General features: G+C 42.2%; 201 protein-coding genes and 4 tRNA genes (2 of these 205 running past the window's edge). 115 read left to right on the forward strand and 90 right to left on the reverse strand.

Translation table 11 applies throughout. From position 1 onward, the window contains the following. A protein-coding gene (locus tag ISG33_RS04865) for a sensor histidine kinase (protein ID WP_195732390.1) crosses the window boundary here: on the reverse strand, positions 1–309 show its start. The gene continues 423 nt to the left of window position 1, outside the view; the window shows 309 of its 732 coding nt (coding positions 1–309); the start codon lies at positions 307–309; the stop codon falls past the left edge of the window. A 279-nt stretch (positions 310–588) separates the two neighbouring features. On the opposite strand from ISG33_RS04865, the gene cysB reads away from it, so the two are divergent. Then, positions 589–1563, forward strand: a complete 975-nt coding sequence (gene cysB, locus ISG33_RS04870; RefSeq protein WP_195732391.1) for an HTH-type transcriptional regulator CysB — start codon at positions 589–591, stop codon at positions 1561–1563. A 58-nt stretch (positions 1564–1621) separates the two neighbouring features. Here cysB and ISG33_RS04875 read toward each other — a convergent pair whose 3' ends face one another. From ISG33_RS04875 to pabB, 3 genes are all read right to left on the reverse strand, one after another. Beyond that, entirely contained in the window at positions 1622–2995 is a 1374-nt protein-coding gene (locus ISG33_RS04875; RefSeq protein ID WP_195732392.1) for an L-serine ammonia-lyase, read from the reverse strand. Positions 2996–3148: 153 nt separating this feature from the next. Further along, positions 3149–3748: a CoA pyrophosphatase gene (locus ISG33_RS04880; RefSeq protein ID WP_195732393.1), complete on the reverse strand. Its 600-nt coding sequence runs from the start codon at positions 3746–3748 to the stop codon at positions 3149–3151. Further along, complete coding sequence (pabB, locus tag ISG33_RS04885; protein WP_229333453.1) at positions 3745–5190, reverse strand: aminodeoxychorismate synthase component I; 1446 nt, start codon at positions 5188–5190, stop codon at positions 3745–3747. Before pabB ends, ISG33_RS04880 begins: the two co-directional genes overlap by 4 nt. A 97-nt stretch (positions 5191–5287) precedes the next feature. Between pabB and ISG33_RS04890 the strand changes: the two genes are divergently transcribed. Then, positions 5288–6817, forward strand: coding sequence for a fumarate hydratase (locus ISG33_RS04890; protein ID WP_195732394.1), 1530 nt, complete (start codon positions 5288–5290; stop codon positions 6815–6817). A gap of 96 nt (positions 6818–6913) precedes the next feature. Further along, a complete protein-coding gene (locus ISG33_RS04895; protein WP_229333454.1) occupies positions 6914–8548 on the forward strand; it encodes a DNA recombination protein RmuC in 1635 nt (544 codons plus the stop codon). A gap of 2 nt (positions 8549–8550) precedes the next feature. Here ISG33_RS04895 and ISG33_RS04900 read toward each other — a convergent pair whose 3' ends face one another. Genes ISG33_RS04900 through ISG33_RS04910 form a run of 3 tightly spaced genes read right to left on the reverse strand, consistent with a single transcriptional unit; the run spans position 8551 to position 10924 of the window. Continuing rightward, positions 8551–9576, reverse strand: a complete 1026-nt coding sequence (locus ISG33_RS04900; protein WP_195732395.1) for a hypothetical protein — start codon at positions 9574–9576, stop codon at positions 8551–8553. 56 nt (positions 9577–9632) lie between these two features. Further along, a complete protein-coding gene (locus ISG33_RS04905) occupies positions 9633–10043 on the reverse strand; it encodes an OsmC family protein (RefSeq protein WP_195732396.1) in 411 nt (136 codons plus the stop codon). A gap of 11 nt (positions 10044–10054) precedes the next feature. Continuing rightward, positions 10055–10924, reverse strand: a complete 870-nt coding sequence (locus ISG33_RS04910; RefSeq protein WP_229333455.1) for a CvfB family protein — start codon at positions 10922–10924, stop codon at positions 10055–10057. 74 nt (positions 10925–10998) lie between these two features. Here ISG33_RS04910 and ISG33_RS04915 point away from each other — a divergent pair, with 74 nt between their 5' ends. The 3 genes from ISG33_RS04915 to ISG33_RS04925 are packed head-to-tail and all read left to right on the forward strand — an operon-like array spanning position 10999 to position 14414. Continuing rightward, a complete protein-coding gene (locus ISG33_RS04915) occupies positions 10999–11730 on the forward strand; it encodes a 5-oxoprolinase subunit PxpA (RefSeq protein ID WP_195732397.1) in 732 nt (243 codons plus the stop codon). A 1-nt stretch (position 11731) separates the two neighbouring features. Then, positions 11732–13552: a 5-oxoprolinase subunit B/C family protein gene (locus tag ISG33_RS04920; protein ID WP_195732398.1), complete on the forward strand. Its 1821-nt coding sequence runs from the start codon at positions 11732–11734 to the stop codon at positions 13550–13552. Positions 13553–13586: 34 nt separating this feature from the next. Then, a complete protein-coding gene (locus ISG33_RS04925; protein ID WP_195732399.1) occupies positions 13587–14414 on the forward strand; it encodes an aminotransferase class IV in 828 nt (275 codons plus the stop codon). 1 nt (position 14415) lies between these two features. Here the strand turns inward: ISG33_RS04925 and fur are convergent, their stop codons facing one another. Next, entirely contained in the window at positions 14416–14844 is a 429-nt protein-coding gene (fur, locus tag ISG33_RS04930) for a ferric iron uptake transcriptional regulator (protein ID WP_195732400.1), read from the reverse strand. 180 nt (positions 14845–15024) lie between these two features. On the opposite strand from fur, the gene ISG33_RS04935 reads away from it, so the two are divergent. Continuing rightward, positions 15025–17052, forward strand: coding sequence for a HAMP domain-containing methyl-accepting chemotaxis protein (locus ISG33_RS04935; RefSeq protein ID WP_195732401.1), 2028 nt, complete (start codon positions 15025–15027; stop codon positions 17050–17052). 64 nt (positions 17053–17116) lie between these two features. Here ISG33_RS04935 and ISG33_RS04940 read toward each other — a convergent pair whose 3' ends face one another. From ISG33_RS04940 to ISG33_RS04960, 5 genes are all read right to left on the reverse strand, one after another. Next, entirely contained in the window at positions 17117–20005 is a 2889-nt protein-coding gene (locus tag ISG33_RS04940) for a M14 family metallopeptidase (protein ID WP_195732402.1), read from the reverse strand. 237 nt (positions 20006–20242) lie between these two features. Continuing rightward, a complete protein-coding gene (gene fldA / locus ISG33_RS04945; RefSeq protein ID WP_195733043.1) occupies positions 20243–20767 on the reverse strand; it encodes a flavodoxin FldA in 525 nt (174 codons plus the stop codon). A 32-nt stretch (positions 20768–20799) separates the two neighbouring features. Beyond that, positions 20800–21021 (reverse strand): DUF2788 domain-containing protein, encoded by a 222-nt coding sequence (locus ISG33_RS04950; RefSeq protein WP_195732403.1) that lies wholly within the window; start codon positions 21019–21021, stop codon positions 20800–20802. A gap of 90 nt (positions 21022–21111) precedes the next feature. Then, complete coding sequence (locus tag ISG33_RS04955; RefSeq protein ID WP_195732404.1) at positions 21112–21924, reverse strand: alpha/beta fold hydrolase; 813 nt, start codon at positions 21922–21924, stop codon at positions 21112–21114. 20 nt (positions 21925–21944) lie between these two features. After that, complete coding sequence (locus ISG33_RS04960; RefSeq protein ID WP_195732405.1) at positions 21945–23594, reverse strand: electron transfer flavoprotein-ubiquinone oxidoreductase; 1650 nt, start codon at positions 23592–23594, stop codon at positions 21945–21947. A gap of 244 nt (positions 23595–23838) precedes the next feature. On the opposite strand from ISG33_RS04960, the gene ISG33_RS04965 reads away from it, so the two are divergent. Next, positions 23839–24597 (forward strand): electron transfer flavoprotein subunit beta/FixA family protein, encoded by a 759-nt coding sequence (locus ISG33_RS04965; protein WP_195732406.1) that lies wholly within the window; start codon positions 23839–23841, stop codon positions 24595–24597. After that, positions 24594–25520: an electron transfer flavoprotein subunit alpha/FixB family protein gene (locus ISG33_RS04970; protein ID WP_195732407.1), complete on the forward strand. Its 927-nt coding sequence runs from the start codon at positions 24594–24596 to the stop codon at positions 25518–25520. Before ISG33_RS04965 ends, ISG33_RS04970 begins: the two co-directional genes overlap by 4 nt. Before the next feature lie 62 nt (positions 25521–25582). Here ISG33_RS04970 and moaE read toward each other — a convergent pair whose 3' ends face one another. After that, positions 25583–26041 (reverse strand): molybdopterin synthase catalytic subunit MoaE, encoded by a 459-nt coding sequence (moaE, locus tag ISG33_RS04975; RefSeq protein ID WP_195732408.1) that lies wholly within the window; start codon positions 26039–26041, stop codon positions 25583–25585. Between the two features lie 120 nt (positions 26042–26161). On the opposite strand from moaE, the gene ISG33_RS04980 reads away from it, so the two are divergent. The 8 genes from ISG33_RS04980 (at position 26162) to ISG33_RS05015 (ending at position 36382) form a co-directional block, all read left to right on the forward strand. Continuing rightward, on the forward strand, positions 26162–26893 hold the full coding sequence (locus tag ISG33_RS04980) for a CPBP family glutamic-type intramembrane protease (RefSeq protein WP_195732409.1): 732 nt from the start codon (positions 26162–26164) through the stop codon (positions 26891–26893). 120 nt (positions 26894–27013) lie between these two features. Then, positions 27014–28228, forward strand: a complete 1215-nt coding sequence (locus ISG33_RS04985) for an efflux RND transporter periplasmic adaptor subunit (protein WP_195732410.1) — start codon at positions 27014–27016, stop codon at positions 28226–28228. Then, entirely contained in the window at positions 28225–31368 is a 3144-nt protein-coding gene (locus ISG33_RS04990) for an efflux RND transporter permease subunit (protein ID WP_195732411.1), read from the forward strand. Before ISG33_RS04985 ends, ISG33_RS04990 begins: the two co-directional genes overlap by 4 nt. A gap of 187 nt (positions 31369–31555) precedes the next feature. Then, positions 31556–33358, forward strand: a complete 1803-nt coding sequence (locus tag ISG33_RS04995; protein ID WP_195732412.1) for an acyl-CoA dehydrogenase — start codon at positions 31556–31558, stop codon at positions 33356–33358. 9 nt (positions 33359–33367) lie between these two features. Then, positions 33368–34372, forward strand: a complete 1005-nt coding sequence (locus tag ISG33_RS05000; RefSeq protein ID WP_195732413.1) for an NADP-dependent oxidoreductase — start codon at positions 33368–33370, stop codon at positions 34370–34372. Next, positions 34372–35133 (forward strand): SDR family NAD(P)-dependent oxidoreductase, encoded by a 762-nt coding sequence (locus ISG33_RS05005; protein WP_195732414.1) that lies wholly within the window; start codon positions 34372–34374, stop codon positions 35131–35133. The genes ISG33_RS05000 and ISG33_RS05005 overlap by 1 nt, the downstream gene beginning before the upstream one ends. A 41-nt stretch (positions 35134–35174) precedes the next feature. Further along, positions 35175–35936, forward strand: coding sequence for an SDR family oxidoreductase (locus ISG33_RS05010; RefSeq protein WP_195732415.1), 762 nt, complete (start codon positions 35175–35177; stop codon positions 35934–35936). Further along, positions 35936–36382, forward strand: a complete 447-nt coding sequence (locus ISG33_RS05015) for a YaiI/YqxD family protein (RefSeq protein ID WP_195732416.1) — start codon at positions 35936–35938, stop codon at positions 36380–36382. The genes ISG33_RS05010 and ISG33_RS05015 overlap by 1 nt, the downstream gene beginning before the upstream one ends. A gap of 151 nt (positions 36383–36533) precedes the next feature. Here the strand turns inward: ISG33_RS05015 and ISG33_RS05020 are convergent, their stop codons facing one another. Continuing rightward, positions 36534–37724 (reverse strand): amino acid aminotransferase, encoded by a 1191-nt coding sequence (locus ISG33_RS05020; RefSeq protein WP_195732417.1) that lies wholly within the window; start codon positions 37722–37724, stop codon positions 36534–36536. A 118-nt stretch (positions 37725–37842) separates the two neighbouring features. Beyond that, entirely contained in the window at positions 37843–38622 is a 780-nt protein-coding gene (locus ISG33_RS05025) for an NRDE family protein (RefSeq protein WP_195732418.1), read from the reverse strand. A 166-nt stretch (positions 38623–38788) separates the two neighbouring features. Between ISG33_RS05025 and ISG33_RS05030 the strand changes: the two genes are divergently transcribed. Further along, complete coding sequence (locus tag ISG33_RS05030; RefSeq protein WP_195732419.1) at positions 38789–40036, forward strand: cystathionine gamma-synthase family protein; 1248 nt, start codon at positions 38789–38791, stop codon at positions 40034–40036. 189 nt (positions 40037–40225) lie between these two features. Here ISG33_RS05030 and ISG33_RS05035 read toward each other — a convergent pair whose 3' ends face one another. Next, positions 40226–40768: a glutathione peroxidase gene (locus ISG33_RS05035; RefSeq protein WP_195732420.1), complete on the reverse strand. Its 543-nt coding sequence runs from the start codon at positions 40766–40768 to the stop codon at positions 40226–40228. A 180-nt stretch (positions 40769–40948) separates the two neighbouring features. Here ISG33_RS05035 and ISG33_RS05040 point away from each other — a divergent pair, with 180 nt between their 5' ends. Next, positions 40949–43450, forward strand: a complete 2502-nt coding sequence (locus tag ISG33_RS05040) for a S9 family peptidase (RefSeq protein WP_195732421.1) — start codon at positions 40949–40951, stop codon at positions 43448–43450. Between the two features lie 99 nt (positions 43451–43549). Here the strand turns inward: ISG33_RS05040 and rrtA are convergent, their stop codons facing one another. Next, positions 43550–44164, reverse strand: coding sequence for a rhombosortase (gene rrtA, locus ISG33_RS05045; protein ID WP_195732422.1), 615 nt, complete (start codon positions 44162–44164; stop codon positions 43550–43552). A 126-nt stretch (positions 44165–44290) separates the two neighbouring features. Between rrtA and ISG33_RS05050 the strand changes: the two genes are divergently transcribed. Further along, positions 44291–45046 (forward strand): enoyl-CoA hydratase-related protein, encoded by a 756-nt coding sequence (locus ISG33_RS05050; protein ID WP_195732423.1) that lies wholly within the window; start codon positions 44291–44293, stop codon positions 45044–45046. An 8-nt stretch (positions 45047–45054) separates the two neighbouring features. Beyond that, the gene (ggt, locus tag ISG33_RS05055; RefSeq protein ID WP_195732424.1) at positions 45055–46791 is read left to right on the forward strand and encodes a gamma-glutamyltransferase; all 1737 of its coding nucleotides are present in this window, start codon (positions 45055–45057) and stop codon (positions 46789–46791) included. A 64-nt stretch (positions 46792–46855) separates the two neighbouring features. Here ggt and ISG33_RS05060 read toward each other — a convergent pair whose 3' ends face one another. Together ISG33_RS05060 and cysK are read right to left on the reverse strand one after the other, a co-directional pair. Continuing rightward, positions 46856–47314, reverse strand: coding sequence for a hypothetical protein (locus tag ISG33_RS05060; protein ID WP_195732425.1), 459 nt, complete (start codon positions 47312–47314; stop codon positions 46856–46858). Positions 47315–47425: 111 nt separating this feature from the next. After that, complete coding sequence (gene cysK / locus ISG33_RS05065; protein ID WP_195732426.1) at positions 47426–48391, reverse strand: cysteine synthase A; 966 nt, start codon at positions 48389–48391, stop codon at positions 47426–47428. 242 nt (positions 48392–48633) lie between these two features. Here cysK and ISG33_RS05070 point away from each other — a divergent pair, with 242 nt between their 5' ends. The 3 genes from ISG33_RS05070 (at position 48634) to ISG33_RS05080 (ending at position 51487) form a co-directional block, all read left to right on the forward strand. Continuing rightward, positions 48634–49470, forward strand: coding sequence for an AAA family ATPase (locus ISG33_RS05070; RefSeq protein ID WP_195732427.1), 837 nt, complete (start codon positions 48634–48636; stop codon positions 49468–49470). Next, on the forward strand, positions 49470–50651 hold the full coding sequence (locus ISG33_RS05075) for a vWA domain-containing protein (RefSeq protein WP_195732428.1): 1182 nt from the start codon (positions 49470–49472) through the stop codon (positions 50649–50651). Before ISG33_RS05070 ends, ISG33_RS05075 begins: the two co-directional genes overlap by 1 nt. 104 nt (positions 50652–50755) lie before the next feature. After that, positions 50756–51487 (forward strand): pseudouridine synthase, encoded by a 732-nt coding sequence (locus ISG33_RS05080; protein WP_195732429.1) that lies wholly within the window; start codon positions 50756–50758, stop codon positions 51485–51487. Between the two features lie 41 nt (positions 51488–51528). Here the strand turns inward: ISG33_RS05080 and ISG33_RS05085 are convergent, their stop codons facing one another. Further along, entirely contained in the window at positions 51529–52872 is a 1344-nt protein-coding gene (locus ISG33_RS05085; protein WP_195732430.1) for an MATE family efflux transporter, read from the reverse strand. Between the two features lie 213 nt (positions 52873–53085). Then, a complete protein-coding gene (locus ISG33_RS05090) occupies positions 53086–57276 on the reverse strand; it encodes a S8 family serine peptidase (RefSeq protein WP_195732431.1) in 4191 nt (1396 codons plus the stop codon). A gap of 385 nt (positions 57277–57661) precedes the next feature. On the opposite strand from ISG33_RS05090, the gene ISG33_RS05095 reads away from it, so the two are divergent. The 27 genes from ISG33_RS05095 (at position 57662) to rmf (ending at position 96963) form a co-directional block, all read left to right on the forward strand. Beyond that, on the forward strand, positions 57662–58849 hold the full coding sequence (locus tag ISG33_RS05095; protein WP_195732432.1) for a thiamine pyrophosphate-dependent dehydrogenase E1 component subunit alpha: 1188 nt from the start codon (positions 57662–57664) through the stop codon (positions 58847–58849). Then, a complete protein-coding gene (locus ISG33_RS05100; RefSeq protein ID WP_195732433.1) occupies positions 58849–59826 on the forward strand; it encodes an alpha-ketoacid dehydrogenase subunit beta in 978 nt (325 codons plus the stop codon). Before ISG33_RS05095 ends, ISG33_RS05100 begins: the two co-directional genes overlap by 1 nt. 7 nt (positions 59827–59833) lie before the next feature. After that, entirely contained in the window at positions 59834–61462 is a 1629-nt protein-coding gene (locus ISG33_RS05105; protein WP_195732434.1) for a dihydrolipoyllysine-residue acetyltransferase, read from the forward strand. A 96-nt stretch (positions 61463–61558) separates the two neighbouring features. Then, positions 61559–62464, forward strand: a complete 906-nt coding sequence (locus ISG33_RS05110) for a 23S rRNA (adenine(2030)-N(6))-methyltransferase RlmJ (protein ID WP_195732435.1) — start codon at positions 61559–61561, stop codon at positions 62462–62464. Between the two features lie 27 nt (positions 62465–62491). Then, complete coding sequence (locus tag ISG33_RS05115; protein WP_195732436.1) at positions 62492–64342, forward strand: serine/threonine protein kinase; 1851 nt, start codon at positions 62492–62494, stop codon at positions 64340–64342. Positions 64343–64409: 67 nt separating this feature from the next. Beyond that, positions 64410–65276, forward strand: a complete 867-nt coding sequence (gene tesB / locus ISG33_RS05120) for an acyl-CoA thioesterase II (RefSeq protein WP_195732437.1) — start codon at positions 64410–64412, stop codon at positions 65274–65276. A 37-nt stretch (positions 65277–65313) separates the two neighbouring features. Continuing rightward, complete coding sequence (locus tag ISG33_RS05125) at positions 65314–65838, forward strand: gamma carbonic anhydrase family protein (RefSeq protein ID WP_195732438.1); 525 nt, start codon at positions 65314–65316, stop codon at positions 65836–65838. A 543-nt stretch (positions 65839–66381) separates the two neighbouring features. Then, positions 66382–67611: a nucleoside recognition domain-containing protein gene (locus ISG33_RS05130; RefSeq protein WP_195732439.1), complete on the forward strand. Its 1230-nt coding sequence runs from the start codon at positions 66382–66384 to the stop codon at positions 67609–67611. 184 nt (positions 67612–67795) lie between these two features. Continuing rightward, entirely contained in the window at positions 67796–68266 is a 471-nt protein-coding gene (locus tag ISG33_RS05135) for a free L-methionine (R)-S-oxide reductase MsrC (protein ID WP_195732440.1), read from the forward strand. Positions 68267–68314: 48 nt separating this feature from the next. Next, complete coding sequence (locus tag ISG33_RS05140; protein ID WP_195732441.1) at positions 68315–68596, forward strand: hypothetical protein; 282 nt, start codon at positions 68315–68317, stop codon at positions 68594–68596. 25 nt (positions 68597–68621) lie between these two features. Then, positions 68622–69278, forward strand: coding sequence for an RNA chaperone ProQ (gene proQ, locus ISG33_RS05145; protein ID WP_195732442.1), 657 nt, complete (start codon positions 68622–68624; stop codon positions 69276–69278). A 71-nt stretch (positions 69279–69349) separates the two neighbouring features. Next, the gene (gene prc / locus ISG33_RS05150) at positions 69350–71497 is read left to right on the forward strand and encodes a carboxy terminal-processing peptidase (RefSeq protein WP_195732443.1); all 2148 of its coding nucleotides are present in this window, start codon (positions 69350–69352) and stop codon (positions 71495–71497) included. Positions 71498–71621: 124 nt separating this feature from the next. Beyond that, positions 71622–72962 (forward strand): sodium-dependent transporter, encoded by a 1341-nt coding sequence (locus ISG33_RS05155; protein WP_195732444.1) that lies wholly within the window; start codon positions 71622–71624, stop codon positions 72960–72962. 9 nt (positions 72963–72971) lie between these two features. Continuing rightward, positions 72972–74465 (forward strand): Na+/H+ antiporter NhaC, encoded by a 1494-nt coding sequence (nhaC, locus tag ISG33_RS05160; protein ID WP_195732445.1) that lies wholly within the window; start codon positions 72972–72974, stop codon positions 74463–74465. A gap of 2 nt (positions 74466–74467) precedes the next feature. Continuing rightward, on the forward strand, positions 74468–77050 hold the full coding sequence (pepN, locus tag ISG33_RS05165) for an aminopeptidase N (protein WP_195732446.1): 2583 nt from the start codon (positions 74468–74470) through the stop codon (positions 77048–77050). 12 nt (positions 77051–77062) lie between these two features. Beyond that, complete coding sequence (locus ISG33_RS17260) at positions 77063–77287, forward strand: DUF2835 family protein (protein WP_195732447.1); 225 nt, start codon at positions 77063–77065, stop codon at positions 77285–77287. Positions 77288–77451: 164 nt separating this feature from the next. Then, on the forward strand, positions 77452–79530 hold the full coding sequence (locus tag ISG33_RS05175; RefSeq protein ID WP_195732448.1) for a DUF1302 domain-containing protein: 2079 nt from the start codon (positions 77452–77454) through the stop codon (positions 79528–79530). A 10-nt stretch (positions 79531–79540) separates the two neighbouring features. Continuing rightward, a complete protein-coding gene (locus tag ISG33_RS05180) occupies positions 79541–80905 on the forward strand; it encodes a DUF1329 domain-containing protein (protein ID WP_195732449.1) in 1365 nt (454 codons plus the stop codon). Positions 80906–80959: 54 nt separating this feature from the next. Continuing rightward, positions 80960–82003 (forward strand): WD40/YVTN/BNR-like repeat-containing protein, encoded by a 1044-nt coding sequence (locus tag ISG33_RS05185; protein ID WP_195732450.1) that lies wholly within the window; start codon positions 80960–80962, stop codon positions 82001–82003. A gap of 3 nt (positions 82004–82006) precedes the next feature. Then, positions 82007–84328, forward strand: a complete 2322-nt coding sequence (locus ISG33_RS05190; protein WP_195732451.1) for an efflux RND transporter permease subunit — start codon at positions 82007–82009, stop codon at positions 84326–84328. A gap of 187 nt (positions 84329–84515) precedes the next feature. Next, positions 84516–89366 carry an NAD-glutamate dehydrogenase gene (locus tag ISG33_RS05195; protein WP_195732452.1) on the forward strand — a complete coding sequence of 1617 codons (4851 nt, stop codon included), beginning with the start codon at positions 84516–84518 and terminating at the stop codon, positions 89364–89366. A 57-nt stretch (positions 89367–89423) separates the two neighbouring features. Next, the gene (gene pyrD, locus ISG33_RS05200) at positions 89424–90428 is read left to right on the forward strand and encodes a quinone-dependent dihydroorotate dehydrogenase (RefSeq protein WP_195732453.1); all 1005 of its coding nucleotides are present in this window, start codon (positions 89424–89426) and stop codon (positions 90426–90428) included. Continuing rightward, positions 90421–92586, forward strand: coding sequence for a bifunctional 23S rRNA (guanine(2069)-N(7))-methyltransferase RlmK/23S rRNA (guanine(2445)-N(2))-methyltransferase RlmL (rlmKL, locus tag ISG33_RS05205; protein ID WP_195732454.1), 2166 nt, complete (start codon positions 90421–90423; stop codon positions 92584–92586). The genes pyrD and rlmKL overlap by 8 nt, the downstream gene beginning before the upstream one ends. After that, complete coding sequence (locus ISG33_RS05210; RefSeq protein WP_195732455.1) at positions 92583–92819, forward strand: glutaredoxin family protein; 237 nt, start codon at positions 92583–92585, stop codon at positions 92817–92819. The genes rlmKL and ISG33_RS05210 overlap by 4 nt, the downstream gene beginning before the upstream one ends. Positions 92820–92828: 9 nt before the next feature. Beyond that, positions 92829–94775, forward strand: a complete 1947-nt coding sequence (uup, locus tag ISG33_RS05215) for an ATP-binding cassette ATPase Uup (protein WP_195732456.1) — start codon at positions 92829–92831, stop codon at positions 94773–94775. Positions 94776–94786: 11 nt separating this feature from the next. Next, positions 94787–96472: a DUF3466 family protein gene (locus tag ISG33_RS05220; RefSeq protein WP_195732457.1), complete on the forward strand. Its 1686-nt coding sequence runs from the start codon at positions 94787–94789 to the stop codon at positions 96470–96472. A gap of 314 nt (positions 96473–96786) precedes the next feature. Further along, on the forward strand, positions 96787–96963 hold the full coding sequence (gene rmf, locus ISG33_RS05225) for a ribosome modulation factor (RefSeq protein ID WP_195732458.1): 177 nt from the start codon (positions 96787–96789) through the stop codon (positions 96961–96963). Positions 96964–97052: 89 nt separating this feature from the next. Here the strand turns inward: rmf and fabA are convergent, their stop codons facing one another. Further along, positions 97053–97571, reverse strand: coding sequence for a bifunctional 3-hydroxydecanoyl-ACP dehydratase/trans-2-decenoyl-ACP isomerase (gene fabA, locus ISG33_RS05230; protein ID WP_195732459.1), 519 nt, complete (start codon positions 97569–97571; stop codon positions 97053–97055). A 142-nt stretch (positions 97572–97713) separates the two neighbouring features. On the opposite strand from fabA, the gene ISG33_RS05235 reads away from it, so the two are divergent. Beyond that, on the forward strand, positions 97714–98013 hold the full coding sequence (locus ISG33_RS05235) for a hypothetical protein (RefSeq protein ID WP_195732460.1): 300 nt from the start codon (positions 97714–97716) through the stop codon (positions 98011–98013). A gap of 20 nt (positions 98014–98033) precedes the next feature. Here ISG33_RS05235 and ISG33_RS05240 read toward each other — a convergent pair whose 3' ends face one another. Both ISG33_RS05240 and ISG33_RS05245 read right to left on the reverse strand, forming a co-directional pair. Beyond that, complete coding sequence (locus ISG33_RS05240) at positions 98034–99500, reverse strand: cryptochrome/deoxyribodipyrimidine photo-lyase family protein (protein ID WP_195732461.1); 1467 nt, start codon at positions 99498–99500, stop codon at positions 98034–98036. A gap of 3 nt (positions 99501–99503) precedes the next feature. After that, entirely contained in the window at positions 99504–100871 is a 1368-nt protein-coding gene (locus ISG33_RS05245; protein ID WP_195732462.1) for a DASH family cryptochrome, read from the reverse strand. Between the two features lie 139 nt (positions 100872–101010). On the opposite strand from ISG33_RS05245, the gene ISG33_RS05250 reads away from it, so the two are divergent. From ISG33_RS05250 to ISG33_RS05265, 4 genes are all read left to right on the forward strand, one after another. Next, complete coding sequence (locus tag ISG33_RS05250; RefSeq protein ID WP_195732463.1) at positions 101011–102477, forward strand: cryptochrome/photolyase family protein; 1467 nt, start codon at positions 101011–101013, stop codon at positions 102475–102477. Between the two features lie 4 nt (positions 102478–102481). After that, complete coding sequence (locus ISG33_RS05255) at positions 102482–104020, forward strand: cryptochrome/photolyase family protein (protein WP_195732464.1); 1539 nt, start codon at positions 102482–102484, stop codon at positions 104018–104020. After that, the gene (locus tag ISG33_RS05260) at positions 104007–104147 is read left to right on the forward strand and encodes a DUF2256 domain-containing protein (RefSeq protein ID WP_195732465.1); all 141 of its coding nucleotides are present in this window, start codon (positions 104007–104009) and stop codon (positions 104145–104147) included. The genes ISG33_RS05255 and ISG33_RS05260 overlap by 14 nt, the downstream gene beginning before the upstream one ends. A 188-nt stretch (positions 104148–104335) precedes the next feature. Next, positions 104336–106465, forward strand: a complete 2130-nt coding sequence (locus ISG33_RS05265; protein ID WP_195732466.1) for a GGDEF domain-containing phosphodiesterase — start codon at positions 104336–104338, stop codon at positions 106463–106465. 10 nt (positions 106466–106475) lie between these two features. Here ISG33_RS05265 and ISG33_RS05270 read toward each other — a convergent pair whose 3' ends face one another. After that, the gene (locus ISG33_RS05270) at positions 106476–107219 is read right to left on the reverse strand and encodes a DUF3307 domain-containing protein (RefSeq protein ID WP_195732467.1); all 744 of its coding nucleotides are present in this window, start codon (positions 107217–107219) and stop codon (positions 106476–106478) included. After that, a complete protein-coding gene (locus tag ISG33_RS05275) occupies positions 107216–107881 on the reverse strand; it encodes a sigma-70 RNA polymerase sigma factor region 4 domain-containing protein (protein WP_195732468.1) in 666 nt (221 codons plus the stop codon). The genes ISG33_RS05270 and ISG33_RS05275 overlap by 4 nt, the downstream gene beginning before the upstream one ends. Positions 107882–108072: 191 nt before the next feature. Between ISG33_RS05275 and ISG33_RS05280 the strand changes: the two genes are divergently transcribed. Continuing rightward, entirely contained in the window at positions 108073–109443 is a 1371-nt protein-coding gene (locus tag ISG33_RS05280; RefSeq protein WP_195732469.1) for an SLC13 family permease, read from the forward strand. Here ISG33_RS05280 and ISG33_RS05285 read toward each other — a convergent pair whose 3' ends face one another. Beyond that, positions 109444–110316: an NAD(P)-dependent oxidoreductase gene (locus ISG33_RS05285; RefSeq protein WP_195732470.1), complete on the reverse strand. Its 873-nt coding sequence runs from the start codon at positions 110314–110316 to the stop codon at positions 109444–109446. A 316-nt stretch (positions 110317–110632) separates the two neighbouring features. On the opposite strand from ISG33_RS05285, the gene ISG33_RS05290 reads away from it, so the two are divergent. Next, complete coding sequence (locus ISG33_RS05290; protein ID WP_195732471.1) at positions 110633–112726, forward strand: putative bifunctional diguanylate cyclase/phosphodiesterase; 2094 nt, start codon at positions 110633–110635, stop codon at positions 112724–112726. 139 nt (positions 112727–112865) lie between these two features. Here the strand turns inward: ISG33_RS05290 and ISG33_RS05295 are convergent, their stop codons facing one another. Next, entirely contained in the window at positions 112866–113159 is a 294-nt protein-coding gene (locus ISG33_RS05295) for a hypothetical protein (protein WP_195732472.1), read from the reverse strand. 130 nt (positions 113160–113289) lie between these two features. Here ISG33_RS05295 and ISG33_RS17265 point away from each other — a divergent pair, with 130 nt between their 5' ends. Together ISG33_RS17265 and ISG33_RS05305 are read left to right on the forward strand one after the other, a co-directional pair. Further along, on the forward strand, positions 113290–113442 hold the full coding sequence (locus tag ISG33_RS17265) for a phage/plasmid replication domain-containing protein (RefSeq protein WP_195732473.1): 153 nt from the start codon (positions 113290–113292) through the stop codon (positions 113440–113442). Between the two features lie 112 nt (positions 113443–113554). Then, the gene (locus tag ISG33_RS05305; RefSeq protein ID WP_195732474.1) at positions 113555–113728 is read left to right on the forward strand and encodes a hypothetical protein; all 174 of its coding nucleotides are present in this window, start codon (positions 113555–113557) and stop codon (positions 113726–113728) included. Between the two features lie 368 nt (positions 113729–114096). Here ISG33_RS05305 and ISG33_RS05310 read toward each other — a convergent pair whose 3' ends face one another. Then, on the reverse strand, positions 114097–115194 hold the full coding sequence (locus ISG33_RS05310) for a GGDEF domain-containing protein (protein ID WP_195732475.1): 1098 nt from the start codon (positions 115192–115194) through the stop codon (positions 114097–114099). Positions 115195–115422: 228 nt separating this feature from the next. Between ISG33_RS05310 and ISG33_RS05315 the strand changes: the two genes are divergently transcribed. The 4 genes from ISG33_RS05315 (at position 115423) to bfr (ISG33_RS05330) (ending at position 119063) form a co-directional block, all read left to right on the forward strand. Beyond that, positions 115423–116370 (forward strand): alpha/beta fold hydrolase, encoded by a 948-nt coding sequence (locus tag ISG33_RS05315; RefSeq protein WP_195732476.1) that lies wholly within the window; start codon positions 115423–115425, stop codon positions 116368–116370. A gap of 13 nt (positions 116371–116383) precedes the next feature. Beyond that, positions 116384–117955, forward strand: coding sequence for a cation:proton antiporter domain-containing protein (locus ISG33_RS05320; protein WP_195732477.1), 1572 nt, complete (start codon positions 116384–116386; stop codon positions 117953–117955). Positions 117956–118120: 165 nt separating this feature from the next. After that, positions 118121–118594: a bacterioferritin gene (bfr, locus tag ISG33_RS05325; protein ID WP_195732478.1), complete on the forward strand. Its 474-nt coding sequence runs from the start codon at positions 118121–118123 to the stop codon at positions 118592–118594. A 1-nt stretch (position 118595) separates the two neighbouring features. Beyond that, positions 118596–119063, forward strand: coding sequence for a bacterioferritin (gene bfr / locus ISG33_RS05330; protein ID WP_195732479.1), 468 nt, complete (start codon positions 118596–118598; stop codon positions 119061–119063). 16 nt (positions 119064–119079) lie between these two features. On the opposite strand, the gene ISG33_RS05335 is transcribed toward bfr (ISG33_RS05330), so the two are convergent. Continuing rightward, on the reverse strand, positions 119080–119505 hold the full coding sequence (locus tag ISG33_RS05335) for a hypothetical protein (protein WP_195732480.1): 426 nt from the start codon (positions 119503–119505) through the stop codon (positions 119080–119082). A gap of 219 nt (positions 119506–119724) precedes the next feature. On the opposite strand from ISG33_RS05335, the gene ccoN reads away from it, so the two are divergent. The 12 genes from ccoN (at position 119725) to rssA (ending at position 130604) form a co-directional block, all read left to right on the forward strand. Further along, on the forward strand, positions 119725–121161 hold the full coding sequence (ccoN, locus tag ISG33_RS05340) for a cytochrome-c oxidase, cbb3-type subunit I (RefSeq protein WP_195732481.1): 1437 nt from the start codon (positions 119725–119727) through the stop codon (positions 121159–121161). A 13-nt stretch (positions 121162–121174) separates the two neighbouring features. Next, positions 121175–121780, forward strand: a complete 606-nt coding sequence (ccoO, locus tag ISG33_RS05345) for a cytochrome-c oxidase, cbb3-type subunit II (RefSeq protein ID WP_195732482.1) — start codon at positions 121175–121177, stop codon at positions 121778–121780. Next, entirely contained in the window at positions 121780–121953 is a 174-nt protein-coding gene (locus ISG33_RS05350) for a cbb3-type cytochrome oxidase subunit 3 (RefSeq protein WP_195732483.1), read from the forward strand. The genes ccoO and ISG33_RS05350 overlap by 1 nt, the downstream gene beginning before the upstream one ends. 4 nt (positions 121954–121957) lie before the next feature. Further along, the gene (ccoP, locus tag ISG33_RS05355) at positions 121958–122914 is read left to right on the forward strand and encodes a cytochrome-c oxidase, cbb3-type subunit III (protein ID WP_195732484.1); all 957 of its coding nucleotides are present in this window, start codon (positions 121958–121960) and stop codon (positions 122912–122914) included. Positions 122915–123022: 108 nt separating this feature from the next. Further along, complete coding sequence (locus ISG33_RS05360) at positions 123023–123514, forward strand: FixH family protein (protein WP_195732485.1); 492 nt, start codon at positions 123023–123025, stop codon at positions 123512–123514. Then, positions 123514–125991 carry a heavy metal translocating P-type ATPase gene (locus ISG33_RS05365; RefSeq protein WP_195732486.1) on the forward strand — a complete coding sequence of 826 codons (2478 nt, stop codon included), beginning with the start codon at positions 123514–123516 and terminating at the stop codon, positions 125989–125991. The genes ISG33_RS05360 and ISG33_RS05365 overlap by 1 nt, the downstream gene beginning before the upstream one ends. After that, positions 125991–126242, forward strand: coding sequence for a cbb3-type cytochrome oxidase assembly protein CcoS (ccoS, locus tag ISG33_RS05370; RefSeq protein WP_195732487.1), 252 nt, complete (start codon positions 125991–125993; stop codon positions 126240–126242). The genes ISG33_RS05365 and ccoS overlap by 1 nt, the downstream gene beginning before the upstream one ends. Before the next feature lie 9 nt (positions 126243–126251). Next, positions 126252–126923: a sulfite exporter TauE/SafE family protein gene (locus ISG33_RS05375; protein WP_229333456.1), complete on the forward strand. Its 672-nt coding sequence runs from the start codon at positions 126252–126254 to the stop codon at positions 126921–126923. Between the two features lie 27 nt (positions 126924–126950). Next, positions 126951–127688, forward strand: coding sequence for a fumarate/nitrate reduction transcriptional regulator Fnr (fnr, locus tag ISG33_RS05380; RefSeq protein ID WP_195732488.1), 738 nt, complete (start codon positions 126951–126953; stop codon positions 127686–127688). Between the two features lie 98 nt (positions 127689–127786). After that, complete coding sequence (gene uspE, locus ISG33_RS05385; RefSeq protein ID WP_195732489.1) at positions 127787–128686, forward strand: universal stress protein UspE; 900 nt, start codon at positions 127787–127789, stop codon at positions 128684–128686. A gap of 91 nt (positions 128687–128777) precedes the next feature. After that, on the forward strand, positions 128778–129665 hold the full coding sequence (ttcA, locus tag ISG33_RS05390; RefSeq protein ID WP_195732490.1) for a tRNA 2-thiocytidine(32) synthetase TtcA: 888 nt from the start codon (positions 128778–128780) through the stop codon (positions 129663–129665). A gap of 9 nt (positions 129666–129674) precedes the next feature. After that, complete coding sequence (gene rssA, locus ISG33_RS05395) at positions 129675–130604, forward strand: patatin-like phospholipase RssA (RefSeq protein ID WP_195732491.1); 930 nt, start codon at positions 129675–129677, stop codon at positions 130602–130604. 74 nt (positions 130605–130678) lie between these two features. Here the strand turns inward: rssA and ISG33_RS05400 are convergent, their stop codons facing one another. The 11 genes from ISG33_RS05400 to ISG33_RS05450 all read right to left on the reverse strand — a co-directional run bounded on the left by ISG33_RS05400 (position 130679) and on the right by ISG33_RS05450 (position 137543). Continuing rightward, complete coding sequence (locus ISG33_RS05400; RefSeq protein ID WP_195732492.1) at positions 130679–131332, reverse strand: DUF2987 domain-containing protein; 654 nt, start codon at positions 131330–131332, stop codon at positions 130679–130681. Next, on the reverse strand, positions 131333–132109 hold the full coding sequence (locus tag ISG33_RS05405) for a glucosaminidase domain-containing protein (RefSeq protein WP_195733045.1): 777 nt from the start codon (positions 132107–132109) through the stop codon (positions 131333–131335). Next, the gene (locus ISG33_RS05410) at positions 132102–132830 is read right to left on the reverse strand and encodes a hypothetical protein (protein ID WP_195732493.1); all 729 of its coding nucleotides are present in this window, start codon (positions 132828–132830) and stop codon (positions 132102–132104) included. Before ISG33_RS05410 ends, ISG33_RS05405 begins: the two co-directional genes overlap by 8 nt. Positions 132831–132927: 97 nt before the next feature. After that, complete coding sequence (locus tag ISG33_RS05415; RefSeq protein ID WP_195732494.1) at positions 132928–133560, reverse strand: LysE family translocator; 633 nt, start codon at positions 133558–133560, stop codon at positions 132928–132930. Positions 133561–133744: 184 nt separating this feature from the next. Then, positions 133745–133831 (reverse strand) — tRNA-Leu (locus ISG33_RS05420). 29 nt (positions 133832–133860) lie between these two features. Beyond that, positions 133861–133934, reverse strand: a tRNA-Cys gene (locus ISG33_RS05425). A gap of 32 nt (positions 133935–133966) precedes the next feature. Continuing rightward, positions 133967–134042: transfer RNA gene (locus ISG33_RS05430), tRNA-Gly, on the reverse strand. Between the two features lie 175 nt (positions 134043–134217). Next, entirely contained in the window at positions 134218–134781 is a 564-nt protein-coding gene (pgsA, locus tag ISG33_RS05435) for a CDP-diacylglycerol--glycerol-3-phosphate 3-phosphatidyltransferase (RefSeq protein WP_195732495.1), read from the reverse strand. A 60-nt stretch (positions 134782–134841) separates the two neighbouring features. Then, positions 134842–136668, reverse strand: coding sequence for an excinuclease ABC subunit UvrC (gene uvrC / locus ISG33_RS05440; protein ID WP_195732496.1), 1827 nt, complete (start codon positions 136666–136668; stop codon positions 134842–134844). Positions 136669–136673: 5 nt separating this feature from the next. Next, on the reverse strand, positions 136674–137315 hold the full coding sequence (gene uvrY, locus ISG33_RS05445; protein WP_195732497.1) for a UvrY/SirA/GacA family response regulator transcription factor: 642 nt from the start codon (positions 137313–137315) through the stop codon (positions 136674–136676). 136 nt (positions 137316–137451) lie between these two features. After that, positions 137452–137543 (reverse strand) — tRNA-Ser (locus ISG33_RS05450). Between the two features lie 278 nt (positions 137544–137821). On the opposite strand from ISG33_RS05450, the gene ISG33_RS05455 reads away from it, so the two are divergent. The 5 genes from ISG33_RS05455 (at position 137822) to ISG33_RS05475 (ending at position 140016) form a co-directional block, all read left to right on the forward strand. Then, positions 137822–138478: a Bax inhibitor-1/YccA family protein gene (locus ISG33_RS05455; RefSeq protein WP_195732498.1), complete on the forward strand. Its 657-nt coding sequence runs from the start codon at positions 137822–137824 to the stop codon at positions 138476–138478. 49 nt (positions 138479–138527) lie between these two features. Next, the gene (tusD, locus tag ISG33_RS05460; protein ID WP_195732499.1) at positions 138528–138908 is read left to right on the forward strand and encodes a sulfurtransferase complex subunit TusD; all 381 of its coding nucleotides are present in this window, start codon (positions 138528–138530) and stop codon (positions 138906–138908) included. Positions 138909–138971: 63 nt separating this feature from the next. Then, the gene (locus tag ISG33_RS05465) at positions 138972–139337 is read left to right on the forward strand and encodes a DsrE family protein (protein ID WP_195732500.1); all 366 of its coding nucleotides are present in this window, start codon (positions 138972–138974) and stop codon (positions 139335–139337) included. Positions 139338–139341: 4 nt separating this feature from the next. After that, positions 139342–139632 carry a hypothetical protein gene (locus ISG33_RS05470; RefSeq protein WP_195732501.1) on the forward strand — a complete coding sequence of 97 codons (291 nt, stop codon included), beginning with the start codon at positions 139342–139344 and terminating at the stop codon, positions 139630–139632. A 45-nt stretch (positions 139633–139677) separates the two neighbouring features. Further along, on the forward strand, positions 139678–140016 hold the full coding sequence (locus ISG33_RS05475; protein WP_195732502.1) for a TusE/DsrC/DsvC family sulfur relay protein: 339 nt from the start codon (positions 139678–139680) through the stop codon (positions 140014–140016). A gap of 4 nt (positions 140017–140020) precedes the next feature. On the opposite strand, the gene serS is transcribed toward ISG33_RS05475, so the two are convergent. The 6 genes from serS to lrp all read right to left on the reverse strand — a co-directional run bounded on the left by serS (position 140021) and on the right by lrp (position 146955). Continuing rightward, a complete protein-coding gene (serS, locus tag ISG33_RS05480; RefSeq protein ID WP_195732503.1) occupies positions 140021–141319 on the reverse strand; it encodes a serine--tRNA ligase in 1299 nt (432 codons plus the stop codon). 6 nt (positions 141320–141325) lie between these two features. Continuing rightward, positions 141326–141706: a fluoride efflux transporter CrcB gene (gene crcB, locus ISG33_RS05485; protein WP_195732504.1), complete on the reverse strand. Its 381-nt coding sequence runs from the start codon at positions 141704–141706 to the stop codon at positions 141326–141328. Between the two features lie 38 nt (positions 141707–141744). After that, positions 141745–143037 carry a replication-associated recombination protein A gene (locus ISG33_RS05490; RefSeq protein WP_195732505.1) on the reverse strand — a complete coding sequence of 431 codons (1293 nt, stop codon included), beginning with the start codon at positions 143035–143037 and terminating at the stop codon, positions 141745–141747. 9 nt (positions 143038–143046) lie between these two features. Continuing rightward, positions 143047–143781, reverse strand: coding sequence for an outer membrane lipoprotein periplasmic chaperone LolA (gene lolA / locus ISG33_RS05495; protein WP_195732506.1), 735 nt, complete (start codon positions 143779–143781; stop codon positions 143047–143049). Between the two features lie 4 nt (positions 143782–143785). Further along, complete coding sequence (locus ISG33_RS17345) at positions 143786–146296, reverse strand: DNA translocase FtsK (protein WP_195732507.1); 2511 nt, start codon at positions 146294–146296, stop codon at positions 143786–143788. 173 nt (positions 146297–146469) lie between these two features. Then, complete coding sequence (lrp, locus tag ISG33_RS05505; protein WP_195732508.1) at positions 146470–146955, reverse strand: leucine-responsive transcriptional regulator Lrp; 486 nt, start codon at positions 146953–146955, stop codon at positions 146470–146472. Positions 146956–147074: 119 nt separating this feature from the next. On the opposite strand from lrp, the gene ald reads away from it, so the two are divergent. Continuing rightward, positions 147075–148205, forward strand: a complete 1131-nt coding sequence (gene ald / locus ISG33_RS05510) for an alanine dehydrogenase (RefSeq protein ID WP_195732509.1) — start codon at positions 147075–147077, stop codon at positions 148203–148205. Between the two features lie 85 nt (positions 148206–148290). Here the strand turns inward: ald and pyrF are convergent, their stop codons facing one another. The 9 genes from pyrF to gyrA form a co-directional block, all read right to left on the reverse strand. After that, positions 148291–149004 carry an orotidine-5'-phosphate decarboxylase gene (pyrF, locus tag ISG33_RS05515; protein WP_195732510.1) on the reverse strand — a complete coding sequence of 238 codons (714 nt, stop codon included), beginning with the start codon at positions 149002–149004 and terminating at the stop codon, positions 148291–148293. Between the two features lie 6 nt (positions 149005–149010). Next, positions 149011–150183, reverse strand: coding sequence for a lipopolysaccharide assembly protein LapB (lapB, locus tag ISG33_RS05520; protein ID WP_195732511.1), 1173 nt, complete (start codon positions 150181–150183; stop codon positions 149011–149013). Further along, entirely contained in the window at positions 150183–150443 is a 261-nt protein-coding gene (locus tag ISG33_RS05525) for a LapA family protein (RefSeq protein ID WP_195732512.1), read from the reverse strand. The genes lapB and ISG33_RS05525 overlap by 1 nt, the downstream gene beginning before the upstream one ends. A gap of 30 nt (positions 150444–150473) precedes the next feature. Further along, the gene (ihfB, locus tag ISG33_RS05530; protein ID WP_195732513.1) at positions 150474–150752 is read right to left on the reverse strand and encodes an integration host factor subunit beta; all 279 of its coding nucleotides are present in this window, start codon (positions 150750–150752) and stop codon (positions 150474–150476) included. Between the two features lie 78 nt (positions 150753–150830). Continuing rightward, a complete protein-coding gene (gene rpsA / locus ISG33_RS05535; RefSeq protein WP_195732514.1) occupies positions 150831–152504 on the reverse strand; it encodes a 30S ribosomal protein S1 in 1674 nt (557 codons plus the stop codon). A gap of 85 nt (positions 152505–152589) precedes the next feature. Continuing rightward, positions 152590–153276, reverse strand: coding sequence for a (d)CMP kinase (gene cmk, locus ISG33_RS05540; protein ID WP_195732515.1), 687 nt, complete (start codon positions 153274–153276; stop codon positions 152590–152592). A gap of 91 nt (positions 153277–153367) precedes the next feature. Beyond that, positions 153368–154648 carry a 3-phosphoshikimate 1-carboxyvinyltransferase gene (gene aroA, locus ISG33_RS05545; protein ID WP_195732516.1) on the reverse strand — a complete coding sequence of 427 codons (1281 nt, stop codon included), beginning with the start codon at positions 154646–154648 and terminating at the stop codon, positions 153368–153370. Continuing rightward, the gene (gene serC, locus ISG33_RS05550) at positions 154649–155740 is read right to left on the reverse strand and encodes a 3-phosphoserine/phosphohydroxythreonine transaminase (protein WP_195733046.1); all 1092 of its coding nucleotides are present in this window, start codon (positions 155738–155740) and stop codon (positions 154649–154651) included. Between the two features lie 86 nt (positions 155741–155826). Further along, entirely contained in the window at positions 155827–158487 is a 2661-nt protein-coding gene (gene gyrA / locus ISG33_RS05555; RefSeq protein WP_229333457.1) for a DNA topoisomerase (ATP-hydrolyzing) subunit A, read from the reverse strand. A 239-nt stretch (positions 158488–158726) separates the two neighbouring features. On the opposite strand from gyrA, the gene ubiG reads away from it, so the two are divergent. The 4 genes from ubiG (at position 158727) to yfaE (ending at position 163600) form a co-directional block, all read left to right on the forward strand. Continuing rightward, entirely contained in the window at positions 158727–159437 is a 711-nt protein-coding gene (ubiG, locus tag ISG33_RS05560) for a bifunctional 2-polyprenyl-6-hydroxyphenol methylase/3-demethylubiquinol 3-O-methyltransferase UbiG (RefSeq protein ID WP_195732517.1), read from the forward strand. A gap of 406 nt (positions 159438–159843) precedes the next feature. Then, complete coding sequence (gene nrdA / locus ISG33_RS05565) at positions 159844–162165, forward strand: class 1a ribonucleoside-diphosphate reductase subunit alpha (RefSeq protein ID WP_195732518.1); 2322 nt, start codon at positions 159844–159846, stop codon at positions 162163–162165. Between the two features lie 31 nt (positions 162166–162196). Beyond that, positions 162197–163327 carry a class Ia ribonucleoside-diphosphate reductase subunit beta gene (gene nrdB / locus ISG33_RS05570; protein ID WP_195732519.1) on the forward strand — a complete coding sequence of 377 codons (1131 nt, stop codon included), beginning with the start codon at positions 162197–162199 and terminating at the stop codon, positions 163325–163327. A gap of 27 nt (positions 163328–163354) precedes the next feature. Beyond that, positions 163355–163600, forward strand: a complete 246-nt coding sequence (gene yfaE, locus ISG33_RS05575; protein WP_229333498.1) for a class I ribonucleotide reductase maintenance protein YfaE — start codon at positions 163355–163357, stop codon at positions 163598–163600. Between the two features lie 113 nt (positions 163601–163713). Here the strand turns inward: yfaE and ISG33_RS05580 are convergent, their stop codons facing one another. The 4 genes from ISG33_RS05580 to dapA all read right to left on the reverse strand — a co-directional run bounded on the left by ISG33_RS05580 (position 163714) and on the right by dapA (position 167284). Then, on the reverse strand, positions 163714–164499 hold the full coding sequence (locus ISG33_RS05580) for a DsbC family protein (protein ID WP_195732521.1): 786 nt from the start codon (positions 164497–164499) through the stop codon (positions 163714–163716). Between the two features lie 66 nt (positions 164500–164565). Further along, the gene (gene purC, locus ISG33_RS05585; protein WP_195732522.1) at positions 164566–165276 is read right to left on the reverse strand and encodes a phosphoribosylaminoimidazolesuccinocarboxamide synthase; all 711 of its coding nucleotides are present in this window, start codon (positions 165274–165276) and stop codon (positions 164566–164568) included. A gap of 18 nt (positions 165277–165294) precedes the next feature. Then, positions 165295–166395, reverse strand: coding sequence for an NlpB/DapX family lipoprotein (gene bamC / locus ISG33_RS05590; protein ID WP_195732523.1), 1101 nt, complete (start codon positions 166393–166395; stop codon positions 165295–165297). After that, on the reverse strand, positions 166385–167284 hold the full coding sequence (dapA, locus tag ISG33_RS05595) for a 4-hydroxy-tetrahydrodipicolinate synthase (protein WP_195733047.1): 900 nt from the start codon (positions 167282–167284) through the stop codon (positions 166385–166387). Before dapA ends, bamC begins: the two co-directional genes overlap by 11 nt. A gap of 250 nt (positions 167285–167534) precedes the next feature. Between dapA and ISG33_RS05600 the strand changes: the two genes are divergently transcribed. Then, positions 167535–168095 (forward strand): glycine cleavage system transcriptional repressor, encoded by a 561-nt coding sequence (locus ISG33_RS05600; protein ID WP_195733048.1) that lies wholly within the window; start codon positions 167535–167537, stop codon positions 168093–168095. Beyond that, positions 168073–168537 carry a thioredoxin-dependent thiol peroxidase gene (bcp, locus tag ISG33_RS05605; RefSeq protein WP_195732524.1) on the forward strand — a complete coding sequence of 155 codons (465 nt, stop codon included), beginning with the start codon at positions 168073–168075 and terminating at the stop codon, positions 168535–168537. Before ISG33_RS05600 ends, bcp begins: the two co-directional genes overlap by 23 nt. A 65-nt stretch (positions 168538–168602) precedes the next feature. Here the strand turns inward: bcp and ISG33_RS05610 are convergent, their stop codons facing one another. Next, positions 168603–169679: an AI-2E family transporter gene (locus tag ISG33_RS05610; protein ID WP_195732525.1), complete on the reverse strand. Its 1077-nt coding sequence runs from the start codon at positions 169677–169679 to the stop codon at positions 168603–168605. Positions 169680–169920: 241 nt separating this feature from the next. Between ISG33_RS05610 and bepA the strand changes: the two genes are divergently transcribed. Next, entirely contained in the window at positions 169921–171381 is a 1461-nt protein-coding gene (bepA, locus tag ISG33_RS05615; RefSeq protein ID WP_195732526.1) for a beta-barrel assembly-enhancing protease, read from the forward strand. Here bepA and ISG33_RS05620 read toward each other — a convergent pair whose 3' ends face one another. Continuing rightward, positions 171382–171861: a TlpA family protein disulfide reductase gene (locus ISG33_RS05620; RefSeq protein ID WP_195732527.1), complete on the reverse strand. Its 480-nt coding sequence runs from the start codon at positions 171859–171861 to the stop codon at positions 171382–171384. It lies immediately after the preceding gene. Positions 171862–171953: 92 nt separating this feature from the next. Here ISG33_RS05620 and ISG33_RS05625 point away from each other — a divergent pair, with 92 nt between their 5' ends. From ISG33_RS05625 to ISG33_RS05640, 4 genes are read left to right on the forward strand one after another with little or no spacing between them, the layout of a single operon-like run. Further along, entirely contained in the window at positions 171954–172319 is a 366-nt protein-coding gene (locus tag ISG33_RS05625; protein ID WP_195732528.1) for an ArsC/Spx/MgsR family protein, read from the forward strand. 32 nt (positions 172320–172351) lie between these two features. Next, positions 172352–172960, forward strand: a complete 609-nt coding sequence (gene wrbA / locus ISG33_RS05630) for an NAD(P)H:quinone oxidoreductase (protein WP_195732529.1) — start codon at positions 172352–172354, stop codon at positions 172958–172960. Beyond that, the gene (locus tag ISG33_RS05635) at positions 172960–173406 is read left to right on the forward strand and encodes a DUF2069 domain-containing protein (protein ID WP_229333458.1); all 447 of its coding nucleotides are present in this window, start codon (positions 172960–172962) and stop codon (positions 173404–173406) included. The genes wrbA and ISG33_RS05635 overlap by 1 nt, the downstream gene beginning before the upstream one ends. Then, a complete protein-coding gene (locus tag ISG33_RS05640; RefSeq protein WP_195732530.1) occupies positions 173399–175369 on the forward strand; it encodes a hypothetical protein in 1971 nt (656 codons plus the stop codon). Before ISG33_RS05635 ends, ISG33_RS05640 begins: the two co-directional genes overlap by 8 nt. Before the next feature lie 20 nt (positions 175370–175389). Here the strand turns inward: ISG33_RS05640 and hda are convergent, their stop codons facing one another. Together hda and ISG33_RS05650 are read right to left on the reverse strand one after the other, a co-directional pair. Beyond that, positions 175390–176091 (reverse strand): DnaA regulatory inactivator Hda, encoded by a 702-nt coding sequence (hda, locus tag ISG33_RS05645; protein WP_195732531.1) that lies wholly within the window; start codon positions 176089–176091, stop codon positions 175390–175392. A 1-nt stretch (position 176092) separates the two neighbouring features. Next, positions 176093–177160, reverse strand: a complete 1068-nt coding sequence (locus ISG33_RS05650) for a DUF2066 domain-containing protein (protein ID WP_195732532.1) — start codon at positions 177158–177160, stop codon at positions 176093–176095. Between the two features lie 146 nt (positions 177161–177306). On the opposite strand from ISG33_RS05650, the gene purM reads away from it, so the two are divergent. The 4 genes from purM (at position 177307) to fadE (ending at position 182542) form a co-directional block, all read left to right on the forward strand. Next, positions 177307–178350 (forward strand): phosphoribosylformylglycinamidine cyclo-ligase, encoded by a 1044-nt coding sequence (purM, locus tag ISG33_RS05655; protein WP_195732533.1) that lies wholly within the window; start codon positions 177307–177309, stop codon positions 178348–178350. Next, on the forward strand, positions 178350–179039 hold the full coding sequence (gene purN / locus ISG33_RS05660) for a phosphoribosylglycinamide formyltransferase (RefSeq protein ID WP_195732534.1): 690 nt from the start codon (positions 178350–178352) through the stop codon (positions 179037–179039). Before purM ends, purN begins: the two co-directional genes overlap by 1 nt. After that, positions 179026–179847, forward strand: coding sequence for a DUF3108 domain-containing protein (locus ISG33_RS05665; protein WP_195732535.1), 822 nt, complete (start codon positions 179026–179028; stop codon positions 179845–179847). Before purN ends, ISG33_RS05665 begins: the two co-directional genes overlap by 14 nt. Positions 179848–180049: 202 nt before the next feature. Then, entirely contained in the window at positions 180050–182542 is a 2493-nt protein-coding gene (gene fadE, locus ISG33_RS05670) for an acyl-CoA dehydrogenase FadE (protein WP_195732536.1), read from the forward strand. Between the two features lie 49 nt (positions 182543–182591). Here fadE and add read toward each other — a convergent pair whose 3' ends face one another. Together add and ISG33_RS05680 are read right to left on the reverse strand one after the other, a co-directional pair. Further along, positions 182592–183581, reverse strand: a complete 990-nt coding sequence (gene add / locus ISG33_RS05675; protein WP_195733050.1) for an adenosine deaminase — start codon at positions 183579–183581, stop codon at positions 182592–182594. A gap of 22 nt (positions 183582–183603) precedes the next feature. Next, positions 183604–184239 (reverse strand): response regulator, encoded by a 636-nt coding sequence (locus ISG33_RS05680; RefSeq protein ID WP_195732537.1) that lies wholly within the window; start codon positions 184237–184239, stop codon positions 183604–183606. A 112-nt stretch (positions 184240–184351) separates the two neighbouring features. Here ISG33_RS05680 and cmoA point away from each other — a divergent pair, with 112 nt between their 5' ends. The 6 genes from cmoA to ISG33_RS05710 all read left to right on the forward strand — a co-directional run bounded on the left by cmoA (position 184352) and on the right by ISG33_RS05710 (position 191056). Then, on the forward strand, positions 184352–185101 hold the full coding sequence (cmoA, locus tag ISG33_RS05685; RefSeq protein WP_195732538.1) for a carboxy-S-adenosyl-L-methionine synthase CmoA: 750 nt from the start codon (positions 184352–184354) through the stop codon (positions 185099–185101). A gap of 4 nt (positions 185102–185105) precedes the next feature. After that, on the forward strand, positions 185106–186077 hold the full coding sequence (gene cmoB / locus ISG33_RS05690) for a tRNA 5-methoxyuridine(34)/uridine 5-oxyacetic acid(34) synthase CmoB (protein WP_195732539.1): 972 nt from the start codon (positions 185106–185108) through the stop codon (positions 186075–186077). 182 nt (positions 186078–186259) lie between these two features. Next, positions 186260–187144 carry a P-loop NTPase fold protein gene (locus ISG33_RS05695; RefSeq protein WP_195732540.1) on the forward strand — a complete coding sequence of 295 codons (885 nt, stop codon included), beginning with the start codon at positions 186260–186262 and terminating at the stop codon, positions 187142–187144. Next, positions 187107–188009, forward strand: coding sequence for an HAD-IIB family hydrolase (locus tag ISG33_RS05700; protein WP_370545294.1), 903 nt, complete (start codon positions 187107–187109; stop codon positions 188007–188009). Before ISG33_RS05695 ends, ISG33_RS05700 begins: the two co-directional genes overlap by 38 nt. A 20-nt stretch (positions 188010–188029) precedes the next feature. Next, on the forward strand, positions 188030–189259 hold the full coding sequence (locus ISG33_RS05705) for a glycosyltransferase family protein (RefSeq protein ID WP_195732541.1): 1230 nt from the start codon (positions 188030–188032) through the stop codon (positions 189257–189259). Between the two features lie 12 nt (positions 189260–189271). Then, positions 189272–191056, forward strand: a complete 1785-nt coding sequence (locus ISG33_RS05710) for a sugar phosphorylase (protein WP_195732542.1) — start codon at positions 189272–189274, stop codon at positions 191054–191056. Between the two features lie 69 nt (positions 191057–191125). Here the strand turns inward: ISG33_RS05710 and ISG33_RS05715 are convergent, their stop codons facing one another. Further along, entirely contained in the window at positions 191126–191914 is a 789-nt protein-coding gene (locus ISG33_RS05715) for a DUF2189 domain-containing protein (RefSeq protein ID WP_195732543.1), read from the reverse strand. Positions 191915–192069: 155 nt separating this feature from the next. Beyond that, a complete protein-coding gene (locus tag ISG33_RS05720) occupies positions 192070–192591 on the reverse strand; it encodes a C40 family peptidase (protein ID WP_195732544.1) in 522 nt (173 codons plus the stop codon). Positions 192592–192736: 145 nt separating this feature from the next. On the opposite strand from ISG33_RS05720, the gene ISG33_RS05725 reads away from it, so the two are divergent. From ISG33_RS05725 to ISG33_RS05760, 8 genes are all read left to right on the forward strand, one after another. Further along, positions 192737–193954 carry a pyridoxal phosphate-dependent aminotransferase gene (locus ISG33_RS05725; RefSeq protein ID WP_195732545.1) on the forward strand — a complete coding sequence of 406 codons (1218 nt, stop codon included), beginning with the start codon at positions 192737–192739 and terminating at the stop codon, positions 193952–193954. Positions 193955–193966: 12 nt separating this feature from the next. Next, entirely contained in the window at positions 193967–194557 is a 591-nt protein-coding gene (gene yfbR, locus ISG33_RS05730; protein ID WP_195732546.1) for a 5'-deoxynucleotidase, read from the forward strand. Positions 194558–194633: 76 nt separating this feature from the next. Then, positions 194634–196613 (forward strand): PAS domain-containing hybrid sensor histidine kinase/response regulator, encoded by a 1980-nt coding sequence (locus ISG33_RS05735; protein WP_195732547.1) that lies wholly within the window; start codon positions 194634–194636, stop codon positions 196611–196613. A 21-nt stretch (positions 196614–196634) separates the two neighbouring features. After that, positions 196635–199157: a CheR family methyltransferase gene (locus tag ISG33_RS05740; protein ID WP_195732548.1), complete on the forward strand. Its 2523-nt coding sequence runs from the start codon at positions 196635–196637 to the stop codon at positions 199155–199157. 48 nt (positions 199158–199205) lie between these two features. Beyond that, positions 199206–200555: an anti-phage deoxyguanosine triphosphatase gene (locus ISG33_RS05745; RefSeq protein ID WP_195732549.1), complete on the forward strand. Its 1350-nt coding sequence runs from the start codon at positions 199206–199208 to the stop codon at positions 200553–200555. Between the two features lie 55 nt (positions 200556–200610). Beyond that, a complete protein-coding gene (gene msrP, locus ISG33_RS05750; protein ID WP_195732550.1) occupies positions 200611–201615 on the forward strand; it encodes a protein-methionine-sulfoxide reductase catalytic subunit MsrP in 1005 nt (334 codons plus the stop codon). Positions 201616–201631: 16 nt separating this feature from the next. After that, positions 201632–202240: a protein-methionine-sulfoxide reductase heme-binding subunit MsrQ gene (gene msrQ / locus ISG33_RS05755; RefSeq protein WP_195732551.1), complete on the forward strand. Its 609-nt coding sequence runs from the start codon at positions 201632–201634 to the stop codon at positions 202238–202240. Between the two features lie 78 nt (positions 202241–202318). After that, positions 202319–202702: a hypothetical protein gene (locus tag ISG33_RS05760; protein ID WP_195732552.1), complete on the forward strand. Its 384-nt coding sequence runs from the start codon at positions 202319–202321 to the stop codon at positions 202700–202702. Between the two features lie 20 nt (positions 202703–202722). Here the strand turns inward: ISG33_RS05760 and ISG33_RS05765 are convergent, their stop codons facing one another. From ISG33_RS05765 to yceD, 14 genes are all read right to left on the reverse strand, one after another. Continuing rightward, positions 202723–203376: a pyridoxamine 5'-phosphate oxidase gene (locus ISG33_RS05765; RefSeq protein ID WP_195732553.1), complete on the reverse strand. Its 654-nt coding sequence runs from the start codon at positions 203374–203376 to the stop codon at positions 202723–202725. Positions 203377–203419: 43 nt separating this feature from the next. Then, complete coding sequence (locus tag ISG33_RS05770; protein ID WP_195732554.1) at positions 203420–204193, reverse strand: TatD family hydrolase; 774 nt, start codon at positions 204191–204193, stop codon at positions 203420–203422. Between the two features lie 21 nt (positions 204194–204214). Next, positions 204215–205120: a DNA polymerase III subunit gene (locus ISG33_RS05775; protein WP_195732555.1), complete on the reverse strand. Its 906-nt coding sequence runs from the start codon at positions 205118–205120 to the stop codon at positions 204215–204217. Next, on the reverse strand, positions 205120–205770 hold the full coding sequence (gene tmk / locus ISG33_RS05780; protein ID WP_195732556.1) for a dTMP kinase: 651 nt from the start codon (positions 205768–205770) through the stop codon (positions 205120–205122). The genes ISG33_RS05775 and tmk overlap by 1 nt, the downstream gene beginning before the upstream one ends. Then, entirely contained in the window at positions 205770–206801 is a 1032-nt protein-coding gene (gene mltG, locus ISG33_RS05785) for an endolytic transglycosylase MltG (RefSeq protein WP_195732557.1), read from the reverse strand. The genes tmk and mltG overlap by 1 nt, the downstream gene beginning before the upstream one ends. Continuing rightward, positions 206798–207688: an aminodeoxychorismate lyase gene (gene pabC, locus ISG33_RS05790; protein ID WP_195732558.1), complete on the reverse strand. Its 891-nt coding sequence runs from the start codon at positions 207686–207688 to the stop codon at positions 206798–206800. The genes mltG and pabC overlap by 4 nt, the downstream gene beginning before the upstream one ends. A gap of 149 nt (positions 207689–207837) precedes the next feature. Next, positions 207838–209085, reverse strand: coding sequence for a beta-ketoacyl-ACP synthase II (gene fabF / locus ISG33_RS05795; RefSeq protein WP_195733052.1), 1248 nt, complete (start codon positions 209083–209085; stop codon positions 207838–207840). Positions 209086–209160: 75 nt separating this feature from the next. Next, on the reverse strand, positions 209161–209400 hold the full coding sequence (acpP, locus tag ISG33_RS05800; protein ID WP_075609221.1) for an acyl carrier protein: 240 nt from the start codon (positions 209398–209400) through the stop codon (positions 209161–209163). 190 nt (positions 209401–209590) lie between these two features. Continuing rightward, complete coding sequence (gene fabG, locus ISG33_RS05805; protein ID WP_195732559.1) at positions 209591–210328, reverse strand: 3-oxoacyl-ACP reductase FabG; 738 nt, start codon at positions 210326–210328, stop codon at positions 209591–209593. Between the two features lie 9 nt (positions 210329–210337). Continuing rightward, on the reverse strand, positions 210338–211273 hold the full coding sequence (fabD, locus tag ISG33_RS05810) for an ACP S-malonyltransferase (protein WP_195732560.1): 936 nt from the start codon (positions 211271–211273) through the stop codon (positions 210338–210340). A gap of 40 nt (positions 211274–211313) precedes the next feature. Continuing rightward, complete coding sequence (locus ISG33_RS05815) at positions 211314–212273, reverse strand: beta-ketoacyl-ACP synthase III (protein WP_195732561.1); 960 nt, start codon at positions 212271–212273, stop codon at positions 211314–211316. 2 nt (positions 212274–212275) lie between these two features. Next, on the reverse strand, positions 212276–213298 hold the full coding sequence (gene plsX / locus ISG33_RS05820) for a phosphate acyltransferase PlsX (protein ID WP_195732562.1): 1023 nt from the start codon (positions 213296–213298) through the stop codon (positions 212276–212278). A gap of 14 nt (positions 213299–213312) precedes the next feature. Further along, positions 213313–213483 carry a 50S ribosomal protein L32 gene (gene rpmF / locus ISG33_RS05825; RefSeq protein WP_195732563.1) on the reverse strand — a complete coding sequence of 57 codons (171 nt, stop codon included), beginning with the start codon at positions 213481–213483 and terminating at the stop codon, positions 213313–213315. A gap of 11 nt (positions 213484–213494) precedes the next feature. Further along, positions 213495–214016 (reverse strand): 23S rRNA accumulation protein YceD, encoded by a 522-nt coding sequence (gene yceD, locus ISG33_RS05830; RefSeq protein ID WP_195732564.1) that lies wholly within the window; start codon positions 214014–214016, stop codon positions 213495–213497. Between the two features lie 139 nt (positions 214017–214155). Here yceD and ISG33_RS05835 point away from each other — a divergent pair, with 139 nt between their 5' ends. Continuing rightward, the gene (locus tag ISG33_RS05835; RefSeq protein ID WP_195732565.1) at positions 214156–214779 is read left to right on the forward strand and encodes a Maf family protein; all 624 of its coding nucleotides are present in this window, start codon (positions 214156–214158) and stop codon (positions 214777–214779) included. Here ISG33_RS05835 and ISG33_RS05840 read toward each other — a convergent pair. Together ISG33_RS05840 and rluC are read right to left on the reverse strand one after the other, a co-directional pair. Continuing rightward, a complete protein-coding gene (locus ISG33_RS05840; protein WP_195732566.1) occupies positions 214762–215403 on the reverse strand; it encodes an HAD-IA family hydrolase in 642 nt (213 codons plus the stop codon). The genes ISG33_RS05835 and ISG33_RS05840 overlap by 18 nt on opposite strands. 17 nt (positions 215404–215420) lie before the next feature. Beyond that, positions 215421–216368, reverse strand: coding sequence for a 23S rRNA pseudouridine(955/2504/2580) synthase RluC (rluC, locus tag ISG33_RS05845; protein WP_195732567.1), 948 nt, complete (start codon positions 216366–216368; stop codon positions 215421–215423). 674 nt (positions 216369–217042) lie between these two features. Here rluC and rne point away from each other — a divergent pair. Continuing rightward, complete coding sequence (rne, locus tag ISG33_RS05850; protein WP_195733053.1) at positions 217043–219922, forward strand: ribonuclease E; 2880 nt, start codon at positions 217043–217045, stop codon at positions 219920–219922. Positions 219923–220133: 211 nt separating this feature from the next. Here rne and ISG33_RS05855 read toward each other — a convergent pair whose 3' ends face one another. Together ISG33_RS05855 and topA are read right to left on the reverse strand one after the other, a co-directional pair. Beyond that, positions 220134–220688 carry a DUF2058 domain-containing protein gene (locus ISG33_RS05855; RefSeq protein WP_195732568.1) on the reverse strand — a complete coding sequence of 185 codons (555 nt, stop codon included), beginning with the start codon at positions 220686–220688 and terminating at the stop codon, positions 220134–220136. Positions 220689–220694: 6 nt separating this feature from the next. Further along, on the reverse strand, positions 220695–223343 hold the full coding sequence (topA, locus tag ISG33_RS05860) for a type I DNA topoisomerase (RefSeq protein WP_195732569.1): 2649 nt from the start codon (positions 223341–223343) through the stop codon (positions 220695–220697). Positions 223344–223635: 292 nt separating this feature from the next. Here topA and astB point away from each other — a divergent pair, with 292 nt between their 5' ends. Continuing rightward, positions 223636–224973, forward strand: coding sequence for an N-succinylarginine dihydrolase (gene astB / locus ISG33_RS05865; RefSeq protein ID WP_195732570.1), 1338 nt, complete (start codon positions 223636–223638; stop codon positions 224971–224973). A gap of 48 nt (positions 224974–225021) precedes the next feature. Here astB and ISG33_RS05870 read toward each other — a convergent pair whose 3' ends face one another. Next, positions 225022–227241: an Ig-like domain-containing protein gene (locus ISG33_RS05870; RefSeq protein ID WP_229333459.1), complete on the reverse strand. Its 2220-nt coding sequence runs from the start codon at positions 227239–227241 to the stop codon at positions 225022–225024. A 141-nt stretch (positions 227242–227382) separates the two neighbouring features. Here ISG33_RS05870 and ISG33_RS05875 point away from each other — a divergent pair, with 141 nt between their 5' ends. Beyond that, positions 227383–228708, forward strand: coding sequence for a dicarboxylate/amino acid:cation symporter (locus ISG33_RS05875; protein ID WP_195732571.1), 1326 nt, complete (start codon positions 227383–227385; stop codon positions 228706–228708). 104 nt (positions 228709–228812) lie between these two features. On the opposite strand, the gene ISG33_RS05880 is transcribed toward ISG33_RS05875, so the two are convergent. Continuing rightward, positions 228813–230030 carry an FtsX-like permease family protein gene (locus tag ISG33_RS05880; RefSeq protein WP_370545295.1) on the reverse strand — a complete coding sequence of 406 codons (1218 nt, stop codon included), beginning with the start codon at positions 230028–230030 and terminating at the stop codon, positions 228813–228815. 3 nt (positions 230031–230033) lie between these two features. Then, positions 230034–230686 carry the 3' portion of an ABC transporter ATP-binding protein gene (locus tag ISG33_RS05885; protein WP_195732573.1) on the reverse strand. 40 nt of this gene lie beyond the right edge of the window, so only the last 653 of its 693 coding nucleotides appear in the window; its start codon lies beyond the right edge, outside the window; it ends in the stop codon at positions 230034–230036.

The following is a 230686-nucleotide window of genomic DNA, read 5'->3' on the forward strand; positions in this document are numbered from 1 at the left end:
CAAATCGACCAAAAAGCATTCATCAACATGCAATGGGAGTGAGTTTCGATCGCAACGGTACAATGATAGAACTTGAACCAGGGTAGTGTTCATGCGACTGGCTTCGTAGTGCAAGTCAACTATCCCTTGGCGAGAGTCGAGTTGGTCTTTAGGGATGGCTTCTGATAATTGTTCGATGTTGTGAAGGAGTAAAGATAAGGAATTTTTCATGTCGTGCACAGCAACAGCCATTACCGATGCAAAGTCTATTTGGTCATGTGGCGTAAAATCGGCCTCATTACTTTCGTACTGCGCTACTTTTTCTAACATATAAACCCTTTGGCGTTAGCGTTATACAGCTATTATCGGCAGAACTTCTCCTTACTATACTAGTTTAGCTCACTTAATTGCCAAGTACTCATCGCTACTAATACCTTAGTATGGATGCTCCTAGTAATCTTTATTGGTCGGATGTGTTAATCGTCAAATTCTTATGCAAAATAGTTTTAAATTAGCTACTATTTAAGTATTAAGTTTATAAGCACAACCTTTGCAAAGCAGTACTTTTTTCAAAGTCTGCTATTACTGGCTACTCTTTAAGGCTACTCAATGAAATTACAGCAACTCAGATATATCGTCGAAGTACTCAATAACAATCTAAACGTATCGGCGACAGCTGAAACCCTATTTACATCTCAGCCTGGAATTAGCAAGCAAGTAAGAATGTTGGAAGACGAATTAGGTATCCAGATTTTTGGTAGAAGTGGGAAGCATCTGACGCATGTTACTGAGGCCGGAAAGGATGTGATTAATATATCACGTGAAATTTTAGCAAAAGTTGAGAGTATCAAAGCAGTGGCAAGGGAACACACTTTGCCTGATCAGGGAAAACTAAATATAGCAACAACGCATACTCAAGCTCGTTACGCTCTGCCAGATGTCATTAAAGGCTTTATGTCAAAGTATCCCAAGGTGTCGTTGCACATGCATCAAGGCACACCGTCTCAAATTAGTGATTTAGCCGCGAAAGGCGAGGCTGATTTTGCTATCGCGACTGAGTCTTTGCACTTATACAACGACCTTGTAATGCTTCCTTGTTATCACTGGAATCGTTCCGTTATCGTCAATAAAGAGCATCCTTTGGCTAAAAAGGGCACCATTACCATACAAGACATAGCAAAGTATCCGCTAGTCACCTACGTCTTTGGCTTTACTGGGCGCTCAGAACTGGACCACGCATTCTCAGCAGCCAACCTTAGTCCTAAGATCGTCTTTACTGCGACGGATGCAGACGTAATAAAAACTTATGTTCGACTGGGCGTGGGTATCGGGGTGATTGCGTCAATGGCAGTCAGTGATGAGCTTGATGACGATTTGGTGAAAATTGATGCTAGCCACTTATTCGATTACAGCACAACCAAGATTGGCTTTAGAAAAGGCTCTTTCTTACGCAGTTACATGTACGACTTCATTGAGCGTTTTGCCCCACACCTCACTAAGGATGTTGTTGAAAGAGCAATGATGCAAAAAAACAATGATGAAGTTGAGAAAATGTTTAAAGGACTGACCTTACCAGTAAAGTAGCAGGCCTAAGCGAGTTAATCGAAAACAGCTTTGAAAAGCGTATTCAAAGCTGTTTTCACTAGCACTCTATAATATTCACCGCTAGACCGCCACGAGCCGTTTCTTTGTACTTGGTTTTCATATCATTGCCGGTATCCCACATGGTTTTAATGACTTTGTCTAAAGATACCTTGTGGTGGCCCGTTCCTCTAAACGCAAGACGTGAGGCGTTAATGGCTTTGATTGCGCCCATGGCGTTTCGTTCAATACAGGGCACTTGAACAAGGCCGCCTACAGGGTCGCATGTTAGGCCCAAATTGTGTTCCATGCCAATTTCGGCAGCATTTTCAACCGCATCTACCGAACCACCTAAAATTTCGGTGAGAGCACCAGCCGCCATAGAGCAAGCCACGCCAACTTCGCCTTGGCAACCAACTTCAGCACCAGATATAGAGGCGTTCTTCTTGTAAAGAATGCCGATGGCTGCGGCTGTGAGTAAATAGCGGCAAGCAGTGTCGTCATCTACAGGCCGAATAAACTTGTCGAAATAACACAATACCGCTGGAATGATTCCCGCCGCTCCGTTTGTTGGCGCGGTCACAACTCTGCCGCCTGCTGCATTTTCTTCATTCACTGCAAGTGCAAACAAGTTCACCCAATCCATTGCTTGCATAGGATCGTTGCTGTTTTCGTTTTTTAAACGACGATAAAGACCTGAAGCCCGCCGATGAACTCTCAGACCTCCTGGTAAAATGCCTTCCGTATTTATGCCGTTTTCGACACACTCCTGCATAACTCGCCAAATGTTCACGAGGTCTTTGCGTAAAGTATCTTCCGACATGATCGATAGTTCATTTTGAATCATTAATGTGCTAATGGAGAAGCCGTTTTCTTTACAAATATCGAGCAACTGATTCGCCGTCGAAAAGGGGTAGGGAGCATCATTTTGTTGTTCAGCTAATTTTTCTGATTTTTGTGCCTCAAATTCGGATTCTTCAACAATAAAGCCACCACCAATAGAGTAGTAGGTTTTTTGTTCGATAACTTCAGTACCGCTGTAAGCAAAGAAAGTCATACCGTTCGCGTGCAAGGGAAGTGTTTTGCGACGGTGAAAAACAATCGCACCATCTTTTGGAAAGTCTATTTCTATGCTTTGATTTAGCAGTAGGCGTTGTTGCAACTCGACTTGCTCCAACATTGCGTCTACGGCCTTAACCGGAACATTTTCTGGCAAATAACCAAGCAAGCCTAAAATTACCGCTTTTCCGGTACCATGTCCTTTTCCAGTTTGACCTAAAGAGCCATATAATTCAGTTTTTATTGAACTAACATGCGTAAGTAACTCTTTGTGTTGTAAATTCTCGCAAAAAGCAACAGCGGCTCTCATTGGGCCAACCGTATGAGAGCTCGAAGGGCCAACTCCTACTTTGAACATATCAAAAACGCTAATCATGTTATTTATATCGTATGATGAAATCCTCCTTCAGTTTTACATAATTGCGCAATTTAACAAGTTAGAAATGCTAATGAGATGGATTAATTTTGTTAATGTAGTGTTGATGCATAGGCAGAGCCTCTGACTAAGGCGCTCACGCTATTAATGGTATTATCGAATATGTTTGTAGGCATCAAAATGCTTACATAGGGCGGCTGTCATGCCAGCCGTTGCGCCCCATATGACGTCATTTTCATATTGAATAAAATACACTGGAAATGAATAGTTCTTGCGTTTTACTTCATGGGTGAAATACTGCGACTTATTCATTAGGTGCGCTAATGGTACCTGAAATACTCGGCTGACTTCATTTCTATCAATGTTCAGGTCTTTATCTAAGCACAAGCATTGATCAAGGATGCCAACAACGGGCAACACAGTAAAACCACTTATGGTTTTGTATTCAGGCAAAGTGCCTAATATTCTAACATCATTAGCATTTAGGCCAATTTCCTCTTCGGCTTCGCGCAAAGCGGTTGCTATTAAACCGTCATCGGATTGTTCATATTTACCACCTGGAAAGCTAATTTGACCAGCGTGATGAGTTAAATGCGATGCACGTTCAGTGAATAATACTTGAAGATCATCGAATGGGGGCTGCAAACATATCAGCACAGCTGCCGGACGACTTTCTATTGGGTAAGGAAAGTCATGCGCAGGACCTGCGGCCCAAGGTAAATGAAATGTTGAAAGAAAGGTTTTCTCATTCATGATCTATCGCTTTTCAAGCTTTCTTCTAGTACTGGCAATATACGAGCTACCTTGTCCAAGCTTTCCTGATATTCCGAACTTATATCTGAATCGAGCACAATGCCCCCTCCAGCCCAGCAATAGAGAGTATCGTTTTCAGCTAAAATAGTGCGTATACAAATATTCGTATCCATGTCGTTGCGTACACCAATGTAACCAATGCTACCGCAATAAATGCTGCGTTTGTCGGGCTCCAACTCTTGAATAATTTGCATCGCTCTAACTTTGGGGGCACCGGTTATTGAGCCTCCCGGAAAAGCCCCTTTTAACAGCGCAATTGGGCTTACGTTTTCTTTAAGTTCACCAAGCACGGTACTTACCATATGATGCACAGCTGGGTAGCTTTCTAGAGAAAAGAGTTTTGGCACAGTCACTGAATGTGGTTTGCAGTGCTTACTTAAGTCATTGCGTAGCAGATCGACTATCATTAAATTCTCTGCTTTGTCTTTTTCTGAAGCCAGAAGCTCGTCGCTAAGGGCTTTGTCTGCTTGGGTTTCTGCGGCTCTTTTTCTAGTGCCTTTAATCGGTTTGGTCTCAACTATTCCATTCTTAACCTGTAAAAAACGCTCCGGAGAGACACTTAAAATACAACTTTTATCTAGTCTGATAAATGAAGAGAAAGGCGCTTTGTTTACCGACCTTAGCATTTCGTAGGCGAGCCACTCAGAGCCTGAGTATTTTGCGCTAAAACGTTGAGCAAAATTTATTTGATAGCAATCACCGGCACGGATATATTCATCTACCTTTGTTAATTGCTCGGTATACTCATTTTCACTTAAATTAGCCGTCCATTTCTGGGTTAATTGAAATGCTCTTTTTGCTTTACTAGAAGATTTTTGACAGTGATCGACAACAAGCAATTTTCTTCGCTTCTCATTAAGATAACAACAAAAGACTTTCCCAGTTCTATTGTCGAATATGAGCGACTGATCGTAAATACCAATGCTAGCATCAGCGCTTGCATATTGCTCTGGATGTATATCGTCGATATGACTGGTGTTAAGCCTTGTATTTAAATCGTAGGAGAAATACCCAAGTGCCCCGCAAAGAAAAGGTAGCTTATTAAACTCGGGATGTGTGTCGAGCACATGAGTATTTATTTGCGCTCGAAAACTGTCGTGAACTTCAGTCAATAAGTCAAATACGCAGTCTTTTGTGCTGGCAACTAATCGTTTGTCCCACTCCATGTCGGCAGCCGTGATGTCTACACTCACGCCTGATGACTGCTGTGCAATTTTTGCGATAGGGGAATGGACAATGATGTCGTAGCGCCCGTCGCTAAGCTTATTATTGCAGGTATCTAAAAGCATTGCCCACGGCAAGTGTTCAAAATTGGCAAACACATCAGTTGCGCTACAGCCCTGATAACAGCTCAGTTCTTCTACACGGAGGTTAAAAGACAAATTCTTCCTCGTAAATCATCGTTATTTAAGCGAAAATAAACATTATACGTGGCATAGTTTAAAAACAATATCACTCTTTGAAAAAACAGGGGACATTATGACCGTTATTCGTCAACAAGACTTTATAGACAGTATTGAAGATGCACTTCAATTCATTTCCTATTATCACCCATTAGATTATGTAAAAGCGGTAGAGCAAGCTTATAACAGAGAAGAAAGCCAAGCCGCGAAAGATGCGATGGCGCAAATTTTAATTAACTCTCGGATGTCAGCCGAAGGTAAGCGTCCGCTTTGTCAAGATACAGGCATTGTTACTTGCTTTGTGAAAATAGGCATGGGAGTGAGTTGGGATAAAACTGATCTAACCGTTCAAGAAATGGTTGATGAAGGTACACGAAGAGCTTATTTAAACCCTGATAATCCTCTAAGAGCGTCGATCGTCGCCGATCCTGCTGGCGCCAGAACTAATACAAAAGACAATACTCCAGCAGTTGTGCATATCGACACGGTACCTGGTGATAAAATTGAAGTGATGATTGCAGCAAAGGGCGGAGGCTCAGAAAATAAGTCGAAGATGGTGATGCTGAATCCAAGCGATGATATTGCCGAGTGGGTGGTTAAAACGCTCCCTACAATGGGCGCTGGTTGGTGTCCACCAGGTATGTTAGGCATCGGTATTGGCGGCACAGCGGAAAAGGCTGCGGTGCTTGCAAAAGAGAGTCTTATGGACCCTGTTGACATACAAGAACTGATGGAACGTGGCGCTAAGACAACGGAAGAAAAACTGCGTTTAGACATCTTTAAGAAGGTGAACGACCTTGGTATCGGCGCACAAGGCTTAGGTGGGTTGACCACCGTGGTTGATATCAAAATTAAGTCACTGCCAACCCACGCAGCTTCAAAACCGGTCGCTATGATCCCTAACTGCGCTGCCACTCGTCATGCACACTTTTACCTTGATGGAAGCGGACCATCTGAATTACAAGCTCCGAAGCTGGAAGATTGGCCGGAAATTACTTGGGAAGTAGGTAAAGACACTCGCAGAGTGAATCTTAACGATATTACTAAAGCTGATATCCAAGAATGGAAAGTAGGCGAAACTGTTTTACTCAGCGGTAAAATGCTGACTGGCAGAGATGCCGCGCATAAGCGAATTCAAACGATGTTAGCAAATGGTGAAGGTTTACCTGATGGTGTCGACCTAACTAATCGCTTTATCTATTACGTTGGCCCAGTCGACGCAGTAGGCGACGAAGCAGTTGGTCCAGCAGGACCGACGACCGCGACGCGAATGGATAAATTCACCGATATGATGCTCGAGGAAACCGGTTTAATAGGCATGATTGGTAAGGCTGAGCGAGGCCCTGCGACCGTAGAGAGTATTGCTAAGCACAAGGCAGTTTATTTAATGGCTGTAGGTGGTGCCGCTTATTTGGTATCAAAAGCGATCAAAAAATCCAAAGTGCTTGCTTTTGAAGATTTAGGTATGGAGGCAATTTATGAGTTTGATGTCGTTGATATGCCTGTAACCGTTGCTGTAGATAGCACTGGCGCAAATGCTCATGAAACTGGCCCGGCGATTTGGAAGGCAAAAATTGCCGATTTGGATGCTGCGCTGAAAGCATAAATATGGCGGGGTCGCAATCTTGTGGCCCCGTTGACTAAAATTGTTATAAAACATCGTTATATTCAGCTGAACACACACTTATTTATCTCAAGGGACATGATGACTTTCGATTCGTTTATGAACGCACAGGTTGCCATAGCGGCCTCTTCAGCCGCGTTGTTAATGCTTATTATTTGTTATTTTTTGTATAGATCTAAAGTATTAGCGGTTCTCAACACGCAACAGATGCAACATGAGCAGTTGCTATTAGACTTACATCAGTCATCCGAGAAGGAACGAGAAGTCATCCTTCGAGACTTTGAAAACAAGCTACAACAACAACTACAAGATCAGGCCTTACTGGAACAGCGCTATTTGCAAAAAAACACCGAATTTGAACAAGCTGAGCAGAAGTGGATTGCCATTGAAAGAAAACTTTCGCAGACGATAGAAGAAAATACCCGTGTTATTGCCGATAATCAGCGTGAAATTGGCGTACTTTCTCAAAAAGCCGACGAACTTACTCGTAAACAAGATGAACTGAGCGAATTACGCGATACCTACAAGCTCCTGAATGACGAATACGCTGCATTGAAAAGCACGACTAAGTCTCAAGAAGCTAGCTTCGCGCAAGAAAGGCGAAACTTCTCTGAGAAGCTTTCGTTGTTGGAGAATGCTGAAAAGCAACTTTCAACGCAATTTGAAAATGTGGCCAATAAAATATTTGAGCAAAAGTCTGAAAAGTTCACCAAAAGTAGCGAATCTGGCTTAAATCAATTAATTAACCCCTTGAAGGAACAAATTGAAAACTTTAAGCGACAAATCAGTGATCAATATATAAAAGAAGGTCAAGAAAGGGCGTCACTTAAAACTGAAATTCTTGGCCTAAAAGAGCTCAATAAGCAAATTACAGAAGAAGCAGCTGCGCTTACCAATGCGCTTAAAGGTGATAATAAACAACAAGGCAATTGGGGAGAGCTAGTTTTAGAACGAATATTAAGTGAAAGTGGCTTGCGCAAAGGGCATGAATATGAAACCCAAAAATCACTAAAAGATGATGACGGTAAACGCTTTCAACCCGATGTGTTAGTTCATTTGCCAAACGATAAAGATATCGTTATTGATTCAAAGGTGTCTTTGGTTGCTCATGAACGCTTCGTTAATAGTGACAACGAAGAGGATAGGCAGCGAGCGATCAAAGAGCATGTCGCGTCTTTGCGAGGCCATATTAAAGGCTTAAGCAAAAAAGATTATCAAGACCTTAATGGCATGCGAACCTTAGACTACGTGCTGATGTTCATTCCCATCGAGTCTGCTTTCATGTCGGCGGTCGAACACGAACCAGAGTTGATAAAGTTAGCAATGGATAATCAGATAATGCTAGTAAGTCCAACAAATTTGCTGGTTGCATTAAGAACCATTAATAACATTTGGCAATACGAGTATCAGAATCAAAATGCAAATAAAATTGCTGATCAAGCTCGAAAAATGTACGACAAATTTCACGGCTTTATTGTCGATATGGAAAAGATTGGTCGTAACTTAGAAATGACCTCTAAAACCTACGAACAAGCTATGGGTAAGTTAAGTACTGGTAGAGGTAACTTGGTTAGACAAGCCGAGCAATTCAAAAAGCTCGGCGTCACCCCGACGAAATCTATCGATAGCAAATTAGTTGACGCTAGCCAAGACGATGATGAGGGTGAAAATGATGATACGGACACAATGTCAGACAAAAGCACAAGTCCTTAATGCTAGTGCCTGTTCAACTCTAGCTCTTGTCCTTGTATTATCTCTTGGTATTCACTTTGGCTAAGGTGAAAACGATAAATCAAGGTGTAAGTAGCTTGCTCGCGCAAGGGGTGGTCGTTTTGCCTAGCAATCGAACTTAAGTGTTGTTTCAAGTCATCACTTCGATCAATTACCCCCGAGTGAACTGCATCCATTAAACTGGATTGAAGTGCATAGTTCGCTTCACTTTTAGTGAACTCAGCATTGATTAACTCCTGCCTTTCAGTTCTGTTGCTAAATCGTAAAAGTTGGCTAAATTGGTAAGCTTGTTGCTCTTTAGTTTGATTTGGAATGCTCGATACAAGCTTAGCTTTTATTTGCGCTTGCTCACTGTCGCTTAAGTCATGCGGCATTAATATGTCGAGGGCTCGCAACGTTGCCTTGTCATTCTCAGTATAAAGTGCAATATCGATAACTGATTCAGTTAATGTGGGCGCGTAAATACCTGTTCTGGCAATCAACTCGATAAAATTAGTCTCATTTTGAGGTGAATTACTTAGTAGAGTATCCTCGGCAAGTTGTAGTAGAGTGTTTTGGCTTTTTTCTTTGGGTAAACCCATGATAATTGACACCAACAAGTAACTTTCTTGTGAATCCATTGCAAGCTGCTGGAAGTGAAGCATTAAGCCAGCCAATGCAGCATCATCATTGATCAATAACTGACGAATGCTATCAATTTTTTGTCCGTAAAGGCTGTAGTCGTCGTTATTTCTCGAATATTCAACTAGGTTGTTAAATAGACTAACGACGTCTGTATGTGCGCTAAAAAATTGGCTATCTGCTTCATGCTTTGATTCAGGATTGTTTGACCTTGAGAAAACTACATCAGCACTTTTCGTTTCTTTAGTGTTAAGTGCAGCAAAACGAGTATTCTCGTCATCTGTTACCTTCGTGCTAGTGTTAGCCGTGTCGCTAGAAGTTTCTTCATTCAGTTCTGGTGGAGTGCCGTTTGCTGAGTTGTTTCCAACAATGTAGCCCCCTATAAACACACATATACCGAAAAAAGTGACCAGGATAAGTTTATTTATTAAAGGCATAGTGTTTTTTATTCGGCGGTTTTGATTTCGTAGCTAGTGTTTATATCGACATTTCCTGCCAACATGAGCATGACAGAACAATACTTCTCTGTGCTAAGTTGCACCGCACGTGCGAGATGCTTTTCGTTTATGTCCATGCCTTCAACAACAAAATGAGCTGTGATGTGGGTGAATTTACGAGGTGGACTTTCGGCTCTAATTGCTTCTAGTTCACAGTAACAAGCGGTCATATTTTGACGGCTTTTTCGCATGATTTCTACTACGTCAACAGATGAACAAGCGCCAACCGACATCAACACTGCTTCCATCGGCGATAAGCCTTCACCATTGCCATCCAAATCAAGGGTATGGCCATTATCCATAACACCTTGAAAGCCAAGACCCTGTTTACTCGCTATCCAGTCAACTCTAGTTTTCATTCTTCACCCTTCTAATCAATGAGTTTTATATGTGTTTTGCTTAGGCTTATTTTCTTTTGTTTAAATAGGTTGCCCAATGCTCTTTTGTACGCCGCCTTACTCACATTGTAGTGCGCTTGAATTTCTTCAGGAGGGCTTTTGTCGGTTAATGTCGAAATACCGCCATGGGCAGCAAGGTCTTCTAAGATTTCCTCCGCGAGATCCTTCCTAGCTGTTTTGCCAAGCTTTTGAAGCGACAAGTCAATTTTGCCATCCTCGCGAATATGTTTGATGAAAGCAGGTAAACGGTCGCCGATACTTATACGTTTGTAGAGGTCGCTTTTGAACAACAAGCCTTGAAAACGATTGTTAATGACTGCTTTGAATCCCAAGGAGCTTTCGTCGTAAATCAAAAGCTCAACGGCTTCACCTATCTTGAGCTCGCTGTTAGTTTCTTCAAGAAAACGGTATAACTTTGAACACCCTAGCAACTTTTCATTGTCCTTGTCGTGAATAAGGGTTACGACATAACTTAAGCCAACGTCCATTGATTTATGCTGCATAGCTCTCGGAACAAGTAAATCTCGCTCGAGCCCCCAATCGAAAAATGCCCCAAAATCAGTGACACCGGTGCAGGTTAAAAGGGCAAACTCACCCACTTGAATAGGCATTTTTTTCAAGCTTGCTTGAAGGCTTCCATCTTGAGCGTAATAAACGAAGGCGTGTATCTCACTTCCCGCACTCAAGCTTTGATCGCAGTCGCTAGATGGTAAGAATACACGATGCTCTTGTTCGCCATACGCGTTTTGGGAAATGCCACTTAGTGTGTACCCGAAGGGGAGTACATCGATAACGCTTAGTTTACTTACCTTGCCTACATTTAGCATTTGCTTGTCTCTCATACATGACGTTTTGCACAGATAGCGGTAGTATATCAGTATTCCGGCTTACTAATGTATATTCTAATAATACCACTATGAAATTAAACGCTGATTTGGGTGAAAGCTTCGGTGCGTGGAAGCTACAAAATGATGAGGCTCTGATGCCATATATTCATATGGCTAATATTGCCTGTGGTGGCCATGCAGGTGATGCTAACAGTATGGTAAAAGCCATTAAATCAACTTTGCATCATAAGGTGGAAATCGGTGCTCACCCTTCGTACCCTGATATACAGGGCTTTGGTCGAAGAAGTATGAATATTGATAGCGCCGAGCTTATTCATCTCGTGTGCGCTCAAATTGCGACTCTTGATGGGCTTGCCAAGTGTTACGGTCAAAATTTAAGTCACGTTAAACCCCATGGTGCGCTTTATAACGACGCAATGAGCAAACCTAGCGTACGAACAGCATTATTCAAAGCAATGAAGCTTTATCACCGACAATTACCTATCATGTTGCAGGCAACGTCACAGCAAAGCCATATTTTGCTCGAGGCTAAAGAATATGATGTCAGCGTCATTTTTGAAGCATTTGCCGACAGAGCATATCAAGATGATGGTCTGCTTACACCAAGAACTAGAAGTGGTGCGGTTTTGGAGCTTGAATCTGCTTTCTTGCAAGCTAAGCAAATTATTGAAACTAACACGGTAACTACCCTCAGCGGTAAGACAATTTCCTTGGCAGCAGATTCAATCTGTATTCATGGAGACACACCAAGCGCGCTTGAACTTGCTGAAAGGCTAAGTCAGTTATTGGCGTGTCGGTAACATGTTGCAGCAAAATTTGCGTGCTAAGGTAAGCGTCGAACTTGCCTCTGATAATGCGCTTATCGTGTATTTCAGAAGTGATGATTTACTCCTTGCTAATTCTCATATACGAGAGTTGAGCTCGGGTTTGTTAAAAAACAAACCTACTTGGCTACTGGAGCTCATTCCATCCTATGCGAGTATAGTGTTCGTATACTCAAACACACTTGTTGATTATTTCTTTGTGAAAGGATGGCTTGAAAAACACTTAGATCAACACTTCACGCAGTTCGAAGATGTTGATACCGGTATGGATGACCAAGTCGCTACCTTACATCGCATACCGGTGTGCTACGAAGGCCTCTGTGAATCAGATATGCAGGCTACGAGCCCCTTTGTGAACGATATTGAAAGTCTAAGTAAACGCTTGAAATTGAGCCCTAGTCAGATCATTGAATTGCATTGCCAAAAAGAACTGAGGGTCTTCGCCATAGGCTTCTTACCAAATTTCGCCTACCTCGGAAATATTGATTCTCACCTAACTTCTCCTCGTTTATCACAACCACGAGTCTCCATTCCGAGAGGGGCTGTTGCAATAGCCGACCAACAAAGCGCTATCTATCCAATCAGTTCCCCAGGTGGATGGCATGTTTTAGGTTACACACCGCTTGATTTATCTATTCAAGCTAAACGTGTTTTTAGTGTTGGCGATAGCGTGCAGTTTTACCCAATTTCAGCTCATGAGTATCGAAAGTTACGTCAACAGGACGCTAAACGAATCAAGCGTATAATGGAAAGCGACACGCCACTTGTAGCCGCCACAAATATGGCCTCGTCAAGAAACAATGGCGATGCCATAAAAATTATAGAGAGCGGTTTACGCTCTCAAATTGTTGATGAGGGGCGCAAAGGGCATCAGCATGAAGGTTTTTGTCAAGCAGGGCCGGCAGATGCACTTAGTTATCTTTTAGCTAATTTGCTTATCGGTAAGTCAAAAAACGACGCGAATATTGAAGTATTAATGGCTGGGTTCAAGCTAAAGACTCATTGCGATATTGATTTCGTTGTTACTGGTGCACGCAATGCGGTTTTCTTAAATAACGATGAGCTCAAACTTAACACAGTGTATTCATGCAAGGCAGGAGATCACGTTGAGATAAGGCTAGTGCCATCAACAGCAGGCTTGTATAATTATATTGCTTTCGATAAGGACATCGTGTGTGCACAAGTCGTGGGATCTTGCTGTGCAGTAAAGCGTGAAAAATTAGGTGGTTTACAGGGGGATGGAAGCAGTTTACAAAGCGGGCAAAGCCTTTCCTTAGCTGATAAGGCTAAGAACGGCAAAGTGAGCATAAGTAACGAGTATAGCCATGCGCTAGGACAACATATTGAGCTGTTATCACGAGCGGGCAGTGCAGATAAGCCAGTAGAGCTCCGTTATGTCTCAGGTTATCAGTCATCTTTACTTTCACATATTGACAAAGCCTTATTTCATGCTTCTCACTATTGCATCTCGAATAGTATGAACACGATGGGTATCAAGTTTGAGGGCTTAGCTATGAAACTCGGTAGTGTGAACATGCATTCAGAAGGTATTGCTTACGGTGCAATTCAAATTACACCCGACGGCACCCCTATTGTAATGATGAATGAGAGACAAACTATTGGTGGTTATCCAAAATTGGGAAGTGTAATATCCAATGACATTGCCTTACTTTCACAGTGTAAGCCTGGCACGATAGTGCGCTTTGTTGAGTGTGATATTCTTGAAGCACAAAGCCTAGCTAGTCTGCACTGTGCGCGCATTGAAGCGCTTTTTAACAATTATTGTATGAGAGATTAGTTTGCAACAGCACGTTTTTTTGAACGGTAAATTTATGCCATCGCATGAGGCTAAAATTTCACCAATGGATCGCGGTTTTTTATTTGGCGACGGTATATATGAAGTTATTCCTACCTACGAGGGTAATATCGTAGGCTTGCACCTGCATCTAGAGAGAATGCGCAATGGTTTAGCCGAAATTGGTATTCAGTACCACATTGACACTGAGCAGTGGATAAAGCGCATTCGTAGGCTAATATCTGAGAGTGCAACACCAGCACAATCAGTGTACATCCATATCAGTCGAGGAACAGACGCAAAACGTTTCCATGCTTATCCGGATAACCTTGAACCTACCGTATATGCTTTCGCATTTCCTATTCCAGATAGTCAAAACATGCACAGTGAAGAAATACGCTCTTATCATGTCGTGACCAGCGAAGATAAGCGTTGGCAACGTTGTCACATCAAGTCTACATCGCTGTTGGGGAATGTTATGCATTACCAGCACGGTAAAGACAATGGGAAAGATGAGGTTATTTTATACAATGGTAAGGGCCAGTTGACAGAAGCGTCATCATGCAACGTGTTTGTTGTGAAAGATGGGCTTATTTCTACCCCTCCTCTTGACCATCAAATATTGCCGGGCGTGACTCGTCAAATTGTTATTAATGCAATACGAGAGCAAAGAAAATATGACGTTCAGGAAAGGATAATTCACAAAAGTGAATTAGACACTGCAGACGAAGTCTGGATCACAAGCTCAAGTAAGGAAGTCGGGCCGGTGTTAAGTATTGATGATAAGACAGTCGGGACTGGTGTGCCGGGCCAAGTATGGCGCGACACTCAACAAGCCTATAACGAATTGAAGTTTAGAAGTTAAGTTAGTCTACGTCGTTCTCGCAGTCGGCCTTAGTACACTCACCATAAAGATAGAGGCTATGGTTGGTAAGCTTCATGTTGTTGGCTGCGGCAATTTCATCTTGCCTTTTTTCAATTACGTCGTCTTCAAACTCAAATACCTTGCCACAAGTCAGGCAAACAAGATGGTCGTGATGCTCTTTATGACTGATTTCGAAAACTGATTTACCGCCTTCAAAATGATGCCGATTAAGTATACCTGCGTCGTCAAATTGGTTTAAGACCCTGTAGACCGTTGCTAAGCCTATTTCTTCGCCCTGATCAATGAGGATTTTATATACATCCTCAGCGCTGATGTGTTGATTTTTGGGCGCTTGGAGTATTTCTAATATCTTTAAGCGTGGCAGAGTTACTTTTAGTCCTGCTTTTTTTAATTCTTTATTTTGGTCCATGAGAAACTTCGGCAAAAAAACATGCTGTGTATTATAGGTTAGTTGTAAAGATTTAACAGCATCAGCCGTAAATAATGTATATGTTTATTTTTTCTGTGCACAAAATCGCGAACTAGGACAGTAACTCGAGTATTAGTGGATAAATAACGCGCTACACAAAATAAAGGGTAGATTTAAATTGTGAATGAAATTCTTGAAAAACTCACCGTTGTTAGAAAAATGATAATGGGCTTCAGCGGCCTGGCAATATTATTATTGATCACAAGTTTTTTATCCTACTCCGGATTGCAGGATATTAAGCAGTCTGCGACAACGGTTATCGAAACTAAGATGCCGATGCAAAAAGCAATGAACGAGGTCAAAACTAATATTTTATCCTTAGCTAACATCAGCCTAACCGCATTTTATGAGACTAGCGAAGAAGATTTAACACAACTACAAGAGCAATTTAAAAGCTTAGTGCTTGATTTGGAAAATGGAAGCAAGTCACTCAAGGACTATGTGGCGGATGCCAATAAACCATTACTGGAAGACACGGTCAATGGTTCTGCTTCTTTCATAAAACACAGTAAAGCGATGTTCGAAGAGAAGTTTAAGTTGCTGGCACTACAAAAACGACTTAGTGAACAGAGCGACACGACCTTAGCCTTAGCTGACGAGGCAAGTGCACTTATGCTAGATCTAACGTACCTTGATGGCTCTGGGCGTGACTTCGATGCTATGGTAGGTATGGGCAACAACATTGATAACAAACTTACTTTGGTATTAAGCTTAATTGACGAATTGTCGTCGACTAAGGATACCGCTGTGATATTACAAACCATCGACGATTTAAGCTACAACGTTACCAATATAGAGGCTGACTCTGCCTATTTGAACCGTTTAGCTGAAAATGTTGAAAATGATGGCTTAGTTGCCATGTTTAATGAGCAATATGTTGCGATGGCAAATGCGTTGAATAGCGATGACGGTATATTTGCAATGCACAAGCAAGCTATCGCGCTGAGAGAGTCTATTACTGGATACAACCAAGCTTCTAATCTCGCACTAGAGAATGCGAATATGTCTTTATCTGTGCTGTATGAAAAAGTCAGTGCTACGGCAATGCAAGGGCAGCAGGACATCCTCGATACAGTATTGAACAACGAAATAAAAAATATGGTGGTATCGGTGGTGGGAATCAGCGCTACCTTTATTTTAGCCCTAATTGCCACTCGCAGTATTGCAAAGCCTTTAAAGGCAGTGAACGACAGACTCAAAGTATTAAGCAGTGGGGATTTAACCAAGCGCATGAACGAAGAAGGTTTTGATGAGTTCGCACAGTTATCAAGAAACGTGAATCGCCTTATTGATTCTTTGCAAAGTCTTATCGGTAGCATCCACACCCAAGAACAAATGCTTACGCAGTCAACAGCAGTAAGTATTGAGATGGGGGATCAGAGTCTTCGACAGGTGGCTTTGCAACAACAAAAAATCAGCGAAACATCTTCTAATACCATGTTAGTGAAAGATACTAGCCTTAATAATTTGCAACAAATAGAGGCCGCTAATAATCAAATGCATCAGGCAATTGCACAAACTGACTCGGTAATGAGCTTAGTAAAAGAAAGCCGCAGACACGTTGATGTTCAAGCTCGACAAGCAGAGGAGTCTGCAAACATTATTCACCGCTTGGGCGACAACAGTCACAAGATAGGGAGCATTCTTGATGTGATTAAGACTATTGCTGAACAAACCAATTTGCTTGCGCTCAATGCAGCCATCGAAGCCGCTAGAGCAGGGGAGCAAGGTAGAGGTTTTGCCGTGGTTGCAGATGAAGTAAGAACTTTGGCAACTCGAACCCATAATTCAACGGAAGAGATTGAAAAGATGATTGGCGCGCTACAACTCGACGCTTCCCAAGCTGTTGAAGCGATCACTCGCGGTAGTGAACAAGTTAGCCAGGGTGTGGAGCTATCAGAGAAAGTGACAGTGCAAGTTGCTGAAATCAGAGGCATTATTGAAACGCTGGCCCAAGTCAATACACAAATTGTGAGCGATACTCAAAATCAAGACTCTCTGCTTGATCTTGTCGTGAGTAACTTGCAGAGTATTGTCGATATTGCTGAGGAAAGTGCTAGAAGTACGAAAGAATCTAATAGTGCTACTCATCAACTGGGTGAGCAGATGAACGAGTTGAAGGTCGCAGTGTCGAAATTTAGACTGTAAAAGAAAAAGAGCCACACAGCATAACGTGGCTCTTTACCTAATCAGACGAATATCGTGCTACTCATTACAAGTCTATATTTGCTCTGGTCCCCATGCCCGGTCCATACACAATAGCATTTAATAATAAGCGATTTGTGCCTAGCGTAGCCCCTCTGAAAACAGGTTCGCCAGAGAACATAATAACTTGGCCATTCCCCATTCTTTCGCGAGTGAGGTAGGCTGAGTTTGCGATCCTTTGAGCGGCTTCTGGCCATAACAAACCACTCATTCTAACTTTCAACTCACTATCTTCCGGTAGCGTATACCATGCTATTGCCTTGTCCTTCTCGTCGTCGTCTTTTTTGGCTGATTTTTTAGCAGGCTTTTTGTCCGCATATACACCCACAGTAACCACAGCTTCAGCGTTTTCTGGCACAATTAAAACAGGCTGGCGACCATATAATAAGGGCAGAGTTTCATTTGTTCCAAAGGTTAGCCAATGCTCTTGGTCTGCGCTACCCGATACCATTGCACCTGCAGGCATGAACATTTTTTGCCAATCGTTGCGTTTCTTTAATTCCTCTTTGCTTAAGCGTTTCGGTGCATCGTCCCACGGGTAGGCAACATCTGTTTGTAATGCTGAAGAATAAACCTCTTGCATGTTTTTTACAGGCTCGCTAGCTAATAAACGTCGCTGTAACGCAATGTCATATTTTTCGGCGTCTTCCAAAATGTTGTCGAGTAACTTCACTCGTGTTTTATCTTTAGATGCAAGGGCTTGCGTTGCCCCCTCATGAGTTATCAAGGTGCCACCTTGTTCTACCCAAGTCTTAAGCGCATTGGCATTGGCATCTGAAACTCTCCATGCAGATGGCATCACAATTACATTATATCGACGAAGATCGGTACGTGATAAGGCAGATGAGTCCAATTGAGAATGACGTATACCCAGATGAGTATCAATACTCCACCACGTCGCCCCAACATCATTAGCGCTCGTACCGGCTTGGCCTAAAATAGCTAATTGAGGCTTAGCAAGAAGCTGAAAGTGATCACCTCCCCATTCTGGCATATCACCTGTGCCATAACCCGTGTTAATGTTCCTAATCGACAACTGACTTTCTTTAGCCGTGGTGTTCAACAAATCAATTAAGTTTTCGTTATTGCGGTTGTCTGTAATAGTCACTACAACCGAACCACGAGCTAAATCGACCGCACCAAGTTGAGTCGCTTTGTCGATAACTCGCACTTGCACACCGCGCTCCATTAGACGAGCCGCAAAACCAACAGAGGCGTCATCATCACCATTCACAGCCCAAGCAATGGCTTTGTCGTCGGCAAGTTCTAAATTAAGTGTGGGCTCTGAATACGGACTAATGTTAGTGCTAATGTGTTGAGCAACCGTGAATGCTTCAAGACCATACATCATCGTAAGATTCCATGCCGATGTGTCGTACATTATCGACTGGCCCTCACGAAGGATTTTTTGACGCTCCTGTTCAAGGGTCTCAGGTAAAATTTGGGCATCAAATTCCATAATAGCAGCGAGCAATCGTGCTTCAGGTTGACGATTTGGAATAATCAAGCTGCCTTTCTTGATGGTGGCCGTGCCGATATCGCCCAAATGGTTTTTTGCTTTTTTAACTGTGAACTCTTTATCCGCGGTATATATCTCGATATCTTGCGCTTGTAGCTTACTCACTAAGGTCGCTAAACGCGATTTATTACCATTTGCTTGCACAACAAATGTTCTATTTGCATAGGGGCTATCTTTTTTGAGTAAGGACTTTCGGTCTTCCCAGTAGTCTTTGTACATTGCCTTACTGTGTTTTTGTAAGGACTGTAAATTTGCAATAGTGCTTACAAATTGATGATGAACTGATTCTTTATATGTCTGAATAGTGCCCTCTGGTCGACGAACGCCATCTTCAGCCATTCGAGATTGTTCATACAAGATATGCATAGAGCCTCTGTACTCAGCATAATTTGAATAGCCGGGGTACCAATTTTCAAACCATTCACCGGTATAATAGCGCCAGCCTTTTTCGTCAAAAGCGGCACCTTGGTCTAAGGAAAATGTTTGTGCCCATTTTTGAACACTGGGTGCAATATTAAAGTTTAAGGGTTGTCTTGGTGGTCCCATCAGGTAAGTATCCTGTGGTCCCATCTCATGGCCGTCAATCATCAATTGTGGCCGCCACTTGTTAATAAGTTCTACTCTGCCAATGGTTTCTGGTTGAGTTAAATAGAAAAAGTCTCGATTTAGGTCGAAAAAATAATGGTTAGTTCTTCCATAAGGCCAGTCACCACGATGCAGTAAAGCCTGATCGTCGACGTTTGGAGCAGTGCCTCGATACTGTTCCAAAGACTTGGCAAAACGATCTCGGCCATCTGGATTCATTATTGGGTCAATGACAACGATCATGTCGTCTAGCATGGACTTAACGTCGGCGTCTGTCGAGGCAGCATAGTGATATATTGAGGTTAAAGCAGCATCGGCTCCAGAAGTTTCATTACCATGAATGGAGTAAGCCATCCAAGCGATTGCAGGGAGTTTTTCTATTATCTGTTGTGCTTGTGAATCAGATGTTTTACGAGGGTCGGAGAGGGCGGCTAACTGTTCAAGTACCTCATCCATTCGAGCAAGATTTTCCGGACTTGAGATAAAAACTGCGTGAAGTGGACGACCTTCATGACTTTTCGCATATTCCAATACCTTTAGCCGCTTACTTTGCGTTTTCCATGTGTTTATCGACTCAGTAATTTGCGCTGGAGTAGCGACTCGATAGCCTATTGGGAAACCAAGTATCTCATCAGGGGGAGTCATACTGTCATCGTAAGAACCGAACAGCAGTTGCTCTTGATAATCAAGCTCGGGGTTGTAAGTTGGTTTCATGAGTAAACCGGCCTGAACCGAGCCCACAGATAAAGCCAGTAATCCTGCACATACCGCAATACTTATACGCTTTCGCATAGAGAGTCCTTTTGTCGTTATTATTAGTTTTTTGAGTAGTGTGCGCTAAAACGAGGCGTGAATACAAGTGTTAGAGCAAAGTCGAAGGCGATGACTTGTAACAAAATGTGGATGATTGAGATTTTAACCAGCGCAAAAAAAAACGCTGCCTTTATACGAGCAACGTTTTCACTGTTTTTACTTCAGGCTGTTAAAGCACTTAAAATCACCAAAGCACTTAACACCAAGCAAGCATGTTTATGCTAGTTCGGCCAGACACATCTCTTCATTTATTTGCTTGCACCAGGCTTTCACTCTGCTTTCGGTTAGCTCAGGTTGACGGTCTTCATCAATTCCTAAGCCGACAAAATGGTCGTCGTCGGCCATGCCTTTAGACGCTTCAAAATCATAACTTTCGGTAGGCCATTGCCCAATTAGTATGGCACCTTTTGGTTCGACGATGTCTCGGATCATACCCATCGCGTCGAGGAAGTATTCAGCGTAGTCTTCTTGGTCGCCACAACCAAAAATAGCGACAAGTTTGTCCTCGAAGTCTATTTCTTCTAAATCAGGGAAAAAATCGTCCCAGTCGCATTGAGCTTCGCCATAGTACCAAGTAGGAATACCGAAAATAAGCAGGTCAAATTCAGCGATATCTTCTTTTGAGCTTTTGGCTATATCTTTTACATCAATGAGTTGTTTGCCCAGTTCTTTCTGGATCATTTTCGCGATGTGTTCAGTATTACCAGTATCGCTCCCAAAAAATAGTCCAACAGTAGCCATCATTCACCTCTAAATCACTAACAAATTACCAACTATGACACGCCGCTGGCAGAATAAAATACTTGAATTACACCTTTTGCAACGAAGCCGGCCGCGCCTAAACCAAGAACGCCGTATGCAACGACTTTCCCGATCAAGGGAACGTTGTTCTTTTTCAATACGTCGTGTATTGCTAAACCCAACAATATGAACAACACGACCAAGCTTAGATTCAACACAATCGCTTCGATATGTTGATAATTATCAGCGTTCATTTCGCTACCTCAGGCTTCATTTGTGCGCGGATATTATCACAAACGTACTGCTTTTTTGAAGCAAGTTAGCTGAATATTAAAGTATAAGTGTTACTTTTGCCTGCCAAGTAAAATGCGGGTTAACGAGGTGTTAACAAGCTGTGGTTTTTCAGCGTGCAACCAATGGCCAGCATCGACAATTCTGGCTTTTGCATTAGGAAATTGAGCAATGATGGCAGCTTGATGTTCGCTTGTAATGTAATCGCTTTTTTTTCCTTTGATAAAAGTAATGTCACCATCGAACAACTTGCCACTAAATGGCCAATCACTGAGTATCGGATAGTCACGCACTAGCAGTTCTAGATTAAATCGCCATTGCCATTGTTGGTCGTTATCCTGATATAAGCTTTTCATCAAGAATGACCTTGTGCCGCTGTCGACAACGTGTTCAGACAATTGCGCTAACGCTTCTTGTCGACTGTTCAGTTGAGCCAGTTTCACTGCGCTTAAACCATTGATAACATTATGATGCCGCGGCTCATAAGCAACAGGTGCAATATCCATAATGATCACCTTAATGAACATCTCAGGTGCTAGGCTTGCTGCTCGCATAGCTATCTTGCCGCCCAATGAATGCGCAATGAAAAAACATTGAGTAATATCATGATGAGTCATGGTTGTGATTAAGAGCTGCGCCCAATCGTCAAAAGAAAAATGTTGTGTCCTTGGCGATTTTCCGTGGTCGGGCAAATCAATGCTTACAACATGGTAATCAGCTTCAAAGTGGCGTCGAATAACCGCTAGATTATCACCGCTACCAAAGAGTCCATGAAGTAAAACGATTGACGGCGAATGCTGCGATGACTTTCTGTGTTCATCGCCGTGAGACTGAAGGTAGAGCAATGGCTCGAGAGCGTCTGACACTTATTGGTTACCTTTTCGGCTTACATATTTGGATAGTTAGGCCCGCCGGCACCTTCCGGTACTAGCCAATTAATATTTTGATTAGGGTCCTTGATATCACAGGTTTTACAATGAACACAGTTTTGAGCATTGATTTGCAAACGTTTGCCTTCGTCGTCGCTCTCAACTATTTCGTATACGCCAGCGGGGCAATAACGTTGAGCCGGTTCATCATATTTCGGCAAGTTAATGCTAATAGGAATACTCTTATCCTTTAGCACTAAATGGCAAGGCTGATCTTCTTCATGATTTGTGTTTGACAAAAATACACTAGACAATTTGTCGAAGCTCAATACGCCATCTGGTTTTGGATAGTCAAATTTTTTGCAGTCGGCAGCCAGTTTTAATGAAGCATGGTCGGGCGTCGAGTCACCGATGGTAAAGGGAAGCTTGCCACCAAAGATATTCTGATCAAGAGTGTTATAGGCGCCGCCCAAGAAGTTTCCAAATTTATGAATCGCAGCACCGAAATTCCTCGAACGATAAAGCTCATCGTAAAGCCAAGACTTCTTAAATGCTTCACTGTACTGAATAGGATCAATCGTTTCGGCACCCGTTTCACTCAACAGTTCGAATAGTGTTTCACCCGCCAAAATACCAGACTTCATCGCTGTATGATTTCCCTTGATCTTAGAAAAATTCAAGGTGCCAGCATCGCAACCCACTATAATTGCGCCTGGCATGGTCATTTTAGGCAATGATTGGAAACCACCTTTGGCGATTGCTCTTGCACCATAGGTCACGCGTTTACCGCCGTTGAGCGTATTGGCAATCACCGGGTGATGCTTCAATCGTTGAAATTCATCAAAGGGGCTCAAGTGAGGGTTTTCATAGTTTAAATCAACAATGAGACCTACAAAAACTTGATTGTTCTCTGCGTGGTATAAATAACTGCCACCGGTTGCATCGTTTAAGGGCCATCCAGCCGTGTGTACGACCAGTCCTTCTTGATGCTGCTGCGCTGGAATGTCCCAAATTTCTTTGAAGCCGATAGCGTAATGTTGTGGGGAAACGTCTTTATCTAAATCAAATTGTTGGATAAGTTGTTTACCCAAGTGACCACGGCAACCTTCGGCAAATACCGTATATTTCGCACTCAGAAGCATGCCTGGCATGTAGCCATCTTTTTCTTCGCCACTCTCACTAACGCCCATGTCGCCAGTAATCACACCACCAACACTGCCGTCTTCATTATAGTGTACTTGCGCTGCTGCAAAACCCGGGAAAACTTCCACTCCAAGCTGCTCAGCTTGTTCGGCGAGCCATCGGCACATGTTGGCCATGCTGGCTATATAGTTGCCCTCATTGTGCATGGTCTTGGGCGTAATAAAGTTGGGAAGCTTTGTTGAGATTGTTTCACTGTTGAGCAGATAAATATGATCTTCTGTGACTTTAGTTGTGAGTGGGGCACCCATCTCTTGCCAATTTGGAAACAATTCGTCGAGTGCGCGAGTTTCAAAAACGGCACCCGATAATATATGCGCGCCAACCTCAGAGCCCTTCTCTAGAAGGCAGACATTGAGTTCTTGACCTTTTTCATTGGCTAACTGCTTTAACTTTATCGCAGTAGAAAGACCTGAGGGCCCAGCTCCTACAACAACCACATCGAAATCCATGACTTCTCTTTCCACACTCGCCTCCGAAACAACTCTTACCAGTTATAGTGACATATTAATTAAAGGAATATTACAGCTTGTCAAAACATTGTAAAATTAAAAAACCATGAAACATGGATAAATCGTGAATACAGGTTGACGTTTACGTAAAGTGTAAGTAAATTTTGCGTCAACATGCAAATCTTGCTGCTATAGTTACCCGAACAGGTAACAAATGCGAATAGTATTTTTTTATTCAAAGCCCTAAATAGAGGTGATTATGAAAATTTTAGTTCCGGTAAAACGGGCGATAGACTATAACGTGAAAGTACGCGTTAAACCTGATAACTCAGGCGTAGACCTTAACAATGTCAAAATGGCAATCAATCCGTTTTGTGAAATTGCGGTTGAAGAAGCAATCAGACTAAAAGAAAAGGGGCTTGCAACTGAAGTTGTTGTCGTTTCAATTGGCGATAAAGCTTGCCAAGAGCAAATTCGAACAGGGTTAGCACTAGGAGCTGACCGTGGAATTCATATCGAAACTGATGTCGGTGCAGTAGTTGATTCACTGCAAGTCGCTAAGTTACTGCAAAAAGTTGTTGAAGCTGAAACTCCTGACCTCGTCATTCTTGGTAAACAGGCGATCGACTCAGACAATAATCAAACCGGTCAAATGCTTGCTGCACTCACTGGCATGCCACAAGGAACTTTCGCATCAGAAGTTGAGCTAACCGAGGGTTCGGTGAACGTTACTCGTGAAATTGATGGTGGCTTACAAACAGTGAAGTTAAGTCTTCCGGCAGTCGTGACTACTGATTTGCGCTTGAATGAGCCGCGTTACGCCTCTCTTCCAAACATTATGAAAGCCAAGCGCAAGCCTATCGACGTTAAGCCAGTGGCTGATTTTGGTGTAGAGATGACGTCTAAAGTAAGCATAGTGAAAGTAGAGGCACCCGCTCAACGCAGTGGCGGTGTTAAAGTGGCAGATGTTGCCGAGTTAGTAGGTAAACTAAAAAATGAAGCGAAGGTGATCTCATGAGTGTATTAGTATATGCGGAACACGATAACGAATCATTAAAGTCCGAAACCAACAAACTTATTACTGCCGCTTTAGGTGCTAGTGATGATGTTGTTGTACTTGTTGCTGGAGCCAATTGTGACTCTGTTGCACAAGCTGCGAGCAAAGTGAGCGGTGTAAGCAAAGTACTTGTTGCTGATAATGTCGCTTACGAGCATCAACTTCCAGAGAACCTTGCAGAGTTGGTACTTGAACTGTCTGCTGACTACTCTCACATATTTGCGGCTGCCACGACTACGGGCAAAAACTTTATGCCGAGAGTCGCTGCTTTACTTGATGTTGCTCAGATTTCAGACATTATTAAGGTTGAGTCGGAAGATACTTTTGTTCGTCCAATTTACGCCGGCAATGCTATTGCGACTGTAAAAAGTGCTGATACTAAGAAGGTAGTTACCGTTCGAGCTGCATCTTTCGATGCTGCAGCGAATGAAGGGAGCGCAGCGATAGAAGCCGTAGCATTAGTAAAGGAGTCTGCTACTTCAAGTTTTGTGTCGGCTGAGTTAACCGAGTCTGAGCGACCTGAATTAACCGCTGCTGACGTTATTATTTCTGGCGGACGCGGTATGCAAAACGGGGAAAACTTCGCGTTGCTTAATGGTATTGCCGACAAATTAGGTGCTGCAATTGGTGCCTCACGTGCAGCCGTTGATGCTGGTTTTGTACCAAACGATATGCAAGTGGGCCAAACAGGTAAAATAGTTGCGCCACAATTATATATCGCAGTAGGTATTTCTGGTGCGATACAGCATTTGGCGGGTATGAAAGACAGCAAGGTAATTGTTGCTATTAACAAGGATGAGGAAGCCCCCATATTTTCTGTGGCTGATTATGGATTGGTCGGAGATTTGTTTGATGTATTGCCAGAGTTAGAAGCTGCTTTGTAATAATTACTGCAGCATCTGCTGACTGATGAGACGAAGGCCGGTGTGAACTGGCCTTTTTTATTTCAGTCCCACGCCTTTGCAGCCTCATGGTCTGAGACTTTTGCATCAACCCATCTTGCTTCGTCTGCCGACGATTCTTTTTTCCAGAATGGAGCCTCTTTTTTTAAATAGTCCATGATAAACATTGCGGCCTGAAAAGCTGACTTGCGATGCTTACTGCTTACGCCAACGAACACAATTTGCTCGTCGGGGTGCAAGGTACCAACACGATGAATGAGGGTGATGGCACCCAGTGTCCAACGTTCCCGTGCTTTGTTACAGATGTTCTGAAGGCTTTTTTCGGTCATTTCAGGGTAATGCTCTAGTGTCATGCTGACCAAGTTACCAATATCTGACTGTTCACGTACAATGCCCGAAAATGTCACAATGGCGCCATCAGAATTCGCGCCGCGGCGTATAGCTGCATATTCATCTTTTATACAAAAATCATCTTCTTGCACTATAATACGAGTTGCGTTCATTACTAATGATTATCCCTGTATGACTGACAGTCGTAAAACACGCTATTCAACGTTGAGCTTATCGTTTTGACGGCTTTTTCGCAAGATGGGCTAGCAAAGCCAAGAGCAAGTTTCCTTTACTTGGAATTAATTATCATTTTTGTGTTGCTACCTGTTTCTTTGTCGCTGTCTTTGCCTATCTACGTTAAATTAGGCGCAGTGCTGCTAGCAGTAAGTTACGTGCTTATCGTTGTAGCAAAAACAGCCATGCATGCCTATGGAACAGCTGTATTATCAAATGGTCTTGATGAGCCAAGCACTGAGTCATTGTTTTCGAGGCCATTTAGGAAGGGAGGTGTCAGCTTCCCTTTCATGGTGCTAAAGCGGGTTCTAGTGCTTTTTTCAGTATTTGCGCTTATCAGTACACTTTTTGTCGCCATTTATCTTCCCAGTAAGCTCTTTATCGTTGTTAGTCAGGCTCCTATGATGTGGATAGCTATTATTTTTGTGTACGTTTTATTATCGGTGCTGCCCCAAGAGGGACTTTATCGAGTTTTCTTTTTCAGACGCTATAGGTCCTTATTTTTTGGAGAGCAACACGTAAATAAAACTAAGCGCCTATTTGCTAAAGAGAATGTTATTTTTGTCACTGTGAATGCGCTGCTTTTTTCACTAGCTCATTTATTCTTCTTCAATATCATAGTATTGCTGCTAACCTTTTGTGGAGGTGTGCTATTTGCAAGCACCTATTTACAGTCATATAAATACCGGAGTGCTTATCTTATAATCTGCATAGAACATGCTTGTTATGGCTTATGGTTATTTACTGTTGGTTTAGGAGAAATGTTGGCCTTTCCAATGCCAAGCGATTAAAAGCAAGCATCCTGACACATCTAGCAACAATTTAGCGTCAATGACCTTGTAAACTATTTACATATTGGCCGTACAATGAGCTCATTAACAAGCTTTCAACTATATCTAAAGGGTTTTTTCATGGCGAGTGGTTTTAAAAAAGCGGGTATCCCGATCTTCATCTTAATTGGCGCTATCGTCATTATGGTTTCGTTGGGCAGCATGAAGAAACAGCCTGAAAAAGAAGAACAGATTGAAAAAGACTTTTTGGTCGATGCTAAACCTTTAGAATTTGGCAATGTAGAGTTTTTGGTATATTCGCAAGGTTCAGTTCAACCAAAAAATCAAACTATGCTTAGCACCCAAGTAAGCGGGCGAGTGATCATGGTTGCAGAAAATTTTGTTGAAGGTGGCTTCTTTAAAAAAGGGGACATTCTCGTTCAGCTTGAGGACGATGATTATCAAACCGATTTACTGTTAGCAGAAGCTGAACTGGCGAGGGCTCAGGCATCCTTAGACGAAGAAAAAGCAAGGGGCGAGGTAGCTGCGCAAGAATGGCGTTCATTCAATAAAGGTAGCGCACCTGAATTAGGCTTGCGCAAACCGCAGCTTGCACGAGAACAAGCAACGGTTAAGGCAGCACAGGCCAGCCTGCAAAGAGCTAAACGTAATTTAGAACGCACCAATATTCGCGCTCCTTATGATGGCTTGGTTAAGAGTCGCAACGTTGATCTTGGCCAATTTGTTGGCTTAGGTGCTCAATTAGGGGAGGTCTTTTCTACCGATGTTGCCGAAGTGCGATTGCCGTTGACCGATGATGATGTCGCTTTTCTTGATGACTTGAAGGCAAACAAGCCGACAGTGACCTTGTCAACTGACGTGGCGGGAAAAGAAGTTCAATGGCAGGGTTCGCTCGTGCGCGACGAAGCAATACTTGATGGTCGAAGTCGAGTTATATACGGTGTTGTTGAGGTCAACGACCCTTATCAATTGCTAGTTCCTGATGAGCAGAGAGGTGAAGAACTTCGTTTTGGGCGTTTTGTAAAGGCAGAAATTACTGGAGTGAATGCATCAAATATTGTTGTACTCCCGCGTAATGTATTGCGACTCGATGGAACAGTATTGACTGTTGATGAGAATAAACAAATCAACATTAATTTCGTATCAGTGCAAAGAGCCGACGAGAATTTTATATACATTAATGATGGCTTCAACCCTGAACACAAAGTGGTAATGAGTGCTGTTCCAAACCCATATAATGGGATGCCGGTGAGATTTCTTGGTGATGAGGATACAAGCCCACCAAGCGGCATCGAAACGCGCGATAATAGTAATGATATTGAGGTGAAGCAATGAGTGATCAAGCAAATATTGATACTAACAGCGGCATTATTGCATGGTTTGCTCGAAATAGTGTGGCTGCTAACCTCCTTATGGCCATCATTATTCTTGGTGGTGTATTTGGTATTTTAAAAGTACAGAAGCAAGTATTCCCAGCGTTCGAAGTTAATCTTATTTCTGTCCAAGTGCCATACTTAGGTGCAGCCCCGCAAGAGGTCGAAGAAGGCGTTATTCTAAAGTTAGAAGAAGCGGTAAAAGATCTCGAAGGCATCAAAAAACTGAGCTCGACGGCAAGAGAAGGTGTTGGCTCTCTGAGTATTGAAGTAGCCGACGGTTACGATGTACAAACACTATTAGATGAAGTGAAAGTGCAAGTTGACGCTATTCCAAGCTTCCCTGGCAACACTGAAAAGCCCGTTGTGTACAGAATTAAATTTCCCCAAGATGTACTATGGGTATCAGTTTATGGCGACACCACCGAAAGAGAATTAAAACAATACACACAGGGAATTCGAGATGATATCGCTAATCTACCCGGTATTTCCGATGTATCGGTTGTGGGTGCGCGTGATTATGAAATTTCGGTTGAAATATCCGAGTTAAAGCTCCAAGAATATAACCTTACCTTCAACGAATTAGTGACTGCTATCCGTCAGTCTTCTATTGATCTTCCAGGTGGTTCAATACGTTCGGAAAACGGTGATATCCTTCTGCGAGCAAATGGTCAAGCATACAATGCATGGGATTTCGCTAAAGTCGTATTGATTAGCCGAGACGACGGTACGCGTTTATTGTTGGGCGACATTGCAACAATAAATGATGGTTTCATAGAAGATAACCAATACTCTCTCTTCGATGGTAAACCAGCGGTGAGTATAAGAGTACGTGCTGTGGGTGACCAAAATGCCCTACAAATATCTGAGTCAGTCAATGAGTATTTAGATAAAAAACGAAAAGAGATGCCTGCCAATATTCAAGCCGATACATGGGGAGATTCTTCGTTTTATCTTGCTGATCGCCTAAGTATGATGCTTAAAAATATGCTCGCTGGAGCCGCGCTTGTATTCATTGTCTTGTCTCTGTTTTTGCGTGTTAAGGTAGCCATGTGGGTAATGGTTGGCTTACCAGTTTGCTTTCTTGGCACCTTGATGTTTATGCCTACCGGTCCTGTGGATGTCTCGATTAATATGCTAAGTCTATTTGGCTTTATCCTCGTTCTTGGGATTGTTGTTGATGATGCCATCATTATGGGGGAGTCGGCCTACTCGGAAATCGATAGAAAGGGGCACAGTACCGACGCCGTCATAAGAGGCGTAAAACGAGTAGCGATGCCAGCAACCTTTGGTGTACTAACAACTATCGCAGCGTTCTCACCAATGTTGATGGTAAGCGGGCCTACCAGCGTTATTTGGAAGACCATCGGTTTGGTCGTTATCTTATGTCTTATATTTTCCTTAATTGAATCTAAACTCATCCTGCCAGCACATTTGGCACACATGAAATTGAAGCCTTATGACCCCAAAAAAGCCACTCGATTTCAACGTTTTAGAGATGTTTTCAGTGTCGGGATTAAGTCTTTTGTCAGCAACAAGTACCAGCCCTTTCTTCGCAAGGCTGTAAAATATAGGTATACCACACTAGCGTCTTTCATTGGCATGTTTATTGTCACTATAGGTCTGTTTAGCAGTGGTTTAGTAAAATGGCAGTTCTTCCCTTCGATACCTTCCGATTTTATGCAAGCAAGTGTTGAGTTGGAGCCGGGTTCATCAATTACCCAACGCGACCAAGCAATGAATGCGATGCTTGATGCGATGTATAAGATGAATGCCAACGTTACCGAAAGAACAGGTGATAGCCCAATTAAACATGCGATCGCCTTTGATAGCGGCACATTGGGAGGTGCTGTTTTTGTTGAGTTAAGTAAAGGCGAGACTCGCGAGCTCACAGACATCGAATTGCAAGATGAGTGGCGTGAGCTACTTCCTGAAATTCCAGGTGTGAAGAACTTTGAAATTGGGTCGGCAGGCGGTCCTGGCGGAGGTAACGGCCTAGACTTTGAATTTCGCTCGAATGATATTCTAGCGCTTGAAAACATCTCGAAGGAACTTCGCAGTTATCTTGGCGCATACGCGGGCATTACTGAAGTGACCGATTCATTTGCTGGCGGTAGCGATGAAATCAAACTAGCGCTCAAGCCTGAAGCAGAATCTTTGGGTCTCACATTATCGTCTCTCGCTCAGCAGGTTCGATACGGCTTCTATGGGGCAGAAGCCCAGCGGATTCAGCGCGATGATGAAGAAATAAAGGTAATGGTGCGCTATCCTAAAAATGAGCGTAATTCCATTGGTAACCTAGAAAATATGCGAGTACGTGCGCCCAATGGTGATGATATTCCTTTTCGCGAAGTGGCAGACATCGAGCTTGGCAAAGGATATTCCAATATCATTCGAGTTGATGGCTCTCGTTCAGTATCCGTGTCAGCTAAAGTTGATAGTGATGCGGTAGACACCCGCGATCTATTGATGGAAATACGGATGGAAGTTATCCCAGAAATGCTAGAGCGTTATCCCGCAGTTGAGTTTAGATTGCAAGGTAACTCCAAAGACGAGGAAGATGCTGTGATTTCACTTGCACAGGGCTTTCTTTTTGCTTTAATCGCGATATATGCGTTGATGGCTATTCCTTTGAAGTCATACTCACAACCATTGATTATTATGTCGGTTATCCCTTTCGGTATGGTCGGTGCGATCATAGGCCATTTGATTTTTGGTCAAGCCGTCAGCGTTTTGTCTATTTGCGGAATCATTGCCTTAGCTGGTGTAGTGGTAAACGACTCTCTTATCATGGTTGATTTCGTTAACAAGGCAAGGGCACAGGGATATAGCTTAATTGACGCCGTTCTTAAGTCAGGTAGTGAACGCTTTAGAGCCATTATACTTACTTCTTTAACTACCTTCATGGGATTGATGCCAATAGTCTTTGAACGTAGCTTACAAGCGCAAGTTGTCATACCTATGGCGATTTCACTGGCCTTCGGTATCTTGTTTGCAACGGTGATCACCTTGTTACTAATTCCTGCACTTTATCTAATTTTGGATGATTTCAAGAGTTTATTTAGACGCAAAAGACCATCAGTGGCCGCGGATACTGTATAGACATAGGAACGCTAGCTAGATAGTCGTTCAAGCTTTGTATTCAGTGCGCTTTTGTTTGTCTATTGATAATTATTATTGGTCGTATATAGCCACTTAATGGTTTGATGTAGCCAAGGATTAACAATAGTTTTGTGAGTTGAAGTAGGAGTATGTTTTACTTCAACTCATTGCATGGCGGAGAATACAAATGGCTGAAAAACTCATACCTGATTTAGAAATGCAATTCCAACTTTACGATGTTCTGAAAGCAGACGAACTCTGTCATTTCCCAAAATTTGAAGAGCATAGTAAAGATACTTTTTCGGCAACACTAGACACCGCAGAGAAAATTGCCACCGATCTCTTTCTACCTCATAATCACATCGCTGATAAGAACGAGCCAAGTTTCGACGGTGAAAAGGTAAGCATGATCCCTGAGGTGAAAATAGCTTACGATGCGTTTTGTGAAGCGGGATTTATTGCGGGGCGCTACAGCTTTGAAGACGGTGGCATGCAATTACCTGAAGTTGTCATGACCGCCGCATCGGCCTACTTTATGGCCGCAAATCCATCAACAACCTCTTATCCATTTCTCACGGCTGCTGCGGCAAACGTGATCAACCATTTCGCATCGAGTGAATTAAAAGCGCAGTTTATGCCGCGCATGTTAACTGGTGAATTCACTGGCACAATGGCACTTACCGAGCCTCATGCAGGTTCATCCCTAGCCGACATTACCACTACTGCAACAAAGCACAGCGACGGAAATTACAGACTAAAAGGAAGTAAAATCTATATATCCGGCGGTGAGCACGAGTTGTCTAGTAATATCATTCACTTAGTGCTTGCCAAAATACCGGGCGGTCCTGAGGGCGTTAAAGGGATATCTTTGTTTGTAGTGCCAAAATACCGTCTGGATGAAAACTCAGCACCGAGCACTCGAAATGATGTTCAATTAGCTGGCCTTTTGCATAAGTTGGGCTATAGAGGGACCACATCAACAGCACTTACATTTGGTGAAAATGATGATTGCCATGGCTACCTAGTTGGTGAAGAGCATCACGGTTTGCGCTATATGTTCATGATGATGAATGAGGCTCGAATAGGTGTTGGTTTCGGTGCTGCAATGATCGGCTATAGAGGTTACCAATACTCATTGGAATATGCCAAAGATAGAACCCAAGGTCGAAACTCAGAACATAGCGAGCCTAACAAGCCGGCGCCAATTATCCTTCATGGTGACGTGAAGCGCATGTTACTTGCACAAAAAGCATACAGTGAAGGCGGTATGGCCTTATGTATGTATGGCTCTCACCTCATTGATCGCATTGCCGTTTGTGAAGACAACAATGAGTCTAAGGCACTGCAAGAGCTATTGGATTTACTTACCCCTGTATTTAAAGCATGGCCATCAGAGTATGGACCCAAAGCAAATGATTTGGGTATTCAAGTGTTGGGCGGCTCAGGTTATACCCGTGAGTACTATTCCGAACAGTTTTGGCGCGATAATCGTTTAAACCCAATCCATGAAGGCACTAACGGGATTCAAGCGCTGGATTTGTCATTCAGAAAGTTATGGCAAAAGGGCGGATTAGGCTTACAGGTGCTTCAACGTGAAATTCAACAGGATTTGTCGAAAGTCAGTGGGCCGCGAGCGAAAGCAATGGCGGCATCATTGGGCCATTACCTTCAAGAGTTGCATCAGTTATTACCTGCAATTGCTGAGGCAATACAGGGAGATGGACAGAAAACGCTTCTAGCAAACGCACAAGCGCTAATGAATGTCTTTTCGCAGATTGTAGTGAGCTGGATTTGGATACGGCAGGCAATCGTTGCCGAAACAAAACTTCAATCCAATAGTGCTACTGAAAAAGAGAAGGCTTTCTACGAAGGAAAACTACAAGCAGCTGATTACTTTATCTCGTGGGAGCTTCCAACTATTAAGAGAGATATCGAATTGTTAAAAACAAATAATAGTGTATGCGCAAACATGCAAGCAGACTGGTTCTAAGGGGAATATATGAAAAACAAACAATGGCAACTTGCTCAACGTCCAGTTGGCGCACCGAGTAAAGATACATGGCAATTTGTTGAGACAGAGCTGGACGATATTGGCGACGGTCAGTTGTTGATAAAGGTACTTTATGTTTCCCTCGATCCAGCGATGCGTGGCTGGTTAAACGATGCGAAGTCATATATCGAACCAGTTCAGATTGGTGATGTTATGCGTGCAGGCACTGTCGGCAAAGTCATATCAAGTAAGCATGAAAAATATAGCGAAGGTGACTATGTTTGTGGGTATCAGGGCGTACAGCTCTATGGGGTATCTGACGGTACCGGTCTATATAAAGTTGACCCTAAACTGGCACCGCTATCATATTACTTGGGCGTACTCGGTATGCCTGGTATGACAGGATATTTTGGATTACTGAAAACGGGCGAGCCAAAATCTGGCGAGACAGTTGTCGTCAGTGGTGCTGCCGGCGCTGTCGGTGGTCTTGTTGGTCAAATCGCAAAGATTAAAGGATGTCGAGTTGTCGGCATTGCTGGCGGCCGAGAAAAGTGTGATTTTTTGATCAATGAATTGGGCTTTGATGCGGCAGTTGATTACAAAGCCGAGAAAGTGAAAAAAGCCCTTAAGGTGGCGTGTCCAGATGGTGTTGATGTTTTCTTCGATAATGTGGGCGGTGACATTCTTGATGATGTGCTTACTCAAATAAATATGAAGGCACGTATCGTTATTTGTGGCGCTATTAGTCAGTATAATAATACTACGCCGGTTAAAGGCCCCTCAAATTACCTTTCTTTGCTGGTTAACAGAGCCAAGATGGAAGGAATAGTCGTATTTGATAACGTGGCTGAGTATCCTACAGCGATGAAAGACATCGCCGCTTGGATACAATCTGGCGAAATGAAAGTGAAAGACCACATTGTTGAGGGTATTGAAACCTTCCCAGACACCTTGATGATGCTTTTCAAGGGTGAAAATTTTGGTAAATTAGTATTGAAAGTAGGTGACGAATAATGAATCCAGCAGCAAATGTAGAAGGTAAAAGGGTACTTATCACTGGTGGTGCTTCGGGTATCGGCGCTGAGCTTGCTTTATTGCTAGCGAGCCGTGGAGCAAAAGTGATGATTGCCGACTTATCTGCTGAAAACATGGCAAAAACAATCGAACAAGGAAATACCGATAAAATTAGTAGCTGTCAGGTAGATGTTGCCGACGCTGATTCAGTTCGCGCTTTGTTTAAGGAAGCGATGAAAGGGCTAGGTGGTTTGGATGTTGTCGTTAACAATGCAGGTATAGATCATGCGCCAGCGCCGATGCATGAAGTTAGTGATGATGATTTTGATCGAAACATTGCCGTGAACCTGAAAGGCGTATGGCATTGTATGAGAGCCGCAATAGCTTGCATGGCACCGGCTGGGGGAGGGCATGTAATAAATGTTGCTTCAGTTGCTGGTTTGCGATCTTCACCCATGATTTCAGCCTACTCCGCTGCAAAGCATGGTGTTGTTGGCTTAACTAAGTCTGCGGCCGTAGAGTATGCACGCGCAAATATACGTTTCAATGCAGTGTGCCCGAGCTTTATCGATACACCAATGGTACAAAACACCATGGCACAACTTGATGAGCGGGCACAACATGCACTGATAAAGGCAAACCCGATGAAGCGCCTAGGTAAACCTGAAGAAGTAGCTGGCGCAATGGCATGGCTATGCAGTGATGAAAGTAGCTTTATGACAGGACAAACAATGGTGCTTGACGGCGGGATGCTTGCGTAGCTTGTATTCGCTCTTTGGGTAGAAAGTAATAAGGATGATATATGAAAGATCTGTTTGATTTGAGTGGAAAAGTTGCTGTAGTAACAGGTGCAAGTAGAGGAATTGGTGAGTCGATAGCAAAGTTGCTCGCCAGTCGTGGCGCACATGTTGTTGTGTCGAGTCGAAAGATAGACGGTTGTGAAGTTGTCGCGCAAGCAATTCGCGACGAAGGTGGTAAAGCGACCGCTTTTGCTTGTCATGTTGGTGAAATGGAGCAGATCTCTGCGATGTTCCAGTTCTTGAAGTCTGAGTTTGGGAAAGTTGATATTTTGGTGAATAATGCCGCGGCAAACCCCTATTTTGGTCACGTACTCGATACTGACTTAGCCGCTTATCAGAAGACCGTTGATGTGAACATACGTGGTTATTTTTTCATGTCTATTGAAGCGGGTAAAATGATGCGCGAGCAAGGCAGCGGCGTCATCCTCAATACTGCCTCAGTGAATGGTGTAACGCCAGGTGACATGCAAGGTATATATTCCATTACCAAAGCTGCCGTAATTTCCATGACTAAGTCTTTCGCCAAAGAATGCGGCCCTTTGAATATAAGGGTAAACGCATTGTTGCCAGGGCTAACTGATACTAAGTTTGCGTCGGCGCTAACAACAAACGACGCTATTCTTAAACATGCCTTAAAGGTCATCCCTCTTGGTAGAGTCGCTGATCCAGACGAAATGGCGGGAACGGTTTTGTACCTCGTCTCTGACGCATCTAGCTATACCACAGGCGCTTGTATTAATGTTGACGGTGGAATGTTAGCTTAATGCATATCTGGGTAGACGCAGACGCTTGTCCGGGCGTAATTCGAGAGGTGCTAGTAAAGGCCTCTCAACGAACATCAATTCCTTTGACATTTGTTGCTAATCAACATGTGCCGGTACCCCCAAATGCTCATATAAATTCCCTACGTGTTAGCTCTGGTTTCGATGTGGCTGATGACGAAATTGTTCAGCGCTGCGAGCCTAATGATTTGGTCATCACGGGTGACATACCGCTTGCCGCGGAAATACTAGAAAAGGGAGGCCAGGCAGTAAATTTCAGAGGTGAAGCCTATGACAATGCCACCATTAAAGCCACGCTGACGATGCGAGATTTTATGGACCAGATACGCGCAAGTGGCGAGAGAACAGGCGGGCCAAAAGCCTTTACCGCAAAGGATAAAATGAATTTTGCAAATCAATTGGACAGGATTATTGCTGCCTCTAGGTAGCTAAAGGTGCGAACGGCAATTACAGGAAGCTTATAGCCATATTGCTGGTGGTCAATAATGCTTGTAAATAAGGCCTATATAGCAGCCTTTTAAGCTAAAAGCCCTCTGCAATATTGCTAGTAGAGGGCTTTAATGGCAACATCGCGTGCTACTAAAGCACGCCAGATATTGCTGCTGCGAGAGCTTCTACATTTTTGGTATTAATACCAGCGATGTTCACCCGGCTGGAGTCGACGAAATACACGCTCTTCTCAGCTCTTAGCTTTTGCACCTGTTCAGGAGCGATGCACAAAAAGGAGAACATTCCTTTCTGCTGATTAACAAAACTAAAGTCTTTACTTGCACCTTGAGCTGCTAAATTGTCTACGAGCAGTTTTCTGAGTGTTATCATGCGTTCGCGCATCTCTGTTACTTCACTCTGCCAAAGCTGATTAAGCTCATCGTTTGCTAGGATAATATCAACTAAGGCACCACCATATGACGGCGGCATAGAATAAATACCTCTAGCAACATATTGAATTTGCGATTGAACAATGTCGCGTGTTTTTGAGTTTGCTGTTATGAGTGCGGCCAAACCCACGCGCTCTCTGTAAAGGCCAAAATTCTTGCTGCACGAAGCGGCGATGATCACTTCAGGCACACTGTCTACCATCAATCTGATGCCATAGGCATCCTCTTCAAGACCATCACCAAAACCCTGATAGGCCACATCAATAAATGGTAAAAAGCCTACTTTGTTAGCGAGCTCAGCAACGGCTCGCCATTGTTCGTTGCTTAAGTCGGCACCCGTTGGGTTGTGACAACACCCGTGGAGCAAGACCACATCACCTTTCTTAACATTTGCAAGGCAGTCCATCATCGCATCAAATTTTATGCTAGCACTCCCTTTATCGAAATAGGGATAAGTGGCGAGTTCTAAACCAGCGTTACCAATCAATGGAATGTGGTTAGCCCATGTCGGGTCGCTCACCCAAACTTTGGTCTCTGGATTACAGCGCTTGAGTAATTCAGCCAATATACGAAGTGCTCCACAACCACCAGGCGCTTGCACAGCAGCGACCCTGTTAGCGAGCAGTGCGCTATTACCCTTACCTAAAATAAGGCTTAGCATACCGTCGATAAAGCCTTGAACACCTTGCGGTGTTATATAGACTTTAGAAGTTTCAGACTCTTGGAGGATGGTTTGTGCTTTGGCTACTGCTTTAAGAATGGGAGTGTTACCACTCTCATCTTTGTACACACCTACGCCCAGATCAATTTTTGATGGGTTAGTGTCTTTTTTAAAAGCTGCAGATAAACCTAAAATAGGGTCGGGCGCGAGGGCGGGAAGAGTTTCAAACACAGGTATTCCTTAAATATGGATAGGGCACAAAATTCATCTCGCATTATGCCACTATTCTTATGTTTTTCGAGCAAAAAGATACTTTTTTAGGATAGATTTTTGTATATGGTAGAACCTGCTAGTCCTTAACGTGAAGATCGAATGCATACTTCTGAACGCTTTGTTGTTTAGCTTGATTATCGAAGCTTCGCTCTTCCCAAGTAACATGGTTGTTTTTGTCGACAAGCAGTAAGGTTGATGAACGGGTACCGTAGTCGTCTGTTTGAATAAAAATCGACGAAAGGCGGCGCTCCCATTCCAAGGGGACTCCTGTTTTTGGAAGCGCATCGTCATCGGCCAACGCGTCGTTTTTTAATAATTCGAAGAGGTGTTCGGTGTCCAACATGTTTGCATGCTTACAATACTTTGCGAGAGCATCCCTTCCTTTTGCTATTTTTGGCCAAGGGCTATTTAAAGACGCGTTTGATAAACCATAGACACCATCGTTGAGGGCGATCAGTTCATCGTCAAAGTTGTTGTATACGTAAAGCTGTTCTAAGTGACCGAAGAGTAGGTTGTACCCATTGTAATGTTCCCGTGTGCTGCTTAGTTTTTCGGCATAATGGGGGCGTTGCTTTTTCCCAGCGTCGAGAAAATTCATTACCAACTCCCCACGAGTGGTAGCATTATTTACTTCTCTACCCGGGGCCCTGATGTTAGTTAGAGCCGATATTGCGCCATCTCTATTTATTCCCATCCAAGTGCCGCCCGCTTCCTCGTCTTTTCCGGCAAGTATATCGGGCTTATCAGTCCAAAACTGCGAATTACTGGTCGGTCGTTTATGGAATTCGTCGCGATTAGCGGCAACGATTAATGGGTATTTGGGATGTTGGTTAACGGCGATAAACAAAATGCACATGTGTAGAGAGAAACCTATAATCTAAACGGTAAAAGGGTTGATTGTGAACACACAAACGGAATAAAAAAAGTCTATTTGTTCTAACCACACAAGCTCGAACAGGGCGCTAACTATGGTATTATCTGCTTAACAAGTCAATACACCATAAAACATAAGAGCAAATGTTGTGAAAAATCTTTCCCCTGAAACGCGTCTCGTTCATGCCGATAGACTTCTTAATAGACCGCAATCGGGTGGTGTGCATGAAGCTACAAACAATAGTGTGCTTTTTGAATTTGAAGATGTTCAAGGCCTAGTTGACGTTTTTCAGGGTAAAAAAGCTGGGCATGTTTATAGTCGCTCCTCGAGCTCTTCGGCAGTGTCTTTGCAGAATATACTCAATGACTTCGATAAGGGAGTTGGCGCAGTTGTTTTTGCCACTGGTATGGCAGCAATCAGTGCCACCTTTTATTCCCTATTAAAAGCCGGTGATCATATTGTGGTTAGCCAATTTCTCTTTGGTAACACGCGAAGCTTCATGAGTTCGCTTGAGAACTTTGGTATTGAAGTGACCTTGGTTGATGTAACCGAAGCGCGCAATGTTGAAGATGCGATAAAAGCAAACACAAAGATGGTGTTTTGTGAATCAATAGCCAATCCAGTCACTCAAGTAAGTGATTTAGTAGGCATAGGCGAGTTGTGCCAATCAAAAAATATACTTTTTGCGCTGGATAATACCATGACTCCCCACACTCTGTTGGATGCTAAGAAAGTAAACGCATCTTTGTTATTAACTTCATTAACAAAGTATATCGGAGGTCATGGCAACGTCTTAGGCGGCGTTGTTGTCGACACTGGACTGTATGATTGGGCAGGTTTTTCTAATATTGATGATAAGTATCGAGTAACGGATATTTCGCAGTGGGGCTTAACACAAATAAAGAAGCGAGGCTTGCGTGATATGGGAGCCACCCTTGCGCCACAGAGTGCTCATCAAATATCAATAGGCTTAGAAACGCTCTCTATGAGGATGAGCCGAACTTGCGCTAATGCGATGGCTTTAGCGAAATACTTATCCACGCACAAAGGTGTTGATAACGTGTTTTACCCAGGTTTGTTAGAGCATCCGCAACATGAAAGGGCAAAGGCCTTATTCAATCGTGGTTATGGCGGTATTTTGTCGGTGGAGCTAGATGCTTCGATTGATGTTCACCAGTTTCTCAATCAATTGAAATTGATCATTAGTGCGACTCACTTAGGTGACACGCGCACTCTGGCGCTTCCTGTAGCGAGTACTATTTTTTATGAAAACGGCGCAGAACAACGAAAGAAGATGGGTATACGAGATAGCCTAATACGTATTTCGGTTGGTATAGAAGACATCGAAGACATACTGGCTGATTTCGATCAAGCCTTTGAAACTCTTATAAAATGAGCTTTGATTAACGCTAGAGTAAGAACAGAGAGAAAAAAACAAATAAAATATAAAATAAGGGAACCAATTAGAATTTAACGAGACTAATTAATAACTATGAAATACGAAGCAGTATTATTTCCTAGTGTGTTCCTAGTTGAGTGTGTTTATAGCCCCGCGGTCCGAGCGGGGCTTTTTTATGAGCAGAAATTAAAGGGCCAATGCCGCTTTGATGTCACTAACCAAGTCTTCGTCGTTCGGTTTAGTGAATGAATTATAAGAATCCACAACATCCCCATTTTTATCCACTAAATACTTGTAAAAATTCCATTTAGGTTCGGCGCCAGCTGCCTTAGCTAGTTTTGCATATAACGGGTCGGCGTCTTCACCTTTGACAGAAATTGTTTCAAACATCGGAAATTTCACGCCATAAGTTAATTCACACAATTCCGCAGTTTTCCCCTCATCGCCGAACTCTTGGTTGAAGTCATTTGATGGAAAGCCGAGTACGACTAAACCTTGTTCTTTGTATTCACCATATAATTTCTCTAAACCCTCAAATTGGGGTGTGAAACCACACTTACTCGCAGTGTTCACAAAAAGGATAGTCTTACCTTTATACTCCTCACACATGTTAACCACTTCTTGTGAGTTTAACTTTCTTTTTGCATACTTCAGTAAGTCAGGGCATTCTGCCGCCATTGCAATTTGACTTAACGAGAGTGTAAGGGCGAGTGTTATTATTTTCTTCATTATTCATCCTTCCTATGATTGACATCAATGAGTTACGTCCGACCCGAGATAGTCTCTGTAGTCGTGTAAACATTTGTTACCTGAATTTCGTGCTCAATGGTTCAGCATTGCGACAAACTAAAGTAACATAGCTTTAGTAAATAAATATAACGTGCTAATCACATTTAAAGAACATAAATAATGATAAAAATGAGAAAAATAATATATTCAAGTGTTGCTATAGCTTTGCTTGGTGCATGCTCTTCAACTGAACTGCAACAAACCGACGCAAAAGTTTCATTTCCATCGGCCACATTAACGCAAGATAAGACCCCCCCTGTAACAGCGCCAAACGCTGAAACGATTGAATTGAGCTTAAAACAAATTATGTCAGATCCCGATTGGATTGGCCGACAACCTGAAGGCGCATATTGGACAGCAGATGGCAACAACATTGCCTATTACAGAAAGCGTGAAGGAAGCCCTGTCAGAGATATCTGGTTGGCGAATGAAACTGTGTCTGGTAATGGTAAACAAGCACCATTATCTGAGCTTCATAACTATGAATATGATGAACTCATTAGCGATAATGACATGGCTTTTGATGCTTGGGTGTTTCAAGGCAATATTTTTTCTCGCGATAAAGCAACCAATACCGTAATACAGTTAACAAAAAGCCGCCAGGCGGCTCGGAATATTCAGTTCCATAACAGCAATGGTGTTTCATTTCAGCGCGCAAACGAGTTCTACGTGGTAAACGCGTCAACGGGTCGACAAGAGCAGCTATTTACTTGGCAGTTTGCCAATGAAACGCCCGTGGTGAGCGAGCCTGCAGATTACATTGCACAAGAAAATGTAGAGCTAATCGACTACCTGAAGGTGCAAAGACGTAACCGTCAATTACGGGCTGATAGCTTTGAAAGCCTTGAAACGGCAAACGACTCACTTGTTTCATCGGTTTTTTACTTTGACCCTAGTCATCGCACGGTACTTGCTAGTCTTTCACCAAATGGAAAATGGGCGATTGTTGTCACCACTGAAAATAGCCCATCTCGAGACGACTCCGATATTATGCCTGATTACATCGAAGAAAATGGGCGCATAAAAGCTCAGCCTGTTCGTCAGAGGGTGGCGGACGCGAAAGCGATAAGCCATGATATCTGGCTTTTAGATCTCAGCAATAACAGTAAAACTTTGCTTGAGTATAAAGTGCTTCCTGGCTACAACGAAGACGTTTTGGCTGATGTAAAGCGTGAAAACGCTGAAGCGAGAGGAGAGACATATACTGAAAACCGTATTCCGCGAGATATTGGTTTGTTGTTTGACTGGTATGCGACAGAACCACCTGTAAAATGGCATGACAACAGCGACAAGGTCGCCTTAATGTTGGAAGCTTGGGATAATAAGGATCGTTGGATCACCAGTGTTGATGTAGACGATAAACAATTTGTCACACAGCATAGAATGCACGACCCGGCATGGGTGAATTATCGGTTTAATGAATTTGGCTGGTTTGATGAACAAGAAACCTTGTATTTGTTGTCAGAAGAGTCTGGTTATTCGCAGCTGTATGTGAAGCCGCTAACGGGCTCATTGAAGCCGGTGACAAAAGGTAATTTTGTTGTAGAGAATGTCACACTTACCCAGGATGACGCTTATTTTTATTTCAAAGCGAATGTAAAGCATCCTGGCATTTATGAAATATATCGAAGCTCTACTGATACCATGGCATTAGAAGCGTTAACTGATTTGAATGGTATGACCGACTACGTGTTATCGCCTAATGAATCCTCCTTATTATTAACCCATTCCAAATTAGTCATGCCGCCAGAGCTGTACTCTGTAAAACTGGATGATGCTAGCGGCGCAGCTGGTGAGGCTCTAAAGATTACTTCAACAGTGAGTGATGCTTTTTTGAGTATTGATTGGGTTTCTCCGTCAATTGTTGCCGTACCATCCTCACATACTGAACAGCCAATATATTCGCGCGTGTATGCGCCCACCGTAGCTACAGACGAAAAACACCGTGCGGTTATTTTTAATCATGGTGCTGGCTATCTTCAAAACGCTCATCTTGGATGGTCGGGATACTTCAGAGAGTTCATGTTTCACAGCTTCCTAGTGTCCCAGGGCTATGTGGTGATGGATATGGATTATCGTGCGTCAATGGGGTATGGACGAGAGTGGAGAACGGCAATATATCGCCAAATGGGCACACCTGAAACGCAGGATTTAGTTGATGGTGTCGAATGGCTGGTCAAAAATGCAGACGTTGATCGTAAGCGAATTGGCACCTACGGTGGCTCATACGGTGGCTTTATGACTTTCATGGCGCTGTTTACAGAACCAGAACTTTTCCAAGCTGGGGCGGCACTTCGCCCAGTTTCAGATTGGGCTCACTATAACGATCCATACACCTCGAATATATTGAATCGCCCTGATGTAGACCCTATTGCCTACGAGCGTAGTTCTCCAATTTACTTTGCTGATGGCCTAAATAAACCCTTATTAATTAATGCGCCAATGGTTGACGATAACGTCTTTTTTGTCGATGTAGTTCGTTTGGTACAAGTACTTATTGAGAAAGAAAAAGAAGATTTTGAAACTGCAATTTATCCCGTAGAACCTCATGGTTTTGTACAGCCAAGTTCATGGCTTGATGAATATCGACGTATCTTTAAACTCTTTGAAGAAAATCTCTAAAAGTCGTAAATCGCAATATAAACCTAGCCTCTCGTATTAGCAAAAATCGTTAATGTTGATGCTAGGTTCTCTCCAGTCAATGCTTGTGAATTATTAGCCTTAAATCTTGCTTGCAGGTGTTCGTGACACTTTATTGCGGTGCAAGAAAACGCTACATATGCCCACTATGATGCCTAATATAGAGCCAAACATGTGGCTATCGACAGCGACATTAGCCTCAATTAGCTCTTGCATTAACGTGCCCGCCCCATAAGTTTGTTCACTAAGGACTTTGATCAACAAACCTAACAACAATAACCAGCCGGTCTTCATTTTGTTTTCGATATCTTGGATACAACCCCAAGCAAAAACGCCGTGAATTGCTCCTGATAAACCAACATACCATTCGATATCTGGGGAAAAAAAGTACAACAATAAGGAAAGCGACAAACAAATAAGCGAAAACTTAGCCAAATAGGATGCGGCTCGATAATCGTCACCGTGCAGAAGCCATAACAAGACAACACCGAAGAGGTTAAATAAAAGATGAGTAGTATTGGTGTGTAAGAAATGACCAGTTAATATCTGATAATAGTGTCCCGACGAGAGCCAAGATCGCTCTAATGCGAAATATTCAGAGCTTAGGGGTTCAAAAAAGAAGGCCGTTATACTGACGATGCAAACTATTAATGGGCCAAGTATTTGATTAGGGCGAGTGGGCAGGTTCATTATCATTAGTTATGGTGTTTAGTTATCATTGCACTTATTCACTAGATTAATACTATCTTATCATCAGAAAAGAATAAAAATGCCTCTAATTCTGGTAAGTTATTAGAAAGGATCTTCGAATAAGAGAACATCATGATAGAGATAACACGCCTTAATCATTGCTTGGTTTTAGAAATAAAGCGACCTGAAAAGAAAAACGCCCTTGTGGTTAGCATGTATAGAGCTATGGCTGAAGCTCTAGAGTCAGTCGAGGACTTTGATGATCGAGCAGTACTAATAAAAGGTACGAATAATTGTTTTACAGCCGGTAACGATATCGCTGACTTCGTCGCCAATAGTGACAACAAAGATGTGAATGAGTCACACCGATTCATGCTCGCGCTCTCTCAATGCAAAGTACCTGTGGTTGCGCAAGTGCAGGGCTTGGCAATCGGTATCGGGACGACTTTGCTACTGCATTGCGATTTTGTTTATTGCGATGAAAACGCCAAATTTGCGATGCCATTTATCAATTTAGGTTTAGTGCCTGAATATGCCTCAAGCTATATCCTTCCTCGCATCGCAGGTAACTTAAAAGCGGCAGAACTGTTAATGCTAGGTGAAACATTTGACGCAAAAACGGCACTTGATTGTGCTATAGTTTCTAGTGTGGTTAATGCAGATGAGCTTGACGCCTTGGTACAAGCAACAATTGCTAAACTAGTTGCTAAGCCGAAAAAGGCACTTGAGCAGACTAAGGCGTTATTAAAGCATGATCACAAGCTCGTTGAAGAGCACATTGTCACAGAACTTAACGTGTTTGCGAAGGCCATGACAAGTGAGCCAGCAAAAGAGGCCTTCGCTGCTTTCCTAGAAAAACGAGCCGTAAACACCAATATTTATAAATAGAGTAGAAAATGAGAACACTTTTAGCTGCAACTGCTATATCTTTGGCGCTATCTTCATTTTCCTATGCCCAAGTTAGAGAAGATCGCGAGCCAGAGGCAGACACGGGAAAGACTGAGAAACAAGCTTTTGTATCGAAAGATTATATGGTTGTGACTGCCAATCCCTATGCTTCGTGGGCTGGAAAGAATATTATCGAAAAAGGAGGCTCGGCAATTGACGCAGCTGTCGCCATTCAGGCGATGTTGACACTTGTTGAACCACAATCGTCAGGCATTGGTGGCGGTGCCTTTATATTGTATTGGGATAATGAAAACAAAAAGCTCCACACTTTTGATGGTCGAGAAACTGCACCACAGTCTGCTACACCTTACATATTTATCGAAGACGGAAAACCCATGCGTTGGCTCGATGCCGTAGTTGGTGGTAAAGCTGTAGGTGTTCCCGGCGTACTGAAAGCCTTAGAAATGGCTCACAAGGAGTTTGGTGAGTTGGCTTGGAGAGATTTATTTGAAGATGCTATCAATACTTCTCGTCAAGGTTTTACTGTGTCGCCTCGTTTGGAACGTTTATTAAAGTTAGATATTCACCCAGGCCTCAATAATTTTGTGACGTCACAAAATTACTTTAAGCCTAACGGTAAACCTCTGAGTGCTGGGAAAAACCTTCAAAATAATATTCTTGCAAATACCTTCTTACAGATTGCACATAAAGGTAGTGACTATTTTTATAAAGGTGAGTTGGCTACTAAAATTGCTGAAGCGACAAGATTAGCAACGATAAATTCGGGATTCATGACCGCTGATGACTTAGCCAACTATGAAGCAAAAAAGCGTGAACCTATCTGTGGGGATTACCGAGGGAAGAAAATTTGCGGGATGGCACCACCTAGCTCTGGTGGAATTTCAGTTTATCAAATTTTAAAAGCGCTTGAACAGTTTGAATTAAATAAATACGGGCCACAGAGTGAAGAATTTGTGCATTTGTTTACACAAAGTAGCGCCTTAGCATTTGCCGACAGGAATCAATATATTGCGGACACAGATTTCACTAACTTACCTGCAGTTTCTCTCATCAATTCAAGCTATCTAAATCAACGAGCCGAAAAGGTGGGGTTGAAACTGCCGTTTGGGAAAGCAGAGGCAGGAAAGCCCTATATGAACGTGAGTGTAGGTAAGGATCGTAGCCCGGAATTGCCCAGTACAAGCCATTTTTCTATCGTCGATAAGAAAGGTAACGCAGTGTCGATGACAACAAGCATCGAATTCATGTTTGGTTCGGGGATCATGGTAGAAGGCTTTCTACTTAATAATCAGCTCACTGATTTTTCATTGGCGCCATCAAATGGCGGCACGCAAGCACTCAATCGAGTGGAGGCGAATAAGCGTCCTAGAAGCTCAATGTCTCCGACGATGCTATTTGACGAGAAGGGAAATTTGGAGCTCATAATTGGCTCTCCTGGAGGCAGCAGAATTATTAATTACGTTGCACAAACTATTATCAATGTTGTTGATTTTGATATGGACATTCAGGAAGCAATCAATAGCCCTCGCATCACCAATAGAAATGATTATACAGCGCTCGAAAAAGGCACTGACTTAGAGAGTTTACAAAAATCACTGGAAGAAAGAGGCCATAATGTCAGGCTGTTAGATTTGAACAGCGGTTTACATGGTATTCAGTTAGTTGATGGCAAGCTTATTGGTGGTGCTGACCCCCGACGGGAAGGTGTAGCAGTCGGCAAATAACGTGCTTATTGTCGGCTCTAAGTGGCGACTGTAGATGCAACAAGGCTGCAAACAGCAGGCTTGATCAAGGGATTGTGTTTTTAATACCAGTGATCTTCCAGTCGCCACTGATTTTGACCATTGAAATGGTTTTTAAATCGATAATTCGCTTGTTGTTGTAGGTGCCGGATATCTTCACGTCAACGCTAGCTTCTTTCTTAAACTCGGTAATGCCTTGAAAACCTCCCGAGACAGGCTCTACAACCATTTCATCTAAACGCAGATTTAACAAATGTCGTTGTACCCCACTATTGGTATGATAGGACTTCATAAGTCGAGATAGCTTTGGCGATGCATACTTTAAAGCTTCGTCTAAGCTTTCTTCTTCGTAAATAGCCATGATAAAAACCAATGCAGCGTATTGTGGAGTTTCGTCACTCATCATACCGTAACGGCCTGCTTTGATTTCTTTTGCAGGTTTACTACAGGCAACAACTGTTAACGCTAGGCAACACAACAAAATAACTCTAATACATACTTTCATAAATTCACGACTTTTTTTAATAAACTATTTATATAACGGCAAAAAATTAGGGGGCTTTACAAAAGCCCCCTAATTAATATCACATTTATAAAAGTAATGCGCGTTTTCGGCTTACTGCACTTCTTCTAGGTCTGAGAATTGGCCAGCAAACATTGGACTACTTAAGTAACGTTCGGTGCCGCTAGCAAGAAGCACGACAACAACTTTATCTTTGTTTTCAGGGCGTTCAGCGAAACGCTTTGCAGCGACTACGGCCGCACCTGAAGAAATACCAGCCAAGATACCTTCTTCTTTCATAAGGCGTTGCGCCATTTCCATACAGTCTTCGTTTGACACTTGCTCGACCTCATCAATTAGATCGATATCGAGATTCCCAGGAATAAAGCCAGCTCCTATACCTTGTATTTTGTGTGGGCCAGGAGTGAGTTCTTGTCCGGCTTTCGCTTGTGTAATTACTGGGCTGTCGGTAGGTTCGACCGCGACCGCAGTAATTGCTTTTCCTTTGGTGTTTTTGATGTAACGCGTAACGCCTGTGATTGTGCCGCCCGTGCCGACGCCTGCAATAAATGCATCCACAGTTCCTTCGGTGTCATCCCAAATCTCAGGACCCGTTGTCTTTTCGTGGATTTCTGGATTTGCAGGGTTGTCAAATTGTTGCAACGCAACAAACTTACCAGGGTTTGCATCCATGATTTCTTGGACTTTTGCGACGGCTCCCTTCATGCCTTTTGGCGCCTCAGTGAGGACGAGATTAGCGCCAAGTGCTTTAAGTAATTTACGACGCTCTAAGCTCATACTACTTGGCATGGTTAATGTTAGTTTGTATCCGCGCGAGGCAGCAACGAAGGCTAATGCGATGCCTGTGTTACCACTAGTTGCTTCGATGAGTTCTTTGCCTTCAGTGAGCAAGCCTTTCTTTTCCGCATCCCAAATCATGTTGGCACCAATGCGGCATTTAATACTAAAGCTAGGATTGCGAGACTCTATTTTAGCGTATACATTACCGCCAGTAACTCTGTTTAATTTCACTAGTGGCGTGCGGCCGATAGCGAGTGAATTGTCGTCAAATGCTTTCATGTTTAGTCCTTTCCAGGGTGAATGCGAGTTACGCTTGGCTGTGGATGTGCTTGTTTACAATCTTTTTTTGCAACTATCACCCAGAGTTACGCATCGCTATTATTAATCTTTACTGTTCTGTTGGTCGTAAAACTTTTACATTATAAGAGTATGCACAATTTCAAAAAAACAAAGTGCTTTTTTGCTATATGTTATTTTTAAATTAACGCTTTGTTTATTTATTTTATTTACTGAGGACTACCATGGGCTTTACCGGAACTAAAGATTATATTGCTAGCAAAGAACTTCAACTGGCCGTAAATGCAGCTATTACCCTAGAAAAGCCTTTGTTAATAAAAGGGGAACCTGGCACCGGAAAAACAATGTTAGCTGAGGAGCTAGCGAAAGCGCTGGATACTGACCTATTGCAATGGCATATAAAATCGACAACTAAGGCACAGCAAGGCCTTTATGAATATGATGCAGTCAGTCGTTTACGTGATTCACAACTTGGTGATGACCGCGTACACGATATCAGTAACTATATAGTAAAGGGAAAGCTTTGGCAGGCTTTCACTGCTGAAAAAAGACCCGTCTTGTTAATTGATGAAATTGATAAAGCCGACATTGAGTTTCCTAATGATCTGTTATTGGAACTCGACAAAATGGAGTTTTTTGTTTACGAAACGCAAGAGAGAGTGGTTGCCAAACAAAGACCAATTGTGATCATTACGTCAAACAACGAAAAAGAATTGCCTGATGCCTTCCTTCGCCGCTGTTTTTTCCATTATATCCAGTTCCCTGATGCCGATGAGATGAAACAAATCGTTGATGTCCATTTCCCGAGTATCAAAAAAGATTTACTTGAAAAAGCCTTAAGCTCTTTCTTTCAAATACGTGATGTTAGCGGAATTAAGAAAAAACCATCAACCTCAGAGCTAATTGACTGGCTGAAATTATTGGTAGCAGATGACATTCCAGCACAAGTGCTACACGATAAAGATGCAAAAAATGCGCTACCACCGCTATATGGGGCCTTGTTGAAAAATGAGCAAGATATACATCTTTTCGAAAAACTAATGTTTATGGCAAGACGATAATGTTAATTGAGTTCTTTTTTACGCTGCGTAAATACAAGCTTAAAACCAGCATTACGGAGTGGCTTGACCTAATACGTTGCTTGGATAAGGAGATTGTCTATGCCGACGTTGAAGAATTTTATTTCTTGTCGAGAACTGTCATGGTTAAAGATGAGAATCAATACGATAAATTTGATCGAGCCTTTGCTGATTACTTCAAAGGCGTACAACAAATTGATCTTTTTGATAAGGATATTCCTGAGGATTGGCTTCGCGCTGAAATGGAAAAGTTCCTCAGTGACGACGAAAAGAAAAAAATAGAAGCAATGGGCGGGCTAGACAAGCTCATGGAAACATTGCAAGAAAGGTTGAAAGAGCAAGAAAAACGACATCAGGGTGGTAACAAGTGGATAGGCACAGGGGGAACGTCACCCTTTGGCGCGAACGGTTATAATCCAGAGGGCGTTCGAATAGGACAAAAGGGTAATAGAAATTTTTCAGCCGTCAAAGTTTGGGATAAGCGCGAATTTAAGAACTTATCAAGTGACGTAGAAATCGGCACACGTAACATTAAGGTTGCTTTGCGGCGCTTACGCAAATTTGCGAGAACAGGCGCAAGTGAAGAACTGGATGTAAACGACACAATTACTTCGACTGCAAAAAATGCGGGCTATCTCGATTTAAAAATGGCTCCCGAGCGTCACAATGCGATAAAGCTACTGTTGTTTTTCGACGTGGGTGGCTCGATGGATGCGCATATTAAACAGTGCGAAGAATTATTTTCAGCAGTACACACCGAATTTAAACATATCGAGTTTTTCTACTTTCATAATTGTGTGTACGAAGGCGTGTGGAAAGACAATAAACGACGTGGACAACAAAGCATCGATATTTATCAAATCATCCATAAATTTGGTAGCGATTACAAAATAATTTTTGTTGGTGACGCTACCATGGGACCTTATGAAATTACTTATCCTGGTGGCAGCGTTGAACACTGGAACGAAGAACCTGGCGCGGTTTGGATGGAGAGGTTATTAAATCACTTTGATCACGCTATTTGGTTAAACCCTCAACCAAAGGAGTATTGGCATTACCATGCTTCGCTTCAAATTATGTTAGAGCTAATGAAAGAACGAATGTATCCACTAACTATCGAAGGGCTAACGGATGGTATAAAACGCCTACTGAAAAAGTCCTAGTATATGAAGGATAATAAATCGCGTTTTGACCTTGCGAAGTAACAACTTCATAGTATCATTGCGCCCACAAATAGACGTTCTTTCGACTATTCATTGAGGGTGAGATGTATAAGCGTTTAAATAAGTACATAAGCGATACAGGGCATTGCTCACGCCGCGAAGCCGACAAGCTTATAGAAAGCAAGCGAGTAAAAGTAAACGGAAATAGCCCAGAGTTAGGCACTAAAATCGGTCCTGAAGACAAAGTCACCGTTGACGGCAAGCTGATCAACGCTGTTGCCGAAGACAAAAGCGATCGCGTGTACATCGCCTATAACAAACCGGTCGGTATTACATGTACGACAGAGCGAAAAGTGCAGGGAAACATTATTGATGCTATTTCCTACAAGCAGAGAATATTCCCAATAGGACGTTTAGATAAACCTTCTGAGGGCCTTATTTTGCTAACCTCAGATGGAGATATCGTAAATAAAATACTGCGAGCTGAAAACGCTCATGAAAAGCACTATCGGGTGATTGTTGACAAGCTCGTTACCGATAGCTTCATTCAAGGAATGTCTAATGGTGTGCCGATTTTGGATACGGTTACGAAACCTTGTGAAGTAAGACGAGCAGGGAAGTTTGGTTTTGATATTATTCTTACCCAAGGCCTAAATAGGCAAATTAGAAGAATGTGTGAATATTTTGGCTTTGCAGTTACTCGGCTGACTCGCAAACGCATCATGCATATTGATTTGAAAGGCCTTAAGCCTGGCGCATACAGGCATTTAAGCGCAGAAGAAATGAAAGTAATGAACAAAGCACTAGAGGGGTCAAGCAAAACAGTTGTTCAATAAACTGTTTTGTAATAACGAGCCAGCAAAAATAAGCTTTACGATTATGCGTATGCGTTAACATCGAGCGCAACACGCTTCTGTATAATATGCACGCGCCAAAACATTAATACTGCCGCACAGCTTAAGCCAGATATAAACCCTATCCAAAACCCTTGGGCTTGCATAATGGGCACGAGTAAATCACTTAGGCCGAGCACCAGACCAACGCTTAGACCAATGAGCCAATATGATACAAAACTTATGAGAAACATGGCTAAGGTATCTTTATAGCCGCGTAGGGCATTCGCCGACACGACTTGTATTCCATCACTGAATTGAAATATAGCAGCAAGAAAAAGAAGCGCAGAAGCTAAGTTGATAACCTCGCTATTCTCGGTATAAAGGCTCGCAATCTGCTCACTGAATAAAACCGTTAATGTAGCAGTAAATAAAGCGATAATAATCGAACAAAAGAGCCCACAGTAGACCGCAATTTTTGCTTTTAAAGCATCTTCTTCACCAATTGCATAACCAATTCTAATGGCCACTGCTATGCCTATACTCATAGGTAGCATAAACATTAATGACGAAAAGTTTAAGGCGATCTGATGCGCCGCCACAACATCCGCGCCAAAGCGCGCCAGAAGCAGCGCAACCACACCGAAAAGAGTCACTTCAAAAACGATTGTGAAGGCAATAGGTAAACCGATCTTTAATTGAGAGTAGAGCTTTTTAGTTTCGGGGGCATGAAAACTTGCAAACAGTTTATAGCCTTTAAGCTTTTCAGCTGTAATTACATAAACAAAGGTGGCTATTGCCATCACGTAAATAACAATCATAGTGGCAATACCGCATCCAACCCCGCCCAGCTCAGGAGCACCAAATAAACCATTAATCAATATATAATTGGCTGGGATGTTCACCAACAATCCAGCGAACATGATCACCATTGTTGGGCGGGTGCTTGATAATCCCTCACAGCAATTGCGAAGGCTTTGATAAATTGCAAAGCCAGGAGCTGCCAACAAGACATAATGAGTGTACTCAATGGTAATTGTTCTTAGGTCGTCAGCCATTTCAATTTGATTAAAAAACCACGGAACAAATGGGAGCGCTAGTAAGACCAAGAAGCTTATGATCAATGAAAGCCACAAACACTGATGAAGGGCGTTGGCAACATCACCGTGTCGCTTACTGCCCTGTAGCCTTGAGATAATAGGCGATAGGCCAAGGCTAATACCTTGTATGAACATTAAAATAGGCATAGTGATGCTAAAGCCAATGGCGACAGCTGCCATATCAGTATAACTATATCGACCGGCCATGATGGTGTCAGATACACCCATAAGGGTCTGGGTAACTTGTGCTATGAGCAATGGCCAGGCAAGTGTGAGCAAAATTTTCATTTCGCTAATAAAGGCATTTTTGCTTATTTTTTGCCGTCTCGGAGTTGTTAGGGCTTCACTGCTCACGTGCTGCTATTACCATTGACTGAATTTACATGCTCGTAAATGTATCATATTAGTTATAAAACTAGTGAAATATTAGTCGCTTGCAAAAAAAAGGCCGCGAACTCAAGAAAAAGTTTGCAGCCTTTCGTACTATGCTTAACGCATCATTTACTTGTTATTACGTCTCCAATAGATAAGAGGTAATAGCGCGAGCAATAACCAGTTGCTTGAGCCGCCACCACCACTGCTATCTGATGAACTGTCGCTACCCGTGCTTCCCCCTGATGAAGGGGCAGCTGTTACACTAATAGTGACACTCTGAGACACAGAGTTAATGCCATCGTTTGCAACGACCTGCATCGTAAAGCTAGTAGGCCCGGCCGGTGCAGAACGAGTGACAGAATTGCGCTCAACTCCGTCAATGGTGACGATTACATCGTCGTTTTCTGGGTCAGATGTGCTAACACTTACCGTGAATGTACTCCCACCAACAACCGTACTTGGTGCATTGACAGTGATGGTAGGTGCATCATTGTTGTTAATCACGATTGTCGCTGTTGCTGTGTCAGTATTGCCTGTAGCGTCTGTCACTGTTGCTTGTAGGACAGCACTTGTTTGCGACTCTACATTAGGGACAGTGTACGTAATTTCGGCTGCTGTAGAGTCAGAGATAGATATATCTGGGCCACTTATTTGCTGCCATGTTACGCTCACTTCGTCACCATTTGCATCTTCAGCATTCGCCGTTAAAACACCGCTAAGGGTTTCGAATATCTCAACAGTTACACTTTCTTCTCCGTTGATCAGTATCGTCGGGGGAACATCCAACAGTAGCGGAGAGCTCAATTCAGAAAGCTCTTCTTGTGCAGCATCGATATTAGTTACATCCGACGTGACAGAAAATACAAAAGCGTTTCCTGTCAAATCAGATTCAGGAATTAAGTCGAAACTTAACACTTCGTCTATATTTGAACTAGGGTCGCGAGTTACACTCCAACTCACGTTTGAATCGCTAATTGCACCGCCGTTTGACACTGAGCTACTCACCAAACTGAAACCATCAGGAATTGGTAAGGTAATATCGTAATTTCTACTCTCGGGTGAATCTGTTGCTAATACAGAAATGTTGAAAGACGATGCTTCGCCTAAGACGATGGAAGACGATTCAGCACTAAGTTGAACGTCATTTTCTTTTCGGTCTACGCGCACGAATGTAGTCTGAACGCCAGAAGGCCTCTCGGCCGAGCCAAAGCCAACGACACCATAGAAACGGTCATCTGCTGACGCTGCGCCAAGGTCCCAATTCATTCTCATGTCGAAAGCGGAACCGGAGCTGACTGCCGATGGCACATCTGCAGTTAACGAAATGTCGCTATCACTGTTCGTTACCGCACTATAATAGAGCTGATAGCTATCAGTAGCGCCAGGACTTGAGCTTGTATAGCTTTGTACAACTAACCAGTAACGCCCAACCGAAGGCTCTCTTAAGTCAACCGTCTCGATGGCACCAAAAGTCGTGCTCTGTAGTATGATCTCAGATTCTTCTAATTCACCGTTATTGTTAGCATCAAAAGCCATGAACAAGTCAATATCATCCGCAGAACTATCAGCAACATTCGCTACTATTTGTAGTGTTTCTGCTGTACTTGTTATCTCGTAAAGGTCGATACCATCACTGAGATCATCAAACAAATCGTTGGGCGTTGAGTCTTGCTCTATTTCGGCGTTAACCTCGGTTGCTTTGGCAAAGCCGAAAGTGGTCGCTGAAAAGTCAGTTTGCGTGAGTACATCAAAGTCTTCCAACAACAAAGAATCAGCAGAACGTCTTGCATTCAGGGTTAAGTCGGCCGGAATGTTACCCGCAAACGGAAGAACGGAAACTGGTAAGTGCAGGTCCGGTTGCCCGTTTGCCGTTAAGTTGACTGCTGCGAAGTGCCAGTCAGAGTTTGTTACTGCACTTGCATCAATACTAACCAATATGGTCTGACTTTCACCAGCGTTCAGACTAAAGCTACTTGGGCTTATGCTTAGCTCTAAACCACTTGTAATAACTTCGCTACTAACAGCCCAAGTTCCATCTTTAACTGCAGTAAAGGTTCTTTCCCATGAACAAGATTGAACGCAGTTATTGTCAGTAATACTAGGTAAGTTTAATGAACGTGGCTCACCCTCTAACTCTGGGTTAGCGTTGGTATAGTTACTCGCCGTTTCACTCATTACTAGGCCAGTTTCAACCGCTAAGTCTACTTGTACTCTACCTGAGCCAGAATCAAACCAATCAGCACTTGTGCTACCATCTTCTTTTTTAACTGTTCGAGAGGCTGTCATAGCAAGTGCCGAACGAATGTTATCCGGTGTCCAAGTAGGATGCACAGCTTTTACCAATGCAGCTGCACCAGCAATATGTGGGCTTGACATTGATGTGCCAGATAAGTAATTAAAATCACCAGCAGAGGGTTCATGACCATCGTGGCCGAATTGTTGATCCGCATATGCGGCATAAATGCCCACACCAGGCCCACCAATTGTAGGTGATAATGTCGAAATACTGCTGTTAGGTCCTTTCGAAGAAAAGCCTGCAAGTACATCTACACGATTTTGGTCAACGGAGAGTTCGCCCGAAGACGCAGTAATAGTTGCTCGATGGTCAGCACCAGTCGCTAACCAAGCTTTAAGTGCATCACCATTGCTAGCGTTGATATGTATTCCCGGGATGACATAGCTATCGCCAACAATGTTGGTTGCTTGGCTACCCGTTAGGTTGGCTAAAACATAACCGCCAGCACCGCCGTCGCGAACGTTTACGGCTTTTTGAATACGAGCAATCGAGCCGCGGTCACAGACTACAATCTCACCGCTGAAGGTACCTGCGGGGAAGGGCTCTAAACACTGAGCTGAGTCATTATCTGGATCGTTAGGATTAGTATAATCGCCAGCGTACACAATAGGTGCTGTGATCGTACCGCTGTTACTCACACCGTCGATGTCTGCTAGAGATGAATCGCCACCAGTGAAACTGCCAATACTTTTGTCGAAACTAATAAATCTGCCATGCTCAGCTGCAGCAACTGCGGTATACCAAGGTGCATGCTTTGAGGTAGTCGCTGCACCAGGACCACTATTTCCAGCCGATGTAGCAACAAAAATACCAGCATTGCGTGCTGCTAGAAAGGCTAATTCGGTTGAACTGTTCCATGGTTGGCCGCCACCACTGATTGAGTAATTTATTACGTCGACTTGATCTTGTATGGCATCTTCAATTGCTGCATTTATAGCTGAACCTGTGCAATCGCCGTAAGTATCGCCAGCATCCGAACGCCCCCCCCAACACACTTGATAACTGATTACATTTGCACGCGGAGCAACACCAGAAATACGCGGAAAAGTGAAACCTGTTTCTATGCCACTACTTTCCTCAGCGTCAAACTCGGGCAATGACTCTGCAACATTAAGTAAAATATTGCCAATAGCGGTACCTGCCACGTGAGTACCATGGCCTCCGTAGTCTTCACCGTTTTGAGGGAGGTCAGCAGGGAATACTTCGGTATCAGTATAGGTACTTGTAATAACGTCGTAGCTGTACACGCCAATCAGTTTATCATTACATAACGCTGCAAATTCTCCTGCGCAGTCGCCAAGATAATTGCCAGCGCCTAAAGGGTTGGTATGATCAAAGCCATCGCCCGCTATGTCAGCAAAAGACGCGTGATCAGTGTTAATGCCCGAATCAATAATACCAACAACAACGCCTTCTCCGTAGTTACCGACGCCACTTGATAATGCTTGACCACTCCAAACTCGTGGAGCGCCAATTAATTCTGGGCCAGTATCAGTATCTAATTTATAGCGTGTATCAGGTTCAACTTTCAATACATAAGGAAGCTCAGCAATTTTTGCTGCATCATTCTGACTGAGCTTGGCCGCCATTCCATTAAAGGCTAAGCTGTATGTATGGATAGCTTTAAAGCCGGGTACGATTTGTTGTGCGCTTTTGATAAAACTCTTTTGTTTAGAGCCTACATAGTCTCGATAGGAAGCTACCGCAGGGGATTTAACATTGAGCTTGCCGCCGCGTGGTGATGTTGACATCAATCCTTCGGTACCGCCCTCATACAGAGCAACAGGCGCATCATTTAAATGAATGATATAAGTCTGCGGAAGGTTTCTATTACCTTCGGCAAAGGTAAATTTAGCTGAATTAAGATAGGCTGGTTTAGCATATATCTTCTTTTTCGCTAGTGCGTTACTGAGTACTTTATTGTCGTCTAACTCAGTGAGATGAGTAGTAGCTGAGCTGACCGAGTAGACTGAGCCGCAGGCAAGCGCAACGATTATTGCTAATGACGTTCTTTGAAACAAAACAACCTCCAAAATTCTTATAAATGCGACACCCTCAAAACGAAAGGCAGAGCCTAGCGTTTTCCCTAAAATATTTAAGGATGTCTTTAGTCCAAATTACTTTATACCAGTTTATGTATTAATAATCTTTATGAAAATGTATTGATTTTGCTAACTACACTTACATTAACTCGCTAAGTAAGGCTATAAAAGGCTTTGAATATCACCCTGTAAAAACACCCAAAATGTTAACATTTTTAACAAATAGGATGATTGTTCTATTTTCACAGCAAAATTAGAGTAATTGTTTTTTTCCACTGACTTTTATTGAAATATTTAGCAAAACAGAGCAATGCAAGCTTCATTAGTATATAGCGCTTAACCATAACCATAATGGATGTGACCCATGCAGGATCGAAATCACCTTTCTAAGGTAAATGTTGTGTCAACACTTGCAGTGATAGAAAACGGTTTGTTGGATATTCCAATGATTCAGTTACTTGATGAATCTGGAACCGAGACCAATCCAGAACAAAGCCCAAATATAGACGAGCACACCGCTAAAAAAATTGCATCAACAATGCAATATATTCGCTTGCTAGACGAGAGAATGGTTGGCGCACAACGTCAGGGAAGAATTAGTTTTTATTTATCTTGCACAGGTGAGGAAGCGTCGACCATCGGAAGTGCGGCGGCCTTGTCGGACGACGACATGATAATGTCACAGTACCGCGAACAAGGTGCATTAGCATATCGTGGATACAGCACTGAACAGTTTATGAATCAAATGTTCAGCAATCAACTTGATCCTAATAAAGGTCGTCAAATGCCGATCCATTATGGTGATAAGCAGTTGAACTTTATGACGGTGTCATCACCTTTGGGTACTCAAATACCCCAAGCAGCGGGCTTTGCATACGGGCAAAAAATGGCAGGCAAAGAAGCCGTTACGATATCTTACTTCGGCGAAGGTGCTGCTTCAGAGGGGGATTTTCATGCTGGTGTAAATATGGCGGCAGTGTTGAATTGTCCGGTAATATTTTTCTGTAGAAATAACGGCTACGCCATATCGACGCCCGCAGAGGAGCAATTTAAAGGCGATGGTATTGCCTCAAGAGGTATCGGTTACGGCGTGAAAACCCTACGGGTTGATGGGAATGACGTTTTAGCTGTTTATGCGGCCACTAAAATGGCCAGAGAAATAGCACTTGCCGAGAATTGCCCTGTGCTTATTGAGGCGATGACTTATCGGTTAGCAGCGCACTCTACGTCGGATGACCCAACAGGCTATCGCTCTAAAAGTGAAGAAGAAAAATGGCGAGCAAAAGATCCGCTGGATCGATTTATTAAATGGCTTGATGCCAAGGGTTGGTATGATGAAAAAGCCAGCGAGGCATTTTTAGATAAGTCGCGAGCTGAGATTTTGGCGGCGGTTAAAACAGCGGAAAAAGTAGATGTCGCACCAATCGAAGATATTATTGAGGATGTTTATGATGTAGCGCCATGGCACTTGAAGGAACAACTTGAATCGTTGAAATCGCATATAAAACAATACCCAGAGCACTATCCTAAAACAGCAGGGAGAATCAAATAATGGCGCAGATGAATCTACTTCAAGCGATAAATAATGCGCTCATTACCGCGATGACCGATGACGAGAAAGTCATGGTATTTGGTGAGGATGTTGGGCATTTTGGTGGTGTATTCAGAGCCACCAGTAACTTACAAGAGAAATTTGGCAAAGGACGTTGTTTTAATACTCCGCTTACTGAGCAAGGGATAATCGGCTTTGCCAACGGTTTAGCGTCTCAGGGCTCCGTCCCCGTTGCTGAAATTCAATTTGGCGATTACATTTTCCCTGCATTTGACCAAATCGTCAACGAGACGGCCAAATGGCGTTATCGTTCCGGCGGACAGTTTACGACAGGTACCCTCACTATCAGAACACCATACGGCGGTGGTATTGCTGGCGGTCTGTATCACTCTCAGTCACCAGAGGCTTTCTTTGCGCATATACCCGGTATGAAAATAGTGATTCCTCGGAACCCGCATCAAGCAAAAGGCTTGTTGCTCGCCTCAATTCGTGACGATAACCCTGTATTGTTCATGGAGCCTAAAAAGCTCTACAGAGCATCCGTGGGAGATGTGCCAGAAGAAGACTACGAGCTCGCGCTCGGTAAAGCCGATATGGTGCAAGAAGGGACTGACATTACGTTATTAGCATGGGGTGCTCAAGTTGAGATAATTCAACAAGCAGCCAAAATGGCCGCCGAAATAGGCATTTCTTGTGAGCTCATTGATTTGCAAAGTATTTTGCCATGGGACGTAGAAGCGGTGTGTGAGTCTGTTTGTAAAACTGGGCGACTGTTAATTAACCACGAAGCGCCGTTAACTGGCGGTTTTGCAAGTGAAATTGCGGCTACAGTGCAGGAGAGGTGTTTTTTATACCTCGAATCACCAATTTCACGGGTGTGCGGATTAGATACACCTTATCCACTTGCGCATGAAAAAGAATACATGCCCGATCACCTTAAAACGTTTGAAGCCATCAAACGTAGTATGAACTTTTAGGAGGCAAATGATGACTGATTTTATTTTGCCCGATATAGGCGAGGGTATCGTTGAATGCGAACTGTTAGAGTGGTTAGTTGCTGAAGGTGACCTTATTGTCGAAGACCAGCCCGTGGCTGAGGTTATGACCGATAAAGCAACAGTGCAAATACCCGCTATGCATAATGGTATTGTTACGAGACTTCATTATAAGGAAGGAGACATAGCAAAGGTGCATGCTCCACTTTTCGCTATGGAAATAGAAGGCGACACAAGTAGCCAGCATGAGGACAGTGAGCAACAAGAAACACCGCGGGGCAAGATGACTGAAAATCCGGCAGCCGCTTCGACTAAAACGGAAGCGTTTATCTTGCCAGATATTGGTGAAGGTATCGTCGAATGCGAGATTGTTAAGTGGTGTATAAATGAAGGAGATGAAATAGTCGAGGATCAGGTGGTGGTAGAGGTCATGACCGACAAAGCCGTTGTTGAAATTCCTGCAAAATTCAGTGGTCGCGTGACTACGCTTCATTACCAGCAAGGCGATATAGCACAAGTTCATACGCCGTTATTTGACCAGGTAATTGCCATTGAGAGTGGTCATTATGAAGACACAGCAGTGGCCGAATCTGATGTTGCCACCGACAGTAATGCGAAAGATGATTATACGAAAGCTAGCGATGCACAATTAGACTCAAATAAAAGTACCAAGGTACTTGCAAGCCCTGCTGTAAGAAGAGTTGCGCGCGAACACAAAATCACTATTTCCGATGTAAAAGGCTCTGGTAAGAAAGGTCGAGTCTTAAAAGAAGATATCGAAGCTTTTGTGAATTCGAAATCGTCGCTTAACACCCAAAAAGTCGAACACAATCGACATTCAGAGAAAGGCATTGAAGATCAAAAACTGGCTAATGCTCAAACCCAAAGCCAACAAACTAGTGTTTCAGATAACGTTTCGCAAGTGATCCCCATGCGCGGTATCAAAGCAGCAATGGCGAAGCAGATGGTGGCAAGCGTCAGTACTATTCCACATTTCACTGTTTCTGATGAACTCAATATGGATAAACTCATTGCGCTTCGAAAACAGCTCAAACCCGAGTTTGAACAGCAGGGTATTAAGCTTAGTTTCATGCCTTTCTTTATTAAAGCCTTGTCGCTAGCGTTGCGTGAGTACCCCGTGATTAATTCTCGGTTAAGTAATGACGCGAGCGAGCTACACTATCTTAGTGCTCACAACATCGGTATGGCTGTTGATTCTAAGATTGGCTTATTAGTGCCTAACATTAAAAATGTTGAATCACTGTCTTTGTTTGATGTTGCAAAAGAGTGCGATCGCATTGTTAATGCAGCTCGGGAAGGCAAGTTATCAAACAGCGACCTAAGCGGTGGAACAATTAGCATTTCCAACATTGGTGCAATTGGTGGAATAACGGCAACTCCAGTTATTAATAAGCCAGAGGTTGCGATTGTTGCCCTTGGCAAAACTCAAACTCTTCCACGCTTTAATGAACTTGGAGAGGTGTCTGCGCACAATATCATGATGGTGAATTGGTCAGGTGATCATCGCGTTATCGACGGCGCCAGCATGGTTCGTTTCAACAATTTGTGGATGAGTTATCTTAAAGACCCTGAAAGAATGTTAATGCATTTGAGCTAAGCCGTTTCTTGTTGCGCAGCTTCGATGTAACATAGCACGATTGCAGACCTGCACTGTTCAAGTGCAGGTTTTTCGTACTAGGGGTTTTTGATATTTATGCTTAGCTACTCTCACGCTTTTCACGCAGGTAACCACGCTGACGTGCTAAAGCACCTTACTGTAATCGCGATACTACAAAAGCAACAGATTAAGTCGAAGCCTCTATTCTATATGGACACGCATGCCGGGCAGGGCAAATACTCCCTGCAAAGTAATGCGGCAAAACTCAATGACGAAGCCTCAACTGGCATCCAGCATTTAGTTGATGGCTACAAGAGTAATCAATCAGAGATTTTAAGCCCTTCATTATCTTATTACCGTGATTTATGTGTTCGCTATATGGCGCAGCATGAATACCCTGGTTCACCGCTTGTGGCAGACTCCTTATTGAGAGAAGTCGACAAAGGCTTTGCTACCGAACTCCATCCTCAAGCATTTTCTGAACTTGTACAAAATTGCAAGGGATGTGGCATTAAGGTGCAAAACAGAGACGGGTTCGAGGCATTAGTGGCAAGTATGCCGCCGACACCAAAACGTGGTTTGGTATTAATTGATCCGCCCTATGAACAAGCAGGTGAATATAACAAAGTTGTTCTCAATATCGAAAAGGCGTTAAGACGATGGGCAACAGGAGTATTTGCAATTTGGTACCCCTTGCTGTCTCCAAGACGAATATGCAGGGCAACACAGCAAGAAGAATTAAACCCGAAGGCCTCACTTAGCGATGACTTACGTCGGGAGTGTTCAGCTTTATCAGCCAAATCAATCTTAGATGTACAATTCGCACCAAGCCCTGCCAGCACAAAAGTGGGTATGTACGGCTCGGGGATGATAGTGATTAATCCACCTTGGAAGTTAGAGGAAGAGCTGGCGCAAGCGTTAGCAACTTTTACCAATATTGCGAAGTACCAGAGCAACAATGAGCATCCTAAAGTCATCATCAATTGGTTAAAAACGGATTAAGTTGACCTAAATGCTACTGAGATAATTATGCCTCAACAAGACATCAAACATTTTTATATACCTGATGATCAGTCTATCTATTTGTTGTCTCACAAAGACGCCAAGAAGTTAAAAGATTGGGTGAACTTGTGCGTGTCTCAACTGGAAAAGTTGGGATACATTGATATTGAAATGATTGGTAAAGGAGCATTTGGTTTTGCCTTCGCAGGCACTGCAAAAAATGGTGATCAGCTCGTATTTAAATTTTCTCGGGTTACGCTTCCTCAGCATATTCAGGATAGATTGGAAGAAGAGGCTTTTATGCAAGCTTTGGTAAAACACCCGCATGTGCCTGACCTGTTGGAATTCCAGAGAATAAAAAAACAATCAGTATTAGTCATGGAACGTGCCAAGGGTATCGATTTTGAGAAATATTCACTGCAATACGGGCCCTTGCCTGCTCGTTTAGTAATAAAAGTAGCAGTGCAGCTTTGTGAAATATTAGCCTTCTTGAGGGCATTTGTTTTCGATGGTCATTTAAAACCGATTGTGCATGGCGATATCAAACCCTCCAATCTAGTCTGGTGCGCCGAAACGGAGGAAGTCAGCTTAATAGACTGGGGCTCTTGTGTATTTGCTCAGATAGATACTAGAGGGCAGCCGATAACCACGAATGTGATGGATTTAATGTCATCTGATTTACAAAGCACAAACGCGCGCCTCGGTGATGTTTACTTTATAGGTGATGATCAACTAAACGGTAAATTGTCTAGCCCACGTTTTGATGAGCAGGGGCTAGCGAGTACCATTTACGCTTTAGCATCGGGGCAAAGCTCGCGCTATGGAAGAAAGGCAATACCGCCAAGCTCATTAGCTTTACCACAAGAATTTGCAACAGTACTTGAGGCCTTAATGAGTGATGAGCCAGCAAGGCGAGAGGAAGCAGGCGATTACCTATTGAAAAACTATACTCATTACAAACGTTTGGTTTTTTGTGACGAAAACCTGAGTGAAAGCAGAAGTAAAGAGCTCTGCTTGCTTCCCACATGGATATACAAAGAGCGCAGAGACATCGAAACAGTCGTTTACAGTTCACGTAAGTCCTATCTGAGGCAACTAGATATAGGCAACGTGGCTGAACTAAATTATATTGATGATGCCCAGTTCGATAGGTATTACAAAAATTATTTGCAAGGAATGGGGGAAACTGAAAAAGGTTTTATCGCTGCAGTGAGTAGATTAGGTAAATATCCGGTTGTAGGTGGCCTTGCAATACGTTGGGAAGATGAAGGTATTTACGTCGATTCTAGTCTGAACTTGTTCGATCCTAGTCGACAATACTCATTTGACCGAAGCGTTGATAATGTAATTCATCTTGCTCGTGCAATGAAACGCAAAGGTGTTTTCAAAAGCTGTATGTTTAACGCGAAAAATACACTTCACGTTGAAAGGCAAAACGACAACATGCCTTTCAAGCCCTCTTCGGCACTCGGTATTCCTTATGAAAAAAGTAAAATATCCTTGTCTGAAGACCAGAGCCGAATGCACTCATATTTCGAGGATGGCGACGACCCAGATGAGTTGCTCAAGCTGCCTAATTCATTAATGTCCATATTGACCAAGCTAAATGATATACATCACACAGGCTGTATTATCTTTGAGGCTTTACCTAAACATTTAAAGATCCACAACTATTACACTCTTCTCGATCACAGCAAACAGGCTGAATTTGAAGACTTGTTAAATGGCATTATTGAACTTATACCTGAAATCAATGGCCTCGGCATATCGGGTTTTATGAAGTTACCGTATAAAGATACACGCTTCTTTGAACACAAAGCGGCTTTGGAGCAACGTTTTTATCCTAGAAATCCTAAACAAAAAATATGCGATGGATAATGAGCTTTGAGTCAGCAAATGCTACTCTTGTGTCATATTCGTAAAATATTTCAAAGACGAGGTAAGTTTGTCGGAAGCTAAATTAGAGCATTTGCTCGACCTTGAGAGAATTGAAGACGGTTTTTATCGCGGGCAGAGCTGGGACCTAGGCTTTAGAGCTTTGTACGGTGGTCAAGTGCTAGGGCAGTCTATAGCGGCAGCATATCAAACCGTAGAGCCAACGCATGTGATTCATAGTCTACATAGTTACTTTCTGCTACCTGGTGATGCTAAAAAACCGGTTGTTTATGATATTGAGAATGTGCGAGATGGCCGAAGCTTTTCATCAAGAAGGGTGAAGGCGATACAAAATGGTCGTATTATTTTCGACATGACTGCCTCCTTTCAAAAGCCCGAAGATGGCTTGTCTCATCAGTTTGCCAAGATGCCAAAAGTTGCTTCGCCAGATAAGGTACAACAAGATATTCGTTTTTATGAAGATAATTACGACAAGCTTTCTGACCATATGAAAGAGTCCTTGAGTTACCATCGACCAGTGGATATTCGCACCGTTGATTCTGCGAATGGCTACACTGCGGAAAAGCGCGACCCGAAACGGTGTATCTGGATGAAGAGTCGAGATTCGCTCGACGATTCTCCACTGAGCATGCATCAAGCGTCTCTCGCTTATGCATCTGACTATCATTTCCTTAGCACTTCATTGCAGCCACACGGCTTGGCTGTTCACGACAAGTCTCTCAGATTAGCCACGATAGATCATGCGATGTGGTTTCATAAACCATTTAAATTTGATGATTGGTTATTGTATGAGATGGAAAGTCCATTTAGCGGCACCGCTAGAGGATTGGTTCAAGGTAAAGTCTTCGATCAAAGCGGCAGTCTAGTTGCCAGCACGATGCAAGAAGGACTGATGCGCCAGATTTCTACGAAATAGACACTCACTTTTCTAATATGACCATTTAGGAGTATGCATGCTTTATCAATTAGGTGATGACAAAGTCTCAGTTGCCGACGGCACTTATATTGCCCCAGGAGCTCAAGTGATGGGAAAAGTTGTATTGAAACAAGCTTCTAGCATCTGGTTCAATGCGGTGTTGCGAGGTGATTGTGACTTAATCGAAATTGGCGATGGAAGCAATGTTCAAGACGGATCGATACTACATACCGATTATGGCTTCCCTCTTATCGTGGGAAAAGGCGTAACTATCGGGCACAAAGTAATGTTGCATGGTTGTAAAATAGGCGATTACAGCCTTATTGGTATCAATGCAGTGGTATTGAATGGTGCAACTATTGGCCATCATTGTGTTATTGGTGCAAATGCATTGGTAACTGAGGGAATGAATATCCCAGACTACTCTGTAGTGATGGGTTCTCCCGCTAAAGTTGTTAAGCAGTTGCCATCTGACAAAGCAATAATGCTAGAAGAATCTGCGGCACACTATCAAAAAAACGCTAAACGCTTTGCAAAGGACCTTAAAGAGCAGACACTCTGATTTTTGTCGGGCTAAAATAAAAAGGCCCGGAACATAAGTTCCAGGCTTAGGGGAATGGCTCATTACTGAGCCTTGCGCTAACTTTACCGTTGATACAATCTTCGGGTCTGTTTCGAACTTAACACTAGCTAAAGTTCAGTATACGGTTTGCTTTGTTTAAGCACTGTTGCTGTGCTACTTAACCTGAAGAATAAACGTACCTTTGGCACAACATCATATCAGGGAGAAGTGTGATACAAATTTCAACGGATCACCATAATAGATCACATTTGCATAAATAATAAACAGATTTCTCAATTATTTTTAAATAACATCAATAAGATACAAGGGATGAGAGTGCTTTTCAATAGTTAATTGCTATAAATTACAATTGCTTAGTGATATTTTATATACACAAGCTATACAGGGTAAATTAACATCTTATCCACAGCTTATTAAATCTCATTAAGTTAAACTAGCCACCAAGCTAAAACTATAACAAACTACCTACCTTAGATGTTTGATTAGCCAAACTATAGCTCTGGACTGACTTAAAGGAATATTATGCTTCATCGAATTTGGCTCTTTTTTATCATAAGTGCATTTTTAGCAACCTGTGTGAAAGTTGGTGTTACAGGCGATCTCGGTGCATTTGAAGATGTTATGAATGCGGTTGTATCGATGGCCAAAACAAGTGTCGACATTGCGATTGGCTTAATTGGGCTGCTGGCTTTTTGGTTGGGTATCTTCAAAGTAGCTGAAAATGCAGGTTTAATTGATAAATTTTCCAAAGTACTGGCTCCTTTACTGTGTCGCATAATGCCAGGTATACCTAGGAATCATCCTGCATTGGGCAGTATCACCATGAATATGTCGGCGAATGTTCTTGGGTTAGATAATGCTGCAACACCTTTTGGCATCAAAGCGATGCAAGATATGCAAAGCTTAGCGCCTGTCAAAGATACCCTAACTAATGCTCAAATATTGTTTCTTGTGCTCAATACTTCTTCGGTCACTCTGTTTCCGATTGCCGTATTTTTGTATCGGGCCGAACAAGGAGCAGCGCAACCTACCGATGTATTTATTCCCATCTTGCTAGCAACAAGCGCCTCAACGTTGGTGGGCTTATTTGTTACCTGTGCCGTGCAACGCGTCAATCTCTTCAATAAGGTTGTTATCACCTATTTGGTTGGGGTATTTAGTTTTCTAGCAGCTGTAATTTTATATTTTTCGAGCTTAGCTGCGGCGCAATTGGCCGAGCAATCTTCACTGATCGCAAATTTTTTATTGCTCTTGTTTATTGTCGTTGTGCTCGTTGCGGGTTATCGAAAGAAGCACAATACCTATGATTTATTTGTTGATGGTGCCAAGCAGGGCTTTGAAGTTGCAATCACTATAATCCCCTTTCTGTTAGCTATGCTGTTCGCGATTGGCATGCTGCGAGCCAGTGGGCTGCTTGAAATGGTGATGCAGGGGATTTCATATGTCGTTTCTGCGGTCGGTTTTGATACTCGTTTTGTTGATGCTATTCCAAATGCACTGATGAAACCACTCAGCGGTAGCGGTGCCAGAGCGCTTATGATAGAGACAATGCAACATCATGGGGCAGATTCATTTGCCGGCAGACTTGCATCGGTAATGCAGGGAAGTACAGAAACGACTTTTTACGTATTAGCTGTTTATCTTGGCGCTGTTGGAATTAAGCACAGTCGCTATGCGGTTGGGTGTTGTTTAGCAGCCGATGGCGCAGGGATATTAACGGCAATTGCAGTAAGTTATTGGTTCTTCGCTTAGCTTGCATTAGAGGAAGTAGACTGTTTTGTAGGCGTTTTCATCTACGGAAACAAAACGAAACAACTTTTAGGTCTAAATTACTGTTTATTTCCGCGTTTAGTGTTTTTCTCTCTTATCTCAACATGATTGAAAGTGTTAGTATGGTGTGATTAACATTAGAGCATCTATAGGGTTTTTGTCTCAAATGACAGATGAGCAACGTGATAAACAATATAAAGAAATGCATGCGCAAATTGTTGCACTGATAACAGGTGAAACGGATGTAATTGCAAATATGGCCAATATCTCAGCCGTATTATTTAACGGTTTGAAAGATATCAACTGGGCTGGTTTTTACTTATTTAAAGAGGACCAGTTAGTGTTAGGTCCATTTCAGGGGCAACCAGCTTGTATTCGAATTCCAATGGGTAAGGGAGTATGTGGAAGTGCTGCATTGGAAGAAAGAACCTTTGTAGTAGACAATGTTCACGAGTTTGACGGCCACATTGCCTGTGACGCTGCGTCCAACTCAGAGATTGTGGTTCCGGTTTTCTCTGCTGAGCATAAATTGCTTGGGGTTCTCGACGTTGATAGTCCATTGTACGAACGTTTTACAAACAGTGACAAAATTGGCTTGGAAGCAATAGCTAAGGCCTTGACTGCTACTCTTCAATAAAACCCTTTCTAGTAGAACTTGATAAAATAGACATACTGAGGTTCGGCCATGAAGCAATTTGTAGATATTCATACACTATTGAGCACACCTGAAGACATGGAAGATATTCACGATGACAGTGAAGAGGCCTCGGATAAATTAAACCTCATTCTTCACATGGTTTTTGATCGTATAGAAGAAGATGAAGAAACCGACAGAATTAACAATATTTTGTCGAAAACATGGGAACATTGGCATCAAGATCGGTATTTATTAGATATTGAGGTTGACGATTTGGTTGATTGGGTAGATCATCTATTATCAACTTGGGACGATTCTGAAGAATCATAAACATTAGTGAACACGAAGTAATTTAATGGAAGAACAACAAAAATTAGCAAATAGCAAAGAGGTTCTTGCCTTTCTTGTTAAAGAGTTTCCGAAGTGCTTTTCGCTTGAAGGCGAAGCAAAACCACTAAAAATAGGCATTTTTCATGACCTATCACAACGTTTAGAAGGTGACGCTCGTTTAAGCAAGAGACTACTGAGAATGTCACTAAGACACTACACCAGCAGTTGGAAGTATTTAGCTTCTATCAAGGCTGGTGCTTTCAGAGTCGATCTCGATGGCGTTGATGGCGACGCAGTTGAGTTGGAGCATGCCGAACATGCGGCAGCTCAGCTCAAAGAAAGTAAGTCGAAGGCTGCTGAAAAACGTCAAGAACTTAAAAAACAAAGCCAAGAAAAGAAAAGTTATAAAAACCGTGCGAATATACCCGGAAAATCCTCAACTAAGCCTAGCTCCAAGGATAAACTAAGAGCTGACAAACGTCCAAAACCTGCAGCTCCTAAAGTTAAAGTTAGAGAGTTGCTTGAAGATGATCTAAAAGTCGGCGTACTTGTATCAGTTAAGGTAGGCAGCACACCAATGCCTGCAACAATCACTGAAGTGGCCAAAGATGGTATTCACGTGCAACTTAATTCTGGTATGACAGTCAAAGTGCAGAAGGCGCAATTACGACTAGCACTTTAGATGGTGCAAGGAGTTTAGGCCTCGTCAATTGTTGCTGAAAGGCTAGTTATAACAAGTAAAAGGTAGAACATATGCAGAAGAGTTTAGGTAAGTCGTTCAAGCGCAGTGTAATTTGGGCTGCCGTCACAGGCGTGTTCCTATCGGGTGCCGCACTTGCATTAGTCAATACTGCTGAAGTCGACTCCTTAGACGAGGCAGCCAAAGCTACTGCTGAGGCAGTCGCACTGGCAGCATTGAGCAAGAGTACTGATTCGACGGCATCTATTCCTGACCTCAAGCAAGAGCTTCAGCATACTAAATCTGCCAAGCGCATTACCGAAACCTTCACTCGTTCACATTATAAAAAGATTGAAATCGACAACGCTTTATCACAGAAGATATTTGACCGCTATATACGCTCCCTTGACTCAAACAAAAGCTTCTTCTACGCCAGTGATATAGAAAAGTATAAAGAATTCGAAAATAACTTTGATGATGCCTTGAGAAAAGGGGATCTAGAGGTCGCTTATGAGATCTACAAGTTAAATTTGGAGCGTCGTGCGGAGCGCTTTAGATATGCCCTGAGCTTGCTAGACAATGAATTCAAGTTCGATAAAGCGGGTGACAAATATTTTTACGATAGGGAAGATGAGAGTTGGCCCGAAAGCCAAGAAGAACTCAACGAAATATGGCGTCAAAGAGTTAAATATGACGCATTAAACCTAAAAATGGCTGACAAGTCTTGGGAAGAAACACAAGAAATGTTGAGTAAGCGCTATGCGCGCGCTATTAAACGTTTGAGTCAAACGAAAAGCGAGGATGTATTTCAAACTGTCATGAACAGTTTCGCAAGAAGCATTGAAGCGCATACTAGTTACCTCAGTCCAAGGGGTTCTGACCGTTTCCAAATGGAAATGAATTTGTCGCTTGAAGGCATTGGCGCTGTGCTCCGCTCAGAGGAAGACTATACAACTATTGTGAGTCTTGTTGCAGGCGGGCCGGCAGATAAATCTGAACAAGTCAAACCTGAAGATAAAATAGTCGCCGTTGCACAAGACGATGAGGATTTTGTCGATGTTGTTGGTTGGCGTTTGGATGACGTTGTTGAGCTTATCAAAGGCCCTAAAGGCAGCATTGTTCGCTTACAGATCCTCAAGGGAGCTGGTGAAGGAAAAAATTACGCTGAGGTAACCATTACCCGAGATAAAGTAAAACTAGAAGATCGCGCCGCAAAATCAGAAATTTACATTCCTCAGGGTGGTCCTAACGCAGGGCAGAAGCTGGGGGTTATCGAGATCCCGAGTTTTTATCATAATCTTCATGTTGATGTGAAAAAAGAACTCGATAAGCTCAAAGCCGAAAACGTCCAAGGGGTTATTGTTGATCTGCGAGGGAATGGCGGCGGATCACTACCAGAATCTATCTATCTTAGTGGTCTTTTTATTGACAAGGGCCCAGTAGTTCAGGTGCGTTATGAAAACGGCAGAATTAATGTCGACCGCGATACTGACGGTGTTGTGCATTACGCTGGACCACTTACCGTAATGGTTGACCGCTACAGCGCTTCAGCAAGTGAAATTTTTGCTGCAGCAATGCAAGACTATAATAGAGCGATCATTGTCGGTGAGCAAACCTTTGGTAAAGGTACTGTTCAGCAACATAGAGGGCTGAACCGCTTGTACGACTTTGACAAAGATAAATTTGGTGCTATTCAATTTACTATCGCTAAATTTTATCGGATAAGCGGCGGCAGTACCCAATACAAAGGTGTTACCCCCGACATTCAATATCCATCGCCGATCGATCCTGCAGAATGGGGAGAGAGCAAGGCGGAAAATGCGTTACCTTACGATAGCATTAGAAAGGCAAATTACACTGAATTAGACATGTACGATGGTCTGATTGATGTGTTAACGGCAAAACACAATGCAAGAGCGCTTAAAGATCCAGAATTCGCCTATATTTTTGAAGATATTGCGGAATATAATGAAAATAAAGATAAAAATTATATTTCTCTGGTTGAGTCTGAAAGGCTTGAAGACAAGAAAAGTAACGACGAATTAAGATTACGACGCATTAATGAGCGTCTTGAGCGCATGGGCTTCGACAAAGTGGCAAGTTTAGACGATGATTTGCCCGACGAGTTAAGCGAAATTGACCCTTTTCTTGCTGAGGCGGCAAATATCACTTTTGACATGATCAGCACGGGTAGATACGCTCTCAATAGCAAAAGTTCGTAAAATTTATGCTTTGACCTGAGGCAGCCTAGCGCTGCCTTTATTAGTTAATAGACAAGAAACGAAACTGTAACAACTATACCAACAGGGTCAGAAGACTCGATAATAATAAAAAAATGAGGTAGTTATGAGTGCACGCGGTGAGTTTTCCTCGCGAATAGGGTTTGTTTTGGCAGCTGCTGGTTCAGCTGTAGGCTTGGGTAATATTTGGGGCTTTCCAACAAAAGTTGCCGAGAATGGCGGCGCCGCATTTGTTCTTATGTATCTAGTAATGGCCTTCTTGTTGGCATATCCGGTGTTAATGGCTGAGTTAATTATTGGTCGCGCAAAACGAGCCAATATGATTGATGCCCTAGGTAGCCTTTCTTCTTCACCTGTATCTCAGTTAGCTGGCAAGATAACGGGTAGTATAGGCCTTACAACAGTAGTGTTTATTCTCGCTTTTTATAGCATTGTAGCCGGTTGGATGATCGCTTTTTTCATTGATGCTGCCACTAACATGCTTGGGCTAAATTTGCCGTGGTTAACCACTTTCTCGGAATTGCGCAATCTGTGTTTTATGATAGTTTTCCTTGCCCTAACTGGCATAGTCGTGAGCGGGGGCGTAAGTGGCGGTATAGAGAGGTGGTCGGTTCGCTTAATGCCGACCTTATTCATTATTATCGTTATACTTATTATTTATGTGAGTTTCCAAGATGGCGCTATGGAAGGTTGGAAAGCGTATTTAGTTCCTGATTTCTCAAGAGTTCTCGACCCAGGTTTGTTGATAGATGCAATGGGTCAAGCCTTCTTCTCGATGTCTTTAGGTGTCGGAACGATGTTGGTGTATGGTTCTTATATTAGAAAAGAAGAGAACTTGCCTAAACTAGGCGCTTCCGTGGCTTTAGTAGATATTGGTGTTGCAGTGATTGCAGGCATGTTGATTATTCCAGCCATGTATGTTGCTGCTAACAATGGTGTGCAGATTTTCACTGAAAGTGGGGCACTCATCCAAGGCGACAGTCTAATATTTAATGTATTGCCAGAGCTGTTCAAGACCATTGAGGTGGTCGGCTACCTGGTCGCTACTGCGTTTTTTGCATTGATGGTTATCGCGGCATTAACCTCCTCGATATCCATGTTGGAAGTACCCGTATCGTACTTAGTTGACAACAAAGGGTTTACGCGTAACAAAGCTTCTCTTGTTCTTACCCTCAGCGTGATGCTCATCTCTGGCGTTATCGTTTATAATTATGATGCTTTATTTGGACTGGTTATCACCCTTACAACAGAATATAGTCAGCCTTTGTTAGGCTTTGCGTTGTGCATATTTGCAGGTTGGGTTTGGCGTCGTAATGATATCTTAGCGGAATTGAAAAATGGGAATGAGCAGGCTGAGCAAGGCTTGTTTTGGAAGTTATGGCCTTGGTATGTACGTTTTGTATGTCCGGTCATTATTGTATCGATGTTCGTAAAGTCGTTAGTATAAGGAAGTATAATGTCATCATCACCATCCCCAAGCACTGAGCGCGAGCCAACATCACCATCGTTAATCGACGCACTTATTCCCATTGTCATGCTTGTTATTTTCATGGGCAGCGCAGTATATCTATACGGTGAAGATTCCTCCTACGGACCAAACCAAATAGCGCTTTTACTCGCCATGGGAGCAGCCGCGATTATCGGCTTAAAAAACGGATACTCATGGAAGGCTATCGAAGCAGGTCTAGTTAAAGGTATTTCGATGTCTTTAGGGGCTTGCATGATCCTCTTCGTTGTTGGCTCACTGATTGGAACTTGGATGCTCTCGGGTACAGTGCCAACGCTTATCTATTATGGCTTAAGCTTACTCAATCCAAGCTTCTTTTATGCTGCGGCTTCCCTAATATGTGCAGTTGTGGCCATGAGTATTGGCAGTTCATGGACTACCGCAGCAACGGTAGGTGTGGCATTGATTGGGGTGGCGACTGGCATGGAAATGTCCTTAGCGATAACAGCAGGGGCTGTAGTATCAGGCGCGTACTTCGGAGATAAGCTATCGCCATTGTCTGAAACTACCAACCTAGCCCCCGCTATAGCCGGAACTGACTTGTTTGAACATATTAAATATATGTTATGGACAACTATCCCTAGCTTTATCATCAGCTTAGTTTTATTCGTCATTTTGGGTTTTAGTGAAGATGTTAGTCAGGTTTCAAGCAGTATCGAAACAATGCAAAACACCCTTGCTAGCCAGTTCGATTTAGGCTGGTATCTGTTAATTCCGTTAGTGTTGCTATTAACCTTAGCGATTCGAAAAATGCCTGCATTTCCGGCAATTGCCATTGGAGCCCTAACTGGCGGTGTGTGGGCACTACTTTTTCAGGGTGAGTTAGTTGCTTCAATGTTGGATAATGACAAGGCCGAGTTTGTACAAAATCTGATGGTCGTATGGACTGCTCTCTTCGATGGTGTTAGTTTCGAAACTGGTGATGCAAGCCTTGATAAGTTGTTAAGTAGAGGTGGTATGTCGAGCATGCTAAATACCGTCTGGTTGATTATTTGCGCAATGAGTTTTGGTGCGGTCTTAGAAAAAGTCGGTTTGCTAAAGGCTGCTGTGTCGGCCTTTTTAAAAGGTGCGACTAGTGCGGGCGATATGATTACAAGAACCATACTCACTTGTATCGGCACCAACCTGATCACAGCCGACCAATATATCAGCATTGTAATGCCAGGGCGCATGTATAAAGAAGAGTTTGAAAAACGTGGGCTTCATCAACTTAACCTTTCTCGAAGTTTAGAGGATGGGGGGACACTAACGTCGCCTCTTATCCCCTGGAATACCTGTGGGGCATACATGTCCGGCGTATTGGGTGTGTCTGTCCTCGATTACCTGTTTTATGCCTTTTTCAATTTAATCAATCCAGTGTTAGCAGTGATATATGCATTTTTGGGTATTAAAATTCTTCGTCTCGAACCGCCAAAGGTGAAGATAATCAATACTGAGGTCTAAGCGTGACGAAAGCATTAAGTAAAAAACGCAGCGAGTATCGAGCTCCTTCTTATTTAGTCGATGCGATTAAACTTGATATCGCACTAGATCCTAACAATACTAAAGTTCATTCTCGACTGTCGTGCTCAGTAAACCAAGACACTCAAGATGGCGCTGACTTCGTATTGGACGGCAATGCTTTAACGCTCTCGACGCTTAAATTGAATGGCAAAGAGTGCCAGAACTATCATCTGGGCGACGATGCATTAGTGATTCATGGTTCTGCATTAAAGGGCTTAGAGCGCTTTGAACTGGATATCGAAAATTGCATAAATCCTAGTGAAAACGCATCACTCGAGGGCCTTTACCTCAGTAATGAAGCCTATTGCACACAATGTGAAGCCGAAGGGTTTAGGAAAATCACCTATTTCCCCGACCGACCCGATATATTATCGATTTATACTGTTACGATAAGTGCCAATCGTGACCGTTTTCCTCATATTCTTAGCAATGGCGACCTCATTCGAAGTGCGTCTGAGGGGAATATTCGTACAGTAACTTGGCATGATCCACACCCTAAACCTTGTTATCTGTTTGCGCTTGTTGCAGGTGACTTCGACAAGTTAACGGATAAATATATTACCATGTCGGGGAAGGAAGTCAGCTTAGAGCTATTTGTAGACAAAGGCAAAGCATCGCAGGGTTATCACGCTCTATCATCTCTCAAAAAGTCAATGAAATGGGACGAAGATACCTTTGGCCTCGAATACGACCTCAATACTTACATGATCGTAGCGGTCGACTTTTTCAATATGGGGGCGATGGAAAATAAAGGGTTGAATGTATTTAACAGCAAATATGTGTTGGCCGACGCCTCGAGTGCTACCGATGATGACTTTTTTAATATAGAAGCAATCATTGGACACGAATATTTTCATAATTGGACAGGGAATCGCGTTACCTGTCGAGATTGGTTTCAGTTAAGTCTAAAGGAAGGCTTGACAGTTTTTCGTGACCAACAGTTCTCTGCAGATATGTTTAGTTCATTAGCGACCAGAATTAGTCAAGTGAAAGTAATGAGGGAGCATCAGTTTGCAGAAGATGCTGGGCCTATGAGTCATCCTATTCGCCCTGATGAAGTCATGGAAATGAATAATTTCTATACAGTTACCGTTTATGACAAAGGTGCTGAGGTCATAAGGATGTTGCACACATTGTTGTCTGAGCAAGGCTTTCGAAAGGGCATGGATCTTTATTTTTTACGTCACGATGGCCAAGCGGTTACTTGCGATGATTTCGTCAATGCCATGCAAGATGCAAATGACATTGACCTGAGCCATTTCAAGCGTTGGTATTCACAGTCGGGCACCCCTCAGGTTAAGGTGAAGAAAACTCATTGTCTTGAGTTTTCGCAATACACAGCACCAACGGCGGACCAAAAAGAGAAAACAGCGCTTTATATTCCCATTAAGATGGAATGTATTGGCACTGACGGCTTACCTCTAGACTTGGGGCTTACCAACAACACCTTCGTTTTAGATAAAAGCAAAGCTAGCTTGGAGCTCACTACCAACGATTATGTGCCTGTTTTATTAAGTGACTTTTCCGCGCCAGTGCAGCTTGATTACGATTATACAAATCGTGAATTACTGGTCATTATTAATCACGCATCGAGCGACTATTCTAGGTGGGATGCCGCCCAACAATTGTACGTTAATCTAATTCGGAAAAGGTACTCGTCGGAACCTAATGAGCATGACGAAGAGCTTGTGTTGAGTGAGTTTCAATCCGCCATTCTACGGAGCCTTGATAATCACGAATTATGCAATGAATTACTCAGCGTACCTAGCGTAGAGAGCTTATTGCAAAAATTTTCTAAGCCCGACCCTCTGCTCTTAAATCGTGCTAGAGAGGAGTTTTTACTTACCTTATCCAACAGTATGTATGAGTTTTTGTTATCTGCTTATGAGAAAAATAATGTCAATGTGCCTTATGAGTACAACAAAAGGCAAGTTAACCAACGTCGGCTAGCAAATGCCATATTACTGTTGTTAGCGAGCAGCAAAAATGATCAGCTTGCTTCACTCATTGCACAGCGTTATGAAATCGCCGACAACATGACGGATAAGCTAGGGTCAATTAAAGCGGCGCAGATTCTTGAATCTGGGCTTTTCGAACGCTTAATGCAGCGCTTTGAAGAAGAGTATGGTAACAATTCAGTAGTTATGGATAAATGGTTTGCGTTGCATGCTTCTGCGCCAAAGGATGATTGCCTTGCGCGACTGCAACTTCTTGCAGGTCATAAGCAATTTAACATTAAAAATCCAAATAAGGTTAGGTCCTTGGTGGGGAGTTTCGCCTATTACAACACACAGGGCTTCCATGCGAAGGACGGCAGCGGCTATCGTTATTTAGCTGACTATTTATTGGAACTCGACGAAATTAATCCTCAAGTAGCCTCTCGATTGGTAACGCCTTTAATTCAAAGGAAGCAATATTCGAAGGAACATGACGACTTAATGAAGCGTCAACTCGAACGGTTAATGGCTAATAAATCGTTAAGTAAAGACTTATTTGAAAAAGTCAGTAAGAGTTTGTTGACTTAATAAACTAGAACAATGAAAAAATATTATTTTTCTATACAGTTGTCTTATGTAGAGTGTGAAAACTTGTATGACGCAGCAATAAGAACAATAGTTTTGACAGCTAGAACAGGCGAGCGAGTACAAATTCCTTGCAATAGCTTGCGGCCATTTGTAGAACCGACTGGCATTAAGGGAAATTTCTGCTTAACTGTTAATAAAGATAACAAAATACAAAGTTTCACACGCTCTACAGAGTGAATTTGGTGCAATTTGAACAATCTTTTCAATTAAATGTAGCTTTATTGCTCAACTGGTACGATTTGTTCTTGCGATTGCAGTGAAATGATGTAATCATTTTGTTAATAGTTTACGTATTACTAGAAAAATATCGTGTAAACGATACTTCGGGAGAATGTAGGAACATGACAAACAAGCCTCGCGCATTTAAAAAGTCAACTTTAGCAGCAGGAATAGCTGCTTTGATGGCTACCTCTTCACAAAGCGCTTTTGCTGCTGATTGGAATTTTGGCGATTTATCGATCACCTTCGATTCAAATTTTACGCTCGCTACTAGCATTAGAACAGAAGATCGGGATTTTAATTTAATTGGCCATAGTAACCAACCAGGACTGGATTGGACTGGTTATAACGCAGCGACTAACGTTATTTATCCGTCTGCCGATGTTTGGGCCCTTACAGACGGTGCTTACTCTACTAACGGCGATTTGGGTAACCTTAACTATGATAAAGGTGATGCATTTTCGACTCAATTTGTTGGCTTACATGAATTAGACGTTAACTACGGCGACTTCGGTTTCTTTGCTCGCGGATTTTACTTCTATGATTTCGAAAATAGCGATAACGAAAGAGCATACGCAAACCCAATCAATGGCGACATATATGACCCTTGCCGTGACTCACAAGCAAGCGATGAGTTATGTAGCGATTTCCGTATGTTAGACGCTTTTGTTTATGCCGATTTCTATATTGGCGAGATGCCTGTAACACTTCGCTTGGGCGACCAGGTGGTGAGCTGGGGTGAAAGTACCTTTATACAGCATGGTATCAATACTACAAACCCTGTAGACGTAACTCGTGCCAGAGCACCTGGCGCAGAATTAAAAGAAGTATTCATTCCCGTGGGTATGTTGTTTGGCTCGATAGGTCTGACAGACACGGTGAGCTTAGCTGCGTATTACCAGTATGAGTATGAGCGTTCATTGTTACCGGTGGCAGGAAGCTATTTTGCTGGCAATGACTTTGCAGGTGAGGGTGGTTCTTATAATAACATTCAGCTTGGCTTTACCGGCAACCCTGACATTGACTCAGCGACCCTTATTTCAGAGCTTAACAATTTAGGCGCCGCCTTAAGACAAGGTGCTGATCCTGCTCTTATTGGCCAAGCATACCTAGCGTATCCTACCAAAGTGGCTGTGCGTGCTCCAAGTGACGCGGCGCACAATGAAGCGGACGACCAAGGGCAGTACGGGGTAAAATTAACTTGGTTTGCCGAAGAGCTGAACGAGACTGAGTTCAGTTTTGTACATATCAATTACCACAGTCAACGACCATTGGTCGCTGGTATTACGTCAGACTTTAGCGCTGAGGCTATACAGCAAGACTTAGCCCTGATCGCTGGCGAAGGTATCACGCGTGATAATTTAACTAGACTAAATGCATTTACCAAATCAGAGTTTGATTATCCTGAAGATATCAAGCTTTATGGCGTGAGTTTCAACACTAACGTTGGCGAGACAGCGTTAGCTGGGGAGATCGCATATAGGGTGGATGAACCTTTGCAGATAGATGATGTCGAACTTCTGTACACAGGTATGCCAGAGCAGCTCGCTAATGCTGGCTTACGCCCAGATTTAGCTGGAATCTCTCAGTTGAACAATATCGGTCGCAACGTTGGCCCGGGTCAAACAGCGGAAGGTTTCTTATTAAGTGATACTTGGCAAGCACAAATGACTGCTTCTCATGTTTTCGGCCCGAGATTTGGTGCGGATAACTTCATATTGTTGGGTGAAGCTGGTTACGTCAAAGTGTTAGACATGCCAGACCCTGACGTTATTCGTTTAAATGCTCCTGGTACTTCGCGCACACCATCGTTAGAGCCGGTGCGGAATGCTAGCGGTGACATTATTAGCAACAGAGCCGGTTTGCACACTGGTCTATCTGATGGCCCTGAAACCAATCCCTTCGGTACTGCCGGCGCTTGGGGTTACCGATTACTGGCTGTAGCAGATTACAATAACGTATTCGCAGGAATTAACCTTCGCACTAGAGCAACTTTTTCTCATGATGTGAATGGAACGACTCCGGATCCACTTTTCTTATTTTTAGAAGACAGAAAATCTGCAAATATATCATTTACCTTTGATTATTTGAGCAGATGGTCGGCAACGGCTTCTTACAATGCATTTTGGGGTGGTATCGGTACTACCAATGCATTAGCTGACCGTGATTTCGTGTCATTCAATATTAAATACGCAATTTAAGGACGTAGTAATGATTAAAAAATTAGGTTTAATCGCAGCGGGTTTATCAGTTGCACTTGCTGGGCAGTCACTTGCTAAAGTGTCCGAAGCTGAAGCTGCTAAACTTGGCAAGGAACTTACGCCACTCGGTGCAGAAAAAGCAGGTAATGCAGATGGTTCAATTCCCGCATGGACAGGCGGCATTACTGAGCTGCCTGCAGGCTACAAGCCTGGAGATTTTCATATCGACCCATTCGCAGATGATAAAGTCTTATTCACTATAAGCGCTGCAAATTATAAAGAATATGCAGAGTTTTTAAGTGACGGCCAGAAAAAATTGTTTGAGACTTATCCTGACACCTACAAAATGCCGGTATACCCAACTCGTCGTTCTGCGTCAAACCCACAGCATGTGTATGATGCAACGCTTGCAAACGCAACCAGAGCAGAGTTGTTGGATGGCGGAAATGGTATCAAAGGGGCTGCAATCGGTATTCCTTTTCCAATACCACAAAATGGCTTAGAGGCAATATGGAACCATACACTTCGCTATCGTGGTGAAGCTGTACAGAGAAATGGTGGTCAGGCCGCCGTTACCGCGGGCGGCGATTTTAACGTAATTGGCTTCGATGAGCAGTTACTTATTAAGTACGCTGAGGCCGACACGACACCAGAATCTTTGGCTGCTGAGAATATTCTCTTCAAGTTTAAGCAAAGCGTTACTAGCCCAGCAAGGCTTGCAGGTACAGCGCTACTCGTGCACGAGACTGTTGATCAGGTTAAGGAGCCACGCCAGGCATGGACATATAATACTGGTCAACGTCGTGTTCGTCGTGCGCCAAATATTGCTTATGATGCTCCAGGAACAGCTGCTGATGGCCTCAGAACGACTGACGATTTTGACATGTATAATGGTTCTCCGAATCGTTATGATTGGAAACTCCTTGGCAAAAAAGAGCTATATGTTGCGTATAACAACTATGCATTGCATAGTGACAATGCGAAATATGAGGATATACTTACGAAAAATCATATCAACCCAGAACTTACACGTTTCGAAAAGCACCGTGTGTGGGTTGTTGAAGCAAACTTAAAAGAAGAGTTTCGTCACACTTATCAGAAGCGTGTATTTTACATCGATGAAGATAGTTGGCAGATTCAAGTAGCCGATATGTATGATAATCGCGGCGAGTTGTACAGAGTAGGTATTGCGCACGGCGTAAATTACTATGAAGTTCCAACGCAATGGTCTACTCTTGACGTATACCACGACCTCAACTCCCGTCGATATTTGGCGATTGGTTTGGATAACGAAGAGCAAATGTACGACTTCACTATCAGGCCAGACGAAAAAGAGTTTACACCTTCAGCACTGCGACGCGCAGGCCGAAGATAAGAACGAAATAGACGGTTGGCTTAGCCAGCCGTTTTTTTTAACCACGGTGTAATAATGTCATTTAAAACAAAAATAATTACAGTTAGTTGCTTAGCGGCTCTTAGTTTCGGCGTATCTTCAGAGAGTTCTTTTCCGGCGCCTTTAGTTTCTCAGTCTCTATTGCTTGATATCCATCAAGAAGACCAACAAATATTTATAGTTGGTGAGCGAGGTCATGTTTTGTCTAATCAGGGCGATAGCGATTATGTTCAAGTTATTGTCCCTACAAAAACTACGCTTACTGCGGTTACACAGGTAGGGTCAAAAATTTGGGCTGTTGGTCATGATGCGACCATCATTCATTCCAGTGATGGCGGCAAGACCTGGGAAGTACAATTATCATTACCTGAATTAGATAGGCCATTTCTAGACATTGTATTTTTCAATGATGTCGAGGGTGTAGCGGTGGGGGCCTATGGTCTGTTTTATCGCACGATAGATGGCGGTGAGTCCTGGTCAAAAGAGCTCCACGCTTCGGTGTTAGCGGCTAGTGATATAGAATATTTAGATAGTATAAAAGATGATCCTACGTTTTATGAGGAAGAGCTAACGTTTATATTACCTCACTTCAATCGTTTATTCATTGATGACAGCGCTTTGCTGATGGCCGGCGAAGCAGGTATGCTAGCGCGAAGTGAAGACCGAGGGCGGTCTTGGACTCGTTTAGACATCGACTATGAAGGCTCTTTTTTTGACGTTCAAACCCTTCCGAACGGTGTTACCTTAGCGGTAGGTCTGCGTGGCAACGCTTTTGTTACAAAAGGCAACGAGAGTGAATGGCTTCGGTTGGAGAGCTGTGTAACCACTTCTTTAAACTCTATTGTGGCAAATGGTGGTAAAACCCTTGTCGTCGGTAATAACGGTATTGTTCTTTCACTCGATACACAATTATTACAGAGTGATAAACAACAAACTGCGGACAGTGAGGGTTGCGCGAAGCATATTGCAATAGAGCAACTGAACAGCGGTATAAATGATGCGATCATGAACGGTGATGTAAACGACAAAGTGTTAACAGCTGTCACCGCCTCCGGAATTAAGAAAGTTGAGTTAAACTAATTTATGACAACTATAATAAATCAAATAGAGAAAGCTGTTTTTAGGCACCGTGTCATTGTCATCGCTTTCTTTACCCTCATTACGGCATTTTTGTTGTATAACGCATCTCAGTTAAAATTAGATGCTGGTTTTGAAAAAAACATCCCACTCAATCATGAGTATATGCAAACCTACATGAAACATCGCCAAGACTTTGGTGGTGCCAATAATGTGTTGGTATCAGTGTGTGATAAAAATGGCAACATTTTTAATCAAAACTTTTTCGATACTTTGAAAGACGTCCATGACCAAGTCTTTTTCATTAATGGCGTAAACAGAGCTCTGGTGACTTCCTTGTTTTCACCCGCAACGCGATTTACAGAGATTGTAGAAGGCGGCTTTTCCGGTGGCCCCGTAATTCCTGCCGATTTTGATTCATCTAATCCTGCAGCTTTAGATGTCGTTAGAAAAAACATAGACAAGGCTGGTATTGTTGGTCGTCAAGTAGCGAGCGATTTTTCCTGCGCTATGGTCACAGCTCAATTGCTAGATATTGATCCAGAGACAGGGTTGCAACTCGACACACTTGCTTTAGCTTCCGAGCTTGAAGAACAGTTACGTGGCGTATACGAAAACGAACTCACTTCTATTCACATCATCGGTTTTGCAAAAATGATCGGTGACGTGGCTGAGGGTGCTAAAGACGTATTACTGTTTTTCGCCATTGCTATCGCTATTACAGCTATCATGGTGTTCTTCTTTTCTAAGTCGATTATGCTGACAATTTTGCCATTATTGTGTTCAATAATCGCTGTAATATGGCAGTTAGGTCTATTAACACTATTTGGCTTTGGGCTTGATCCAATGTCAATCTTAGTGCCTTTCTTAGTATTTGCTATTGGTGTGAGCCATGGTGTTCAGATGATTAATGCCGTGGGTAAAAAAGCAGCTGCGGGAGTGGATGTCAAAATTGCGTCGCAACATGCATTTAGAACATTGCTTATTCCTGGTGGCATTGCATTACTATCAGACACCGTAGGATTCATGACTTTACTCGTGATCGACATCGGTATTATCAGAGAATTAGCGATAACCGCGAGTATGGGTGTTGCAGTGATCATCCTTACGAATTTGTTATTACTACCTGTGCTTATGTCCTTTGTGAAGGTTTCCGAAAAGTACAAAGCAAGGTTTAAAGATAGTGAGCAGAACAAAAAAGACATTTGGGATTCTGTTGCAAAATGTGCAAGCCCTAAAGCCGCCATCGTGATTGTTGCTATTACTGCCATATTATTTGCACTTGGTTTTATGCAATCGCAAAAAATGAAAATTGGTGACCTTCACGCGGGAGCGCCTGCTTTGCACGAAGAGTCTCGTTATAATCAAGATACCTTCCTGATTACTGACAAATACGAAATAACGGTAGATTACATTTCGGTTATTGTTGAAACAAGCGAGAACTCTTGTACTGAGTTTTCGACCATGACCGCAATGGACGAATTTCAATGGAAAATGGAAAATGTGCCAGGCGTGCAATCCGCCATTTCTTTAGCTTCTGTTGCTAAGCGTGTAAACGCCGGTTACAACGAAGGAAACCCGAAATGGGAAGTGCTTCCGAGAAATCAATCGACGATGGTCCAAGCGATCAGTCGTGTACCAACCTCAACTGGTTTGCTAAACAGAAACTGTTCTGTGATGCCAATTATATTATTTATGGAAGATCACAAAGCAGAAACCATTGAAACCGTTGTCGCAGCAGTAAAAGAAGTAGCAACAGAGTATGAAACTGATACTTTGAAATTCAAGTTAGCCTCAGGACCGGTAGGTGTGATGGCAGCGACGAATGAAGCGGTCAAGGAATCTCAAGACCCCATGCTATATTATGTGTTTGGAGCGGTTATTGTTTTATGCTTAATTAGCTTTAGATCGCTGCGAGCCACACTTTCAGTAGTTATTCCACTTTACGTGGTATCGATACTGGCCCAAGCATTAATGACCTTCCTTGAAATTGGTCTAACAGTATCAACTCTACCTGTTATTGCTCTAGGGGTAGGAATTGGGGTTGATTACGGTATTTACATTCTGTCAACAATGACAATAAAACTTCGTGAAGGCTTGAACGTACAAACGGCTTATTTACACGCGTTGAAAGAGCGCGGAAGTGCCGTGTTGTTTACCGGAATTACGCTTGCTATAGGTGTGAGTACCTGGGTTTTCTCTACGCTTAAATTCCAAATGGATATGGGTATATTGTTAACATTTATGTTTATTGTGAACATGTTAGGGGCGATTATTGTACTTCCAGCCATTGCTAGACTATTGTGGTTTACATCGGAAGAAAAATAATTTTGCTTAGTTATTTAAAAAAAGGCCGAAAGGCCTTTTTTTTATGCACTTTAAGAACATGCGTATTCACTTTGTAAATATTTGGTTAAATAGTGCTTTCAAATGCTACATATTTTCGAGAAAATACCGATATACAAAGAGATAAGGCTCATTCTAACTCTATAAACACAACTAAAAGAGAAATTAAATGTCGGTTACAAAGCATCAACATTCTGTTTTACTCGAACGTGTATTCTCCCTAATAAATGAAAAAGTCGATAATGGCGATGCTGAGCTTATACAGCAATTTGCATCTCTGCTTTTTAAAAATATGTCATTTGAAGACATAAATGGTCGCAGTGATAGCGATTTGTATGGTGCTACATTAAGCCTTTGGCAACTCATGCAATCGGACATTTCCGCAAAGCCTCGTATAAAAGTGTTCAACCCAGAAATAGCCAAACACGGATGGCAGTCTTCACATACTATTATTGAAATCATAATTAAAGATATGCCATTTCTCGTAGATTCAGTAAGAATGGCAATAAATCGCTTTGGTATTTCAGCTCATCTATTGCTTCACTCTCCGATGCATTTGCAAAGAAATAAAGACTTAAAGGTAACAGGTTTCGTTGATAGCAAAGCTAAGGCAGCTAAAACCTCGTCAGAAACTGTCTTTTTGATCGAAATTGATCGCCAAGCGAAGCAAGCTGACATTAATGCATTAAAAGCTGAATTGCATTCAGTTGTTGATGAAGTGTCATTGTCAGTTGCAGATTGGCAGCCCATGCGAGAGCAGCTTGCTAAGATCACAGCCGGGTTCGAAAAGTCCAATTCACAGGCGCCAGACGCGGTTAAATCACAGAGCAAGACTTTCCTGAATTGGCTAAATGATCACAATTTTACCTTGATGGGCTATCGCTATTACGACGTTAAAGCAGTACAGGGTGATCATCGCTGGATCCCAAACAACGAATCTAGTCTTGGCTTGATGAAAAATTCTATCAATGATCGTCAACGACTTCTGTCGGCACTGCCAGCCAGTGCAAGAGATGAGGCTCTCAGCAACAATCCACTAATATTAACTAAAACAAATAGTCGTTCTCGGGTGCATCGTCCAGCATACATGGATTATGTGGGTATCAAAGAGTTTGATAAACATGGACAGGTTATTGGTGAGCATCGCTTCTTAGGGCTTTATTCAGCGAGTTTTTACAATAGCAGCGCAACCGACTTACCCATGCTAAAGGAAAAAATAGACCGCATGTGCGGAATATCCGGCTTCGACAAAGGCACCCATGCCTACAAAGCTTTCGTTAATATTGTAGAAACCTATCCTCGCGATGAACTGCTGCAAACCTCTGATGAAGAGCTTGCGCAGATCGTGCTCGGCATTTTTCAAATGCAGGAACGTGGTATCTCTCGTTTATTTGTTCGCAAAGACGTTTTCGGCCGTTTTTATTCATGTTTAGTTTATGTACCAAGAGAACGCTACAACACTCAATTACGTCGTGAAACACAAGCGCTCTTAAAGCGTTCTTTTAGATCCGACGAAGAAGTGGAATTTAACACTTACTTCTCTGAGTCGGTCTATGCTCGCACGCATTACATCGCTCGAGTTAAAAATAATAATATGGAGTTTGATGTGAAAGAGATAGAAGATAACTTGATAGAGCTGACTAAAACATGGCAAGACAAGTTGGCAGCTAAAATCACATCGGCCCATGGTGAAGCAAATGGTAAGGCCTTGCAGAAGAAATACGGCTCTGCGTTTAGCCGCAGTTATGCAGAACAGAATTTACCAAGTGCGGCTCTTGTTGATATGGACCGAATCGAGTTACTCAACGACGACAACCGCTTAGATATCCTTTTCTATCGTCCACAGGAAGAGAGTGCAGAAAGCGAAATGGTGAAGTTAAAGTTATATCACCGTAATGTGCCAATACACTTAAGTGATGTCCTTCCGATGCTTGAAAATTTCGGCTTACGTGTCATTGATGAAAGTCCGTACAGAGTCACAGATGATGAAGCTAAGGTTAGTTGGATAATGGATTTTTCCATGCTTCACAAAAACGGCCAAAACTTCGAGATGGAAAAGGCGCAAGAGCTCTTCCAAGATGCGTTTTCCAAAGTGTGGAAGAAGTCGTTGGAAGATGACGGATTCAACCGACTGATTCTAAGCGCCGGCATAACCGGTCGAAATGTCACGATATTGCGCGCATATGCTAAATATATGAGGCAAATAGGTACATCCTTTAGTATCGACTATATGGCCAATACCTTGGCAAACTATCCCGATATTGCGACTGATATTGTTGATCTGTTCAGATTGAAATTTTGCCCAACAAATACAGGTAGCGCAAAATCGCAAGAGAAAAAGGTGCTTACTTTATCGGATAAAATTTTATCGAAGCTAGATAAGGTCTCTAATTTAGACGACGATAGAATTATTAGACGCTACTTAGAATTACTCAATGCAACGCTGCGCACTAACTTCTACCAACCTGACAGTGACGGGAATGAGAAAGCTTATATTTCCTTCAAATTATTGCCAAGCGAAATTAGCGAAATGCCGCTACCTTTGCCTAAATTTGAAATATTTGTTTATTCACCTCGTATTGAGGGAGTGCATCTTCGCGGCGGTAAAGTGGCTCGTGGCGGTTTACGTTGGTCAGATCGTCAGGAAGATTTTAGAACCGAAATCCTTGGCTTAGTAAAAGCTCAGCAGGTTAAAAACACAGTAATAGTGCCAGTGGGTGCGAAAGGCGGCTTTGTGTGCAAAGCAATGCCAGAAAACGCCACGCGTGCGCAGATGCAAGAAGAAGGACAGGCTTGTTATAAAATTTTTATTCGAAGCTTATTAGACATTACAGACAACATTGTTGAAGGCAATATTGTAGCTCCAAAAGATGTCGTACGTCTTGACGAGGACGATCCGTATTTAGTAGTCGCTGCTGATAAAGGCACTGCTACATTTTCTGACATTGCAAACGGTATCTCTGAAGAGTTTAAGTTTTGGTTAGGTGATGCATTTGCCTCTGGCGGCAGTGTTGGTTACGACCATAAGAAAATGGGGATTACCGCAAGAGGAGCATGGGAATCGGTCAAAAGACACTTCCGAGAAATTGGTGTTAATTGTCAAACAACACCTTTTACTTGTGTTGCGATCGGTGACATGGCTGGTGATGTTTTTGGAAATGGCATGCTGCTTTCCGAAAAAACTCAGATTGTATGCGCATTCAATCACCTTCATATCTTTTTCGATCCTAAGCCTGATGAGGTCGCGAGTTACAAAGAACGCAAACGCCTTTTTGAGGACCCTAGCCTCAGTTGGGATGACTATGACCGTAAAATAATATCCAAAGGCGGCGGTATTTTTAAGCGCTCAGAAAAAGCAATTACACTGTCTAGTGAGATGAAGAAATGGTTGGGTACGCGCCAAGCGACTATGACACCTAATGAGTTGATTCACAATGTACTGCAAATGCCAGTAGACCTGATTTGGAATGGCGGTATTGGTACCTATGTAAAAAGCAGTAAAGAAACGCATGCAGAAGTTGGGGATCGCGCTAACGATACAACGCGAGTTAACGGCAATCAGGTTCGTGCAAAGATTATAGGCGAGGGTGGCAATCTAGGTCTTACCCAACTCGGTAGGATTGAACTAGCAGCAAATGGCGGCTTGGTGAATACCGATTTTATTGACAACGTCGGCGGTGTTGATTGCTCGGATAACGAAGTAAATATAAAAATACTATTAAATTCACTGGTGAATGCTGGCGATTTAACCGTGAAGCAACGTAATGCCTTACTTTATGACATGACTGATGATGTGTCAGATATCGTTATTCAGGATTGCTATCGTCAAACGCAATCTATTTCAATTACAGCTTTGGCTGGTGTGAAACAATTGAAAGAACAACTTCGCTTTATTCATGGCTTAGAGCGCGAGGACTTATTAAACCGAGAACTCGAATTCATTCCTTCAGATGACGAGATATCTGAAAGAGTTGTTACAGGTCAAGGGCTAACAAGGCCAGAACTATCTGTGCTCATCGCTTATGGAAAAATGGTTTTGAAGGACCAGTTCAATATTCCCGAGATAACTAATAACCCATATTATAATCGTCTGCTTGTAGATGCATTTCCTCCAGTATTGAGAGAAAAATATCAGGCACAGATGCAAGAACATCCGCTGCGCAGTGAAATAATAGCCACTAAGTTAACCAATGAGATGGTGAACGACATGGGCTTAAATTTTGTTTATCGCTTGCAAGAAGAAACAGGTGCAACGATAGAGCAGGTTGCCGAAGCTTATACTGTAGTTAAAGGCGTATTTGGTATGGCTAGCCTGTGGAGCGATGTAGAAAAACTCGACAACAAAATTGATGCAACACTGCAACTCGAAATGCTTGATTCAATGCGCAGAACCTTACGTCGTAATTCTCGCTGGTATATTCGCCACGGTGGTAAAGTGGCTAGTATCGAAGAGGCAATATCTCGCTACAAGCCAGCATTTAAGACGATTTCAGAAAATTTAAGTTCCTTCTTGGTGGCTGAAGAGTACGAAGACGTTCAAGCTGAAACAAAACGCTTAATTGAAGCTAAAGTACCAAAGAACATCGCTTACCGAGTCGCGAGTCTCAGCAATATGTTCTCAAGCATGGACTTGGCGCAAATCGCCGAACAAGAAAACAGGCCTGTCGACGTTGTTGCTCGTCTGTACTATCAATTGGGCTCTCGTTTCGAACTGCATTGGTTTTTGGACCAGATTAATCAGCAATCAGTTTCGAATCACTGGCAAGCGCTTGCAAGAGCCTCTTACCGAGAGGAACTTGATTGGCAGCAGCGCTCTTTGACCACGGTATTGCTAAATATTGATGCTAACGAAAAAGATGCGGATAAAATTCTTAGTACGTGGTGTGAGGATAACAAAGAAGCCCTAGATCGTTGGTATCATATGATGACAGAGTTCAAAACATCAGATAATCACGAGTTTGCTAAATTTTCTGTCGCTTTAAGAGAATTGATGCTGTTAAGCGTGAAGGCAAACCATTAGAATACACGTGTTTGCAAACAGCCCTGCATTGCAGGGCTTTTTTATAGGGTGTGATCTGTGTATTCATTTGTTCAAAAAGCATTACTTAAACAAGACCCAGAGTGGAGTCATGATTTCACAATAGGTTTCTTGAAGCGCTCTCAGCGTAATCTGCTAAAGTCTTTGTATTCTCAAACGCTAGAAAATAAGCCTGTTGAGTGCTTAGGTATGACTTTCAAAAATCCGATAGGGCTAGCGGCGGGTCTCGACAAAAACGGTGAGTGTATCGATGCTTTTGGAGAAATGGGCTTTGGCTTTGTTGAAGTCGGCACAGTCACTCCCAAACCTCAAGACGGCAACCCAAAACCTAGATTATTTCGATTAAATGAACATCAAGCTATCATCAATAGAATGGGCTTTAATAATAAGGGCGTTGATTATCTTGTTGAGCAGGTTAAAAAGTCTCGATTCAAAGGCATATTAGGAATTAATATAGGTAAAAACAAGAACACACCTGATGAAGAAGCCTTGTCTGATTATTTAATCTGCTTAGACAAAGTTTATCCTTTGGCCTCGTATATCACCGTAAATATATCGTCTCCCAATACGCCAGGCCTTCGAAACCTTCAGTATGGAGAAGCACTCGACAATTTGCTTCGTGGGCTTAAAGAGCGCCAACTTTCCTTAGAGCTAGCTCATGCTAAGTATGTACCAATTCTAATTAAAATAGCCCCCGACCTCAGTAGCGACGAAGTTGTTTCAATTGCTGACTCATTATTAGCAGCTAAAATAGATGGTGTTATCGCAACGAATACAACGCTTGATCGTGAACCGGTAAAAGGCCACAAACATGAAGCCGAAGCAGGGGGCCTAAGTGGCGCCGTGCTAACGCAAAAAAGCTTAGCGCTTACCAAAGAACTCGCCAACGCTTTACAAGGGCGCATTCCTATTATTGGCGTAGGCGGTATTTCAAATCTTGAAGATGCCAAAGCACGCCTAGATGCCGGGGCCAGCTTGCTACAGGTCTACTCTTCATTTATCTATCAAGGCCCAACTCTCATTAAGGAGTTAGTGAATGCCTGAAATTATCGTCACAACGTCGAAAGGTCTCGATGAAATACTAAAGCAAGAGGTCAGCGATATCTTGCGTACTTCGTGTAAAGACAAGACGGTCGACTTTCCGACCCTTCAGTTAAAACCCGGCCAGGTGTCTTTTGAAGGGAGTCTCGAGCAAGCCTATCAACTTTGTCTTTATTCCAGACTTGCAAACAGAGTCTTATGGGTTGTTGGCCACGGTAAGGTCAACAGTGCCGATGAACTTTACGATGTGGTCAAAGGGGTTGACTGGCCGAGTCAATTTGAGTCTTACGTACCCTTTATGATTCAGTTTAATGGTACCAATAATGCGATAAATAACAGCCAATTTGGTGCGCTTAAAGCTAAAGATGCCATCGTAGATCAATTTCAAGAACAAGGCCATGAGAGGCCGTCAATCGACAAACTCAACCCGGGCATCGTTATTCAAGCAAGATTGCGCCGTGACAACTTACATCTTTGTATCGACTTGAGTGGTGGCAGTTTACATAAGCGTGGATATAGATCTGATACGGGTGAAGCTCCACTTAAGGAACATGTTGCTGCGGGAATCATTATGCGTTCTGGATGGCTTAGTTCGGGGCGAAAACCCCTACTAGATCCTATGTGTGGGTCGGGAACAATAGCGATCGAAGCCGCAATGATGGCAGCAAACATTGCACCGAATCTACACAAAGAAGAGTGGGGATTTCAGCATTGGTTGGGGCATGACGGCAGTATTTTTAGAAAGGTGCACGATGCTGCTGTACTAAATCAAAGAGAGCCTGCTGTATCAATATTTGCCTATGATCTGAGCACAAAGCTTATTGATTTAGCTAGAGAAAATGCAAAGAATGCCGGTGTCGAGCAATACATTATCTTCAAACAGTGCGATGTTTTAGATGCCACTGTAGAGGCGAAAGAATTAGAGGTCTTGAATGCGAGTAATAACGGCGACGAAACCTTAGGTTATATTATTTCTAATCCGCCCTATGGAGAAAGACTCAGTGAATATACCGCCTTACTTCCACTTTTTGACAAACTAGGTGCTAGGGTTAAAGAGCATTTCCCAAATTGGCAACTGTCATTGTTAAGCTCGAACCAAGACTTATTGAAAGCGTTGAAGCTACGTTATAGCAAGAGCTATAAAATTATGAACGGTAAGCTAGAATGTGTGTTTGTGAATTATCAGTTGAGTGGTCAAAATCTAGCTGTATTTGCAGCTCAGGAAACTGATAACCATGAATTTGCGAATCGACTAAAGAAAAACATCAAACGAATGAAGTCGTGGATTAACAAAGCCAATACTAACGCTTATCGAATCTACGATGCGGATTTACCCCACTATAATGTCGCTATCGATATATATAATGATTGGGTCATTGTTCAGGAGTATGCCGCCCCAAAAGATGTGCCTGAGGAAAAAGCGAGACAACGCTTGCAAGAGGTGCTTATTCATGTGCCAAAAGTACTAGGCATCAGCCCTAACAATATGGCAGTGAAAACACGGCGGCAGAACAAAGGCAAGGAGCAGTATCAAAGAGTCGCAACAAAAGGCAAGCGGCTGGTTGTGCACGAGCACGGTGCTCAGTTCTACATCAATCCAACTGACTATCTCGATGTTGGCTTATTCCTAGATCATCGTGATACGCGCCTAAGGTTTAAACAAGCTTGCCAAGGCAAAGATGTGCTAAATCTGTTTGCCTATACAGGGAGCGTTTCGGTGCATGCCGCTCAAGCACAGGCTAAATCAGTCACAACGGTAGATATGTCGAATACTTATCTCGGGTGGGCTAAAGAAAATTTTGAGTTAAACCGGCTTCAAGGATCTTTTCAATTTATTCAAGCCGACTGTACCAAGTGGCTTGCAGACCATAACGCCAAGTATGACTTAATTTTTATTGACCCTCCTTCATTCTCAAATTCAAAAAGAATGGAAGATACGTGGGATGTTCAGCGCGATCATATTAAGTTACTTGGTGATGCTAAAAAGTGCCTAAATGTTGGCGGCACTATTTTCTTCAGCAATAACCTGAGAGGCTTTAAGCTAGATTTATCAAGTATCGAGAAAATGGGCTTCAAAGTATGTGACATAAGCAAAGACAGTATCCCTGAAGACTTCAAGAGAAATCAGCGTATTCATCAATTATGGTTACTCACACTATGATCTTGACGCTTTATACGGGCCCACAGTGTTCACTTTGTGATTTAGCTGAAGAGCTTATAAACGAACTCAATAAGTCAGGTGCTTCTTTGCAATTAGTTAAGGTTAATGTTCGACAGTCCGCGGAACTATATCATCTTTACGGCGCAAGAATTCCTGTGCTTAAGCGCAAAGATAACGACCGTGAGTTAGGCTGGCCCTTTGGCCTGTCTGAACTTAGCGATTTTATACAATAGGGTAGTCAGTTGAACTTAATGCAATTAAAAAATGCGTCCATACTTTTTGGACAACCTCCGTTAATAGACAAGGCCGAGCTTAATGTTCAACGTGGTGAGCGTGTTTGTGTTGTCGGACGCAATGGCAGTGGTAAGTCTACCTTATTAAAAGTGTTAGCGGGTGAAGTTAAACTTGATGAAGGACAAAGGGTCGTGCCTTCCAATGTTGTTATTTCCCGCTTGGCACAAGATCCGCCGCAAGATGTGAGTGGTGACATATTCGATTATGTCGCCGAAGGTCTTGAGGACCTTGCTCAAGTGCTCAAAGACTATCACCACATTACTAATGTGATTGCCGACGATCCAAGCGACAAAAACTTAAATCTGATGCAAAGCCTTCAGGAGCAACTCGACTCAAGAAATGCCTGGCAGTTTGAACAACGTATTAATAATGTGCTTACCCAGTTAAACCTCCCTGCGGAAAAAACCTTATCAGAGCTATCGGGTGGTTGGCGCCGCAAGGCTGCACTTGCCAGAGCGATTGTGTGTCAACCGGATATCCTACTTTTGGATGAGCCAACTAACCATCTCGATATTGAAATGGTATTGTGGTTGGAAAAGGCCTTACTTAATTATGAAGGGGCGATTGTATTTATCAGTCATGATAGAGCCTTTATAAGAAAGCTGGCAACTCGTATTATTGATATCGATCGCGGGCAGGTAGTGAGTTACCCGGGTAATTATGATACTTATCTTAAGCAAAAGGCCCATGACCTTGACGTGGAGGAAAGCCACAATCGCGAGTTTGACAAAAAATTAGCAAAAGAAGAGATCTGGATTCGCCAAGGCATTAAAGCGAGGCGAACTCGTAATGAAGGACGTGTCAGAGCCCTTAAAAAATTGAGAGATGAATATAAGTCACGACGCAACGTTACCGGCAATGCCGTTATTCAACGAAATGCCGGCGGGCAATCAGGTAAAAGAGTATTTGAAACAGAAAATTTATCCTACTCGATATCAGGGAAAAATATCCTCAGTGATTTAAATCTATTGATAACTCGCGGCGAAAAACTCGCGCTTATAGGTCCTAACGGTTGTGGTAAAAGTACCTTGATTAAGTTGCTCTTGGGTGAGCTCGAGCAGCAAGAGGGGGAGCTATTTCGAGGGACTAATCTTGAGCTTGCGTATTTCGATCAACATCGCTCAAGCTTAGAACTTGATAAACCGGTGATTGATGTTATCGCTGATGGCAAGCGAGAGGTATCGTTTAATGGTGGTACGCGTCATGTTATCGGCTATTTGCAAGACTACTTGTTTGCGCCCGATAGAGTCAATGCGCCGGTATCTACCTTATCGGGTGGTGAAAAAAACCGATTAATGCTCGCCAAATTAATGCTTAAGCCAAGCAATTTGTTAGTTTTAGATGAACCAACCAACGATCTTGATGTCGAAACACTCGAACTGCTAGAGTCACTATTAGTTGAGTATCAAGGAACTGTTTTATTGGTTAGTCACGATCGAGAGTTCGTAGACAATGTTGTGACTTCAAGTATCGTATTTGAAGGTAATGGCAGAATCGCACAGTTTGTGGGTGGTTATTCTGATATGAAGGCTTGGTACGACGCCAAAGACGCTGAAGCCAAAGCAATTGACCAGCATCGTAGGGCGAATGAAGATAAGCCAAAAACAGAGCCTGCACAAAAGACGGATAAGAGCATGCCAAGCTCTTCTGTTAAGAGTGTGAACAAGCTATCATATAAAGATAAGAAAGAACTAGAAGCATTACCAAAACAAATTGAAAGCATGGAAGAAGAACTTGAGTTAATTCAAAAAAAAGTGAATGCCCCTGACTTTTTCCAAAGCGACCAAGATAGCGTACAAAAAACACTACAATCACTTGCAGATTTAGAAGAAAATCTCTCGGCGGCGTATTTGCGTTGGGATGAATTAGAAAGTTTACAAAATAACGAGCAGTAACAGGAAAATTAATGAAATTAACACCTTTGGCGGCAGCCGTAATTTTAACGACCGCATCGCTACCAGTATTTGCAGCATCCTACACGGTTACTGAAATTCCCGTTCAAGACAAAAGCCAAAATCACTTTGCTGTGTCGATTGATAATTCCGGTTTGGCTTTAGTCACCTTGCAAAACCAATACAATCCTCCCATTGATTATCGTTTAATCGATGTAGACAATAGTTTTTTCTCCGCTGCGTTAAGCGATCCCGACGCTGTTCGTAATCAAGACCCTAACCTCGAAGATTACTCATTTTTAGTTAATTACGTAAGAACTGGCTCTAGTAATTTCAGCGTTTTAACGCAGCAATTGGCCGAGTTTTTAGCTTATTCCTACGACGGAAATGAAGCAAACTATGTTTTTGCATTTGATGAAGAAACTAGCGATTTGGATGGTTTCAGTTTCTCTATGGAAACAACGGTCAGAGACTCGGTTGCTGGTACTCATATTGTTGGCAATACCGAAGGACCATCTCAAATCGTAGAGTACGTAAACGACAATGGTGATGAAATACAGTTTGTAATAAGTGAGTTTGATAGGCGTGCATTTGTTCAAGTAGGCGATCAAGTAACACCATTAATGCCAGTAGACGATACTCTCGGCGGTGTAAGTACTATAAATAGCATAAACGAGAACTTTGAAGTCGCTGGTAGCAGCTCAGTGTCGGCTACTAGCGCGTTAACCACAGCGCTTGAGAATTGTGAAGATGAAGAGATTCGTGGCGATCAACCAGTAGAAGCCTGTCGACAGCGCATTCTCACTATAGCAAGTGGCACTAGTACAGCTAGGCGCAGTGGATTGTGGGTTGAACGGGCAACAATATGGACTCTCGACGTTGAGGGTAACGTCGTTGATACAAATTCCTACGATACCCTAATCACGGACGAAGAGGATCCCTTCAATGCGGGTACCAGTCAGGCAATAGATATAAATGCCAATGGTGTTGGTGTAGGTGTTTCTAGTATTAAATTTGGCGACAGCGAATTCTTAACAACGACTGCTGTGTCATTCAACAACGGTGAAATCACTCGGCTAATCGAAGATGATGATCTGTTACCAAACTCAGCCTTGAACATCAACGATAATGGTTACATTGCGGGTGTTCGCAGTGAAAGAATTAATAATATTGCACGTAGTCGTTTGTTTGTTCTTGACTCTACAAATAATGACATCACTTTTGTTGATGGCTTTTTCAGCAGCTCAAGCACTATACCTCGTGCAATGAATAATCAAAATATTATTGTTGGCGTAGGTGACTCGACAGTTTTGACATCAAGTAATGAGAGACCAACGGCGGGCTTCATTTATGATATCGAGGCCGATTCTTTCAGTAATCTAAATAATCTAGTTGCTTGTGATTCCGAATATAATATTATCGAAGCGAATGATATTAATGATGAGGGGGTGATACTTGCTTCAGCAGTTGTGCAACGTCCAGCAAGAAATATTCTTGGTGAACTTGTGCAGGATGATGATGGCAATGAGGTCCTAGTGGATACAGTGATTGCCGTTCAACTTAACCCGACAGGGCAGGAGCCTGATACATGCACTGATGATGAGTTAGGCGTGCTTGAGCGCCAAGGTGCTAGCACCGGTTTTTATCTAGTCGGGACGGTTTTCGTTATGGCACTGTTTAGACGCTTCAGAAAAAAATAATACAGTGTTTTTTTGCATGTTGTTATCAAAGCCTCTTGTATAGAGGCTTTCGTTTTTTAAGAACTCAATTATATAAAAGTCTTGTTTTTTATTCACATTTAAACCAATGAAACATTTCATTGTTTTTCATACTGTTAAATCAAATCTTATTTGGCGTCAAAATAAAATCATTGAAACTTTTTAGTGCAAGCGCTATCTATATACATGAGCTTGCTAAACTTGTTACCAATAAAATGTGTTTAAGTTATAGAACGCATCAAATTTAAAAAACGAGTTTTCATAGGTTCAATTCTTTAACCAAAAGAGGTTTATCAATGAAAAGACAAAAAAGAGACAAACTAACACGTGCCCACTCAAAAGGTTATCAAGCAGGTATCTCAGGTCGTTCAAAAGAAAACTGTCCGTTCCAAGCAACGGAGGCCAGATCAGAATGGTTAGGAGGTTGGAGAGAAGCTCTAACTGATCGGCAAGCAGGGCTAGTCGCCCGATAATTACTTAATTCAGGATCAAAAAGCCCAATGAAATCATTGGGCTTTTTGCGTTTTGACTCTATAAGAAGTTTTTCTACCGCACTGCGCTATTAAAATGCGCTAGTGTCTTGAAATAAACCCACTTTCAGATCTTTTGCCGCGTATATTTGCTTGCCATCGACTGATACAGTCCCATCTGCCAAGCCCATAAACAGTCTGCGCTTAACGACACGCTTTAAATCTATTTCGTAAGTAACTTTTTTGGCGCTTGGTAATATTTGCCCTGTAAATTTAACTTCACCTACGCCTAACGCGCGTCCTTTACCTGGGCCACCAGACCAACCGAGGAAGAAGCCAACTAACTGCCACATTGCATCTAGCCCAAGGCAACCTGGCATCACAGGATCGCCAGGGAAGTGACAATCGAAAAACCAGAGGTCGGGAGTTATATCAAGCTCAGCAATGATATGCCCTTTACCAAACTCTCCACCATCTTCAGTAATAGAGGCGATTCTATCCATCATCAACATATTTGGAGCAGGGAGTTGACTATTTCCGGGTCCAAACATTTCTCCAGAACTACATTTAAGAAGCTCGTCACGATTAAAACTAGATTGTCTATTTGTCATTTTTTTATCTATTGTTATTGAAGATAGGGTAATTTAGCGAACACTTGTACGCTAAACAACTCTGAACAGTGAATTAAGCTAAAAAAACTGCTTTTTTTACAGTACACTATTAAATAATTGGTTTTTTTATTAGAGAAATAGTATGGCGCACCCAAAAAAATCTGCAAATGCAGAAAAGCAACGTCGCTTTCGTGAAAAACAAAAAGCTTTGGGCAAGAAACTCATCAGGGGTTATGTTACACCTGCTGCTATGGAAAACTATCGAGAACTGGCTGAGAAAACGGGGTGGACAGACAGTGACATGCTTTCCAATTCATTACGCATAACCTATGCGGCCTATAAGAATGGGCAAATCCGTTTGCTAAATCAGTGGCTTAAAGAACAAGACCTAAAAAAACAATTACTCCTGAAAAAAGAGCAGGCCAGCAATAAATCGGAGTAGTTGCAGGCTTTTTTATGGGGCTACACTGTGTGAATTGCTAGAATTCGGCTGGCTTCGTTTTTTACTTCGGCATGTTCTCGATAGGACCACATCCTGTCTCTCGCTTCTTTGCCTGCTTGCTCAATATCAATGATTGGAGCCGGATAGTCTTCCCCTATTTCAAAATCATACATGGCCTCTTCCATTTTTGTCATAAGCCAGGGCTGATGAACTAGCGGTGATGGCAAATCTTTTAGTTCTGGTAACCACTTTTTAATAAATATGGCATCAGGGTCTTTGTCGAGTGACTGTTTAACGGGATTGTAGATCCTCAAGGTATTGATCCCCGTTACACCCGCCTGCATTTGAAATTGTGGGTAATGAATGCCAGGTTCAAAATCGAGGAATTGCCGAGCTAAATAGGCTACGCCTAAGCGCCAATCGACGTTTAAGTGATGGCATAAGAAGCTGACGACCATTGCCCGCATTCTGAAATTCAAATATCCGGTTGCTGCCACAGCTTTCATACAGGCATCTACAATAGGTACGCCCGTTTTGCCTTCTTCCCAAGCTTTTACGCGCTTTAATGCAAGTTCTTTATTGCAGTAAGGAAAGTTCAGATAAGCTTTATTCACTGGCCTAAATTGCATAGAGGATTCTGATTCAAACTTCTGTATAAAGTGACAATGCCAATGCAGTCTTGATTGCAAAGCTGAAATAGAACGAGCCCAACCTGGCCTTCCTTCTTCATTAACAGTATGTTGATACACTTGTTTCAATGAAATATTACCCCAGGCCAAATAAGGTGATAAGCGGCTACAGGTTTCCCGCGCGATGGTTGGATTGCCAATATTTCCGTAATATGATTTGCCCCTGGCTTTGAAAAAGTGCTTTAAGGTGAACCACGCTCGTCTCTCTCCGCCCACTTGCATTTTGGTGTTTTCAGTTTTCCATGCATCTGGGATAGAGGCTAGCCAATCTTGCAAAGGCTCAGGTAATTGTAAATCAAAAGGCTGTAGTGCTTGATAGTTAGGCCTTGCCTGAGCTGATAATACGCGATTGTTCCACAGACTACTCCATTTCTTCCTGTTGGGCAGGGGCCGATAAACCGCGCCATTTTCACACTCATACCAAGCTAAGTTTTGACTCTTAAAGTATTTCTTCAATATTTTGTCGCGACTGAAAGTATGCTCAAGTCCAACTTCTTCATGACTAAAAACGGATTTAATATGCAGATGCGAATGGATTTCGGTGAAAATACGCTGAGCATCTCCTTCAAATACGTAAATAGATGCGCCATAGTCATAGAGTTGCTCATTTAAATCGCATATCGATTGCCAAATGAAGCGCCAGTGGCGCTCATCAAAATGAGGATCGTTTACTTGATCCGGCTCTATAATGTAAATAAAAAGAATCTTGTTGCCGGTATTTATTGCAGCATCAATCGCGGAATTATCCCGCAGTCGCAAGTCTCTTTTAAACCAAACAACGGATATAGATGCAGTCAAAAGCTACCTTAAATATTTATCAATGAAGTGCATATTGGGATCGTATGTTTGTGTTTGTTTTTCTAAATTAAACTGTCGATGACCACGAGGGTCAGCACCGACCCCGGCGAGGTATTGCCAATTTCCGAAGTTACTGGCAACGTCAAAGTCAATAAGTTGATACTCAAAATATGCAGCGCCATAGCGCCAGTCTTGATTCAACTCATGAACAAAACAGCTCGCAACTAGCTGTCTGCCGCGATTTGACATAAATCCGGTTTCTTTCAACTGCTTCATGCAGGCATCTACAATCTTATAGCCGGTTTCTCCCTGAATCCACGAAGTAATTGTAGCTTCAGAAAATGTTGTGCTAGGGCGTTTATCTTGTACTCCGCCAAAGTAAAATAAGCGGCTTTTGTGAACGAACATGTTCCAGTGAAAATATTCTCGCCACAGCAACTCGAAAAACAACCAATACGTTGACTCATTTTTTGTACGTTGGCTTTCATAACGTTTGAGCTCTTTGTCTATCGTTCTAGCACTGGTGCAGCCGTGAGCTAGCCAAGCGGAAAGCTTGCTAGAGAAATCCCATCCATCTAGTCCATTTCGCGTTTCTTTATATCGACTTATGCAGTCACTTTCCCATAAATAATAGTGCAACTGTGAAAGTGCTGCCGTTTCACCCCCAATGAGCTTACCACTTCCTTGCTCATGCTCGAATCCTGCTTGTTCCTCGAGCCTATAAAACGTTAAACGCGTAAAATCGTCTGGTAGTGCAGGAAGTGCTGGCATGGATTGTTGTTCGTCGGGCTGCTGTTCAACGTATTTTACAGAACAATACTTTTCGACTTTTTTTCTAAAAGGAGAAAAGTTTTGTGGCAAATTTTCTATTGAGAAGGGGAAGTCGCTCTGCTCATATAAGAGGCCACTATTCTTGCTGATATACTCAAGTTCTGGATGACTTTTTGCTAAATTTTGACATACAGACTGCCATTGATTTATTTCATTTACACCGCAATGCCATTCGCTGGCAATGTAGTCAATATTTAAGACTTTAACGATGTGACTAATAATGTCGACCCCATAAGTATCGGAGCTATGTGGCATGGTGTTTAAACTCGGTTGCTCTGATGACAATACAAATAACTCTTGCTTTACCTTTCGCAGATTGCGTTGCAGGTCGAGCAAAGCTTCATCCACAAAACGACGTTTTTTTGGACCTGAAATTTCGGCATCCGATAAGTCATATATTGACGAAAACGGGTCATCGTTGTCTTTTCTCAGGTAGATAAACACAATGCGGTCGCATTTCTTTTTCAAGCATGCTAGCGACTCATTTTGTTGAAGGCGTAAGTCTTTTCTGAACCAGTATAAGCCGATTTTTTCTGTCATGTGAAAACCTAACACTAGAATGTATTTTGTATTAAAACTATTACTAATAACTCGGTTTTTTCGATCTTATTTATTGTTGGGAAAGTAAATATAATATCTAGTTGCTTCAAAATCTTCACCTAAGCATTAAGGCATTTACATGACCAAGCAAACTCGCCAAGGCCCAATCATAGTATGGTTCAGGCAAGATCTACGTATTCAGGATAACCCAGCACTAACATTCGCTTCCGACAACGCTGATATTATTCCAGTATTTATCAATGATGAAAGTGCGCCTGACTATGCTCAACTTGGCGCAGCCAGTAAGTGGTGGTTGCACCACTCATTATTAAGCTTAAACAAAGACCTAGCCAATAAGCTACTTGTGTTAAGCGGCGATGCTAAAGCTCAGCTTGATAAACTCGCGAGCGACGTCGATGCTCAAGCGATTGTTTGGAATCGTTGTTATGAGCCATGGCAGAGGGAGAGAGATGAGCATATTAAAAATCATTTTAAAGCGATGGGGGTCTCTGCAAGAAGCTTTAATGGTTCATTACTTTGGGAGCCAATGCAGGTCTTAAAGAAGGATGGCACCCCTTATAAAGTGTTCACACCTTACTATCGAAAAGGTTGTCTACAGCGCGATAATCCTCGCTTCCCGCTGGCGAAACCACAAAATATCGAGATTTTTGATGGCAGTAAAATATACCAACAATACACGGGTGAACAAGGTGTTGAACAACTCACTCTACTTCCTAACATTGTATGGTATGAGCACATTAACACTATGTGGTCGCCGGGAGAGCGGGGCGCGGCAGACCGACTTTCTCGCTTTATTTCTGAGGCGGCAACTAGTTATCAAAATGATAGAAATTTACCTGCAGTAAAAGGAACTTCCTTATTGTCACCGCATTTGCACTTTGGAGAGGTATCTCCAAATCAGGTGTGGTTTGCGATTTTAGGTGCGTTTGATAACGCCTTCGATCATAAAGACTTAGATGTTTATCTATCTGAATTAGGATGGAGAGAATTTTCCTATTATCTTTTATACCATTGGCCTGACATTAACCAAAAAAACTTCAACTCGAAATTTGACCACTTTCCGTGGCGTGATTCTGCCAAAGACCTCAAAGCGTGGCAATTTGGAAATACTGGAATACCCATTGTAGACGCTGGAATGCGAGAGTTATACAAGACAGGTTATATGCATAACCGAGTCAGGATGATCGTGGGGTCATTCCTGGTCAAAAACCTCCTAATTGACTGGCGTGAAGGCGAAAGGTGGTTTTGGGATTGCCTCGTTGACGCAGATTTAGCAAGCAACTCATCTGGCTGGCAATGGGTGGCGGGCTCTGGTGCAGACGCTTCTCCTTACTTTAGAGTGTTTAATCCTCTTCTCCAAGGCGAAAAATTTGATAAAGAGGGAGAGTATGTTAAGACTTATTGCCCCGAGTTATCAAAACTTCCCAAGAAATTCATTCATCAGCCGTGGGCTGCTGATAGCAATATTTTAAAAGCCTGCGGTATTGAGCTAGGTAAAACTTACCCCAAACCAATCGTTGATTTAAAAGCATCTCGTCAACGAGCCTTGGATGCATTCTCAAAGATGAAAGAGGCTGACGTTTAGTATTATGTCTAACATTATTCTTATTCTTGGCGATCAACTCAATTTGCAGATGAATTCACTTCAGGGAGTTGATAAAGATACTGACCGTATACTCATGGCGGAAGTGAAAACTGAAGCCACCTACGTAAAACATCATAAGAAAAAAATTGTTTTTGTTTTCAGCGCTATGCGCCACTTCGCACTGTTGCTGCGTGAAAAGGGCTACAATGTTGATTATTACAGATACGATTCGCCTGACAACAAAGGCTCACTCTATGCTCATGTTGAGGATGCTGTTGCAAGTTATCAGCCAGAGAAAGTCTGCGTCGCACATCCTGGCGAATACCGGTTGTTGAGTGAAATCAAACAGTGGGAGAGCAAACTTGGTGTTGCTGTAGAAATTAGCTCAGATAACCGCTTCATCGCTGAACAACATTTCTTTGCTGACTGGGCAGAAGGTAAAAAACAATTTCGCATGGAATTTTTTTACAGAGAATTGCGAAAGCATACTGGACTATTGATGGAGGGAAATCAGCCAAGCGGTGGAAAATGGAATTATGATGCCGATAACAGGGAGTCTTTTAAAAAAGCCCCCGACATTCCTCCACCAAGCACATTCGAAGTCGATGACATAACCAAAGAGGTCATTGACCTTGTAAACATCGAATTCTCAGGACACTTTGGCTCACTTGATGACTTTCACTTTGCGGTTACCAGAGCTGAGGCACTCAAGGTACTCGATACATTTATTGACGAGCGCTTAGAAAAATTTGGACAATATCAAGACGCTATGCTTGAGGGTGATCCATGGCTTTACCACAGTCACATTGGCCTTTATCTGAACACAGGCCTGTTGATGCCGATGGAAGTCTTGTTGGCTGCGCAAAATGCCTTTGATAATGATAAGGCACCACTTAACTCCGTGGAAGGTTTTATCCGGCAAATATTAGGCTGGAGGGAGTATGTTCGTGGCTTTTATTGGTATTTTATGCCAGGACTTAAGGATAAAAATTACTTAAACGCGCAACGTAATCTGCCCGATTTTTTCTGGACGGCTAATACTAAAATGAATTGTTTATCGCAATGCGTACAGGACACACATCAACATGCATATGCACATCACATTCAACGTTTGATGGTCTTAGGAAATTTTGCGCTATTGGCTGGACTCGAACCAAAACAAGTTAATGAATGGTATTTACTTGTCTATGCTGACGCCTATGAGTGGGTTGAAATGCCAAACGTCAGTGCGATGGTGCTGTTTGCCGACGGTGGGCATTTAGCCAGCAAGCCTTACGCCGCAAGCGGGTCATATATTAATAAAATGTCGAATTATTGCGGTAGCTGCCACTATAGTGTCAAAGAGAAAACGGGGGCTCAAGCTTGTCCCTTTAATTATTTGTATTGGCATTTCGTTGAGCGCAACCGAGATAAATTTGAAAACAATCCTCGTATGGCTATGATCTATCGAACAATGACTAAAATGGATGAAACAAAAGTTAAACACATGTTTGAAGACGCCGATACATTTCTTATTTGCTTAGATAATAATGAAGAAGTGTGACTTACCCCAAAAACAGTGCCCTGTATGTGACAGGCCATTTTCCTGGCGGAAAAAATGGGAGAGGAACTGGGAAACAGTGAAATATTGCTCAAAACGCTGCGCTTCTAACAGAAAAAAAGTGCAATAAAGGTATAACCACAAACCTCTGTTTTTATTGTTTATTTTTAATAAACAACCTTAATTTAGCTTGATTATTGATATTTTAGTATAAAGTTGTATACTCTATTTTCGCATTTTTAAAAGGAAAAGAAAATCACCCAATAAATACAGAGTCTGTCATGATGCACTCGGTCTCTGTCAAATGAGTCTAATGCTATGTCAGAGCAAGACGCAATCATTACGAAACTGAAGCGCAGGTTAGAAAGAGAGAAGGCGGCAAAGCTACAAGCCGAAGAAATCTTATCTGCCAAGAGCCTCGAGCTTTATAACAAGCACATCGAGTCAAACGAATCTAAACGTTTACTTGAGATGGCGCTTTGGGCAAGTGGTGAATCTATATGGAGTTGGCATAGCGATTCGGATACCTTCTATTTCAAAGAATTTTCGGTTAATGCTACTGAAGTTATAGAAAGCCACATTAGCTTCCAAGACTTTCTTAGCAGAGTTCATCCTGATGATCTTGATAACCTGCAGGTTAATTGGTCGTCTCACAAAATGGGTTTTTCAACTGATGTCGATTGTTCATATCGCATCAAAAAACAAAATGATTACGCGTGGATCAGATTCAAAGGGAGAGTTGTCGCCTTTGATGACAACGCTGCCCAAACCATCATCGGCACCTTAAAAGATGTAACAGAACTGATAGAGACTGAAGAGTCATCTAAGTTGATGTCCTATGCCTTCTCTCGTTCAAACGATCCGATGTTAATAGTCAACAAGGGCTTGCGATTGGTCGAAGCGAATGAAGCCTTCTGTTCACTGTCAAATATTCCATCGCAGTCAATTAACCGCTTTAGTTTATCAAAGTTTTTAAAATTAAGTCGGCTCGAACTTGAAGATCTGCAAGAGTCATCTCAACTGAATATGGAAACAAAACTGTTTTTGACTCCTGAAGAAAATGTCGATGTGGAATTATCCATCAGCGAATTCAAAGCAAACGAAACCTCAAGTGATTATTATATTGTGGCTCTACGTGACCTTACTGAAAAGAAAAAAGCTGAGCGTGCATTATATAAACTTGCTCACTTCGACCCAGTGAGTAAATTACTGAACAGAACCGCCTTTAAATCTCGTTATGAAATGCTTTGTAAACTGGGTAAATATTCGCAGCTAGCAATGGTCTTCATTGAAATAGAGGGCTTCAAAGACATAAGCGACCAATTTGGTCATGAAGCCTGCGATAAGTTAATTGCTGAGTTTTCTTCTAAGCTAAAAGACAAAGTTGAGCATAACGAATCCCTCTGCAGATGGGGAAATACTGAATTTTGCTTTTTGCTAAAAGTTGACTCTAGTGCTTCATTAAGCTCGCAAATTAAAGCACTAGAACTCTTTTTAACTTCAACAAAGCTTGACATTCAAGGTCATGCACTGGCAACAACTTTCTCTATTGGTGTCACCAAGATAGAGGAGCGCAACCTAAATTTTGACCAAATTGCACGAGACACAGACGCAGCGATGTTCAAGGCTAAGTCCTTAGGTAAGAATCGCAGTCAATTATTCTATGAGGGTATTGCGGACGAAGCACTTAGACGCTTAAGAATGCTCAATGAGCTGAGAACAGCGTTGGAAGAAGAAAGCCTCATTTTTGTACTTCAAGGTAAATACGATCAAAACCGACAATTAATAGGAGCCGAGATCCTTTGTCGTTGGGAATCCAGTACTTTCGGACAAGTATCACCGGGTGAGTTTGTCCCAATAATCGAACAGTATGGTATGGAATCACAACTTGGCTTATTAGCTGTTAAGCGCGCGGCCACGTACTCAAGGGTACTAAAAGACTACGGTGTTGAAATTCCGATATCCGTTAACATTTCGTCACCACAAATTATGCAGGAGGGCTTTCTTTACGATATTTGTGCAATCTGCGAACAACAGAAAGTTGCCCACAAAAACATTGAACTTGAAATTACCGAGTCCGTCTTTATGTTTGAAGAGAAAGAGCCAGCAACTATCTTGAGACAGATCCAAGCCGCTGGTTTTCGAATATCTCTTGATGATTTTGGCACCGGTTACAGTTCGTTGAGCTACTTACAGCAATTTCAATTTGACGTGGTTAAGGTTGATCGTTCCTTTATTCTCGAATTGAACGACAACGAACGTGCCTACAACCTCTTCATTGCTATAATGAATATGTGCAAAGCCTTAAAAACTGAAACAGTCGTTGAAGGTATCGAAACTGAGGAACAGTTTAAAATACTCAACGAAGCTGGCGTAAACAAGTTTCAAGGATTCTTATTAGGTCGCCCAATCATACTCGATGACTTTGTCAAAAATATGCTTCACTAAACGCAAACATTTACAGTGTGTTGTAAAAGTGTTTTCCAAGCTTTCCTAGCAGAATAGCGGCACTAAAACTGAAAAGTGTGCCCAGCATTATGTATTCCGTCAGTTTACGGTCACTCCCACGGCGCATGTCACCAAAACGAAAAACACTTTTGGCTGCCAACAAGAAGCCTACGCCGGCAAAATGCTCGAATAGTATGAATGTTATAATTAGCCCACGTTCAAAGTAGCCGATTAACTCGCCTGCAGAAGCGAGACCATCACTCGCATTCTGCTCATCTTTAAACTCTTTGGTATATTTGTCGAGTGCCAGAGAAATTACCAATGAAATTGGTTTGCATGCAACAATATAGATTGCTAGCAGCAAAAGCGTGGTATTTGAAAAGAAAGTAGCAAGACTTTGCTGAATAGCCTCAACGCTGAGCCCTGACAACCATAAACTCACTAATACAATAACGATAAAATGCCCTGCCTGATCAGCCAAAAAGAAGCTCAAAACGAAACGCTGATATGTTTTCCATATGTCAATCGCATAGTGAGTCGCAGTAATGACTAACAGAGCGATAAAAAATGATAAATTTAAGCCAACGCCTCCTGCAAATAATGCAATTGAGGTAAGCACAACATGCACCGAGATATGTTTCAGCAAACCCAGTGAGCGATGCTTATTTTTAACCTTACACATTATCCAATCATGCCGTTGCAGATAAAAATCAGCGACGAAGTGGGCGAGCAACAATAAGAGAAATACAGTCATTTTTGGCTTCCTTGTAAAATACTTGCAAAAGTGTTTATGTATTCGCTGATCAGGTCTGCGCCACCGCGTTTCAAATGAGTGGCTACGTTTTGGCGTGTCATATCAAGCGCCTTTGCAATGACTTTCTGTTCAGGATACGACTGGTCGACATAATGATATAAAACGTTTGCTTGCTTCGTCGTTAGTCCTGACAAAAGCTGTTGCAGAAATTTTGTAGAAAGAATCAGGCCAGGTGCGCTTAGAGCACTGGGAAGAGTGATTATCAGATCACCTCGCTTTGCGTTGTCAAGCTGTCGACCTGAGATTAAAAAAGCTTTACCTGACGAAGTGCCGGGCTTGTCTGTGAGGTCATCAAACATGTCGATGGCTAATGATTGGGTGAGAAGTACACTCTTACACTCGATACCAGCTTGCATGTATAAGCGAACAACGAGAGTACATTTAATCGCAACGTCGATCCGTTTAAAATACATCTGAAAGCCATCGCCTCTAAATATCTCAAAAACAGCATCATTTTCCTTCGCTACTCGAGTTAATATCACGGTGAGGCTAGCAATTACCGCTTTATATTCGTCTGGCGATAAATGAGTTGAGTGAACTATATCGCTCGTTAGTACGGCAACATAATGTTCTTTAGATAGTTGACTTTCTGTAGTTTCCATCGTTATTTAGCTCAACCAAAGTAGATTGTCAGGCATACTATAGTAAAACAATAATGTTTGCAATAATGAAAAGCAATCTTAAAAGTTTGCGTGCATGAAATGTGTGAAATGTGAGGAATATGAAGGGAAGTGTTGTAATTTAATTGAATTATTCTTACTGTTACCGACACCTTCGTTATGTACACAAGTAAATGAACAAGAGTATTTATATCTTCTTAGGCCCAATACTAGGCAGCGTCACGTATTTCGTGCTGACTTTTTTTGGTATCGATTATGCCCCTAGCATTACTTGTGCGATTGCTATATTAACGATTACCTGGTGGGTTACCGAGGCTGTACCAATACCTGTTGCCTCAATTGTGCCGTTTGCGCTTCTACCATTGTTTAATGTGCTTAACCATAAAGAGGTATCAACAGCCCTAGGAAGCCATGTCATTCTCTTGTTGATGGGTGCATTCATGCTATCAAAGTCACTTGAAAAATCTGGTGTGCATGAGCGTTTAGCAATATTGATGGTTAAATTTGTGGGTATTAACAGTGGAAAGCGTCTGGTTTTTGCTTTTATGCTCGCATCAGCACTGTTGTCGATGTGGGTGTCAAATACCGCGACGATACTCATCATGCTGCCCATTGCGCTTGCGATTCTGAAGACTGTCAAAGACGTCAATTTAAAAGTAGCTTTAATACTAGGAATTGCCTATTCAGCAAGTGTTGGTGGACTTGGTACTCTTATTGGCACGCCACCTAATGTCATTTTTGCTGGAATATATGAAACGCAGACTGGCAAGGAATATAGTTTTGTTAAATGGATGACAATTGGTATTCCGATTGTATTGATTGCCGTACCCATAATGGCACTCTGGCTAACACGAAAGATCGTTGCTAAGCCAGAGGTCAACTTACCTTCACTAGGAGAGTGGCGTGTAGAAGAAAAACGAACCCTCCTTGTGTTCGGGTTAACGGCCTTAGCTTGGATAACTCGGGGGGCACCTTTTGGTGGCTGGAGTGAACTATTGGGAATTAGTCAGGCAGGTGATAGCACCGTTGCGCTTGCGGCGGTGCTGGTGATGTTTGTGATGCCAAATGGTAAAGGCGGTCGTCTGTTAGACTGGGACACAGCCGTGAGTATTCCATGGGGTATGCTTCTGCTTTTTGCTGGCGGCATTGCACTTGCTAAGGGTTTTACAGTATCAGGCCTAAGCAATATGATGGGTGAGGGGATACAACAACTCACTAATATGCCGCTCATCTTATTGTTGATTGTGTTATGCCTTTGCGTAACTTACTTAACCGAAGTAACGAGTAACACTGCAACAGCAACCCTTCTTATGCCCATATTGTATGTAGTTGCAGTATCTTATGGTGTTGATCCGGCAGTGCTGATGATACCCGCCGCGATGGCTGCTAGCTCAGCCTTTATGTTACCGGTCGCCACAGCACCAAACGCTATAGCCTATGGTACGGGCGAAATTCCAATTCAAATCATGGTTCGAGAGGGAGCTGCCCTGAGCTTTATCATCTCTTGCCTCATAGCATTGGTTTGTTACCTTGTTCTCATTTAGCTATTTATTTAACAGCGTTATCAAGCTGGATGTGTCCCATCGTCCGCCACCATTGTTTTGTACCTGTGCATAAAATTGATCGACTAACGCAGTAACAGGCAGTACCGAGTTATTCTTGTTCGCTTCGTCTAATACGATACATAGGTCTTTTCGCATCCAATCAACTGCAAATCCAAAGTCAAACTGATTAGTGCTCATGGTCTCACTTCGATTGACCATTTGCCATGAGGATGCGGCACCTTTCGAAATTACATCTATAACAGACTCTGTATCTAAACCGGCATTTTTCGCAAACTGTAAGCCCTCTGCAAGACCTTGAATAACACCAGCAATACAAATTTGATTAACCATTTTAGTCAACTGACCACTACCGATAGCCCCCATCAGCTTATGCTTTTGAGAGTAGGCGTCAAATATCGGAGTGCTGCGGGCATAAACATCGCTATCACCGCCAACCATTACGGTAAGCAATCCTTGTTCTGCTCCCGCTTGACCTCCCGAAACGGGGGCATCAAGTACAGCCACTCCTAGATCTGAACACACTTTATAAAGCTCTCTGGCAAGCTCAGCTGATGTGGTAGTGTGATCTATGAGTACGTCACCAGCCGACATTCCAGACAGCACACCATCCTCTCCGTATACGACCGAGCGCACATCGTCGTCGTTACCAACACACAGTAATACGACATTGGCGACTTTTGCAGCGGCTTTGGGGCTCTCAAAAATGCGACTTTTCCCTGATTTTTCTGCCCAACTCAGCGCGGTGGCGTGGGTTCGGTTATATACTGAAACATCAAATCCAGCCTTGTTGAGGTGTAGGGCCATTGGAAAACCCATCGCCCCCAAACCGATAAAAGCAACTCTATCTTTCATTATCTATCCTTCTTTAACAATATCTATTACTTAGCTAGCAACTAGCAACAGAAAAACGACATACTTTAGGCTTAAGCACAGCCTTTACTATAGCATCAGAATACGCACTTATCCGATGAATACTATGGCAAGTTGTAAAGGCGCTTTGTGAATTTATCCATTAGGTGGAGAAACATGAAGCAAAAAGGTGAAATATATAAATCACTCAGTAATATACCTATGGATAAATGAAAACTCGCTATTCCAGTTCATCCTTATCGTTAAATCTATATAATCCATCCAAGATGATATTAACCTTACACACTTAGGCGGAATCGTGTTTTCAGACTTTAATGTCAAAGCTATTCTAATCATGCTGCTTTTCACATGCGCTGCCATAGGGGCGCATGAGTATGGTTTGTTGGATACTTCATTTGACATTAGAGCAGAAAATCCAGATATGCTGAAAACACCGATCATTGAGGGTAGTGCGGTTAAGAGTGAGTTCATAGCAACAGAACAATCTACTAGATTAAACTGTTCTATTACAGATAAGTCCAGTTTTTCTATGTGTGGCATAAGTTTGTTAATAGGATTGCACGATGAAGCCAGTGACACTATCGACCCGCTGAGCTTCTTCAAGGGAAAGGACTTTTCAAAGTATGACAAAGTTGAGTTAGCTGTCGAATATAGTTCCCCCATTCCCGACCAACGCATGCGTTTCACCTTGCGTAATTATGATCAAAAATATTCGATACCCAATGATTTTGTGTCATTAAAATTTAACTCAGTGCTTTTTACGCCAAAATCAAATGTTCAGTCACAAACAATACCATTTACATCATTTAGAGTAGAAGATTGGTGGATAAAAGAGCGAAACATTGGCTTTGAAGATGCACAGGTAGACATATCAAATATCGTTTTTATTGAAATAATAACCGACAAGATAGACGCCAATGGTGACCACTCCATTGTAGTAAGAGACGTGATTTTTCGGGGCCAAATGATAAGTGATTTGACACTCTTTCAAGTCATTCTTGTGTGTTGGCTAATATTTATCATCGCTTTGGTGCTACGCCAAACGGCTCATTTAAAACATATCTCAAACACCGACGCGCTTACAAAACTAATGAATAGACGCGGTATAAGTGATTGGACGAATAGGGCGAGCGCAACGTTTGTAAGTAAACAAAAAGGTGTTCTCTTTTATTTTGATATAGATGGCTTCAAAAAGGTCAATGATACTCATGGCCACGCATTAGGAGATGATCTCCTATGTGCTCTCGGCAAAATTGTTGGTGAAATACTCAAGGAATATGAAGATAGTAATAATATTGCCTTCAGTCGCTTGGCAGGCGACGAGTTCGTTATTGTAGCCAATCGAATCGACAAGCAACAAGCTGACACAATTGCCGCCTCTATATTGAAAAAACTAAGCTCACCAATCAATATCAATAATCGCTTGCTAAAAGTAGGGGTTAGCATGGGGCTGTCATCATTCGACCCAATTATTGACACTTTTGACGAAGCCCTATCTAGGGCTGATTCAGCGATGTACTGTGCAAAACGAGATGGCAAAAATCGCTACCGTTTCTTTGATGACCATGTTCGAGATGTGATTTATCGACGCAAACAAATTGCTGAGAGCATTCGAAAAGCAGCCGAAAATAACGAATTTTCAATGGCTTATATGCCAATATTTAAAGCAAAGAATCTATATATACAAAAAGTAGAAGTGCTACTAAGATGCCATGCACCTGGATTAGATGGCGTTGGGCCAGATGAGTTTATTCCTATCGCTGAAGAATTTGGCGTTATCCAGAATATTGATTTGTTAGTGATAGAAACGACATTTAGGCACATGTATCGTCATCAAAAAGTATTTCGTAATTCTAATATTAAAGTATGTATTAATATTAGTGCGAAAGAATTGAATAACGTACATTTTGTGTCGTCATTAAAGGCTCTATTAACAGATTATCGAATTGATCCACAACAAATTGAATTAGAGATAACCGAGACTAGCTTGGTAGAAATTGACAGTCAGAGTATCAGTATTCTCAATGATATCCGCAATACAGGTATTAGCTTAGCCTTAGACGATTTTGGCACAGGATATACAGCATTCTCCCAGATCATAGAATACCCAATAGACTGCTTAAAAATAGATAAATCCTTTATTGACGATTTACACCCAGACAATACTGTAAAAAGAACCATGATAAGCTCGATACTCGCTATCGCAAAATCATATAACTTGGAGACAGTGGCTGAAGGTATAGAAAAAGACGAGCAGTTCAAGCTCCTTAAAGAGATGGGTTGTGACTGTATCCAAGGTTACTTGTTATCTAAACCAATATCTTGGGCACATTTCAAAACCTTGCTTGAAGATCAAGATGGTAAAGGCAACCTAATTAAAGTTGTGCCTTAATACTGACTCTCAGGGAATACCTCGAGCAATATGATTAGGTCTGGTGTTTAGCTATCAAAAAAACATGCTTCTACGTGAATGAAATTAAGTTTTGCGACAAGCAGTACGGACGCCTACTATCGATTACTTATCTGTAATGTTATTTTGTATGCTTTTTAATGCTCTCATTCAGAGCGTTTACTTTTTTTAAACAATCTGCCTTTTGTTTACCCTTCAAATCTGAGCAGCTAGTCGTTGCTTTCGAATCATCGATAGATTGACCATTCACTAAAATATTAAGTATTTCATAATCGATTCTCATTCCATGGTCTACTAAGGTTTTGTTATCCTTATTTTTTACACGATCCAAATCCAAAGTACTGTCTAAAGCAGCTCCCACAATTGTGCAACCTTGTGATGCTAGTGTTATCAATGCCACGAACAAAAATCTCATAGCCTCTCCATTTAGTAAATTCAAAATTCAGATAATAAGGCATGAACTAAGAACTTTAGTTCACTTTTTGTTTTCAAAGAGATACCGTTTGAGTCACTATCAAATAACTCTGTTATGGCTGTTGGGAGTTATGATAAATGCATATCGCATCAGAAGCGTTGGTAGTAACGAGCAGGGCAATGCAATCCATTTTTGGATAAGCGGTAACCCTTCAAAATTCCTGCAAGGACATAATCTATTTTGCACTGCATTTATTACCAGAACATCCTGTAACACTATTTAATGATTATCTCGCCAAAATAAATATGACTGAGCAAATTAAGCTACCAACAGAAAAAGCGAATAATTTACCTAATCAATTAAAATCAACTTACCATCGTCAATGAAAGTTGCTCATGAGTTATGGAATCAATATTGATATTCAACCGAGTGAAATATCAACTTCAAATGTGATTCCAATGTTTAGAGTTATTGAAGCTGTTCCAGCATCAATTCCTGACTGGGCATTTTTTAAAATGTCATTCATCATTCTGCAAGCTACAAATAACAATCGAACGCTGCTTTCATAACATTATGGTTGATACACATAACAGCCAATTCATTCACGTATAAACACCAAAAAACCAAGCCATAAGCTATATAACAAGCGAAGCCTCTAGTTATCCACTATTTGGGATAATCATACACAATTGCGTATAATGTATATTATGTTAAATAAGATATTAATACACAAAAGTATTCACAACTGTTGATATCTAAATGTCCGAGCCGAATGTTAAGCCCTTCTCTCTTGTAAGCAACTGCCTAAAAGTGTGTAAGTTTTGATAGTAGTTAGTAAAGGAAATTGAAGTAAGCAAGTGTGGAAAGTTGTGTAGTAAGTTGTGTCGTAACTTGTGTGGTAAGTTTTACCTTTGAGCTTGAACGATATCTTAGTCGCTTAAGATGATTCTTCCGTTGCAAACTTGTAGCTGTTTTTGCTTCTGTTCTTTGAATGATACATTGCTTTATCAGCTTGTAGTCTTAGTTCATCTTGATTTGTTCCGTCATCTGGATAAATGGACACTCCAATACTTAAACTGATTTTTAGTTCATGTTCTTTGTAAGGAATTCTTGCATCGAATGCTGAAATGAGTCTTTCACATACAAGCTCACAATCTTGAATGGTTACTGGGTAATGTAATATAACAAGGAATTCATCTCCACCTTGCCTACATGCAATATCAGTATCTCTTATAATTTCTTTCAACCTTGCTGCTATCTGTTTTAGCGCAAAATCCCCAGCATCGTGTCCAAGCGCATCGTTAATGATTTTGAAGTCATCCACGTCGATATATAGTATAGCTGCTCTGAATCCGTGCCGCTTGGCGAGATTCAAGGTCAACTCGAGCTGTTCCTGCGCTAATCTGGGCGACGCTAAACCCGTTAGATGGTCGTGGTTGGCTAAGTATTCAACTCTCGCATGCTGTTCTTTTATTTCGCTAAGCATGTTTTGTAATTTCTTCAGATATTCACTTGCACAGATCAGAAACAAAGCGCTAGTGATGGCGCAAGTAAAAATAATAATGGCCCACGCGTTCATGTCGCGGCCATAGTCACTAGCGTTTACCACTGATGTTAAATAGCCCTGTGAAAGGCAAAAACCAATCGTAAGCATGTAGGTAAAGAACAGACCAAGATAGATAATTGCGTTTCGGATTGAATATATTGTAGCGATTAAAAAGGATGCCAATACAACAAATATGATTGCCCCGCTCTGCAAGCCAAAAGAGTAGACACCCGAGGCCGCTAGCAAAGTAAGAAAAACACAAACGTAGTTATAATCTAGTTTGTAGTTGGTTTTATTTGGGCGGAAATAGATGAGGAATGTAAGTGCAGACAAAGCAATGTGGACAATGAAAATCGTTTGAAAGCCGATTGAAAACCATCTTAATAATGAGATCGGCAGTCCTATGGTGCACAGTAATAAGAGTCCAAGCATCATGCGTCTGGCGACTTGTGATTTAAAAGTGTCGAGCTCATTATTCAATTCAATCATGTGCTACACCTTTGCTATTAATAACAATCACCTATATCACCGAGCCAAACGCCGTGGTATCCCCTACCTAATTGATTGCAAAGTGTACGCTTGTTGTACAAAAAATGCAAAGCTGGGCTTTTTTCTTAGGTCTATCTCCAAGAAAATCAGAAACTTGCCGATAGATTAATGACATTTTTAGACGTTGTAGGTCTATACTTAATTATCTTTATACTTTTAGGTGATTTTATGTACTTGGTCGTTGGAAGCCTTTCTGTTGTTTTTGTGGTCGTCGTTTGCTTTGTTGCACTTAAGCTCGACACCACCTTTACTATTGCAAATAGCTTTTACAATGCCGCTAACGCTATAGAGGCAAAGTTAGCTAAGTTAAAGATATACAGATCATTTAATGAGAATTTTGGCGTAAGCACTCATTATCTCAGTAATGTTTCATCGTTTGATAACACAAAGCCTGTCGTGGTCCTTCTACATGGCTTTAGCGCAGACAAATATATATGGAACAGAATATCGCTCAGGCTTGCCAAGCATTATCAATTGTTTATCCCTGATCTTTTGGGGCATGGCGACACTGAGTATAATCAAGAGCAAAACTACAGCACAAAAAGGCAATGTGAGTTTTTAGTTGAGTTTTTAGCATCGGTGGAAATTGATCGCTTTCATATCATCGGTAACAGTATGGGCGGTCTTATGACGGCGCAGTTACTTGAGATGATGCCTGAACGAATTATAAAGGCAGTTTTAATAGACCCTGCTGGTGTGCGTTCTGACTTTTCACTTCAAATGGCTAAAACAAATCAGAATCCGTTCAATCACTATAATGAAGAAGATTTCTTCTACTTTTATGATCTCGTGATGGCTAAACCACCTTATATGCCAAAGTTCATTCTACGGGCGTTGGCGCATAAATACATTTCGCGGAGAGAACAATATGTGCACATGTTTCGTGATTTCTTCAATCCTGACGATTTTTACGAACAAGATAAACATAAAATTGGGGGATGTAAAACCATGCTAATTTGGGGCGTGAATGACAAATTAATGCCCGTTGATGACTATATGATTTGGCAGAATATGCTAGATTCAGAAACTGTGATATACGAGGATCTTGGGCACATGCCAATGGTTGAGGATGTGCGCCGAGTATCAAGAGATATCATTACTTTTCTTTCGAACTAACGCGGGCTAATCAATGGAATTTCTCTTTTTACTAATTGCTTTCATTTTCGGCCTTGGCTTTCGCTTTGTTGGTTTGCCTCCTCTTATAGGTTACCTTATCGCTGGTTTCATACTGAATGCATGGGGATTTGAAAACAATGACCTTCTTCAACAGATTGCTGATTTAGGCATTACTATCATGTTGTTCACCATTGGCTTGAAACTGAATATACAAGACTTACTCAAACGAGAGATTTGGTTGAGTTCCGTTCTACACACCAGCATATGGATTGCCGTATTTTCTGCGATTGTTTTCTCCTTAAGTGTGTTTGGGCTCCCTTACATCAGCGATTTAAGTCTTACAACAATAGCACTTATTGGTTTTGCTTTTAGTTTTAGTTCAACTGTCTGCGTGGTTAAAATTTTAGAGGAAAGTGGTGAAAGTAGAACTCGGCACGGAAAAGTAGCGATCGGCATTTTGGTAATGCAAGATATTTTTGCAGTACTGTTTTTGGTTTTTGCTACCGGTAAGGTCCCTTCCCCATGGGCTGTAGCGCTTTTCCTCTTGATCCCTGCCACGCCGCTATTCAGGAGGTTACTCGATCAGTCTGGACATGGCGAGTTATTGCCGTTAACCGGTTTTATATTTGCGCTAGGGGGCTATCAACTCTTTGAATATGTTGGCGTAAAGGGTGACCTCGGAGCATTAATATTTGGAGTGCTCATCGCCGGTCATGTAAAGGCAAACGAGTTGGCTAAGTCGCTGCTTTCCTTTAAAGACTTACTGCTCATCGGGTTTTTTCTCACCATTGGCTTAACTGCATTACCAACACTGGAAATCACCGGAGTTGCCCTTCTTATCACCCTGCTCTTGCCGCTGAAGTTTCTTCTCTTCTTTGCTTTATTCACGAAGTTTAGATTAAGGGCTAGGACAGCTTTCCTGACAGGGCAAATTATGACGAACTACAGCGAGTTCGGACTTATTGTGGGAGCCGTGGCGGTGAGTATCGGACTGCTTGATAAAGTTTGGTTGGTTATATTGGCATTAAGTGTCTCATTTTCATTTGTCTTTACCAGTGCAATGTATAAAACAGCTCATAAACAGTACACCAATTACAAAGATAGACTTAAGAGATATCAAAGTAATCAGGCTCTTCCTGAAGATTTGTACCCCTCACTGGCAAACACAACAGTATTAGTTATTGGTATGGGAAGAGTCGGCAAAGGTGCTTTTACAACCTTGGCAAAACTTTTGGACAAGGGGGTTACCGGCATGGATGCAGATATTGATAAAGTTGAGTCGTTAAAAGAATTGCACTACGAGGCGATTTTAGGTGATGGTGAAAACATAGACTTGTGGGAAAGTGTCGATTTCAGCTCTATTGAGCTGGTCCTTCTAGCCTTACCTTCAATAGATGATTCGTCCAACATTACTCATCAGCTACGTTCAGCCGGTTTTCAAGGCAAGATAGCTGCAATTGCTCGGTATGAAGATGAGGTAAATCCGCTTCTCGAAGTGGGAGTCGATAAAGTATTTAACTTTTTCACAGAAGCTGGCTTAGGTTTCGCGGAAGAAAGTTTCGAATTGATCAATCGGGAAAAATAGCGTCTTTGACAGTCTCATTTTATGCATCAATGATAATAATCAAAGCCTTAATGAAAATCATTATCTTTTGTATATCATTGATATAAAAGGAAATTATTGACTTATTCCTTGTTTTTTTAATGAGGCTGACCTATACTTCAATTATATTAAGAATAGGTGAACAGTATGAAAGGTCATCCAGCAGTTATCAAAGCGCTTAACGAAGTGCTAACCACCGAGTTAACATCAATTAATCAATATTTTTTGCACGCCAGGATGTATAAAAATTGGGGCTTTGAGGCTTTAGACAAAGTCTGCTACAAAAAATCCATTAAAGATATGAAACAAGCAGACGAACTTATTGCCAGAATACTCTTCTTGGAAGGCCTTCCTAATCTACAAGCTCTTGGAAAGATAAATATAGGTGAGGAAGCCGAAGAAATGCTCGCTTGTGATAGCCAGTTTCAACAAACACAAATTCCGCAAATGAAGGCTGCTATTGAACTATGCGAACAGCACCTAGACTTTGTCTCGCGCGACCTACTCTCGAATATTTTAGAGTTCGAAGAAGAGCACTATGATTGGATAGATACGCAACAATTCCAAATCGAAAAATTAGGTATACAAAATTACTTACAGTCCCAAGTTGAGGAGGATTAAAATGCAAGGTAATAAGAATGTAATCAATGGGTTGAACTCTCTTCTCGGCTACGAGTTGGCCGCGATGGATCAGTATTTTATTCATTCTCAAATGTACTTGGATTGGGGGCTAACAAAACTCTACGATCGCATTAACCATGAGTTTGACGATGAAAAAGGTCACGCAACAAAGTTAATAGAACGTATGTTGTTTCTTGGTGGTAAGCCCGATATGGAAACCCGTGTCGGCTACAAAGTCGGCGAAACTGTGCCAGAGATGCTACAAAGTGATCTCCGAGTTGAGTACGAGGTGGCTGACAAACTCCGTAATGTTATTGCCATGTGTGAGCAGGAGCGCGATTATGTGACAAGAGATATGCTCTTAGTTCTGCTCGACGATACTGAGATGGACCATGCTCATTGGTTAGAGCAACAACTAGGGTTAATTGAGCGCTTGGGGCTATCAAATTACTTGCAGTCACAAATGTAAAACGTTGCCCTAATTATTAGCGATAGGTAGAGAAAACGGCTGAATAGTGAAATATTCGGTCGTTTTTCATTATAGTAAAGTGTAGTCTCCATTCCATCGCATCCAGATTGCAGCTTCCAAGAAATGTGACTACCCTGCCATTGTCACTCATTAGAGGAGTCTTACCCATGAACATATCTACCCCTTCTATCCATCCATTGGTAAAAATCGCATCGTCTGGCAGGTCAAGTGCTAAATAAATTTCTTCCTCTACCACGGGTTTTGATACGAACCGAACCGATAAACGCTGGTTTTCTATACCAAAGTAGCATGTCGAGGCAGTTAAATCACATTCACTAGTTGATGTGCTTGCAGTGCTAACATATTTATAACAAATACCTAAAAGTACCACCACCAAAGCGATGAAGAGAAGAAGAATCGATGCAAATGAGTTGTTTTTCATAATTTAAGCATGGTTTTGTCGACCGTAAACTTTCCTTTATTGACGAAGATCAAATGCTATTGAAGTAATATATCTTTTTGTATTTAAAAACATTATGATCCGCCTGTAATATCTTGATAGCTTACTTAACTTGCTAACACTACTCAACTAGGCGGCACGTAAAGGCACAAACATCATTGAGATATTTTGTTTTTTTCTCGACGCGGAAGATATAAAAATATGAGCGAAATAAGCCAAGTACATCCTGACTACAATTATAAAGTAGTTAGGCAATTCACAGTAATGACCGTTATCTGGGGTATCGTCGGAATGGCGTTGGGAGTATTAATTGCTGCACAGCTATTTGCACCGTCATTAAACTTCGATCTTCCATTTTTAACCTACTCTCGATTACGCCCACTTCACACTAATGCGGTAATTTTCGCATTCGGTGGTTGTGCCCTCTTTGCTACTTCATACTACATTGTTCAGCGTACCTGTCAGGTTCGTTTATTCAGTGACAAATTAGCAGCGTTTACATTCTGGGGCTGGCAAGCGGTTATCGTATCAGCGGTTGTTACGCTTCCGTTCGGCATTACTGCCAGTAAAGAATATGCTGAGTTGGAATGGCCTATTGATATATTGATTACCTTGGTATGGGTAGCCTACATCATCAATTTCTTTGGCACTATGGTAATACGAAAAACCTCGCACATTTACGTGGCAAACTGGTTCTTGGGAGCGTTCATGCTTACCGTTGCAGTTTTACACATTGGTAATAGTATGGCTATCCCCGTATCGTTTACTAAATCCTATAGTTTGTATGCCGGTGCAGTTGATGCCATGATGCAATGGTGGTACGGGCACAATGCCGTTGGATTCTTCCTTACCGCAGGCTTCCTTGGCATGATGTACTATTTCGTACCCAAGCAAGCTGGCCGCCCTGTTTACTCCTACCGTTTATCTATCGTTCATTTTTGGGCACTAGTATCATTATATATTTGGGCTGGTCCTCACCACCTACACTACACTGCCCTTCCTGACTGGACGCAATCCTTAGGTATGGTGATGTCGATCATCTTATTTGTTCCATCATGGGGCGGTATGATTAACGGTATCATGACCTTGTCAGGTGCTTGGCACAAACTTCGCACAGACCCAGTATTGCGTTTCCTCATTGTGTCATTGTCTTTTTATGGCATGTCGACTTTTGAAGGACCAATGATGGCGATAAAAACGGTAAATGCGCTCTCTCACTATACTGATTGGACTGTCGGACACGTTCACTCTGGTGCGCTAGGCTGGGTTGCAATGGTATCTATCGGCTCAATCTATCACCTCGTTCCAATCTTGTTTGGGCAGCCCAAAATGTACAGTACTAAATTGATCAACATTCATTTTTGGTTAGCGACCATAGGCGTTGTGCTATACATCGTTGCTATGTGGATGTCGGGTGTTCTTCAAGGACTAATGTGGAGAGCGGTCAACGCAGACGGTACGCTTACATATTCTTTCGTAGAGTCTTTAGAAGCATCTAAGCCTTTCTACATCGTTCGTTTCATTGGTGGGTTGTTTGTTGTCGCTGGAATGTTGATTATGGCATATAACTGTTACCGCACGATTAGGGCCCCTAAACAAGAGAGCGTTGCAAGCAATTCTGCAACTGCTGCGGCTTAAGGAGCATATTAGTATGAAGAATCCACATGAGTTACTAGAAAAGAACGTTGGTTTACTAACTATTCTTATATTGATTGCGATCAGCTTTGGTGCGATGGCTCAAATTTTACCCCTAATGTTTGACCAACAGGCGTTGCAACCGGTTAAAGGCTTACGCCCCTACACTGCACTTGAAATGGAAGGTCGTGATATTTATATCCGCGAGGGCTGTGTAGGCTGTCATAGTCAAATGATACGTCCATTTCGCTCCGAAACGGAACGTTATGGTCATTATAGTGTTGCAGGCGAATCTGTTTGGGAGCGTCCTTTCTTATGGGGTTCTAAACGAACAGGTCCAGACCTTGCTCGCGTAGGTCAGCGTTACAGCGACGAGTGGCATAGAGTACATTTGATAAACCCAAGAGACGTGGTTCCTGAGTCAAATATGCCGGGTTATCCTTGGTTAGCTGAGAACAAACTTGACGGTAAAGACATCGTTAAGAAAATGGAAGTTAATCGAATGTTGGGTATGCCTTATACAGACGAAGATATTGCGGGTGCTGAAGCTGCAGTGAAAGGTAAAACAGAGATGGAAGCCTTAATCGCCTATCTTCAACAACTTGGGACACATTTAAAATAATGGACCAAGGACTAATAGGCAGCATATTTACTGTTATCGTGTTTGTCGCTTTTGCTGGCGTGTGTTATTGGGCCTTCAGCAGCAAAAATAAAAAGAGCTTTGATGAAGCGGCAAACCTCGTGTTCGATGACGAAAAGAAAAAGAATTTAAATAAAGAAGATCAGGAGTCTTAAACTCATGAGTATGTTTTGGACAATTTGGATATCAGTGATATCTCTGGGTACCATTTTTGGTTGTTATGTATTATTAAAATGGTGCCTATCAAATAAAACGGGTGTTGAAGAAGGCGTGTCAATGGGACACGAGTTCGATGGCATTGAAGAGCTAAACAATCAACTGCCTCGTTGGTGGACGATACTATTCTACATCTGCATAGTTTGGGGGGTTGCTTACCTTATCATCTATCCGGGTTTAGGTGGTTTCAAAGGTGTTTTGGGTTGGACTAGCTCCAATCAAGGGGTGCTCTCTCTTGAAGAATCAAGACTAGCTCTTCAACAAGATATTGAGGAAGGTAATATCAATGAATATGCCTTACAGATAAAATATGCAAACGAGCAATTTGATCCTATTTTTGCCGAATATGCCAAAACCCCAGTTGAAGATCTAGCGTTTAACGATGAAGCCGTGCAAGTAGGCAAACGTTTGTTTTTACAAAACTGCGCGCAGTGTCATGGTTCGAATGCAAAAGGCGCTGCAACCGGCTTTCCTAATCTGACCGATGACGATTGGTTGTATGGCGGCTCTGGCGACAAGATCAAAGAGACCTTGGTTCTTGGGCGACGCGGTGCGATGCCAGGTTGGTTGAACAGTATGGGTGAAGACGGAGTTGCTGAAGTAGTCGCTTATACCTTGAGTTTAAGTGGTAGAGACGTCGATACCGCACTTAAGGAAAAAGGTAAAGCTCGATTTGCAGTTTGTGCCGCTTGCCATGGTATGGATGGTAAAGGCAATCAATTGCTTGGCGCCCCTAACCTGACCGACAATATCTGGTTATATGGCGGTAATGAGAAATCAGTCACTCAAACATTGTATTATGGTCGAAATGGCGTAATGCCAGCGTTCAATGAGACATTGGGTGAAGATAAAATCCACGTTGTTGCTGCTTACGTTTATAGCCTGTCAAATACACAGTAAAAAACGAACTAAAAGCCTCGCATTTGCGGGGTTTTTTTATCTTCTATTCGATATAATTCCCGCGACATATGCGCTCAAGCGTTCTCCTTAAATTAATTAGGCTCAATAATGGATAATCAAGACATTAAACCATGGTATAGGCAGTTCTATCCTTGGTTCTTAATCTGTATTCCGGTTTCTTCATTTATCGTAGGTGGTATCATGATCAGTTATGCGACAGACGGAAGTGACAGTTTAGTTATCGATGACTATTACAAAGAAGGTAAAACCATCAATGCTCGCCTTGATAAGATGCAAAATGCTCGAAATCTCAACATAGAAACCATGTTAAGTGCTGAAGACGGACTCATATCTGTTGACTTTTTATCCGGGGCACCTAGCACTCAAGCTGCGTTAAAGCTCGACTTTTATCACGTGACTCAAGAGCAGCGCGATTTCCAACTTTTATTATCAGCTGACGCTAATGGTGTGTATCGAGCGCAAACCGACAATAACATTCAAGGTAAGTGGAGGTTACGCTTAACCCCGCTTGACGAAGAATGGAAGGTACAACAGACTATTAACTTGCCAACTCGCACGCCCGTGAAGTTTGTGCCCTAATGGCTATTCATATTGCAGAAGGCCATTGTTTCCATTGTGGTTTACCAAATTTGGAAGCCGAACGTTACTCGGTCGTTATTAAGCAGCACAGTTATTCCATGTGTTGTCCTGGTTGCCATGCGGTTGCCTCTTCGATTGTTGAAAATGGTCTTGAGAGTTACTATGAATTTAGAACTGAGCCAGCTGCCCGCGGTGATTCTGCGCTAGATAACACAATGGCTAAGCTGGCTGTTTACGACGAGCCTGAACTGCAAGAAGAATTTGTTTTCGACAGCGGTGCGCACAAAGAGATTCAACTTACTGTCGAGGGTATTACCTGTGCTGCGTGTGGGTGGTTAATTGAAAAGCAACTTGCAAAAGTAGCGGGAATTAAACAAGTATCTGTGAATGTAGGAGCAAGAAGAGCGTCAATTATTTGGGATAATTCTGAAATAAAGCTCTCACAAGTATTACAAAAATTAAAATCAATTGGCTACGAGTCCCTTCCCTTTCAAGCTGATAACCATGAGGCGTCATACCATAAAGAACAAAAGAGCTTTCTCAAAAAGGTAGGTCTATCTGGCATTATGACAATGCAAGTGATGATGCTAGCTATGGGGCAATACTTTGACCTATTTGGAAATATAGATGCCGAGACAACTCGATATTTCAATTGGATTAGTTTGGTACTAACTACACCCGTTGTGTTGTATTCGGGAAGTGTTTTTTATTTAAGTGCGCTGAAAGCACTTGTCGCTAAAACGGTTAACATGGATATACCTGTGACCATCGCAATATTAGCTACCTACGTTGCTGGCTTCTTCACCGTTAACAATGAAAAAGCCGAGGTATATTTTGAATCTATTTGTATGTTTGTTTTCTTTCTGCTCATCAGTCGATTCTTGGAGCACCGCTCTCGGCATAAAGCCACACAAATCTCGTCGAATATGCTTAAACATATTCCCGTCACTGCAAATCGCGTGGAGGGTGATGCACTAGTCTCTGTGTTAGCCAAGCAGCTCAGAGTAGATGATATTGTGTTGGTAAAAACGGGGGAAACAATTCCTGTTGACGGACTGATTACTGATGGCAACGGACGCATCGATGAGGCTATGTTAACGGGCGAGTTTGAACCGGTTTATAAAACCCAAGGGCAGCATGTGTTTGGTGGCACGATTAATCAACATGGTGTTATTACTGTCAAGGTAACGAATACACTAAAACACGCTATGGTTAATCAAATATTGCGCTTACAACAAACTGCGCTTTCCAACAAACCTAGGGTCGCACAAGTTGCCGATCGCTTGAGCCGTTATTTCGTAGTCGCCGTGTTAAGCATATCCGCACTCACCTATTCGTTTTGGACTCTGCAGGGCAACCCGCATGCATTTTGGATTACGATCTCAGTATTAGTGGCTACTTGCCCTTGTGCTCTTGGTTTAGCTACCCCTTCAGCCTTAACGTGCTCGATGGCGAAACTAAATAATCAAGGCATTCTTTTAAAAAGAGCAGATGCATTAGAGCAATTGACAGAGGTTAGCGATATTATTTTTGATAAAACCGGTACCCTCACCCATGGGGAGTTTTCAATTCAAAAAACCTGGTATTCAGAACAGCTCACTAAAAATCGTTGTGAAGAGTTATTGTCAATTGCATCTAGTATAGAAAAACGTTCAGAACATCCTATTGCGAATGCTTTCAAAGACATCACTCCCTGTGCCAAGACCATTGAGAGTGTTGATATAAGAATTGGCATGGGTATAAGCACTCGTATAGATGACAATGTTTACCATTTGGGTTCTGCTAGTTTTGTGTTAACTGAGTTAAGTGAAAATCTACCAGAGCTAACACCAGATGCTATAAATGGTGCCAACGTTTTGTTGAGTGAAAACGGTAAATTAGTCGCTGCATTTTGGATTACCGATGAAATTAAACAAGAAGCCGCAGAAGTGCTGTCTAAACTAGACCAATTTACCCTTGGCATATTGAGCGGTGATACAACAGTAAACGTTGCTAATATTGCCAAGCAACTTGGTATCGAGGTTCAGAATGCGGAGCAGTCTCCTAACGACAAACTTGCCCACATTCAGCGGCTTCAAGCCAATGGCAGAAAGATACTCATGCTTGGTGATGGTATTAATGATGCACCGGTTTTAGCTGCATCGGATGTCAGTATTGCGGTTGGTAACGCCTCCGACCTTGCCAAAAATGCAGCGGATGTGATATTGCTCAAGCCGCAAATTGATGGTGTTGTCGATTTACTTGATATGGCCTTACGAACTAAGAAAAAAATCAAACAGAACATTGCTTGGGCACTAGGTTACAACATATTGGTGTTGCCCTTTGCTATGATAGGCTTATTAACGCCTTGGATGGCCGCGCTGGGAATGTCTTTGAGTTCGATTATCGTGGTGTATAACAGTACTCGCTTAATGCGAAGTAAGAATCTGAAAATATCGGTAAATGCTTATATGCCGCAAGGTATAGGAGAGTCTTAATGAGTATCATCTATGTACTAATACCCTTAGCCATCATTATTGCGAGTATTGCTATTGGAGTGTTTTTTTGGGCAGTTAAATCAAACCAGTTCGAAGATTTAGACCGACAAGGATACAGTATCCTCTTCGACGACGACTTAAAGCCGAGCTCTGCAAGTGATGATAACAAGCAAATCGCTAGTGAAAGTGAATCTAGTAAAACACTGACGACATCACCTGAACACAAGATAGTTCCGCATGAAAAACCATAAGTTGCTAACGTGACCAGTGAACTAACACTATTTAGTGCTCTGTTGATAGGTATCGCAGGCGGTGTTCATTGTATTGGCATGTGTGGTGGTATCGCCAGTGCCTTTTCCTTTGCAATACCTAAAAACAGCTCCGCTTCGACTTATATAATAGCCTACAATTTAGGGCGAATTGCTAGCTACACTATGGCAGGAGCAATTACTGGCTACTTAGGAAGCTTAGCCTCTAGTGCTATTTATATTGGTTTGCCGATATTGCAGGCAATTAGCATTATTTTCCTGGTCTTGCTTGCCTTGTATATTAGTGATTGGTACAAAGGTCTTAGTTATTTGGAGCGATTGGGTAGCCATATATGGCGAATAATTTCACCTTTGTCAAAGCGTTTTATTCCTTTTCGAACTCCTCTGTCAGCTGTAGCCTATGGAGCTATTTGGGGCTGGTTACCCTGTGGCTTAGTATATTCAATGCTAACTTGGTCACTGGCTTCTGAAAGTGCAGTTGATGGTGCTCTATTTATGTTGTTTTTCGGTTTTGGTACTTTGCCAGCAGTGATGGCTACTAGTCTTGGAGCCAGTTTTTTACTCCCCTTATTACAACATCGTAAAACTCGACAAATAATTGCGGCCTTCCTTCTTGCATTTTCATTATTCTTGACCTACGCACTTATAACAGGTAATAATTGATCCGTAATTCAATAAAAAGAGTAGCCCATGGCAACTAGCCCAGAACTTTCTATTCACTGCCAAAGCTGTAGCTTCAGCCACTTGTGTTTACCGGTTAGTCTAAATAAAAGTGAGCTTGAAACATTAGACGACATCATTGAACGTAAAAAACCACTTCATAAAAACGATAAGCTTGTGAGTTGCGGCGATAAGTTTAATTCGCTGTTTGCGGTGAGATCTGGTTCTTTCAAATCCTATGTAAGTGATAAGGACGGCGTGGAACAGATCATTGGTTTTCACTTCCCCGGCGACATTATTGGTTTCGACGCATTAAAAGACGATATGCATAATAGTGATACCCAAGCATTAGAAACAGCCATGGTGTGCGAACTGCCTTATGATACTTTAGATGAGATGTCGATACGCTTCCCTAAACTACGCAAACAAATCATGCGGTTTATGAGTGCAGAAATAAAGCAAGACCATGATCTCATGATGCTGCTCAGTAAGCGCAGTGCCGAGGAACGTTTGTTGCATTTTATCACTCACTTATCACAACGCTTTGAAGAACGAGGCTTCTCTGCTAAACAGTTTAATTTGTCGATGACGCGGAATGAAATTGGCAACTATCTTGGATTAACGGTTGAAACAATTAGCCGCTTGCTGACCCGCTTTCAAAAAGACGGCCTGATCAATGTTGATGGAAAGCTAATCTCAATCATTAACTTCGACGCTATAAAACAGCGTCTTCCCGACATGGATATCGCATTTACTAATATTGGTTAGTTATTTCTCTCAGTTTATTGATCTGGGGCAATGAGCTCACTCGCACATCATTTTTAACACTATACAATAAACATAGGTATCTAGATTAGGAGGATCCTATGTTTACTTGTAATACCATTCTTGCCGTGCTCGACCCTACAAGCGATGTTCAAATAGCCTTAAATCGCGCCTACTTCATTGCTCAAAAAACCAAGGCATCGATCATTGCTCTTAGCTGTATTTACGATAAGTCTTTTGAAATGGCTGCGGTGTTAAGCAGTGACGAACGCTTCAACATGAAGCAAGGTATGCTTAACCATGCAAAAATGAAAAACGACGGTCTTTATCACGACAAATACCCTGGTGTAGATATAAAATATGTCTACAAATGGCACAAAAAGCTCCATGAGGCGGTAATTGAAAGCTCAATAGAGAACGCTTGTGACCTTGTAATCAAAAGCACTAAAAAACATGGTTTCTTGTCAAAGAGTATTTTCACTCCGAATGATTGGCATATATTAAGAAACTCTGAAGTTAATGTCATGCTAGTTAAAGACCATGATTGGCCAAATAAGGCTAAGGTGTTAGCCTCTGTCGGCGTGTCAGCCAAAGATGAAACGCATATGAGCCTGAGCGACAAAGTGGTAGCAACAGCATCTGAGGTGAGTTTGTCAACAAACGCTAATTTACATTTGGCGAATTCTTACGCCGGCGCTCCTGTGCATATAGCTGTAGAGGTGCCTAACTTTTCACCCGACGTATATAATGAGTCTGTGTTGCAGCGCCATAAAACTAAACTCAAAGAGTATGCAACACAATATTCTTTGGATGATAGTTTTGTGCATGTCGAAGAAGGACTTCCCGAAGATATCGTGCCACAACTATGCAAAGATCTTGATATCGATTTATTAGTTATTGGTTCAGTTGGCAGACGAGGTATGTCGGCAGCTATTTTGGGGAACACTGCAGAAATGATCATTGATTCAGTAGAATGCGATACCTTAGTAATAAAGCCATAAGCAAGATTGCTTGTATTGCAAACAAGCTTTAAAATAGCGCCAATTTATTTGGCGCAATACTTGTGCGCATTAATGCTGAGCAGTGTGAATAATGGAAGTAAGCGCAAAACAGAAATACTCTAACGACAAACTGATTAAAAAACTTCGTAGAAACGTAGGTAAGGCAATTGCTGACTACAATATGATAGAAGATGGCGACACTGTTATGGCAGCTATAAGCGGTGGTAAAGACAGTTTTGTTATGCTCGATATTCTGCTGAGTTTACAAAAGTCTGCACCAATTTCTTTTAATGTAGTCGCCGTTAACCTCGATCAAAAACAACCTGGTTTTCCTGAACATGTCTTGCCTGAGTATTTAGAGAAGCAGAACATCCCCTACTACATTATTGATAAAGACACCTACTCTGTGGTGAAGTCAAAAATTGAAGATGGGAAAACGACTTGTGGTCTATGTTCACGTTTACGCCGTGGTAGCTTATATGCTTTCGCAGAAAAAATAGGGGCGACAAAAATCTCCCTCGGTCATCATATGGATGACATGGTTGAGACTACTTTTTTAAACATGTTTTATGGGGCAAAGCTCAAATCTATGCCGCCAAAATTACTATCCGATGACAAACGCAATATTGTTATACGTCCTCTAGCATATTGCAGAGAGAAAGATATTGCAAAGATGTCAGCATTCAAACAATACCCTATTATTCCCTGTAATCTTTGTGGTTCACAAGAAAATTTACAGCGTCAAAATGTTAAACTAATGTTGGCAGAATGGGATAAGCAAACGCCAGGTCGGGTTGAGAATATTTTCAATGCCACCAAGTCAATTAGTCCAAGTCAACTAGCTGATACAGCACTGTTCGACTTTACGAATTTAGCAATTGACCGAAGCTCCGAACGCAAAGAATATGGATATAAGGGCGAAGAAGTGTCATCAACCAATATTGATGAATCCCTCGTTATTGAAATCGCTAAGCTTTAAGGAATTATAATGAAAATTGGATTAGCGCTTGGTGCTGGTGCGGCAAGAGGATGGGCTCATATCGGAGTGATAAGAGCGCTACAGCGAGCTGGAATTAAAATTGATGTAATAGCAGGATGTTCAATTGGAGCCTATGTTGGCGCAGCGTATGCAAGTGGAAAATTAGATGCGTTAGAAACTTGGGCGAATACGCTAACGGAGTGGCAGGTATTTCGCCTTTTAGGCGTTGGCTTCCGAAGAGGTGGCTTGGCAAGCGGCCAGAAAGTATTTGATAAGTTAAAAGAAGATTTTTCTGCTCCAAAATTTGAAGAGATGGACATTCCTTTCGCCTGTGTCGCCACAGATTTATATTCCGGTAAAGAGGTCGTTTTTCATAGTGGCGAGGTAGGAGATGCAATACAAGCCTCGTGTGCTATACCTGCCCTATTTAGCCCAGTTGAACACAAAGGACGTTGGCTAGTAGACGGCGCAGTTGTTAATCCTGTGCCCGTGAATCAATGCAGACAACTAGGAGCCGACTTTGTTATTGCAGTAAATTTAAGTGCAGATTTTCGGCCTCGTTTAATTGAAACATGTGAACGCGAACATGAAGAAAACCAACGTAAAACCGATGAAATGTTAGATAAAGCCAGTGACGGTTTTATCAAAAAGTGGTTCTCACCTGACCCGAAACCAAACAAAATGACGCCTCCTGGGATCGTCAGTGTAATGAGCAGCTCACTCGATATTTTACAAGCGAGGGTGACGCGGTCAAGACTGGCGGGTGAGCCACCCGACATATTAATAGAGCCACAGTTGCAAGACGTAGGTACACTCGAATTTCACAGAGCAATTGAAGTTGCTGAGAAAGGTAGCCAAGCAATAGAACGACTATCTCAGCAACTTGCTTACCAATTGGGACTGCCAGACAAAGACAGCTTCGCTAAACACAGCAACTAACAATGTGCAAAAAAGAAGGATATTGGTCTGAATTGCTAAGCTGAGGCCAGCTCAGCCTCGCCTACTTAGTAGCACTATTTTGAAGCGATGGCAGTAATTCGCAAGGGTTTCCTTTTCAATCTAAGTAAGCCTTCTTTTTCGAACCATTCATCATCCAAGAGCAATATTCCCTGATTGACTTGTTCCCCACTTATCACTTGTTCAGTCAAGCTTGGATCTTCAAATTGAATCATTAACCCTTTCACTGTAGGCATCATAAAGGATAAAAAACTGCCCATTTCGTTAAAGAAAGCCTCGTACTGCTCATAAATGAAGCGAAGCTCCTCAAAACTATAGTTCTTTTTTAGATATTCCGGTTTGGTTTCTAATTGTACTGAAATATCACAGATATTTGATGGCTCTTCAAAATCTAAGACCACATTCGCATCAGCAAGGTTGAGCGCTTTTTCTGATTGTATTGTAAAACGATTTTCAGAACTAACGACTAGGGGAATTTGCTGCTTTTGCGTGCTGATACGAGCAGAATTTATTTTGCATAGTTTTCCCGTTTTGATATTGGTAAAACCGAAAGCAAACTGAAGAGCTTTGGTATCTTCACTTTTAAGCTTTTTAACGTGGCTGTAGAATGTCTTGTATCTCACCTCTACTTCATCAGCATTGACTGGTGGTAGACTTGATATCATGAGTATTAGAGCGACCAACGCAAAGAACGATACGCTTTTACACATTTACATTAATTCCTTATTAACCCTGAGCATTTGCTTTAACTCGACAATATATTCATCACCGCGTTCAGAGTATTTTGTTAAGCCTTCGCTTAGCGCAGACGCTGATATCGGTAACATTTTCTCACGAAGCTGTTTTCTTATTGCTCTCAGCTCTTTATAAGCATCGTGACGATTTAGATTTCTCAAATAGGTGTAAACTGCTGTTGATAAATTTTCAAACTTGGCAACTTCATGAGCCGCGCCATCGTTTCTTCGTTTCGGAACAAAGCCGCAACCTTTTTTGAAACACCATAACCCGAAGAAGTTGTACCCTTGTGTAGCGAAACGTGACGTTCCCCATGCTGATTCGTTTGCCGTCTGAACCAACACTAATTCTACTGGAATAATATCAATTTTAATCAATAGTTCGTCGAATAGACGATCAAGATCATCAACATTTTTGGCACGGTACTCCTGAGATAACCAAAGTAATTCTTTCTTTTGCTTTTCAGAAATAGTTTCACCTGCAATATGCTTTGCTCGCAATCCATGAACAAACTCACGTTGACGGAGAATATGCTCATTTTGCGCCTCTATTTCAGGACGTAAATAGGAGAAAAACGCTTGTTTCTTCTCGCGCACTTGCTCGTATGATGAGAAATCTGGTATTGGGATATCAGCGCTTTCGGAACGTGGTATCGTTTGTATTTCTGAAGGTTCAGGTTGCAATAAAAATACGGCAAATATAACAATCAAAAGAGATATTGTAGCAATCGATATTATCTTTAGTTTATGCATCAAAATACGCGTCTTCCTCTGTCTTATCGGTGATGGTTATTGATTCACTCTTTTGTTGGAATAGGTCATTATACAGTATCGCTTTAATATTGAAATAAAGCGGCCCTACCCAAATCAGTGCAAAACCAAAGGTAATAATCACGCCAATAAACATAATAAGAAACAATAAATATAGCTGTATAAGCTTTAACAAGTAAACGTTGGATACTTTGACAGAGAGGATTAGCGCCGATATAGGACTTAGCCCTTTATCGACAATCAAGGTTTGTGTAAAAGATGTTGTCACCATGATATATAGCCCCGGAACCCACAAAAGCGCTAAGCCAATTTGGGTTAAAAATGAAACCAATATCGTTGCTACGGCCAGGAACAACAAACTAGAAAAATAGCTAAACAATATCCCCACTCTTACACTTTCTTTCCTCTCTGTTTTCACACCAATCATCGTTAAGGCAACAAAAATAGGCGCTGTTATACAAACCAGCATTATCTGCGCAATATAAATCTTTTCGGGGGCTAACAGTTCTAGTTGCTCGGGCGTTTCAACACCTGTAACTGATAGAAAGCCAATTGCATAAACCATGATAATGAAAAAGCATGTTAACAAAGCTAATAGCAATGTAGACATATTCTGTTTTGACGCGGAATTAGCTCTATCAATAAGGCTCTTAATATCAAGTTGATACTTCCCGTCGAGGGCGTTTTTTGCAAATTCGTACATATCAGTTCGTATTCTTATCATTGTAGTAAGATTATAGTTGAAAGCATGCTAATTGGATCGTCCCATCAAGAACCCAAGGCTATAGAGACTGAAAAAGCTATGTGAGCAACAACAGAATTGCCATGCCGATAAGCACGACACCCATGGCCCTATCAAAAAGGTAGCCTTTTTGCTGATAAAACACTCTAACTTTGCTATGCGTAACCGTTACAGATACTGCTATGAACCACAATGCGGTAGCAACCGCCATATAAAGTCCATAGACAATTTTATGAGTTGTTGGAGTTTCAACAGCGATCGCAACGGTAAAAAGGGACAGAAAGAACAGAGTAGCCTTGGGGTTCAAACCGTTTGTTAGAAAGCCAATACCAAATGATTTCAGCAGACTCTTCTTTGACGTATTTGAGGCGGTGGTGAGCGCACTAGTATTTGCTTTGCTCCGTAATGCTCCCACACCTATCCAAATCAAATAGCCTGCGGCTACATACAGAAGAATACTTAATAGCCATGGCGTAGTTTGAATTATGATGCCAATACCAACAAGAGAATAGGTTACGTGCAATAAAATACCAAAACCTATTCCCAAGCTTGTAAAAATGGCCGCCAACCTACCCTGGTTAAGTGCTTGTTTGAGAACAATCGCAAAGTCAGGGCCGGGGCTTGCTACAGCAAAAAAATGTATCAACGCAATTGAAAACAATTCAGCCCAACTGAAGCTCATTAGGTCCATCCTTTGCTATTCAAATAAAGAATATCATCACCAGCTAGTCGTGTTACTTCTTATAGAAGAATAAATTAAAAAATATGGGAAGTACAAACTATCGAGGTCTCAATCTCGTATTACAAAAGTGCACGCAATGCACGCATTATTATAAGCTAAGAGAGTCTGATGAGTATACACTGAATTCAAGAAATGGTGCCCGGGGCCGGACTTGAACCGGCACGTCGTTACCGACGAGGGATTTTAAATCCCTTGTGTCTACCAATTTCACCACCCGGGCACTGATGTTGCGTTCATACATGACATATGTGGAGGCGGAACCCGGAGTCGAACCGAGATCCACGGATTTGCAATCCGCTGCATAGCCATTCTGCCATTCCGCCGCAACTGACCTACACATTTCATTTCAATAAATTGGAGCGGGAAACGAGATTCGAACTCGCGACCCCGACCTTGGCAAGGTCGTGCTCTACCAGCTGAGCTATTCCCGCTCTGAAATGTGCGATGCATTCTACCCTCAAAACAAAAGCTGTCAACACAAAATATGAAAGAAATATGCTGTTTTATTAAAAATTAACCATTTCGTTGGTATTTTGGACTGAAAGGCTCAAAAACACCTATTACTATCACTTTTAACTATTTCAATCTGCGTTTGCAGGTGCGTTTTTAGGATTTGGATAGGTCTGCCCATGCAGCCTTTGTGTAAATAATCATTGACCAGACCGAAAGCACGGCAGAAAAATACAGCAGTATCTTACCGAGGGTGACCCAGTAAATTGGAAATCCCATGAAGTACTCTAAACCAGATAGCAATCCTATCAATGCAAGCATCTGTGCGGTTGTTTTAGACTTGCCGATAAAGGAGACTTTGACCGTTGCCGAGCTCCCCTGTTGCCCCATCCATTCTCTCAGTGCTGATACGTATATTTCTCGCATGAGCAGAGCAATAGCCGGAATTGTTATCCACACATCGGCATAGGTGTGGGTAACCATGAGTAAGGCTGCAGCGACAATAAGTTTATCAGCAACGGGGTCTAAAAAGGCACCAAAGGCGCTCGATTGTTTTAGCTTTCTCGCAAGATAACCGTCAAACCAGTCAGTAATTGCCGCAAGCCAGAATATAAAAGCGCCCGCTTCGTGCGCCCATCGCCAGTCTAAAAAATAAACCACTACGAAAACAGGGATCAGTAACACTCTGAAAATGGTGATGATATTGGGAATTGTCCACATAATTGCTATAAACTCTACTTTACTACTGCTTGTTTAGGTTGATGATATCAGACAAACACATTAGGAATGCAAGTAATCATAAATGATATCGGCTAAATCGTCGCTTATTCCTGGTACTTTAGCTATCTCCTGCTTACTCGCTTTTTTAAGGCCTTGCAAACCACCTGAATATTTTAACAGAGCTTGGCGTTTCTTAGGTCCTACCCCAGGTATACCCTCGAGGGTGGATGTTTTCTTCACCTTCTGCCTTCTATTTCTGTGCCCTGAAATAGCGAAACGATGAGATTCGTCTCTTATATGCTGAATTAAATGCAAACCAGGTGAATCACTTTGAATAGGAATATTCTCATACGACCCAGCCCGTATAAGGGTTTCCAATCCTGGCTTGCGGGATGTACCTTTCGCCACTCCTATGAGCGTGGGAACAAATTCACTTGGCCAATTTTTAAAGTGTTCTTCCGCCTGAGCTAATTGCCCCTTACCACCATCAATAAACAAAATATCTGGAATTTTAGCGTCACTGGAAGGCTTTTTATAGCGCCTAGACAAGGCCTGAGCCATTGCTGCATAGTCATCTCCAGGGGTTATGCCTTCAATGTTGAAGCTGCGATAATCCGCTTTATGTGGTCCCTCGCGGTTGAATACCACACAGGAAGCAACAGTTTGTTGTCCTGAAGTATGGCTGATATCAAAACACTCCATTCTTTGTATTGGTGTATCTCTTTCGATTATTTTTTCTAAGTCGACAAAGCGAGCAAACATGGACTTCTGTTGATTTTGCTGTGTTTCCAGAGCATTGTCTGCGTTTTTATTCGCTAACTGAAGATATTGTCTTTTTTCATCTCTCACCCCCTCATAAAAGCGCACTTTATATCCAGCTTCACTGCTAAGAAGTTGCTCAATTTCACTGTACTCAGGAAACTTAATCGGCAGAACAATTTGCTTGGGGATTGTCTTATTGCCTGCTAAATAGAATTGAAGAATAAAAGACTGAAAAGTTGTTTCGGCGTCTATATCTTTTGGCACTTTTGGAAAAAATGACTTGCTACCTAACAGTTGTCCTTCGCGTATAAAGAGCCCTTGCACCGACGCAATGCCATTACGAAAGGCAAAGCCAAACACATCCATTTCATCTTGCTCACCAGTCACAAACTGTTGTTCTTGTATTCTCTTGAGGGCACTAATTTGATCGCGATACCTTGCAGCAGCCTCAAAATTAAGTGCTTCACTTGCTCCTTCCATTTTAGATACGAGTGACGATATTACCTCAGTATTTTTACCCCGCAAAAACAAGGTAGCTAATTTCACTTGGTCAGAATATTCTTCATCACTCACATAGCCCTTTACGCAAGGCGCAGAGCAACGCTTCATTTGATATTGTAAACAAGGCCTACTTCGTGCTCGGTAATAACTATCTTCGCATTGTCGTATAGGAAAAATTCGCTGCATTGAACGCAAGCTCTCACGAACAGCCCAAGCGCTTGGGTAAGGTCCAAAATAAGTGCCTTTGCGTTTTTTCGTACCACGGTGAAAACTTAGACGAGGGTGCTCATGTTCGGACAAGAATATGAAAGGATAAGATTTATCGTCGCGCAACACTACATTGTATCGCGGGCGGTATTTTTTTATAAAATTATTTTCTAGTAAAAATGCTTCTGTTTCACTGGATACAACTGTTACGTCCATCGACGCAATCTGTGATACCAAAGATTGTGTCTTGACGCTGTCGACGGTTTTGCGGAAATAGCTAGAGACACGCTTCTTAAGGTTTTTGGCCTTACCTACATAAATAACTTCATTACGTGCATTGTACATCCGATAAACGCCAGGCTTTGCACTGAGGTTTTTTAAGAACTCGTCGGAGTCAAAGCGAATCTCATCATTCACAGAGCCTAAACCTCTGTTTGTATTAGCTTATGCCGGAGAGCCAAATGCGTTAGTTCAACATCAGAGTTAACATTGAGTTTTTCAAACATCCGATACCGATAGGTATTGACGGTTTTTGCACTAATATTCAAATTTGCAGCAATTTCAGGTACACGAGTGCCACGAGTAAGCATCATCGTAATTTCTAATTCTCGGTCTGATAGGTTTGCAAAAGGATTGTCATTGTTCGGATTGGTAATACCTATGGCCAACTCCTGCGCGACTTCTGCCGAAATATAGCGCTGACCCGAACGTACTTTATATATGGCATTGACCATCTCACTTGGGTCTGCATCTTTTGTAAGAAAACCGTGCGCACCAGCTTGCATAATCTTTGTAGGAATTGGGTTTTCTTTATGCATCGAGAGGCAAATAACGCGAGTATCAGGGCTAAAACGCAGTATCTTGCGAGTAGCCTCTAAGCCTCCAATCCCTGGCATGCTCACATCCATCATAATAATATCTGGGGCATTTTTACGACAATGCTCTACTGCTTCTTCCCCGCTGCCCACAGCGGCAACGATATCAAAGTCTTCAATATCGTTGAGTATTCGACTTATCCCTGTCCTGACGAGTTCATGGTCATCAACCAATAAAATCTTGATCACGTAGGAGCCTCTAATTCTTTTTATTATTAATAATTTTTTATATCGCGCAGAGTATCTTACAAATCACGCGACAATGGAATGCTTTTGGGGAATTTTGGTATAAAAAAACCCCGACCAATGGTCGAGGTTTTGAATGTGGCGGAGAGTGAGGGATTCGAACCCCCGGAAGGTTTGACCCTTCGTCTGATTTCAAGTCAGGTGCATTCAGCCGGACTCTGCCAACTCTCCGTAAGAGACGCGCATATTAAGGATGATTGAGACTGTTGTAAAGTGTTTACATGTAAAAAAGTGATTTTTTTTATTTGTTTGAACAATTTTCAAACATTTACGTTCTTTAGAAAGTGTATATCATTATAATACTTGAAATTTGGAACCAAACACCATACAAAGTATCTAAGTAAAGTTACTCAGGTAATGTTGAAATTTATAGCGCTTTGTCATTATAAATAATATTATTACTTCAATAGAGCTATTTCATTTCTTTTAATATTGTGGAGACGTAAACAATGGAACAACGTTCAGTACATTCGGTAGGCGAAACTCGCTCAACTATCGAAATTAACAAGGTATTGAAAAATACCTACTTATTATTGTCTATGACCTTAGTGTTCAGCGCTGTCTGTGCTGGTATCACAATGGGCATGGGTCTAGGTGGTATGGCAAGGATAGGACTTTTTGTCGCTGCTATTGCATCGATGTTTGCAGTATCAAAGTTTGCAAATTCTGCTGCAGGCCTTCCTCTTGTGTTTTTATTTACAGGTTTAATGGGCGCTAGCTTAGGCCCGTTGTTAGAGTACTATGTTGCGGTTAATCCATCAATTGTAATGGAAGCACTAGGCGCTACGGCGATTATTTTCGTTTCGTTGTCTGCTTATACCATTGTAAGCAAAAAAGACTTTAGCTTCATGGGCGGCTTTTTGGTGATTGGTTTGGTATTTGCGATCATTGCGATGGTAGCGAATCTCTTCTTCCAGATTCCAGCACTGTACTTAGCCATTCATGCTGTGATTGTGTTTATTATGTCGGGCTTCATCCTTTACGATACCAGTCGTATTGTTAAAGGTGGCGAAACTAATTACATTATGGCAACAGTTTCGTTGTATCTAAACATATATAACTTATTCACATCGTTGCTTGCGCTGTTAAACGCCGGTGATGACTAAGTAGTCAAGATCAAGGAAAACACCCCGTTAAGGGGTGTTTTTGTTTGTAATGAAGCATTTTATACTCATGGTAACAAAAGCGCCTTTTCAGTCAGAAAATGGCAAAATGGCACTGGCATTTTGCAGAGCTGCAATAGAAGCTGGTCATCGCATTAACCAAGTATTCTTTTACCAAGAAGGCGTTTTTCATTCTTCAACTTGGCTTAAGCCTGTTCCTGGAGAGCTTTCCTTGATAAACGAATGGGAAGCATTTTCAGAACAAACAAAGACACCTCTCAAATTATGCGTTAGCGCTGCAGAAAGGCGTGGATTAGTAAATGAAAACGCTGAAATGGAATTAATGCATTCCTCTTTCGAACTTTGCGGCATGGCCGACTATTTTTCTGAAATATCCGCCTCTAAGGGCAAACTGATAAGTTTGCAACTCTGACTACAGTGACTGAAACAATAGTAAAAGGCTTTAGCTTAAAGAATATTAAGGTTGCGACAAATCATGAATGATTCTTTACTCATTATCTCCACGCATGCACCCTACGTGAGTAGTCATGCACAAGATGCACTCGAAGCAGCCTTAGCAGCTAGTAATGTGGGGGTAGAAGTTAGCTTTGTGTTAACTGGTTTAGGCTGCAATCAGCTGACAGTTAACGATAGTATGGGCTCATCGAACTTTATTGAGCGCAAGTCAATCCCTAAACAACTTAAGGTGCTACCGCTATACGATATTGATAAACTATTTTATTTTTGTCGCGAGTCGTTTTTATCAGAGTCGGCGACAGGATCTCTAGACCTATTCAAATACATTAACGAAAAGAGCTTTGCAGAGCTCGTAAATCAACATCGACATATTTTAAGGTTTTGATTTTATGCTGATTATTAAATTAAGTGCTAACGTTGAAGACCTCGATTATTATAAAAACCTTAGTGATTGTAGTGTCGTGCTAGCACAAGAAGCGTGTTTCAACACCAAAGACTTAGTCGAAGCTTATCCGTATTTTAGCTTCTATTTACTTGTTGGTGGAGACGGAACCGGTGCGTTATCCCCGGATGAAAATACTGGCACAGCTAGCAACCTACAATGTGGGATAGAGCTAATTAACTATGCTAAATTGGTGGAGTTAGTGGCTACGAAGTCTCCATGTATCACCCTTCAGTAATAGTCGAAGTGATAAGCGCCTAAAAGACATAAAAGTATCGAGTAAATGGCTAAATATATTAATTTTAACGGAACTGACATCGAAGTAGATGCCAACGGCTATCTCGTTCATCATGAAGCATGGAGTAAAGAGCTTGCCCTCCTACTTGCTGATGAGGAAGGTGTAGCGTTGAGCGCGCAACACTGGGAAGTGATCAACTTTGTTAGGCAATTTTATATGGAATATGAAACTAGCCCAGCTATTAGAGTGTTAGTTAAGCAACTAGCACTTGCTTTTGGGCCAGAGAAAGGAAACAGTCGTTATTTGCAACGATTATTCCCCAAAGGACCTGCCAAACAAGCGAGTAAATTAGCCGGCTTGCCAAAACCGGCTAAATGTTTGTAGTACCCTACTGTGTCGCTTTAATCACCGTCATACCACCCATGTAAGACTGTAAGGCTGTTGGGATTCTTATACTGCCATCTGCTTGCTGATTGTTTTCTAACACTGCGACTAAAGTTCTACCCACAGCTAGACCAGAACCATTTAGACTATGAAGTAACTCAGGCTTTTTCATCTCATTTGACTTATAACGTGCCTGCATTCTTCTAGCTTGGAAATCGCCCATGTTAGAACATGAAGATATTTCTCTATAGGTATTTTGCGCAGGTAACCACACTTCTAAATCATAGGTCTTACAAGCGCTAAAGCCTGTATCACCGCTGCACAACAATACTTTTCGGTAAGGTAAGTCTAACTTTTTTAATATGTTTTCAGCGTGATTAGTCAGTTCCTCAAGGGCATCCATAGAGCTATCAGGGTGAACAAGTTGTACCATTTCAACTTTATCAAACTGATGTTGCCTTATTAGCCCGCGAGTATCTCTGCCGTAAGAGCCGGCCTCACTTCTAAAACAAGGTGTATGCGCTGTCATTTTGATCGGTAAAGATTGAAGTGGAAAAATCTCATCACGGGCAATATTTGTTAGTGGCACCTCGGCAGTAGGGATGAGTGACATTCCCTGCCCCTCTTCGGTTGCAGGCTTAGTATGAAATAGATCTTCACCGAATTTTGGTAACTGACCAGTGCCGTAAAGGCTATCTGAATTAACCAGATACGGTACATATGTTTCCTGATAGCCATGCTCTTCGGTATGAGTATCAAGCATCAGTTGAGCAAGCGCTCGGTGCAATTTGGCAACGGCACCGTTCATTACGACAAAACGTGAACCAGATAACTTCGCTGCTGTTTCAAAATCTAAGCCATTGGCCAAGCCTGAAGCGAGGTCGACGTGATCTTTAACCTCAAAATCGAAAGTGGGTATTTGTCCCCATCTTAGTATCTCAACATTTTCAGTTTCGTCTTTACCAACCGGCACCTCATCAGCGAGGACATTTGGTGTCTCTTGGTAAATAATATTCAAAGCGTTCATCACCTGCTCAAGGCCGGCTTTTGCTTCTTCCAATTTTTCACCTAAGCCGCTGACTTCAGCAAGTAAAGGAGCAATGTCTTCGCCAGAGGCTTTGGCTTTACCTATGGCTTTAGAACGTATGGTTCGCTCATTTTGGAGTTCTTGCGTCGCAATTTGTAAGGACTTCCTTTTTTCTTCCAGTTCAGCGATTGCTGATACATCTAATGTGTAACCCCTTTGTGCCAATTTGGCAGCCAATTCTTCTACATTATTTCTGAGTAATTTAGGGTCTAACATTTATTTTTATCCTTTGAAAAGTAGTAAAGCCGACCAAACTGCCAAAAGACATATGACGACATTGAACAGAATATTTAAGGCGGCCTTTAGTATCTCGCCTTGTTGAATTAACAAAATGGTGTCGAATGAAAAAGTCGAGAATGTGGTAAACGCGCCTAATAAGCCGATTGCAATAAAGGCTCTCAGGTTATTAGACTCATTGCTGCTTGGCTCAACATAAGCGTAAAAAGCACCTAAACAGAATGACCCCACTACATTTACCGCAAGGGTACCAAATGGAAAGCCCTTTCCCAATAGGTTTGCTGTAATTTGCACAATAAAATAACGAAAACTTGCTCCCAGAGCGCCGCCTAGTGCTACGCATAGGTAAAGACTTAGTGTTTGCATACATTTTCCTTCGTATGTAAATAAAATATCAACTGTTCTCAGTTCGCATTGTCATCTAAGCTCTTTAAGAAAGCCAATTTTGCTTTAAGTTGTTTTTCTAAGCCTCTTTCGCTCGGTTCATAAAATGTCACATCACTGATTTCACTGGGCAAATAACTTTCACCAGCCGCATAAGCATGTGCTTCATTATGAGCATAGCGGTAATTAGCGCCGTGTCCCATTTCTTTTGCTAAAGCGCTTGGAGCATTGCGTAAATGACTAGGTACTTCGAGATGGCCAGTTTCACTAGCCAAGGCTGAAGCCGCTTTAAAGGCCTTATAAACAGCATTACTTTTGGGCGCTAATGCGCAATAAATAACTGCTTGAGCTAAGGCTCTTTCTCCCTCAGATGGCCCAACACGATGATATAGGTCCCAGCTATTGAGGCATATTTGTAACGCCCTTGGATCGGCATTTCCAATATCTTCGGAAGCAATAGCAAGCAAACGTCTAGCTATTACGAGAGGGTCGCCGCCACTTTTCAACAGACGTGCAAACCAATACATTCCACCCTCCACAGACGAACCCCGTATAGATTTGTGAAAGGCAGATAAAAGGTCGTAGTAATGGTCGCCATCTTTATCAAATGCAAGTGTCTTCGACCCCGTGGCTTTTTGTACTATATCGATATCAATCTTCTTTCCCGGCTCTGCCATGTCGAAACAAATTTCAGCAGACATCAATAATGTTCGTGCATCACCATTTGAATGAAATAGTAAAGCCTGTTCCGCTTTTGCATCAAATGTGTAGCCTTGCTTGTTTGTCTTTTCAGTATGCTTAAGTGCTTTGTTAAGCAACACTTGTAACTCTTGTTGTGTTAATTTCTCTAAAATAAACACACGCATTCGCGATAAAAGTGCTCTATTTACTGAAAATGAGGGATTTTCAGTGGTAGCACCAATAAGAATAATGTGACCGCTCTCAACAAAAGGAAGAAAGGCGTCTTGCTGGCTTTTATTAAAGCGATGGATCTCATCTACGAAGACTACTTTTTGCCTGTCAAAAAGCGATTTATCATCGGGATTTCCAATCGCATTTCTGATATCTTTCACACCGGCGCTGATTGCCGATAATTCAATAACATCGGCGTCTAATTGCTTCGCGATAACCTGAACCAATGAGGTTTTACCGGTCCCAGGCGGCCCCCAAAAAATCATTGAGTAACAGGCTTGTTGCTCAAGCATTTTTTGGATCGTCCCACCCTGACCTACCAAGTGCTGCTGACCTACATAGTCATCGAGGGTGTCAGGTCTCAGAATACTGGCGAGGGGTTCGTAGGAATTTGTACTCATTAGTTATGGTTAGTTTTGAGGACGCTGGTCGTCAACAATAAAAGTCGGCGGAACGCTGAATTCAAAACTACTCTTCTGCACATCTGTGTTTTGTTTTATATCGCTAAACACGAGTAAACTTTTTTGTTGTTGATTATCAATAGAAGTAAGCTCTGTGAGTAAGCCGTTTTCAAACTTGATGTTCAGTTGCCTAATACTTGCTGTTTCGTCTGAAGTAAATAATTCGTAGCTACCCTTGCGCTTGTTTACCGTAATTGCATTCCACTGTTCATCAGTATCGTTAATCAGAAGCATCAAGGGGTTGTTTGCCGTCATCGAGCTTTGTGAAATGACAGTTACCTGTTCGACGAATGGGTCGATATTCCAAATGGCTTCGCCGTCAGCGATTAATACAGTTTCATCAGGGTAGCTAGTCTCCCAGCGCAACTTATTAGGCGCTAACAGGAGCAACCGACCAGAACTGCTTTGCAACTCTTCACCGCTTTCATCACTTATGCTTTGAGAAAAGACTGCCTCAAATGACGTTAACTGCGACAGTACCTGGCGTAATTCTTCCTTATCTGGTGAAGATATTAGTTTTGTATCAACGTTATTTACAGCGCTGACTTTGTTGCTATTCGGACCCAAGTTATCGGGCGACTGCGCTGCAAAAGTACCCGCTTGATATAGCATAGCCGTGAGTAAACAAGTTGAAATCATCGCTCGTAATACTGCTGAGGGGCTTGTTTGGTCATGTTTATTCATATCATCATTCCTTTGGCGGCGGAGGGGCAAGTACTTCACGATTACCGTTATGGCCAGGTGCACTTACGACACCGCTCTGCTCCATTTGTTCAACCAGACGCGCGGCACGGTTATAACCGATTCTGAATTTACGTTGAACTGAAGAAACCGATGCCCTTCTTGTTTGCGTAATAAAAGCGACAGCCTCGTCGTAAAACGCGTCCATTTCTTGGTCGTCACCCTCCGCCTGTTCTCCGGGTAACAAAACTTCGGCAGTGCTTTCACCATTGAGTATTTCGTCAATATACTGAGGCTCACCGCGGGCTTTCCAATCTGCTACAACAGCATGCACCTCGTGGTCATCCACGAATGCACCGTGAACACGCGTTGTAATACTCGTACCCGGCGGGTTATATAGCATGTCACCAGCCCCAAGCAATGTTTCTGCGCCCTGTTGGTCAAGAATCGTTCTCGAATCGATTTTACTCGACACTTGAAAAGCTATCCTGGTTGGAATATTAGCTTTAATTAAACCAGTGATAACATCGACTGAGGGCCGTTGGGTTGCCAATATTAAGTGAATACCAGCCGCCCTTGCTTTCTGAGCGATACGCGCAATAAGCTCTTCAACTTTTTTGCCAACTATCATCATCATGTCGGCAAACTCATCAACTATGACTACGATACTTGGCAGTTTATCGAGTTCAGGAGCGCTTTCATCCATGCTCTCTTCAGATTTCCATAAGGGATCAAGTATGGGTTCACCTGCAGCTTTGGCATCACGTATTTTTTTATTGTAGCCTTTAAGGTTTCTTACCCCTAATGCCGACATTAGGCGATAGCGACGCTCCATCTCACCCACGCACCAGCGAAGCGCGTTGGATGCTTCTTTCATGTCAGTAACAACTTCGGCCAATAGATGAGGTATACCCTCGTAAACTGAGAGTTCCAGCATTTTAGGATCAATCATTATCAAGCGCACATCTTCAGGCGTCGATTTGTACAACAGACTCAAAATCATCACATTTACACCCACTGACTTACCTGAGCCAGTAGTACCTGCGACCAATAAATGAGGCATTTTACCGAGGTCTACAACAACGGGCTTGCCTGAAATGTCAGCGCCCAACACCATCGTTAAGGGCGAGTCACTGGCTTGAAAAGCCTTCGTTTCAATCACTTCACTCAAGCGCACCATTTCTCTATGTTTGTTGGGAAGTTCTAAACCAATGACCGATTTACCTGGGATCACTTCAACAACGCGAACTGAGATAGCCGACATTGCCCTTGCTAGGTCCTTCGATAAGGTTGTAATTTTGCTTACTTTTACACCAGGAGCTAGGTCTAATTCAAAGCGAGTAATTACTGGCCCAGGTAACACATCAACAACGCTCGCAATAATATTAAAATCAGCAAGCTTTTCTTCTAACAATCGAGAAACTTGGTCCAGTTCCTCTTGGGTAATTGGGTTTTCGTGTTTATCCGCTCTTTCGAGTAAATCAAATGAAGGCATAACAAGTGATGGTTTTTCTTCACTATAAGAAGCGCCCTGCCCTGCACTTTTTGACGCTCTCACAACTTTCATGCGCTGACGTGAAACCGGCACTATAGCAGGCTCCTCATCTTTCGGCTCAACATCAAAGGGAGGGGTAAACTCATGCTCGAGGTCTTCGTCTTCGTCCATAAATACCGCATCTGGAATATGGAAACTAGGCTCAATTTTTTCCTCGAATGTGTCCTCAACAGCGTTTGTCTCTTCTTGACTTGATAAATCATCGCTATGGCTGCTAGGCTTTTTACTGTCATCAACTTCAGAGCCACCTTGAGGCTCAGGTCGAAGTGTTGTGATGTCTAATGCGTTATTGACACCTGTACTTTTGAGTTTGTCATTTGATTTATCTTCGATGGCCTTTGAAGAACTCGCAAACAGAGCTAAACGCGAATGATTGATCTTTGACGGCAGCGCATAAATTTCTTTGGCACGATTAATTGTGAAAGCTCCCATAAAATCTATAATTGAGAGCCAAGAAATACCGGTTGCGAGAGTGAAGCCGGTAGCAAAGAAACTAATAAGTAACAATACTGTTCCTACAAAACTAAAGTGTGGAATGAGTGCAGTACTGATGATATCCCCCATCGCTCCGCCTGCCGACACACTATAGAAGTCATCAAAATTGATACTGGCTATACCTGTAAAGCCGAATACGATAAAAATGGCGCCAATAAGCCGTAAACTGATTGTAAGATAATCAAGTTTCGCAACGCTTTTGATGTGTAAAAAGATGAACCAACCACAGAAGGCAAGAGCAAAAGGCAAGGCATAGGCTGTTATGCCAAAGGTGAAAAGCAATATATCGGCAGACCACGCGCCAATAGAGCCCATTAAATTTTGAATTTCATTGTGTAAGCCAGCTTGTGACCAACCAGGATCACTCGGATGGAAAGATGCCAGAGCTATCAGTAGGAAAAAGGCCGTCGCACAAGACAACATCATCCCTACTTCCATCAACCTTTGTAAACCAGTTAAACGCGCCATATCCCAACTTATTGTTATTTATTTTATAGGTATTCGAAATTCTATTTATGTACTAATTTATCGAGCTTGCTTTTCGGATTAACACAGCTTTGCATTATGAATAAGACAATGACAAAAGAAAATTAAGAGCGATAAGAATATCATAATCCAAATGACTGAATACACAATGAATGCTATTTATCGTTAATTTTTATTTTGTTTACGTGTTTGACTTCTTCCATTACTACATAAGTTCGCGATTCACTTACACCAGGCAACCGCAGTAGCGTATCACCAAGAAGTTTACGATAACTAGACATGTCAGCAACTCTCGCTTTTATTAAAAAATCAAAATTGCCAGAAACAAGATGACACTCTTGAATGTCTTCAAGGCTTTGAACCGCTGAAGAGAAATCGGCAAAAATATCTACGGAAGTTTTGGACAAGGTTATTTCAACGAAAACAAGCATAGCTGCACCTAGTTTATTAGGATCAACCAATGCGGTATAGCCAGTAATATACCCTTGCTGCTCTAGCCTTTTTACCCTCTCAAGACAAGGACTAGCGCTCAGGCCCACCCGTTTCGCTAACTCAACGTTGGATAGTTTGCCATCAGACTGCAATTCGGTAAGTATTTTCCTATCAATGCGATCTATGTGTTTTGGTGTTTTTACTAGCATAATATTCTTTTTAATAGTAATTTTTCAAAATATAATATCATTATTTCTATATATTCAATATTTTAATTCATAAATTTTGAAGTACACTATTCGCCTAATAATTATACTAAGGTAAAAAAATGATTGTAGGTGTTCCAAAAGAAATAAAAAACCACGAATATCGAGTAGGTTTAACACCTGCGGCCGTGCAAGAATTTATCAACAATGGCCATGATGTCATCGTGCAAATGCATGCTGGTGCTTCAATTGGCTTTACTGATGAGCTGTACCAGGCAGCGGGTGCACATATCATTGAGTCAGCCGAAGAGATCTTTGAAAGAGCAGACATGATAATCAAAGTAAAAGAGCCTCAACCAAACGAATGTAAAATGCTTCGCGAGGGTCAAACACTCTATACATACTTGCATCTTGCTCCCGACCCTGTGCAAACCCAGCTTTTAGTAGAATCAAAAGCCACTTGCATCGCTTATGAAACTGTCACCGACAACCGAGGGGCGCTTCCACTGCTTGCTCCGATGAGCGAAGTAGCAGGGCGTATGTCTATTCAAGCTGGTGCTCATTACTTAGAAAAAGCGCACGGTGGTAGCGGAACTCTATTAGGTGGCGTACCCGGTGTTGCACCAGGGAAAGTACTCATCATCGGCGGCGGTGTTGTTGGACTCAATGCTGCCAAAATGGCAATGGGCTTAGGTGCAGACGTTACTATTTTAGACCGAAGTCTAAATCGTCTTCGCGAATTGGATGACATGTTCAACGGCCGACTTCATACAGTCTTTTCAACTGCCGATGCTATTGATTACTATTCGTCTCGTGCAGACCTTGTGGTTGGCGCTGTGCTGGTTCCCGGCGCAGCAGCACCTAAACTGCTTACTAGAGAGCACATCAAAAATATGAAGCCTGGATCAGTATTAGTTGATGTCGCAATCGACCAAGGTGGGTGTTTCGAAACATCAAAAGCTACAACGCATCAAGAGCCAGTTTATATTGTCGATGACGTTGTGCATTATTGCGTAGCCAATATGCCCGGCGGAGTTGCCAGAACATCAACAATGGCATTAAATAACGCAACACTTCCTTTTGGTCTAGCGATCGCCAATAAGGGACCAAAACAAGCTATGCTTGATGATGCTCACTTATTGAAAGGCCTGAATGTTCATAAGGGTTTTGTTACATACAAAGCTGTTGTGGATGCATTAGGTGATAGTTTGAATCTGCAATATAAAGATGCGCTTGATGCACTAGCGTTTTAATAGTAAGTAGTTGAATAAATGACCCAAGCCGTTGCAAGTGCTGCAGCGGCTTTTTCTTTCCTGGCCTTTTCACTTCCTGGGCTTTTTACAACAGGTACTCTTTGATACTCTGATTTATGTCGTTTAAAGCCTTTACTGGGTTGTTAGCCTCAGTGATCGGACGCCCTATCACTAAGTAAGATACACCCGAATCCAACGCACTGATAGGTGTCGCAACCCGCTTTTGATCGCCAGCAGAACTGCCTGCCGGACGTATGCCAGGAGTAACTAAGGAAAAACTCGCATCAACCACGCTTCTCAATAATGCGGCCTCCTGGGCTGAGCATACCACACCATCCAGTTTGCATTTATTCGCCAAAAGCGCCAGTTTTTTCACCTGAGATTCGATAGTAATCCCATCTATAATATCGTCAAATTGCACCTGATCCATGCTGGTGAGCACTGTTACTGCGGTGAGAAGTGGTTTTCTACCCTCTACTTGATCGATAGCATTACGCGCTGCAGTCATCATTTTTTCACCGCCGCTTGCGTGTACGTTCACCATCCAGACGCCCAATGACGCGGCTGCCTTGCAGGCTTTAGCAACGGTATTTGGAATGTCATGAAACTTAAGATCTAAAAACACATCAAAACCGGCGCTCACCAGCTCTCTGACCCAATCAGGCCCAAATAGCGTGAACATCTCCTTTCCCACCTTTAGGCGGCAATGCTTGGGGTTGAGTTGATGAACAAATTGATTTGCGCTTTCTAAATTATCGTAGTCTAAAGCAATAATAACCTTAGGATCTTTTATTTGCATTGGGCTTTACTCTCCGTCTAAGCCTTTTATTGGTTTAATGCTTGACCATGACTTACATGAAGGGCATAACCAATGTAATTGACGCCCCGAAAAACCACAGCTGTGGCAGCGATACTTGGGCCTTTGCCCGATTTGTTTATCAAGCAGAGTATCTAAGTGGCCAAGACTTTCTTGGGCTTTATCGTTATCGCTAAAATCGGCTTTATAGAGCTTTAATAATGATTTAAAGCCACGCATTGTAGGATGCTTTTGTAATTGACTAACTAACGTATCAATGGCCTCTTCTGACTGCCCTTTTTTCGCCATAATATTTACTTTGGCAATATAGGAAGACGCACACTTCTGCCAATATGGCTCGATAAGTTTTTCTAACTCATCCCAACCGTCAGTTTTTGCCGCCCAAGCCTCTAACAAGGGAATCGCTTCACTTAACCAATCTAGGTCTCGCTTCGGTACTTCAGATAAATAATTGAATGCTTCTTTATAATTATCATTCTGCAGAGCAATTCGCCCTAAATCAAGCCATGCTCTGACTTGACTACCATCAACCATAATAGCTTTTTTTAGCAAGGTAAGTGCTTCGTCGCTGTTACCGTCTTCCAGTAATTGCTTTGCTTGTTCACAGTAAAAATGAGACAGCAACACATATAAATGCTTATCATTAGGTGTTATCTGAATACTAGCACTGGCTAGATCGATGGCTTTATTCCACTCTTTAGTAATTTGATAAATATTAAAAAGTTTTTGTTGGGCCAAATCGAAATGTTGAGTTTGTTCGAGAAGTTGAAGAAATACACCCTCGGCTCGTTCTAAAAAACCTGCAAGTAGATAATCCGTACCCAATTCAACTAAGGCTAAGGACTCTTGGCGGCTACTTATTTCGTCCCTAGATATGAGATTTTGGTGAACACGTATCGCTCGGTCTAGCTCACCTCTGTGCCGAAAAAAGTTACCCATTGCAATATGTGTTTCAACAGTGTCATTGTTTACGCTGATCATTTTCATCAATGTATCGACGGCTTTATCGGGTTCATCCGAAAGCAAAAAGTTTAGCCCACGATAATAATGTTTGGAAAGTATTGACGACTGTTTGCGCTGTGCTTTACGAAGACTGTTTCGACCCATTACCCAGCCATAAGCAACGCCAACGGGTAACATAAGAAAAAGTAGTTCTAACATTAGTTACTTTCTTTAGACAATTTTTTGAGGCGCCGCTGCAAGAGCTTTAGTTGCATTTTCAAAGTCAAAAAACGCATTAGCATAACTAAAAAACCAATAACAAAACCTAAACCAATGGTGATTACCATAAAAGTTGATAGCCTCATATCAGCCTGTGCAAGCAAATAATTGACAGAAATGACTTGGCTATTTTGCGACCCAATCACAAGGGCTGTTAAGAACAGCAATATGATGACAACAAAAATGATTATCCCTTTCATTAACAGACCTTATTGTATAAATGCCGCTTCTTAGAGATTCACTCTGTCGCGAAGTTCTTTACCAGCTTTAAAATGAGGTACGTGTTTGCCGGCTAGCTCAACAGTTTCACCAGTTTTTGGGTTACGACCTGTGCGAGGAGCACGATAATGAAGTGAGAAACTGCCGAAACCTCTGATCTCAATACGGTCACCGCGTTGAAGGGTTTGAGCCATTTGCTCTAATAATTCTTTGATTGCTAACTCTAACTCTTTACCTTGAAGGTGTTGAGCTTGTTCGCCTAAACGTTCAATAAGTTCTGATTTGGTCACACTAATCTCCTCAAAAAGAAATGATGTACAGTAACCGAGAAGAAGATGGAGCGGCAGTGACTGCCGCTCCGAATTGCATTACTCGCCTTTAGCAGCTTTAAATGCTTCAGCCATCGCATTTGCGAAGCCAGCATCTTCACCTTGGCTGTTAACTTGATCAAGAGCTTCTTTTTCATCAGCCTGATCTTTTGCTTTAACAGAAAGGTTAACTACACGATTCTTGCGGTCAACGCCCATGAACTTAGCATCGATTGTTTCACCAACCTTCACTACGTCATTCGCGTCTTCTACTCTATCGCGAGCAAGGTCGCCTATGCGGATATAACCAACAACTTCTTCACCAAGCTGTACAGATACACCTTTAGCATCGGCCTCGATTACAGTTCCATTAACAATAGCACCTTTCTTGTTATCTGTCAGATACTTATTGAATGGGTCTTCTTCGATTTGTTTAACGCCAAGAGAGATACGCTCGCGCTCAGGGTCAACTTGAAGAACAACTGCAGAAATCTCGTCACCTTTCTTATAATCGCGAACAGCGTCTTCGCCAGTCTTCTGCCATGAAATATCAGACAAGTGAACTAGGCCGTCGATGCCACCGTCAAGACCGATGAAAATACCGAAGTCAGTGATAGACTTGATCTTACCAGATACTTTGTCGCCTTTTTCGTGCGACTTAGCAAATGTTTCCCATGGATTGTCGATGCACTGTTTAAGGCCTAATGAAATACGACGACGTTCTTCATCAATCTCAAGTACCATTACTTCAACAACATCACCTAGGTTAACCACTTTAGATGGGTGGATGTTTTTGTTTGTCCAATCCATTTCAGATACGTGAACAAGACCTTCTACGCCATCTTCGATTTCAACAAAACAACCGTAATCAGTAAGGTTAGTAACAGCACCGCTTAATTTAGCACCTTCTGGGTAACGGTTAGCAATTTCTTGCCATGGATCGTTGCCCATTTGCTTCATACCTAATGATACACGTGATTTCTCTTTATCAAACTTAAGCACTTTGACGTTGATTTCGTCGCCAACGTTTACAATTTCACTAGGGTGCTTAACACGCTTCCAAGCCATATCAGTGATGTGCAATAGACCATCTACACCACCTAAATCAACGAACGCTCCGTAATCAGTCAGGTTCTTAACGATACCCTTAACTTCATCACCTTCTTCCAAGTTAGAAAGAAGTTGGTCACGCTCTGCGCTGCTCTCTGCTTCGATAACTGCACGACGAGAGACAACAACGTTATTACGCTTAGCGTCAAGCTTAATAACTTTAAATTCTAATTCTTTACCTTCAAGGTGTACTGTTTCACGAACAGGACGAACATCAACAAGTGAGCCAGGTAGGAATGCGCGTACGGTATTAACTTCAACCGTGAATCCACCTTTAACCTTACCGTTGATAACACCTTTAATAGTTTCTTTTTCTTCATAAGCTTTCTCTAGCTCAACCCACGCTTCATGGCGTTTCGCTTTTTCACGAGAAAGAATTGTTTCACCGAAACCATCTTCTACAGCGTCAAGTGCTACATCTACAGAATCGCCAACTGCGATTTCTAGTGAACCATCAGCAGCTTTAAATTGGTCTACTGGGATAGCACTTTCTGATTTCAAGCCGGCGTCAACAAGAACAATGTCTTTGTCGATTGATACTACTGTACCTTTAACGATGGCGCCTGGGCGTGTTTCTAGCTGTTGTAAGCTTTCTTCAAAAAGCTCTGCAAAATTTTCAGTCATTTTATTTGATAGTCTTTTTTTAACCGTAATATCATCCATAGGATCACGGGGTTGTTAATAATACAGCCATCGTCCTGGCGGCTGCTTAGATATCGTCACCAAACAATTTGGTTTCGATAAAATCCTTTGCCTTTTCAAACACTTGCTTAACGCTCAAGGAGGTGGAGTCGAGTACCATAGCGTCGCTAGCTGCCACCAAAGGCGCTACCGCTCTATTCGAATCTCTTTCGTCTCTTGCGTGGATGTCAGATAAAAGGCGCGAAAGTATAACATCGTGCCCCTTGTCTTTCAACTGATCGAAGCGACGTTGTGCCCGTGCTTCTGCGCTGGCAGTTAAAAATATCTTTGCATCAGCATTTGGAAAAACCACCGTTCCCATATCTCGACCATCTGCAACTAATCCAGGCATTTCCGAAAATGCTCTTTGGCGTCTCAATAGAGCTTCGCGAACAGTAGGTAATGCAGCAACTTGTGATGCAATTGCGCCAACCTCTTCCGTCCTAATATCGTCAGTAACATCTTCACCTTCAAGAATGACCCTTACACCACTTTTGTGAGCGTCGAAGGTGACATCAAGACTAGATGCTAAAGGAAGAATTCCGTCTTCATCATCGGGAGAGATAGCGTGATGGGTAACGGCTACTGCTAATACCCTATATATTGCGCCACTGTCGAGAAAGCGCCATTGAAAATGCTCTGCGAGCAGCGTGCTGAGTGTACCTTTGCCAGCACCACTCGGGCCATCAACAGTGATAATTGGTACTTTTTCCATTTGGAACTCCATCCGCTACGGTAGGTAAAAACGGCGCAATTATACGCACCTGACTAGACAGTGCAATGGCAAATGTCGTGAACGCCAGCTATCAACTACAAATAGACTCAAAGACATCAAAATAATTTGGAAACGTTTTAGCGGTGCATTTGGGGTCGTTTATCGTGATCCCTGCATCACCCAATGCAAGCAGAGAAAAACACATCGCCATGCGATGATCATTGTAGGTATCAATGTTGGCATGCAATAGAGAGTTTGCTGGCGTAACTTGTATAAAATCATGGCCTTCGACCACTTCCGCGCCTACTTTACGAAGCTCTGTTGCCATAGCATTTAACCGATCAGTTTCTTTTACTCGCCAGTTGTAAACATTGCTTATGGTTGTTGTACCTTCTGCAAAAAGAGCCGTGGTAGCTATCGTCATTGCAGCATCTGGAATATGGTTCATATCCATGTTAACCGCTGTCAAAGGAGCGCCTGTTACGGCAATGTAATCATTTCCCCACTCAACCTTCGCACCCATGGCCTCAAGCACATCAGCGAAGGCGACATCGCCTTGTATTGATGACCTGCCCACGCCAGTAACTTTTACCGTACCACCTTTTATCGCAGCCGCTGCTAGAAAGTAAGATGCAGATGAGGCGTCGCCTTCTACTAAAAATGACGTTGGCGCAAGGTATTTGGCATTTTTAGAAATAGAGAATGATTGGTAATTGTCGTTATCAACAACAACACCAAATTTTTCCATAGTCTTGAGCGTAATATCGATGTAGGGCTTAGATACTAGCTCACCTTTTATGGCAATCCTCACATTTTGATTGAGCAATGGTGCCGCCATGAGCAAAGCAGTTAAGAATTGACTCGATACTGAACCGTCCACCTCAAAACCATCAACATCTAGCTTTTTCCCACGTATCTTCAATGGTGGGAAACCTTCTGCTTTTAGGTAAGTGATATCGGCTCCAGCAGCTAAAAGTGGCTCTACGAGATCTCCGATAGGACGTTCTTCCATGCGCGGTTCGCCAGTAAGCTCAACATCAACATCTGAAAATGCCAAAGCCGCACACAAGGGGCGCATGGCTGTTCCAGCATTACCCAGAAACAAGCTAAGGGCTTCAGAGCATGAAAAAGCCCCGCCCATACCAACAAGTTCACAGCGAGTTTTGTTATCACTTAATGTGTAATTAACCCCCAATTTAGTAAGGGCATTCAGCATGTGCTGAATGTCTTCGCTGTCTAGCAAATTGGTTAACGTTGTCACACCTTCAGACAATGCCGCTAATAACAGCGCTCGGTTTGAGAGACTTTTTGAGCCAGGCACGTTCACTTCGCCATTCACCTTGCTAATTGGGCTAAGGGTTACACTTTCCATTTATCCGTTTTTCCTTTCAAATTCTTGCATAAAACTCACTAATGCCTTTACGCCTTCTATCGGCATTGCGTTGTATATGCTAGCGCGCATTCCACCTACAGCGCGATGCCCTTTTAATGCAACTAATCCACTCTGTTCTGCTTGCTTCAAAAACTCTGCATTTAGTGCGTCGTTATTTAACTGAAAAGTTACGTTCATTTTTGAACGATATTCGTTGGCAACACTATTTTGATAAAAACCAGTCTTATCAATTTGTTTGTACAGAAGTTCACTTTTTTCTTGGTTAACTTTGGCAATAGAAGCTAAGCCGCCCTGCTGTTTGAGCCATTTAAAAACAAGCCCCGCCAGATACCATGAGAAAGTTGGCGGCGTGTTATACATTGATCCGCTTTTTGCTTGCAGCTCATAATTGAGAATTGAGGGCGTTTCTTGTCTTGCAAGCCCAATTAAGTCATTTCTTACCACAACAACTGACAAACCAGAGGGGCCAATATTTTTCTGTGCACCGGCATATATTATGCCGAAGTCATCAATATTTATTGGTTTAGAAAGAATATTTGATGACATATCCGCTACAATCGGTACGTTGCCACTTTCTGACTTTGGCACCCAGTCTATTTCGATGCCATCCACTGTTTCATTGCTACAATAATGAAAGTAATCAGCATTTTCAGAAATTTTCCAATCTTTTTGAGTTGGTACGGTGGTCTTGCCATCAATGATGCACTGTGTAGCAACAATATGGGTCTTCATATATTTTTGAGCTTCTGCTTCTGCAGACACCGACCACTGCCCTGTGACGAGATGTTCGCTGAGCCCATTAGGTTTTGAAATATTCAAAGGCACAGCAGAAAATTGACCTCTTCCACCACCATGCATAAACAGCACTGTGTAATTGCACGAAATACCCAGTAGCTCACGCAGGTCAGCCTCAGCTTGTTCAGCTACTTCAATAAAGGGCTTACCTCGATGGCTTACCTCCATCACAGATGTGCCATGGTTTTGCCAGTCAGTAAACTCTTCTTGCGCCTGCTGCATGACTTCTTGAGGAAGCATTGCTGGCCCAGCACTAAAATTATATATATTCTGTATCAATTTCTATCTTCCCAAAACAAAATAAGCGGCATAACGCCGCTTATTAATACTTACTTATAAAACAATAAAAAAGTAATTAGCGACTAAGCACTTGGCTCTTCGTCAGAACCATTGTCTTCTTTAGTCGGGAGCTCTGTGCTAACGGCTGTTGACTCGGCGCTCTCTACTGAGGTCTCACCAGCGTTGCCATCTTCGCCCTCGGCTAGTTCATCTGCAACTTCAATTTCATCAATTCGCTGCAAACCAACTACATGCTCATCTTCAGCGGTTCGAATTAATCGAACACCTTGTGTATTTCTACCTACTGTAGATACCTCAGAAGCACGAGTCCTAACAAGGGTACCTTGGTCACTAATGAGCATAATTTCTTTACTTTCATCTACTTGTATCGCACCTACAACGAGGCCATTACGCTCAGAGACTTTGATTGAAACCACCCCTTTAGTTGCTCTACTCTTGGCAGGATACTCACCAATAGGCGTACGTTTCCCGAAACCGTTTTCCGTCGCGGTCAATACATCGCCCTCGCCTTGAGGTACAATTAATGAAACGACTTTTTCGTTTTCCATTAGACGAATGCCTCTTACACCCGTCGCTGTTCTGCCCATTGGTCGAACCTGGTCTTCACTAAATCGAACAACCTTACCTGCATCGGAAAACAGCATTATTTCGCTATCACCATCAGTAAGGTCAACACCAACCAATTCATTACCATCGTTGAGGTTAACCGCGATTATACCGTTGGCGCGTGGGCGTGAGTATTGCGTCAACTCGGTTTTCTTAACAGTGCCGTTTGTTGTTGCCATAAATACAAATTTACCCGCTTCAAATTCTTGAATTGGTAATATTGCTGTAATACGCTCACCGTCTTCTAACGGCAGAATATTAACTATCGGGCGACCTCTTGCATTTCTACTTGCCAATGGCAATTGATACACCTTAAGCCAATATAAACGACCTCTAGTCGAGAAACACAATATGTGATCATGCGTATTGGCCACCAACAACTTTTCAATGAAATCTTCTTCTTTCATCTTCGTTGCAGACTTACCTTTACCACCTCTTCGCTGAGCTTCATAATCGGAGAGTTTTTGATACTTCACATAGCCCTCTCGAGACAAAGTAACAACCACATCTTCCCTTTCAATGAGGTCTTCGATATCGATATCGTGGCTCGCCGCTGTGATTTCTGTTCGTCTTTCGTCACCGAACTCTTCGCGCACTGCCTCAAGCTCTTCTCTTATAACTTCCATCAAGCGCTCAGAGCTCGCAAGTATATGGAGTAGCTCAGCAATTACGTCAAGCAAAGCTTTGTATTCGTCTAATATTTTATCGTGTTCGAGCCCTGTCAGCTTATTAAGACGTAGATCAAGGATAGCTTGAGCTTGCTCTTCAGTGAGGAAGTATTGCCCGTCACGTATACCAAACTCAGGGGCAAGCCAATCTGGGCGCGCTGCGTCATTACCCGCTCTTGCGAGCATTTCTGCAACATCACCTAAGTCCCAGCCACGCGCAATGAGTGATTTTTTTGCATCAGAAGGACTTTGAGAGTTTTTGATCAGCTCTATAATAGGATCGATATTGACCAAGGCTATTGCTAAACCTTCAAGTATATGCGCTCTGTCGCGGGCTTTCTTTAATTCAAAAACAGTACGTCGAGTAACCACTTCTCGACGGTGAAGAACGAATTTCTGAAGTATATCTTTAAGGTTGAAGATTCGAGGCTGCGTGTTGTCCAAAGCCACCATATTAATGCCAAACACTGTTTGAAGCTGAGTGTTAGCATAAAGGTGGTTTAGCAGTACTTCAGCAGATTCATTGCGTTTAACTTCAATAACGATGCGCATGCCGTCTTTATCAGACTCGTCACGCAGAGCAGAAATTCCCTCAATACGTTTTTCTTTTACAAGTTCCGCTATTTTTTCAATTAGTCGAGCTTTATTTACCTGATAAGGTATTTCATGAACGATAATGGTTTCTTTGCCATTATCCTCTTGTTCTATCTCAGCCCGCGCACGCAAATATATTTTACCGCGTCCTGTTTTATAAGCATCGATGATTCCCTTGCGACCACTTATCAGTGCAGCCGTTGGAAAATCTGGCCCGGGAATAATATCGATGAGTTCTTCAATAGTCATATCCGGATTATTGATAAGCTCAATACACCCGTTGATAACCTCAGTTAAGTTATGTGGTGGTATGTTTGTTGCCATACCCACCGCAATACCCGATGAGCCATTAACCAACAGATTAGGTACTTTCGTTGGCAATACTTCTGGTATATGTTCTTGGCCATCATAATTAGGTACGAAATTAACCGTTTCTTTTTCAAGATCGGCCAATAATTCATGTGCTATCTTGGCCATTCTGATTTCTGTATATCGCATGGCTGCGGCAGAATCGCCATCGACGGAGCCGAAGTTGCCTTGCCCATCTACCAACATGTATCTAAGTGAAAAAGGTTGGGCCATTCGAACGATAGTGTCGTAAACAGCAGAGTCACCATGAGGGTGGTATTTACCAATAACATCACCTACGACACGTGCCGACTTTTTATAAGGTTTATTGTAGTCATTTTTAAGTTCGTTCATCGCGAACAAAACGCGTCTGTGAACGGGTTTTAAACCATCACGAACGTCGGGAAGTGCTCGACCTACAATGACGCTCATGGCGTAGTCTAGGTAAGAGTTTTTAAGTTCATCTTCGATGTTAATCGGAAGGATTTCTTTGGCGTTATCAGTCATAAACTGCACTGTCCTTTATTATTAATGGAGCCACCCTACGCTGGCATTATTCATTCTCTAAATGAACGTTAACCTGCCGGTGCAACTCTCGTGTTTTATTTTGGAGCCTGTAAGATGAAGATATTAGCATTAAGACTTCTGAATATGTAGATGTATGTCATAATAAATAACGAAAAAAAAACCTTTTAGTAGCCAAGACTACTGAAAGACGCAAAAGTACTTATTTAGAGGGGTGTTCCGTGGCCGAATTAAATGTAGATGATCAAGAAATTGAAAAGTTCTCTGCTTTGGCGTCGAAGTGGTGGGATAAGCAAGGGGAATTTAAACCCTTGCACGACATTAATCCTGTGCGCTTGGGCTTTATTGAGGAAAAAGCCAAAGGCTTATTCGATAAGTCTGTCTTAGATGTCGGTTGTGGCGGGGGAATCTTGGCTGAAGCGATGGCTGCTTCTGGGGCCAACGTCCAAGGTATAGATTTGGCACAAGAATCACTAAAAGTTGCAACGTTGCATGGTTTGGAATCGGGTATCAATGTGACCTACACATATTCCGCTGCGGAGGATTTTGCGAAAGATCATGCACAATATTTTGATGTGGTAACCTGTCTTGAGATGTTGGAGCATGTTCCAGATCCATGCTCGGTCGTATTAGCGTGCGCAGAGATGGTCAAGCCTGGGGGTTCCGTATTTTTTTCAACAATCAATCGGAATACCAAGAGTTGGTTGATGGCAATATTAGGTGCTGAATACATTCTGAATTTGGTACCAAAAGGAACTCATAGCCACAATAAGTTTATTCGCCCATCTGAGCTAAGTGCTTGGACAGAAAAGACCGAACTTGTTCAACAAGAAATAACAGGTTTGCATTTAAACCCTCTCACAGCGACGTATTATCTATCAGACAAAAACGTTGACGTTAATTACATGATGCACTGCATAAAACCCATCTAGCCACTATATCTAGTGGCCTTCACAAAATGCAACACTATATAGGCGATTTACCTTAAAACAATTTGCTATAAGGAAACCCCTTTTATATTAAAAAATTGTAGAAAAAATTATTCTTTCAGATAGTCGTTGCATCTGTTAAAAAGCACTCAAATTGTATTGCGGAAAGTTAGCTCACACTAACATATTTTACACTTGTGTTTTTATCACCCGAAAGCACTACATCTTGGGTTGCATATCGAGGTAAACCTCATTATCTTGTGTCTACATCAACTTACAAATGATCTACAAAGCGATAATATTCATACCTGTTAGGTAACTCATCGACGCATCAGGTTAGATCTCTAAGTTGACTTAAATGGACCTAATTACGCATCACACTCAGCGTAGACACAGAGCGATAATAAAAATGAACAATACTCTATTAGTAACAAAAAGAGATGGCACTCAAGAACCCCTCGAATTAGACAAAATCCACAAGGTTGTAACTTGGGCTGCAAAAGGTCTTTCCGACGTTTCTGTGTCGCAAGTCGAGATTAATGCGCAAATACAGTTTTACAACGGAATTAAGTCTGCCGAAATTCATGAGACGATGATAAAGTCTGCCGCCGACCTCATATCAACTGATGCCCCAGATTATCAATATCTAGCGGCACGACTCGCTATATTTCATCTTCGCAAAAAAGCATACGGACAATTTGAGCCGCCAGCTCTTTATACTCACGTCAAAGCCTTAGTGGAAGCGGAAAAGTACGACGCACATCTACTAGACGACTACACGAAGGAAGAATTCGACGCCATGGACGATTTTATCGACCACTGGAGAGATATGAACTTTAGCTATGCGGCTGTCAAACAGTTGGAAGGTAAGTATTTAGTTCAAAATAGAGTAAGCGGTGAAATATACGAAAGCGCACAGTTTCTCTATGTGCTTGTAGCGGCTTGCTTGTTCGCAAAATACCCCAAAGAAAGCCGACTGGACTACATCAAACGCTTCTATGATGCTGCATCAACTTTCAAACTGTCATTACCTACCCCGATCATGGCTGGTGTGCGAACCCCTACTCGACAATTCAGTTCGTGCGTACTCATCGAAACAGGTGATAGTTTAGATTCTATCAATGCATCAGCGTCAGCAATCGTGAAATATGTTAGTCAACGGGCTGGCATAGGTGTTAATGCTGGTAGAATTCGAGCATTGGGAAGTCCTATAAGAGGCGGTGAGGCTTTCCATACTGGCTGTATTCCTTTCTACAAATATTTCCAAACAGCGGTGAAAAGTTGTTCTCAAGGTGGTGTTCGCGGCGGTGCGGCAACCCTCTTCTATCCACTTTGGCATATGGAAGTAGAATCCTTATTAGTACTTAAAAATAATCGCGGAGTTGAAGAAAATCGGGTTCGTCACCTTGATTATGGTGTGCAGTTTAACAAGTTAATGTATACGCGCATGATAAAGGATGACTACATTACCCTATTTAGCCCTTCTGACACCCCAGGGCTTTATGACGCTTTCTTCGCAGACCAAGACGAATTTGAACGCTTGTACTGCATATATGAGGCTGATGAGTCTATTCGCAAGAAGCGTATTAAGGCTATTGAACTTTTCAGCTTGTTTATGCAAGAACGCGCCAGCACTGGGCGTATATATTTACAAAACGTCGATCATTGCAACACTCACAGCCCTTTCGACCCAAAAGTGGCGCCTGTTCGCCAAAGCAATCTTTGTTTAGAAATAGCGTTACCAACAAAACCTTTGTCTCATGTTAATGATGAAGAAGGTGAGATTGCCTTGTGTACACTTTCTGCGTTCAACTTAGGCGAAATAAAGAGCTTAGATGAATTTGAAGAATTATCAGATCTCGCCGTTAGGGCATTAGATAGCTTATTAGACTATCAAGACTACCCTGTACCCGCTGCTTATAACGCCACAATGGGACGAAGAACACTAGGAGTCGGTGTCATAAACTTTGCTTACTACCTTGCTAAGAATGGTGTTAAGTATAGCGATCATAGTGCGAACGGCCTGGTTCATCGAACTTTTGAAGCAATGCAATATTACCTATTAAAAGCCTCAATGGAGCTTGCAAAAGAAAAAGGGGCATGTCCAAAGTTCAATGAAACGACTTACTCACAAGGCTTAATGCCAGTGGACACCTATAAAAAAGATGTAGATGGTATATGCGCAGAGCCATTGCATTACGATTGGGATAGCTTACGAAAAGATATTGTTGAGCATGGCTTACGCAATAGTACCTTGTCTGCATTAATGCCATCAGAGACATCATCACAAATATCAAATGCGACAAATGGTATTGAACCGCCACGTGGGCATATCAGTATTAAAGCTAGTAAGGATGGTGTACTTAAGCAAGTAGTGCCAGAGTATCAACGATTAAAGAACGACTACGAGCTGCTGTGGGACATAAAGTCAAATGACGGCTACTTGCAGTTAGTCGCTATTATGCAGAAGTTTATTGACCAAACAATTTCTGCGAATACGAGTTACGACCCAGGCAAATACGAAGGCAACAAAGTACCAATGAAAGTCTTACTCAAAGACTTGCTAACAACATACAAGCTGGGTGTAAAGACACTTTACTACCACAACACTCGAGATGGCGCGTCGGACAACACCGACAAAGCCGTTGTATCTGAGAATGTAGCTAAACCTGCACAAGAGGTTGTTATACAAGAAGATGATGATTGTGCTGGCGGCGCTTGTAAAATTTAATTGATTAACCGGATGAGTGAAAACGATAAAAATGAAATACACAACTTTTAATCAAGAAAGCAACGATACGATGAAAGAGCCAATGTTTTTTGGTTCCCCGGTAAATGTAGCCCGCTACGATCAACAAAAGCATCCAATTTTTGAAAAATTGATAGAGAAACAAATATCATTTTTCTGGCGTCCTGAAGAAGTTGACGTGAGTAAAGATCGCATGGACTTTCAGAAACTGAGCGATGCTGAACGGCATATTTTCACCTCAAATTTGAAATACCAGACGCTACTTGATTCAGTACAAGGAAGAAGCCCAAACATTGCCTTTCTACCCATCATATCGATACCAGAACTGGAAACCTGGGTGGAAACTTGGTCCTTCTTCGAAACGATTCATTCTCGTTCCTACACACATATTCTGCGAAATTTGTTTACTGATCCTAGTGAGATTTTCGACGACATCGTAGTTAACGAAGAAATCGCGAAGCGTGCAACAGATATATCGAAATACTATGATGACCTGATCTTTGCCACTCAACTTTGGCAAACTAAAGGTGAAGGTGAACATGTTGTCGATGGCGAAACTCATCTCATCACAATGCGAGAACTCAAAAAGAAGCTATACCTTTGCATGAACTCTGTAAATGCACTCGAGGCGATTAGGTTCTACGTGTCATTCGCTTGTACCTTTGCATTTGCTGAGCGTGAATTGATGGAAGGAAACTCTAAAATCATTCGACTAATTGCTCGAGATGAAAACATCCATCTCACCTCAACTCAACATGTACTTAATCTGTGGGCGAAGGGCAAAGATGATCCTGAGATGGCTGAAATTGCTGCTGAATGCCATGAGGAAGCAAAAGCCATTTTCTTGAAAGCAGTGCAGCAAGAAAAAGAATGGGCTCACTATTTATTTAAAAATGGGTCGATGCTCGGGCTTAACGAAGAGATTCTGTGTCAGTACGTAGAATATATTGCGAATCATCGCATGGCAGCAATAGGAATGGGTCAGCCTTTTGAGATCAAAAGTAATCCCCTACCTTGGATGAACAATTATCTTAATTCTGACAATGTACAGGTAGCACCTCAGGAAACTGAGATAAGCAGTTATTTAGTAGGTCAAATAGACAGTGAAGTTGCTTCAGACGACTTCGAGGCATTTGAGCTCTAAGTGACTGAAAAAATAGGAACTTACAAGGTGCGAGTCGACGGCTTGCACAGTGTTTTTTCGGAAAGCGATGATAAAAGCCTACTTGAACATCTTGAATCCAACAACATTGAAGTTCACTACCATTGCCGGGAAGGCTACTGCGGCGCTTGTCGGACTAAGTTAAACGAAGGAAATGTGGATTATCATATTGATCCTCTCGCCTTTATTGACGACGATGAAATATTGCCATGTTGCTGCAAACCAACATCAGATATAGATATTACCCTGTACTAGCAACAGTACTAGCATTAAAACTGCAAAAAAAAAGACTGCCGATTTAAATGCAGTCTTTTTTATTGCGTAATAAGAAACCCTTTATTCAAAAGCTTTCTCTTACTATTTAGTAACTATTTGGCCTTATTGAACAGACTAATAACCATGCTTGACTCTTGGTAGCCTGGAATAATTTGTGTAGAAGCATCACTTAGGTACATAAACGGCGTACCTTGCAATCCCACATTTCTGCCTGCTAGTTGTCCTTTTCTAATGCTGTCAATGCACGATTGTTCATAGCTTGTCTTTACAAAGGCATTGTTATCGCTACCTTCTTTGATTTTTGTCATTGCTGTTTGCTTGTCATCAGCGCACATTACCTGCTTCAATTTTTCAAATGCAACTTCGCCATCTATAAGTTGACTCCTTGGATATGGAATGTACTTAACGTCGATGCCTGCCTTCTGATAATCAGCAACTTCCAAATGTAGTTTTCTACAATATCCACAGGTGGTATCAGAAAAAACATAGAGTTGGCCGATACTTTCACCCTCAGCCGGATAGGTAACGAAATCGTCTTCGTTCAATTTTGCAATTTCTTGCTGAGCTAATATTACCTGCCCTTTTTGTTTTTCGACTCTTGTCAGGTTTACCATATTTTGCAGGTCAAACACTTCTCCAATCACCGCCCTTTTACCGTCTTTAGTGACTACCAATGATTGCCCATCAATAGAAGCTTCATAAAGACCTTCCATATTCATAGAGCTTAATTCGCGATGAACAACTACATTTGCGTTAGCGAAGACTGGATTCGCCGCTCTCAGATTATTTTCAACAACGTTGAGTTCGTTTTCGTTAGCATTGGCATTAGAAAGTGCTAGTACTAAGGTCACGAATATTACTAATGATTTCTTCAACATAACTTACCCTGTAAATCAAAAAGAGTAGCTATGCTACTCTTTTGCTATTGCAATTAATATCTACGCTTATAAATCTAAGCCGATGCGTTTAGCTACTTCGATGTAAGACTCTACAACTGATCCCAAACCTTGTCTAAATCTATCTTTGTCGAGTTTTTTCTTCGTTTCTTTATCCCACAAACGACAACCATCTGGCGTAAACTCATCACCCAGCACAAGCTCACCTTGGCTAACACCAAATTCGAGTTTGTAATCAACGAGCAACATACCGCCTTCCTCGAAAAGAGGCTTTAAGACTGCATTTACTGCGAAGGTCAAGCGTTTCATTTCATCGATTTGCTCTTGAGTAGCCCAACCAAAAGCAGTGATGTGATAATCGTTAACCATCGGGTCATGGAGCGCATCGTTCTTGAGAAAAAACTCAAATGTGGGTGGGTCCAATACTAGCCCCTCTTGCACTCCTAGACGCTTTACCATCGAGCCAGCGGCAATGTTTCTTACAACACACTCTACTGGAATCATATCTAGTTTTTTAACAACGCACTCGGTATCAGAAATCAATGACTCGACCTGGGTCTTAATACCCGCAGCCTCCAACTTTTGCATAATGAAATGATTAAATTTATTGTTCACTTCACCTTTTCGCTCGAGCTGTTCAATCTTTTCACCATCGAAAGCCGATGTGTCATTTCTGAAATGTAAAACAAGCTTGTTAGCATCATCTGTAAGGAAAACCGTTTTGGCCTTACCTCTATATAGTTCGTTTCTTTTTTGCATTATAACGGTTTTCCTAGCTTAAATATCTAAATCTTCAGTACTCATATATTCTTTGAAGGGCGTAAACACCTCGCTGATGAGTGTTGTATCGAACGCACTGCTTTCTTCATTCATAAAAGTAACAGAAGTCTTCTCTCCAAGGCTCCCTACTTTCAAACGGTAGTCGTTCTTTTCGATTTCTAAATCTTCATTAGCGCCGAACAAACTACCCCACCACGATTGCTCAGTACCTTTATATTGAACAAATAGTAAGCCGGTTGACTGATCTAAATCCTTAACATCGAAACCCATTTTTCGAAGAACGAGTAACAAACGAGGCCAAGCGTTTTCATAGACTGCATCAACAACGATAGCTGGTTCACCGTCTTCATTAAAGCCCATGTTGCTCTCGAATCCCTGTCGAATTTTGGCAATGCGTTTGTCGCGTTCCAAGCGTATGCCAAAATCATAATCTTGAATAATCGCATTTAAAAAGTTAGCTTCTTGCACTCGCTTAGAGATAGGATCGACAGTTGCAATAGTTATCCCCTCACTCTCATCAATAAAATCAATAAGGCTTGTTTTCAGGGATGCCGTTCGACCATGAGGAGCAATACCAAGATCGAAGCGAAACTTTCTCTTCACTTCAACAAATGAGTCAGTAAAGTCGTACCAACTTGATGTGCCCTCAATTTGATCTACTACCCACTCAGTTTCGAGAACACGTTTATTATCATCGAAGGATGCAATGCCAATATTTTGTTTTTCAAGATAGTCAAGCACCGTGTTCCAAATTGTCGTTTCTAATGGCTCATCATCGTTAATTTGATCGAAAAGCACTTTAGTATCAGGCGAACCCTCTTCTACATGAGAGCCAGCGACTAGAGGAAGAACAAGTGATGGAGACAGCACCTTTAATTTCTGCCCTACTAGCTCGGTTGGAGCATTCTCGCCCAACTCAGGTAACTCATAACGTCGAGAAAAATTGGGTTTGTCTAATTCAGGCGGCACCTCTAACACTTTTTGTTGAGATGCTCCAAGATAATCGTAACTACCCGACGCAATCTCGCGCTCACCTTTACTTGCACAACCAGCAAACACTAAAACAACTGCGCCTAACCCTAACAATTTACTTTTCATTCGTAACCTGACTAATTAAATTCAACTTCTTGAGAGTTTCTTCGATTGCTTTTTTACTATTTAGTTCAGGTTGAACCATCGGTAAACGTAAAAAAGCGTCTTTTATCAATCCCATTTTATACAAGGCCCATTTAGGAATTACTGGGTTTGGTTCAATAAACAATTCTCTGTGTAATGCCATAACCTGCTTATTTATGTCTTGCGCTAGCACAATATTTTTATCTAATGCAGCGTTGCACATATCACTCATTGCTTTGGGTGCTATATTAGCGGTAACAGAGATGACTCCGTCCCCCCCTTCACACATAAAATTACACCCAGTCTCATCATCGCCGCTGAAGAACAAAAATGAGTCATCAACCAAACGCTTCATCTCTTTGAAACGCTGAATATCACCTGTCGCATCTTTAATCCCAATGATATTTTTGTGCTCAGCCAATTCTGCAACGGTATCAGAGTGCATATCGGCGACAGTACGTCCGGGTACATTATAGAGCATCAAGGGAACGTCGGTGGCGCTAGCTATCGCATTAAAATGCGCAACCATTCCAGCTTGCTGTGGTTTATTGTAGTAAGGAACGACGCTAAGGAAACCATCAACTCCCAATGGTGCGATTTGCTCGCTTAAAAAAATAGCTTCTGCCGTTGAGTTTGCGCCACTACCGGCAATAACCGGTACTTTTTTGTCAACTAAATCAACAACTCGTTTTACAACATCGACGTGCTCTTGAAACGGAAGCGTTGCACTTTCACCTGTAGTGCCAACCGCAACGATTCCGTGAGTTCCATTTTGAATATGAAACTCGACTAAAGCTTGCAAACTCTTGTCATCAACCTTTCCATCTGCCAACATCGGTGTTACCAATGCAACATAGCTTCCTTTAAACATCATTCCCCCTTAAAACTTGGTCGTCATGTTAAGGTCACAAGCTAGTAAACACAAGCATATATGCACAGAACTCACTACTTTTTTTAGCTTATTGGCTACTAAAGATAGAAAAACCAAAATATGCTCTACTGCATTTCTTTTCAGACAATATTTACGCTTCAATCAACCTGCCAGCTTTGGTGGCACTTATGTGACAATAAGATTGCTTATGATACACTCTGCAAACAATCAGCTTTCGCAATCAACACAAATGAAACAACAGGTTATTGTTAATATCTTAGGCACAGACAAGTTGGGAATATTAAGTATCATCAGCGCTTGCGTAAATGATGGAAACTGTAACATTCTTGATAGTCGCCATGCGATTTATGGCAGAGATTTTTCATTGTCTATGATAGTGGAAGGCAGTCACGCAGCTATCACCAAGTTAGAAATGCAACTTTCAAGCCTGTGCGTAGAGCATGATCTGCTATCAATGATGAAGCGTACAAGTGGACACGCTAAGCAGAATCTCGAGCAATTAATTAATCTCGAATTCGTCGGAGCGGATGCTGTAGGTATAATCCAACGAGTCACCACCTTTCTCACTGAACGGCAAGTGTCTGTGAGCGCGTTGCGACAGAAAACTTACAATGATAAATCAACAAACACTGAGCATGTGAAATGCAAAATGGTGCTCAGTGCAACTAGACAACTTGACTTGGCAGACTTCGACAGCGAATTAAAGACATTAATGTGCTCACTGGGTCTTCATGGTAAAGTTACGCATAACGAAATAAAGGAAGAAAATGAACACATTGAAAGCTGGTGATAAAGCCCCTCAATTTTCACTCCCGAATCAAGATGATAAAATGGTGTCTCTGACCGACTTTTTGGGCAAAAAAGTGCTGGTTTATTTTTACCCAAAAGCAATGACACCAGGCTGCACAATTCAAGCCCAAGGTCTTAGAGATGCAAAAGCTCAGTTGGATGATAATAACGTAGTCGTGCTTGGTGTTAGCCCTGACGCGGTAAAACGTCTTCCAAAATTTATCGAGAAAGAAAATCTCAATTTCACCCTACTGTCTGATGAAGACCACAGCGTAGCAGATGCCTTCGGTGTATGGGGGCTCAAAAAGTTCATGGGTAAGGAGTATGACGGCATTCATCGCATATCCTTTTTGATAGATGAGTCTGGCGTTGTTTCTCATGTGATAGATAAGTTCAAAACAAAGAATCATCATGAGGTTGTGTTAGAAACACTTAAGGGCTAGCGCGATAGAGATCGTTTCATTTAAAACGACTCCTAAGAGTCGTTTTTTTTAGATAAAAAGCCTTGTTAGCTCTTCAGCATTGCTTCTGGAGAGTTAGTTGGGGTTGACCAAGCAGAAATGACTGCCTTTACAAGTGTCGCGAGAGGAATTGCAAAAAACACCCCCCAAAAACCCCACATGCCACCGAAAACTAACACCGCAATAATTATGTATAGCGGGTGTAAACTTACCGCCTCAGAAAAAAGGATAGGTACGATGAGATTACCATCAAGAGCTTGGATAATGGCATACACTAACATGAGATACCAAAAGTCGGACGTTAGCCCAAATTGAAACAAAGCAACAATCGCTACAGGAATGGTAACCACAGCAGCACCAATGTAAGGTATTAACACGCTAAAGCCCACCAAAACACCAAGTAATAATGCATATCGTAGCTCCATAAAAGCAAAGGCCGCTGAGGTTACGCCTCCTACAATGATAATTTCAATCACTTTTCCTCGAATATAGTTTGCAATTTGCGTGTTCATTTCTTCACCTACTTGAGTGATCAGACGACGCTCCTTCGGCAACACATTAGAGATGCTTGCAAGGAATAATTGTTTGTCTTTTAACATGAAAAAGACCATGAGAGGCACTAAAATCATGTAGATAAGTAGCGCAGCTAAGTTTCCAATGGAATTAACAGACACACTTATGACTTGCTGACCAAAACTAACGAGGTGTTGATTAACGCTGTCCATGGTATTTTTGATATATTCAACCTGAACAAGCTCTGGGTATCTTTCGGGTAAGCTAATCACCCACTCTTGGCCAGAGTTCCATATCAACGGAAGTTCCTGTGCCAAATTAACACTTTGCTTATAAATGACTGGTACTAAACCAATCATAAGTAATATGCTAACAACGATGAAAACCGTTAACGTTATTGCGGTAGCTGCGGTTCTATTGATGCCTCTTCTATTCATTTTTGATACGGGCCAATCCAGTAGATAGGCAATTACCGCAGCAACAATTACAGGCATTAATATGTTGCCCCAGATCAGTAAAATCACTGTTGTGATCAAAATCAGCAACAACAACATAAGTGCATTAGGGTCGGAGAATTTTCGTTTATACCATTGAGTGAAAACACCAAACATTCAGTGTAGGTCCTTTAATTTGATTTATAATCGCAGTGCATTTATGGTAAACCCTGTTTACTATTAAAACCAGAGCTAGTGAAACTATCTTTTATATTATCGGTCTATAAGATTGTACGAGAAAGATACCAAGATTTTCAGTTTATGTAAGCGACACCTTATGTAAGTTTCATATATAGTAAGCACTGTTAGAGCGATGCTTATAAAGCTGTACCGTATTAAGGAAAACCTAATAGTCACCATGTCGAAATATAAAGTTTGTAAACGACTAATCATCGCCTTAGTTGCTGCTTTGCCCTTTGCAATAGGCGCACAGAGTAGTGATATCAATAAGAATCAATTACCAGAAATTGGCGTGGTTGCATCCGATACATTAACCATTGAAAAGGAATTGTTGGTCGGAAAGGCGATAATGCGCCAACTTCGAGGGCAAGCGCCTATAATTCATGATCCCGTACTGAACGAATATATTCAGGACTTAGGGAATAAACTGGTTATCGAGTCAGATAATGCTAAGTTTCCATTTACCTTTTTTACGCTGAATAATCCTACGATAAATGCTTTTGCATTTTTCGGTGGACATATCGGTATACATTCAGGATTGATCACACAAGCTGATACTGAAAGCGAACTTGCCTCAGTTTTTGCTCACGAAATTGCTCACGTCACCCAGCGGCATTTAGCGCGCTCAAGTCAAGCACAAAAACGCAGTGCGCCTTTGCAAATAGCCTCCCTGATTGGCGGGATATTGCTGGCCATGGCCAACCCTGAAGCTGGAATAGCTGCCATAAGCGCGGGAAATGCCGGCGCAGCCCAAAGCCGAATTAATTATACTCGTAGCATGGAGCAAGAAGCTGACAATATCGGCATAAGTATGCTCGCCAGAGCCGGTTTTGATCCAAAGGGAGCACCCGCATTTTTTGGCAAATTAGCGGTACAAGCAAGAGGGAGAAGTAACGAGTTAGCGTTCTTGCAAACTCACCCTATTCCCGAAAATAGAATATCTGAAACGCGTGCAAGAGCGTCAACCTATGGTGACCGACGGATTGCTCCTAGCTTAAATTTCCAGCTTGCTAAAGCTCGAATTATAGCTCGCTATGAAGGGAATGCTCAGCGCAATATCAACTATTTCGCCTATCAATTACAAAACCAAAACTATGTGCTTCGAGAGGCCGCCATGTATGGTTTGGCACTTTCATATTTTGATGCCGAAAGTTATGCCTCTGCAAACCAATTACTCTCTGAGCTGCTTGCTAATGATAACGAAAACCTATTTTATTTAGACGCACTTACCGATGTGTTAATAGCACAAGACACTCCTGATAAAGCAATCGAGTTACTCAAGCCGATTTGGCAATTGAAACCCAAAAACAAAGTACTCTCGTTGAATCTTGCTAATGCCATGATAAAAAACCAAGACTTTGCACCTGCAATACAGATCTTACGCGACATCCTCCTTGTCGAGCCAGAGCATTATTTATCGTATTCTCTGCTAGTTGATGCGTATCGAGGCACGGGGCAAAAAAGAGAAATGTATAAGGCAAATGCAGAAATTTATGGCCTTGTATTAGCCTACCCCCAAGCAATAGATGAATTGAACTTTGCCTACAATGAGACGGGCGAAGACTTTTTGGAAAAGCAAAGAATAAAAGCTCGTATCGAGCAATTCAGGAGCCAAATGATTAGCTTAGAGCGGTTATAGTTAATTAGTATTGGCTGCAGAAATGGCCTCTTGAAGTGACCTAGCGCTTTGCTCACCGAGCAATTGCCCTGCGAGACTACCGTCAGGCCGGATCAGGTAAGTAGCGGGTAAATATTTAGGAAGCTCAAATGGTAAAGCAGTATCAACATCAGTAATCAGCGGAAATTGTATATCATATTTATCGGCAATTAACTGCAATTCATGGTCTTGCATGGCGTCGTAACTCACTCCAAACAACTTGATCTTAGTATTATCAGCAAGCGCTTTTTCTTGAAAATGATTGAGCTCCGGAATTTCTCGCAAACAAGGAGCACACCATTCTGCAAAATAATTGACAACGATCCAGTTTCCCTCAAGTTCATTGAATGTGTAAGTTGAACCATCTAAGGTCGCAAAATCGTACTTAGTATAATATTGAATGGATATTCCGGCAGTAAGTGCAAGAAGGCCAGCAGATAAATAAAGTATGATTTTTTTCATTTTCTTGTCCATGCATCATTGGCTGCGTGTGCACCTTGCAACCTGATTATGTTATTGTTTTAAGAGATTAACAGATACCTAAGGAAATTTGCATGTCTGTATTTGAAAAAGCCACGTTACTGCACAACCCTCGTTGTAGTAAAAGTAGGCAAGCCGTCGAATTTTTACAACAAAACAATGTTAAATTTGATACCCGTGAATATTTGAAAGTTCCGCTTAGCAAAGAGGAAATTAACTATATTTTTGAAGCGTCCGGGCTTGATCACGCTGCAATGATGATTAGGACTAAAGAGAAAGAGTACAAAGAAGCTGGTTTGTCTCAAGATTCATCGTCAGAGAGTATTTTACAAGCCATCGAGACCTATCCAAAACTCATAGAGCGGCCAATTTTGTTGATCAAGGGGCAAGCTGCTATCGGGCGACCACTAGATAATATTGCGGCACTTATAAATTCCTAAACATCAAACAAACCGCCACCTGAGAGTGATTAATGTCAGATAAAAACAGCGTTAAACTCCTTATTCTTTATTACAGCCGTCACGGCATTACCGAAGAATTAGCCAAGACCATAGCGATGGGAGCGCAAAGCACTGGAGCATCAGTTTCAATACGCACAGTACCAGATATCTCAGCCAACAATGAAGCTGTAGAGCCCTCTGTGCCGCGCTCCGGCGTGAGTTATGCAAGCTTAAATGACTTGGTAGAATGTGATGGTTTGGCACTGGGTAGTCCGACCCATTTTGGCAACATGGCCGCTCCAATGAAATATTTTATAGATAGCACCAGCCAACAATGGTTAAAAGGCACATTAATAGACAAGCCTGCTTGCGTGTTTTCTAGCACATCAAGTTTGCATGGCGGTCAAGAGTCAACACTATTAAGCATGATGTTGCCGCTATTTCACCAAGGTATGTTGGTATTCGGTTTGCCCTATTCTGAACCTGGCTTGCATAAAACTGAATTCGGTGGAACGCCGTACGGGGCCACTGCAGTTAGTAGGCCAGACAAAAATACGCTGTCGGCTATCGAGAAAGAGTTGGCTTACGCTCAAGGTAAACGATTGGCCAAATTGGCACTTAAGTATAAGGAAACACGCTAATGCAAAGCGCTACCACAGCTATGTCAGTAAAGGTCAAGAGATTACGGTATCTAGCATTAGGGTCGCATATCGCGCTTCTGGGCTGGATGATAACTTGGTATTTTATTTTACCCCTTGAAAACGATTATTCCACTTTATTTAAATTAGCTTTCTATATCCTCCCGCTGTTATTACCACTCTACGGTATTGTGCAAGGAAAACCTTACACCCATGCGTGGGCTAGTTTTATTGTGTTACTGTACTTTTTGCACAGTATCACGGTCTTATATGCAGAGCCTTCACTTATGTGGCTCGCTGCAGTCGAACTTATTTTGGCAAGTGCCATGTTTATAGGCTGTAGCGCCTTTGCTAGATTGAGGGGTCAAGAGCTCGGTACCGGACTGCCGAAACTTAAGAGTGTTATGGAGGACGAAAAGAGACTATTTGAGGGAGATAACGATGCATAAATCGATATTTGTTGTAAGCACATTGTTAGTATTGAGCGCTTGCGGTGGCTCTTCGGATTCGAGCTCGCCGAGTAATCGCCCCTCTCTTCCCCCAGCGGTGGTTACTGATAGTGTCGGAGAGCTTGCGCCGATACTTTCTCAAGGGAATATTTCTCTCTACGGCGACACCAGTTTTGTCACAGGTGGTTCCTATGGTTTCGCTATTACCACGAATAACAGTGATTTAATTACATCCGTCAATTGGCAACAAATATCGGGGCCTGCACTTACGGTGCTAGCACCTCATTCTCAAACAATTGGCTTCGATACTCCTGAAGCGGGCGATTATGCCTTTCGTATCAACGTAACAACGACCAGCGCTAACTTATCATTTGACCATGAGTTTTCGGTAGAGGCGAATACCCTACCAATCGCCAATGTCCGACTTGACCATACCGTAACCGAAAGAGCAAAGGTCAGCCTTCGTGTTGGCGCAAACGGGAATGATATTAGTACAGCAAGCGTGCGTTGGAGTCAGGTAGCTGGTCCACAGGTTTTAGAGTTTAGTCAAGGTCAAACGACACCAAGTTTCCTTACCTTTAATTTACCTGAAGTGACCAAAGACGAGTTGATTCAAATCCGAGCCGAACTTACTTTTAGCGACGGCTCTACTAGCGTTGACGATAGTTTTATCACGATCAAAAATGCACAAATATCTGACAACGCCTATTTGCCCAGCATCGGAGTTGTGGCAAGCCAAGATATGTTCTCGTTCAATCCTAACTCTCCCTACAAAGACGCTATTGAAAGCTGTGTTTATAACAATACTCTTTCGTCAACATGTAATTTCGGGACCTTGCCTCTTCTTGGTCAAGTTAACATGACACCAAGTGTCGAAGATATATTGGATCGCACTCTAGTATCACATGAATGGATGGGATTACGTTTTAAGGAATATCTGGAAAGATCAGTTGCCGGCCCCGACATGCTCAACTTACTACGAGGCGTTACTGCGGTTGTCATTTCGTACGATATTCGCCCGTCTTTCTATTGGACAGCGACTGGCGCCATCTATTTGGATGCCCGTAATTTTTGGGTCACAGCGGAAGAGCGCGATACTCTCAATGAAGCGCCAGATTTTAGGAGTAATTTCGGTAGCGATCTCCAATTTGGTGTATTTTGGCGTTATGTTAAAGATAATCAGCCATATATGCCTGGTCAGCGTTTCTCTATTAACGCTAGAGAGTCACGAAGTTTTGAGGTACTTGAAGCTGATATATCGTGGTTGATGTATCACGAATTAGGGCATGCTAATGACTTTTTTCCACCAAGCTCCTGGAGCTCACTGAGTGCGAACCAAGACCCTCGTTCTTATTTTCAGAACAATACTGCGAATTCATCTGCAATGATCGAGAGTTTCCCTCTGACCTCTGTGCAAATGAAAGCACTGGCTCAAGTCAGTTTTGCGGGCGAAGATGCCAATGCAAGTCAAAGAAACTATGATGCGAGTGATATTCAGAACTTTTTCGAGCCTGATATTTCCCCTTCCTACTACTCTTACCTGAATGAGCGTGAGGACTATGCGACACTTTTTGAGCGTTTCATGATGCAATATCGTTTAGGCGCTTCCGCCGATATCGGCATTATTAATGTAAATAATAATCCAAATTTTGCTGTCACTTGGGGTCAGCGTGATCGTTTTAATTTGCCTTCGTTACAAGGCAGAACTCGATTTACCGTAAATAGGGTTTACCCCGAATTGGGCGATGTATCAGCCATTCAACAAGAACAGCTTCCAGCGCCTGTTCTATTGCGCTCAGGCGTAGCATGGAATAGTAATTTTGATTTATCGGCAGCCGAAAACAATACATTATTACAGAGTGACGCAGCGCTCAAAAAAGACGCTAAGCAGCTGAGCGATACATGGTATCTCCTGGAAGATGGACACCATCATAAGCGTGGCCCGACAATAAATCATAAGTAGTCAACGCTATATTGATAATGTTAAAGAGAAAGGGCCTCTTTTATAAAGGGGATAGTTAGTTTTCTTTTAGCTTGCAGCGATTTTTCGTCAAGCTCGATGACTAGGCTCATCAAGGTGGTGAGCTTACGCTCGCTTCGAGATAAAATAAACCGTAGAGACTCATCATTTATTTTAAGACCTCGCTCACTAAGGCGTCGAGCAAGAATTCGCAGTAATACATCATCGCTGTGCTTGGCTAACTGAAAAACGATGCCCCAACTTAGCCTTGATATAAGATCTGGAAGAGTTAAACCGATAACCGTAGGGCTAGCCTGCCCCGCGATTATTATCCTACACTTAGCTCCTTCTAAGGCCTGATTAATGAGATCAAATATCGCGACCTCCCATTCTTTGGAGCCCGAAATGGCATCAATATTGTCAATACACACTAGTGAATTACTAACCATGCCGTCAATAACCTGCGTTGGCATGGCTTTGATCTCAGCCATATCGAGATACATTACATCCTCATTTTGACTTCTTAGCGCATGACATGCCGAATACAACAGGTGTGACTTTCCTGCCCCTGACGTTCCGTGCAAATAAAACAAGGGTTTTTGCACTGAGAGCATATTCTCATTCAGAAAGCCCAAAAGATGTTCGACTAGATGCTCGTTACCCTCTTCGTAAAAAGTGTCAAAGGTTTCATTGTCGACCAACGAAACCGGAAGGCTTAACTGCAAATCACTTTCCTCTCACTCTGTAACTAATCGTTCCGGAGATATCATTAGCATTTTCTGCTTTTATCAACCGACTCTCTAGTGAAAGAATGGCATTAACTTGATCAGCGTCTACCCTGCTTTTTATGCGAAAAATTGAGATATCACGCTCTTGCGAACTAAGCTCTACTGAATCAGTCACGGTCAATGACTTCAGAATATCAAGAACTGAATGATATTGTTTCAAGGATGTCACGTTAGAGACTTTTATAATGATGTCTTGTAAAGCCATATCAGCATTGATATCCACAGCGTAGGCCTGAGCCATCTGATCAGCATACAAACTAATGAACTCGATTATCGTAGACAGAGTGTCTTTTCCAACAACCTCGCCCGTGCGAAGTGTTTTACCATTCGTCACAAAATACGACAATATCACTTGCTCGGTCGCGCTTACATCATCAAACCCGACACCCACCTTTGCACCTATTACGTAATTTGTGCCATATCTGAGTGATTGGTTATAAATTGTCGAAGAGTAGAGGTTCCATACATCGTTTGTAGACACATTCATACTATCATTGAGGTCACCGATAGGAACAATCAGCTCAATACCTCTCTGATAACTAGCGTCTCTGATGCCATCAATAAGTGCGTTATCGATAGTTTGCGTAAGCAATGCTTTTTGTTTGGTCGCGTCGTCCTCAACAGCAAGCCACATAATACTTGTTGGCCTTCGGGCTCCCCAAACCGGCAACAATTCTGCGCGAAGAAGATCGACAATTGCAGATTGATTAAATTCGGCAAGATAAAAAAGCGATTGACCTTCTTGCTCATAAGAACTGGAAATTAAATACTGCTCAAAGTTTGTCGCCGCCCTGCGTATGACTAAATTATCAGCACTTCGCTTTGTGCCGCTCATTTTGACAACCGCTTGTAAAAAAGCTCTTTTTCCGGCGCTTTTCTGCGAACTCAACGACTGATCAGCGACAGGCACTCGACCTTCGTTTAAGTGTGTTACTTGAGCATCTGCGACACCAACTAAAAAACAAGTAATGTAAAGACTAAACAGTATCTTTGATATTAATTTCAAAACGATATATATCCTTCTATAAGCGCTATCTATTGTCCGCGATTTCTTGGCTTTTTGCATCTGATATTTTAACAAGCCGTATTTTTAATACCTTTTCCCTTTGTGAACTGATAAAATCTGCCTTCAAATTTTTCAGAGGAAAGCGCGTGACTGAACAAAGCAAACCACTTAGTTATAAAGATGCTGGCGTTGACATTGATGCCGGCAATCAATTGGTAGAACGAATAAAATCGGTGACCAAAAAAACTCACCGTCCAGAAGTAAAAGGTGGCTTAGGTGGTTTTGGTGCTTTATGTTCTTTACCGACCAAGTATAAAGAGCCCCTTCTAGTGTCTGGAACAGACGGTGTTGGCACAAAACTCAGATTAGCAATGGACGAGAATAAACATACTGGTATTGGTATCGACCTAGTAGCCATGTGTGTTAATGATTTAATTGTTCAAGGTGCAGAGCCTTTGTTTTTTCTTGACTACTACGCAACGGGAAAACTCGATGTCGACACTGCAGCTACTGTTGTAAGCAGTATCGGGGAAGGTTGTCTTCTATCAGGCTGTGCACTTATTGGTGGAGAAACCGCTGAAATGCCTGGTATGTACGATGGCGAAGACTACGATGTAGCCGGTTTTTGTGTTGGCGTTGTCGAAGCTTCAAAGGTTATTGACGGCTCAAAGGTTGCTGCTGGAAACAAGCTCATTGCACTAGGCTCTAGTGGTCCACACTCAAATGGTTACTCTTTGATCAGAAAAATAATTGAAGTGAGCCAATTAGATACGAATACAATGCTCGGCGACAAAACTGTTTCTGAACACCTTCTTGAACCAACTAGAATTTATGTCAAGTCAGTGCTGTCTGTGCTTGAAAAGTTTGAGCTAAATGCTATTTCTCACATTACAGGCGGTGGTTTTTGGGAGAATATTCCACGAGTTCTCCCTGATGATATGCAAGCGCAGATTGATGGCAACAGTTGGCAATGGCCAAGCATATTCAGTCTTTTGCAAGACAAAGGCCATGTGACGACTCACGAAATGTATCGTACCTTTAATTGCGGCGTTGGTCTCGTTATTGCTGTTGACGCCGAAATCGCAGATGCAGTCACCAAAGCTTTTGTTGAACTTGGTGAAAATGCCTGGATCATCGGTTCAATTGCAGCTCGTGATGAGGGTCAAGAACAGGTTATTATTAATAACTAATGACTAATTCTACTTCTAAATCGGCGTCAATAAATAGCACTGTGGGAACACGTAGTCGCGTTGTTATTCTTGCATCAGGTAATGGTTCAAATGCGCAAGCTATTATTGACGCTTGTCAGTCAAATAAAGTCAGTGCCGACATCATAAAAGTAATTTCAAATATACCCTCTGCCTATGTTCTGACCCGAGCAGCGAATGCAGGCATCGATGCGCTTTGCATCGATCACAAACGCTACCCCAACAGAGAGTCTTTCGACCTTGTTTTGGCCAAAGAGCTTGACTCTTTGCAAGCTGACGTTATTGTACTTGCAGGCTTTATGCGAATACTGAGTGAAGGTTTTGTAAATCAATTTACCGGCAAATTATTGAACATTCATCCGTCTTTGCTGCCTAAGTATCCTGGCTTGAATACTCATCAAAGAGCACTTGATGCAAACGACGAAGAACATGGTACATCAGTGCACTTTGTGACGCCTGAATTGGATGGTGGCCCAGTGATATTGCAAGCTAAAGTGCCAATATTCGAAAGTGATTCAGCCGATGATCTGGCACAGCGTGTACAAAGCCAAGAACACGAAATTTATCCAATAGTCGTTAATTGGTTGTGTTCAAAACGGGCGATACTAAAAAGCGATGGTGCTTACTTAGACGGAAAAAAATTACCGGAGTGCGGTTATGCTAGCGAATAGATGGGTCAATGGATTAGACACATTACAAATAAGGTCAGTGTTTTCATTTATCTCTAAAAGCAAGCGCCTAGTTCTTTTAGGCCTTACGCTTTTCGGTTCTGCGCTTGCACTCTCATCGACCGCTGCTGCTTACACCGATGCTCGTGACACCTCAACAAAAACTGAAAAGCTAGGCTTTAATTTTCCGCAAAGCTTCGAGTCTAAATTTCATGCATTTCGGCATGACAAAAAGATTGGCAATGCTAGTTTACGGCTTTCCCAGTTATCCTCTACCGAATTTCAATTGAATTACGAATCAAAGGTGTCCCGCTACTTTTTATCTGACAAAAGAAGCGAAGAAACAGTATTTTCATACCAAGACAATCGCATAATGCCTGTAAGCTATACATTTCATCGCAAGGGAACCGGCCCCAATAAATCTCTCAAAGTGACCTTCGATAGCAAAGAGAAGATAATTAAAATTGATGACCAAGAAGATCAAGTTTGGGAAGGTGAGTATGACAATCAACTATTTAGAATTGATATTTCTCGTCAACTAGCGCTAGGCAAATCAGCGTTTGACTACAAATTTTTAAATTATCGCGGACAAAAACGAGAATATAATATTGAAGTGGTCGAAACTGAATCCTTGGCACTTCCCTATGGCACTATTGACGCTGTTAAAGTAAAAGTTAATCGAGGCTCAAATAAACGACAAACCTACGCTTGGTTTGCCCCCTCTCTGGATTACGTCTTGGTGCGTATTCAGCAATTCAAAGACGGCGAAGAACAAGGCGACATTAGATTATCCAGTTACAACAAACAATAATTTAAAAAGCAACTCATCTAAATCAGACTATACTCGTAAGAATACTCAAGCGGTAACGTCCCCGTCGTCAAGCTTTATGTGAACAGTTTATACGCTTGTAAAATGATACAGAGGACAGGCGTCCTCTTTTATTGCTATTTACTTGATCTTTTACATAGCAAGTAATAACGTAACTACTCTGGTCAGACCTGCAGGAGCATGCATGAACGAATTACTTTGGTTTTTTATAATTTTAGCGACTTATGGCATAACAGCCTATAAGCAGACCTCTACTCAAACAACGCTAGTTGCCCTCGTATCAGCCATGATGATAGGCAGTATATTTGGAAGTATCGGCTTTTTTGGTTGGATTGCCTTTGCAATTATAGTGGTGCCGCTGAGCTATTCACCATGGCGAAAAGAATTTATTACTAAAAAGTTACTGGCTTTTTATAAGAGCGTGATGCCTGAAATGTCGACCACGGAGCAAGAAGCTATCGATGCTGGCACTGTGTGGTGGGATGGTGATATCTTTAGCGGGAAACCAGATTGGAAGAAGTTTCACGCGATTGCGCAACCTCGCCTAACTCCTGAAGAGCAAGCTTTTCTTGACGGTCCATGCGAAGAAGTTTGTAACATGGTAGACGAATGGCAGATTAATCATGTCGATGCCGATATGTCAGACGAAATTTGGCAATATCTTAAGGATAATAAATTCTTTGCCATGATTATCAAGAAAGAGTTCGGTGGTCTTGAGTTTTCTGCATTCGCTCAATCGAGAGTATTACAAAAACTTGCCGGCGTGAGTGCCGTGCTCTCCTCAACGGTGGGTGTTCCAAACTCTTTAGGCCCAGGCGAATTACTGCAACACTATGGTACTAAAGCACAGCAAGATCATTATCTTCCTCGTTTAGCCGTAGGTGACGAAATCCCATGTTTTGCATTAACTAGTCCTGAAGCAGGCTCTGACGCGGGTGCCATACCTGATTACGGGGTAGTATGCAAAGGTAAGTTTGAGGGTAAAGAGATACTCGGTATGCGACTTACTTTCTCGAAGCGTTACATTACTCTAGCCCCTGTTGCAACGGTTATCGGTCTCGCATTTAAGCTTGAAGACCCAGACGGTCTTCTGGGTGATACAAAAGATCTAGGGATTACCTGCGCGCTAATACCTCGCGACACCAAAGGCTTAGATATTGGTCGTCGTCATTTCCCATTGAATGTCCCTTTCCATAATGGTCCAGTGCGAGGCACCGATATTTTTGTCCCCCTCAGTTACATCATTGGTGGTGAGGCGATGGCTGGGAAAGGCTGGCGTATGCTGATGGAGTGTCTTTCAGTCGGTCGTTGCATTACCTTACCTTCATCTGCGGCGGGCGGAGCAAAAGCCTTGGCTCTCGCTACGGGCGCTTACTCTCGAATTCGTAGACAATTCCGTATGCCAATTGGTCAAATGGAAGGTGTCGAAGAAATGCTTGGTAGAATTGGCGGAAATGCGTATTTGATGGATGCTGTTACCTCGCTCTCAACTGCTGGTGTAGACTTAGGCCAGAAACCATCTGTTATATCTGCTATTTGTAAATACCATTTAACAGAGCGTATGCGTCAAATCGTAAACGATTCAATGGACGTGCATGGCGGTAAGGGTATTTGTCTTGGTCCGAATAATTACTTGGGTCGAGCTTATCAAGGTGTACCAATATCCATAACCGTTGAGGGCGCTAACATATTAACACGCAACATGATGATCTTTGGTCAGGGCGCAATGCGTTGCCACCCTTTCGTACTGAAAGAGATTTATGCCTCGCAAATGGAAGATAAATCGGAACAGTTAGATTCTTTTGATGATGCGGTTTTCGGGCATATTCGATTTGCTGTTAGCAATACTTTCCGCTCAATTTGGTTCAGCCTTACCGGCGGTCGTTTAAGCGCTGCTCCGTTTAAGGATGAAACTGCGAAGTACTATAAGAGCATGCAGGGATACAGCGCAAACCTAGCATTGCTAACCGATGTTAGTATGGGCGTTCTTGGCGGATCATTGAAGCGTCGCGAGCGTTTGTCTGCAAGACTTGGAGATATACTAAGCTACTTGTATCTTGGCTCTGCAGTATTAAAACGTTTTGACGAACAAGGCCGTAACCATGACGACCTTCCGTTTGTGCATTGGGCTATGCAGGATTGCTTATCTAAATTAGAGATAGCTCTTGATGATTTCTTAGCAAATTTCCCATCCAAAGCAGTTAGCATCCCGCTTAGGCTCCTAGTATTGCCTTTTGGTAAGCGCTACTCTGCCCCATCTGACAGTATCGAGCATGAAATTGCCGATGTTCTGCAAAAACCTAATGCCACTAGAGACAGATTAGGCTATGGACAATATGTAAATCAAGAGCATGGCAGTTTGTTTGGTGATTTAGAACAAACACTCGTCAACGTGGTTAAATCTGAACCGATTTTCGATAAGATCTGCAAAGCACTCGGTGAAAAGCTACCAATGACTGGTCTCGATAAACTTGCAGAGCGTGCTTTAGCCGAAAATATCATCACACAGGAAGAGGCAGACTTGCTCAGTGAAACTGAGGCGGGTAGATTACGCACTATCAACGTTGATGACTTCGACCCTCAAGAACTGCTCATGTCAACGAGTAAAAAGGTGAAAAAGCCTACTGCAGCTAAGCGCAAAGCCACCAAAACATCGAAGGATGCAAAAGCGGCATAGGCCTCAGCTCTACAGCTCAATATTAAAAGCCAGCTAATGAGGACTCACCTCATTCAGTTGGCTTTTTTGTGGCGAAGAGTTGTGAAACACCATTTAATTGAAGTTGTTTCGTTTGCTGTATCGATAGTCCAACTAAGTCACGAGCTTTTTGATACTCATCATGAATAGTAATCCCCGATATTGCTGGGTCGTCTGTATTTAAACTGACGTTTAATCCAGCATTAAGAAACTTTCTAATCGGGTGAGACCTATAATTCAGCCACGTTGCCGTCTGATAATTCGACGTTAAACAAGTTTCAATGGCGATATTATGCTCACCAACATAATCCATTAAAGATTCATCTTCTGCTATTGCAACGCCGTGACCAATGCGCTGTGCGCCCAAAAGCTTAATTGCGTCCCAAACGCTTTGCGCGCCATCCGCCTCACCGGCATGAACAGTCACCCCCAAACCAGATTCTTTCACTTGTCTGAAGTGCTCAACAAATAAATGCCCAGGAAATTGCTTCTCGTCGCCGGCCAAATCTATCGCAACCAAGTGTTGTTTATAACTCAACAATGCTGCTAATTCTTCGAAACAGGCATCAGTTCCAAAAGTACGGCTCATTATACCGATTAAACGGTGTTCACTTCCGTGATCTCTATTGGCATCTTCCACTCCAGAAACAACGGCTTCGGTGACTTCATGCATCGATAGACAAAATGTTTGAGACATAAAACGAGGTGAAAAACGTAATTCAGCAACAGTAATCCCTTCTTTATTCGCTGACATCACATTATCATAGGCTACGTCGTAACAAGCCTTAGCATCAGCGAGTACAGAAACACCACAATTCAGTTTGTCTAAAAAGGAAAGTAAATTAGGTGTTTGATCTTGAATAATGAGCGCAGACTTTAAGCTGTCAAGTGAGTCTGCTGGCAAGGCTAAGTGGTACTTGTTGGCTAAGGACCATATAAGCTCAGGCCGTATATTACCGTCAAGGTGACGATGCACATCGACCAGGGGAATGCTCGAGTCGACTACATCACTCGTGGCCATAGTAAGCTGCTGACGAGAGATATTAGTCAAGTTTCAGCTTTTCAATCGCTAAGACAATTTGTGTTCGAGTTTTCACGTCTAATTTTTTAAATATAACGCCAATATGAGCTTTCACCGTTGCTTCGGTAACGTTGAGAGAGTCGGCTATTTGTTTATTCATCATGCCGTCTTTAACTAACTTCAGTACCTTAAATTGCTTTGGCGTTAACTCTTTCAGTTTGCTAGCTATCGTTTTCGCCTCAGTATCTACCGATTGCAGCGCTTGTTCTAGTGATTCAGGTAACCATTGTTTACCCGCTAAGGCGCTCTCAATTGCTTCTTTGATTTGTGGGGTTGGCGTTGTTTTTGGAATAAAGGCTAAGGAGCCAAATTCAATAACTTGAGCAACTGTCTCGGCAGAATCGCTTGCTGACAGCACTACCACTGGTATATTAGGATATGCTTGTCTCACCCTTAGCAGGCCGTAGAAGTTATCGCAGCCCGGCATGTTCAAGTCGAGTATAATTAAGTCGATTTTTCGGCCTTTTCTTAGCACATCAATCGTGCTGTCAAGCGAGTCAGATTCAAAGAAGCCAACATTAGAGAAACAACTCGATAATGCCGCCTTTAGAGCATCTCTGAATAATGGATGATCATCGGCGATTAAAAACTTATACATTTGAACACTTCCTACTGATATTATTGCTATTATGTATGTTATTCAGTGCTTTTATATACTAACGACTATAGCAGTTATAAAGAAGTAAAAACCACAAATAAGTTGAAATTCAATGCAAAATCCTCCCGCACCAAGCTCTGTCGATACACTTTATGATAAAGAGCATGCAGATTTAGAAGACTTCAAATTTAATGCCCAAGTTGTAGATGTTTTTCCCGATATGATTAACCGTTCAGTGCCTGGCTACGGCGCAATAGTGGACGGTATTGGCAAGCTCAGCGCTAAGTTCTTACAAGATGGATCCACAGCTTATGATCTAGGTTGCTCACTCGGTGCGGTATGCTTATCGATTGCGAAGCACTCTACTGCAAGCAAGGTTCATATTATTGGTATAGACAATTCGCAGGCAATGGTAGCTAGATGCAAAAGTCATGTTAATAGTTATAAACACAATGCAAGGATAAGCATAAACGAAGCAGATATCTTGCAATTAACTTTACAAAAATGTTCGGTAGTCGTGATGAACTTCACTCTACAATTCATTGAACAAAGTAAAAGGGAACAACTTATCAAGAGTATTTATAACGCACTTGAGCCTGGTGGTATTTTTATTGTGTCCGAAAAAATCAAACTCGCTAATGAAACAATGAATGCTGCGATCATTGATCTTCATCACGACTTCAAGCGTGACAATGGCTACAGCGACTTAGAGATTTCGCAAAAACGTAGCGCCCTAGAGAGCGTGATGATTCTCGATGAATTTTCAACACACGAGCAAAGACTGAAGTCTGCAGGTTTCAAAGAAGTAAGTATTTGGTACCAACAATTTAATTTCGCTTCTTTCTTTGCAATAAAGGAGTAAGGCGATGAATTGGAAACAACTGGCATATCATGACTTGCTCAAGCATGGTTTAGAGCATTGGCTACCTAGCCTTATTCCTCAATTAGACAATTGGGAAAATTCTGAACGACATGGCGACGCTAAAAAATGGGAAAAACAACTCACACAGCTTCCCTCTTTCGACAATTATAGTGTAGACCTGAGCAAAGGAGTATCGCTGCTCTTAAATGATCACGATATCTCCGATTCACATAAAGCACATGTGGAATCGGTACTAAAACAGTTTATGCCATGGCGTAAGGGACCTTTTCACTTTTTTGGCATTGATATCGACACAGAGTGGCGTTCAGACTGGAAATGGGAGCGCGTTCTGCCCTTTGTGGATGACCTAAAAGGTAAAAAAGTACTCGATGTTGGATGCGGTAGCGGTTACCACTTGTTTCGTATGCTAGGACTAGAATCGAGCTTAGCAATAGGCATTGACCCTACAGACTTGTTCTTCTATCAATTTTCTATCTTCAAACGCTATTTAAACAACAAGCCGATACACTTTTTACCGATTGGTATCGAAGACATGCCGCAAACTCAGTCTTTTGACACTGTGTTTTCAATGGGCGTGTTATATCACCGTCGCGACCCTATCGAATTTTTATACCAATTGAAAAACCAACTTGCTCGTGGTGGACAACTCGTACTCGAGACGATTGTAATTGATGGCGATATAAATACCGTACTCATGCCTGGAGAGCGCTACGCTCAAATGCGCAATGTTTGGTTTATTCCAAGTTGCGCGGCGCTTCAGCAATGGCTTGCGCGTGTAGGCTTCAAAGATATTAAGTTAGTTGACTTGTCGACGACAACAATTGAAGAACAACGCGCTACTGAGTGGATGACAAACCATTCACTTGTAGATTTTTTATCTCCTACCGACCCCACCAAGACCATTGAGGGTTACCCTGCACCCAAGCGCGCTGTTATTACTGCTAAGGTAAAGTAGGCTAATCTTTGCTTACAAGTATCGTGGCACGATACTTGTAACGACTCTTTTGACCAACAGTATTTTTTGGCCGATATTGATTGTTGTTAATTTTAGTTATCCATAACGACATCATGCAAATCACTCATTGCACACAACAGATTACAGACCCAAAGCGCGGAAAGTAGAGGTTTAACAAAAAAATGCAAAATGACATAAGCTTATACAAAGCCTTTTTAGAAAAGGAAAAGCTTCCCCTATCCTACCTCTCGAGCGCACAAAAATGGTTCAAGCCAATCATAGAAAATATCACATCGCACCAAAATCGTGCAAAACACCCTTTATTTATTGGTATAAACGGCTGTCAAGGCTCAGGGAAATCGACATTAAGTGCTTTTCTTAAGTTCTGTTTGCAACAATTTCATCAACAATCGGTCGTAGTGCTTTCCTTAGACGACTTCTACTTAAGCAAGGCTGAACGTTTACTAAGAAGTAACACAATTCACCCTTTGTTAAAGACCAGAGGCGTTCCAGGTACACATGACACACAGCTGCTTTCAAAAGTGCTAACTGCGCTAGCAAACAATGAAAAGGTTCAACTTCCACGCTTTGATAAATCAATTGATGACCAAGTAGCGGCATCAGATTGGAAATGGTCAACTAGCATAGTTGACACCGTTATCATAGAAGGTTGGTGCTGGGGAACCCCAGCGCAAAACGATGATGAGATTGCTATGCCAATCAACAAGCTTGAAGAAGAACAAGATAAAAATGCTATTTGGCGACGCTATGTTAATCAGAGCCTATCAACAGACTATATGCCCCTTTATCAATTCATGCATCAATGGGTATTTCTTCGCGCTCCCTCGTTTGATTCTGTTTACTCTTGGCGCTGTGAGCAAGAACACAAGCTTATTCAAAGAAATGGCGCCACGAGCGCAACAATGACCGACCAAGAAATTTATGCATTTATTCAATATTATCAGCGACTCACTGAACAAAGTTTGTGTACACTGGAACAAAAATGTAACTGGGTATTCAATTTAGACAATGAACGAAACATCATCAAAAGCCAATACAATGCATAGTGAGTTAGTCACAAAATATCAACGTCAGGTGCTTATCTTTACTGATTTAGACGGTACTCTTCTCGATCACTATAGCTATGAGCATCAAGCAGCCCAAGCTTGTATGGATAGATTAATGTCTCATGGTATCCCCATTATTCCTAATACCAGTAAGACACTCGCTGAACTTAGGGTTTTGCGGGAGCGTTTAGGGCTAAATGGCCCCTTTATTGTTGAAAATGGTGCGGCGGTTTATATGCCTCGAAACTTTCTCCCAGAAAAGCCCCGAGGTGCGGTATGGCAGGATGGGTTCTGGGTAAAAACATTTAGCTCGAAGCGACACTATTGGTTGGGGTTAATATCTAAGGTGACGCCTGAATTTGGTCATCTCTTCGAAGCGTTTTCTTCTATGTCAACCGATAGAATCATGGAAGTGACCGGCCTTGAAGAGGAAGATGCAGTGTTATCGTCTCAACGTCTTTTTGGTGAGCCGCTGCTATGGAAAGGTAATGAAGAGGAAATGGACACCTTTATTGCTCATATAAAAAGGCTTGGGGCAACCCCGCTAAAAGGCGGTCGTTTCCTGCATATCTGTGGTGATAATAATAAAGGTGTGGCCTTATCATGGCTTCTTAAGGAATACCAAAGACAGCATAAAACAGTCACCGTTTCATCAATCGCGCTTGGCGACGGAAAGAATGATATCGCCATGCTAGAGATAGCTGATACCGCGGTAAGAATAGCTTCACCGGTAAATGAGCCTCCCGAGGTCGAGCGAAGTAGCAAATTATACACTAGCAAAGGCTACGGCCCCGTAGGTTGGGCTGAAGTGCTCGACCAATTAATACCAGAATCAGTATTTACCAATACTAAGACGAAAGAATAATATCATGACAGGAGAAACACATGGCTGATTTTTATCAAAATGGAATAATTACGACGCTTCATAATCTAGAAGATCGTTCAATTGATGACTTGGAATCAGAATTAACAGAGTTCTCTGAAAAGCGCCCCCTCGGACTGATACTACCATCACTTTTTTCCGAGCTGCAGGGCAAGGCCTTACCCGCAACTATAGAGCATATAAAAGAAGTACCCTACTTATCAGAAATAGTCATTGGTTTAGATAGAGCATCTAAAGATGAATATATCCATGCGCTTAAGTTTTTCGATACACTGCCGCAACATCATCGAATTTTGTGGAATGATGGACCAAGATTAAAAGCCCTAGACGCGGAACTACAAGAACTAGGACTGGCTCCAAAAGAACTCGGCAAAGGCCGTAATGTTTGGTATTGCATGGGCTATATACTGGCTTCAGGAAAAGTAGAAAGTGTTGCCTTGCACGACTGCGACATCCTTACTTATGAGCGCTCCTTGTTGGCCCGTCTGATTTACCCGGTAGCCAACCCTCAGTTTAATTATGAATTCTGTAAAGGTTTTTATGCGAGAGTGGCAAATGGTAAAGTCAACGGCCGAGTATCTCGCCTATTGGTAACACCGTTGCTCAGAGCCTTAAAGACTACCCTCGGTTCGAATGAGTACCTTGAATTCATGGACAGCTTTCGTTATCCCTTAGCTGGTGAGTTCTCGTTTAGACGTGACGTACTCAATGATATTCGTATACCAAGTGATTGGGGATTGGAGATTGGCGTATTGTCTGAAATGCATCGAAACTACTCTCATAATCGCCTCTGTCAGGCCGATATCGCCCAGACTTACGATCACAAGCATCAAGACCTGTCGCTAAATAATGAACATGGTGGCTTATCTAAAATGTCGATTGACATTACCAAGGCACTGTTTAGAAAACTAGCTACCCAAGGAACTACCTTTAATACCGAAACATTCAGGACGATAAAAGCTACCTACTTCAGGATCGCTCTGGACTTCATTGAGACGTATAACAACGACGCCATCATGAACGGATTAAGCCTCGATATTCACAGTGAAGAGAAAGCTGTCGAAATGTTTGCGCAAAACATCATGAAAGCAGGACAGAGTTTCTTAGATAACCCGATGGAAACGCCATTTATACCAAGTTGGAATAGAGTTGTTAGCGCTAAACCCGACGTTTTAGAATGTCTTAAAAATGCAGTGGAAGAAGATTATAAAGAATTTGGCCAGTTAATATAAGGAAGGCAAGCTATGGGATCCGTATTATCCGCATTTCAACAAAAGGTTAAACATCACCTTGAAGTCATTTATGACGGGATATTACCGCAGGACGAACTCGATAACTTAGTGCCGCTGCTGATGAGTAAAATCGGCATAAGCTCAGAAGAAGACTGCCACTATCCTACCCCACATAAAAATCGTTGGGACGAGTCTGACATTATCATGATTACCTATGGTGATAGTGTGATTAAACAAGATAATAACAATGAGTTTGCTCAAATTGAAAAACCTCTTTTCACTTTGAAGAACTTTATCGATGAGTATTTATCATCTGTTGTTAGTCATGTTCATATACTGCCCTTTTTCCCCTATAGCTCTGATGATGGCTTTTCGGTAATTGATTACTCTAGCGTTAATCAGAGTTTGGGAGACTGGGAAGACATTGAGTCTATCGCGAAGGACTATGGCCTGATGACTGACTTGGTAATTAATCACTGTTCAGCGCGAAGTCAATGGTTTCAAAACTTCATTGCGCAGGAAGGTGCCGGCCATGACTTCTTTTTTACCGCCTCTCCAGACGATGACACCAGCCTTGTTGTGCGGCCAAGAACTTCTGACTTGCTCAAGGAAGTTGAAACCGCGGCGGGCATCAAACATGTTTGGTGTACTTTTAGTCACGATCAAGTTGATTTCGACTTCAGAAACCCGAAGGTATTGGTAGCCTTTGTTGATATTATTCGACTCTACCTTGAGAAAGGTACCAAAGTATTTCGTCTTGACGCAATCGCCTTCCTTTGGAAAATTGTCGGCAGCACAAGTATCAACCTCTATCAAACACACGAAGTGGTTCGTCTGATACGAACACTTGTTGAGCATGTTGCCCCTAACACAATTATTATTACAGAAACCAATATTCCTAACAGAGAGAATCTTACTTATTTGGGGAATGCGAATGAGGCCCATGCAATTTACAATTTTTCTCTGCCTCCTCTACTCCTGCATACCCTAGTGAGTGGTGACTGCACCTACTTAAAGAGCTGGATGATGAGCATGCCTCCTGCACAAAATGGCACAAGCTATTTTAACTTTATCGCCTCGCATGACGGTATCGGTCTGCGTCCTGCTGAGGGCTTATTGGATACTGCAGAGCTAAACACGCTAGCTGCCTGCATGCAGTCTTTTGGCGGCAAGGTTTCATGGCGCATGGCTGAAGGTGGTAAACAGAAGCCTTATGAGCTCAATATCGCCTTAATTGATGCGCTTAAGGGTACGCTAGATGGCGAGGATGAATTTCAATTATCGCGCTTCATTTGTGCACACGCGATCATGCTTGGCTTAGAAGGAATACCGGGCATTTATATTCACTCTTTGATTGCTACGCCAAATGATGAGGAAAAAGTCATTAACACCGGGCAAAATAGAGGAATTAATCGACATAGGTGGGATATAAACGAACTAACAAAGCTGCTCGCCAATGCTGAAAGCATGCATGCTAAAGTGCTCAGTAAACTGTCTATGTTAATTCGCATTAGAAAATCTCAACCAGCCTTTCATCCTAACGCAACGCAATTTACCTTGCAGCTAGGTAAACAAATATTCGGCTATTGGCGACAAAGTTCCGACCGACAACAGAGCATTTTCTGTATTTCGAATATTTCGAATGAAACGCTATCGGTGAGGCTATCCGATATCAACCTGATTGAAAACAACATGTGGTACGACTTAATCGAAGAAAAAACCATTCAGCACGACCAAGAAGAGTTATTTTTCTCACCGTATCAAACTATGTGGATTTCGAATAAGTCGACAGGATAAGGGCGTTAAAAGCACTGAAAAGAGCTGACACAAGGTGCTAGCTCTTTTTCATTACAAGCTCCCAACAATTTACTCGTAACTGCGTTCTCGTTTTACTTCTATGGTATCAATGTACCCGTGCCAACTGGCGTAGCCTAAAATTGGCATAATTACTAGAAACGCAAAGAAGAAGGTAACGAAACCCAAAAATACCGAGAACAAAATAATGGATGCCCAAAAGAACATGGCTCTTTTATTGAGCCAGACAGCATTCATACTCGTCAGTACTGCGGTTGCCAAGTCAACTCGCCTCTCTAACAAAATAGGCTGTGTAAAAGCGGTGATAAAAAACACCAATACCGTTAAACCAGCGCCAACAATTGTACCGACGGCCAAAAATGGGATCAAATTCATTAAAGTATCGTTAGTTGGATAAAATGCGTGTATTAATGACGCAATTCTGAGCCAAAATATCATCAATACCATCAATAAAATCGCAAAGCCCCACTCATTAACAGCATTTCGTGACATCGCTTTCATCGAATGTCGAAACGAGGGTTTATGACTTTTTTCGAATTGCCATGCGACATCATAAAGCCCCGCCGCCAGATAAGGCCCAAGCAACATGAAGCAGACCATTGCTGGGAAAATTATCATATACCAACCTGTGGCATTGATTAGATAGAAAATAAACCACGGAATTATTGTAAAAATAGCGCCGTAGCCTAGGCTGATTACTGGTGCTCTTTTAAAATCATTAATCGCTAGGGTAATCCATTTAATGGAATCGAAAACCTCTAATTTTCTACAAGGTATAACGCGAGCGATACCACTACTATTAATCGCTGTTTCTGGCATTTCGTCGAACTGCTGAGACATAACATCTCCTATTTAGCGTGAAGTAATTAACTAACTCAAAAAGTTATATCTAATAACTCTTCTTCATCAATACTAATGCACTTATATGATTAGTTCAAAATTTACTCACAATTAAACACAAAACATATGATTTAGCGCAACACTTTAGCAACTTTCTACATTTTCAGCTGGTGCCAGCTGATTGTAGATAAATATAAATTTGATAAAGCTTGATTAAGTTCGGAGAAGCTAGTTATTGCGACTTCTCGCCCGAGTAACATCTCCATCACGAATTTATGACAGTTGTTATCAAGTAAGTCATATTCGCGCACTTGATAAAGGCTGTTGATACAGCGCTCTGCTATTTGCTCATTAGCGAGCGGAAGATATGATTGATCGCAAGCAAGGTAAATGGTGTCTCCGCTTCGATTTTGCAAAAACCGTTGAGGCGATATGCATCGAATAAGCCCAGCGCCGCTGAGCTCGTAAATATTTCCATCAACCCATATTCCGGTATGATCTAAAACACCGTATATACCGCAGCAGACTACTGCACCATTTTTTGGACTCACACGCTTATTTGAATCACCTGGAAGTTGAGCGACCACACTTTTACTCTGTTTATACGAGTCACTGACTTTAGAGCTTGCATATAAGCCTATACAAGCAGCACCTAACCATAATAGAGGGGCTGGCATCGAATTCTCCAACAAAAATTCTGAATAATGAATATACGTTCATTGATATGCATATAGCCACTAAAAAAATGTAACAAAGCACTTAACAGCGCTAGCTGGGTGTATTATTCTACAAGTCTCTTATCTATGCTCCCTAAGTTATTCAATGTCTACAGTTAATCGCTCCAATAAACTCGCAAACGTATATTACGATATCCGCGGTCCTATCCTTGAACAAGCTACAAAAATGGAAGAAGCAGGAGAGCGCATACTCAAGCTTAATATTGGCAACCCTGCCCCCTTCGGTTTCGAAGCGCCCGACGATATTCTTAAAGATGTTATTTACCAGTTGCCAAGCGCGCAGGGATATACCGACGCACAAGGTATTTATAGTGCCCGGGTGGCGGTAATGCAGTATTACCAGCAAATGGGCATTAGCAATATAAATGTAAAAGACATTTATTTAGGCAATGGCGTTAGTGAGTTAATAATGTTGTCAATGCAAGCACTTCTGAACTCGGGTGATGAGGTCTTACTGCCTGCCCCTGACTATCCGCTCTGGACTGCTGCAGTCAATTTATCATCCGGCACAGCTGTGCATTACCGCTGTGACGAGAATGCAGGATGGTTCCCAGATCTGCTTGACATGGAAGCTAAAATTACTAGCAATACCAAAGCCATTGTTTTAATAAACCCAAACAATCCGACTGGCGCAGTCTACAGCAAGGAACTACTTGAAGCTGTAGCAAACTTAGCTAGAAAATATGACTTGATAATATACAGCGACGAGATCTATGACAAAATATTGTATGACGGCGCCAAGCATACCTGCATTGCCTCCCTCGCACCCGATTTGTTTTGCGTCACCTTCAGTGGGCTCAGTAAGAACTATCGTGTAGCAGGGTTTAGAGCTGGTTGGATGTTAGTAAGTGGCAATAAATCAAGAGCTAAGGGCTATATCGAAGGTCTAACCATACTCTCATCTATGCGTATGTGTGCAAACGTTCCGTGCCAACACGCTATTCAAACGGCCCTAGGCGGATACCAAAGCATTAACGAGCTAATAACTGGCGATGGTCGCCTGCTCACTCAACGCAACTTGAGCGTTAAAAAGTTAAATGCAATCGAAGGGATTAATTGTGTTGCTCCTATGGGCGCAATGTACTGTTTTGCCAGTGTAGATGCCAAAAAGTTTTCTATAAAAGATGATGTAAAAATGGTGCTCGACTTACTCAATCAAGAAAAAATACTCTTGGTACACGGCAGTGCTTTCAATCTCACCGACGGATGCTACTTTCGTTTGGTGTTCTTGCCTCATAAAGAGCAATTAGAACCCGCATTAGGGCAACTTGCGCACTTCTTCAATCACTATCAGCAAATTTAAAGAGTTTACAATATGAACAGTGCCTTTTTGGCTTGGATTTTGCGTATGCCACTCATCAAACGATGGGCGCTAATGCATACAGTAAAGAAAGAAAATGTGGCGGAGCACAGCCATCAAGTTGCAGTAATAGCTCACCTTCTGGCGCTAATACGAAATACCTACTTTGAAGGTAGGCTGAATGCTGAAAAGGCAGCAACGATAGCGCTGTATCACGAGGTATCTGAAACCAAGCTTCAAGACATAAATCACGTTACTAAATATCACAATCCTGACCTAACCAGAGAGTTTAAAAAGATTGAAGAAATGGCAGAAATGGAATGTCTAAAAACCTTGCCCGAAGAGCTTCAACCTTTATTTAAACCTTTGCTTGTGCAAAAAGAAGTAGATGCTGAGTATAAAGCTCTAGTAAAGGCGGCAGACCTCATTTCAGCATATTTAAAGGCTTGCGATGAATTACGTTTTTCAAACGAAGAGTTTTCACATGTTAAAGCTCGACTAGAAAAAATGCTAAAGAGTTATCAAGAGCAATATCCTGAGGTTGATTATTTTTTAACAATATTTAAGGATAAATGTTTCGTGAGTGTTGATCAGTTAGCTGACTAGTATTTATGCTTGAATTATCCTTACTTTGAACTGATACTAACTCTGAAAGTGCATCTGTCTAAAGGGAATGAATCACTTGCAATCTTACCCAAAGTCTTCTCAGCAGCATACGTTAACTGAAAAATATACAAGTACCGGCAGTCTGACTTATCACTATGATACTGGTAAAACATGCTTATCTCAGAAGCTCTTTGATATTTTGGAAATAGAGAGAGACATCTCAAGCTCACTTAAGGAATGGGAATTCGATTGTTTTTCAGAACACACTAAACGGCTTCTCAGGACTCGCATTGAAATAGGTGAAACAAAGCTCGAACCTATCGAATTAAAGATAGTAATCAATACACAAGGTGGTAACCAACGTTGGCTGCGTTATTGCTGTGAATTTTTTGAAGAGCCAAGCCAAAGCAGTAGCCATGATAATAAGCTCAGTAATCTTGGTAGTCTTGGCACTCGCATCAACCACAGAATTGCGATTATACAAGACATCAGTGATAGCGTTCAGTCGGCACAGAAAAACCATTATTATCAAGAGCGCATTCAATTAGCCCTGGCAAATACCCAAACCGGCACATGGGATTATAACCTGAACAAAAACGAGCTTTTCTGGGATGACCTAATGTATCGCTTGTTCGACTCATCGCAAGGAAGAAAAAGTATCAAGTTCCACGATTGGGTCAACTTAATCAGCGTTGAGTATCGTGATGTATTTATCGAACAATTCAATGCTGGCATTTCCTGCAAACAAGATGCGCATACTATTGATCTTGTTGTTCGCACTACAGCGAGCAATACACAGGATAAGTTCATCGCTGTTAAGGGGCAGTGTTTTGTTGATGAACTTAATGTAATCAATCGAATAGTAGGTACGTGTATTGATGTGACTGATGCCGAAAAAAACAAAAACAAGGTCGTTGAATTAGCCGCTCTTGCACAGCAAAATCAACGACTGCTAAAAGAAGCGAATGCAACGCGCGAACGATTTATAGCAAATGTCAGTCACGAAGTTCGAACGCCGATGAATGCGGTTATTGGAGCAATACAAATTCTTCAAAGCTACGACTTCAACGATGAGCTTAAAAGCGTTATTGATATGGCCAACAGCTCATCTCATGACTTACTCAATATATTGAACGATGTACTCGATCTTGCAAGAATGGACAGCACTAAACTAGACGTCGAGCAAGTTGACATCAACATTGAAAAGCTCATTCGCGACTGCGTAAATAGTCATCGTAACGATCTGAAACCTGATGTGTCATTGACATTAATAATGGAGAAGAGCCACTGTCAAAATCGCCTGGGTGACCCAGTAAAATTCAATCAGATTATTGATAACCTGATTTCAAATGCAGTGAAATTCACTTTTCAAGGCGAAATATTAGTTAAGGTATCAGGCGATAGTCAGCATGTCACTTTATCTATAGAAGACACAGGAATAGGCATAGCAGAAAGTGCTCAGGACACCATTTTTGATGCATTTCGTCAAGAAGACGAAAGTACAACGAGGCGATATGGCGGCACAGGTCTGGGCTTAGCCATTGTCAAACGACTGACTGCTCATATGCGAGGCACTATTTCCTTGAAATCTCGATTGGGTGAAGGGTCTTGTTTCAAAATTGAGCTACCATTACCAATAGTTGCTGAGCACCTTAACAATCCGTCCTTGTCTTCGTTAAAGCAAATAATTCCTTCTTTGGCTGGAAAAGCGATTCTTGTTGGCACCGATAATAAGGGGCTTAACAACACCCTGTCGCAACTACTAAGTCCGACTGATGCCAGTGTATTTTTCGACATTGATAGCCCCGCGCTTATTCGACGTTTTCGTCAACAAAAACAAATCGAATTTGTCTTGTTAGATGCAGAACTTCCTTTACTTGATACTATGTACATTTGTAATAAACTACGTAGCGATCAGCCTGCTATAAAAATTATGTTGATAAGCAAAGAAGTAGACCTAAATGAACAAAAGCTATACTTTAACGCTGGTATATCGCATATTATAATTAAGCCTTTGAAATTCGATGCCTTTTACAAAGTATTGATGCAATCATAACTAATAATAAGAGAACAAAACATGAGTGATAAACCAGAAGCACAAACTGACCTTGTCGATAGTAGCCCAAGTCACTTAGTCGCACTGGGTGTATCGGCAGGCGGTCTCGAGGCCTTGGAGAACTTTTTTAACGCCTTGGATGATGATTTAGGCTGTGCTTATGTAGTTATTCAACATTTATCGCCTGACTTTAAGAGCATGATGGACCAACTCTTAAAAAAATACACTAACATGCCCATTGTTCAAGCTGAGGAAGGCGACACCATCGAGAAGAATAAGGTTTACCTTGTTCCCGCGGGTACTTTGCTGAGAGTGGTCAACGGAAAAATAAAGCTCACTGACCTCCCCAAAGAAAATCGAATCAATTTACCCATTAACGCAATATTCAGCAATCTTGCGCACGATGCAGAGCTTGCCGTTATTGGTATCATACTATCGGGTACTGGTTCTGATGGTTGTCGTGGAATTGTTGCATTAAAAGAATATGGCGCCATGGTCATTGCTCAAGATCCATCCGAAGCACAGTTTAATGGTATGCCGCAAAATGCAATTAATACCGGTGCGGTCGATTTCGTTTTGAAAACTGAAGAGATGCCCGAGTACATCAAAAACTTCGTGTCTCACCCACTCGCAACGGCAGAGTCAGAAACCTTCAAATATCACTTATCTCAGAACACAGATGTATTACGTAAAATTCTAATTCTTATACAGGATCTAACAGGGCTTGATTTTAAAGCTTATAAAGAATCAACGGTATCCCGTCGAATCAAGCACCGAATGAGCATTAATAATAAAGTCTCACTCAACGATTACTGGGAGTATTTGCGAGAAAACGAATCAGAGATAGAACTTGTTAAACAAGATTTATTAATAGGCGTGACGCGTTTTTTCAGAGACAAAGAAACTTGGGAAGTACTTAAAGAAGACATTATTCGCCCCATGGTCATAGAACGTGACCCTAACGACACCATTCGTATTTGGTGTGCAGGTTGCTCAACAGGTGAAGAAGCTTACACCATGGCGATGTTATTTGATCAAACAATTAAAGAGCTGGGCTTAGCTCGCAAAGTGAAAGTATTTGCCAGCGACATAGACCAAAGCTCGATAAGCTATGCCGGCAATGGTATTTATCCCAATAGTATCTCTGATGAAGTACCGCATACGCTGCTTTCAAGCTACTTTAATCAAATGGCCGACGGCGAATATCAAGTTAATAAAGAACTTCGAAGCTTAGTTGTGTTCGCAACGCACAACGTTATTCAAGATCCGCCATTTTCTAATATGGATATTGTTAGTTGCAGAAACTGCCTAATTTATCTGCAGCAACCTGCGCAACAAAAAGCCATGGCATTTTTCCACTTTTCACTCAAAAAGAATGGCTTCATGATACTTGGCAGCAGTGAATCGCCAGGTAAGTTTGCAAACTATTTCCCGCCGGTGAATTCGCAAAAACGTATTTATCAGAAAACTCAAGATATCCGTATTCCGATATCGACAATATCAGGGCAAGGTTTAAGGCGCTCGGGCTATGAATTGAAATCGATTCCTCAGTTTGTTGAGCGTGTTAATAAAAAGATGCACAAACCTAAAGGACAGTCTTTTGGTTTATCGGTTTTGCAAGAGCGCTATATTCCCCCAACTTTCATTCTCAATAGCAAGTTGCAGGTCATCTACACCTATGGCGACACATCGCTGTTCACGCAGAAACTAAAACAAGGGGAAGTTACCAACGATATTGCTGAAATCATTCGCAAAGAACTATGCAGTAGCGTTTTATCAGGTGCTCATGAGTGTTTGAGAGGACAAGAAAATGTCGTCCTTGAAAGAGTTTTCGAAGATGAAGAAACGAAACAACAATGGGCAATAGAGTGTCACAGCTTTAGCGAGGAAGACGAACCAGACCGCTTGCTCTCCCTAAGTTTTGTAAAAGAAATCGATAAATCATCTGAATCTAACATGAAGGTGTACACCCCTGAAGAACAAACTCAACAGCGTATTATTGAGCTTGAGACCGCGTATGTAGAGTGTCAGCGCATGTACAGAGAAGCTTTAGAGGACCTCGATTCTACCAGTGAAGAATTACAATCGAGTAACGAAGAGCTCATGGCAGCGAATGAAGAACTGCAATCAACCAACGAAGAACTGCAGTCAGTAAACGAAGAACTTTACACGGTAAACAGCGAGTATCAACAAAAAATTCTCGAGTTAACCGACACCAATAACGACCTAGAGAACTTACTGAATGCGACTGATATGGCAGTTCTGTTTTTAGACTCCGATCTCAATATTCGTCGCTACACTCGCCCTATTCGTAAATTCATTAATATTATGGATTTCGATCTCAACCGCCCATTTGAAGATTTGTCATTAAAATTCAAAATGGAAGACATGCAGGACTTGGTCAAGAAAGCTAATTTGAAGGGTGAAGGTTTCCAACGTAACATCAATTATGACGGTAAAGAACTTAGTGTCAGTATTGGTCCCTACGTGGGTGGTAAAGAAAATCAAGGCGTTGTTTTATCTATTCTTGAATCGGATTCCTAATGACGACAACCATCAGATTTCGTTGTTTGCACTATAAAGAGATTACTATTGACCAACAGTAGCGATTGGACAAGCAGAAGACATCAACGAGGTGTTAAGCGTGATGGCGACCATCGCTCTGCATTTCAGAGAGATAAAGCTAGAGTTATGCACTCTGCTGCGTTTCGGCGTCTGCAGGCGAAAACACAAGTGTTGGGTATTGGTATCAGTGATTTCTACCGAACTCGCCTGACCCATTCTCTTGAAGCGGCGCAGATCGGCACCGGTATCGCAGCGCAAATTTCAATCAAACAGAATGAGTTAGCCAAACACCTGGCTATTGACGAACACCTTATTGAAAGCCTCTGCCTTGCACATGATATAGGTCACCCACCTTTTGGTCATGGTGGTGAGGTCGCTTTGCATTACATGATGAGCGAATTCGGTGGCTTTGAAGGAAACGGGCAAACCTTTCGTATTCTTACCAAACTTGAAACCTATTCAGAAAACGATGGCATGAACTTGGCTCGTCGTACCTTACTAGGGCTTATAAAGTACCCTAATTACATCGACACCCTAAAGAACCCAGATTTAGAAATCTCTAAACCACACAGTCATCGCTTAGTTAAGTCTAAGCACTGGCATCCTCCAAAGGGACTATTTAGCTGCGATAAAGACGCGTTTGACTGGGTAATGCAACCCTTAAGCAGTAAAGACAAAGTACAATTTTCAGCATATGATGCTGTGGTTAATAGCCACAATAGAACACGTTATAAGTCGATCGATTGCTCTATTATGGAGTTGGCCGACGACATCGCCTATGCTATTCACGATCTAGAAGACGCGATTGTCATGCATATGGTTACGCGTAGCTCTTTTGAAGCGGAAGTGGTTAGCCATATTAAAACGCTAGGTATCAATGGTTTATCAAATAAAGTCGACGAATATACAGACAGACTGTTCAGCGGTTTACCCTACCAACGGAAAAATGCCATTGGAGCTTTAGTCAATGTATTTATCACTTCCATAAGTATTGAAAAGCTGGGTTTGTTTGATAACGATATACTCGATTATAATGTTACCTTCCCTGCTTCATATGCAAAAGCCCTTGGATTATTCAAACTTTTTGTTTACAACTTCGTTATCAGAAAACCCGAATTGCAGTTATTGGAGTATAAAGGACAACAGATTGTGATGGAGTTGTTTGAAGCTTTTTATTCTGAGCCTGAGCGTCTATTACCCAGCAACACTTCCGCAAGATGGAAGCTGGCCGGTCAAGATCCAACCAGTGATAAGTTTGCACAACATCGGGTAATTGCCGACTACATTTCAGGAATGACGGACGAATATGCAACGCGCTTATACAATCATTTGTTTTTGCCCAAATCTAATGCTGTTACAGACTCTTTAACACCTTAAATTGAAAGATTTATTTATAGTTTAGGGTCTTATACAAAAACGTGAAGGCCCTAAAATGATATTTAAGTTTAAAAACGCACGACAAGAGACAGAAAACCAAGTAACTGATGAATCCGTTTACAGGCAGCGCAGAGAGCTACTCAAGAAAATGGGCTACTTTGGAGCAGGATCCCTTCTTGCTAGCTCTGCGGCAAATGCAGGGCCACTTGATTGGTTTTCAAGCGACGACGAAGTCATTTTTAAAACCAAAGCACTCACCTTTAGCAAGCAAACTGACGATACTCAGAAACAAACACCTGTAGAGAAAGCAACAAGCTATAATAACTTCTTCGAATTTGGCACTGGTAAAAGCGATCCGGTAAAAAATGCGCAGGAGTTCAACGTTGACCCTTGGTCACTAAGTATAGGTGGCCTGGTGGAAAAGCCTATTACCCTCGGCTTAGATGATCTGTATTCTTCATTCGAACTAGAAGAGCGTATTTATAGGTTACGGTGTGTTGAAGCGTGGTCGATGGTGATTCCGTGGATTGGCTTTTCACTCGCTAGCCTACTTAAAAAAGTACAACCATTGAGTTCCGCGAAATATGTTGCTTTTGAAACGCTCTACGATCCGAAGCAAATGCCTGGCCAAAGAAATCGATTTGTAGGTGGTGGCGTCGACTATCCATATGTAGAAGGCCTAAGAATAGATGAAGCAATGCACAAGCTAACGATGTTAAGTGTTGGTATGTATGGCAACACACTACCGCCACAAAACGGCGCACCTGTGCGCTTGGTCGTGCCTTGGAAATATGGTTTCAAGAGCATAAAGTCAATTGTCAAAATTACCTTAACCGACAAAATGCCGCCAACGACATGGAATATATTAGCACCTAATGAATACGGCTTTTATGCAAACGTTAATCCGGCTGTGGATCATCCGCGTTGGTCGCAAGCTCGAGAAAGACGTATTACAACGGGTGGCCTGTTAGCGCAAAATAGGATCGATACGCTTCCTTTTAACGGTTACGATGACGTTGCACGGCTATATAAAGGCATGAATTTGAAGAAATTTTATTAGCAAGATGATGTTGTTAATGTCGCCACGTAAGCCTATTCGAGTGCCTCGCTATCTCTTTATTGCTTGCCATTTAGCAGTCCACCTTGCGCCTACAATTTGGTTAAGTGTGATTTTTTATCTTGGCCTTCAAGACGAGCTTGGAGGCGATCCAGTGCAATATCTGCTTGATTTCACAGGTATTGGCGCATTGAACCTACTTGTTGCAAGTTTGTCGGTGAGCCTTCTTGCACAGCATTTCAAATTTGCTCAACTAATGAAGCTCCGTCGCCCTATCGGACTTTATTCAGCTTTCTATGCCTTTGCACATTTCACCGTCTATATTGCGTTTGAATTACAGTTTGAATTCAACATGTTAGTTAGCGAAATAATTAAACGCCCGTATATAACAATTGGTTTCGTGGCATTGCTTATATTGGGCTTACTGAGTATTACGTCACTTTCTTGGATTAAAAAAAGTATGGGGCGAAAATGGTTTTCACTTCACAAACTCTCTTATCTTGCAGTGTTACTTGCGGGTTTTCATTACCTATGGCTCATTAAGTCGGGGTGGTACGAACCCGTGATTTATTTGGTTATTGCCGGCATATTGCTTTTTATGAAGAGAGAAAAATTAAGAAAATTATAAAATAAAGCTTGCATGTTTATTTATACAGTACTACTGTATATCCATACAACATGGATATACCAACAGCTCAGGTGCTTTATGAATTTACACAAACAACACTTTCTCAGCAAATATTCGAAAAACCGATTGACTGATAGCGCTTCAATTCACAGCCCCGAAAATACAACTCTTGCCCTACCAAACACTTCAAAACGCTGGACGGCACTAGTGTCTACTAGCTCAAAAATGCTATCAACTACACAGGCAATATTGCACGTTAGACCTGACATTAAGCACACGGCCTTCGATATTATCGAGCGCTTATTGTTTTCGAAAAACTGCGCACTTATCCATACGACTGAATATTTATCGTTAAGTCAAATTGAAAGACTTCTGCAAATGGCAAGCTTCAGCGGAACCGAGCTTGTATTCATAGGAAGTATTGAAGAGTTTAATAATTTACAACAACGTCAACTCGCTTAATGAGCAAGAAGCTTTGTTGCCTAAGAAAAGATTCGAGTTTCCTCCCAATTGTCTGAGAGAGCCGATGATACTCGAAGGTGTGGTGTTTCTCTTAAATTTAAATAATCGACTTCATAGGGCCTGAAAATGACAAGCACAAAATTATCACTTATAAAACGCTCTGTCTTTTCGCTAATATTCTTGTCGGTTTTACTGTCTATTGACGCAGTTCTCACATCATTTCTTTGATTGTCTTGGCTCGGCTTTGTCTCAGCAAACGGCGTTCCAGGCGCCTCCGCAAAGAACGACGATTGCGCATTTTCTGACAAATTTGCCCAGCTTTGCTCTAACAGTTTTTGGTATTCTACTTCAGTGACTGATTTATCTACTAAAGTGAGTTCACCAGCAATTCGGTATTGTTCTCGGGTTTTTGCGAAATACCAACATATCTCGTATTGCTTATTTGAAAATCTATCGTTCGTCCAATCACTTATCTTCTTACTTCTTTTGTCGGTAACTGAGAGTAAATTATCAGTACCGTTGGCAAAGCCTCGAAACACCATAGTCCGATTGCTAGGTTTACCTGAAACACTGCAGGAAGCGACTTGATAATACTTTGACTGTGCTTGACTTCGATTTACATGAAGGCTTCTCACCAAACGCTGCCGCCAACTGGGAAATATTTGTTGGTTCATCAGTTTTACCTTCTTATCATTTTTTGACTTAACAAAGCACTTACTAAACTCGCTTAACTTGAGAGAAGAGCTTGTAAAAGTTATCAGTGGTAGCTTTTGCTAGTTCACTAACCGATATTCCTTTTAACTCTGATATGAAGTAAGCCACATCAACGACATTCGCTGGCTCATTTTCCTTTCCGCGATGAGGCACAGGCGCCAGCCAAGGGCTGTCAGTTTCAATTAGCAAGCGCTCTAAAGGCAAGAGCTTCACAGTTTCCTGAAGCTCTTTTGCCGAAGCAAAAGTGACAATGCCCGAAATACTGATGTAAAAACCCAGTGAAATAGCTTCCTTTGCCATTTCCAGTGACTCTGTGAAGCAATGCAATACCCCATTCGTTGTTTCATTCTTATATTGTTTGAGTAACGAAATGGTATCCTCGCGAGCATCTCTAGTGTGTATAATAAGCGGCTTATTCACTTCATTTGCGACTTTAATGTGGTCTATGAAAGAATTTTTTTGTATGTCTTTTGTTTCCGCACTATAAAAATAATCTAAACCGGTCTCGCCCACCGCGACTACATCATCTCGCTTAGCGTGCTCTAATAAGGTGTCATAATCTGTCACATCTTCATTATGCAGAGGATGCACGCCGCAAGATAAAGAAACATTATCGAAGCCTGCTACTGCCTTGCGCATCGATTCAAACTCTTTAACAGACACAGCCACACATAGCATATGCTCTACTTTTCTATCTTGCGCTTTACCGACAACCTGAAGTAACTCGTTATCAGTTTTCTTTAAACGGTCTAAATGACAATGAGAATCTACAAACAATGAATTACCCTACTATTAATATTAAACTCGAGAGAACAGCGCCTCTATCAGCACCACTTTGTTTAGGCCAAGATGGCCCATTAGCTTACTTTTTTCAATACAGTCGATGTAGCTCTTATAATCCATTTCATCACTGCTATCTTTATACTTGCGCATAAAGTACTGCCCTAGCCATTGCAAGGCACGTGGTGAATCCTCTTTCCATTTTTGCGCTACTCGCAAACTGTCGCTAGCGCGAGACTCAAGTGCGCTTATATCAGTGATAAAGTCTTGGTATGTGAGGCTGTCCTCATTATTTAGCTGTTCAAGATAGCGCAAAGGTGAATGACCACAGGCCTGAAGTTCGTCTTCAGTAGCGATAAGCGCACCTTTACTCTTCAACCACGCAACACTTTCTTCATAACGTGGATGAGTAATGGCAATTTTTTCACAACGGCTAAGTACTGTAGCTAATAGCTTTTGAGGCTCGTTGGAGGTTAATAATAAATAGGTATTTTGCGTTGGCTCTTCAAGAGTTTTAAGTAGGGAATTACTCGCCGATTCAGACATTAACTCTATGTTTGGGATCACCAGTACTTTATTGCCACCTAGTTGAGAAGTTTGGGTTAATTTACTAATCGCAGAACGAATCAAGTCAATGCCTATTTGAGACTTTTCACTAAGCACTATATTAAGATCTGGATGAGATTTAGCAGCAATTAATTGACAAGACTTACAATTTCCGCACGCCTCATCATTATTTACAGGATCTAAAAAACCACTTTGTTGGTTTGAGCCACTGCTACACAAGAGCTTTGCTGCAAGAGATTGACACAGTTCTGTTTTGCCAAGTTTACCTGGGCCCATAAATAGCAAACCATGATGCAGTTGGCCTTCTTCAAAGCGCTTAACTAAGCCTGAAAAAGTTGTCGATAACCACGGATACATTAGCCCATACCTACTTTAATATCTGCCTGTGTGCGCGCATACCACTCATTCAACTTCTCAATTAAATCAGACTGCACTTTATCCATGGTTTGCATCGCATTTATCTCAATGGCATTCGAATGTGTTGCCACTAACTCTTTATAGGAAGTTCTTGCACGCTCGAAAAATCCAAGACCGGCAAGCTCAATTCGATCAAGCTCTCCGCGCCCTCTAGCTCTTTGAAGACCAATGCTTGGTTCAACATCTAAGTATATACTCAAATCCGGAGTAAAATTACCCAATGTCATCGACCTGAGTGCCCCTAGTTTTTCTAATTGTATTCCTCTCCCACCGCCTTGATAAGCAATGGTTGACCAATCATGTCTATCACCAATCACCCACGTACCACTTTCAAGTGCTGGCTTGATAACATTTTCTACAAGCTGACTTCTGGCTGCGTACATCAGTAGTAGCTCGGTTTCTTCAGTCACTCTCTCATTCCAATCATGTTTTACGCATTCCCTAATTGCTTCTGACATAGGGGTACCACCAGGTTCACGAGTACAAATAACGTCGTGCCCTTTATTCGCAATAAAAGATGTTAATTGTGAAATAGCAGAGCTCTTACCTGCGCCTTCTAAGCCTTCAATAACAATAAATGATGGGCTCATTATTTCCCTTTTTTTAGTTGATATTTTCGAACCGCAGCGTTGTGCTCACTGAGCGTTTCTGAAAAGTGATGAGTGCCGTCGCCTTTAGCAACAAAATAGATTGCGTCAGTCAATTCCGGTTGCGCCGCAGCTAGTAATGATGCTTCACCAGCCATTGCAATAGGAGTAATAGGTAAGCCCCTGATAACATAGGTGTTATAAGGGGTTTTCTCTCTTAAATGCTTACGCGTTATATTACCATCAAAGTCTTTAATGCCGTAAATGACCGTTGGATCTGTTTGCAAACGCATATTTTTAGCCAAGCGGTTATCGAAAACTCCTGAGATAATGCCTCTTTCACTTTCTACCGCAGTCTCTTTCTCTATAATCGATGCCATTATAAGCAGTTCATAAGGCGTTTTGTACGCCGTATCCAAGAAGCGTTTTGACCATATCCGTTCAAGTTTATCGGCCATTGCTAAATAGGCACGTTCAAGAATCATCGACGCTTTTGTGTTTTTTTCAAAAAAATAGGTATCTGCTAACAAGCAGCCCTCAAGCGAACTATAGGTGTTTTTACAAAAGCTGTTAATGTTTACCAAACGCTCATAAAGCGCCTTTATCTCTTGTGCTTCAACGATATCAGATATGATGTTTGGGTTGCCTTGCAGTGTTTGCATCCATTGTTTAAAAGTTAATCCTTCAATCAATGAAATCGAAAACTGCTTAACCTTTGCAGTGCTGATATCCCTCATTATGTTACTTAAACTTGAGCCTGATTCGAAGGAATAGAAGCCTTTCTTGACAGCAATATATTCGGGGTGCAGTTTTAACCATAATTTTGCTACAAGCGGACGATTGATAAGGCCTTGTTGTTCAAGGCTGCTGAGCACTGCATTCGCAGAGCTACCCTTCTCGATCTCAAAACCAGTCAAGGTTTTGTCCAATATTGTATTTTCACCATACTCAGCTACATACTGAAATGCCAAGATGAGACCAACAAATCCTACAAGGAGAAACACTCCGATTGAATATACCCGTTTACTATTCATTTTTGCTCCGAGCGATAATTAATAACTTCTTGTTGCAGAGCATTATTGATTATTCCCTTCATGACGATGGTGGCAGCATAGTTAAGCGTCAGACTATCTTTGCCAAGCTCAATAGTTTTGATCGGCGATATGCCAAGTAATGCATTACAACAAAACGCCTCTGACACAGATGATAGGTCGTCTTGTGTTACCCTTGCGATTTGATAAGCGATGCCTGATGTCTCCATATAATGCAAAACAAATTCACGCATTACACCCGCAACACCACAGGTACTTAAATCAGGAGTGTACCAAGTATCACCTCTTTTTAGGAAGATATTTGACGCGGTACACTCAATAAGACAACCACTCGTGCTACTGAGCAGCAAATCGTCTATCTTCGGGTAGTCTTTCAGTTCAAGCTTAGCAAGCACCTGCTCTAATCTATTTTTGTGCTTAATGCCCGCTAGAAGCGGTTGCTCTGCTAATTCAACACTTGTACAAAGCGCAATATTTAGGCCTTCAGGTACTGGGGTAGCCAATGTATGAGTACTAACAAAAATGATCGGATTACTGTTTTTATCGGGTGTATAACCTCTGCCACCTTCGCCTCGCGAAATAGAAATTTTTACAACCTTTCTTGATAATTCGTTAGTTGGAATAGCACCTATATTGTGAGCCTCTATGTGTTCAATAAGCAATAAAAAGTCTGTTAGCGCTATGTTTAGCGTTGAATTAAAAATACCTAAACGTTGGCTATCGTTGAATAGCCTACGAGCATGAAAGCTTTTCAGGGATATAAATTCGCCCATCTTTAGCATTGTGGTAAAGCAACCATCACCATAATTGAACGAGCGATCGTCACTAGTTGGTTGCTTTTGGCTTATGTAAGGTAACAGTTTGCTCATGTAGGCTTGAAGAAACTTATTAATATAATTCTCATAGTCATAGTGTAAATTCTTACATAAAAAAAGCCACTAAAAGTGGCTTTATAATTACCTCGCAAATGACCCTTCATGAAAATATCAAACCGGTCGAGCTTGTCATGTATGTCGCTTTAACTTTGCTTCCATTTTTTGAACAACAAAGAACCATTTGTTCCTCCGAAGCCAAACGAGTTACATAAGGCGTAGTCTTCTTTAAAAGATGCCGCAGTATGAGCAACGAAGTCTAGGTCGCAACCGTCACTTGGTTCATCTAAATTAATCGTGGGTGGTGCTATTTCATCACGTAAGGCAAGTATCGTAAATATGGCTTCTACCGAGCCCGCTGCGCCAAGTAAATGCCCAGTCATTGACTTAGTTGAACTCACTTTAACGCGTTTTGCCGCATCACCAAAAATTGACTTTACAGCGCTGACTTCTGCAACATCACCTGCTGGCGTTGATGTGCCATGAGCATTCACATACCCGACATCGGCAGGTGCAACCTTAGCATCCTTTAAGGCATTTTTCATTGCGTTGGCTGCCCCTTCTCCATTCTCAGGTGGAGAGGTCATGTGGTAAGCATCACCGCTCATGCCAAAACCAACGAGCTCAGCGTAAATTTTAGCCCCGCGTGCCTTTGCATGCTCATATTCTTCAAGCATGACTACTCCTGCGCCCTCGCCCATCACAAAGCCATCGCGGGCTTTATCCCATGGTCGACTCGCTTGCTGTGGAGAATCGTTATTTGTTGATAATGCTCTAGCAGCGCCAAAACCTGCAATAGATAGGGGCGTTATGGCGGCTTCAGCACCGCCGGCTAACATACCATCGGCGTCGCCATAAGCAATTGTTCTCGCGGCTATTCCGATATTGTGAACACCAGTGGTGCAAGCCGTAACAACATTTAAATTAGGGCCTTTCAAGCCTTCCATAATGGAAATAAAGCCAGAAATCATATTTGTAATGGTCGAGGGCACAAAGAAGGGTGATACTCTGCGCGGGCCGCTATTAATAAGCTTTGAATGATTTTCTTCAATCAGCTCTAAACCACCAATACCTGAGCCAATAGACACGCCAATTCTGTCAGCATCTAACTCAGCTATATTAATGTTGGCATCTCGCAAAGCTTGAAGCCCTGCGACTATTCCAAATTGAATAAAGCGGTCCATTTTTTTCGTTTCTTTTCGAGGAATAAATGCTTCGGGATCAAAGTTGTCAACTTCACCAGCAAAGCGCGTTGAAAACGCTGAAGCATCGAAACGTGTAATATCAGAAATACCGCTCTTTCCTGCTAAAATATTGGCCCAAGTAGAGTCAACATCATTACCAAGTGGGGATAGCATTCCAAGCCCTGTAACTACCACGCGACGTTTAGCCACCATAGCCTCCATACAAATATTTAGGTCCAGAAATGAAAAAACGGCTCATATAGAGCCGTTTTTCATAAATGTATCTTACGCGTCTTTATTAGCGTTGATATAGTCAACAGCCGACTGAACAGTAGTAATTTTCTCTGCTTCTTCGTCTGGGATTTCTGTATCAAACTCTTCTTCCAAAGCCATTACTAGCTCAACGGTGTCTAAAGAATCTGCACCTAAATCATCTACAAAAGAGGCTTCAGATTTTACTTCTTCTTCTTTTACGCCTAGTTGCTCAACGATGATTTTTTTTACGCGTTCTTCAATGTTACTCATAATTTCAGGTTTCCTTTACGTACCTTATAAAAATTTCTGCAGTAGTTTATTTCCCTACCCAGCTGCTTGCAAGATATTCCCGCTTAAATCGTGGTGGTCAAACCACAATTTTACACTACGATTCGAGAACTAAACAGCCTCAAACCATCACTATTACCTATTTTATCTATATAAAACAGGTAATAAGCATTTATGACATATACATTCCACCATTCACATGAATGGTTTCACCAGTGATATATCCTGCCTCATTACTGACCAAAAATCCAACAGTTGCGGCAATTTCTTCAGGTGCGCCTAGTCTGTTGGCTGGTATATCTTTGAAAATTGCCTCTTTTTGGTCATCATTTAAACCTTTCGTCATGTCGGTATCAATGAAGCCTGGCGCAACAACATTGACAGTAATCCCACGAGAAGCAATTTCACGCGCCATCGATTTAGAGAAACCAATAACGGCAGCTTTTGCAGCTGCATAGTTCGCTTGACCTGCATTACCTGACGAACCAACAACCGACCCAATATTCACAATCCGTCCATGCTTTTTCTTCATCATGCCGCGTAATACGGCTTTTGATAACTTAAATACCGACGTCAGATTAGTTTGAATGATGTCGTTCCACTCGTCGTCCTTCATACGCATCAACAGGTTATCGCGTGTGATGCCCGCATTATTAACCAATATATCAATAACTCCGAATTCGGCATTGATCTGCGTTAATAAATCACTCATTGACTCGTCATCAGTCACATTAAGTACTTTCCCAACACCATTAGCACCGATGAACTGAGAAATAGCTTTTGCACCATTTTCGCTGGTCGCCGTGCCGATTACAGTAGCACCTTTAGCTATCAGATCCTCGGCAATCGCTTTTCCAATACCACGACTTGCACCTGTCACTAAGGCAATTTTACCTGCTAGAGAAGACATTTATTATCCTTATATATTTTCAAGATCACTTGGCTGATTAAAACTGAGTAATTCCAAACTTTTGTTAATACGCTTGTTAAGACCGCTTAGCACCTTACCTGGGCCAACTTCGATGATTTTTGTCACGCCATTATCACTCAAGGATAGCACTGACTCTGTCCATCTGACCGGCATGTACAACTGTCTTAACAAGGCATCTTTAATCGCAGCGGCTGAATTTTCTACTTTTACATCCACATTGTTAATCACTTCGATGGTCGGGCTTTTAAAGCTCACCTCTTGTAACAATTCTGATAAGTTATCAGCGGCTGGTTTCATCAACGCACAATGAGAAGGTACACTCACTGCTAAAGGAAGTGCTCTCTTCGCCCCTGCTTCTTTACACGCTAGTGCTGCTTTTTCCGCCACATTGGCTTCACCGGCAATCACAACTTGACCGGGACTGTTGAAGTTAACCGCAGAAACAACTTTCCCAGATTCAGCAGCCATATCTGCGCAAATGTTAATAATACTTGCGTCATCCAAACCAATTATTGCATACATAGCGCCTGCACCAGCAGGAACTGCTTGTTGCATGAATTCGCCGCGGGCTTTTACTAAACTTACTGCATCAGACAAGGTGAGCACATCGGCACATGCAAGCGCACTATATTCACCTAAACTATGCCCCGCTAGATAATCAACCTTTATGGATTTTTCTTTAGCTCTTTCCGAAAAAACTCGCCATGCTGCAACACTTGCTGTAAGCAGGGCCGGCTGTGTAATGTGCGTTTGGTTGAGCCTAGTACCATCATCATTCTGAACTAAATCCCAAAGATCATACGATAAAGCATCGGATGCTTGAGCGAAGGTCTCTTCAACAAGCCCCGAATGTGCGGCAAGCTCTTTGAGCATACCGACAGATTGAGAGCCTTGACCGGGAAAAACGCAAGCGATTTTACTCATCTAAATTCCTTATCTATATTTTTATTATTATCTGTAACGCTTAGTATTTCACTAAAGCGGATGCCCAGGCGAAACCGCCACCGAAAGCTTCCAGTAAGAGTGTTTGCCCTCTCTGTATCCGACCATCTCTAATTGCTGTGTCGAGTGCGGTTGGCACTGTTGCAGCAGAGGTATTGCCATACTTTTCTAAGGTCATTACTACCTGATCGAGTGACATATCTAACTTTTTAGCAGTTGCCTTAATAATGCGGAAATTTGCCTGATGAGGTACTAACCAATCAATATCTGACTTTTGCATATTATTTGCGTCTAAGGTTTGAAGCACGATTTCACTGAGCTTAGTTACCGCTACTTTAAATACTTCATTACCTTTCATCACCCCCCAGTTTTCATGAACAGATTGCTCATCACCACGTGTAGGGTTGCCAACATACAGGAGATCACCATGCGAGCCAGCCGCATTGATATGAGTAGATAAAATACCGGGTTCTTCACTGGCTTCAATAATGGTAGCCCCTGCACCATCGCCGAACAAAATCACCATCGAACGATCTGCTGGATCAATGAGTCGGCTTAAGCAGTCGGTGCCTATAACAAGAATTCTCTTCGCCATACCGCTTTTGATGTATTGGTCAGCAACGCTTAGGGCATAACAATAACCAGCACACGCTGCTGCAATGTCAAAGGCTGGAATATTGTCTATACCAAGGATATTTTGAATTTCGCAAGCCGTACTAGGTAGAGAGTATCTCCCGCTTGTAGTTGCGCAAACAATCATGTCGAGTTGAGAGGCTTCTATTCCTGCTGCCTCAAGTGCTTTCTTAGAAGCTTCAGCCCCCATGGTGGCGGCGGTCTCTTCAGCGCCGATGATTCTGCGCTCTTTTATACCTGTGCGGTCAGTAATCCACTCGTCGGAGGTATCCACCATTTTTTCTAAATCTGCGTTTGAACGAACATCCGTTGGGTAGTAGCTCCCTGTTCCTATAAAACGTGAATACATGTTTAATGCTCCATCAAGACTGATTCTATTTTTGTTTTTATTTTGTCTGGAACCGCGTTCTCGGCTTCTTCATAAGCTTGCTTTATTGCATAAAAACTAGCTTCAGCAGAGGCATTCCCGTGACTCTTTACAACGATTCCGCGCAATCCTATCAGACTGGCGCCGTTATACTGGTCGGGGTTCATGCGGCGATAGAGTTTTTTTAAGAATGGTAGAGCTAACTTGCTGAAAATTCGAGCAGCAAAGGTCTCTGTAGTAAGCCGTTTAAGCTCGTGAATGACTAACTTTGCGATGCCTTCGCTTGACTTCAAGGCAATGTTACCCGTGAAGCCATCAGTAACAACAACATCTGCTTTCCCAGAGAATATTTGGTCACCTTCAACATAGCCAATATAGTTGGTACCTTGACTATCTTGAAGAAGCTGATCAGCATGTTTAACCAAGGTGTTTCCCTTAATGTCTTCCTCTCCCACATTTAATAGAGCGACTTTGGGAGCTTTAATACCGTTACATTGTTCGGCAAATACCGAGCCCATCACAGCGTATTGAAATAAGCCTTCAGCATCGCAGTTGACTGATGCTCCAAGGTCAAGCAAGAGCACTTTTTTACCCTCGATTTTCGGCAACCATGAAATTAAGGCCGGACGAGAAACGCCGGGCAGTGTTTTCAGCACGTAATAAGCGATAGCCATCAATGCACCTGTATTGCCCGATGATACGCATGCGTCAGCCTCGTTCTCAGCAACCAAATTGATAGCTTTGCGCATTGATGATGCTTTTTTCTTGCGAAGAGCAGTGGTAGGTTTGTCGGTCATTTCAACCACTTCTTCACAAACTAAGAAACTCACCCTGGATTTGTCATATTCACCGAGTGTCGCTATATAGTGATTGTGGACAGTCTGCGATCCACAAATGATTAACGATAAGTTAGGGAATGTTTGAAGTGCCTGATCGGCAGCAGAGAGAAGAACATGGGGGCCGTTGTCGCCCCCCATGATATCTAATGCAATTTTTACGTTAGACAAAGTGTGAGGCCGAATTAATCAGCAATCACTTTTTTGCCTTTGTAAAAACCATCTGCAGTCACATGGTGACGTAGATGTGTTTCACCAGACGTTTGATCAACTGATAAAGTTGCGCCTGTTAAAGCGTCGTGTGAACGGCGTGTGCCGCGTTTCGCACGTGCTTTTTTGCTCTTTTGTACAGCCATAGGTTAAACTCCTAATCTCGCTTAAGCTCTTTTAAAACCGCGAATGGGTTTTTACGCTCTTGTTCCGGTTCGATTATTCCAAATGTCATGTCATCCTCACTTACACCGCAATCTTCTTCTGCATGAAGAGCAACGATGGGTAAGGATAAAATCAATTCGTCTTCAATTAATTGAAGTAAATCGACTTCTCCGTGGTCATTGACCTCTACCGGTTCGTAAGCTTCTGGTAACTCTTCCTCTGCTTCTTGCCCCTGCACAGGACTGAAACAATACTCAACTGCAATTGAGTGAGGAAATTCATGGTTACACCGCTGGCAAAGTAATTCAACTTGTGTTTTCGCATTTCCCTGAAAGTAAGTAAGACCCTGCGCGTCTTTTGAAAACTTAACATCCACTGAGATATACTCATCACTCGCATTAACTGCCCCTACAAACCTCTTCATCAAAGAAGCGGGATATACGCCTACATAAGTAGAACGTTTCATCGCACTTTTTTGCGGGTCGATTTGTATTGGTAGTTTCACTTTATCCATAGCGCGCGCATTCTAAAGCTTTAAAGATGCAGAGTCAAAATGTTTTATGCGTTACACTACAAGCGAATAGCCGATAGCTAGTTCGAAGCAATGAAATGCTTGTACTGGCTCTGACAATAATTTCATCAATAAGGCCAACATGAAACTCCTTTTAGCTTCTTCATCAACTTACCGACAAGCCCTTTTATCTCGTCTGCGGCTGCCCTTTGACAGTTACTCACCAAATGTCAATGAAAGTCGGCACTTAAACGAGAACGCAGAAGACTTGGTTTCAAGGCTAAGTTTACAAAAGGCCCTAAGTGCCCAATCTGTATATCCCGAACATATTATATTAGCGTCAGATCAAGTTGCGTATGTCAGAATCGGCGATGGTCAAAAAGGCGAAGACTCTCATCCTGAAATTCTCACCAAACCCCATACCATTGAAAATGCTATTGAACAGCTTAGTAAGTGCTCTGGACAAACGGTCAGGTTCATTACTGGTCTGTGTTGCTTAAGTCCGAAGCATAATCAACCAGATAATACTCTAGACTGGGTAGACGTTACTTTTCGTGATCTAAGTCTACAAGAGATTACAGCCTATATAGAGGCCGAAAGCCCACTCGATTGTGCTGGAAGCTTTAAAGCCGAAGGCTTGGGAGTGACGTTGTTTGATAAGATAGAGTCTAGCGACCCAACGACGATCGTTGGCTTGTCGCTAATTGCGGTGAACAAAGCACTATTGCGCATTGGCGTAAACCCGCTTTTACACAAAATCCAATAATTCAGAAAAGCAATCAATCAACTTTAAAGGACTGTGCTTTTGTAAATCCTGAGCATCGTGCACGCCATAGCTCACTGCCACACGTGGCATACCAATATTTTCTGCCATTTGCATGTCGTAGGTCGTATCACCTACCATGAGTACCTCTTCAGCAGACACTTGCCATTGCGCCAGTATTTGTAAAAGCATATCGGAACTTGGCTTAGACTCAGCCTCGTCAGCACAACGAGAAAGTTCAAAAAAATGCTTAGTGTTAGTTAGCGAAAAGGCCCTATCCAATCCTCGGCGCGCTTTACCAGTAGCCACTGCAAGACGGGCTTTTTGCTGCAAAGCCAGCAATGTTGACTCGGCGTGAGGGAATAATGGGCAAGCAGTTGTATCTTCGTTTAGGAAAGTTTCTTTGTAATGAGTTGTTACTTCGTCAGCTTTTATAGAATCAATAGAAAATAGAATTTGTATTGCTGGTTTAAGGCTAATGCCAATGATGTTTTCTACTTCTTTTTTTGACGGTTTTGGAAGACCGCTCAGTATTGCTGCCCGCTGCATACATGCCACAATTTTTGCAGCTGAGTCCATCACCGTGCCATCCCAATCAAATATTATGTACTTAAATTCATGTTCCATGCTGATGCTTGCACCTTCTAAATATCGTTTTTGTGTGTCGACAATAAAGCGCTAAGTGACTGGTCATAGTCAGCTTCAAAACGCACTCTCTCTTGGCTTACGGGGTGATTAAACGACAAGCTTTTTGCATGCAAGAAAAGTCGATTAAATTTAAGTGACTTTAGCTTAGCATCGAAGTTTTCATCGCCATATTTCGAATCCATTCCGATAGGATGACCGGCATGCAAGCAATGCACCCTAATTTGATGAGTGCGACCAGTGATTGGGCTTGCTTCAACAAGACTGCAATGCTGAAAGCGTTCAAGAACACGATATCTCGTTTCTGATGGCTTCCCATCATCTGCCACGGACACCAAACGTTCACCACTTTTAAGTACATTTTTGCGCAGTGGAGCAAGTACTTTGAACCTTGTCTCAGGCCACTGCCCAGCGACTAAGGCGTGATAACGTTTATCAACTTGTTTATTTCTTAGCTGCTCATGCAGGTCACGTAAAGCACTACGCTTTTTCGCTATCAGAAGACAACCCGAGGTATCTCGATCCAAACGATGAACTAATTCTAAGAATTGATGTTGTGGTCGGAGTGCGCGAAGCCCCTCAATAACACCAAAGTTTAATCCACTACCACCATGCACCGCCAAACCACTTGGTTTATTAAAAACAATTATTCTGTCGTCTTCATGAATAATATGTGACTCGAGGGTAGAAACGCGATGTAGATTAATATTCTGCTCTTCTTTTACCGCGGTACGCACAGGGGGTATTCTAACAATGTCACCGATGCAAAGCTTATATTCAGGTTTCACCCGTTTTTTATTGACTCTTACTTCACCCTTTCTGACAATTCTATAGATCATACTTTTTGGCACACCCTTTAACTTGGTGGTTAAGTAATTGTCTATTCGTTGGGCCTTGTGATCGTCGGTTATTTCAACCATTTGCACGGTATTATATTGTTCGCTCATTGCTATAAATGTTGCCTGTAAATACTGAAGAGAGAAATCTTAGAGGCGCTAGTATACAGAGATTTACAATGAATGATGAAAAATATACTCACAAGAGCGGCAGGCACTAAGCCAAGCGGAATATCAAATGCCGTGCCAAAATAGTATAATTTTCGATGTAACTATACTATTTATCTTGTTAATTAAGTGTATTTAGGCAATAATGCGCGCCGGTGCAAATGCATAAGCTATTTACATATCAATAGCATAATAAGCATCCTCTACATACCAACGCAAACATGTTGGAGCAAGAGCAGACACCATTACCCGCATTAGCCATTTTACATGCTAACGCGAGCCTTGATAAAGAGTGCTAGGAGAGACATGCACTGCGTTGAAAAACAGACGCAACAAGGTCATTATTAAACAGGTAAAAAGACTGTTGAACAGATTTGAATTAACAACAATGAATAACTCATTGTTGCATTGTAAAACGGAATAGCGGCGAAATGAGCCACGAGATTTTTTGTAAAGTAATAGTTTAAAACGATAATAAACAACAACTTATAATCTCGACCAAAACCGACACAATTTAAACGGATAGTAAAACTCAGCCGTGAGGCTCAGCCACACAATTAATTCAAAGCTGTATCAAGCGGTTGTTCCCTACACTGAGCTAGATACAAATGAAAAGAATGCTAATAAATGCAACTCAGCAAGAAGAGTTGCGAGTAGCCCTAGTAGATGGGCAAAAACTCTACGATTTAGATATTGAAAGCCCCGGTCACGAACAGAAAAAAGCAAACATCTATAAAGGTACTATCACTCGCGTTGAACCGAGTCTTGAAGCCGCTTTCGTCGACTATGGTGCTGACCGTCACGGTTTCCTCCCGCTAAAAGAAATAGCCAGAACCTACTTCCCTTCAGGATACAAATTTGAAGGTCGCCCGAACATTAAAGAAGTGGTGAAAGAAGGCACTCAAGTCATCGTTCAGGTAGACAAGGAAGAAAGAGGTCAAAAAGGTGCAGCATTAACAACCTTTATTTCTCTTGCTGGAAGTTATCTTGTACTCATGCCAAACAACCCTCGCGCAGGCGGAATTTCTCGTCGAATAGAAGGTGATGAAAGAACCGACCTAAAAGCATCGCTGGACAAACTAGACTTACCTAAAGGTATGGGATTAATAGTCCGTACTGCAGGCGTCGGCAAGTCGTATGAAGAATTGCAATGGGATCTAGGCGTACTGGTTAATCACTGGTCAAACATCACTAAAGCATCCGAATCGCGCCCAGCTCCCTTTCTGATTCACCAGGAAAGTAACGTTATTGTGCGTGCTATCCGTGACTACTTGCGCAGAGACATTGGTGAAATCCTTATTGATAAGCAAAGTATTTATGAAAAAGCGCTATCTCATATAGAACTTGTTCGCCCAGACTTTGTGAACAGAGTGAAACTCTACAAAGGCGACGTGCCGTTATTCAGCCATTATCAAATAGAAAGCCAAATTGAATCAGCCTTCCAGCGTGAAGTTCGTCTACCCTCTGGTGGCTCGATAGTTATCGACCCAACAGAAGCGCTGACCTCGATAGATATCAACTCCGCACGCGCTACCAAAGGTGGCGATATTGAAGAAACAGCATTCAACACCAACCTGGAAGCTGCGGATGAAATTGCTCGACAGTTACGCTTACGTGACCTCGGTGGTCTTGTGGTGATTGACTTTATCGATATGACACCTGTTAAACACCAACGCGAAGTTGAGAATCGCATGAAAGAAGCGGTAAAACCTGATAGAGCGCGTATCCAGTTGGGTCGCATCTCTAGGTTCGGTTTGCTAGAAATGTCGCGTCAACGATTACGCCCTTCTCTTGGCGAGTCAGCTTATCATGTGTGCCCTCGCTGCAGCGGCCACGGAACAGTTCGCGGAACAGAGTCTTTAGCGTTATCTGTACTTCGTATTATTGAAGAAGAAAGTATTAAAGATAACACCGGGCAAATTGAAGCGCAGTTACCTGTAAACGTGGCTACCTATCTTCTAAATGAAAAACGTCGAGCGGTACGCAGTGTTGAAAAACGTCACAACGTTGAATTAGTGATTATCCCTAATCCTAATTTTGAAACACCACACTACGAGATAGTGCGCAGACGTCCAGATGACAAAGTCGACGATATCAGCTACAACATTGAGCTTGCTGAAGTACCGCAGACTGCTGCTGATATTACAGCGCCTAAAACCGTTAAGCGTGAAGAACCCGCTTTAGCTGGAATGTCGGCACCTCAACAGGCTGCTCCTGCACCATCACAAGTTGCTGTTAGTGAAAAATCATCACCGGGCCTCATCGCCAAAGTAGTGTCTTGGTTAAAATCACTCTTTGTAGAAGAAGAGCAAAAGCCAGAACCAAAACCACAACGTAGAAATAACAATAATAATCGTAATCGTAATAACAAACGCCGAAATACCAATCAGCGCGGAAGACAACGTAACGATAAAAACCAAGACAAAACAGATAGCCCTGAACGTTCTGAAAAACCGCAAGGCGAGCGTCCGAATAACCGTAAACGTCGGACCGAGCGACAAGACAGAAGCGATAGACCTGAGCGCAAGGATCGCAATGAAAATCGTAAAAATACACAAAGCGAAAGTGCTAAGGGTAATGCTAAGTCAGACCTTGTCGAAGATAATAAAGCGACAAAACCTGTGCAAAAGAAAAGACCGCCGGCTGAACGTCGCAAGCGCAGAGATACCAAGCGTAACATAAGAGTCAATGATAATAGTCCAGCCCCTGGAAACGAGGCAGTTGCAACAGACTCTGCTCCTGAGCAGTCTCAACAATCTGCACCAGTTGTTGCATCAGTTAAAGCTGACGACCCTTCAAACTTGCAACAGAATCTTGAAAATGCAGCAGTGACTGAGCAACTAGAGAAAAGTCTAGCGGACACGGGAACTACTGAGTTAGCCGCACCGGAGCAATCGGTCAGTGAGGCTAACCCTGTTGAAAGCTCAGATAACAAATCAGTTGAGTCGCAAAAAGGTCGAGGTCGACGGTCTCCTCGCCACGTTAGAGCCGCGGGTCAGCGTCGTAAGAAAGATAAAGACCAGCAAGCGCCAGAGTCAGAAGTTGTTCAAGATGAACTACAATTTGATGCTGATACTGATTCATCAAGTCTCGATGACGCTGTTGATGAAAAAGTAAATACTGAAGTATTGCAGCAAGAACCTGTGCAAACCGAAATAGTTTTGGATGCTAACGACGGCGAACAAAATGAGAGCTCAGAGCTACAGAGTAATGCTGAAAGCGAAAGTACTGTGCAAATCAAAGCTGCACCTGAAGCTTCTGCGCCCGAGCAGCCTGCGAGTCAAACAAAGGCTTATCAAAAATCGGCTTTAGTAATGAGTACTCATCCAATGGCTAATCCAGCAAAAGTGGATGCGCCTGCTGAGCGTGAAGTGGTAGAGGCTTTAGACTTAGAGGCACGTGGAAGCTTTGAATTAGGTGGCGCTCCGGCGGTACTCTCAAATGTCAAAACGCAGGTGTCTGCTGAAGCAAAAAACCCTGATAAGGTAGACGCTTAATATTGACCTAGTGCTAAAACTCAGTTTTTCACTAGGCGCTAAAACTAAAAAGGAGAGCTAAATCAGCTCTCCTTTTTCTTGTTCGACGGTTACAGTTCAAACTTTACCACTATTCAAAAAACCATAAGCAAGCAATAGTATCAACTTTGCACACAATACTGGCGAAGCCTTGGCCACGACGAATAGCGTTCACCATTGTTGTTAGGCAAGCTTACCATACTAAATCGTCAGGAATTTCATAATCAGCATACCAGTCATCATCATCACTTTCGTTTTTGTCTTGCTCGATTTCTGTCGCTTGATAAATTACCGACTCTGGCATGCGTTGTTTGATTTTGTCTGCAACCGGCGTGGGCACTAGTTCGTACACATCCGGCTCATAACTCACTACCGACAAGCGCCCTTGGGTAACCAATTTATGCATTTTTTGGTCAACATACATGCGCTTAACTAGATTATCTACCGTGAAATTAAGCACTAAGTCGCCTTTTTTACGACTTTGCGCGTTTACTTTTATAAGGTCGATAACTTGCGCAGCAATCTCTTTTTGTAAGCGCTCTTCTTTTTGCTTTTTGGCCAAAAGTCTATCTTTGCTCTTTTTAGCTTCTAAGGCCTCGCTGGCTGCAATTTTGGCTTCATCTTCGATCACAGCCTTATGTTTTTGTTTCGCTTTTACTTGCTTATGTTTTTCTTGTTTAATTTTCTTAGCTTTCTTTTTATCGGCTAAGCCAGCTTTTAACAGCTGATCCTGTAGAGATAATGCCATTTTTAATCACTTCTTCGCTTTCTTGCGTTTATCGTCTGCAACCCACTTACCATTCTGATACCAAGAAGACCAACCGGTTGCCTTACCCTTTTTATCTTCCGACATCACGTATTGTTGCTTTGTTTTCCGACTGTAACGAACTATCGTCGGGTTTTTATCCGGATCCGATTTTGGCGCATCCGCAAGATAATAAAACTTCGGCGATATGCGGTCTCTAAATCTTGCTAATTCCTCAACCAGAGGCGCTCTTGTTTCTCGTGATTTAGGGAAGGTATGTGCCGCCAAGAATATGCCAGATGCACCATCTCGAAGCACGAAGTGGGCATCCGATTTTTCGCACTCAAGTTCAGGTAAAAACACAGGATCTTCTTTAGGAGGCGCAGCCTCTCCATTTCTTAACAATTTACGTGTATTTTTACATTCTTCGTTTGTGCAGCCAAAGTACTTGCCAAAACGACCGTTTTTAAGCTCCATGTTACTTTGACATTTATCACACTCGATAATTGGACCATCATAACCCTTTATTTTAAAGGTACCTTTTTCAACAAATATGCCATCACAGCTCGGTAAATTACCACACACATGGAGCTTTCGACCTTCATCGACTAAATAACTATCCATTGCAGTGCCGCACTTATCACACCTGCGCTTGGAACGCAGTAATTCAGTTTCCAACTCATCTTCATCGTCAACCTTAACAACCTCTTCCCCTGGCGTTAAATTCATCGTGTTAGTGCACTTTTCTTTAGGAGGAAGATTATAACCAGAGCATCCTAGAAATACGCCAGTGCTAGCCGTTCGTATGTTCATTTCACGACTACATTTGCCACACTCAATGCCAACTGGAACAGCTTGATTTAGCTGCATACCACCTTCTTCAACCGGCATTTCAGCTTTTTCTAATTGTTCAGAAAACTCGGAATAAAAATTATCTAGCACCGACTTCCATTCTTTCTCACCATGGGCAATATCATCGAGACGCTGTTCCATCTTCGCGGTAAAATCGAAGCTGACTAAATCTGAGAAATTGTCTACCAATCTGTCGTTAACAATTTCACCCATTTTTTCGGCGTAAAAACGTTTGGAATCTAGCTTAACGTAACCTCTATCTTGAATGGTCGAAATAATGCTTGCATAGGTCGATGGGCGGCCGATACCCCTTTTTTCTAGCTCTTTAACCAAAGAAGCTTCATTAAATCGAGCAATGGGTTTGGTAAAGTGCTGCTTGGGGTCCAAGCTCTCCAATTCAAGCTTATCGCCTTGTTTAACATTTGGTAGCAGGAGCTCGTTATCACCTTTGCGTTTTATTTGCGGCTGCACCGCGGTCCAACCATCAAAAATGAGTACTCGCCCTTTCGCGGTCAGTTCATAACCCTTAGCTTCTACACGAATTGTCGTGGCGTCATATTTAGCCGCTGTCATTTGACAGGCGACAAACTGTCGCCAGATCAGCTCATAAAGCCTCTGAGCGTCTCTTTCCATCTCCTTGAGGGAATCTGCCTTTATTGCAACATTTGAGGGCCTGATAGCTTCATGAGCCTCCTGAGCACCATCCTTACTTCCATAGGCTATCGGGTTTGGTGGTAAATACTTATCACCAAATTGCTTTTGAATAAGTTCCCGACAACTGGTTACCGCATCTTTACTTAAGTTTGTAGAGTCTGTTCGCATATACGTGATATGCCCAGCCTCATACAAACGTTGCGCCATTGTCATTGTTTTCTTAACACCAAAACCTAATCGAGTACTTGCAGCTTGTTGTAAAGTAGAGGTTATAAATGGTGCAGAAGGACGGCTCTGTGTTGGTTTCGACTCTCTACTGCTAACCGTATACTCAGCATTTTCAAGATTAGAGACTGCCGCCATCGCTTGCTTTTCATTGACAGGCTTAAAGCTTGTACCATTATGCTTTGCAACCAGCATATGTAGTTTGTCTTTTGCGGCAGACTTGGTTTTAAGGTCGGCATGAATATCCCAAAATTCTTCAGGAACAAAGGCCTTAATTTCTCTTTCACGCTCTACTACAAGACGCACAGCAACCGATTGAACTCTTCCTGCAGACAAGCCTCTTGCAACTTTTTTCCACAGTAATGGTGAAACCATAAAACCCACCACGCGGTCAAGGAATCGGCGCGCTTGCTGAGCATTTACTCGATTAATATTAACAACACCAGGGTCAGAAAAAGCATCTTGGATGGCGGACTTCGTTATTTCATTGAAAACTACACGCTGATAACTCTTGTTTTTGCTGCCAAGTAGCTCTTGAAGGTGCCATGCAATCGCTTCTCCTTCCCTATCCAAATCCGTTGCTAGGTAAATCGTATCTGCGTCCTTAGCCAACTTTTTCAGTTCAGCAACAACCTTTTCCTTGCCTTGCAGAATTTGATAATGAGCTTGCCAGTTTTGTTTGGGGTTAACTCCCATCCGGTCAACCAGCTTGCGGTACTCGAAATCCTTAAGATAAGCAGTTTTCTTTTTATCTGTATAAGTATTTAGCTCTTTTGCCGGCTTTTTGGGCTCTACTTTACCCAACGCCTTCGTCGGAAGGTCTCTTACATGCCCGACGCTCGATTTCACAATAAAATCTTTACCTAGATATTTATTTATTGTTTTCGCTTTGGCCGGTGACTCTACTATTACCAGTGATTTACCCATTTATGGAAAGAACCTTATTAATTACATACATTTACATTGCTTTTTACTGCGTGTGCACCAAACTAGCGATATGTTTTCCTTTTTTACATATATCTACAAAGTGAATAGAAAACAAGTTGTTCCACATACTTATATTTTGAAATAAAAGAAAGTGTTTGTTTTTTATAGCTTTTTCTAATATTTAATTTGGCAGTGAGTTTTTTCTGCGTATAATTCCTCTGCAGTTTACAGAATAGTAGTTAAGCTTTGTGACTAATAAAAGGTACAAAGTAAAATATAACGGAGAAATCAGATGCAAGAATTTGAAGCAAATTTTGATGGCTTAGTTGGCCCTACTCACAACTACGCAGGGCTCTCGTTCGGCAATGTCGCTTCAAAAAATAACGCGAATGCTGTCAGTCATCCTAAGCAAGCTGCTTTGCAAGGTCTGCAAAAAATGAAAGCACTAGCAGATATGGGGATGGTTCAAGGTGTGCTGGCTCCACAAGAACGACCCGACATTTATTCTTTGCGCAGACTTGGTTTCTCAGGCACTGATGCCAACGTGATGGCGCAAGCATATAAAGAGGCACCACATATATTTTTAGCCTGTTGTTCGGCTTCTAGCATGTGGACCGCCAACGCAGCGACGGTCTCACCGAGTGGCGATACTGCGGATAGCAAAATTCATTTTACACCTGCAAATCTCACCAATAAATACCATCGTTCAATAGAGCCTGAAGTGACGGGCAACATTCTAAAAGCAACGTTTTCTGATAGTAATCACTTTGTTCATCATAGACATTTGCCAGAAAATGAGCATTTTGGCGACGAAGGTGCGGCAAACCATACCCGCTTTTGTAGCAACTATGATGCTAAGGGTGTTGAGCTATTTGTGTATGGAAGACACGCTTTTGACGAAAGTAAACCCGCTCCGAGCAAATACCCTGCAAGACAAAGTTTTGAAGCTTGCCAAGCGATAGCTCGCTTACATGGTTTAAGTGAGGATTCCGTTGTTTATGCGCAGCAAAATCCAAAGGTGATTGATTCTGGCGTTTTTCACAATGACGTCATTGCCGTTGGTAATCAGAATGTGTTGTTTTATCACCAAGAAGCATTTTTAGATGCTGAAGGCATGAAAAAAGAGCTACTCGATAAGCTCGGGCACGACGACTTTCATTTCATAGAAGTGAGTAGTCAAGAAGTGAGTGTTGATGACGCAGTTAAAAGCTATCTGTTCAATACACAACTAATACGTTTACCCAATAACAATATGGCGATTATCGCACCCAAAGAGTGTGAAAAAAACTCGGCAGTCAACCATTATCTGACGAAGTTAATTAATCAAAATACACCGGTAAAAGAACTCTATTTCTTTGATGTAAAACAAAGCATGCAAAATGGCGGCGGCCCTGCTTGTTTGCGGCTCAGAGTAGCAATGACAAAACAAGAACAGCTAGCTGTGAATCAAAGTACTTTTATTAATGACGATAGTTACGCAAGCCTCTGCGCATGGGTAAATAAGCATTATCGAGATGAATTAAAAGCGGAGGACTTAGCTGATCCTCAACTCCTGATCGAATCTCGAACGGCTCTTGATGAACTTAGCCAAATTCTCAACTTAGGCAGTGTTTACCCCTTTCAGAAATAGCATTAAAAAAGCCTGCAAAACGCAGGCTTTTTTCAAACATCATTTTACTTATTCCGCAGTACTACAGTCAGCTAAGAATCCATATGGGTTGGCTGGCGGCGGACTGTTTTCATCACTTAAATCATCCGCCGCAATGGGGAGTGTTAAGGTTTGACTGTCTCTCGCTTCACTACCAGAGCTTTGCCCAAATACCGCTATCTCAACTGAGGTCCATATTGCGAACTGACGTGGATAACGCAACTCAAGCGTTGCCTGACCTGTAGAGCCAGTTTGAGCTACACCGTCTTGGAAACTAATTGTGCCAACAATACCTGGGGTCAACTCACCGTCGCCATTTGTATCTTCACCATCATCTAATCGACCGTTGTTGTTTACGTCTTCGTTCGGGCAAGTGATAGTTACGATAGCTAACCATCTATCTGCAATCGGATCAAATGAGAAGAACCCTTTATCATAAGAACCGCCAACACTGTGTTTAATCGGTGTTGCTGAAGCCGTTAACTGAGCGTTTTGCACTGGACGACCTACGGAATCACTCACAAACACCGCATACTCTTTAAGATAAGTTGAATTGTCAGGTGCTTGAATCTCAGCGCCTGTGCCAATAGAAATATCAAAAGCACGGTCGCCTACTGTTAAATCGACTTGCCCCGATATACCATCAGCGCTAGCAGTCACCGTTACGCCATCTTCGGGGCTCACGGCGTTTGAAGTATAAACAGTTGACGCTATGCCATCACTACCCGTTACTGCACTGTTAGGCTGGATACTGCCACCGCTAGAGTCGATAAGCGAAAAGTCAATAACCTTGCCTTTTACCAAGTTACCACTAGGGTCTCTAACCACTGCCGTAATTGTACTTGTTTGACCTTCAGGACCGATTAAATCGGGCGTTGCATCAACAAATATACTTTCAACCGTAGACGCTATAAATTCGACATTTGCTCTTGCAGTTACCTGAGCGCCAGATGCATCCTCACCTATTGCCGAAATTGATGCAGGACCAGCAAAAGCAGAGCGTATAGACACCGTTGCAATCCCAGAAGCGTTAGTTGTAACCGTTGGGGTTGCGATATCGCCACGAGAGGTGGTTATTGTTACAGTACCGTTAGCAAAAGGAGTGTTGTTCTTAAACCAGCGCACTGATAAGTCTTGGTCCGTATTTAGCGGGATGTCTCCACTAGGAAGCGTTGAAAAAGCAAAATCATCTTGTTGAATGCCAATTTCTAATTCACCTGTTGCATTGAGCGCACTGGCAGAGAGTGTTGCCGTACCAGATGCGTTTGCACTGAAATTAACCGTTACCTGACCGTCCGCGCCAGATGGCACCGTCAAAGCATTTGTAGCACCGTTACTGCTGTCTCCAACAAAAAGAAGACCAATATCAGTAGACAATTCAATATCTTGACCCGAAATGCCATTTCCTGCTGAATCAACTAAGTTGATTGTTATAGGCACCGCATCGTTAATTATGATTGAGGTTGCACCGTTGAGACGAACTTCTGTTCCGACGACATCTACTGTGACTGAGTCCGTCAAGGCCGCAGTGGAGGCAGTTACATTAACTTGGCGGTTGGTTTGATTGTTCTGAGTAGACAGTGTCGCTCGTACTGTACCATCTGCAGCAGTCACGTTACTGCCACTAGAAAGTGACGCACCGTTATCGGCAGAAAAAGACACCGTGACCCCTTCTAGAAGTACATTTTGCTCATTTTTCACAACAGCTATTAACTCCACGCTATCGTTGCCACTGGTTTCCATTTGGACTTGGCTAGCAAATAATTCCAAAGAAGCTGGAACAACTTGTTCTACTTGCGTACCTGCAGATGTGAATCCGATGGTACTGGCCGTCGTGTTGGAGCCAATCTCGACAGTCGCTGAGACGAGTGCATCACCTCTCAACTCTCCTACTTCGAGGCCGATTTGGGCAACGCCATCTGCGTTTGTTAGTGCAGTGCCCGTGTCGTTAGTAAAACTTGCGAGATTCGGTTGTGTGAAACTAAATGTCACCAAAATATCGTTAACCGCAGCACCGCCAGAAGCAGAAACTGTTGCGGTGATTACTAATGGATTTCCTGCGCTTACTTCATTAGCAGCATTGCCATCGGCATCTGCTATTGTCAATGCAACGGAGTAAGTCACATCTGAATCGCCATCAGTATCGGGCGTAGTACCACCGCCATCGCGTGTAAGTTCGCCATCCCCACCACATGCAAAAAGCATCGTTGTGGTTACACAAACTGCAAAAAATTTAAATAACGCCTTCATGTTTATACCTTACGTAAGTTAAAGCTAGTTTATTAGCGTATTCTAACAGGTAAGCTCATCAATAAAAGAGTTTTGATCTGACAACATAATTGTTAACCTTTGCGTATACAGACAGATAACCAAAAATAACAAGGTCTATACATGCAAAACAACAATAAAAAACTAAGTCTGAGCTCTCGGATCTTTATCGGCATGTTCGCCGGAATCCTGACTGGGCTTATCCTGCAACTTGCTAATAATCATATAGGAGATCTTGATTTTGAGATATTCTCAATCGCATTTTCTACGTATGGATTTTTCGTAGAAGGTATATTTCACGCAGGTGGAAAGATTTTTATTAACTCATTGAAGATGCTTGTCGTACCTTTGGTGTTCGTATCTTTAGTATGTGGAACTAGCAGTTTAGCGGATCCATCAAAATTAGGTCGCTTAGGCGGAAAATCCATTGCCTTGTATATGTTCACGACATTTGTTGCAGTCACTTTTGCGATGACATCAGCGCTAATTTTCAAACCTGGCGGTGGCTTTAACCGCCCTGCAGAAACGATTGATTATGTTGCGAAGGAAGCTCCCTCCTTAGTTGACGTGATCATTAATATGGTGCCTAGCAATCCGGTTTCTGCGATGGCTGAAGGACAAATGATACCTATTATTGTATTTGCGATCTTATTCGGCATTTCAATGTCATTTGCCGGTGAAGCTGGTAAGCGGCTATCTTCATTTTTCAGTGATGTTAACGAAGTTATAATGAAAATAGTAAGTATCGTAATGAACTTCGCTCCTTATGGTGTCTTTTGCTTAATAGCGAAATTATCAGCGACAATAGTTCCCTCAGATATTTTTGCGATTGGTGCGTACTTCGTTAACGTATTTTTCATCCTAATATTACATGCAATTATTGTTTATCCTCTGCTGTTGAAATTCATTACCGGCCTAAACCCACTTATCTTATTGATGAAGTTAAAAGAGGTGGCAGTATTCGCATTTAGCTCTGCAAGCAGCAGCGCCACCTTGCCTTTAACAATTGCAACAGCAAGACAGAAACTAGGTGTCAGTCGCTCGGTATCATCTTTTACCTTGCCATTGGGCGCGACTATTAATATGGATGGTACTGCCATCATGCAAGGTATCGCCACGGTGTTCATTGCCCAAGCTTACCAAGTTGACCTATCAACCGCTGACCTTATCATGGTTGTACTCACCGCAACTCTCGCATCAGTTGGAGCCGCTGGTGTGCCAGGTGTTGGTTTAATATTACTTGCTGTTGTTTTGCAACAGGTCAACTTGCCAGTGGAGGGTATTGCGCTAATTATCGGTATTGATCGCCTTCTTGACATGACCAGAACGGTTGTTAATGTTACGGGGGACAGCACTATCGCGACTATCGTGGCTAAGACTGAAGGTGAATTAGATGAAGATGTCTATCACGATAGAAGCTTGACTGACAAAGTAGAGCAAGCAAAGTAGAGCAAGCAAAATTCGATGAGAATCAAGCGTCTTTGGTTAAAGTTTTTAAAGGCTAAAGGCGCTCATCGTCTGCAGTAATAATGATTGCTTGATCAGGTCACTGATTATTGTAATTCACTGGCTGGATTTATTTTGGCTGCTCGTGCTGCTGGGTATAAAGTTGCGCACACACAAAGAAAAATAGCTACAAAGTAGGTTATAAGCACATCAAAAAGTTGTAAATCGGAAGGCAAATAGTCAATAAAATATACCCCTTCCCCTAGTAAAGAAAAAGCAAACACATCCTCGATAAACCCAGTAATATTAGCCAGATAATAGGCGCATAACATACCCAATATGCTACCAATCGTTGCCCCGTAAAAACCATTTATTAGCCCTTTAATTACAAAGACTCTACGGATCAGAGCATCTTCAGCGCCCATCGTTTTAAGCATGGCAATTTCGCTTGTCTTTTCCTTTACCGACATAACGAGTGACGACACTATATTAAAACATGCTACGCAAATAACCAAGGTGAGCGTAATGTAAACTACAGTTCTAACCAATTGAATATCTTGATATAAATGACCATTAGTGAGCGTCCAATCGGACATATAAACAACCTGATTAAAGCGTTCTCCATACTCTCGCACCACTTTTCTTCCTAAAAATGGATCAGACAAAAGAAACTCGATATTTGTAGCCGGCCGACGAAGCTCTAAAGCAGACGAAAGTGTTTGCATATTCATAATGCCAACAAAATCATCGACTTCACCGCCAAAATTTAACTCCCCCAAAAAAACCAGTCGCACAACCTTAGGCGCTTGAAAGGACAAATCAGCACTAGTGCGCGGTAATAACAATTGTACTTTGTCATTGATTTCAAGGTTTAGTGCTTTTACAACGCCCTTCCCAAGGTAGACCCCATTTGGAACTGTCGAAAATGCGTTTGATGCTAAGCCAATGGCTTTTTTACTAGACAGGTAATCTGCATCAACCCCCTGCACTTCTACTGACTTCATTTTGCCAGACTTCTGAATCAAACCGGCCGCTTTGGTGTAAGCAAGTAAACTTAGAATACGAGGGTCGGCCGAGGCTCTTGTTGCAGTGGCTTCATCTAAATACACACCTCTGGTATCGACCGCCACAAATTCAGCATGTGGTATGTAGGATAATAGTGTTTGTCTAAGTTCTTTTTCGAAACCATTCATCACTGAAAGTAACAATATAAGCACAAAGCATCCTAGACCAATGCCAATGGTTGATGAAGCGGAAACAAAAGATATAAATCCACTTTGCTGTTTACTTTGTCTAAACTTGTTTGCAATTCTAAGCGCTAACATCAACTACACACTCTTAGTAACTTGACACAAGCTACCTTTTTCTAAGCGCAGAACGCGATCCATTTTATGCGCTAGTGCAATATCATGAGTTACCAACAGAAAGGAGGTAGCAAATTCTTTATTGATATCTTCAATCAACTGGTAAATAAGCTCTGTATTTTCATCGTCAAGATTACCCGTGGGCTCATCGGCGAATATCATTGACGGATTTGACACTAAGGCACGGGCAATTGCCACACGTTGGCGCTCACCACCAGAAAGTTGGTGAGGTTGATGTTGACAACGTTGTGCCAAACCTACTCTATCCAGTAGATCTCTGGCTTTTGATAAGGCCACTTTATTCCCCTGACCTTGAATAAATAAGGGCATTGCCACATTTTCTTCAGCATTGAATTCTGGCAATAAATGATGAAACTGGTAGACAAAGCCTAATTCTCTATTTCTAAATTGAGCTTGCTGCTTTTTTGACTTCTGAAATAAGGCTTCCTGTTTAAAATAAACCTCACCAGAATCGGGCTGATCTAGCGTACCAAGGATATGTAACAAGGTACTTTTTCCCGAGCCAGAGGCACCTAAAATAGCAACTTTTTCACTTTTACTAATGCTTAAATCAACAGACTTTAAAATATCCAGAGTGTTAGAAGCGTCACGATAGC

The sequence above is a fragment of the Marinibium conchae genome (assembly GCF_015595035.1).
GTDB lineage: Bacteria > Pseudomonadota > Gammaproteobacteria > Enterobacterales > Alteromonadaceae > Glaciecola.

Excerpts from the sequence above, each read along its gene's own strand:
- cysB (WP_195732391.1), top strand. The coding sequence starts at position 589 with ATGAAATTACAGCAACTCAGATATATCGTCGAAGTACTCAATAACAAT.
- ISG33_RS04875 (WP_195732392.1), bottom strand. The coding sequence starts at position 2,995 with ATGATTAGCGTTTTTGATATGTTCAAAGTAGGAGTTGGCCCTTCGAGC.
- ISG33_RS04880 (WP_195732393.1), bottom strand. The coding sequence starts at position 3,748 with ATGAATGAGAAAACCTTTCTTTCAACATTTCATTTACCTTGGGCCGCA.
- ISG33_RS04890 (WP_195732394.1), top strand. The coding sequence starts at position 5,288 with ATGACCGTTATTCGTCAACAAGACTTTATAGACAGTATTGAAGATGCA.
- ISG33_RS04895 (WP_229333454.1), top strand. The coding sequence starts at position 6,914 with ATGATGACTTTCGATTCGTTTATGAACGCACAGGTTGCCATAGCGGCC.
- ISG33_RS04905 (WP_195732396.1), bottom strand. The coding sequence starts at position 10,043 with ATGAAAACTAGAGTTGACTGGATAGCGAGTAAACAGGGTCTTGGCTTT.
- ISG33_RS04910 (WP_229333455.1), bottom strand. The coding sequence starts at position 10,924 with ATGAGAGACAAGCAAATGCTAAATGTAGGCAAGGTAAGTAAACTAAGC.
- ISG33_RS04915 (WP_195732397.1), top strand. The coding sequence starts at position 10,999 with ATGAAATTAAACGCTGATTTGGGTGAAAGCTTCGGTGCGTGGAAGCTA.
- ISG33_RS04920 (WP_195732398.1), top strand. The coding sequence starts at position 11,732 with ATGTTGCAGCAAAATTTGCGTGCTAAGGTAAGCGTCGAACTTGCCTCT.
- ISG33_RS04925 (WP_195732399.1), top strand. The coding sequence starts at position 13,587 with ATGCCATCGCATGAGGCTAAAATTTCACCAATGGATCGCGGTTTTTTA.
- fur (WP_195732400.1), bottom strand. The coding sequence starts at position 14,844 with ATGGACCAAAATAAAGAATTAAAAAAAGCAGGACTAAAAGTAACTCTG.
- ISG33_RS04940 (WP_195732402.1), bottom strand. The coding sequence starts at position 20,005 with ATGCGAAAGCGTATAAGTATTGCGGTATGTGCAGGATTACTGGCTTTA.
- fldA (WP_195733043.1), bottom strand. The coding sequence starts at position 20,767 with ATGGCTACTGTTGGACTATTTTTTGGGAGCGATACTGGTAATACTGAA.
- ISG33_RS04950 (WP_195732403.1), bottom strand. The coding sequence starts at position 21,021 with ATGAACGCTGATAATTATCAACATATCGAAGCGATTGTGTTGAATCTA.
- ISG33_RS04965 (WP_195732406.1), top strand. The coding sequence starts at position 23,839 with ATGAAAATTTTAGTTCCGGTAAAACGGGCGATAGACTATAACGTGAAA.
- ISG33_RS04970 (WP_195732407.1), top strand. The coding sequence starts at position 24,594 with ATGAGTGTATTAGTATATGCGGAACACGATAACGAATCATTAAAGTCC.
- moaE (WP_195732408.1), bottom strand. The coding sequence starts at position 26,041 with ATGAACGCAACTCGTATTATAGTGCAAGAAGATGATTTTTGTATAAAA.
- ISG33_RS04985 (WP_195732410.1), top strand. The coding sequence starts at position 27,014 with ATGGCGAGTGGTTTTAAAAAAGCGGGTATCCCGATCTTCATCTTAATT.
- ISG33_RS04990 (WP_195732411.1), top strand. The coding sequence starts at position 28,225 with ATGAGTGATCAAGCAAATATTGATACTAACAGCGGCATTATTGCATGG.
- ISG33_RS04995 (WP_195732412.1), top strand. The coding sequence starts at position 31,556 with ATGGCTGAAAAACTCATACCTGATTTAGAAATGCAATTCCAACTTTAC.
- ISG33_RS05000 (WP_195732413.1), top strand. The coding sequence starts at position 33,368 with ATGAAAAACAAACAATGGCAACTTGCTCAACGTCCAGTTGGCGCACCG.
- ISG33_RS05005 (WP_195732414.1), top strand. The coding sequence starts at position 34,372 with ATGAATCCAGCAGCAAATGTAGAAGGTAAAAGGGTACTTATCACTGGT.
- ISG33_RS05010 (WP_195732415.1), top strand. The coding sequence starts at position 35,175 with ATGAAAGATCTGTTTGATTTGAGTGGAAAAGTTGCTGTAGTAACAGGT.
- ISG33_RS05015 (WP_195732416.1), top strand. The coding sequence starts at position 35,936 with ATGCATATCTGGGTAGACGCAGACGCTTGTCCGGGCGTAATTCGAGAG.
- ISG33_RS05025 (WP_195732418.1), bottom strand. The coding sequence starts at position 38,622 with ATGTGCATTTTGTTTATCGCCGTTAACCAACATCCCAAATACCCATTA.
- ISG33_RS05035 (WP_195732420.1), bottom strand. The coding sequence starts at position 40,768 with ATGAAGAAAATAATAACACTCGCCCTTACACTCTCGTTAAGTCAAATT.
- ISG33_RS05040 (WP_195732421.1), top strand. The coding sequence starts at position 40,949 with ATGATAAAAATGAGAAAAATAATATATTCAAGTGTTGCTATAGCTTTG.
- rrtA (WP_195732422.1), bottom strand. The coding sequence starts at position 44,164 with ATGATAATGAACCTGCCCACTCGCCCTAATCAAATACTTGGCCCATTA.
- ISG33_RS05050 (WP_195732423.1), top strand. The coding sequence starts at position 44,291 with ATGATAGAGATAACACGCCTTAATCATTGCTTGGTTTTAGAAATAAAG.
- ggt (WP_195732424.1), top strand. The coding sequence starts at position 45,055 with ATGAGAACACTTTTAGCTGCAACTGCTATATCTTTGGCGCTATCTTCA.
- ISG33_RS05060 (WP_195732425.1), bottom strand. The coding sequence starts at position 47,314 with ATGAAAGTATGTATTAGAGTTATTTTGTTGTGTTGCCTAGCGTTAACA.
- cysK (WP_195732426.1), bottom strand. The coding sequence starts at position 48,391 with ATGAAAGCATTTGACGACAATTCACTCGCTATCGGCCGCACGCCACTA.
- ISG33_RS05070 (WP_195732427.1), top strand. The coding sequence starts at position 48,634 with ATGGGCTTTACCGGAACTAAAGATTATATTGCTAGCAAAGAACTTCAA.
- ISG33_RS05075 (WP_195732428.1), top strand. The coding sequence starts at position 49,470 with ATGTTAATTGAGTTCTTTTTTACGCTGCGTAAATACAAGCTTAAAACC.
- ISG33_RS05080 (WP_195732429.1), top strand. The coding sequence starts at position 50,756 with ATGTATAAGCGTTTAAATAAGTACATAAGCGATACAGGGCATTGCTCA.
- ISG33_RS05085 (WP_195732430.1), bottom strand. The coding sequence starts at position 52,872 with ATGAAAATTTTGCTCACACTTGCCTGGCCATTGCTCATAGCACAAGTT.
- ISG33_RS05095 (WP_195732432.1), top strand. The coding sequence starts at position 57,662 with ATGCAGGATCGAAATCACCTTTCTAAGGTAAATGTTGTGTCAACACTT.
- ISG33_RS05100 (WP_195732433.1), top strand. The coding sequence starts at position 58,849 with ATGGCGCAGATGAATCTACTTCAAGCGATAAATAATGCGCTCATTACC.
- ISG33_RS05105 (WP_195732434.1), top strand. The coding sequence starts at position 59,834 with ATGATGACTGATTTTATTTTGCCCGATATAGGCGAGGGTATCGTTGAA.
- ISG33_RS05110 (WP_195732435.1), top strand. The coding sequence starts at position 61,559 with ATGCTTAGCTACTCTCACGCTTTTCACGCAGGTAACCACGCTGACGTG.
- ISG33_RS05115 (WP_195732436.1), top strand. The coding sequence starts at position 62,492 with ATGCCTCAACAAGACATCAAACATTTTTATATACCTGATGATCAGTCT.
- ISG33_RS05125 (WP_195732438.1), top strand. The coding sequence starts at position 65,314 with ATGCTTTATCAATTAGGTGATGACAAAGTCTCAGTTGCCGACGGCACT.
- ISG33_RS05130 (WP_195732439.1), top strand. The coding sequence starts at position 66,382 with ATGCTTCATCGAATTTGGCTCTTTTTTATCATAAGTGCATTTTTAGCA.
- ISG33_RS05135 (WP_195732440.1), top strand. The coding sequence starts at position 67,796 with ATGACAGATGAGCAACGTGATAAACAATATAAAGAAATGCATGCGCAA.
- ISG33_RS05140 (WP_195732441.1), top strand. The coding sequence starts at position 68,315 with ATGAAGCAATTTGTAGATATTCATACACTATTGAGCACACCTGAAGAC.
- proQ (WP_195732442.1), top strand. The coding sequence starts at position 68,622 with ATGGAAGAACAACAAAAATTAGCAAATAGCAAAGAGGTTCTTGCCTTT.
- prc (WP_195732443.1), top strand. The coding sequence starts at position 69,350 with ATGCAGAAGAGTTTAGGTAAGTCGTTCAAGCGCAGTGTAATTTGGGCT.
- ISG33_RS05155 (WP_195732444.1), top strand. The coding sequence starts at position 71,622 with ATGAGTGCACGCGGTGAGTTTTCCTCGCGAATAGGGTTTGTTTTGGCA.
- nhaC (WP_195732445.1), top strand. The coding sequence starts at position 72,972 with ATGTCATCATCACCATCCCCAAGCACTGAGCGCGAGCCAACATCACCA.
- ISG33_RS17260 (WP_195732447.1), top strand. The coding sequence starts at position 77,063 with ATGAAAAAATATTATTTTTCTATACAGTTGTCTTATGTAGAGTGTGAA.
- ISG33_RS05175 (WP_195732448.1), top strand. The coding sequence starts at position 77,452 with ATGACAAACAAGCCTCGCGCATTTAAAAAGTCAACTTTAGCAGCAGGA.
- ISG33_RS05180 (WP_195732449.1), top strand. The coding sequence starts at position 79,541 with ATGATTAAAAAATTAGGTTTAATCGCAGCGGGTTTATCAGTTGCACTT.
- ISG33_RS05185 (WP_195732450.1), top strand. The coding sequence starts at position 80,960 with ATGTCATTTAAAACAAAAATAATTACAGTTAGTTGCTTAGCGGCTCTT.
- ISG33_RS05190 (WP_195732451.1), top strand. The coding sequence starts at position 82,007 with ATGACAACTATAATAAATCAAATAGAGAAAGCTGTTTTTAGGCACCGT.
- ISG33_RS05195 (WP_195732452.1), top strand. The coding sequence starts at position 84,516 with ATGTCGGTTACAAAGCATCAACATTCTGTTTTACTCGAACGTGTATTC.
- rlmKL (WP_195732454.1), top strand. The coding sequence starts at position 90,421 with ATGCCTGAAATTATCGTCACAACGTCGAAAGGTCTCGATGAAATACTA.
- ISG33_RS05210 (WP_195732455.1), top strand. The coding sequence starts at position 92,583 with ATGATCTTGACGCTTTATACGGGCCCACAGTGTTCACTTTGTGATTTA.
- ISG33_RS05220 (WP_195732457.1), top strand. The coding sequence starts at position 94,787 with ATGAAATTAACACCTTTGGCGGCAGCCGTAATTTTAACGACCGCATCG.
- rmf (WP_195732458.1), top strand. The coding sequence starts at position 96,787 with ATGAAAAGACAAAAAAGAGACAAACTAACACGTGCCCACTCAAAAGGT.
- fabA (WP_195732459.1), bottom strand. The coding sequence starts at position 97,571 with ATGACAAATAGACAATCTAGTTTTAATCGTGACGAGCTTCTTAAATGT.
- ISG33_RS05235 (WP_195732460.1), top strand. The coding sequence starts at position 97,714 with ATGGCGCACCCAAAAAAATCTGCAAATGCAGAAAAGCAACGTCGCTTT.
- ISG33_RS05245 (WP_195732462.1), bottom strand. The coding sequence starts at position 100,871 with ATGACAGAAAAAATCGGCTTATACTGGTTCAGAAAAGACTTACGCCTT.
- ISG33_RS05250 (WP_195732463.1), top strand. The coding sequence starts at position 101,011 with ATGACCAAGCAAACTCGCCAAGGCCCAATCATAGTATGGTTCAGGCAA.
- ISG33_RS05255 (WP_195732464.1), top strand. The coding sequence starts at position 102,482 with ATGTCTAACATTATTCTTATTCTTGGCGATCAACTCAATTTGCAGATG.
- ISG33_RS05260 (WP_195732465.1), top strand. The coding sequence starts at position 104,007 with ATGAAGAAGTGTGACTTACCCCAAAAACAGTGCCCTGTATGTGACAGG.
- ISG33_RS05265 (WP_195732466.1), top strand. The coding sequence starts at position 104,336 with ATGTCAGAGCAAGACGCAATCATTACGAAACTGAAGCGCAGGTTAGAA.
- ISG33_RS05270 (WP_195732467.1), bottom strand. The coding sequence starts at position 107,219 with ATGACTGTATTTCTCTTATTGTTGCTCGCCCACTTCGTCGCTGATTTT.
- ISG33_RS05275 (WP_195732468.1), bottom strand. The coding sequence starts at position 107,881 with ATGGAAACTACAGAAAGTCAACTATCTAAAGAACATTATGTTGCCGTA.
- ISG33_RS05280 (WP_195732469.1), top strand. The coding sequence starts at position 108,073 with ATGAACAAGAGTATTTATATCTTCTTAGGCCCAATACTAGGCAGCGTC.
- ISG33_RS05285 (WP_195732470.1), bottom strand. The coding sequence starts at position 110,316 with ATGAAAGATAGAGTTGCTTTTATCGGTTTGGGGGCGATGGGTTTTCCA.
- ISG33_RS05295 (WP_195732472.1), bottom strand. The coding sequence starts at position 113,159 with ATGAGATTTTTGTTCGTGGCATTGATAACACTAGCATCACAAGGTTGC.
- ISG33_RS17265 (WP_195732473.1), top strand. The coding sequence starts at position 113,290 with ATGATAAATGCATATCGCATCAGAAGCGTTGGTAGTAACGAGCAGGGC.
- ISG33_RS05305 (WP_195732474.1), top strand. The coding sequence starts at position 113,555 with ATGAGTTATGGAATCAATATTGATATTCAACCGAGTGAAATATCAACT.
- ISG33_RS05310 (WP_195732475.1), bottom strand. The coding sequence starts at position 115,194 with ATGATTGAATTGAATAATGAGCTCGACACTTTTAAATCACAAGTCGCC.
- ISG33_RS05315 (WP_195732476.1), top strand. The coding sequence starts at position 115,423 with ATGTACTTGGTCGTTGGAAGCCTTTCTGTTGTTTTTGTGGTCGTCGTT.
- ISG33_RS05320 (WP_195732477.1), top strand. The coding sequence starts at position 116,384 with ATGGAATTTCTCTTTTTACTAATTGCTTTCATTTTCGGCCTTGGCTTT.
- bfr (WP_195732478.1), top strand. The coding sequence starts at position 118,121 with ATGAAAGGTCATCCAGCAGTTATCAAAGCGCTTAACGAAGTGCTAACC.
- bfr (WP_195732479.1), top strand. The coding sequence starts at position 118,596 with ATGCAAGGTAATAAGAATGTAATCAATGGGTTGAACTCTCTTCTCGGC.
- ISG33_RS05335 (WP_195732480.1), bottom strand. The coding sequence starts at position 119,505 with ATGAAAAACAACTCATTTGCATCGATTCTTCTTCTCTTCATCGCTTTG.
- ccoN (WP_195732481.1), top strand. The coding sequence starts at position 119,725 with ATGAGCGAAATAAGCCAAGTACATCCTGACTACAATTATAAAGTAGTT.
- ccoO (WP_195732482.1), top strand. The coding sequence starts at position 121,175 with ATGAAGAATCCACATGAGTTACTAGAAAAGAACGTTGGTTTACTAACT.
- ISG33_RS05350 (WP_195732483.1), top strand. The coding sequence starts at position 121,780 with ATGGACCAAGGACTAATAGGCAGCATATTTACTGTTATCGTGTTTGTC.
- ccoP (WP_195732484.1), top strand. The coding sequence starts at position 121,958 with ATGAGTATGTTTTGGACAATTTGGATATCAGTGATATCTCTGGGTACC.
- ISG33_RS05360 (WP_195732485.1), top strand. The coding sequence starts at position 123,023 with ATGGATAATCAAGACATTAAACCATGGTATAGGCAGTTCTATCCTTGG.
- ISG33_RS05365 (WP_195732486.1), top strand. The coding sequence starts at position 123,514 with ATGGCTATTCATATTGCAGAAGGCCATTGTTTCCATTGTGGTTTACCA.
- ccoS (WP_195732487.1), top strand. The coding sequence starts at position 125,991 with ATGAGTATCATCTATGTACTAATACCCTTAGCCATCATTATTGCGAGT.
- fnr (WP_195732488.1), top strand. The coding sequence starts at position 126,951 with ATGGCAACTAGCCCAGAACTTTCTATTCACTGCCAAAGCTGTAGCTTC.
- uspE (WP_195732489.1), top strand. The coding sequence starts at position 127,787 with ATGTTTACTTGTAATACCATTCTTGCCGTGCTCGACCCTACAAGCGAT.
- ttcA (WP_195732490.1), top strand. The coding sequence starts at position 128,778 with ATGGAAGTAAGCGCAAAACAGAAATACTCTAACGACAAACTGATTAAA.
- rssA (WP_195732491.1), top strand. The coding sequence starts at position 129,675 with ATGAAAATTGGATTAGCGCTTGGTGCTGGTGCGGCAAGAGGATGGGCT.
- ISG33_RS05400 (WP_195732492.1), bottom strand. The coding sequence starts at position 131,332 with ATGTGTAAAAGCGTATCGTTCTTTGCGTTGGTCGCTCTAATACTCATG.
- ISG33_RS05405 (WP_195733045.1), bottom strand. The coding sequence starts at position 132,109 with ATGCATAAACTAAAGATAATATCGATTGCTACAATATCTCTTTTGATT.
- ISG33_RS05410 (WP_195732493.1), bottom strand. The coding sequence starts at position 132,830 with ATGTACGAATTTGCAAAAAACGCCCTCGACGGGAAGTATCAACTTGAT.
- ISG33_RS05415 (WP_195732494.1), bottom strand. The coding sequence starts at position 133,560 with ATGGACCTAATGAGCTTCAGTTGGGCTGAATTGTTTTCAATTGCGTTG.
- pgsA (WP_195732495.1), bottom strand. The coding sequence starts at position 134,781 with ATGTGGACAATTCCCAATATCATCACCATTTTCAGAGTGTTACTGATC.
- ISG33_RS05455 (WP_195732498.1), top strand. The coding sequence starts at position 137,822 with ATGGAACAACGTTCAGTACATTCGGTAGGCGAAACTCGCTCAACTATC.
- tusD (WP_195732499.1), top strand. The coding sequence starts at position 138,528 with ATGAAGCATTTTATACTCATGGTAACAAAAGCGCCTTTTCAGTCAGAA.
- ISG33_RS05465 (WP_195732500.1), top strand. The coding sequence starts at position 138,972 with ATGAATGATTCTTTACTCATTATCTCCACGCATGCACCCTACGTGAGT.
- ISG33_RS05470 (WP_195732501.1), top strand. The coding sequence starts at position 139,342 with ATGCTGATTATTAAATTAAGTGCTAACGTTGAAGACCTCGATTATTAT.
- ISG33_RS05475 (WP_195732502.1), top strand. The coding sequence starts at position 139,678 with ATGGCTAAATATATTAATTTTAACGGAACTGACATCGAAGTAGATGCC.
- serS (WP_195732503.1), bottom strand. The coding sequence starts at position 141,319 with ATGTTAGACCCTAAATTACTCAGAAATAATGTAGAAGAATTGGCTGCC.
- crcB (WP_195732504.1), bottom strand. The coding sequence starts at position 141,706 with ATGCAAACACTAAGTCTTTACCTATGCGTAGCACTAGGCGGCGCTCTG.
- ISG33_RS05490 (WP_195732505.1), bottom strand. The coding sequence starts at position 143,037 with ATGAGTACAAATTCCTACGAACCCCTCGCCAGTATTCTGAGACCTGAC.
- lolA (WP_195732506.1), bottom strand. The coding sequence starts at position 143,781 with ATGAATAAACATGACCAAACAAGCCCCTCAGCAGTATTACGAGCGATG.
- ISG33_RS17345 (WP_195732507.1), bottom strand. The coding sequence starts at position 146,296 with ATGGCGCGTTTAACTGGTTTACAAAGGTTGATGGAAGTAGGGATGATG.
- lrp (WP_195732508.1), bottom strand. The coding sequence starts at position 146,955 with ATGCTAGTAAAAACACCAAAACACATAGATCGCATTGATAGGAAAATA.
- ald (WP_195732509.1), top strand. The coding sequence starts at position 147,075 with ATGATTGTAGGTGTTCCAAAAGAAATAAAAAACCACGAATATCGAGTA.
- pyrF (WP_195732510.1), bottom strand. The coding sequence starts at position 149,004 with ATGCAAATAAAAGATCCTAAGGTTATTATTGCTTTAGACTACGATAAT.
- lapB (WP_195732511.1), bottom strand. The coding sequence starts at position 150,183 with ATGTTAGAACTACTTTTTCTTATGTTACCCGTTGGCGTTGCTTATGGC.
- ISG33_RS05525 (WP_195732512.1), bottom strand. The coding sequence starts at position 150,443 with ATGAAAGGGATAATCATTTTTGTTGTCATCATATTGCTGTTCTTAACA.
- rpsA (WP_195732514.1), bottom strand. The coding sequence starts at position 152,504 with ATGACTGAAAATTTTGCAGAGCTTTTTGAAGAAAGCTTACAACAGCTA.
- cmk (WP_195732515.1), bottom strand. The coding sequence starts at position 153,276 with ATGGAAAAAGTACCAATTATCACTGTTGATGGCCCGAGTGGTGCTGGC.
- aroA (WP_195732516.1), bottom strand. The coding sequence starts at position 154,648 with ATGGAAAGTGTAACCCTTAGCCCAATTAGCAAGGTGAATGGCGAAGTG.
- gyrA (WP_229333457.1), bottom strand. The coding sequence starts at position 158,487 with ATGACTGATAACGCCAAAGAAATCCTTCCGATTAACATCGAAGATGAA.
- nrdA (WP_195732518.1), top strand. The coding sequence starts at position 159,844 with ATGAACAATACTCTATTAGTAACAAAAAGAGATGGCACTCAAGAACCC.
- nrdB (WP_195732519.1), top strand. The coding sequence starts at position 162,197 with ATGAAATACACAACTTTTAATCAAGAAAGCAACGATACGATGAAAGAG.
- ISG33_RS05580 (WP_195732521.1), bottom strand. The coding sequence starts at position 164,499 with ATGTTGAAGAAATCATTAGTAATATTCGTGACCTTAGTACTAGCACTT.
- purC (WP_195732522.1), bottom strand. The coding sequence starts at position 165,276 with ATGCAAAAAAGAAACGAACTATATAGAGGTAAGGCCAAAACGGTTTTC.
- bamC (WP_195732523.1), bottom strand. The coding sequence starts at position 166,395 with ATGAAAAGTAAATTGTTAGGGTTAGGCGCAGTTGTTTTAGTGTTTGCT.
- dapA (WP_195733047.1), bottom strand. The coding sequence starts at position 167,284 with ATGTTTAAAGGAAGCTATGTTGCATTGGTAACACCGATGTTGGCAGAT.
- ISG33_RS05600 (WP_195733048.1), top strand. The coding sequence starts at position 167,535 with ATGAAACAACAGGTTATTGTTAATATCTTAGGCACAGACAAGTTGGGA.
- bcp (WP_195732524.1), top strand. The coding sequence starts at position 168,073 with ATGAACACATTGAAAGCTGGTGATAAAGCCCCTCAATTTTCACTCCCG.
- ISG33_RS05610 (WP_195732525.1), bottom strand. The coding sequence starts at position 169,679 with ATGTTTGGTGTTTTCACTCAATGGTATAAACGAAAATTCTCCGACCCT.
- bepA (WP_195732526.1), top strand. The coding sequence starts at position 169,921 with ATGTCGAAATATAAAGTTTGTAAACGACTAATCATCGCCTTAGTTGCT.
- ISG33_RS05620 (WP_195732527.1), bottom strand. The coding sequence starts at position 171,861 with ATGAAAAAAATCATACTTTATTTATCTGCTGGCCTTCTTGCACTTACT.
- ISG33_RS05625 (WP_195732528.1), top strand. The coding sequence starts at position 171,954 with ATGTCTGTATTTGAAAAAGCCACGTTACTGCACAACCCTCGTTGTAGT.
- wrbA (WP_195732529.1), top strand. The coding sequence starts at position 172,352 with ATGTCAGATAAAAACAGCGTTAAACTCCTTATTCTTTATTACAGCCGT.
- ISG33_RS05635 (WP_229333458.1), top strand. The coding sequence starts at position 172,960 with ATGCAAAGCGCTACCACAGCTATGTCAGTAAAGGTCAAGAGATTACGG.
- ISG33_RS05640 (WP_195732530.1), top strand. The coding sequence starts at position 173,399 with ATGCATAAATCGATATTTGTTGTAAGCACATTGTTAGTATTGAGCGCT.
- purN (WP_195732534.1), top strand. The coding sequence starts at position 178,350 with ATGACTAATTCTACTTCTAAATCGGCGTCAATAAATAGCACTGTGGGA.
- ISG33_RS05665 (WP_195732535.1), top strand. The coding sequence starts at position 179,026 with ATGCTAGCGAATAGATGGGTCAATGGATTAGACACATTACAAATAAGG.
- fadE (WP_195732536.1), top strand. The coding sequence starts at position 180,050 with ATGAACGAATTACTTTGGTTTTTTATAATTTTAGCGACTTATGGCATA.
- add (WP_195733050.1), bottom strand. The coding sequence starts at position 183,581 with ATGGCCACGAGTGATGTAGTCGACTCGAGCATTCCCCTGGTCGATGTG.
- ISG33_RS05680 (WP_195732537.1), bottom strand. The coding sequence starts at position 184,239 with ATGTATAAGTTTTTAATCGCCGATGATCATCCATTATTCAGAGATGCT.
- cmoA (WP_195732538.1), top strand. The coding sequence starts at position 184,352 with ATGCAAAATCCTCCCGCACCAAGCTCTGTCGATACACTTTATGATAAA.
- cmoB (WP_195732539.1), top strand. The coding sequence starts at position 185,106 with ATGAATTGGAAACAACTGGCATATCATGACTTGCTCAAGCATGGTTTA.
- ISG33_RS05695 (WP_195732540.1), top strand. The coding sequence starts at position 186,260 with ATGCAAAATGACATAAGCTTATACAAAGCCTTTTTAGAAAAGGAAAAG.
- ISG33_RS05700 (WP_370545294.1), top strand. The coding sequence starts at position 187,107 with ATGAACGAAACATCATCAAAAGCCAATACAATGCATAGTGAGTTAGTC.
- ISG33_RS05705 (WP_195732541.1), top strand. The coding sequence starts at position 188,030 with ATGGCTGATTTTTATCAAAATGGAATAATTACGACGCTTCATAATCTA.
- ISG33_RS05710 (WP_195732542.1), top strand. The coding sequence starts at position 189,272 with ATGGGATCCGTATTATCCGCATTTCAACAAAAGGTTAAACATCACCTT.
- ISG33_RS05715 (WP_195732543.1), bottom strand. The coding sequence starts at position 191,914 with ATGTCTCAGCAGTTCGACGAAATGCCAGAAACAGCGATTAATAGTAGT.
- ISG33_RS05720 (WP_195732544.1), bottom strand. The coding sequence starts at position 192,591 with ATGCCAGCCCCTCTATTATGGTTAGGTGCTGCTTGTATAGGCTTATAT.
- ISG33_RS05725 (WP_195732545.1), top strand. The coding sequence starts at position 192,737 with ATGTCTACAGTTAATCGCTCCAATAAACTCGCAAACGTATATTACGAT.
- yfbR (WP_195732546.1), top strand. The coding sequence starts at position 193,967 with ATGAACAGTGCCTTTTTGGCTTGGATTTTGCGTATGCCACTCATCAAA.
- ISG33_RS05740 (WP_195732548.1), top strand. The coding sequence starts at position 196,635 with ATGAGTGATAAACCAGAAGCACAAACTGACCTTGTCGATAGTAGCCCA.
- msrP (WP_195732550.1), top strand. The coding sequence starts at position 200,611 with ATGATATTTAAGTTTAAAAACGCACGACAAGAGACAGAAAACCAAGTA.
- msrQ (WP_195732551.1), top strand. The coding sequence starts at position 201,632 with ATGTCGCCACGTAAGCCTATTCGAGTGCCTCGCTATCTCTTTATTGCT.
- ISG33_RS05760 (WP_195732552.1), top strand. The coding sequence starts at position 202,319 with ATGAATTTACACAAACAACACTTTCTCAGCAAATATTCGAAAAACCGA.
- ISG33_RS05765 (WP_195732553.1), bottom strand. The coding sequence starts at position 203,376 with ATGAACCAACAAATATTTCCCAGTTGGCGGCAGCGTTTGGTGAGAAGC.
- ISG33_RS05775 (WP_195732555.1), bottom strand. The coding sequence starts at position 205,120 with ATGTATCCGTGGTTATCGACAACTTTTTCAGGCTTAGTTAAGCGCTTT.
- tmk (WP_195732556.1), bottom strand. The coding sequence starts at position 205,770 with ATGAGCCCATCATTTATTGTTATTGAAGGCTTAGAAGGCGCAGGTAAG.
- mltG (WP_195732557.1), bottom strand. The coding sequence starts at position 206,801 with ATGAATAGTAAACGGGTATATTCAATCGGAGTGTTTCTCCTTGTAGGA.
- pabC (WP_195732558.1), bottom strand. The coding sequence starts at position 207,688 with ATGAGCAAACTGTTACCTTACATAAGCCAAAAGCAACCAACTAGTGAC.
- acpP (WP_075609221.1), bottom strand. The coding sequence starts at position 209,400 with ATGAGTAACATTGAAGAACGCGTAAAAAAAATCATCGTTGAGCAACTA.
- fabG (WP_195732559.1), bottom strand. The coding sequence starts at position 210,328 with ATGTCTTCTCTAGCAGGTAAAATTGCCTTAGTGACAGGTGCAAGTCGT.
- fabD (WP_195732560.1), bottom strand. The coding sequence starts at position 211,273 with ATGAGTAAAATCGCTTGCGTTTTTCCCGGTCAAGGCTCTCAATCTGTC.
- ISG33_RS05815 (WP_195732561.1), bottom strand. The coding sequence starts at position 212,273 with ATGTATTCACGTTTTATAGGAACAGGGAGCTACTACCCAACGGATGTT.
- rpmF (WP_195732563.1), bottom strand. The coding sequence starts at position 213,483 with ATGGCTGTACAAAAGAGCAAAAAAGCACGTGCGAAACGCGGCACACGC.
- yceD (WP_195732564.1), bottom strand. The coding sequence starts at position 214,016 with ATGGATAAAGTGAAACTACCAATACAAATCGACCCGCAAAAAAGTGCG.
- ISG33_RS05835 (WP_195732565.1), top strand. The coding sequence starts at position 214,156 with ATGAAACTCCTTTTAGCTTCTTCATCAACTTACCGACAAGCCCTTTTA.
- ISG33_RS05840 (WP_195732566.1), bottom strand. The coding sequence starts at position 215,403 with ATGGAACATGAATTTAAGTACATAATATTTGATTGGGATGGCACGGTG.
- rluC (WP_195732567.1), bottom strand. The coding sequence starts at position 216,368 with ATGAGCGAACAATATAATACCGTGCAAATGGTTGAAATAACCGACGAT.
- rne (WP_195733053.1), top strand. The coding sequence starts at position 217,043 with ATGCTAATAAATGCAACTCAGCAAGAAGAGTTGCGAGTAGCCCTAGTA.
- ISG33_RS05855 (WP_195732568.1), bottom strand. The coding sequence starts at position 220,688 with ATGGCATTATCTCTACAGGATCAGCTGTTAAAAGCTGGCTTAGCCGAT.
- topA (WP_195732569.1), bottom strand. The coding sequence starts at position 223,343 with ATGGGTAAATCACTGGTAATAGTAGAGTCACCGGCCAAAGCGAAAACA.
- astB (WP_195732570.1), top strand. The coding sequence starts at position 223,636 with ATGCAAGAATTTGAAGCAAATTTTGATGGCTTAGTTGGCCCTACTCAC.
- ISG33_RS05870 (WP_229333459.1), bottom strand. The coding sequence starts at position 227,241 with ATGAAGGCGTTATTTAAATTTTTTGCAGTTTGTGTAACCACAACGATG.
- ISG33_RS05875 (WP_195732571.1), top strand. The coding sequence starts at position 227,383 with ATGCAAAACAACAATAAAAAACTAAGTCTGAGCTCTCGGATCTTTATC.
- ISG33_RS05880 (WP_370545295.1), bottom strand. The coding sequence starts at position 230,030 with ATGTTAGCGCTTAGAATTGCAAACAAGTTTAGACAAAGTAAACAGCAA.